This is a genomic window from uncultured Stenotrophomonas sp. (assembly GCF_913778665.1).
Lineage (GTDB): Bacteria > Pseudomonadota > Gammaproteobacteria > Xanthomonadales > Xanthomonadaceae > Stenotrophomonas.
Genome location: NZ_CAJYVQ010000012.1, coordinates 56,299 through 284,882, shown reverse-complemented (window position 1 = coordinate 284,882; position 228,584 = coordinate 56,299). Strand labels below are relative to the sequence as shown.

Here is a 228,584-nt window from a genome sequence, read left to right as displayed (position 1 = left end):
GCGTGGTGAAGCTGCCGGCCGCCACGGCCGGCTGCGTACGTGGCTTGCCGGCCACGCGCACGGTGAACGGCTTGCCGCCTTCCACGATGGCGTAGCGGGTGGCACGCGCCGCCGGGCCCACGTTCTGGTCGGCACCGTTGGCGACACCGGCCTTGACTGCGTTCGCGCCCGGGTTGAGCACGCGCACGAACGCGGAGCCGGCCGGCGGCCGTGCGGCATACAGCTGGGCCAGGCGCCCTTCCGGTGCGGCCTGCTGGGCGAAGGAGGCGCACGGCGCCAGCACCAGCGCCGCGGCAATCAGGGATTTCATCGACAGGTTCATGCAGGTTTCTCCGTCATGCGAAGCGTGCGTGCCAAGGTCTGGTAACGCTGCTCCAGTTGCTTGCGATCGACCTTGTTGCTGATCGTCTGCGGTAGGGCATCCACAGCGAACAGCTCCGAAGGAATCATGTAGGGCGGCATGTAGCATTCCATCTGTTCCTTCCAATCGGCCAGTGCCTCGGGCACGCGTTGCAGTTCGCCGCTGGCCGGCTGCGTCGTTTCGATGAAGCCGATCATGCGCACCAAGCTGCCATCGGGCCGGCGCAGCACCACCGCCGCGCCGGCCACCACGCCGGGCAGCCGGGCCAGGCCGACATCCACTTCGGCCAGTTCGATGCGATAGCCGTTGAGCTTGATCTGGTCATCGCGACGGCCGCGGAAATAGAACCGCCCCTGCGCGTCCTGGTCGCCGAGGTCGCCACTGCGATAGGCGCGCTTGCCGTTGTGTTCGAACAGGACACCGGCATCCAGGTCCGGGCGTTCCAGGTAGCCGCGCATGACGTGGTCGCCGGCCATGCAGATCTCGCCATCCACCAGGAACACCTCGGCATAGGGCTTGCCCACGCCGATCGGGAACGGGTTGGGCGCGGCCGCGCGCAGGGTCGGGTCGATCTCCACCCAGGTGGTGGAACAGGTGGCCTCGGTGGGGCCGTAGGAATTGATGATGCGCACCTGCGGGAAGCGTGCCCACAGCTCCTCGGCCACGCGTGGGGTCAGCGATTCGGCGCCGAACACGAACACGCGCAGGTCCGGCAGATGCGCTGCATCGAAGCGCGGGTTGAGGATCTGCTGGCGCACGAACGACGGCGTGGAGGCCCACACCGCCACCTTTGAATCACGCAGGTGGTCGATGAACTGCTCGCTGCTGGCGATCACCTCGCGCGGGCACAGCACGCAGCAGCCGCCCAGGCCCAGCGCGCCGCACAGGTCGAACAGCGAGAAGTCGAAGCTGAAGAGCATCTGGTTCATGAACGCCGGCGCCGGCCCCAGCGCCAGGCAGTCGCGGATCCAGCCGGTGAACAGCGCGACACTGTCGCGGCCGATCTGCACACCCTTCGGGTCGCCGGTGCTGCCGGAGGTGAACATGATGTAGGCCAGGTCCGGTACCGCCAGCGGGCGCGGTGCTTCGGCACCCGGCAGGAAGGCATCGGCGGCCGCGTCGTAGACCGCGCGCGCATGCACCAGGGTGGTGATGCGCTGCAGGCGCGCCTGCGGGTTGATGTTGTCCACCGGCACGTAGGTCACGCCCATGCTGAGGCAGCCGAGCATGGCAACGACGAAGGCCGCTTCCTTGTGCCCGGAAATCACCAGCGCATCGCCCGCAGCCAGGCCCGCCGCGCGCGCACGCTCGATCCAGTCCTGGGTGCTGCGGTACAGGCGCGCCCAATCCATCACGCCATCGGCAGCGTGCAGGGCCGGGGCCTGCGCGGCGACCTCCAGGTCGGCGAAGCGGCAGTGGTCGAAATCGAAGTACATCGCGCTATCTCCGGCGCCGTTGAAGAGAGGTAGAGCCGAGCCGATGCTCGGCTGGATGTTCAGCGAAACCAAGCCGAGCGTGGCCCGGCGCTGCGGGGGGCGGCCAGACCCGGGCGATCAGCGCGCGCCGTGCTCGGCCACGTAGTCGGCCAGTACCTGCACCGAATCCACCAGCGTATCGATCTCGTCAACCGGCAGGGTCACGCCGAGGCGGTCCTTGACCTCGACCATCAGCTGCACCTTCGACATCGAATCGAACAGCGACTCGATGTATTCGTCCGGCTGCACGCGCGTGCCAATCACCGCCTCGACGATATCAATCAGCTGGTTCTGGATCGTCTGCTTGTCCATGTTGCTATCCACCTTGTCAGAACTGGAAGTAAAGGAAACGGGTTTCTTTGTGCAGGTTGAGCAGGCACAAAGCCAGCAGCACCAGCATCAGCAGCAGCCAGGCCAGGTTCGGCTGCCAGCGCATCCACGCGCGCGGTGCGGGGTTGGGCTTGGCCAGCGAGGGCGAGTACACGCCCATGATCTGGTGCGCATTCGGCGCCAGCCAGACGATGGCCAGTGACACCAGGATGTAGAGCAGCTGCAGGTGGTGGCCGAGCAGCAGGCGCATGCCATCGGCCAGGCCCAGGCCGCCTACATGGCCCAGGTTCTCCATGCTCTCCCAGCCACGCACGCCGAACATGCCTTGGATCAGCTGCCAGGCATCATGCACACCATCGGCGCGGAAGAACGCCTGCGCCACCAGCACCGCACCGAAGGTCAGCAGCAGGTAACCCGCGTGCTGGAACGGGTTGAGCGTGCGCATCGCCGCCGGCTTGCGGCCACCCACGAACACGCGCCAGGCGTGGTTGATGGCCAGGTAGGCGGCATGCAGCAGGCCGAAGATCAGGAACTGCACGCCGGCGCCGTGCCAGATACCGGCCAGGCCCATCGCCCACACCGTGGGCAGCACGATCATCGACAGGAAGCCCCCGGCGGTGGACACCGCGGCCGGGCCGGTCGGGCGCCCATGACGGGTGCGCCAGCGGGTCACCGCCATCGCCACTGGGTAGTACAGGTAGGCGGTGATGTAGCGGGTGAGCGTCATGTGCCAGCGCGCCCAGAAGTCGATGATGCTGGTGGCCTTGTACGGCGAGTTGAAGTTCAGCGGGAAGCGGATGCCGAACATCCGGGCCAGGCCCAGTGCCATGTCCGAATAGCCGGAGAAGTCAAAGTACAGCTGCAGCGCATAGGTCAGTGCTGTGGCCCACGCGCCCCAGAACTGCACGTCACCGGTGGAGGCGAAACCGGCGTCGGCATACGGCGCCAGGGTGTCGGCCAGCAGCACTTTCTTGGCCAGACCGATCACGAACAGCATGCCGCCGATCGAGAGATTCTCAGCCTGGAAGCGGTAGGTCTCGCGCTTGCTGAACTGCGGCATCATCTCTTTGTGATGCAGGATCGGGCCGGCGATCAGGTGCGGGAAGAAGGTTACGAACAGCACGTAGCTGAGCGGGCTGCGGTCGTTGACCACGCCGGCGCGGCAGTCCAGCAGGTAGCCGATCTGGGTGAAGGTGAAGAAGGAAATGCCCAGCGGCAGGATCAGCGTGTCCATCGGGCCGACGTTGAAGCCCATGTCGTGGACGAAGTTCACCATCGCCGCGAAGTACTTGTAGTGCACCAGCAGCAGGATGTCGGCGGCTACACCGAAGGCGGTGGCCAGCAGCTGCAACTTCGGCCGCTTGGCCAGCGACAGGATGACCAGGCTGACCAGGTAATTGAAGGCGATCGAGCCGGCCAGCAGGATGACGAACTGCGGATTCCACCAGCCGTAGAACACGATCGAGGCCACGCACAGCCACAGCGCGGCCAGCCGTGGCTGCAGCGCGCCCAGCAGGTAGTGCACGCCCAGCGCGATCGGCAGGAAAACCAGAAGGAACAGGAAGGAGTTGAAGAGCATGGTCGGTCGGCGCTCAGTCGATGCCGGCCAGTGCCTTCTGCTCGCCTTCGGTCAGCGGCAGGGACAGGGCCATTTCAGAGAATTCCCAGATCACCAGCTTCAGGGTCGGCGGCCACGTCGCCTGCTGCGGCCATGCCGCCAGCAGTGCGCCGGAGAACTGGCCGCCGTCCATGCTCTGGTTCCATACCTCGCGCCCCAGGCCATGGCCCAGGCGTTCGGCAAACAGGCTGCGCCGGCCGTTGGAGCTGCCCAGCAGCAGCACCTCCACCGGCGGCGTGTCATCAAGCAGTCCGCCGCTGCGGACCGGGGCGATCACCTGCTCCGGTTCCTGGTCCAGCGAAGGCCGCCATGCCGGCCCGGCATGCTCCAGCCCGGCCAGCACGATCAGATCGCCCATGCGCGGCTTCGGCGCGCCCAGCGGGCCGACCTCGAACGCTTGGCCGCCCTGCCCGCCCAGCAGCGGCAGCGCCGCCGCAGTGACTGCATCGGCAGCGCGCTGTGCGCCGATCCGGTTCATGTGCACGTCGGTGCGGAAGAACACGGGCGCGTCCTGCGCGGACAGCACCGGCAGCAGGTCCACGCTGGGCACCTTTGCCTCCGCCAGTGCCTGTTGCCACTGCCCGTAGCGTGCGCGCATCGGCTCGGAATAGCGCAGGCCACAGGTGTGCGCCTGTTCGATACGCGATTTGTCCGGCACCACCACCACCAGCAACTGCACGCCCTTGGCCCGCATCTGCTGCGACCAGTGCTGCATCAAGCGCACGCGATCAGTGAACACCTTGGCGCTGGCGCCGGGTTGCGGGCGCAGGCCGTCGCGGTAGAACAGCCAGTCCGGGCAGCCCAGTGCCACCTGGTCGCCGGTATCGCCCAGCAGGCGGTAACGCAGCGCGGCGCCGACCAGATCACCTTCGTTCTGGATCGGCAGGCGCAGCGCCTGGTTGATCGCCTGCCCGGCCTCGCCGTCGGCCCACTTGGAGGGCAGCAGCTTTTCGGCCGGCAGCTTGGCGTTGGCCAGCATCCACCCCCCGGCGCAGACACCGATCAACAGCAGCGCCGACACCACCACGGCGGTCAGCCGATGAGCGCGCGGCGGGGCAGCGGGCGGCAGGGGCGCGGGCGCCCCGGGACGGGCATTCATCGGTTTACTGCCCCAGTGCCTTGTGCAGGCGAGCCTTCCACTGCTCGGCCGTCATGATCGAGGCGTTGTCCCACTGGCCGCGTGCATCCGGGCCCTGCGGGTAGGACGGCTCGAACATCTGCCAGACCAGCACCTGTGGCTTGTTCTGCTTGAAATCGGCCGATTCCAGGTATTCCAGCAGCATCACCCAGTGACCCACGTTGCCCGGCTTCCAGTTCACCGACACCGGCCGGTCGACCAGGTTGGACAGCTTCTGCGGGAAACCGAAGTACGGCTGCACCATGCTGTGGCCGGTCACATGCACCGGTGCCGGCGCATCATCCAGCAGCGACTGCTGTTCGGCCTGGCGGCGCACGGTGAAGGTGTCGCGGCCGATCGCCTTGCGCTGCTCGTCGGTGAGGAACAGTTCGGCCAGGTCGCCGAAGCGCCGCTCCTTGATCTCGCTGCCCAGCGCCAGGCCGGTACCGGCCTGGCCGGCCAGGGTCGGCACCTGCTCCTTGATCTTGGCGGCGACGGCCACGGCAACCGCGTCGGCGGCCGGCTGGGTCCAGTGCTGGTCGCTGCGGTAGAACACATCCTGGCCGCCCTGCTTGACCTGGCGCATGGCCTGCAGCGCATCCACGGCCGGCACCTGGGCCTTGGCCAAACCCTCGAGCTCCAGCGCATAACGGCCACGAACCGGATCGCCCAGGCGCTTGCCCTCCGGCAGCTTGTCTTCATAGAACAGCGCCTTGTCCGGCAGCACCAGCACCTGCAGCTTCACGCCAGCGGCGGCCAGCGCACGCTGTGCTTCGGCGATCAGCGCGGTGTTGCGCGCGACGGCGGCGGTGTCGACCTCGGTCAGGCTGCCCCAGGCCGGGAACAGCCAACCGTCCTTGCCGGTCAGCACGATGGACGAATCCTGGTGGGTGGCGGCCACCGGCGCAGCCGGTGCCTGCGCCTGCAACGGGCCTGCGGCGGCAAGCGCACACAGCGCGGCCAGCAGCAACATGCGCGTTCGGCGCGCGGTGGATGAACGGGAAACGGGCTTCATCGGCAGCTCCTTCTTGCGGCGTCAGTAGTACAGGGTGGCGGTGGCGAACAGACCCTTGGCCCGCTGGGTATCACCGCCGCCGATGGCGAAGCGGTAGGACACCGACAGGTCGAGGTAGGAGCGCGCCGCGTTGTAGTGGTCCTCGCGGAACCAGTAGCGCGCGCCGACGCCGGGGCCGGCGCCGAGCGACCAGCTGCGCTGGGTATCGGACAGCGCGAACGACTGCGGCCCGATGCCGGGGTAGTCGATGCCGCGCACCCGCGAGCGCTGGTCCTGCCAATCGGCGCCCAGCACCAGATACGGGGTCAGCACCCAGCGGGTCTGGTCGGCACCGAAACGGTAGTTGCGGCCGGCGCGCAGTTCGGCCGCGGCAAACGCCTGCTGGCGACGCAGGCGGCCGTTGGATTCACTCACCCGCTGGCTGGGGTTGCCGCTGGCATCGAGCGCATCGATGGTGAAGTGCGCACGGTTGTCGTCCCAGCTCAGGCCGGCCTGGGCGTAGCCACTGACCGTCCACCACTGGCTGACGTCGGTGCGCACGCCGGTGCCCTTGTAGAAACCGTAGGTGGCATAGGTCATCCAGCCCCCGGCACTGTCGTTCAAGCGATAGCGCGCCAGCAGGTTGGCCTGCAGCGGGCGTTCGGATTCGAGCTGGATCTGGCAGCGTACCGCCGCCGAGTCGGCATAGATGCCACCGCGGCGGGTCGCGCTGCCGAGGAACTGGCGGCGTTCCAGGCCGACGCTGAGGCCGGTCTGGCCGAACGCATAGCGCACGCCGAACGAGCCGATGGTGGACGGCCAGCCGGCAATCGAGCGCGACCGGCTGAGGCGTTCGGCGCGTTCGCGGTTGTCCGGCGTTTCCACCCCGGTGCAGGGGTCGGTGAACAGCAGCGATTCAAAGGTGCCGCCGGCGTCGTACAGCGTGTTGGCAATGCGAGCGTAGGCTTCCAGCGTGCCGTGCTGGTTGTTGGTCGCCTGCGGCCGCCAGAACGCTTCCAGCGTGCTGAACACCGAGGCGCCCGGCGTGCTGATCGACGCACCGCCCAGGTTGGTCGCCGCCTGCCGCGAACCACGATAGCCGGCCGCTGCGGTCACGCCCCAGGTGCGCGAGTAACTGGCGATGGCGCTGCGCGTGTTGTAGCGCTGCGCCTTGTCCAGCGGCAGCTGGCCGGCATCGGCGGCATCGATCGCCCCGCGCAGCAGGGTCACCGCCTGGCGATGGTCCCCGGTGGCGGCACTGGCGTAGGCCTGATCCATCACCACGGTCTTGGGCGCCTTGCCGGTGGCCTCGGCGGCGCGGAAGTCGGCCAGCGCCAGCGCAGGCTCGCGCGCCGCCTGGTTGAGGTAACCACGCTGCATCAGCAGCCCGGCATCATCAGGATGCGCGCTCAGCGCGGTGTCCAGGCGCTGCCGCGCTTCAGCCTGCTGGCTGCGGTTGCCGGCGGCGAGCGTAGTGGTCAGCAGGCCCTGCAGCGGCACGCTGTCCGGGTCGTCCTGCACGGCCCGGCGTGCTTCGACGATGGCCTGCTGGTAGTCCTGCCGGCCGTAGGCGGCGTAGGCGCGCTGCGAGGCACCACCATCGCCCTGCAGGTCGGCCGGCATCAGTTCGCACTGGGTGCCATACGGCGTGTCGCGGCACTGCTGGAACGGCGCCGGATACGACTGCAGGGTCAGGGTCTGGCCGGCGCGCGCCGCGCGGATGGCCTTGGCGCGCTCGGCCACGGCCTGGCGGATGCCCTGCTGGGTCTTCTCGTCCTCGTCGGCCAGCGTATCGGCCTGCAACGGCGCCAGCAGCGCGGAGGCGCGCTCGCGATCGCCAGCCGCCACTGCGGCATCCACTGCCAGCAGGCGCACGTTGCGCTGCTGCTGGCCGTCCAGCCAATCCTGCTTCAGCGCGGCATCGAAATCGGCGTTGGCCTTCGCGGTCTCGCCCTGGCGCTGGCGCAGGTAGGCGCGCATGACCAGCGCGACGGTGTCGTCCTGGTCGTTGTCCAGGGCATCGTTGGCGGTCTGCTCGGCAGCCGCCAGCTGCCCGTCGAGCAGCTGTGCGGTCATCAGCAGCAGGCGGTGCGACGCCACGCCCGGCGCGCGCGCCACGGCCTCACGGGCAAAACCAGCGGCGGCGCCGAAGTCCTGCGCGATCAGTGCCTGGTAGCCATCCTGCGCGGGCTTCACCGCACGCTGGCGGCCCAGCGCCACGCGCTTGGCGCGCAGGTCGGCCACGTTCGGGGCGCCCAGCTGCAGCGCGGTGGCCGCGGCCGCATCGGCCTGTTCCAGTTGCTGCTGCGCTTCCAGCGATGCCACCCACAGCATCGCCCACGCGCCCTGCTGCGGCTGCTGGCGGAAGGCCTGCTCGGCCTTGCTGGCTGCCACTGCCATCTGGTCGTTGTTGTAGGCGGTGTAGGCCTCGGTGGCGATCGCGAAGGCCTGCTGGTAGGCACGTTCAGCCGGGGTCTGGCGCGCGGTCGGCGCGGCTCGGGTGCCGGTCGCGCTGCTGGCGCTGGGCGCTGCACTGGCCAGCCCCGCCAGGGCCGGGTCCTTCAGTCCAGCATTCAAGGCATTGCGCGCCTGTTGCCGGGCCTCGTCGCCGCGTCCCAGCTTCTGCAGCGCGTAGATCTGCAGCAGGCGCAGGCGCACCACGTCCGGGCGCAGCCGCGAGGCCTCGCTGGCCTGGCGGTAGGCGGCGCTGTAGTCACCGCGCTCGTACGATGCAAAGGCCTGCTCGGCCAGCCGATACGCAGGGCCGGACAGCGGCAGCGGTGCGTCCGACTGCGCGTAGGCTGGCGTAGTGGCAGCCAGGGCGACGGCAATGACGGTGGACAGCAGCGTGGTCTTCATGCCGTTACGACTCCGGGAGGCGGTGACTGCAGCAACGCGGCACGGCGGCGCTGCTCTTCCATGGCCTGGGCAACGGCCTCTTCGGTGGCGATGCCCTTGGTCACCAGGTAATCGCCGATGCGGCCATCGCGTTGCGGCTTGTACTCGTCCAGCGCGATCTCGAACCGCGCGTGGTCGATCAGCTGCATCTCCACCAGCAGGTCGCCCAGCAGCGGCACGGTATCGATACGCCACTGCTCGGCACCGCCGATCATGCGCAACCCCGCGTTGATCTCGCTTTCGCGGGCCACGCTCTGTTCGACATGCGCGTTGCCGGTTTCCTGCTTGAGCAGGGCCAGCGCGGCCTCGGACAGCGGATTGGCCACGGCCAGGCGCAGCGTGTCGTCCCGCAGCGGCGGCAACGGCAGCATGCGCCACTGCACGCAGGCATCGACGCTGACCGGGAATTCGCCGCGGGTCAGGTAATCGACATCGATCACCGCGCGCTGCAGGTCGCCCTGGAAGGCAATCGCTTCGGCCAGGGTTTCGTCATCCAGCCAGCCCTGCGACAACAGGATGCGGCCGAGCGGCTGCTTGCGCCCGCCCTGCTGTTGCTGCAAGGCCTCTTCCAGCCGCTCCGGCTCGACCGCCTGCCAGGTGGTCAGCAGTTCGCCGAGGCGCTTGCGCGTCTGCACCAGCGCCGACGCATCGGGGAAGTCATGCATGGTCTTGTCCCAGACCATGCGCTTGCCGAACAGCAGGTAGGCCAGGAACATCTTCCACGCACGCGCCGTGGCCATGAAGTTGACCATGTTGCCGACCACCATGCGCGGGATCGACATCAACGCGTGTTCCCAGCCATACAGCCGGTTGACGAAGTAGAAACGCTGCACCACACGGGTCGCCAGCGCTGCGGTGGTCAGCAGCGCGATGTTCATCTGCCAGGTCCCGGCCTGGAACACGCTGGGATACTGCAGGGTCCACACACCGGTCACCTTCAGCAGCCAGAACAGCAGCAGCTGCAGGAAGATGACGTAGGCGATGATGCTGACGAACGAAGTGATGATGCCCTTGCGGTCGCGGGCCAGCAGGTACTTGGTGGCCAGCGATCCGCGCCACCCCAGCGTTTCCCAGCTCTGCAGGCCGATGCCCAGCACCCAGCGTGCTTTCTGCCGGTACGACGCGCGGAAGTTGTCGGGGAAGTATTCGCGCACGCACAGCGCCATCTGCTGGGTGCGCTCGCGTACCGGCCCCCAGCCGAACCACGACGGCCGGCGCACCAGGAAGTGCACCGGGAAGCGGGCGAAGATCGAGTGCATGCCCATTGCGGCCAGGCGCGCTCCGACGTCGTAATCCTCGGTCAGGCTGTCGGTGTTGAACGGCTGGTTGTCGGTCTGCTCGCTCAGCGCCAGCAGTGCGCGCCGCGAGAAGCAGGTGCCGACGCCGGCCGAGGGCACCATGCCGGAGACGCTTTCGCGCACTACCAGATCCTTGGCGTGCCATTCGGCGAACTCGTCCATGTACACGCCGGCCACCAGCTCGTACCACTCGCGGTCCAGCGAGGTCACCGGCAGCTGGATCATGTCCTTGCGCGGCAGCAGATAGTTGAAGAACCGCAGTTCCATCGGGTGCAGCACGTCTTCGCTGTCATGCAGGATGACGCCGGCGAACTCGATGTCGTGGCGCTTCTCGTAGTCGAAGATCGACAGGATCAGCCAGTTCAGGCAGTCGGCCTTGCTGGTCGGGCCGTCATGCGGCACTTCCACCCGGCGCAGGCGCTTGTAGCGGCGGCGCATGCGCTCGACTTCATCAATGGTCGCCTGGTCATTGGGATAGGTGCCGACGAACACCACGTACTCGCGGTAATCGAGCACATTGATCATGTTCTCGACCATCTGCGCGATGACGTCGTATTCCATCCACGCCGGCACCATGATCGCCAGCGGCTGTTCCGGCCGCTGCAGCAGGTCCTGCTGGGTCAGCGGCTTGTACTCGCGGCGCTTCTTGACCGTCAGCGTGCGCCAGGTTTCGCGGGTCCAATACCAGACGTCGATGAACAGGTCATCGAGGCTGGAGATCAGGATCAGCACGGCGACTGCCGCCGCCACTGTTTCCAGGGCGGCGTAGTAGTTGGCCAGCTGGATGTTCCAGAACAGACCGTCCACGACGGATCAGTGCCCGGTGCTGGCGGACTTGCGGCGGCGGCGGACCTGGGTGATGCGGGCGGCCAGCAGCGCGAACACCACCACGCCGACGGCGATCAGCAGCCATACCATGTGCTTTTCCCAGCCCGACTGCGGATTGCCTTCTTCGGCGATGCGCGAGCCGTACGGGTCCTGGCTGTCGAAGTCGCGCACCACGTCGCTGCCATCGATCACCGCCAGGTCACCGCGCAGCAGGCGGAACGGGGTGTCCAGCGTCGGCCCCTGTGTGCCGAGGTCGCTGTACAGCACGCCAGTCTGGCCGCCGGCCGAGGCCACCTGTACTGCGGCGGCATGTTCAACCCCGGTCAGGTCCAGCAGTGCCTGCGGCTTACCGGCGATCACCAGGTGGCCATCCTTCAGGCCGGCCAGAGTGAAGCCCGAGGGCGCCACGCCGAAGGCCAGGTAGGGCTTGGCCGGGCTGATCGCCGCACCGGCATCGACCACCTTCAGTTCGGCGGCTTCCGGCGAGGTACCGACAGCACTGGCAATGGCGATCACCTTGGCCAGCGACGCCGGCGCATCCTGCAGCCAGGTGCCCGGCACGAACACTTCGTTGGAACGCGACAGCAGGCTGGCGGCACCGATGAAGTCGGTACCGAGGGTGCGCTTGGCCAGCTTGATGTGGCTGCTGGGCAGGATCGATACCGGGAATGCCGTGGCCGGGTCATGGCAGTACGGCCGCGCGGGCTGGCGCAGGAAGCTGACGCGGACTTCGTTGCGCGCCGACAGTGCGTAGGCCGGCACCTTGGCCACCAGGCGCTGCGGCTTGCCATTGGCCGACAGCACCTTGGCACCCAGCAGGTAATCGTTGAAGAAGATCGTGGCCACCGCGCCCTGCCCGCCCGCGTTCGGCGCAGCGGAGACGTCGATCACCACTTCCTCGGGCAGGCGGCCATCGGCCGACAGCGCGCCCAGCTCGAAGCTGGCAGTGCGGTCGCCGCGGCTGACGATGTCCTGGGTGCCGGCGATATTGCCCAGGCGGCTGAGCAGCACCAGGTCACCCTGCATCGGCGGGGCACCGGCCTGATCGACCTTCAGCGAACGACCCAGTGCATACGCGCGCCATTGTTCGGACAGCAACCCGGCGACCTTGCCACCGGCGGCCGGATCAACCACCAGGGTCGGACGGCCGGCCACTGCGGCCACGCTCACCGACGCGGCGGCCACCGGCTTTTCCAGCGCGCCCATGTCGGCCGCACGCCACGCGCTGAACGCGCTGGCGGCATCGGCGCCGCTGGCACCCACCTGCGTGGCCAGGGCATCGAGCGCGGCGCGCACGCCGTTGCGCAGGGCTTCACTGCCGATCATCACATCCGCCGCCAGCGGACCGCTGTCACGCAGCGACAGCAGTGCGCCGATTTCGGCCAAGTCCTTGATCGCGTGCGTGCGCTCGCCAGCGGCCAGCGCAGCGTAGGCCGGCACACCCATCAGGCTGGCCGGAATGCTGATGCCGGTCAGGTCGACGCTGTCGCCGACCTTGGGCAAGGCGACCACATCCACCTGCTTGCCGCCGGTCTGCAGCGCGGCACCGATACGCCAGGCTGCATCATACGACGCGGCCTGCAACGACTTGCCATCGACCAGCAGGCGCACGCGCGGCGGTAATGCCCCCCAGGCCTTGGCCACCGTATCCACCGCACGACCATCGAAGCGGTAGCTGAAGCGCGAATCGGGAGACAGCCGCAGCACGTTGGCCGGTGCGCTCTGGTCGGCGCAGCGGTAATCGGAAACGATCGACCACCAGCCCACGCCGACGCGGACGAAGCCGTTGTCGCGGGGCTCGCCATCGATCGCCAGCAGCTGGCTGGCATCGCCCTGCGCATCGGTGATCGAGCGCGCGGCGATCGGGTCACCATCGACCGACCACAGCCCGGAGGTGCGGCCGGTGTGGCCACGCACGTAGCGGCCATCCAGCTGCAGCTGAGCGTCGCGGGTCGGCACGCCCACCGGCACAGGCAGGTAGATCTCGCGCTGGCTCTCCTGGCCACTGAGCACCAGCGGCTGGCGGAAGCCCAGCTGGCGCAGCGTCATCTGCCGGGTCACGGTGCTGTCGCCGGTCCATTCGGCGAACTGCCCGGCCGCGGTGTCGGCCGCGCTGGCGATGGCCGCGCTGCTGGCCAGGGCCAGTGCGGTGGACACCAAGAGGAAGGTACGTCGGCCTGTCTGGGTCATGGCGTCACTTCGTGCAGAGGAGAGGGAGCGAGGCCGGCGCTGCGATGGCCGGGCTTGAATTCGGGCAACGGCTGGCCGCGCAGCGCGGCGACGATGCGCGCACTGGCGCGTCCGTCGCCGTACGGGCTGGCATCGGGATCAAAACGGGTGGCGTGCGCCGGCTGTGCCAGTGCGGCGTTGACCGACTCGACGATGCGCGCCGGCATGGTGCCGACCAGCTTCACGACGCCAGCTTCAACCGCTTCCGGACGCTCGGTCACATCGCGCATCACCAGCACCGGCTTGGCCAGTGCCGGCGCTTCTTCCTGCACGCCGCCCGAATCGGTGAGGATCACGTCGGCGCGCTGCATCAGGCGCACGAAGCTGAGGTAATCCTGCGGCGGCACCAGGTGCACGTTGTGCAGGTGGCCGAGCTCGGCGTTGACCGGGCCCTGCACGTTCGGGTTGAGATGCACCGGGTACAGCACCTGAAGGTCTTCGCGCCGGGCCAGTTCGGCCAGCGCGCGGCAGATATCCAGGAAACCCTGGCCGAAACTCTCGCGCCGGTGGCCAGTGACCAGCAGCAAGCGACGCTTCGGGTCGAGCATCTGGAACGGCGCATCGGCCCGGGCACGCAGCGCGGGATCGCGATCGAGCTGCTGCACGGTCTGCTGCAGGGCATCGATGACGGTGTTGCCGGTGACCACGATGTTGCCACCCAGGTGCTCGCGGGCCAGGTTGCTGCGCGAGCTCGGCGTGGGTGCGAACAGGTGGTCGGCCACCACATCGATCACCCGCCGGTTCATTTCCTCCGGCCACGGGCGGTGGATGTCGCCGGTGCGCAGGCCCGCTTCGACATGCCCGATCGGAATGCGATGGTGGAAGGCGGCCACCGCCGCGGTCATCGCCGTGGTGGTATCGCCATGCACCAGCACGCGATCCGGACGCACCTGCGTGTAGAGCGCGTCGAGCCGCTCGAACAGCTTGGCGCACAGGCCGTTGAGGGTCTGGTTGGGGACCATGACATCGAGGTCGTGGTCGGCGGTGATCGCGAACAGCGACATCACCTGGTCCAGCATCGCCCGATGCTGGCCAGTGGTGCACACGATCGATTCGATATCCGGCGCCTCACCCAACGCCTTGACCAGCGGCCCCATCTTGATCGCTTCAGGACGGGTACCGAAAACGGAAAGAACCTTCACCGCAGAACTCCCTCAAGGCCTGCTAAACATCCTGTCGCCCGATCGTAAGCGATTCTGTGAAGTTCGGCCACATAAATGTGATGGGCATCACAAACTCGCGCAGTAAGCACTCCATCACCGTTGTGACGCACAGCGTCACTTTGTGACAGAAGTCTTCTCTTCCGGCGGCAATTCGAAGACCTGACGCAGGTAGGCCAGGTAGCCGGGGTCGTCGCACATGCTCTTGCCCGGCGAATCGCTCAGCTTGGCCACCGGCTGGCCGTTGCAACGGACCATCTTGATGACGATGTTCAGCGGCGTCGGGCCCAGGTCGTTGGTCAGGTGCGTGCCGACCCCGAAGGCGACCTGGCAGCGGCCACGGAAATAGTCGTACAGGCGCATCACCTTGGCGATGTCGAGCCCATCACTGAACACCAGCACCTTGCTGCGTGCATCGACACGGCGCTGCTGGAAGTGCGCCAGCATGCGGTCCCCCCAGTCGAACGGATCGCCGGAGTCATGGCGGACGCCGTCGAACAGCTTGCAGAAATACATGTCGAAGTCGCGCAGGAACGCGTCGAGGCCGACCACGTCGGAGAGCGCGATGCCCAGATCGCCGCGATACTCGCGTGCCCACGACTCCAGTGCCGCCACCTGCGAATCGCGCAGGCGCGGGCCCAGGGCCTGGAACGCCTGCAGGTACTCGTGCGCCATCGTGCCGTGCGGGGTCATGCCGTACAGGCGGGCGAAGTGCACGTTGCTGGTGCCGACCAGCTGCGGGCCGAGTGCATCGCGCAGCAACGGCAGCAGGCGCGCATGCCAGTCACGCGAGTAGCGGCGGCGGCTTCCGTAATCGGCAATGCGGCACTGTTCGAACCCAGGGGTATCGCGCAGCAGCGCCGCCTTGGCCTGCAGGCGGCGCTCGCCTTCAGCGAAATCGGCGGTGGTGGTGTTGCGGAACCAGACTTCGTTGATGATCGCCAGCAGCGGCACTTCAAACAGGATGGTGTGCAGCCACGGGCCGGTGATGTCCAGTTCGATCTCGCCGGGCACAGTCTTCGAAGCACGCAGCTGGATGTACTTGCGGTCGAGATGGAACAGGCCGAGGAAATCGGCGAAGTCCGGCTTCACGAAGCGCAGGCCACGCATGTAGTCCAGCTCGGCGTCACTGAAGCGCAGGCTGCACAGGTGGCCGATCTCTTCGTCGATCTGGTCGATGTAGCGGGCCAGCTCGATGCCGGGCGTGCGGCACTTGAACCGGTACTGCACCTGGGCGCCGGGATACTGGTGCAGCACCGCCTGCATCATGGTGAACTTGTACAGGTCGGTGTCGAGCAGGGACTGGATGATAGGCATGGGGCAGATTATGCGCCTGGCGGCGTGAACCGCGGCGCCCGCTCCCGCATCAGGTGTGCATGCAGCCGACCATCGGCTCGGCGCATCCGTAGAGCCGTGCCATGCGTGGATGCACCCCCAATGCAGCCGAGCATGCGCTCAGCGCAACAGGGAACGCCGCAACAACCGCGGCACCAGCACAAGTGCGTGCGCCCAGATCGCGCCCCACACCGCCACGCGCACCGGCAGCGACCGCTGCCTCGCCTCGAACTTCTGGAAGTAGCGCCACAGCCCCTTGTGCTTGTGCCATTCAACGAAGAACGGCCGCGAACGGCTGGAAACACCGCGCACATGCAGCACCTGCAGGTCGTTTGCGATCGCCACCTTCGCGCCGGCCTCGCGCGCGCGCCGGCACAGATCGAGGTCTTCGGCATGCAGGCGATAACCGGCATCCCAGCCGCCAATGCGATCAAACAGCGCACGCGGCATCATCAACAGTGCCCCCGACAGCGCCGGCACCTGCTGCAGCACCTGCTTCGGATCGCGCGGCACCGCCAGCTTCGACCCCTTGCCAGGCGAACGCAGCATCAACAGGAAATCCGGGTCGCGGCGGCGCACCGCTTCGTCGGCATGACCCTGCTCGTCCAGCTGCTCGACGCCGAGCAGGCAATCGCCGACTGCCTCGGCACGGACTCGAAGTTCGGCCAGCGTTTCCGGCTCGACCATCAGGTCCGGATTGATGAAGGCCAGCCACGGGCTGATCGAGTCGGCCACGCCCTGGTTGTTGGCAGCGGCAAAGCCGGGATTGTCCGGATTGCCGACGAAACGCACGCGCGGGTCGTGGCTGGCGTGCCGCTGCACGATATCCAGGGTGCCATCGAGCGAACCGTTGTCGATCACCCTGATCTCTTCCACGTCCTGCGCCTGGCGCAGGCGTGAAAGGCAGGCGTCGATGGTGCTGCCACTCTGGTAGGTGACGACGATGGCGGCAATGGCAGCATTCAAACGGAGGACTCCGGCACGGACGGGACGAACAGGTCACCCTGCTCGCGCGGCATTATCGCCTGCCGCATGCGCTGTTGCAGATCGGCACGCAGCCCGTGCAACGGGTCGTGCATCAGGAAGTCCGCCAACCGCGGCACCCAGCCCGGCCAGCGCGCGGCCAGTGCTTCGAGATCGCCATCGCGGCTGATCGCCTCCCCTGCACGGCTGACGAAGGCGGTCTCGCACAGCACATTGCGCCAGCCCAGCCCGGCCATGCGCAGGCTGAGGTCGACCAGTGCCGCGTTCCATCCCGCGTAGCTGTCCACATCAAGGCCTCCGGCGCGACGGCGCGCGTTGCCGCGCACCAGCACCGCATGGGTAACCGCCGAGGGCAGTTCCGGGTGCAGCGCCGGCAGGGTCGCGCAGGTATGGGCCAGCAGCGCCGGATCGTCGGGCGCGGGATTGATCTCGCCCAGGCGCGGCCAGGCGGCGGTTTCGCCGGCATTGCACCAAGGCGTGGCAGTGGCGATCGCAGCGTCGCGGGCAAAGGCATCCTGCAGTTGCTGCAACCAGCCGGGTGCCGGCACGCTGTCCGGTGCCAGCACGGCCACGTCCATGCCATCGCAGGCGCGAAGCATTTCATCCAGATGGGCCACCTCACCCAACGGCCGCGCGCGCCGGGTGTATTCGGCCTGCAATGGCGTATGCGCCAGCCAGTGTTCAACGACGGCCTGCGCACGCGGGCCGGTCTGTGCATCGTCGGCCAACCAGACCGCCGTGCCCGGTGCGGTACCGGCATCCAGCGCGGCCAGGCAGCGGTCAAGCGCAGCATCGTCCACGCACAGCGGCAACAACACGATCGCCCCCATCCCGCCTCCGTGGTTGTTGGTGGCCACAGCGTAGCACCGGGCGGGTGTCGGCCGGGTTGCACCCGGCGCCTGCTTCAGGCCAAGGCAACAGCAACCGCCGAAGCAAAAGCTGGGTTCCTCGGGTTGGCGGGGTGGGTCCGGTTGCAGGGGACGCCGTGAACCCTCCCATGGGGGCTTGGCCGCGGCATCCATGCCGCGGACACCCCCGCAACCGCCCCCCGCCTTCGACAGATTCCTGCGATCTGCCGGAAGGGTTCCTGGGGGTCAGATCCGTTTTCCTTCGGAGAACGGATCTGACCCCATTTCCTGATTTCGAAATCTGACAGACAGTCATCCACGCATGGCGTGGATCTACCGTGTCGACCAAGGTCGACACCTACCAACAGCCGCGGGAATCTGTCGAGGGCGGGGCACTGTGGGTTTGCGGGGTGTGAGCCGCATGGATGCGGCGACCAAGCCCCCATGGATGGGGTTACGGCGTCCCCGCAAACCCACAGTGCCCCGCCATCCCTCAGAAGACCCGCTGTTGCTGTTGCTGTTGCTCCGGCTCTGGCCTCTGCGGGTGCCGGGTGCCGCCCGGCCGAACCCCCTTACTTCTTCGCGCGCGGCTGGTTCAGCGGCTCCATCGCGCGGAAACGCTGGCTGTACTCGTCGGTCAGGTTGCGTGCCTCCAGCCCGTTACGGACGATGCTCGGGGTCAGCAGCACGATCACTTCCGAACGGCGGCTGGTGCGGCTCTTCTGCCCGAACAGCGCACCGACCACCGGAATCCGGCTCAGGCCGGGAATGCCGCTGCTGCCATCGGTGGCCGAGTCGGTGATCAGGCCGGCCAGCATGATGGTGTCGCCACTCTGCACCGCCGCTTCGGTCGACAGCTTCTTGGTCGAGATCCGCGGGTTGCAGTTGCGCTCGGTCGGGTTGCAGTTGTCCGGCACCTCCGAGGCGCTGCTCACTTCCTGCACGATGTCCAGGAACACCGTGCCGTCGCGGGTCACGCGCGGGCGCACCTTGAGGATCACGCCGGTGTCGATGTACTGCACCGAGCTGTAGGTGCCGGTGCCGATGCCGGTGTTCACCGTGGTGGTGTTGATCGGCACCTTGTCACCGACGTTGAGCGTGGCTTCGGCGTTGTTGCGCACGAACACCGACGGCGTCTGCAGCAGCCGCACGTCGGTGACCTTGTCCAGCGCGCTCACCACCGCTGCGCCGTTGTGGCCGGTGAACGCCCAGCCGACGCCGTCGGCGCCGGTGACCGCACCGGCGAGGCTGCTCCAGGAGCCGCCGGCGGCGGCCGGCAGGGTCACGCCGGCCAGTGCACCGGTCAGGGCGCGCCCGGCCACAGCGTTGTCGAAGAACCAGTTCACGCCGTACTTGAGGTCGCCGGTCAGCGAGACTTCGGCCACCTGCGCTTCGATGTGCACCTGCAGCGGCATCACGTCCAGCTTCTCGATCACTTCGCGGATCGAACGCCAGGCCTGCGGGCTCGACCGTACCAGCAGGGTGTTGGTTTCTTCCACCGCCGACACGCCGACGCGGTCGCCCTCCACCTCCAGGCTGACGCTGACATTGCCAGACTGGCGCTGCGGCAGGTTCATGCTGCCACTGCCACCGCTGCTGCCACCGGAACTGCTGCCCGGCGTCGACCCGAAGCTGCTGCTGTTGCTGTCCATGCCGCGGTCGCCGTCGCTGCCCAGCTGCGAGGGAATCGCGCCGGGGGCGAGACCGGCCGGGCTGGAGCCACCGCGGTTGCCGCTGCTGGCGAAGGCTTCACTGAGGCGCTCGGCCAGATCGCGGGCCTTGATGTAGCGCAGTTCATAGGAGAACAGGCGCGCGCTGCCACCGGCGGTGTCGATGCGGTCCAGCCACTGCTGGATCTGGTCGAGATAGCGCACCTGCGGGGTGATTACCAGCACTGCGTTGGCATTTTCCAGCGGCAGGAAACGGAACATGCCGGCGCTGGGGGTCTTGCTCTCTTCACCGAACACCTTTTCCAGGTCAGCGGCGACCTGTTCGGCCTTGCCCGACTGGATCGGGAACACGCCCACCGACATGCCGGACAACCAGTCGACGTCGAAGATCTCGACCGTGCGCATGTAGTTTTCCAGCTCGGCGCGGGTGCCACCGAGGGTGATCACGTTGCGGCCGCTGTCGACGTTGACGATGGCATTGGGCCGCGCATACGGCTCCAGCACCTTCTTCATTTCCGTGGCGGAGATGAACTGCAGCGGGATCACCCGCACTTCGAAACCGCGTGCGCTGGCGGCCGGTGCGGTACTCGGCGCAACGGTGCCGGCCAGGGCCTGGTCGGCGGCGACGATGTTGTAGCGTCCGCCGCTGTAGACCATGCGTGCGTTGTTCCAGCCCAGCACCATTTCCAGCAGGTTCAGCGCCTGCGCCGGTGACACCGGCTTCGGCGTGGCCAGGGTGACCGTGCCCTGCACGCCCGGGGCGATCACATAGTTCTGGCCCAGCATGTCGCCAAGGATGGCCTTGACCACCGCGTGTACGGACTCGCCCTCGAAGTTGAAGGTGGCCTCGCCGGTGCTGGCGCCATGCAACGCCGGCGCCGGTGCGCGTGCCGCTTCGCGGTTGATCATGGTGCCGGTGCCGCGACGGATCACCGCCTGCGGCGCACCTTGGGCGTCACGCGCAGCATCGGCCGCCACTTCCGCCGCTTGTCCGGCTGGCGGCGTGGTCGACACGTTGCCGTTGCGCTGCACATGCGGCGCGGAAACAGTACTGCAGCCGACCAGCAGCGCGAGGGCAAAGGACCAGGGAAGAAAACGCAGGCTCATGCATTCACTCTATCGGTTGGTGCCATCGCCCGGGGGCGGCGACGGTTGTTGCTGCTGTTGCAGCTGGCGGCGACGGGCCTGGATGCGTTCGCGGATGGCCTGCATCTGCGCTTCGCTGGGGCCGTTGCTGTTGGCAGGCGGTGGGGTGGCAGCAGCCGCGGCCGACGCTGCGGATGCAGGCATATCGGCCGCGCGCGCGGCCACAGCGGGCGGTGGCTGCGGTGGTGGCGGCGGCAGGCTTCCCGGCGCCGGCGGCGCGCCATTGGCGCCACGCAGCACGGTAGGCGGTTCACCGCCCTGGCCGTTGAACACCGCCAGTTCCAGCACCTGGCTGCCGCCCGGGCCGATCACCGTGGCCTGGCGTGGCTCCAGCGCGACCAGCTGCCAGCCATCCACCGCGTCGCCATTGAGGCGCAGGCGCAGGGAGCGGTTCTGTTCAGTAGTAAAGGTGGCCATGCTGAAATCACGGGTGAGCAGCACGCCGGTCAGGCGCAGCGCTGCGCTGGCTGCAGGTTCACTGCCACCCAGCAGGTAGGGACGCGGCAAGCGGTCTTCGGCGAACAGCGGGCGCGCACCGATCGCGCTGTAGCTGTCGGCGCTGGCCATGCGCTCGGCGCCCAGCGGTGGCAATGCGGGCAGCGATGGCGCGGCATCGGAATCGCCATCGGCGCCGGGCAGCTGGCTGCCGAGGCCGAAGCCGGTGGCGAGCCAGACCGCCGCCGCCCAGCCGGCCAGCGCCAGCAGGAAACCGGTGCGCAGGCTGATCGGCTCACGCTTCATCGGCCACCTCCTGCGCGTCCACCGGCGCCGCCTCTGCGGGTGCCGGCGGTACCGCCGGCGATGATGGCGCCACCGGCGCCGCGTCCAGTGCCGGTGCTGCGGGGGCACCTTCGATGGGCGCTGCCTCGGCTGCCGCACCCGGCAACAGGTAGCCCGCCAGCTCGAAGGACACGTCCAGGCCCAGCCCGGACTCGTTCGGCGACTGCTGGAACCGCTGTGCGATCAGGTTGAGATTTTCGACGAACAGGCGAGGGCTGCCGGTTTCCAGGCTATGCAGCACCGTGGCCAGTTCGGCCACGCCACAGCGCAGGCGCACCTGCATGGCCACGCGCACGAACTCGGCATCGCGCCGGTTGTCGGTGAGCGGCGTGCGGTTGCTGATGGTGCAGCTGCGGTTGCCCGGGCTGGCCATCGCCACTGCATCCTGCAGCTTCGCGCCCAGTGCAGCGGCGGCCGCCTCGGCGGTGGCTTCGCGCAGGAAGCCCGGCCGCTGCTGCAGGGCTTCGCGGGTCTCGCGCAGGCGCTGCTCGATCTGCGGCTTCTGCTGCAACTGCGCCTGCACGCGCGATTCGCGCTCGCGCAGTGCCGCCACATCGGCATCGATCTCACGCAGCGGCTGAGTGAACCACGGGTGCACCAGAAGGAGATAGGCCACGCCCAGCACTGCCAGCAGCAGTGCCAGCGCCAGCCAGCGGTCACGGCGCGCGCTTGGCATCGGCATCGGCCGCCTCCCGGGTCGGGGCCGCTGCCTGCAACGGCTGCAGCTCGGCGGACAGGGTGAAACGATCACGGCCACTGGCAGCGCCATCGGCCTGCAGCACGCCGGTCAGGTTGACCTTGCGCCACTGCGGTGCGTCCTGCAGCAGCTGCACCAGCTGCGATGCCTCGCGGCTGAGCCCGATCAGCTGCAGGCTGTTGTTCTCGATCGCCAGCTTTTCCAGGTAGGTGCCTTCCGGCAGGCGCCGGGTCAGTTCGTTCCAGATCTCGACCGTGCCTGCACGCTGGTTGCGCTGCTTTTCCAGGAAGGCGGCGCCGTCGATCAGCGCCTGCAGCTGCGCACGCTCGCTGGCCACGCCGCGCGCATTGCGTGCACTGCGCTCGACCTCGGCACGCAGTTCATCGGCGGCGGCGCGGCGGTTGTCGAGCAGCTGCAACCCGGCCAGCACCAGCATCACCAGCGCGGCGGCGGCCAGCAGCAGGTTCCAGCGCCGCATCGGATCGCTCCGCAGCTGGCGCTGCGCCGGTGGCAGCAGGTTCACCCGCAGGGTGGTGCCGTGCGCATCGATGGCATCGACGCCGGCCAATGCATCGGCCCATTCGCCCACGCTGCTGCGCCAGGCATCCAGCTGGCGTAGCGGCCACGCCACCAGTTCGACCTGCAGCTGGCCTTCATCGGCAGCACCCAGCTCGCGTACGTCATAGCTGACCTGGCTGGATTCAAACGGCGTCTGCCGGTCGATCTCGAAACCGACCACCGCCCGCAGACGGTCGGCGGCAGCAGCGGGCAGGCGCAGCGGACGACGCAGCACGTCGCCGGCGTGCAAGAGCCACACCCGCGGCAGGCTGCGCAGGCGCGCTTCCAGCACACGATCCAGTTCGGCCGGTGACAGCGGCCACGGCAGCTGCGCCACTGGTTCGCGGCGCTCGCCGGCCTCGCGCCAGACCTGCAGCTGCTCGCCATCGCGCTGCAGCAGCAGGCGCGCCTGCGCCCAACCCAGCGCCCACTGCCAGCGGGGCGGCACCCAGGCCAGCAGCGATTGCCGCCACCAGCGCAGGAAACGACCGGCGCCGGGTCCGATCCGGCCCTGCACCTGTCGCAGATTGTCCTGCCAAGCCGTCATCTTGCTGTCATTCCCTGCTCCCAGCGAAGCACTGTGTAGGACCGCCCGGGAACCCCGCCCGAGCCATTGCGTACCACTGCCTGCAGCACCGAACGGCGTCCACTGCCATCGGTGACACGGGACTCGATACTATAGGTGCCACTGCTGCTGGCAAGCGTTGGCGCGCCGCCAGCGGCATCGGCGTCACGCTCCTGCTGCGCGCGCTGGGCCAGTACGGTGTCTGCGTCCAGCCCCAGCGCGGTCAGCACGGGCGGGCTGGCGAACTGCGGATCGGGCCGCGCCTGGCGGCTGTACAGGGTCAGATGGGGCAGCATGGCCCGGTACAGCGGCCCACGCATTCCGAGCACCCGCTGCAGTTCTCCCAGCGTCTCGAAACGCTTGTTGCGCGGGCCGTACGGCAGCCCTGCCGCCGCGTAGTCGGGCGCTTCGGCGCCACCACCGGCTTGCACCAGGCTGTCTTCGTCACGCCAGTCGACGATGGCGCCCGCCAGCTGCCGGGCCTCGCCGTCCTCTTCGCCCAGCGCCTTGAGGAACGCGGTGAGCAGGGTCACATCGGCCAGGTTCAGGTTGATCTTGCCGTTCTCGTCCAGCACCTTGATCTCGATGGCGGCATCGTCGAACTGCCAGCGATAGGTGCGGCCATCGGCCCGCCACGGCGGTCGCTGCGGGTCGGCCGACAGCCGTGTCAGCGCGTACTCCAACCCGGCCCGCGCACGCTCCTGGCCGCGTGCATCATCGTCAAGCACACGCTGCTGCAGGTGCTCGACCCGCGCGCTCAATGCGAAGGCACCGACCAGCGCGGTCATCAGCGCGATCAGCCACAACACCAGCACCAGTGCGGCGCCCTGCGGGCGGTTCATCGCGCACCTCCACTGCCACCGGCGCGTGGCGCCACCACCAGCGCCGGCCAAGGTGCGCCCTTGGCCGGCACGACCTGGATCTCCACCAGCATCGGCAGGCGCCGGGTGTCATCCCAGCGCGGCATCCAATCGGTCACCTGGCCGGTGCTTGCGTCGATGCCGCGATAGCGCAGCTGCACCGACTTCAGGTTCTCCACCAGCACCTCCGGCGGGCGTGGCGGGTTCTCGGCGATGCGCTCGCCTTCCTGCAGCAGGACCAGATCCAGCAACAGGCGTTGCTGGCCGCTGCGGCCGTCCACCTGCAACGCGTGCAGGTAGGCACCGCCACGGCCGAGGTAACCGGGCAGATCGGCGGCGAACAGCATGCGTTGCTCTTCGCCCTGGAAGAAGATCGGTTCGCGGGTGGGATCAGGCACTTCCAGCGGCGTGCGCAGCGCACCGGCCAGTTGTCGCCGCAGCAGGGCCTCGACCGCACGCATGCGTTCGCTCTCGGCGGCAATCTGCTCGCCACGCTGGCTCACCGCCATCGCCGAGCGCACGCTCGCGAAGGCCAGCGCCAGGCCACCGGCCAGCAGCACGGTGGCCAGCATCACCTCGACCAGGGTGAAGCCTGTGGCGCGGCGCTTCATCGCGCGCTCTCCAGGTCTGGCGGCAACAGGCGCAGGCTGCGCCAGCGCAGTTGTTCGCGCTCGCTGTCGCCCCAGCGGACCTGCAGCTGCAGTTCGGCCAGCCACGGCGCGCCCGGCGATTGCGCCTGCGTCGCTGCGGCGTTGCCGGCGCGCGGCTCCACCCACGGCTGCACCTGCAGTTCCCAGTGGTAGCGGCCCTGCTCCCAGTCGCCCTGCTGGCGGCCGACCTGCAAGGGGGACGCGACACCGGCTTCGGCCAGCAACGACTGTGCATGCAGCACCGCACGCGTACGCACCTCGGCCTCGCGCACCTGTTTCGCGCTACCGGACAGGCTGCCCAGCAGCAGTGTCAGCGCCAGGCCCAGCAGGGCGAAGGCGATGATTACTTCCAGCAGCGTGAAGCCACGCGCGCGCCGCTTCATGGGCCCCGCCAGGGGCCGGAACGGACCTCTCCGGTCAGCCAGCCGACATCGATGCGCCATTCGGCGCCGTCGCGCTGCAGGCGGATGCGGCCCCCGCTGGAACCACCATCGGGATGGAACTCGATCACGCCCTGCCCGGGCGCGGTGGCCAGCTGCGCGGCGCCTTCGAACTGCACCTGCAGCTGCGCGGGGACATCGCCCTGGCGCTGGCTCGCACCTTGCCAGTGGCGTCGCGCCGGCTCGATCACGAAGCGCTGCGGCTCGCCGCGGGCGATGGCCTGCGCGCGCACCATGCGCAGCTGGTTGGCAATGTCCTTGCCGGCGCTGCGCAGCTGCATGCCGGCAAAGCCGCGCGACAGGCCAGCGGCGGTGATCAGGCCGATCGCGGCAATCAGCGCGATCACCAACAGCATTTCCAGCAGCGACAGACCTGCCGCACGCCTGCCGAGCAGGCGCGGGCGTGGCAGCCGGCGCGGCAGGAAATGCGTCATGCAGGCTTAGGGCTGGTAGCGGATGTCGGCGTCGACGCTGCTGCCACCGGCCTTGCCATCCTTGCCGAGGCTGACCAGCTCATATGGCTGGCCCTCGCCCGGTGCGCGGTATTCCAGCGCGTGGCCCCACGGGTCGTTCAGGTCGGCCGGCTTGGCATAAGGCCCCAGCCAACCGCCGACACCGGCCGGTGCGGTCACCAGATCATTGAGCGAACCCGGCAGCTTGCCGGTGTCGATCTGGTAGTTGTCGATCTTGGAGGCGACGGTTTGCACCTGCGCCTTGGCAATGTTGGCCTTGCCGCGATCGGCACCGCCCAGCACGCGGCTGGCGACCAGGGTCAGCACCGCCCCGATCAGCACGATGACGATGATGATCTCCAGCAGGCTCATGCCCGACTGGTTGCGCGCGGCAGTGAAGGAAAGGCGGATCGGTCGACGGGAAGCAATCATGGACGGTCCTTTCTGTTGCGGGGTGTCGGGGTTGCGTAGGGATCCATCGTCAACCGATGGCATTGGTCAGGTCGTACAGCGGCACCAGCACGGCGACAATCACCGCACCGACCACCGAGGCCAGCACCAGGGTGATCGCCGGCACCATCGCCGCCAGAAGACGGTCGATGCGCCGGGCGCTGTCCTGTTCGAACGTGTCGGCGGCCTTCAGCAGCATGCTATCGAGTGCACCGGATTCCTCGCCGACCTGGATCATCTGCAGCGCCAGGCGCGGGAAGCGCTTGCCACGCGAAAGTGCCAGCGAGAGGCCGGCACCGTTCTTCACTTCGTCGGCCGCCGCTTCGACATCGGCGGCCAGCGCACGGTTGCCGAGCACGTTGCGGGCGATGCCCAGCGCGCCGAGCAGCGGCACGCCGTTGCGCAGCAGGGTGCCCAGGGTGCGTGCCAGACGGGCGGTTTCCAGTTCACCGAGCAGGCGGCCGATGCTGCGACGCTGCAACAGCCACCCATCCAGCGCCAGGCGGAATGCCGGCTGCCGTGCCTTGCGCTCGAAGAACAGGGCCAGCAACGCCGGCACCACCAGCAACAGCACCCACCAGTCGCGCACGAACAGGCCCAGCTGCAGCACCGCGTTGGTGAACCACGGCAACGCCACGTCCAGGCTTTCATACATCTGCGCAAACTGCGGCACCACGTAGCCGAGCAGGAACAGCAGCGCCCCTCCGACCACCACCAGAAGGATCGCCGGATACACCAGCGCGTTGATCACCTTGCCCTGCAGCGCGCGACTGCGTTCGAGGTAGTCGGCCAGGCGCTGCAGCGTTTCATGCAGGCTGCCACCAGCCTCGCCGGCACGCACCATGTTCACGTACAGGCGCGAGAACAGGCCATGCTGGCGCTCCAGCGCGGTCGACAGCGGTGCACCGCCGCGCACCACGTCGCGGATGTCGGTGATCGCGCGCCGCGAGCGTTCGTCTTCCGGCAGGCCGAGCAGGATCGACAGCGCGCGGTCCAGCGGCTGGCCGGCACCGAGCAGGGTTGCCAGCTGCTGGGTGAACTGCAGCAATGCCGCACCCTGCAGCGGACGCTGGCGCAGCAGGGTGCGCCAGCTGCTGCCACCGATCGCGCCGCCATCGGCCAGCTGCGTCTCCATCGGCAGATGGCCCTGGTCCTGCAGGCGAGCGACCAGCTCGGCCTCACTGGCCGCTTCCATCTGCCCGTCGAAGATCTCGCCGTGCGGGTTGAGCGCTTTGTAGCGGTAGTTCGGCATGTCAGCCCCGGCGTCCTGCGCGCATCAGCTTTCCTCGGTCACGCGCAGCACTTCCTCGAGGGTGGTCTGGCCGCTGAGCGCCTTGGCCAGGCCATCTTCGTACATGGTCCGCATGCCGGCTTCGCGCGCGATGCGTTCGATCTCGCCCATGCCATCGCGGCGCATCACCGCGCGGCGCAGCGCATCGTTCATCACCAGGAATTCCATGATGGTGGTACGGCCCAGGTAGCCGGTCGGCGCCAGTGCCGACGGCTTCGGGCGGAACAGGTGGATGGGCCCCTGCGGCTGCAGGCGGCGCAGTTCGAAGCGCTCGATTTCTTCCGGCGAGGCTTCGTAACGCTCGGCGTGGGTCGGCTCCAGCCGGCGCACCAGGCGCTGGGCCAGGATGCCGTTGATGGTGGAGGTGAGCAGATAGTCCTCCACCCCCATGTCGAGCAGGCGGGTGATGCCGCCGGCAGCGTTGTTGGTGTGCAGGGTGGACAGCACCAGGTGGCCGGTCAGTGCCGACTGGATCGCGATGCGCGCGGTCTCCAGGTCGCGCATTTCACCGATCATGATGATGTCCGGGTCCTGGCGCACGATGCTGCGCAGCGCGTTGGCGAAGTCCAGGCCGATCTGTGGCTTGGCCTGGATCTGGTTGATGCCTTCAATCTGGTACTCGACCGGATCTTCGACCGTGATGATCTTGACGTCGGCGGTGTTGAGCTGGCTCAGCGCGGTGTACAGCGTGGTGGTCTTGCCCGAACCGGTCGGGCCGGTGACCAGCAGGATGCCGTGCGGCTGTTCCAGCACCTTGCGGAACTGCGGCAGGAAGGCGTCGGTGAAGCCGAGCCGGTGGAAATCGAACACCACCGTTTCGCGGTCGAGCAGGCGCATCACCACGCTCTCGCCGTGCGCGGTCGGTACCGTGCTCACGCGCAGGTCCAGCTCCTTGCCCTGCACGCGCAGCATGATGCGGCCGTCCTGCGGCAGGCGGCGTTCGGCGATGTTGAGCCGGGCCATGATCTTGATGCGGCTGATCACTGCGGCGGTCAGGTTGGTCGGCGGGCTTTCGCCTTCCACCAGAACGCCGTCGACGCGGTAGCGCACTTTCAGCCGGCTCTCGAACGGTTCGACATGGATATCCGAAGCGCGCAGCTCCACCGCACGCTGGATCACCAGATTGACCAGCCGGATCACCGGTGCCTCGGAGGCGAGATCGCGCAGGTGTTCGATGTCGTCGACCGTACCACCCTCGCCGTCGGCGGTCTCGACGATTGCACCCATCGCGCTGCGGCCCTGGCCGAACCAGCGCTCGACCAGGTCATCAATCTCCGCGCGCATGCCCAGCACCGGCGTTACCGGCACGCCCAGCGCCAGCTGCACCGCCTGTTGCGGATAGAGGTCGTGGGCATCGGCCAGCCATAGCCGCACGCCCTGTTCATCCAGTGCCAGCGGGCACACATGGAACTGCTTGAGGAAACGCAGCGACAGCGGCAGGCCTTCGGCCAGGCCCTGCGGCGGTGCCTCCGGCAACTGCTTGCCTTCCAGCAACGGCAGGCCCAATACGTCGGCACTGGTCTGCGCCTGATCGCGTTCGGACACCAGGCCCAGCCGCACCAGCAGGCCCAGCAGGCTGCCGCCGGCCTCGGCATGCAGCGGCCGCGCCCGCGCCAAGTCCCCTTCCTTGAGGCGGCCACGCGCCAGCAGCGCATCCAGGATGCGCCCTTCGACGTCGTCGGCAGCGGTTGCAGCAAGCGCGTTCACGTAGCTCTCCTGTCGATCGGCCCGACTTTAGCAGTTAAGCCGTGATTTCCGCCGCCCGGACGCCACCTTTCGCGAAAAAACGAAGCCCGTCACATGGGTGACGGGCTTCGATCATTCAACTACGACACCGCACGCTTACTGCGTGGCGAGAATGCTCACCCCGCTGTAGGCGGACTCACCCACCACCTTGATGTAGTAGGTGCCTGCGGTTGCGGCGGTCACGCGCACCGTTTCCGAGGTGCCCGGGCGGGTCGAACGCGCATCGCTGTCGGTGGCGCTCGGCTCCCGGCCCTTGGCCAGATAGACCGACACGTTGCCGGTGCCGCCGTAGGTGATCACGCTGAGCTGCTTGCCAGCGGTGGCTTCGAAGCTGTACAGCGCGCTGCTGCCGGCCGCACCGCTCAGGCCACCGATGGCCACCTTGTTGGTCAGCGGCTTGGCCACCGGCCCGCAGTTCTCGGTGCACGGCTCTTCCAGCGCCTTGTCCAGCGCGGCCTTGGCATCGACGATGCCAGTGCCGATCGGGGTGGCCGACGGGATGCTGACCGGGAACGGGCGCGCCGTATCCTTCAGCAGCGTGCGCATGTCGGCCGGCGTCAGCGGATCACGGTTGGCGGCGATCAGCGCGCTCTGCACCAGCGCGGCGACGGCCGCCACGTGCGGGGCCGCCATCGAGGTGCCGGCCAGGCCACCGATGGTGTAACCGGTGGTGGAACCTGCAGCCGGCGGCGAGGTCTTGTTGCTGGACAGCGCCTGCCACACATAGCCATTCGGATTGCCATCGGTGACACCGCCGCCCGGGCCGGACAGATCGATGCGGGTACCGAAGTTGGAGTAATAGGCGATCGCGCCGGTGATGCCGGTGGCACCGACCGAGACCACGCCATCGCAGTTGGCCGGACGGGCGTTGGCCACATTCATCGCATCGTTGCCGGCCGCCACCACCACCACCGTGCCGCGGTTGATGGCACCGGTGATGGCCGCCTGGTAGGCCGGATCACAGCTGCCGGAACCGCCCAGGCTCATGTTGATGATCTCGGCCGGGTTCTGGTTGGCCGGGATGCCGGCCACGGTGCCACCCGAGGCCCAGGTGATCGCATCGGTGATGTCCGACAGGGTGCCGCCGCAGTAGCCGAGCACGCGCACCGGCAGCACCTTGGCCTTGTAGGCCAGGCCCGACGCCAGCAGACCATTGTTGGTGGCTTCGGCGATGGTGCCGCTCACGTGGGTACCGTGCCAGCTGCTGTCGCGCACCGGCGAACCCTGGTAGCAGGCGTTGGCGGTCGGCATCCAGTCGCCGTAATCGAGCGCACCCGGCACACGGCCATCGGCCGGACGACGCGATCGGCTGGCCTGGCTGATGAAGTCGTAGCCTTCCAGCAGGGTGCCGGCGGCGAAATCGGGATGCTCGGGCAGGATGCCGGTATCGATCACCGCCACCACGATGCCCTCACCCTGCGAGACGTCCCACGCGGCCGGCGCGTTGACGCCGCCCACCGGGTTGTGGAAGTGCCAGTTGTGGCTCTGGTAGTTCGGATCGTTGGGCACGAAGGTCGGCGACGCATCGGCCTTCGGTGCAGCTTCCAGGCGTGCGGTGGAGGCGGCGTCGATGGGATACATGATCGCGTCCGGCACCGCGTACTCGACGGTCGGATCGGCCTTCAGTTCAGCCAGCACCTTGTCCAGTTCGGCGCTGGCGATGCTTCCTTGCAGCCGGATCAGGTCGGCACCGATGCCCAGCTTGCGCGCCACCTGCGGGCGTAGCGCTGCACTGCGCGCCGCTGCGTTGGTGCCACCCAGGGCGGCACGCGAGACGGCTGCGTTGACCACGGCCAGCTTGGCGTTGGTATCGGCCGCAGCGGCGCTGCCGGCGCGGTACTTCACGATGATGCCTTCGACCTGCTGCGTCTTCGGGCCGGACAACGGCGCACTTACCTTCAGGTCGGCGGCCTGTGCCAGGCCAACACCGGTCAGCGACAGCACTGCGGCTGCCAGAACATTGATGCGAAGGTTCTGCTTCTTGATCACGTCGAATTCCTCTTCTGGGTCATGGATCGAACCAACACTGCGGCCATCATTCCTTGACGACTCCCGGCCGGCCCAGCCGGGATTGCCGTGACCTCCCCCCAGGCCCTCATTGCAGGTGCTGCGCCGGCGTGGGTGGCCGCCGGCGCCATGGAGCGGCCTACCAGCCGAAGCCGGCACCGACGCCGACCGAGCTGTCGTCGCTGCTGAAGGCACCGCCGAAGGTGACCGTGGCGCGATCGCTGATCGCACGCTGGTAACCCAGCGACAGTGCCGATTCACCGCCCTGGAAACCGATGCCCACGCCAACCCGGTTCTGGGTGCGGATACCGGCGGCACTGGTGGCCATGTTGAGCATTGCCGCGCTCATTGCGCCCTGGCGGTCGATGCGGCGATCCATGTGGCGCAGGCGTCCGTCGATCTCGCCCTTGAACACATCGAAGCTGTCAGCGACGGCCTGCACGCGGCTGTCGGTGTAGCTGTTGGCGGTCGCCATGCCACGGTCGAGCTGGCCCTTGTTGACCGCATCGGTGGCGGTGGTACCGGCGGCCACGTTGGTGACCTGGCGTTCGTTGCCCTCACTGCCCACCGAGACCGTGTTGGCACGGTCGGCAACCGAGCCCTGGCCCAGCGCCACCGCGTTTGCGGCGGTGGCATTGGCTCCCTGGCCGATGGCGGTGGACGAGGCGCCGCTGGCAACCGCGCCATCGCCCATGGCGACCGCATTGAGGCCGGTGGCCGGGGTGCCGACCGGAGTGCCGCCGCCCACCGCCGCTGCCGTCGGTGTGCCCTGCACGCGGGCAGCGCTTGCCGGAGCAGCGTCTGCCGTCATCGGCGCATCCGCCGTGCTGGCCAGCGCGCTTTCATCCAGTGAGGCGCCCATCGAACGCAGGCTCGCCGTTGCCGAACGCGTGCCCGTGGCGGTGCGGCGATCGATCTCGCTGACCTTGCGGTCCAGCGCACCCAGCGCATCGCCGACGTTGCTGTAGGTCGCCCCTTGGATCACGTAGTTCGGCGCCACGAACACGCCCTGCATGCCGACACTGGCGCCGCCACCGAGGAAGCTGGCGGCATCGCTGAGCGACTGGAACAACTGGCCGCCATTGATCGCCTGGCGGCTGCCGGCAGCGATGCTGCCGGCACCGACGTTGTCGATGGTGGTGCCCTGGAAACCGGACAGGGTCAGGCGGTCACGGCTGGCGTCGTCGTAGCCGACCGCGCTGGCCGCAGTGGTTTCCACCGTGGCGATGCGCGAATCGAAATCACCGACGCGGGTCTCGACCGCGCCCACGCGCTGGTTGGTGACGTTGAGCTGCGAACCGGTGACGGCATCGGTGCTGCCGGCGCCAATGCGGCCGTCGGCCACGTTGACGATGCGCCGCGTGGCCGGACCATCGGTGCCGTTGCCGCCACCGACCGAGACCACATTGGCATCGAGGGCACGCGAGCCCGCACCCAACGCCACCGAGTTCGCGCCGCTCGCACCGGCGCTGCTGCCCAGCGCCAGCGCCCCATTGCCGATGGCCGCCGCGTTGGCCCCCAATGCGTTGCTGCGCGCACCACTGGCACTGGCACCGGAACCGAGCGCGGCCGCATCGCTCCCGCTGGCACTGGCGGTGCCGCCGCCGCTGGCCTTGACGTAGCGGGCGGTGCCATCGGCGGTTGCGGCGACGGCATCGAGCTGCCCGCGGTTGACCGCATCGGTGCGCTCGGTACCGGCGGCGACGCGGGTGATCTGGCGATCACTGGTGCTGCTGCCGACCGACACCGTGTTGGTACGATCAGCCACCGACCCCGAGCCCAATGCCACGCTGCCTGCGGCGCTTGCGGTGGCACTGACACCCACCGCCGTGGCATTGGCGGCGGTGGCACTGCTGCCATAGCCGACCGCAGTGCCGAGGCGACCGCTGGCATCGGCGTAGCTGCCGAGGGCCGAAGCACCATCTGCCGAAGCATTGGCGCGGAAACCACTGGCCTGCGACTGCGTGCCAGTGGCAGTAGCCTGTGCGCCACTGGCGGTGCTGTAGGCGCCCTTGGCCTGGGCACCGGCACCGGTGGCGATGGCACCGGTTTCGCTGGCGCTGGCACTGCTGCCCACGGCCACGCTGTCGACACCGGTCGCCTGCGCGGCGTTGCCCAGCGCAGCGGCATTGCTGCCGGTGGCCAGCGCATCAAAGCCGACCGCGGTGGCATTGGCGGCCATCGCATTGGCACCGCTGCCCAGCGCGGTCGCGCCGTTGCCGATCGCATTGGCGGCATTGCCGGCCGCGAGGGCGTTGTCACCGTCCACGAGGGCGCCGGCCTCACCGTCGGCATTTCCGTTGGCCTGGAACTGGCGGCTGGTCTTGTCGGCAACACTGGCCACTGCATCGAGCTGGCCCTTGTTCACTGCATCGGTGGCTTCGGTGCCCGCCGCGACGTGGGTAACCTGGCGCTCGCTGCCGGCCTTGCCGACAGCCACCGTGTTGTCGCGGTCGGCGGTGGAACCGGCACCGAGTGCCACGCTGTTGCTGCCGTTGGCGGTGGCATTGGCACCCAGCGCCGTGGCATCGCTGCCGGCGGCCCACGAATTCCAGCCGATCGCGGTGGCGTAGTCCTCGGTAGCCCACGCACCGGCACCGAATGCGGCCGCGCCGGTACCACTGGCGCGCGACGGGATCAGGCCGAAGAAGGTGCTGCCGCCGATCGCCACGCTTTCCGCGCCGCTGGCTTCACTCGACTGGCCCACCGCAACGGCGCCGCTACCCGCCGCCGCTGCACCGACGCCCACGGCGGTGGTGTTGGCGCCGCTGGCGGCCGAACCGTAGCCGAGTGCAGTGCCCAAGCGACCGGTTGCTTCGGCATAGCCGCCGACGGCGGTGGTGCCATCGGCGGACGCCGTGCTGCGGAAGCCACTGGCCAGCGACTGTGCACCACTGGCGTTGGATTCGGTGCCGTTGGCGGTGCTGTAGACACCGCTGGCCTGTGCACGCGCGCCCACCGCGCTTGTCCCCACTTCGCTGGCACTGGCGCCGCTGCCCAGGGCCAGGCTGTCCTCGCCGGTGGCCTGCGCCGTGCTGCCCAGTGCGGCCGCGTTGCTGCCGGTCGCCAGGGCATCGATGCCGACCGCGGTGGCGTTGGCGGCCAGTGCGTTGGCACCACTGCCCAGTGCCGTGGCACCGTTGCCGATCGCGTTGGCGGCATCACCGGCGGCGAGCGCGTTGTCGCCCTCCACCAAGGCGCCGCTTTCACCGTCGGCATTGCCGCTGGCCTGGAACTGCCTGCTGGTCTTTTCCGCGGCGGCGGCTACGGCATCGAGCTGGTTCTTGTTGACCGCATCGTTGCCCTGCGTGCCATCGGCGACGTTGGTGATCTGGCGGGTATTGCCGCCGCCACCCACCGACACGGTGTTGTCGCGGTCGGCGATCGAATCCGCACCCAGCGCCACGCTGTTGTCTCCGCGCGATTCGGCCGCATTGCCCAGCGCGGTGCTGTTGATGCCCGGCGACCAGGCGCCGCCGCCCACTGCGGTGGAGTAGTTGCCCGAGGCTTCGGTGGCCAGCGTGCCGAACAGCGAACCACCGACCGCCACGCTGTTGATACCGGTGGCGAGGCTGCCCTGGCCGGTGGCGGTGCTGTACGCGCCCGAGGCTTCCGAATCGCCGCCCAGCGCCACGCTGTTGGAGCCGGACGCATTGGCGAAGTTGCCGAACGCGGTAGCGTTGAAGGCCGAGGCCTGTGCATAGCCACCGATGGCGGTGCTGTAACCGCCGGTGGCTTCTGCGCCGATGCCGAACGCCGCCGATGCGGTGCCGCTGGCGACGCTCTCGCTGCCGACGGCGGTGGCAGCGCTGCCGCTGGCATTGCTGAAGTAGCCCACGGCCACCGCTTCTTCGCCGGAGGCTTCGGACAACACGCCGGTAGCGGTGCTGCCGGCGCCACTGGCGATAGCGGCCGCGCCGAAGGCTGCGCTCTGTTCGCCGCTGGCTTCGCTCTCGGCGCCCTGCGCGGTCGCATACTCACCGGTGGCCTGTGCATTGGCACCGACGGCGCTGGCATTGGCGGCGGTCGCCAGTGCATTGAAGCCGATCGCCTGCGCGTTGCTGGCCAGCGCATTGGCACCGCTGCCGAGCGCGGTGGCGCCGTTGCCGATGGCGTTGGCGGCATCACCAGCGGCCAGCGCGTTGTCACCTTCCACCAGCGCACCGGCCACATCGTCACCGTTGCCGCTGGCCTGGAAGAAGCGACTGGTGGTGGTGGCAGTGCTGGCCACCGCATCCAGCTGCGCCTTGTTCACCGCATCGGTGGCCTGGGTACCGGCGGCGACATTGGTGACCTGCCGCTCGCTGCCGGTGCTGCCCACCGACACCGTGCGCGCCCGGCTGGCCACCGAACCTGCGCCGAGTGCGACCGCGTTGCTGCCACTGGCATTGCTGCCCGCGCCAAGTGCAATTGCGCTTTCGGCGCCGGCCACGGTGTTGGTACCGATGGCGATGCTGTTGAGGTTGTTGCCGAGCGCCTGGAAGCCGAGCGCTACGCTGTTGTCGCCATAACCGAAGGCACCACGGCCGACGGCGGTGGCGCTGGTGCCGTTGGCCCAGCTGTTATAGCCGATCGAGGTGGCGCCGGTGCCGCTGGCCCACGCCGCGTTGCCGAACGCCGAGGCATTGGTGGCGGTCGCCCACGCACCGGAACCGAAGGCACTGGCACCACTGGCGGTAGCCCAGCTATAGCCACCCACCGCAGTGCTGTCATCGCTGCTGGCGAACGCGCTGTCCCCCACCGCCACCGCGTAGGCGCCGGTCGCACGCGACTTGCTGCCCGCGGCGAAGCTGTTGTCACCGCTGGCCCTGGCCGCATTGCCGAACGCGCTGCTGGCAGCACCGGTGGCCTGCGCGCCACTGCCGACCGCCGTGGCATCGGCAACTGCGGTGGTGCCGACCTGCTGCGCCTTGCCGTCGGCGCCGATGATTGGCTGGTTGAATTCGTCGTAGGCCTGGCCGAGGCCACCGATGGCGACGCCGCCGTTGCCGGTGGCCGCACTGTTGCGGCCCACCGCCACGCTGTCATCGCCGATCGCCGACGCGGCCGCGCCGTGTGCGACGGCGCCCGCACCGATCGCATTGCTCGACGAACCGGCGGCGATGGCGCCCTCGCCCTCGGCCAGCGCGCCGGCATCGCTGTCGGCTTCCGGCTGGGCCTGGAAGAAGCGCGCAGTGCTGTCGGCGGTGTTCGCCACCGCATCCAGCTGCGCCTTGTTCACCGCATCGGTGGCTTCGCTGCCTGCAGCGACGCTGGTGATCTGCCGCTCATTGCCGGCACTGCCAACCGCAACGCTGTTGGCACGCACCGCTTCGGAGTTCGCACCGAGCGCCACGCTGTTGGCGCCGCGCGCGGTGGCGTAGTAGCCCACGGCAGTGCTCTGTGCACCACTGGCCCAGGTCTGCGCGCCGAGCGCACTGGCGTTCTCGCCGGGCGCGTAGGCGAAGTAGCCTACCGCCGTGGCTTCGGCACCGGACGCTTCGCTGAGGCTGCCGTTGGCGACCGCGCGGTCACCACTGGCAATGGCGCCGGCACCGACCGCCGTAGCGGCTTCGCCGCTGGCCTGTGTCTGCACGAAGAAGCCCAGGCCGGGAATCAGGTCGGCCGGGCCACCGATGGCGACGCTGCTGGTGCCGGTGGCGGTGCTCTGCGTGCCCAGTGCCGTCGAGTAGTCACCGATGGCATTGGATACCGCACCGAAGGCCGACGCCTGCGCGCCGGAGGCATAGGCGCCCACGCCGTAGGACGACGCGGCGAAGCCGCCGGCTTCGGCACTGGCACCGACCGCAGTGCCACCGACACCGGCACTGGTGGCGCCGGTCTCCACCGGCACGCCGCCACTGGTGATGAGCGGGTTGCCGTTGGCATCCACGGCGGCGCCACCGACGGCCACGCTGCCCGGACCATTGGCCTGTGCGTTGTTGCCGAATGCCGCGCTGTTCTGGCCGGAGGCCAGCGCGTTGTTGCCGACGGCGGTGGCGTTCTGCGCCACGGCGGTGGCGCCGGCGCCGACGGCAGTGGTGCCGTGGCCGATCGCATTGGCGGCCTCGCCTGCGGCCAGCGCATCGTCACCCTCGGCCAGGGCACCGGCATCGCTGTTGCTGCTGGCGGTGGCCTGGAAACGCTTGGCCGTCGCATCGGCCACCGCGGCAACATCTTTCAGCTGGCCGACGTTCACCGCATCGGTATCTTCGGTGCCGGCGGCGACGCTGGTGATCTGCCGGGTCAGGCCGTACTCGGCGGCACCGACAGACACGGTATCGACACGATCAGCCAGCGAACCGGCGCCGAGCGCCACACTGCCGGTGGCGACTGCGGCGGAATTCGAGCCCAACGCCGTGCTGTATTCACCAACCGCCGTGCTGAACGCACCGACGGCAATCGAGGCTTCGTTGGCGGCGGTGGCACCGCGACCCACTGCGGTGCTGCCCGGCCCCATCGCCACGGCGCCGCCACCGACCGCCGTCGCACCGTCGGCGGTGGCTTCGGACAACGCGCCCAGCGCGGTGGCTGCGCCGTTCTCGCTGGCAGCGGTGGCACTGGCGCCCACTGCGGTGTCACCCAGGCCGAAGGCTGCCGCGCTCTGCCCCACCACCACGCTGGCATCGCCGAGCGCCAGGGCACCCTGGCCGAACGCGCTGGCCCCGATGCCGGCTGCGATGGCCTGGGTGCCGACGGCGGTGGTGGCATTGGCCAGCGACTGCGCACCGGCGCCGGCGGCCAACGCACCCTCGCCCTCGATCTTCGCCGCGTCGCTGTCATCGCCTGCGCCGTCGGCCTTGAAATAGCGGCTGCCGTCTGCGGCAACGTTGGCCAGCGCGACCTGGGTGGCACGCGCCTGCGCGTCCAGCTGCGCCTTGTTCACTGCGTCGGTCGCCTGCGTACCTGCGGCGACGTTGGTGACCTGCCGTTCCTTGCCGGCATCACCGACGGACACAGTGTTGGCGCGCGTGGCCTTGGAACCGGCGCCCAGCGCCACGCTGTTGGCCGCAGTGGCGCTGCTGTTGCTGCCGATCGCCACCGCATTGCTGCCCTTGGCACTGGCGGAGCCTTCCACCAGGCACTTTTCCAGAAGCTTGCCGCTGAATGCCACGCAGGTGGCGCTGCCACCGATCTGTACCGATTGTGCCGCGGCGCTACCGCTCATGCCCCATCCGATGACCAGTCCCAACGCCACGGCCAGTGCTGCGGGCGTGGCCGGTGTCGCAGTGCGGCGCTGGTCGACGACCCCGCCACCGCCGCAGCCGGAGGAGGCCAGTTCCGAGGCCACCACCAACTGACCCAATGCTTTGTTCCAGACCTTGCGATAAATCCGATTCATCGGTACGGCTCCTGATTGGACTGGTTTTGGGCAAAGCAACGCCACCGCTGGGCTTTCCGGCCCAACGTCCCCTGGGGGCGTTTATTCGCGTGATTTACTGCGGGGTATTACCGAACGGTGCGCAGCGACAGACAACCGAGCGCGTGCGCCAACCGGCTACTGCGAAATGAATGCTTCTGAAACGGGCTTCAAGTGTTAACGGCAACTTTGAAGATCGTCAAGACTTTGACACGGCAAATCCTATTGCCGTGAAGCAGTTCACTATTTCACCTGTTTATAAAGTGATTTCGTTAGATCTGCGTGACGAACTATCGACGCTGTGTAAATGCATGTAACTGATGACTGCAGCAGGAGTTTCTGCCCATGCAAAGAAAAACCCGACAGTCGCCTGCCGGGTTTTCCGTACCTTGTCGCATCGTCGCCTGCGCGCTGGTTGCGCCGTCAGCCGCACCACACCCGCGCGTTGCGGAACATGCGCATCCATGGCGAATCACCCTGCCATTCGGCCGGTGCCCAGCTCATGTTGAGCGCGCGCGGCGTGCGTTCCGGGTGCGGCATCATGATGGTGACGCGACCGTCGGTGCTGGTCAGGCCGGTGATGCCGTCCGGCGAACCGTTCGGGTTCAGCGGGTACTGGCTGGCGACGTTGCCGTGGCCATCGATGTAACGCAGCGAGACACGGGCTGCAGCCTGGTCGACCGCGTTGTCGAACACGGCCTGGCCTTCGCCATGCGCCACCGCCACCTGCAGGCGTGAACCTGCCATGCCGCGCAGCAGGATCGACGGCGATTCCACCACCTCCAGCAGCGCGGTGCGGGCTTCGAACTGCTCGCTGGCGTTGCGGCGGAACTGCGGCCAGTGCTCGGCACCGGGGATGATGCCCTTCAGCTGGCTCATCATCTGGCAGCCGTTGCACACGCCCAGCGCAAAGCTGTCCTCGCGTGCGAAGAACGCGGCGAAGGCATCCCGCAGCGCACTGCGCTCCAGGATCGAGGTGGCCCAGCCGCGGCCGGCACCGAGCACGTCGCCGTAGCTGAAGCCGCCGCAGGCAACCAGGCCGGTGAACTCCTGCAGCGCCACGCGGCCCTCGATGAGGTCGCTCATGTGCACGTCGAACGCGCGGAAGCCGGCACGTTCGAAGATGTTGGCCATCTCGATCTGGCCGTTGACGCCCTGCTCGCGCAGCACGGCCACGCGCGGGCGCGCACCGGTGCTGATGAACGGCGCGGCGACATCTTCATTGAGGTCGAAGCTGAGCTTTGGCTTCAGGCCCGGCGCATTGAAGGCGCGCGCGACCTCACGTTCGGCATCGGCGCTGGCCGGGTTGTCGCGGCGCTTCTGCATGGCGTGGGTGACCGACCACCAGGCATCGAACAAGGCTTCCCAGCGCCATTCGGCCAGGTTCTCGCCACCCAGCGACACGCGCACCGTCGGCGCGGTGGTCGGCTTGGCGATGCGCTGCGCGCATTCGGTGAGCGCATGGCGCTCGACCAGATCGGCGAAAGCCGCACGGTCTTCGCGTGCGATCTGCACCACCGCACCCAGCTCCTCATTGAACAGGCTGCGGAACGGGTCATCGCCCCAGGCATCGAGGGTGATGTCCAGGCCCATGCGCGAGGTGAAGGCCATCTCGCACAGCGCGGCGAAGGCACCGCCGTCGCTGCGGTCGTGGTAGGCCAGCAGCAAGCCGGACTGGCGCGCATCGCGGATCAGTTCGAAGAAGGCACGCAGGCGCTGCGGGTCGTCCAGGTCCGGCGCGGCACCGGCGAACGCGGGCAGGTCACCGTGGTCGGCATGCACCTGGGCCAGGATCGAACCACCGAGGCGCTGCTTGCCGGCACCGAGGCCGATCAGCCACACCTCGCTTTCAACGTCGCGGTCGAGCAGCGGGGTCAGCTGCTGGCGCGCATCGGCAACCGGTGCGAAGGCGGTGATCACCAGCGACACCGGCGACACGCTCTTGTGTGCCTCGCCCTGGTCATGCCACTGCGCCTGCATCGACAGCGAGTCCTTGCCCACCGGGATGCTGATATCCAGCTGCGGGCACAGCTCCATGCCCACCGCCTTCACCGCGTCGTACAGCAGCGCGTCTTCGCCCGGATGGCCGGCAGCGGCCATCCAGTTCGCCGACAATTTGATCTCATCCAACGCATCAACCGGCGCCGCGCACAGGTTGGTCAGTGCTTCGCCCACGGCCATGCGCGCCGACGCCGCGGCGTCGAGCAGGGCCAGCGGGGTGCGTTCGCCGATCGACATCGCTTCACCGGCCACGCCATCGAAATCGGCCAGGGTGATCGCCACGTCGGAGACCGGCACCTGCCACGGACCGACCATCTGCTCGCGTGCGGTCAGGCCGCCGACGCTGCGGTCACCGATGGTGACCAGGAAGTTCTTGGACGCCACGGTCGGGTGCGCCAGCACGCGCAGGCCGGCTTCCTGCAGATCCAGGCCGCCGGTCTTCAGCGCCGGCCAGCGCGGGGCCGGCGGATGCGCGGTGTCGCGGTGCATCTTTGGCGGCTTGCCGAACAGCACGTCCATCGGCAGGTCGATCGGCGCATCAGCCGGGGTGTGGCCGGGCACGGCACCGTAAGCCACCACCAGGTGTTCCTCGGCGGTGGCCACGCCGACCGCGGCGAACGGGCAGCGCTCGCGCGCGCACAGTGCGGCGAACTCGGCCAGGCGCTCCTGGGCCACGCCCAGCACGTAGCGTTCCTGCGATTCGTTGCACCACAGCTGCATCGGCGACAGCGACGGATCATCGGTGGGCACCTTGGCCAGGTCGATGACACCGCCCACGCTCGAATCGTGCAGCAGCTCGGGAATGGCGTTGGACAGGCCACCGGCGCCGACGTCATGGAAGAACTTGATCGGGTTGTCGGCGCCCATCGCCACACAGCGATCAATGACTTCCTGGCAGCGGCGTTCCATTTCCGGGTTGTCGCGCTGCACGCTGGCGAAATCCAGATCCTCGGCACTTTCACCGGAGGCCACCGAACTGGCGGCACCGCCGCCGAGGCCGATCAGCATCGCCGGGCCGCCCAGCACGATCACCGCATCACCAGCCTGCAGCGGGATCTTGTCGACCTGGATGCGGTCGATGGCGCCGAGGCCACCGGCCAGCATGATCGGCTTGTCGTAGGCGCGGACCAGGTCGGCACCTTCGGGCAGCTCGAAGCTGCGGAAGTAGCCGAGCAGGTTCGGGCGGCCGAACTCGTTGTTGAACGCAGCGCCGCCGAGCGGGCCATCGGTCATGATTTCCAGCGCCGGCGCCATGCGCGGGTTCAGCGCGCGCGGTGCTTCCCACGGCTGCGGCAACTCGGGAATGCGCAGGTGCGAGACCGAGAAACCGGTCAGGCCGGCCTTGGGCTTGCCGCCGCGGCCGGTCGCGCCTTCGTCGCGGATCTCGCCGCCGGCACCGGTCGAGGCGCCCGGGAACGGCGCGATCGCGGTCGGGTGGTTATGCGTTTCAACCTTGATCTGGAACGCACTCGGCACCTGCGGCTCGCGGCGGTACTCGCCGCTGGCCGGGTCCGGGCGGTAGCGTGAGGCCGGATGGCCTTCGATCACCGCGGCATTGTCGCTGTACGCGCTGAGCGTGTGCTGCGGAGTCTGCTGGTGGGTGTTCTTGATCATCCGGAACAGCGACCGGTCCTGTTCCTGGCCGTCGATGGTCCAGCTGGCGTTGAAGATCTTGTGCCGGCAGTGCTCGGAATTGGCCTGCGCGAACATCATCAGTTCCACGTCCGACGGCGAGCGGCCCAGCGCGGTGAAGCGTTCGCGCAGGTAGTCGATCTCGTCCTGCGCCATGGCCAGGCCGAGGCGCTGGTTGGCGGCCTCCAGCTCGTCCACCGGCACGCGTTCCAGTTCGCCACGGGCCGGCGCCGAGAACAGGGCCTGGCCCTGCTCCACGGACTCCAGCACCGACTGCGTCATCGGGTCGTGCAGCGCCTTGACCAGCGCCTGCTGGGCGGCGGCATCGGCCGGCCAGCCCTGCACGTCGATGCGCAGGCCACGCTCGACCCGGCTCACCGGCTGGCCAGCACCGCGGACCAGTTCGGTGGCCTTGCTCGACCACGGCGAGAGCGTGCCCAGGCGCGGCACCACGATGCGGCTGACCGCGCCGTCGGCCACGGCCTCTGCCTGCGGCACCGCCTCGAGGATGCGGCACAGGGTGGCCAGGTCAGGGGCGGCGGCACCTTCGGTCTGTACGAAGTAGACGTGCCAGGCACCGCTGATGCGCAGGGAGGGCGCGATGGACTGCAGGCGGGATTCAAGACGTTCGCGGCGGAACGGCGACAGGGCGGGCGCGCCCTCGAGGACCATCATGTCCGGGGAACCGTAGTTGGGAAACGGGCCCGACATTGTACCGGAAGCGGGAGTAGGCTTCGGCCGGGCGGCGCCCGGCACCCGCAGAGGCCAGAGCCAGAGCCAGAGCCGAAGCAACGGCAACGGCAACGGCAACGGCCAAAGCCAAAGCAACCGCTGGATTGCTGTGGGCTGGGTGGGGCGGTGTGGGCCAGCAGGACACGCCGTAAACCCATCCATGGGGGCTCGATGGCGCCATCCATGGCGCCAACGGTCCTGCTGGCCCCCACCACCCCACCCTCGACAGATCTCCGCGATCTGCAGTAGATCCACGCCATGCGTGGATGCTCCTTGGTTACCGGCCGCTGGCCGGCGACCAGAAAACGGCCTGGAATCAAACGCCTGAGAGCGAAGCGATCGGCGTTTGATTTTGATTTTTTGTTCGTCTTTCGTGGCGGCGCCCGCATGAACCTGTCGGGGGCCGGGTGGGTGGGGTCAGGCGGGGTGTCCGCGGCATGGATGCCGCGGCCAAGCCCCCAGGGATGGGTTCACGGCGTCCCCGCATGACCCCACCCGCCCGGCCCAACCCCGGAACCTGCTCTAGATGCCAACCACGAAGGGGCTCCGCCGATGGCTGCCGACCGCGCGCCAGCGCCGCGCTCGCCCAGATCGCCGAACCATGCGCTCGCTCACGGATTGACCACGCAATTGATGACAACGTTGTCCCTACCTGGTGCCGGACTCTCTCCCCGGCCTCCCAGGTACCCCGTCCGCCCCCTCCGTCGCCTTCCCGGGCGACGCCCGGACCTGCGTCACGCGCGGCGCCATCGGGGCCCGCGCGCCCTTTGATCGGAGACTTACCCATGTACGACCCGATTGTGCGCAGTGCCGAACGTGCGACCCGAAGCTGTCGTCCCCGCCGCCTGGCCTGGCTGCTTGCCCTGGCCGCAGGCACCGCCGCCCTGCCCGGCCTGGCGCAGGCCGCCAGCTGTGCCGGCGTGCCCCAGTGGGACCAGGCCAAGATCTACCGGGCCGGCGATACCCTGCAGAAAGGAGGCGTCCTCTATCGGGCGAACCAGGACATCTGGAACGCGCCGCCCGACCATCCGGCCGGTGCGCCCTACTACACCAACCTTGGCGCCTGTGATGGCAGCGGTACCAACCAGCCGCCGGTGGTCAGCCTGACCTCGCCGGCCAACGGTGCCACCTTCAGCGCCGGCAGCACGGTCAACGTGACCGCCAACGCCAGCGACCCGGACGGCAGCGTCGCCAAGGTCGAGTTCTTCCGCGACGGCAGCTCGCTGGGCATCGCCACCAGCGCCCCGTATGCCGCCAGTTGGGCCAACGCCAGCGCCGGCAGCCACACCCTGCGCGCGGTGGCCACCGACAACAACAACGCCACCAGCAGCACGCCGACCATCACCATCACCGTCAACGCCGCCGGTGGCGATACCACCGCGCCGAGCGTGCCCGGTGGGCTGGCGGTGGGCACGCGTACCGCCAACAGCATCGCGCTCAGCTGGAGCCCGTCCACCGACAACACCGGTGGCAGCGGCATGGCCGGCTATGACGTGTACCGCAACGGCAGCCTGGTTGGCTCGCCGTCCAGCGCCAGCTACGTCGATGGCGGCCTGACCGCGTCGACCACCTATCGCTACCGCGTGCGCGCCCGCGACAACGCCGGCAACGCTTCGGCACAGGGCACCGAAGTCAGTGCCACCACGCTGGCCGGTGGCGGCGGCACCACCGGCAAGCGGGTCATCGGCTACTTCACCCAGTGGGGCATCTACGGCCGCAACTACCGGGTCAAGAACATCGACAGCAGTGGTTCGGCCGCGCGCCTGACCCACATCAACTACGCCTTCGGCAACGTGCGCAACAACCGCTGCGAAGTGGGCATCACCCAGCCGTCGGATCCGAACAGCGGTGCCGGTGGCGATGCCTTCGCCGATTACACCAAGGCGTTCAGCGCCTCTGAGAGCGTGAGCGGCAGCGCCGACACCTGGGACCAGCCGCTGCGCGGCAACTGGAACCAGCTCAAGCAGCTCAAGGCCAAGTATCCGGGCATGAAGGTGCTGATCTCGCTCGGTGGCTGGACCTGGTCGCGTGGCTTCTCCAGCGCGGCGCGTCCGGAAAACCGCCAGGCCTTCGTCGCCTCGTGCATCGACGCCTACATCAAGGGCAACCTGCCGGTGACCGACGGTGCCGGTGGCGCCGGTGCCGCGCTTGGCGTGTTCGACGGCATCGACATTGACTGGGAATACCCGGTGGCGTGCGGCATCGAATGCGGCAAGCCGGAAGACAATGCCAACTTCACCGCGCTGATGGCCGAGTTCCGCCGCCAGCTCGATGCGGTGCGACCGGGGTTGTTGCTGACGGTGGCGGTGGGTGCCGGCATCGACAAGATCCGCGTCACCGATCCGGCCGCGTACCACCCGTACCTGGACTACATCAACGTGATGACCTACGACTTCCACGGCGCGTGGGATGCGAAGACCAATCACCAGTCGGCACTGTTCGATTCGCCGAATGATCCGTCCACCGGCGACCAGAAGCTGTACAACAGCAACGACGCCATCGAGGCCTTCATCAGCCGTGGCGTGCCCGCGGCCAAGCTCAACCTGGGCATCGGCTACTACGGGCGTGGCTGGACCGGCGTGGCCAACGCCAACAACGGCCTGTACCAAACCGCGACCGGCGCTGCGCCGGGCACATACGAGGCCGGCATCGAAGACTGGAAGGTGCTGAAGAACCTGGCATGGCCGGGCTACACCGACAACACCGCCGGTGCTACCTGGATCTACAACGGCAGCACGCTGTGGAGCTTCGATACCCCGGCCAACATCACCCGCAAGATGGGCTATGTGAAGACCCAGGGCCTGGGCGGCGCGTTCGTCTGGGAGTTCAGTGGTGACGATGCACAGGGCACGCTGACCAAGGCGGTCAGTGATGGCCTGAAGTAAGAAAAAAGCCGGGGGTGCTGCGCGCCCCCGGCTTCCTACCTGTAGAGCCGAGCCCATGCTCGGCTGCGGAAACATCAGCCGAGCATGGGCTCGGCTCTACAGAAACAAGGTCGGCGGCGATCAGCGCTTGGCCGACAGCTTTTCCAGCGCCGCGCGCAGCTGTGCCGGCGGCAGGTAGCCGCCCAGCTGGGTGCCATCCGGCGCGAAGATCGCCGGCGTACCGTTCACGCCCAGCTGCTGGCCCAGCGCGTACTGCATCGCCACCGGGTTGGTGCAGTTCTTGGCCGGCACGCTGCCACCGCGCTTGGCATTGGTCAGCGCCTGGCGACGGTCGGCCGCACACCAGACCGAAATCATGTCGGTGTAATCCTTGCTGCCCAGGCCCATGCGCGGGAACGCCAGATACTCGACAGAGATGCCGTTGCGGTTCAGTTCGGCGATGTCCTGGTGCAGCTTGCGGCAGTAGCCGCATTCGATATCGGTGAACACGCTGATGGTGTACTTGGCGTTCGGCGCGGCGAACACGATGCGGTCGCCGTGGTTGGCCTTGGCCAGCAGATCACGGCGGTAGCCGAGCAGGCCTTCGCTGTTGGCCGGGCCCTTGGCGCGGGTGTCGTACGGCTGCGACTGGAACAGGTAGCGGCCGTCATCGGACACGTACAGCAGCTGGCCGGACACCACCACCTCGCGGAAGCCGGGGAACGGCGCGGCGCCGATGTAGTCGATCTGGAAGCCGGGATTCAGCGCGGTCAGCGCGGCACGCACGGCCTGGTCGGCCGCGCCGTTGGCCGCCGGGCTGGCCTTGGCCGGCGCGGCGGCGGGTGCCTTGGCGGCCGGCTGGGCGCAGGCAGTCAGGCTGAGCGCACCGAACACGGCGGCGATGGCAAATCGGAGCATGGAGCGTTCCGCGGCAGAAGAAGACCCCGGATTCTGACACAGCCACCGCGACCCGGCCGCGACGCCGGGCACGGCGCAAGGCACGGCGCAAGGCAAGGTTCAGGCCCTCGCTCAGCCGCGCGGATGATGCCGGGCGTGCAGCTTCTGCAGGTGTTCGCGCGCCACCAGGGTGTAGATCTGGGTGGTCGACAGCGAACTGTGGCCGAGCAGCATCTGCAGCGCGCGCAGATCGGCGCCGCGGTTGAGCAGATGGGTGGCGAAGCTGTGGCGCAGGCCGTGCGGGCTGATCCGCGCCGGGTCGATGCCAGCAATCTGTGCGTGGCGCTTGACCAGGTGCCAGAACGCCTGCCGGCTCAGCGCGTGCAGTGCCGGCTCGACGAACAGCGGGGTCTGCCCGTCCGCCAGCGCCTGCACCCGGCCCTTGCCGACCAGCTGCGGCCGCGACTGCTGCAGGTAGCGCTCCAGCCAGTGCTGCGATTCCTCGCCCAGCGGCACCAACCGTTCCTTGCTGCCCTTGCCGGTGACCCTCAGCACGCCCTGGCGCAGGTTGACGGCGGTGGCCGGCAACAGCACCAGCTCGCTTACGCGCAGGCCGGCGGCGTACATCAGCTCCAGCATGGCGCGATCGCGCAGGCCCAGCGGACTGTCGATGTCCGGCGCGGCCAGCAACGCGTCGATCTGGCTTTCGGCCAGCGCCTTGGGCAACAACCGTGGCAGCTTCGGCGGATCGAGCAGCGCGCTGGGGTCTTCGCTGCGCTCGCCACGACGCACGCCGTCGGCGAAGAACGCGCGCAGGGCCGACAGCAAGCGCGCGTTGCTGCGTGGCGACCAGCCATGACGGGTTCGCCAGGCCAGGTAGTCGAACAGGCCGGGGCGCTCGATGCCGGCCAGCCCGCCCTCGCGTCCATCCATCCAACGCGCCAGGCCTTCCAGGTCGCGCCGGTAGCTGTCGAGGGTGGCGCGGGCCAGGCCGTTCTCGGCCCAGATCGCGTCGAGGAAACGCTGGATGCGCACGCTGTCATCGGCGCGCAGTTCCGGCAGTTGCTGCACCAACTGGCGGCGTTCGGCGGGGGTGGAAACAGGGGCCATGCGCAGAGGATACGAGGGCCACTGCGGATGCGGCCAGCATTGCGTATGCTCGGCGCATGTCCCGCCCTGCCACCGACACGGCCTCTGCGGCCGCCAGCGAATCATCCCGTCCGCGCGCGTTGCTGCTGTGGCGCCTGTTGGCGATGGTCTACGACGCACTGCCGGTACTGGCGCTGTGGATGCTGGCCGGCACCCTGTTTACCCTGGCCTACACCTTCAGCGGCCACGCGCAGCGCGAGAACATCGCACCATTCAGCGCATGGCAGTGGCTGTTGTGGGCGGTGTGCTGGGTGATCACCGGAGGCTATGCCACGGCCAGCTGGCGCCGCGGTGGACAGACGCTGGGCATGCGGCCGTGGCGCTTGAAGCTGGAATCGAGTGATGGCACGCCCCTGAGTCGCACGCAGCTGTGGCTGCGCTTCGCAGTGGGCACGCTGTCGCTGTTGCTGGGCGGGCTGGGATTCTGGTGGGCATGGGGCGACCGACAGCGCCTGACCTGGCACGACCGCGCCAGCGGTACGCGGCTGGTGCGGATGCCGAAGCGCTGATGCACCACCTGTAGAGCCGAGCGGATGCTCGGCTGACAAGCGGTGAGCGAAACGCAGCCGCGCATGGGCTCGGCTCTACAACAATCAGGATCAGCCCGATTTGCGCCGGAACAGCAGTCCGGATACCGCCAGCATCACGATCGGCGGCAATGCATAGGCAATGCGGTAATCAAACTTCAACGCGCCGGCCATGCGCCCGAAGAACAGCTGCAGCAGCCAGAAGCCGAGCGCGAACAGGATGCCGAGGAACAGGCGCTTGCCCATGCCACCGCTGCGCAGCGAACCGAACGCGAACGGCACCGCGGCCAGGCACAGCGCCAGCACGTTCACCGGATAGAACCAGCGGCTCCAGTACACGTCCTCGAAATCGCGCGCATCCAGCCCGTTGCGCTCGCGGTACTCGATGCTGGTACGCAGTTCGGCAACACTCAGGTTGCGCGGCTTGGCGATGCCGGTCGCCAGCGCCGCCGGATCCAGCTTCGAATTCCACGGCTCACGCGCCACTTCCTGGCGCGTGGCCGAGCGTTCGCCGAAGGTGTCGCGGCGGACCCCGGTCAATACCCAGCCATCCTTGTCGTGCTCGACGGTGGCGGCGTGGGTCAGCGAGGCGATCCGGCCATCCTCGGCTACCCGGTACAGGCGAACGTCTCGCAGGATCAGCCGCGTGCCCTTGTCGCCGACCAGCTGCTCCTCGCCGCTCTGCGCATTGAGGAAGGTATCGCCCTCACGGGCCCACAGCCCGGAATAGCGGGTGCTGGCGATGTCCCGCCCCCACTTGGCGCTGGACTTCAAGGAATCGGCGCGGTCCTGGCCCCACGGCCCCAGGGTCTCGGCACTGAGCACCATCACCGCGGTCAGCAGCGACAGCGCGATCGCCACCGACACGCTCAGGCGCTTGCGCGACAGGCCCAGCGCGCGCAGGGCGGTCAGCTCGGAGGTCGCGGCCAGCTGGCCAAGGCCCATCAGGGCACCGATCACCGCCGCGGTCGGGAACATCGTGTAGGCACGGCGCGGCACGGTGTACAGCACCCAGGCGGCGGCGTGGCCGAGGGTGTAGCCGTTCTTGCCGATGTCCTTGAACTCGCCGGAGAACGCCATCACCACGTCCAGGCCGACCAGCACCGCCCAGGTCAGCACTACCGTGGTGAACACCGACCGGCCCAGGTACAGGTCGAAACGCATCGGGCGCAGCCTCATGCGCGGGCTCCCTTCGGACGGCCCAGGCGGCCATCACGCACATACATCCAGATCGCCAGCGCCAGCAGCGGCAGGGTCAGCCACCACAGGCCCAGCGCGGGCAGAATCCTGCCGTTGGCGATCCAGCCGCTGCCGATGAACATCAGGTTGGTACCGACCATGTAGGCCATCAGCGCCAGCATCATGCGGCCGTAGCGCTGCTGGCGGGGCGAGCTGCGGCCCAGCGGCACGGTCATCAGGGCGAAGGCCAGCGCGATCAGCGGCGGCGCCAGGCGACGGTGCAGCTGCGCCTGCGCTTCCCGGCGCTCATCGCCGAACAGCTTCAGGGTCGGCATCAGTTCCGGGTCATCCTCGGTTCGGGTCTGGGCGCCATCGGGCAGCGCCACATCGTTGCGGGCGAAGGTCGCCAGGCGGTAATCCAGCGCGCCGGCCACCGGCCCTTCCACCTGGTGGCCGTCATCCAGCTCGAGGAAACGCTGGCGCGTGCCCTCGAAGAACATGCGGCCGCCGTTGGCCGACACCACTTCCAGGCGATCATCCTTCTGTCGCTGCAGGAACACCTTGCCCAGCTGGGTGCCGTCGGGCGAGATCGAGGACAGGTAGACCACGCCGCCGTTGGGCAACGTGGTGAAGCGGCCCGGCTCCAGGCCGGCCATCAGCACACTTCGGTTGGCCTCGATGATCATCTGCTCGGCCACCCGGCCCGCCCAGGGGCCCAGCCACAGCGAACAGGCGCCGACCAGCAGCACCACCGGCACCACCAGCATCATCAGCGGCCGCAGCAGGCGTTTGGGCCCCACGCCAATGGCGGTGATGACCGCCATTTCCGAGTCGCGGTACAGCCGGGCGATGGCCAGCAGCAGGCCCAGCATCAGCGCCAGCGGCAGGATCAGGGGCAGGTAGGCGATGAACTGCAGGCCCAGCTGCGAGAACAGCAGCTTGGCCGGCAGGCGCCCGTCGGCGATGTTGCCGAGGATGTCCACCAGCACGCCGCCCACGCTGACCACCAGCAGGACGATCAGGGTAGCCAGGAAACTCTGGACGAAATCGCCCAGCAGGTATCGGTCGAGCTTCAGCATGGGGCGGTGGTTTAAACTCTGGGGTTCGTTCGCGGTGCCGCCCAGTCTACTGTCTGGGCGTAAACGGCCTGCGATTGTACGGACTCGCCAATGGAATCTGCTCAATGGCCCTCGAATTCACCCTGAACCACGTTGCTCCGGCCGCCGCCACCGTTGATTGCCTGGTGGTCGGTGCCTACGCCGACCACACCCTGACCCCCGCCGCACAGGCCCTGGACGCCGCCAGCGGCGGCCGCCTGGCCGCCCTGGCCCAGCGCGGCGACCTGTCCGGCAAGACCGGTGCCACCACCCTGCTGCACGACCTGCCGGGCGTGACCGCCCCGCGCGTGCTGGTGGTCGGACTGGGCGACGCCGCCCGCTTCGGCGTGCCGCAGTACCTGAAGGCCGTTGGCGACGCTGTGCGCGCGCTGAAAGCCGGCGCCACCCGCAGCGCGCTGTTCACCCTGTCCGACGTGGCGATCAAGGACCGCGACGCGGCCTGGGCGATCCGCCAGGCGGTGATCGCCGCCGATCACGCCGCCTACCGCTACACCGCCACTCTGGGCAAGAAGAAGGCCGACGATGCCGGCCTGACGCAGCTGGCCATCGCCGGTGACGACGCGCAGGCGCTGGCACAGGGCCAGGCCATTGCCGCCGGCGTCGAATTCGCCCGCGAGCTGGGCAACCTGCCGCCGAACTACTGCACCCCGGCCTACCTGGCCGAGGTGGGCGTGAAGTTCGCCGGCGAGCACGACGGTGCCGAAGCAGAGATTCTCGACGAGCACCAGATGGAAGCGCTGGGCATGGGCTCGCTGCTGGCCGTGGCCCGCGGCTCGGCCAACCGCCCGCGCCTGGTAGTGCTGAAATGGAGCAATGGCGGCGACGCCAAGCCCTACGTGCTGGTCGGCAAGGGCATCACCTTCGATACCGGTGGCGTCAACCTGAAGACCCAAGGCGGCATCGAGGAGATGAAGTACGACATGTGTGGTGGCGCCAACGTCATCGGCACCTTCGTCGCTGCGGTCAAGGCCAAGCTGCCGCTGAACCTGGTCGTGGTGGTGCCGGCGGTGGAAAACGCCATCGATGGCAATGCCTACCGTCCGTCCGACGTGATCACCTCGATGTCGGGCAAGACCATCGAAGTCGGCAACACCGACGCCGAAGGTCGCCTGATCCTGTGCGACGCGCTGACCTACGCGCAGCGCTTCGAGCCGGCCGCGCTGATCGACGTCGCCACCCTGACCGGCGCCTGCATGGTCGCCCTCGGCCACCAGACCGCCGGCCTGATGAGCAAGCACGACGACCTGGCCAACGAACTGCTGGCCGCCGGCGAGCACGTGTTCGACCGCGCCTGGCGCCTGCCGCTGTGGGACGAGTACCAGCCGATGCTGGATTCGAGCTTCGCCGACGTCTACAACATCGGCGGCCGCTGGGCCGGCGCGATCACCGCCGGCTGCTTCCTGTCGCGCTTTGCCGAAGGCCAGCGCTGGGCCCACCTGGACATCGCCGGCGTGGCCAGCGATGAAGGCAAGCGTGGCATGGCCACCGGCCGCCCGGTCGGCCTGCTGAGCCAGTGGCTGCTGGACCAGGTCGCCCGCGCCTGATGCCGTACCCGACCCTGGCCGGCAACCGCCGGCCGGGGCCTCGCCGCCCGCCAGCCGTGTCCCGGCCGGGAGCGGTTCTTGCCTCATCTGGATGCTGCCATGCCCCGCGCCGACTTCTACCTGATCGCCAAGCCCCGCTTTCTGTCCGAGCCCCTGCGCCTGGTCTGCGAGCTGGCGCGCAAGGCCAACGACGCCGGGCTGTTCACCCTGGTGCTGGCCCGCGACCAGGCCCAGGCCGAGGAGCTGGACGAACTTCTCTGGTCGTTCGACGACGATGCCTACATTCCGCACCAGATCGTCGGCGAGGATGTCGACGAGGAAGAAGCGCTGGTGCTGATTGCCCCGCCGGGCGGTGACGCGCCGGTACGGCCGCTGGTGATCAACCTGCGCGACGAACCCTGGCTCGGCCAGTGCGAACGCGTGCTGGAAGTGGTGCCGGCCGACCCGGAAGCGCGCGAACCCCTGCGCGAGCGCTGGCGCCAGTACAAGACCGCCGGTTACGACCTGAACAAGCACGACATGTAAGTCCCGCGAGGTCCCCTTGATGCGCCTGTTGATCGCCCTGATCCTTCCTTGGCTGTCCTTTTTCACCATCGGCCGGCCGCTGGCCGGCATCGTCTGCCTGATCCTGCAGATCACCCTGATCGGCTGGCTGCCCGCCGCCATCTGGGCGGCCTATGCGGTCAGCCAGTACCACACCGACCAGAAGATCCGGCGCGCCCTCGGGTCGCGCTGATCTCCCTTCCCGCCTTGATTACCGGTTCCCCTGCATGACCCAACTCGCCCCCAGCTACGATCCGAAGTCCTTCGAGACCGACCTCTACGAGGCCTGGGAGAAGGCCGGCCACTTCAAGCCGTCCGGCACGGGCGAGCCGTACACCATCCTGCTGCCGCCGCCGAACGTGACCGGCACCCTGCACATGGGCCACGCCTTCCAGCAGACCCTGATGGATGCGCTGGTGCGCTACCACCGCATGCGCGGCTACGACACGCTGTGGCAGGTCGGTACCGACCACGCCGGCATCGCCACCGAAATGGTGGTCAGCCGCAACCTGACGCTGGAAGGCAAGGGCGAGACCCGTGATTCGCTGGGCCGCGAGGGCTTCATCGGCAAGGTCTGGGAGTGGAAGCAGCAGTCCGGCGACACGATCGAGCGCCAGATGCGCCGCCTCGGCACCTCCGCCGACTGGTCGCGCAGCACCTTCACCATGGACCCGCAGCCGTCGGCTGCGGTCAACGAAGCCTTCGTGCGCTGGTACGAACAGGGCCTGATCTACCGCGGCCAGCGCCTGGTCAACTGGGACCCGGTGCTCAAGACTGCCATCTCCGACCTGGAAGTGGAGAGCGCCGAGGAAGACGGCTTCCTGTGGTCGATCGCCTACACCCTGGATGAAGGCCTGAGCTACGAACACGTCGAGCGCGATGCCGACGGCGTGGAAACCCTGCGCGAGACCCGCGATTACCTGGTGGTCGCCACCACCCGCCCGGAAACCCTGCTGGGCGATACCGCGGTAATGGTGCACCCGGAAGACGAGCGCTATGCGCACCTGATCGGCAAGAGCGTGGTGCTGCCGCTGACCGGCCGCCGCGTGCCGGTGATCGCCGATGACTACGTGGACCGCGCGTTCGGCACCGGCGTGGTCAAGGTCACCCCGGCGCACGATTTCAACGACTATGAAGTGGGCGTGCGCCACAGCCTGCCGATGATCAACCTGTTCACCCCGGTGGCGGCGCTGAATGAAAATGCACCGGAGCGTTTCCAGGGCCTGGACCGCTACGCCGCGCGCAAGGCCGTGCTGGCCGAACTGGAAGACCTCGGCATCCTGGTCGAGACCAAGGCGCACAAGCTGCAGGTGCCGCGCGGCGACCGTACCGGCCAGGTGATCGAGCCGTACCTGACCGACCAGTGGTTCGTGAAGATGGACGACCTGGCCAAGCGTGGCCTGGAACGGGTCGAGGACGGAAGCATTTCCTTCGTGCCGCCGAACTGGATCAACACCTACCGCCACTGGATGAACAACATCCAGGACTGGTGCATCAGCCGCCAGCTGTGGTGGGGCCACCGCATCCCGGCGTGGTTCGACGAAGCCACCGGCAGCTGCTACGTCGGTCGCAGCGAAGAGGAAGTGCGGGCAAAGAACAACCTCGGCAGCGACGTGGTGCTGAACCAGGAAAGCGACGTGCTGGAGACCTGGTTCTCCTCGCAGCTGTGGCCGTTCTCCACCCTGGGCTGGCCGAACGAGCAGGCCATGGCCGAGCGTGGCTTCGACCGCTACCTGCCGTCGTCGGTGCTGATCACCGGCTTCGACATCATCTTCTTCTGGGTGGCGCGCATGATCATGGCCACCGACAACCTGGTCGGGAAGATCCCGTTCAAGGACGTCTACTTCACCGGCCTGATCCGCGACGGCCAGGGCCAGAAGATGTCCAAGAGCAAGGGCAACGTGCTCGACCCGCTGGACATCATCGACGGCATCACCATCGACGACCTGGTCGCCAAGCGCACCGGCGGCCTGATGCAGCCGAAGATGGTGGAGAAGATCGAGAAGGCCACCCGCAAGGAATTCCCGGACGGCATCGCCGCCCATGGTGCCGACGCGTTGCGCTTCACCATCGCGGCGCTGGCCACCCACGGCCGCGACATCAAGTTCGACATGAACCGCGCGGAAGGCTACAAGAACTTCTGCAACAAGCTGTGGAACGCCAGCCGCTTCGCGCTGATGAACACCGAAGGCGCGGCGTTCACCGGCGTGCCCAGGCCGCGCACCGATGCCGAGCGCTGGATCCTCGCGCGACTGGCCGCCACCACCGCCGAAGCGCAGGGTCATTTCGCCGCCTATCGCTTCGACCTGCTGGCGCAGTGCCTGTACGAGTTCGCCTGGAACGCGTTCTGCGACTGGTTCCTGGAACTGAGCAAGCCGGCGCTGAACGGTGCCGACGCCGCCGACGCCGAGAGCACCCGCCACACCCTGCTGTACGTGCTGGAAGCGCTGCTGCGCCTGCTGCACCCGCTGACCCCGTTCATCACCGAACAGCTGTGGCAGCAGCTGGCCCCGCGCCTGGGCCTGGCCGAAACGACGCTGTCGCTGCGTCCGTACCCGACCGCCGGCGAGTTCGAAGGCGATTTCGCCCAGGCCGAGGCCGACGTGGAATGGCTGAAGGCAGTGATCAGCGCGGTGCGCCGCGTGCGCAGCGAACTGAACGTCGCTCCGTCCAAGCTGGTGCCGCTGCGTCTGCAGGCCGGGCTGGCGCAGGACCGCGTGCGCATCGAGCGCTTCAGTGCCTCGCTGTCGTTCCTGCTGAAGCTGGGCAGCATCCAGTGGCTGGCCGAAGGCGAAAGCGCACCGCCGGCCGCCGCCGCGATCGTCGGCGAACTGAAGCTGCTGGTGCCGCTGGAAGGACTGGTCGATCTCGATGCCGAGCGCGTGCGCCTGGACAAGGAAATCGCCCGCGTCGACGCCGAAAAGGAAAAGAGCGAGAGCAAGCTGGCCAAATTCACCGACAAAGTGCCGCCGGCAGTGGTCGAGCAGGAACGCGTGCGCCTGGCCGACTGGAATACCCAGCTGGCGGGTCTGCGCGAACAGCGCGCGAAGCTGTAACACCGCGCGGGTGAGTGCGGACCTCGGTCCGCACCAATGCAATGTGCCAACCCAGGTTGGCATCTAGCGATGCGGAATCGGAAGCGCCGGGCAAGGCCCGGCGTTTGCATTTCCCCGGCATGGCATCATCGTCCGATGCCTCTTTCCATCTTCCTGCTCGTCCTCGCGGCGGCCGCACTGCATGCCAGCTGGAATGCAATCGTCAAGCGCGGGCCGGACAAGCTGCTCGGCACCGTACTGGTCACCGGCAGCGCCGCGCTGCTGTCTGCTGCCGCCCTGCCCTTCCTGCCCTTTCCGGCCGCGCCCAGCTGGCCCTGGCTGGGCGTGTCGGTGCTGCTGCAGGTGACGTACTACGGGCTGGTCGCACGCTGCTACCAACAGGTCGACATGAGCCTGGCCTATCCGCTGATGCGGGGCAGCGCGCCGATCCTGGTCGCACTGGCCGGCACCCTGCTGGGCGAGTCGCTACCGCCGGCAGCGTGGCTGGGCGTAGTGCTGGTCAGCACCGGCATCCTGTGCATGGCGCTGGGTGCACATGGCGGCCAGCTCAGCCTGCCGCTGCTGACCGCAGCGATGATCGCCACCTACACCCTGGTCGATGCGCAGGGTGCGCGGCAGTCCGGCAGTGCGCTCAGTTACACGCTGTGGTTGTTCCTGCTGTCGGGCATTCCACTGCCGCTGTGGGCGCTGCACACGCGGCGTGGTGCGGTGCTGGCCTACGCACGCCAGCACTGGCCGCTGGGCCTTGCCGGTGGCGTCGGCACCACCGCCTCCTATGCGATGGCCTTGTGGGCGATGACCCAGGCGCCGGTGGCCATGGTCTCGGCGCTGCGCGAATCCTCGATCCTGTTCGCGCTGCTGATCTCGGCATTCCTGCTGCGCGAGCGGATACCGCGTGCACGCTGGCTGGCAGCCGCGCTCATCGTCGGCGGTGTATTGGCCTTGCGGCTGGCGTAACGGCAACGCCGGGCCACGCCCGACGAGCGCGGCAGTCCCGGCCGCTGTCCGGCAACCCTTCTCCCTTACAACGGCGGCATCGCCTGCAGGTCGTCGTCGACCAGCTCGATCGCCATCACCAGCGCATCCTCGCGGCCGTGTGCCGCCGGGTAGTAACGCGGGCGGCGGCCAATCTCGTTGAAGCCCTCGCTGTGATACAGCGCCAGCGCCGGCGTATTGGACGGCCGTACTTCCAGGAACACACGCTGCGCGCCACGGTCGCGGGCAAGCTGCACCAGCGCACGCAGCAGCTGGCGACCGAGCCCTCGCGACTGCGTCGACGGGTCGATGCAGACGTTCAGCACATGCGCCTCATCGGCGGCGATGCTGAGCACGCCGTAGCCAATCAGCTGGCCATCGCGCTCCATCGCCAGGCCCGGATAGCCGGCGCGCAGGCAATCAACGAAGATGCCGCGGGTCCACGGGAACGGGTAGCCGCGCAGCTCGATCTCCATCACCGCGTTGAGGTCGGCCTCGCGCAATGCGCGCAGGCTGACCGCACCCGGCTGGCGTACTGCACTCATGCGGCGCCCCGCTTGCGCAGCGCGCGCAGCTGCGGCCACAGTGCGCGCTTGGCGGCCGGGTCGCGGCGCAGCTGGTCCAGCGGCCAGCTGTCCATCAGTGCCTGGGTGGAAGGATCATTGGGATTGCAGCCGGAGGCACGCAGCAGTGCGATCTGCAGGCGGTCCGGCAAGCGCACCACCGGCTGCCGTGCGCTGCCGCTGGGCTGCGCACCGGCCGGTGCCGGTGCGGTATCCGGCGCGCTGACCGGGGTTTCGCGGCGCGGCGCTGGCGGGTGTTGCTGGCGTGGCGCCGGCGCGGCCCCGGCGCTGCGTTCGCGCGCTGGCGCGGCGCTCGCCCGCTCCGGCTCTACCGGTGCTGCCGCCGCGGCCTCAGCCACGCTCAGCTGCAGCGCAGCGTCCAACTCGGCGGCCAGCTGGCCGTCGTGGTAGACGGTATAGCCCATGGCCTGCAGCCAGGCCTGCTGGGCCGGAGACCACAGCACGGGCAGGTCCTGGCTCACGCGGCCTCGGGCTTCTTGCGCCGGCGCTGCACGGCCCACATCACCGGGCCCGACAGGGCGTAAAGGATGCCCGCCGCGAACAGCACGCGCGGCAGGTCGATGACCGCGATGGCGATCGCCACCGGCACCAGCGCCAGTACCAGGAACGGCACGCGGTCGGAACGGCCGCCCTTGGCGGCACCGCCCTTGAAGCTCCAGAAGCGGATGCGACTGACCATCAGCAGCGCCGCCACGATCGTCACCGCCAGCGCCACATAGCGCAGCTGGTTGCCGTCCCAGCCGAGGTTGCCATCAGCGAAGGCCCAGACGAAGGACATCATCAGGCCGGCCGCAGCCGGGCTGGCCAGGCCGACGAACCAGCACTTGTCGACCACCGCCACCTGGGTGTTGAAGCGGGCCAGGCGCAGCGCCGCGCAGGCTGCATACAGGAAGGCGACCGCCCAGCCGACGCGGCCCAGCAGCGGATCGTCGAACTTCAGCCACGACAGCGACCAGTGGTACATCACCAGCGCCGGTGCCATGCCAAAGCTGACCAGGTCAGCCAGCGAGTCGTACTGCACGCCGAATTCGCTGCTGGTGCCGGTCAGGCGCGCCACGCGCCCGTCCAGGCCATCCATCACCGCCGCCACGAACACGGCGATGCTGGCGTTGACGAAATCGCCGTTGGCCGCGGCGATGATCGCGTAGAAGCCGGCGAACAGGCCGGCCGTGGTGAACAGGTTGGGCAGCAGGTAAATCGTGCGCGAACGCGGCGGCGGTGTGATCGGGTCCATGGAATCCAGTTTAATCGACTTGCCAGTGCTCGGTGCCAATGCTGCAATCGGCGTTCTACGCCCATTCCGTGGAGTTTGCCATGCGTGCCCTGTCCTGCCTTGGATGCCTGCTGTTATTGGCCAGTGCCAACGCCATGGCCGGCCCGGTCTACAAGTGGAAGGACGCCAATGGCGTGACCCAGTACTCGGAGACCCCGCCGGCAGGCAAGAAATTCGAGACCCGCGAGCAGGCCCGCAGCCCAGAGGCTGCGGCCAGCACCGAGACCCCGGCCGCGCCGGTGCCGGAGCAGTGCAGCACCGCCCGCGCCAACCTGGCCCTGCTGGAGGGGTCCGGCCAGGTAATGCAGGACACCAATGGCGACGGCAAGCCCGATACCGCATTGACCCCGGAGCAGCGCGGCGCGCAGAAGGGGCTGGCCGAGGCGGCCATCAAGGCCTACTGCCCACCGGCGGGTTAAGGGGGGTCGGCAGGGCTGCGCCCTGCACCTGCAGAGGCTGCAAGCAACGGCAACGTCAAAAGCCGGCATTCCGTGGTTTGGCGGGATGGGGCCGGTTGCAGGGGCGTGAGCCGCAGGGATGCGGCGACCGCGCCTACATGGACGTATTCACGGCGTCCCCCGCAACCGGACCCATTCCGCCAAACCACGGGAAACCCGCTGCTGCCGTTGCTGTTGTCGTTGTTCCAGGCGGGTGCAGGGCGCAGCCCTGCCAGTACCCCCACCCCGGCCGGGCTGGCAGAATAGAGGTCTCTGCCGTTATCCGAAGCCGACGATGCGCCTCTCCCAGTTCCACCTGCACACCACCAAGGAAACCCCCAGCGACGCCGAGCTGACCAGCCATCGGCTGATGCTGCGTGCGGGAATGATCCGCAAGCTGGCATCGGGCCTGTACACCTGGTCGCCGCTGGGCCTGCGGGTGCTGCGCAAGGTCGAGCGCATCGTGCGCGAGGAAATGGACCGGGCCGGTGCCGTGGAATTCCAGATCCCGACCATCCAGCCGAAGGAACTGTGGGAGCAGACCGGGCGCTGGCAGAAGTTCGGCCCGCAGCTGCTGAAGATCAAGGACCGCAAGGACCAGGTGTTCTGCTACAGCCCGACCGCTGAAGAAGCCGCCTGCGATTTCGCGCGCAGCGAGCTGTCCAGCTACAAGCAGTTGCCGGTCAACTTCTACCAGGTGCAGACCAAGTTCCGCGACGAGATCCGCCCGCGTTTCGGCGTGATGCGTTCGCGCGAGTTCCTGATGAAGGACGCCTACTCGTTCCACCTGCACGATGAGTGCCTGGTGCGCGAATACGAAAACATGAAGTCTGCCTACAGCCGCATCTTCACCCGCCTGGGCCTGGATTTCCGCATGGTGCAGGCTGATTCCGGTGCGATCGGCGGCGATGCGTCGCAGGAATTCCACGTGATCGCCGATTCCGGCGAAGACGCGCTGGTGTTCTCTACCGGCTCGGATTACGCGGCCAACATGGAAGCGGCGATCAGCGCCGATCCGGCGCCGCGTGCGGCCGCCGCTGAAGCAATGCGCAAGGTCGACACGCCCACCCAGAAGACCTGCGAGGACGTCGCCGCGCTGCTCGGCATCGACCTGCAGCGCACCGTGAAGTCGGTGGCGCTGGTGGCCGGCGAAGGCGACGCGCAGCAGTTCGTGCTGGTGCTGGTGCGCGGCGACCATGAGGTCAACGAGATCAAGCTGGCCAAGGTGGCCGGCCTCGACCAACAGCGTTTCGCCAGCGAAGCGGAGATCGCTGAGTACCTGGGCAGCGTGCCGGGCTTCCTCGGCCCGGTCGCGCCGGCCAAGGCCATCCGCGTGGTCGCCGATCGCGAAGTGGCGGCGATGTCCGATTTCGTGGTCGGCGCCAACGAGGCCGGTTTCCATCTGGCCGGCGTCAACTGGGGCCGCGACCTGCCGGAACCGGACGTGGCCGACATCCGCAACGTGCGGGCTGGTGACCGCGCACTCGATGGCGGTGAACTGAAGATCGCCCGTGGCATCGAAGTCGGCCATGTATTCCAGCTCGGCCGCAAATACGCCGAAGCACTCGACGCCACCGTGCTGGACGAGAACGGCAAAGCGGCGGTGATGGCGATGGGCTGCTATGGCATCGGCATCTCGCGCGTGGTGGCTGCCGCGATCGAACAGAACCATGACGATGCCGGCATCATCTGGCCGGACGCGATGGCGCCATGGCAGGTGGTGGTGTGCGTGATCAACCCGAAGGGGGACGCCGCCGTCGCCGACGCCGCGGCCCACCTGTTGCAGGAACTGCGCGACGCCGGCCTCGATGCCGCTCTGGACGACCGTGGCCTGCGCCCGGGCGCGATGTTCGCCGACATGGAACTGATCGGCATTCCGCACCGCGTGGTGGTCAGCGAACGCGGCCTGGCTGCGGGTACCTACGAGTACCGTTCGCGCCGCGCCAGCGACGCGGAAAACCTGGACAAGTCGACCCTGCTGCAGCGCCTGCAGGGCTGATCACCGACAGCAAGACCGGGGCATGCCCCGGTCTTTTTTTGCGCGCTGCGCCGTTGCCCGATATTGCAGCGGACATAATCCAGTCAAAATGAGCGCGACACGGCCGGTACACCGACAAGCCCTGTCTCCGCTGCATTTGTGCTTGGAATAATTCATCTCTATTCTGTCCCGCGACGCCATGGACTGGCTCGTCCCGTCCACACATTAGTTTCCGGAGTAACCGTAAATGAGCATTGACCTGACCGGCCTGTCGGCACGCGAACTCGGCGCCCTGATCCGCACCGCCAAGAAGCAGCAGACGATCGTCGCCAAGCGCCGGCCAATCACCAAGGTCCGGGCCCAGCTGAGCAAGCTGGCCAAAACCGAGGGCTACACCATCGAGGAACTGTTCGGCGACGCCCCCGCGCCGCGCGCGCGCAAGGTGGCCAAGGTGGCCAAGGCCCCGTCCAAGACCGCGGGCCGCAAGCTGGGCAAGGTTGCGCCGAAGTACCGCAACCCGGCCAACCCGAAGGAAACCTGGACCGGCCGTGGCAAGCAGCCGCGCTGGATGGCCGAGCTGACCGCCAAGGGCAACAAGAAGCCGGAAGATTTCCTGATCAAGAAGGCCTGAGGCCGGATCAGGCTGGAATGAAAAACGCCGGCGAAAGCCGGCGTTTTTCATTCTCCGGCGTGCGGACCAACGGTCCACACCCACCGACATCATCACAGGGTTTTGCGGGCCGGCATCAGCAGGTTGCCGAACAGCAGGCCGGCCACCAGCGCCATCACCACGTTGAGCACGGTCAGGAACACGCTCTGGCCGGCGCCGACGTCCTGCTGCTGGACCAGGGTCAGCACGCCACGCAGGCTGGTGCTGCCCGGTACCATCATGATGATGCCGGGCAGGCGGATGATCGCGCCCGGGCGGCCGACCAGGCGGCCGAACAGGTTGCCGCCGGCGGTCAGCAGCATCGCCGACAGGAAGATGCCGGCTGGCGCGCCCCAGGCATGCCCGCCGAACTTGGAGATCGCATAACCGGCCACCGAGGCGGCGATCACCCACGGGTAGTCGCGGCGATTGGCCTTGAACAGCATCGCGAAGGCGAACGCCGCGGTCAGCAGCGAGCCCCACTCCACCCACGGCCCCTGCGGCCGCGTGGCGCGGATCACCGGATCCAGGCCGAGCACATCGGCCAGGGTCACCGCGATCATCGCGCCGACACTGAGCTTCATGATGGTGGTCAGCGCACCGGCAAAGCGCGCGGTGCCCGATACCCAATGCTGGCTGGCCAGTTCGTTGACCGCATTGGTCAGCGACATGCCGGGCAGCAGCACCACCAGCGAGGCGATGATCACCGTGTTGAGGTTGAGCGCGCCGACGAAGGACGCGACCAGGGTGGCGACCATGCCGGCCAGCAGTGCGGCCAGCGCCTCGGCCGCTTCGCGGGTGGCCGGGCGGCGGTCGGTGACCATGCCGAGCAGGCCGATCATCAGGCCGATGACACCGGCGGTGGCGATGTCCAGCCACGGCAGCTTCCACATGCCGGCCACGCCGGCCGCACCGAGGGTGAACGAAAGGATGGTGCGCAGCTTGCCGCGCCGCCCCGGATCCTTGTCCAGCTGGCGCAGCGCGGTGTGGCCCTGGGCGATGCTCATCCGCCCGTGCGAGACTTCCTCGGCGATATGGTCGGCCACGCTGAGCTTGTGCAGGTCGTTCTCGCCGGGCGCCAGGCGGATCACGCGGGTGATGTCGCTGGAGCCGATGGCCTGCGCCGGGTCACTGAAGCTGAGGATGATACCGGTGGGATTCGACCACGGTTCACAATCCAGATCGAGCTGGCGGGCCAGGGCCACCACTGCGGTTTCCAGCCGCTGGGCCGTTGTGCCGTAGCTGTGCAGGCGGCCGGCGATCTCGGAAACAAACGCCACGCGCTGTGCGTAGGTGGCCTGGGGCGTGGGGATCGTGTGAGCGTCTGCGGACATGCGCCGTAGTATTACCTACGCCGGGCCGCACTGGATAAATTCATCCGAGTTCGACGCGATGCCCAGGATAGAACGGTTATGCTGCGAACCGAATGGCCCAAGTGACCCCGAACCACGCCCCCCAGCTCGAACAGGATGCCCATGACCCGGGCTTGATCCGCCTGTCCGGCACCTGGACCCTGAAGACCGCGCTGGCCGCGGCCGAAGTCCTGCGCGGCGTTCCCGACACACTGACCGGCATCGATGCCACCGGCATCGAGCAGATGGATTCGGCCGGCGTGCTGCAGGTGTTGCGCGTCGCCCACCGCGCCGATCTTGGCGAAGATGCGCTGCAGTTCCGTGCCGACCACCAGGCGCTGGTGTGCACCATCGAGGAAGTGGCCGATGACCGGCCCAAACCCAAGCGTGACTTCGGCGTGCTGGCCGCGCTGGAACGGCTGGGCATCAGCATGCACGGCACCGGCCACAACATCGTGGCGCTGGCCAGCTTCCTGGGCGAGGCAATGGTCAAGTCCGCGCGCCTGGTCAAGCAGCCGCGCCGCTTCCGCCTGACCGCCACCGTGCACCAGATGGAACAGGTCGGGCTGGATGCGGTGCCGCTGGTCGCGCTGCTGTCCTACCTGGTCGGTGCGGTGATCGCCTTCCTCGGCTCGACCATCCTGCGCGACTTCGGCGCGGAGATCTACGTGGTCGAACTGGTCAACATCGCCTTCCTGCGCGAGTTCGCCGTGCTGCTGACCGCGATCGTGCTGGCCGGCCGCACCGCCAGTGCCTTCACCGCGCAGATCGGCGCGATGAAGGCGCGTGAGGAAATCGATGCGATGCGCACGCTGGGCCTGGACCCGATCGACCTGCTGGTGCTGCCACGCCTGTTCGCATTGCTGGTCACGCTGCCGCTGCTGACCTTCATCGCGATGATCGCCGGCCTCGCCGGCGGCATCACCGTCGGTGCCTTCGATCTGGATATTCCGCCGCAGATGTACATCGCGCGCATGCACGAAACGATGGAAGTGCGGCACCTGCTGGTCGGCCTGTCCAAGGCACCGATCTTCGCCGTGGTGATCGGCCTGATCGGCTGCCTGGAAGGCCTGAAGGTGACCGGCACCGCACAGTCGGTCGGTGAGCGCACCACCTCCAGCGTGGTGCAGACGATCTCGCTGGTGATCATCATCGACGCCTTCGCGGCGTTGTGGTTCATGCACATGGACTGGTGACATGAGCACGCATCCAACCCCCGAAGAGATCCCCATGCAGGACGACCAGGGCCACGACCTGGCCATCCGCGTGCGCGGCCTGGTCAACCGCTTCGGCAGCCAGACCGTGCATGAAGACCTGGACCTGGACGTGCGCCGCGGCGAGATCCTCGGCGTGGTCGGTGGTTCCGGTACTGGCAAGTCGGTGCTGATGCGCTCGATCCTCGGCCTGCGCACGCCCGATGCGGGCCAGATCGAAGTGCTGGGCCGCGATGCGCGTGCCGACGATGCCGAGAGCCGCCTGCACATCGAGCGCAACACCGGCGTGCTGTTCCAGGACGGCGCCCTGTTCTCCTCGCTGACCGTGGGCGAGAACGTGCAGGTGCCGTTGCAGGAACATCACCGCGAACTGCCCGAGCGCTGGCACTACGAGTTGGCACTGCTGAAGGTGAAGCTGGCCGGCCTGCCCGCCGATGCGATCAACAAGCTGCCGTCGCAGCTGTCCGGCGGCATGCGCAAGCGTGCCGGCCTGGCCCGCGCACTGGCGCTGGACCCGCCGCTGCTGTTCCTGGACGAGCCCACCGCCGGCCTCGACCCGATCGGTGCGGCCGCGTTCGACCGCCTGATCAAGACCCTGCAGGAAGCGCTGGGGCTGACCGTGTTCCTGATCACCCACGACCTGGACACGCTGTATGCGATCTGCGACCGGGTGGCGGTGATCGCCGACCGCAAGGTGGTGGCCAACGCGCCGCTGCCGGACATCGAGAAACTGGATCATCCGTGGATCCAGGAATACTTCCACGGACCCCGTGCGCGCGCCGCGCGTGGCGAACAGATCGAGAGTGCCTGAGCCATGGAAACCAAAGCCAACTACGTGCTGATCGGCGCGTTCACCCTGATCACCGGCCTGGCCCTGCTGGCCTTCGGCCTGTGGGCGGCCAAGTACTCCTCCGACCGCACCTGGCAGGAATACCGCGTGGTGTTCCGCGAGGCGGTGACCGGCCTGTCGGTGGGCAGCCCGGTGCAGTACAACGGCATCGCGGTCGGTTCGATCACCGAACTGAACCTGGTGCCGGACGACCCCCGCCAAGTGGTCGCGCGCATCCGCCTGAACTCGACCACGCCGGTCAAGACCGATACCCGCGCCAAGCTGGCGATCACCAGCCTGACCGGCCCGTCGATCATCCAGCTCAGCGGCGGCACGCCGCAGTCGCCGGCGCTGACCACGGTCAACAAGGACCCGGCACCGATCATCCCGACCACGCCTTCGGCGCTGCAGAACATCACCGACGTCGCCAACCGCATCGTCGAGCGCATGGACCAGATCCTCAGCGACCGCAACGTCGCCTCGATCAACGCCACGCTGGCCAACCTGGAGACGATCAGCGGCGGCCTGGCCGACCGTGACCAGGGCACCCAGGCGCTGCTGCTCAGCGCACGCGATGCCGCGCGCAGCCTGGACACCACGCTGAAGACCACCAATGGCACCATCGAGCGCCTGGACAAGAACCTGGTGCAGCAGCTGCCTGGCATCATCGACAAGCTCGACGCCACCCTGGCCAAGCTCGATTCGGCAGCCGGCAATGCCGATTCGATCCTTGGTGAGAACCGCGCGGCGATCAACAGCTTCGCCAACGATGGCCTTGGCCAGCTCGGCCCGACGCTGACCGAACTGCGCGGGCTGGTCCGCGACCTGCGCCGGGTCAGCGACCGCCTCGAGAACAACCCCGCGCGCTACCTGCTGGGCCGCGATGCACCGAAGGAGTTCGAACCCAAATGAGCCCGATGCCCCTTCCACGCCTGCTGCTGGCCACTTTGCTGGCCACCCTGCTGGGCGGCTGCTCCATCCTTGGCAGCAGCGAGAAAACCGCAGTGACGCTGTACTCACCCGCCGTGCAGGTGAAGGCTGATCCGGCGTGGCCGCAGGTCGACTGGCAGCTGGTGCTGGCCAAGCCCAGCGCTGCACGCATGGTCGACAGCCCGCGCATCAACGTGCGGCCGACCCCTTCGCAGCTGGAGATCTACAAGGGCGCCAGCTGGGCACAGCCGGCCACCGACATGATCGAGGACACGCTGATCCGCGGCTTCGAGGATTCAGGCCGCATCCGCGGCGCGGCCCGCAGCACCGCCGGCATCCGTGCCGACTACAAGCTGTCGACCGACGTGCGCCGCTTCGAATCGGACTACCAGGGCCAGGCCACGCCGACGGTGGTGATCGAGCTCAACGCCAAGCTGATCCACGTCGCCGACCAGCGCGTGGTGGCCGACCGCACGTTCCGTCAGGCACAGCCGGTCGGCAGCACCGACGTGCCGGCAGTGACCGCCGCGTTCGAGCGTGGCCTGCAACAGCTGGCACAGGACGTGGTCGGCTGGACCCTGGTCAGCGGGCAGAACGACACCACTGCAATCAAGCGCTGATCCGTCGCTGGGGTCGGATCCCTTTCCCGTCGGGAAAGGGCTCTCCCCCTGTCCGCATCAACGCGGCGTGATCCAGCGGAACGTCAGGTTGATCCGCTCGCCCTGTACCCGCGCCATCTTCGGCAGCGCGTGCTGGTAATGACGCTGGGTCTGCCCGGCCATCACCAACAGATCGCCATGGCCGAGCAGGTACTCCGCCTTGCGGGCCGGATCATCGCGCCGGCGCAGCAGGAAACGCCGCGCCGCGCCCAGGCTCAGCGAGGCGATCACCGGCGCCGTGCCCAGTTCGGGCTCGTCGTCGCTGTGCCAGCCCATGTAATCGCCGCCGCCGCGATAGCGGTTCAGCAGCACGCTGTTGAAGCGGCCGATGCCAGCGTCTTGCAGGCGCTCGCGCACGCCCTGCAGTGACCGCGGCCACGGGTGCGGCACGAATTCCGCCCCCGAGTAGCGATAGCGCGCCTGTGGATCGCCGATCCAGAAGCTCAACCGTGGCGAATCCACCCAGTGGCCGAACATGCGGATGCGGTGCACCTCCCACGGCACGCCGGCCTGCAGATCGCGCTGCAAGGCATCGGCTTCGGCGGGAGGCAGCCAGGCCGGGAGGTGGCGGACGTCGGCATCGGGCAGGTTGTAGGGGAACAGCATGGGCGCCCCAGGCAAAGGGGGCGACCGAAGGCCGCCCCGGAACGTCAGCGGCGCGCGAACGCGACGCCGGTCTTTTCCTTCAGCTCGCCATCGCTGACACCCGGCGCGGCTTCCACCAGCTGCAGGCCCGCCTCGGTGACGTCGAACACGGCCAGGTCGGTGATGATGCGGTCAACCACACCGACGCCGGTCAACGGCAGCGTGCAGGCGGGCAGGATCTTGTGCTCACCGTTCTTGGCGGTGTGCTCCATCAGCACCACCACGCGCTGCACGCCGGCCACCAGATCCATCGCGCCGCCCATGCCCTTGACCATCTTGCCGGGAACCATCCAGTTGGCCAGGTCGCCCTTGTCGGTCACCTGCATGGCGCCGAGGATGGCCAGGTTGACGTGACCACCGCGGATCATCGCGAAGCTGTCATGGCTGCCGAAATAGCTGGCACCGGCGCGTGCGGTCACGGTCTGCTTGCCGGCATTGATCAGGTCCGCGTCGACTTCGGCTTCGGTCGGGAACGGGCCGATGCCAAGCAAGCCATTTTCCGACTGCAGCCACACGTCCACGCCCTCGGGGATGTGGTTGGCGACCAGGGTCGGCAGGCCGATCCCCAGGTTCACGTAGGCGCCGTCAGTCAGTTCCTGGGCAGCGCGTGCCGCCATCTCGTCACGGGTCCATGCCATGTCAGTTGCCCTCCGCACGGACGGTGCGCTGTTCGATGCGTTTTTCAGGATGCGCGTTGTGCACGATGCGGTGCACGTAGATCCCCGGCAGGTGCACCTGGTCCGGATCGATGGCGCCGACCGGCACCACCTCCTCCACTTCCACGATGCAGACCTTGCCGGCCATCGCACAGGCAGGGTTGAAGTTGCGCGCGGTCTTGCGGAACACCAGGTTGCCGGCTTCGTCGGCCTTCCAAGCCTTGACCAGCGCCACGTCGGCACGCAGCGCGGTTTCCATCACGTAGTGCTTGCCGTCGAACTCGCGGGTTTCCTTGCCATCGGCCACCACCGTGCCGTAGCCGGTGGCGGTGAAGAAAGCCGGGATGCCGGCGCCGCCGGCGCGCAGGCGCTCGGCCAGGGTGCCCTGCGGATTGAACTCCAGCTCCAGTTCGCCGGCCAGGAACTGCCGCTCGAACTCCTTGTTCTCGCCCACGTAGGACGAAATCATCTTCTTGATCTGCCGCGTCTCCAGCAGCTGGCCGAGGCCGAAGCCATCGACACCGGCGTTGTTGGAGATCACGGTCAGGCCCTTGGCCCCGCTGTCACGCAGGGCGGCGATCAGCGCCTCGGGAATGCCGCATAGGCCGAAGCCGCCCACGGCCAGGGTCTGGCCATCGGCGACCACGCCTTCCAGCGCCTGCGCCGCACTGGCGAAGCGCTTGCTGCGCTTGCCGGTGGAAGTCACGTGTTCCATTTCTACAGCCCTACACGGGAAGAATGAGCGCATTCTAGCGCCTCACCCGTGCGAGGCTGGGATGCGCCGCAGCATGGCACTGCGACACGCCCGGGCTCAGCCGCTGCGCGCACTCCCGGCGGCCATGCGCTGCTCCAGTGCAACCAGCACCGCAAACACCAGCAGCAGTGAAACCGGCATGCGCACGCGCTCGACGCTGGTCCGCAGATGCCAGTCCAGGTCGTGCGGGGTTGCCATGTACACCAGCAACAGCAGCGCCGCGTAGGCCAGCGCAGCCAGTACCGCGGCCGATGCCGCCGGCGCACGCAGCATCGGGCGCCACAGCACGGCCAGCGCGAGCAACGGCAGCCATACCCAGGTATCGAGCAGCAGCCGCTTGACGATCAGCATCGCCTCGTCAGCGCGACCGAGACGTGCCAGCAACTGCGCCGCCATGTCACTTCCTGCCAGGTCATTGCCCACACCGGCGTGGGCAACGGTCAGCTTCCATGCCAGCAGGGGCAGCAGCGCCAGCACCGTAGCGACGAGGATGTGCCAGTGCAGGCCGCGCTCACGAAGCAGTCCCTCGATCAGCACGGTCGCCGCCAGCAGGGCCGCCAGCACGCCGCCTTCGTTCTTCAGGATCGACAGCACGGCCAGCAGCAGCGTGAATGCGACCAGCTCGCTTGTGCTTTGTTGGTTGCCGCGTGTACGCCAACGCATTGCCGTCGCCACGGCGGCCACGGCATACACCGCGACCAGCGCATCCATGTAGCCGTTGCCGAGCATTTCCCGGCCCAGCCGCAGCAGCAGCAAGGCGAACAACGCCGCGCTCCAGCGTCCGCGGAAGCTCGGGGCGATCAGCAGCAATGCCGGCAGCAGCAACAGCGGTGCGGCGGCCTTGGGCAGCAGTTCGTTCCAGTGCCCGGCCAGGCCCGCGGCGGCCGCCATCATCAGGGGGCCCAGCGCGGGGTAATCGTTATGGCTCCACGGCGCGTAATCGTCCAGCTGGGCGTACAGCGAGCCCTCCAGATACATGCGCTTGGCATGGAACAGCCAGATCGAGCGCGGGTCCCAACCATCACTGGGGCTTCCCAATGCGATCAGCACCAGCGCGATCACCACCAGCAGCAACGGCGCAGTACGCAGGTCACGTACCGCCGGCAGTGCGAGCAGCACGCCGAGCAGGACCCCGGCAAACGCGATCCACGCCGGCCAGCCCATCAGCCCCATCGCTGCCAGGCCGTAGCACAGCAGCACCGAGACCAGCATCACCAGCGCCGCGCGGCGCCCTGATTCAACCGCAATTGGCAAGGACGACATCTCCACGCCTCCCCTGGACCTGGCACTGCCCCAGCAGCGGGTCACCGGCCTTCAGCAGGCGGAGCGGCGTGTCGCTGTCGCTGAAGCGAACCGGGTACAACGCTTCCCACATGCGCTGCTGGAGCAGGGGGTCGTCCTTCAGCCCCTGGCCAAGCGACAGCGGTGAGGGATCGACCGCCTGCGCGCGCACCAGCTCGCGCGCGTCGACCACCTCGCGCGGTACGGCCGCACTGAATCCGGCGTCTTCGGTGAACGCCTGGCGCAGCAGCGGCGTCTGATAGTTCGATCGCTTGGCGACCGATACCAGTGAGGCGGCCAGCAGCAATGCCAGGATCCCGGCAATCGCCAGGTCGCGGAATGAAAGGCCTGTCAGGCGGTGTGGGTGAGTCATGCCGTCCTTGATGCGTTCAAAGCGCCAACGAAAAGAAGGGATGCGTCCGTACGATCCGGGCTACTGGCAGCGGTAGTCGCTGGGCATCCGACTGTCGCGGAAGGGATCGGTCAGCGCATCGGTGTAGCGGCCCATCAGCAGGCGATGGGTGGGCAGCAGGTTCTGCCGGTAGAAACGCCCGAACGACGCCAGTCGTTCACCACGCGGCGTCAACCGCACGCAGCCGTCATGGATCTGCACCGTGCCGGACTGCAGCTGCTCGGTCAGCCGCACTTCCACCAGGTGATGCTCGCGCACGTACTCTTCGGTGAACACCTGGCGGAACGCATCTTCGCGGATACCGCCGCCGCGCTGCTGCAGCTTCTCCAGGATGTAGAACGACAGCGAACGATCGATGACTGTCGGCACCGAAATCGCGAACACATAACCGCCCAGCAACCAGATTGCGGCGAGCTGGATCAGCTCCAGGCGGCTGAAATCGCGGAACCATTTCAGCGCGTACAGCCCGGCAAACACCACCACCAGCGCGATCACCGCATCCAGGAGGCTGGCATACAGCACCACGTTCACGCGGAAATGCCGCATGTGGACGTAGTAGACCAGCAGCAGCACCACGATGAATGCGAGGGTTGCCAGTGCGGCACGCAGGTATTTGTTCACTTGAACACCAGGAACTTGTTGGCGACGAAGCTGACGGCCATCTGCATCGCAGTCGCCAGTACGAATCCGATACGGTAATCCAGGCCCCATCGATCGGCCCAGAGGTACATGACCAGCGCATGCAGCAGCGCGATGGAGCCATAGATCAGCAGGAACAACGAGCCCTGCCGCGCGAGGCTGCCCTCCCTGCTGCGGAATACGAAGTAGCGGCTGCCGAGGAACGACACGGTGATGCCGAACACCGCCGCCAGTGCATTGGCCGCCGCAGCCAGCGGAATGTGCAGTACCTCGATATTGAAGCGCAGCACGCCGTAGTGCACGGCAGTGGCCACCAGGCCATTGATCACATAGCGCAGCGCCTGCCCGCCCAGCGCATTGCTAACCATCGCGGCGGGCGGCATGCAGGACATCATCGACAAACTCGCGGTAGCTGCCGACGCCCAGCACGCCGCCACTACGCATCATCCCCGACAGCATCAGGATGATCAGGGTCAGTGCCGCAGTCTGCAGGAACACCAGCACCAGTATGCCGAATGCCAGCGAGAACCAGCCCTGCGAGGCGAACCCCAGCATCTTCAACAGCGTGGCGATGATGCCGCCGGCGATCGACAGTGCCGCCACCACCGTGCAGGCAATGCCCACGCGCACCAGCACGTCCTCGGCGAACACCATCAGTGCGCGGAAACCGTGCAGGGCCAGGCCGACGAAATTCATCTTGCTGCGCCCCGCATAGCGCGGGCCACGATCCAGTGCGCAGGTCTGTACGCGCAGCTTGGACCCCAGCACGCAGGCTGCAACGTGGATCCACAGTTCCTGCATCGATGCCAACCGGCGCACCGCCGGCAGCTTTACCGCCATGAAATTGCCGAAGCTGATCTGGCGGCCGCTGAGCAGCGAGAACAGCAGCTTGTAGACGATGTAGAACGCCTTGAACTTCAGCGACTCGACCCGGCTGCGGCGGCTGGCCACAACCACATCGGCGTCAGGCGACTGCAGGCCCGCGACCAGCTCGGTGATGGTTTCGGGCATGTCCTCGCCATCGGAATCCATGACCACTACTATCTCGCTGCCAGTGAAGTGCTCGGCGACGTAGCTCAAGCCAATGGCGATCGCCCGCTGATGACCGACGTTGCGGCGCAAGCGGATCACCACGCCCTCAAGGCCGGACGCTTCAATGGCGCTGATCGGCAGCGGCTGCCGCACCGAGCCATCGTCGACGGCCACCACGTAGGTCTCCGGCCCCTGCGTGCGGGCAAGCTCGACGAAGAGTTTCGAGGACGCCTCCAGGTCTTCGTAGACCGGCATCACCACGATCTTGCGCATCGTCGCCCCCTCAGGCCTGCAACCGGTGACGGAAGTAGGCGATGGTTTCCTTCAGGCCATCCTCCAGGCCGACCTTCGGCTCCCAGCCCAGATCCGCCTTGGCCAGGCTGATGTCCGGCTGGCGCTGGCGCGGATCATCCGACGGCAGTGGGCGGTACTCGATCTTCGAGGTACCGCCGACCAAGCGCAGCACGGTCTCGGCCAGCTCCAGCATGGTGTACTCGGAGGGATTGCCGATGTTGATCGGGCCGGTGAGATCAGCCGGCGAATCCATCAGGCGCAGCATGCCTTCGATCAGGTCATCGACGTAGCAGAAGCTGCGGGTCTGGCTGCCGTCGCCGTAGATGGTGATCGGCTCGCCCTTCAGGGCCTGCACGATGAAGTTGCTGACCACCCGGCCGTCGTTGGGATGCATGCGCGGGCCATACGTATTGAAGATGCGCATGACCTTGATCTCCAGCTGGTGCTGGCGCCAGTAGTCGAAGAACAGCGTTTCGGCGCAGCGCTTGCCCTCGTCATAGCAGCTGCGGATGCCGATCGGGTTGACCCGGCCCCAGTAGCCTTCCACCTGCGGATGGATCTCCGGATCGCCATACACCTCGCTGGTGCTGGCCTGCAGGATGCGCGCGCGCAGGCGCTTGGCCAGGCCAAGCATGTTGATCGCACCATGCACGCTGGTCTTGGTGGTCTGCACCGGGTCCTGCTGGTAGTGGATCGGTGAGGCCGGGCAGGCCAGGTTGAAGATCCGGTCCACCTCCACGTACAGCGGGAACGTCACGTCATGGCGCATGAGCTCGAACCGCGGGTGGCCCAGCAGCCCGTCCACGTTCGCCTTGCTGCCGGTGTAGAAGTTGTCCACGCAGAGGACATCGTGCCCCCCGGCGATGAGGCGATCACACAGGTGTGAGCCCAGGAAGCCGGCGCCGCCGGTGACCAGCACGCGCTTCTGATCGTGAGTGAATTTCAAGGCAGTTCCCGATCCTTCTGGCGCGGCGGGCTGACCGGCAACGGACCCATCGCGCCACTTCCTCAGTGATTGAGGCGCAATTGTATGCGAACTGGCGGGGCGGCAACTTCGCGCCGCACGCTCACCCGCGGCGCGTCGGACACGTACGCGCAAGCACCGCGAGGGTCGTGTCGAGCCCCTCCTGCCAGGTGGGCAGGACGATGCCGAAGTCCCGCTGCAGCTTGCAGGTCTCCAGCACCGACCACGCCGGGCGCTTGGCCGCGGTCGGATACCCGGAACTGGGAATCGCCTCGACCACCGGTGCCTTCGCCAGCACGCCCGCAGCGAGCGCCCTGGCGAAGATCGCCTCGGCGAAGCCATGCCAGCTGGTCTGGCCACGGGCAGTCAGGTGCCAGGTACCGCACAGCTGGCCCGGATGCCGCAGCGCCTGCACGGTCACATCGGCGATCAATGCCGCTGGGGTCGGCGTGCCGACCTGGTCGGCAACCACGCGCAGCTGATCGCGCTCGGCGCCGACACGCAGCATCGTGCGCAGGAAGTTCGCGCCGTGCGCCGCATACACCCATGCGGTACGGAAAATCAGGTGGCGACCACCGGCCGCCCGCACCGCGACCTCACCATCACGCTTGCTGGTGCCATACACGCCCAGCGGCGCGGTGGGGTCATCCTCGCGATACGGTGTGGTGCCCTTGCCATCGAATACATAGTCGGTGGAGTAATGCACGAAGGGCACACCATGCGCCGCGCACCAGCGCGCGATCACGCCCGGCGCCTGCGCATTGGCCGCGAAGGCCGTATCGACTTCCTGCTCGGCGCGGTCCACAGCGGTATAGGCCGCCGCATTGACCACGACCGTCGGCTGCACCCGATCCAGCAGGGCGGTCAGGCTGTCGGGCTGGCTGAAATCGGCGGTCTCGCAGGCACGTCCATCGGGCAGCACGCCACTGCGGGTGGTCGCCAGCACAGTGCCCAGCGGCGCCAGCGCACGCAGCAGTTCCTGCCCGAGCTGGCCATTGCCACCGAACAGCAGAATGATCACGGCATGTAGACCGGCAGGCGGTCTTCGTCGATGTCCTTCAGGAAGGGCGCGTTCTCGTCCTTGGCAGACAGGGTCGGTGCACTGACCGGCCAGTCCACGGCGATGTCAGCGTCGTTCCAGCGCACCGCGGCGTCGGCTTCCTTCACGTAGACATCGGTGCACAGGTAATGGAACAGCGCGGTCTCGGAGAGCACCGCGAAGCCATGTGCGAAGCCCTCCGGAATCCAGAACTGCCTGCGGTTCTCCGCGCTCAGCACCAACGCTTCCCACTGGCCGAACGTGGGCGAACCGCGGCGGATGTCCACGGCCACGTCGTAGACCTCACCCTCCAGTACGGTCACCAGCTTGCCCTGCGAACGCGGCCATTGGTAGTGCAGCCCGCGCAGCACCCCCTTGGAGGAGGAAGAGATGTTGCTCTGCACGAATGCAGCCGGCAGGCCATGCTCGGCAAATCGGCCCGCATTCCAGGATTCAAAGAAGTACCCGCGCGCGTCGCCAAACACCGCCGGCTCGATGATCTTGCAGCCTTGCAGCCGTGTCTCGACTACCTTCACGGCACGAGGCCCCGCTGCAGCAGCTTCTGCAGGTATTGCCCGTAGGCGTTCTTGGCCAATGGCGCGGCCAGCGCTTCAAGCTGCGCGGCGCTGATCCAGCCCTTGCCGAAGGCGATCTCCTCCGGGCAGCAGACCTGCAGGCCCTGGCGGGTCTGGATGGTCTCGATGAAATTCGACGCTTCCAGAAGCGATTGGTGTGTACCGGTGTCCAGCCACGCATAGCCTCGTCCCAGCGCCTCCAGATGCAGGCTGTGCTCGTCAAGGTAGCGCTTGTTGAGATCGGTGATCTCCAACTCGCCCCGCGCCGACGGCGTCAGCTCGGCAGCGTAATCGCTGGCATTGCCGTCGTAGAAGTACAGGCCCGTCACTGCATAGTTCGAACGCGGATTCGCCGGCTTTTCGACCAGGTCGATGACCTTGCCGCTACTGTCGAACTCGGCCACGCCATAGCGTTCCGGATCATTGACCCAATAGCCGAACACGGTCGCTCCCTGATCGCGCTCATCGGCGCGACGGAGCATGTCGCTCAAACCATGGCCATGGAAGATGTTGTCGCCCAGCACCAGGCAGCTCGGCTTGCCGGCGACGAAATCGCGACCGATCAGGTAAGCCTGGGCCAGGCCATCGGGGCTGGGCTGCACCGCGTACTGGATGTCCATGCCCCACTGCGAACCATCGCCCAGCAGCTGCTGGAACAGGGACTGCTCGTGCGGGGTGTTGATGATGAGCACTTCACGGATGCCCGCCAGCATCAGCACGCTGAGCGGGTAGTAGATCATCGGCTTGTCGTACACCGGCAGCAGCTGCTTGCTGACGCCCTTGGTGATCGGATACAGCCGGGTGCCGGATCCACCGGCGAGGATGATGCCCTTGCGCTGGGTCATGGTGTCTCCTGGGTTCAGGCCGCGGTGCCGATGCGCTGCAGACGGTAGCTGCCGTCGAGCACGCCGTTGACCCATGCCTGGTTGTCCAGGTACCAGTCAACGGTGAAGGTGATGCCCTGCTCGAAGGTGTAGGCCGGTTCCCAGCCCAGGTCGTTCTTCAGCTTGGAGGCGTCGATCGCGTAACGGCGGTCATGGCCGGGGCGGTCGGTGACGTAGGTGATCTGGCTGCTGCGCGGCTGGCCGTCCGCACGCGGGCGGCGCTGGTCCAGCAGCGCACAGATCGCCTGCACCACTTCGATGTTCTGCTTTTCCGAATTGCCACCCACGTTGTAGGTCTCGCCAACCTTGCCCTTGGCCAGCACGGTGCGGATCGCTTCACAGTGGTCGGACACGAACAGCCAGTCGCGCACCTGTTTGCCATCGCCGTACACCGGCAGCGGCTCACCGGCCAGCGCCTTGGCGATCACCAGCGGGATCAGCTTCTCGGGGAAGTGGTACGGGCCGTAATTGTTGGAACAGTTGGTGGTCAGCACCGGCAGCCCGTAGGTGTGGTGGAACGCGCGCACCAGGTGGTCCGAGGCGGCCTTCGACGCCGAATACGGCGAATTCGGCGCATACGGCGTGGTTTCGCTGAACTTGCCGGTCTCGCCCAGGGTGCCGTACACCTCGTCGGTGGACACGTGCAGGAAGCGGAACGCCGCGCCCTGCTCGGCCGGCAGTGCCTTCCAATAGTCGCGCACGGCTTCCAGCAGGCCCAGAGTGCCCACCACGTTGGTCTGGATGAAGGCGCCCGGGCCGTCGATGGAGCGGTCGACGTGGCTCTCGGCCGCAAAGTTCAGCACCGCCTCCGGCTGGTGCTCGGCCAGCAGGCGCGCCACCAGGGCGCCATCGCCGATGTCGCCCTGCACGAACACGTGGTTCGGGTTGCCCTCCAGGCTGGACAGGGTCTTCAGATTGCCAGCGTAGGTCAGCACATCGAGGTTGATGACCTTGACGCCGCGCGCGACGGCCTCGAGAACGAAGTTACCGCCAATGAATCCGGCGCCGCCGGTGACAAGCCATGTAGGCACTACCTGTTCTCCTGATCGATGTGACGAAGCTGGGCGGTATGGAAACCGTCCGATTCAGCTCTACAGAATACATCGGGGGGCCGCTGGCAACTGCCTTCGGCGCATGAACGAGAGGCAAGAAGGACTCACGCTGTTCCGCAACGCAGCAAAAACCATACGCATTCGCATGGTCCCCTCAAGCCAGCTAGAATCGGGATCCCACCCCCGAACCGGTTGCTGTTGCAGGACCGGGCGTTCTCCGCAACTGTGAGCCGGCCCGTGGCCGGCACTACAAGGATCGAGCAGCAGATGAAAATCCTCGTCGCGTACAAGCGCGTGGTGGACTACAACGTCCGCATTCAGGTCAAGCCGGACGGTTCCGGCGTGGTCACCGACGGCGTCAAGCTGTCGCCCAACCCCTTCGATGAAATCGCCCTGGAAGAAGCCCTGCGCCTGCGCGACAAGGGGATCGCCAGCGAAGTGGTGGTCGCCACCATCGCCCCGGCCGACGCCCAGGCGCACCTGCGCAACGGCCTGGCGATGGGTGCCAACCGTGCCATTCACGTCGTCACTGACCAGGCCATCCAGCCGCTGACCGCGTCGCGCACCCTGCTCAAGCTGATCGAGAAGGAACAGCCGGACCTGGTGATCCTCGGCAAGCAGGCAATCGATGACGATGCCAACCAGACCGGCCAGATGCTGGCCACGCTATGGGGCCGCCCGCAGGCGACCTTCGCCAGCAAGCTCGAGATCGCCGACGGCAAGGCTACGGTGACCCGTGAAGTCGACGCCGGCCTGGAAACCCTGGAAGTGGACCTGCCGGCGGTGGTCACCACCGACCTGCGCCTGAACGAGCCGCGCTTCATCAAGCTGCCGGACATCATGAAGGCCAAGGCCAAGCCGCTGGAGACCCTGCAGTTGGCCGACCTCGGCGTTGAAGCCGCCGATACCTTCAAGACCACCCAGTACGCCGCGCCGTCCAAGCGCAGCAAGGGTGTGATGGTCAAGGACGCGGCCGAACTGGTTGCCGCACTCAAGCAGAAGGGGTTGCTGTAATGAGCAAGATTCTCGTCATCGCCGAGCACCACGACGGCAAGCTCAACGCCGCCACCGCCAAGACTGTCAGCGCCGCCGCCGCCATCAGCGGTGCCAGCATCGACGTGGTGGTGCTGGCCGCCGATCCGGCCGCCGTCGCTGCAGAAGCGGCGAAGATCGCCGGCGTGGCCAAGGTCCTGACCGTGGCCAACGCCGCCAACGCGCAGGCCATCGCCCAGGTGCTGGCGCCGCAGATCGCGCAGCTGGCCAAGGGCTACAGCCACGTGTTCGGCCCGTCGACCACTTTCGGCAAGGACCTGATGCCGTGCGTGGCCGCCCTGCTCGGCGTCAACCAGGTCTCCGACCTGATGACCGTTGAAGGCAGCCACACCTTCAAGCGCCCGATCTACGCCGGCAACGCGATCATCACCGTGGAAGTCCCGGCCGACCAGATCGTGGTCGCCACCGTGCGCGCCGCGTCGTGGCCGGAAGCGGCCCAGGGCGGCAATGCCGCCATTGAAGCGGCCAGCGCCGATGCCGCCCTGCCGACCCACACCCGCTTCATCGGCCTGGCCGCCGGTGCCAGCGACCGCCCGGACCTGCAGAGCGCCAAGCGCGTGGTCTCAGGTGGGCGCGGCGTTGGTTCGGAAGAGAACTTCAGGGTGATCTTCCAGCTGGCCGACAAGCTTGGTGCCGCCGTCGGTGCCTCGCGCGCCGCCGTCGATGCCGGCTACGTGCCCAGCGACCTGCAGGTCGGCCAGACCGGCAAGATCATCGCGCCGGAACTGTACGTGGCCGTCGGCATCAGCGGCGCGATCCAGCACCTGACCGGCATCAAGGACGCCGGTACCATCGTGGCGATCAACAAGGACGGCGATGCGCCGATCTTCGAGATTGCCGATATCGGTCTGGTCGGGGACCTGTTTGCGATCCTGCCGGAGCTGGAAGCAGCGCTGGGCTGAGATGTGTGGAGGGATGCCACGTAATCAACAGGTTACGTGGCATTCATGGGCCTGTTCTGGTTTGGGGATCGATCACTCGTCCTTGCAGCTGCTGTCGCTATAATCCGGGGTCAACCTTTGTAAGGACTGCATTGATGACGCTTCCGTGTTTCAAGGCCTATGACATCCGTGGTCGCGTTCCGGATGAACTGGATGAACGCCTTGCCCGCCGTATCGGCGCTGGCACTGCCGCGTTGCTGGGCCCGGGACCGGTGGTGGTTGGACACGACATCCGCCTGAGCAGCCCTGCGCTGCTGCAGGCCGCCATCGAAGGCCTGACAGCCAGCGGCCGTGATGTCATCGACATCGGCATGTGCGGCACCGAAGAGGTCTATTTCCAGACGTTCCACCGCCAGGCCGCCGGCGGCATCATGGTCACTGCCAGCCACAACCCGATGGACTACAACGGGATGAAGCTGGTGCGCGACGGTGCCAAACCGATCAGCGGCGACACCGGCCTGTTCGATATCCGCGATTTCGCCGCCTCCGATGCCCCGCTGGGCAACGGCACCGGAACCGTGACCCAGGATGCCGACAAGTCGGCCTATATCCAGCACCTGCTCGGCTATGTCGACCGCGCCAGCCTGAAGCCGCTGAAGATCGTCACCAACCCGGGCAATGGCGGCGCAGGACTGGTCATCGACCAGCTGGCTCCGCATCTGCCGTTCGAGTTCATCCGCATCCAGCATGAAGCCGACGGCAGTTTCCCGAACGGCATCCCCAATCCGCTGCTGCCGGAAAACCGCGCGGCCACGCGTGATGCCGTGCGCGCCCATGGCGCCGACTTCGGCATTGCCTGGGATGGCGACTTCGACCGTTGCTTCTTCTTCGATGCCGAAGGCAACTTCATCGAGGGCTACTATCTGGTCGGCCTGCTGGCCACCGCCCTGGTGAGCCGCCAGCCGGGCGGCAAGATCATCCACGACCCGCGCCTGACCTGGAACACCGTGGAAATGGTCGAGCAGGCCGGCGGCGTGCCGATCATGAGCAAGACCGGCCATGCGTTCATCAAGGAGCGCATGCGCGCCGAAGACGCCATCTACGGTGGTGAAATGAGCGCGCATCACTACTTCCGCGAATTCGCCTACTGCGATTCGGGGATGATCCCGTGGTTGCTGATCGCACAGCTGGTATCCAACAGCGGCAAGTCGCTGGGCGAGCTGGTGGCCGACCGCATGAAGGCTTATCCGTGCAGTGGCGAGATCAACTTCCGTGTGGACGATGCCAAGGCCACGGTCGCGCGCGTGCTCGCACATTTCGAACCTCAGCAACCCATCCTGGATCGCACCGACGGCGTCAGCGCCGACTTTGCCGAATGGCGCTTCAACCTGCGCAGCTCCAATACCGAACCCTTGCTGCGGCTGAACATCGAGACCCGCGGCAATGAAGCACTGCTGCAGGAACGAATCCGCGAGCTGACCGCCCTGATTGGCGGCACGCCAGCCAATCACTGAGAAGGACATACTTCGCATGACCCCAATTGTCCCCGTCATTCTGTCCGGCGGCTCGGGCACGCGGCTGTGGCCGCTGTCGCGCGAGGCCTATCCGAAGCAGTTCCTGCCGCTGGTCGGCGACGACACGATGCTGCAGGCCACCTGGAAGCGGGTTGCTTCCATCGCCGGCGCAGCACCGATCGTGGTCGCCAACCAGGAGCACCGCTTCATGGCTGCCGAGCAGCTGCGCGAGTGCAAGGTACTGCCGCAGGCGCTGATCCTTGAACCGGTGGGCCGCAATACCGCTCCGGCCATCGCCATCGCCGCGCTGCAGGCCCTGGCCAGCGGCAATGATGCCTTGCTGCTGGTACTGCCGTCCGACCACGTGGTCCGCAATGAAGCGGCCTTCCACGCGGCGGTCAAGCAGGCCGCCATCGCTGCCGAGGCCGGCAAGCTGGTCACCTTCGGCATTGTTCCGACCGCGCCGGAAACCGGCTACGGCTATATCAAGGCCGCTGCCGGCGAAGGCGTGCGCGCCGTCGACCGTTTCGTCGAAAAGCCCGATCTGGCCACTGCCGAACAGTACGTCGCTTCCGGCGAGTACTTCTGGAACAGCGGCATGTTCCTGTTCAAGGCCTCGCGTTACCTGAAGGAACTGGAAGCGCTGCAGCCGGCGATCCTGGCCGCGTGCCGCCAGGCGCTCGACAAGGCTGCCCGCGACAACGACTTCATCCGCCTGGATGCCGAGGCTTTTGCCGCCAGCCCGAACGATTCCATCGACTATGCCGTGATGGAGAAGACCGCTGACGCCGCTGTGGTGCCGCTCGACGCCGAGTGGAACGACGTCGGTTCGTGGTCGGCGCTGTGGGAGGTGTCCGACAAGGACGCCGACGGCAACGCGTGCCACGGCGATGTGATCGCCCTGGACTGCAAGGACAGCTACGCTTACGGCAATCGCCTGATCGCGATGGTCGGCCTGCAGGATGTGGTGGTCGTTGAAACCGATGACGCCGTGTTCGTGGGCCACAAGGACCGCGTGCAGGACGTCAAGGAAATCGTCGGCCAGATCAAGCGCGATGGCCGCAGCGAAGCCGCCGCCCACCGCAAGGTCTACCGTCCCTGGGGCGCTTACGACTCGATCGACAATGGCGCGCGGTTCCAGGTCAAGCGCATCACCGTCAAGCCGGGCGCAACGCTGAGCCTGCAGATGCATCACCACCGTGCCGAGCACTGGATCGTGGTCAGCGGCACTGCCGAAGTCACCCGTGGCGATGAGGTGATCCTGCTGTCGGAGAACCAGAGCACCTACATCCCTCTGGGCGTGACCCATCGCCTGAAGAATCCGGGCAAGCTGCCGCTGGAACTGATCGAAGTGCAGTCCGGCAGCTATCTGGGCGAGGACGATATTGTGCGCTTCGAAGACCAGTATGGCCGCGCACCACAGTAATAGGGCCGAGTTGGATGAACGCGCCATCGCCCTGATCGGCGCGGGCGGCCATGCGCGCGAAACACTGCTGCTACTCCAACAGTGCGGGGTGGCATCAGAGCGGATAGCCGGCTTCTTCGTGGATGGCGAGTACTGGACAGGTGAACTGATAGAGGGCTATCCCCAGCACAGACTGAACACCTTTGACCCAAGCATCCACGCTGCTGTGGTGGCGGTTGGCGACAGCCAAACCAGGCGCCGCCTTGCTTTGGCGCTGCCTGCGGGAACCTGCTTTCCCAGCTTCGCGCACCCCACGGCAATCATTCCGGACTATCTTGAGCTTTCAGAGGGTGTGATCGTTCATGCCGGCTGTATTGTCACCACCAATGTCAAGCTGGAGCGCCATGTCCAGCTCAATCGGTCAACCAATGTGGGACATGACTCGGTGCTGCGCGAGTTCGTAACCACGGCTCCAGGGGCGGTCATCAGCGGCAATTGCGAGATTGGAGCTGCCAGCTACCTCGGCGCGATGTGCTGCATCCGCGAGAAACAGAGCGTCGGCGTAGAGGCGGTAATCGGCATGGGCGCAATGGTAGTCAGCGACGTCCCAGCGCATGCCGTATTTGTCGGCAATCCGGCTCGTCCGTTGGCGCGAAAATCCAAATGACTTTACCTCGCATCGCACAACTGTATGCCAACGAGAAGCTTCGCTTCCTGGTTGTCGGGGGGTGGAATACTGCGGTGGGCTACTTGGTGTTCCTGGTGTTCCATCTCACCATCGAATCACGCTGGGGCGTGGCAACTGTGCTTATCGCGAGTTACTGCGTGGCACTGCCACATTCCTTCCTGACCCAACGCCTCGCAGTTTTCCGTTCGAAGCGGCCGTGGCTACCGGAGTTTGGCAGATTCGTGCTTTCCAACAGCTCGATCTTCATAGCCAATCTCCTGCTCCTCCCACTGGCTATTGCTCTGACCGGCGCCAACAGCGCCTTGCTGCAAGCCGTATTCCTCTTCATATCGACCGTAGCCAGTTACCTGGCTCACAGGCACTTCACTTTCTCCCGGTGATTCATGGACAAGATTCCGCTCCTCGTCCCGCTCATGCCAACCCTCGAACAAGCAAAGGCCTACTTCGCTGAGATCGATGGCAATCGGCACTACACGAACTTTGGCCCACTGAGTCGTATGCTTGAGCAGCGGCTGGCCAATGATCTCGGCGTACAGCAGGAAAACGTCACCACTGTGTCCAACTGTACGGTGGGCCTTGAGCTGGCTCTACAGGCGCGTGGGCTGCCGTCGGGGGCAAGAGTGCTGCTGCCCTCTTTGACCTTTGTTGCAACAGCAACCGCTGTCAGCCGAGTGGGGATGACTCCTGTCATTGCCGACATCGACGCAGAGGGGTGGTCGTTGACGCCGGAGATCGCGCGACAAGCAACGCAACGCGAGCATATCGACGCCATCATGCCGGTTGCCACATTCGGAAACCCCCAGGACCCAGCCCTTTGGGACGCATTCGAACGTGAGACGGGGATTCCGGTCATCGTCGATGCCGCAGGCGCCTATGGCAATCAATCAGCCGGCTCGTTGATCGATGTTGTGTTCAGCTTTCACGCCACGAAGTCTCTGGGCGCAGCCGAGGGCGGTGCTGTGGTTTCACCGGACCCCCAACGCATCCAGCGCATACGTGCGCTATCCAATTTCGGACTGGACGTGCGAAGCGGTTCGCTTGTCGAGCTGGGAACGAATGGCAAGATGAGCGAGTATCACTGTGCATTGGGACTCGCCTCGTTCGACATGTGGGAGCAGGTCAAAAACGATCGGCGCGAGCTGTATGCACGGTACATGGCACGGCTGCGGACTGCCTGCCCATCCCTGCAATTCCAGACCAAGCCCGAAAGCGGTGTGTACCCCTTGATGGCTGTGCTCCTTCCGGAGGGCAAGGATGCAATCTCCATCGGTAACCGACTTTCGAACGCCGGAATCGACACGCGTCGCTGGTACACGCCGGCGCTTCACCAGCAGCCGGCGCTCCGCGATTGCGCCATTGTTGGAGAGCCCATGAACGCCAATCGACTTGCAGGTCGAATCATCGGGCTTCCCTTCTTCCTCGGCATCAGTGACGCACAGATTGACCACGTGTGCCAGTCGCTGGCAGCCGAACTGGAGTCCTGAGCATGGCACTCATCAGTTACGTTGTGCCCGTCTACAACAACTCAGGATCGCTTCGGCCAACCTGGGAATCCATTCGAGAACTTTTCCAGACGGAACTAGCAGATCACACCTACGAAATCGTATTCGTCAACGATGGATCCCAAGACAACTCCTGGGCTGAAATCATGGAACTGGCCTCAGAAGACAATGCCGTGCGCCCGTTCCGGTTTACGCGGAATTTCGGACAGGTTCCCGCGATCATTGGTGGTTACCAGAAATCTGCTGGTGACGCGGTCATCAACATCTCGGCTGACCTCCAAGATCCCATAGAGTTGACGGTACAGATGGTCCGAAACTGGGAGGCGGGCTTCGACGTCGTCATAGGTCATCGCAATGATCGCAATGACTCGATTGCGTCCAACTTCTTCTCCAAAGTCGCATACGCCATTTTGCGTAGTTCCAACCGTAATATCCCTGAAGGCGGCTTCGATTTCGTCCTGATGAGCCGCCGTGCAACCAACACGTTCCTGCAGTACGAAGGCCGGAATCGCTACTTCCAGGGTGACATCCTTTGGGCGGGCTATCGAACTGCCCTGCTGCCGTATGCCAGGCGCAAACGCACCATCGGCAAGTCCCAGTACAATTTCGGCCGCAAGCTCAAGTTGTTTCTCGACTACGTCATCGATGGCTCCTACCTTCCCATCCGCTTGATGTCACTGTCCGGCGTACTCGTGTCTGCCCTTGGCCTGCTGTACGCGGTAATTGTGCTCGGTGCCTGGGCATTGCATACCACGCCCTTCCCCGGCTGGGCGCCACTCATGATCGCAGGCCTGGTGATTGGCGGCATGATCATGCTCATGCTGGGCGTTATCGGCGAATACCTGTGGCGCATCCTGGACGAAGTAAAGCACAAGCCGATGTACATCTTTGAGGATCGACCGGATGCGTGAGTTGATCCGGGACCCGGGGAAGGATTCATACCGATGGCGCATACTGCTCGCGCTGCTTCTTGCGGCGCTGGCCACGGCAGTCTATTGGTATGGCACCGGAATGCAGCGGGGCTCCCTGTCCACGCCCATGTCTTACGAGGGCGACGCCCTGCAGTACGGATACATCATTGACAGCTTCGCGCGCCCTGGAGGGCTTGCTCGAATCGACAATGCTGGCGCCCCATTCGGGACCCAGAACGTCGACTTTCCGAATGGTGATTTCGGCAACATGCTGCTGGCCGCCCTGCTGTTCTCTGGTGGGTACGGCCTTGGTTTCAATCTGTTCCTACTTTTAAGCGTAGCGACAACGGCAGTGGCCGGGTTCGCTATTTCGCTCCGGTGCCGCATTTCTCCTGGCCCTGCTTTGCTTGTGGGCCTTGCGTTTGCGTTGCTTCCGTTCCATTTCCAGAGAATTGGCCATCTCTTCTACACCAATTATGCAACCGCAGCCGTTGCCCTCTGGCTGGCGCTGAAGCTTGCGGATCCGCTACTGGACAGAACACGCTCTAGAGTCCGGCGGTGGCTGGGAGCGCTTGGACTGCTCGCGGCATGCATCTGGTGCGGTACGACCGGGGTGTACTACGCGTTTTTCACTTGCATCGTGCTTGCTGTTGCCACGATCGTTCAGATCGGACGCTCTCGCTCCATTCTGCCAGCCTATCGCGGCGCCCTCTTTGTTTCAGGGATCGTATTGTGCGTCGCGCTGCAGCTTCTGCCGACGCAGGTCCACAACCGCGTGGAAGGTCCGAATCCCTCCGTCGGAAAGCGCTCGCTGGTCGAGAGCGAAATCTACGGTTTGAAACTCTCTCAACTGCTCCTCCCTGTGCACGGCCACAGATTTGGACCCGCCGCTAGAGAGCGAGCCAAATATGACGAGCAAGCACTCACGGTCAACGAGAATGGCACCGCAACGCTTGGCGCCCTGGGTAGTGCTGGCTTCATGATGGGGCTCCTGATGCTCTTCATCCCATCTGTCCGCCGCATGTTCCCTGCCGCGCAACAGCTGTGTGCGGTGCTGCTTGTCGCGCTCTTCATCTTTGCGACAACCGGTGGACTTGGGAGCCTGTTCGCGCTGTTGGTTTCCCCTCAGATTCGTGCGCTGAACCGCATATCTCCATTCATTGCGTTGTTCAGTCTCATCGTGGCTGCAGGAACACTCCAGCTAGCGTGGACATGGATGGCCTCCCGTGGCAAGCATTGGCATAAGAGCGGTGCAGTGATGGTTGCCGTGCTCTCTTTCTGCATCATCTACGATCAGGTCAGCCCAGCCTACCGACAGACCAGGAATTCGCGGAGCGAGGTTGCCGCGCGATATCAAAGCGATCGCGATTTCGCCAGAGCTATCGCAGCCAAGCTCCCGCAGGGAGCGCTCGTCATGCAGTTGCCTTTTATCACCTATCCCGAGAATCCCGAGTCACTCGGCAGCTACACACAATTTCGGAACAGCCTGCATGCACCTGGCCTGCGATGGACTCACGGAGCCATGAGGGCACGGCCTGAATCCAATTGGTTGAGCGAAGTGGCAGCTCTGCCAGCGGGCCAGTTCATGGAAGTCGTGCAGGCATTGGGCTTTTCCGCACTGGTCATAGACAAACGTGCGGAATCCGAGGAAATCCGTGAGAAGGCGGTGGCCTTCGCCGGTCTTCCGGGCGCACACCAGTTCAGTGATCGTGACAATACTCAAACCGCCATCTTTACGGGTGCCACAGGCGCAACTGCTCGGGCCTTGGTCCGCGACGGAGGCTGGCATGCAGTGGAGGGCGATGGAGATCGTAGATGGGTATGGTCGGCAGACAAGCCAACGCTGGCGCTCTCTCCCTCGCCTCCAGGCGCAGCCAGTTGCAAGCTGTCAATGTCGCTTTCTGCGATTCGCCCAATGAAAGTCAGCATCTCCGATCCCTCGGGGAGGCTGCTCGCAGAAGCATCTCTTCGCCCAGATCAGGTGTCGGTCGTTGAACTTACGGTTCCGGCCAACACACAACGGATACTGCTGGAGAATGAGATTCCTGCCGCACCGCCGGGTAACGGGGATCCGCGCCCCCTTGCACTGCGCTGGGATTACACTGGCAGCCAATCCTTGTTGTGCGCCTTCGACGGACGCAAAGAGAACTGAACCTCGCTACCGGGCTGCTACCACGTCGGTAGCGGCCCGGGCCTTGGCAAAGCGGCTGGGCAGCAGCGGCTGTGGAATCAGGCCGCTGCGTCGTTAACGGGGAGCCGGCAGCCAGAGGGCGTGGTGCAACCGCCAAGGCTGCCGGAGCCCACCGCTCCGGCGCGCCCAATTCTGGCAAAACTGCTCGGCGCTTCTGATTTATTGATCGCCATGCTCCGGGATGTGGAGCCAGGCAGGTCAGACATTCACTCCAAGCATCCAGCGCAAGGTCTGCTCCATTGGAACAGGTTCCCAGCTACCGATCAGGCCACGCAATCTGCGGTTGTCCCCGACCAGGACCTTTACTTCATTGGCGCGAACGAACGCCGGATTGACCCGGATCTCAAGGGCATGCCCGGTAATCTGCTGGCACATCTGCACGATTTCCATCAGGGTATGGCCCTGCCCCGTGCACACATTCACGGTTCTCCCGATGGCGGCAGATGTCTGCAACAGCTGGCGATACGCTGCAACCACTGACCGGACATCGCCAAAATCACGCGCCACTTCCAGGTTGCCCAGTTCCATGACCTCGGCGCGCCGCGCGAAGTGCGAGACAATTTTAGGTATCAGGAACTGTTCTGCCTGGCCAACCCCAGTGTAGTTGAACGGGCGAACGACGGTGATCGGCAGTCGATCGCGCCAAAGCCCTGCCACATGCTCCATCGCAAGCTTGCTGACCGCATAGTCGTTGGCAGGAGAAGGGATCGTGTCTTCGTCCAGCACCCCGGCCGATGCATTGCCGTAGACGTTCGCGCTGCTGGCGAGCAGGATCTGGGCTGGCGGGTAATCGCTCTGCTCCAGCGCAGCCAGCAGATTTCGGGTTCCAAGCAGATTGACGCTGTAGAAATCCTCCACGTTGCCGTGGCCCACGAACGCCAGCGCTGCCAGGTGTACTACCCGGTCAGCGCGCGCGGCAGCTACCGCCGCCCCCATCGCCTCGGAGTTCCGAAGGTCCGCGACAATCGTCTCGTGCGCACCTTCTACTTTGTCCTGACTCCCCAATGCCACAACGTGGCATCCTTGGGCACGCAGTTCAGCCACCATGTAGCGCCCTGTGAAGCCGGACGCTCCGGTGACAAGAACCCGCTTTCCGCTCAGGTCAGAACGAGAAACCACGCTCATTCCTCTTCAGGTCGGCCTCGACCATCATCTGGCACAGCTGTTCCAGCGTGGTCTGCGGCTTCCAGCCCAGGATGCGCCCAGCCTTTTCCGGATTGCCGATCAGCAGATCGACTTCCGCCGGGCGGTGGAATTTCGGATTGATGCGCATGACGGTCTTGCCACTCGCGGTATCGATGGCGACTTCGTCGATATCCTTGCCCTTGAACTCGACATCAATGCCGGCGCCCTTGAACGCCATGCTGACGAAATCGCGCACGGTTTCGGTGCGGTTGGTGGCCAGCACGAAGGTGTCCGGCTGGTCGGCCTGCAGCATGCGCCACATGCCTTCCACATATTCCTTGGCAAAGCCCCAGTCGCGCTTGGCGTCCAGGTTGCCCAGTTCCAGCACGTCCAGCTGGCCGAGCTTGATCTTGGCCACCGAGTCGGTGATCTTGCGGGTCACGAACTCGCGGCCGCGCAGCGGGCTTTCGTGGTTGAAGAGGATGCCGCTGGAACCGAAGATGTCGTAGCTCTCGCGGTAGTTCACCGTGATCCAGTGCGCGTAGAGCTTGGCCACACCGTACGGGCTGCGCGGGTAGAACGGGGTATCCTCCACCTGCGGCACGGCCTGCACCTTGCCGAACATCTCCGAGGTCGACGCCTGGTAGAAGCGGATCTTCGGGTTGACCAGGCGGATCGCTTCCAGCAGGTTCAGCGCACCCACACCGGTGATCTGCGCGGTGGTGGTCGGTTGGTCGAAGCTGACGCCCACGAAGCTCTGCGCGGCCAGATTGTAGATTTCATCCGGCTGGATCTTCTGCACCATCGCCAGCGAGGTGCCCAGATCGGTCAGGTCGTACTCAACCAGATGCAGGTTCGGATGATTCGTAACACCCAGTTCGTCCAAGCGCCAGAAATTGACGGAACTGGTACGGCGATAGGTGCCGTACACCTCGTACCCTTTCTCAAGCAGCAGTTCGGTCAGGTAAGCACCGTCCTGGCCGGTGATGCCGGTGATAATCGCCTTCTTATTGCTCATTCCGATCTCTCTTCAAAAGTCAGGTTTGGCGGATTCCGCCAGATCGCGGAGGCAACTGTCGCCTGCGTGCCCCCGCTCGCCCATGCAACGGTGGATCATAGCTCAGGAGCTGGTGAGGGGCCGGTCCACGGCGAGGCGATCCTGCAGCAACACGCGCTGCAACTGTGCAGCGCTCTGCGTCCAGGTCAGCCAGGGCATGCGGTCTGACCGGGTCTCGGCCCCCTGTGCCCGAAGTGGCAGCCATTCGCGGACGGCTTGCGCGATGGGGGCGTCGCCGTGCCCCGCGAAGAAGTGTGCATGCCCCCCCGCCACCTCCCTGAATACGGGAATATCGCGGGCGATGATCGACAGGCCACGCTGAGCGGCCTCGATCAGCGGCAACCCAAACCCCTCACCTTCCGAGGCAGCCATCAGGCAGCTGGAACTGGCGTAGATCGTGTCCAGGTACTCGTCACTGGCACTCTCGAACCAGAACAACTGGCGACCGAGTCGCGGATGGCCCGCCAAGCGGCTGCACAACGCGTCAACCAACCAGCCCTTGCGTCCGACGATGACCAGATTCACGTCATGCCCTTCCGCCCATAGCGACTCGAAGGCCGACAGCACCATCGCATGACCTTTTCGGGGTTCGATCGTTCCTACCATCAGGAAACTGGGTACGGCGGCGATCCGCGCGATCACTTGCCCGGCATCATCCGGAAGCCCCTTCGATGGCACGCTGCCATCCAGATCGGCGCCGAGGTGGAACCAGTCAATCGAGGCCAAGCTCTGAACCTGCTGCTCGTCCATCCAGGCACGGACATCATCGGCCACGGCCCTGGAAATGCAGATGAGCTGGTCGGCACAACCGAGGATTTCACGCAGCCAGGCTTCGTGGTGCTGACCCCCACCGCCCGGCCACCACTGCGGATGCCTGACCGGCAGGATGTCGTAGACCACGAAGCTGATCTTCACGCCGCTGCGGCGCAGGTAGCGGAACCACTCGCTGCCCAGCTTAACGGCAGATCCGGTCAGATCGAGGCCCAGGAATACATCGCCCGCGTGGCACACCACCGGCAGATCGGCCTGCTGCGGCAGACCCAGCAACGTCGCTGCATACGTGTTGGCGCAGACGTACTGGCCGGTACTACGATCCAGCCGTACCAACTGCAGCCGATAGCCTGCGGGCGCCAATTTTGCCCATTCGGCCACCACCGCGCGCGTGACGCGCTGGATGCCTGTGCGTAGATCCTTGTCCGCCAGTTCGGTGACGTCCACCAGCAACTGCGGTGCAGCCGCGCAGCTGCGATCAAGCGCATCCGCGGCGCTCAGTAGATCGGTGCTCTGGGCATCGGGGAGCGCGCCCAGGCGGGTTGTCGCGATGCTGACCGCTGCCTCGGGCGAGGTGCGCTCCAGCTCCAGTCCAACCACGTGCTCGCACGCATCGACGAAGACCGAGGCCACCTTGTCCCACGAGAACGCCTGCGCCCGCTCCAGTGAATAGTCACGCAGGCGCTGGTTCTCTTCCGGATTGGAGAGGAAGTGAGTCATGCGCGCACGGAGCGAATCGACATCCATGGGATCAAACAACGCGGTGGGTTCCGTTGCGATCTCACGGATGCTTGAAGCGTCCGATGCAATGACCGCCGCACCACAGGCCATTGCCTCCAGCACTGGAAGCCCGAAGCCCTCGTGCCAGGATGGGAACGCGAAGAGGCTGCATTCGTTGTACAGCGCGACCAGCTGCTCATCGGACACATAGCCGGTGAAGACCAGATCCCGTTCCGCCAGGCCCAGTGACGCCGCAAGGCGCTTCAGCTCATCCACGTGCGGCGCGGGCATGTGCCCGGCGAACACCAGCTGCATGCCGGCGCGTAGTTTCGCATCCAGCCCTGCGTAGGCTTCCACCAATCGCGGCAGATTCTTGCGACGATCCGCGCCACCGGTGTACAGGACGAAGCCAGCGGCCACCCCGAATGCAACGCGGGTCAGAATGCGCCGGGAGTCCAGTGTATCCATCGGACGGAACACCGGGTCGCAGGCAGCAGACATGTTGAAAATGCGCTCTGCCGGGAAGCCAGCGACTTCGTGTGCTTCCTGCGCCGAGCTTTCGGAAATGGCCACCAGCGCATCGGCCCGCGCCAGCTGCTCCAGCTTCCCGTGATAGAACTCGCGATAGCGCGGGTCCGGATCCAGGTACAGCTTCGGATTCATAAACGGAATCATGTCGTACAACGTGACAAGGGTCGGCACGCGGCAGTGCTGGTTGATGGTTCCCACCGCATTGTCGGCAAAGCCCTCAAAAAGGCTGGAGACATGCACGATATCCGGCTGCAGCGTGGCAATCGCCGCCTCACGCACGATTTCAGCCTGCTCCCGGCGAAGCGTATTCTCGCTTTCACGCTGGGCAACGGGCAACGGAACGTGCAGCACGTGGATGCTGTCCCTCGGCAGCAGGCCGGCGAAGGCCTCGCGGATGTGATCGATGCCTTCGGGGAAGGCGCCATTGACCAGAAGGTGGACGTCGTGGCCCCGCGCATTGCGTGCCACCGACAAGGCCAATGACAACGAGTACCGGCCGATGCCACGCAGGCGGCTTTCGCCTTGGGCGCCCTGCAGGTCCAGAAGAATCCGCATCATCTGTTCTCCGTGCGATTGCCAGCTGCGATATCCGTGTAGAACGCCCGTCCGCGCACGGACAGCTGCTCCAGGGCCTGCACTTCGGTGAGGCCCTCGAACGAACCAACCCCGCCAACCAGGCCTGCATGCTGCAGGGTCCCCGGCACCTGGGCAATGATCCGGTTGTTGACCGCCACCGATATCAGCTTGGCATGCAGTCGCGGCACCCGCTTCAGCAGCGAGTTCAGCGGACGCGCGACTGCCGGGCGCTGGGCAACACGACGCATGGCCGCGAGCACCACCCGACGCGCAAACATCGTCGGCTGCGTGAACAGATACTTCAGCCCGCGCAATGGTCGCGTGATCCGCCAGGACGTGCTGGTCAGAAGCGCGTGCACGACCTCGTTCAGGCGTGCGACTTCAGCGTCGCGACGTCCGATCTCAACGGCGAACACCTGATTCTGTGCCACTGCCCGCTGGAACTCTTCGCGATGCTCTCCTGCAGCTTCGACAATCAAGCTCTTCTCGCGATGGAAAGTGGCTTCCGACGCACGCTTCGCCTTCAGCTCTCCTTCCAGCACTTCGATCTTCCGGGCCGCTTCGGCCAACTGCACATGCTGCCGGGCCTCGACTTCTGCAGCGGCCGCCCGCTGTTGCGCTGCTGCTTCGGCAGCGGCCGCCCGCTGCTGCTCTGCTGCTTCGGCAGCGGCTGCCCGCTGCTGCTCTGCTGCTTCGGCGGCAGATGCTCTCTGCTGTGCCATGGCTTCGGCAGCAACTGCATTGGCGGCCGCACAGAACGCCGATTGTGGTGCCAGGACGAAATCGTCGAACACATTCGGGCCACACGTCAGCGCAGTGGCCAGCTCAGGATGCGCGTCGCTCACATAGAAGCGGTTCAGTCCATCGAAGTACGCAAAGGAATAGCCCTTGGCCAGCACCATCGGATCCCACAGGTGGTGGTTCAGTTCCGGACTCTGCGGCCGCGTAGCCTCGACCACCAGCACCCAGGGCCGATGCGGTCCGTTCCAGCCTTCGATGACCTCCCGCTCGGCGCCTTCGACATCAATCTTGAGCCAGTGGATCTCGCCGGGCCCGGACATCTCGAACACGCTGTCCAGCGTCACCGCGGGCACGCGCACTTCGCTGACCTTGAAGCCGGCATCGCGATGTTCCTGGGCGATGCCCTCATCCAGCGTGCTCAGACCGGTGTCAGCGACGTCAAAGAAACGGAGCTCACCCGGGCTGTTGGTAACAGCCACCTGCAGCACCTGTTCGTCGGGACGCCGCGTTCGCAGCAGATCCGAATAATGCTGGGTCGGTTCGACATGGATGCCGCGCCAACCACGCTCGTAGAAAACAAGGCTCACAGAGTCAACGTCCGGGCTCTGTGCGCCGACATCGATGTAGCGGCCGCCTTCGATGTGGCCCAGTACGCGCCACAGGATGACATCTTCAAAATTCTGGGCGTAGGAAATGAGCTTGGACATGGTTACTCGGGGGAACTCAGATGACAGTGCCGCGTTCTACAGCAAACTCAGCATCCAGCCAGTTGCTGCCAATGAACATGGGGTGGTCCGCATTCATGACTTCGAAGACCAACAGATTGTCGACCCACTCGAAGTTGTCGATCATGTGCGTATCGCTGCTGACCAGGGCTGGCGAAACCGAGTACGAACCCGGGCCCATCCGGCAGGTGAAGTCCAGCGTGTAGCGCAGCCGTTCTCCTGCCGACACGTGGCTCTGGACCTGCTCGGTGTGCCAGGTGTTGCTGCCCCAGACCACATGCCCCTGCTTGTCACGGATCATGAAGCCGAGCACCAGACTGGGCAGCGGAGCCCGCACTTCCGCTTCTAGTACCAGCCTGAGCTGCTGCCCCACCATCGCCAAGGCAACCTCGCTGCCCGTGGCTGCGTCGATCAGCTTGAGGCTGCTGACCACGGCCTGGCCACTGCCACTGCGGGTGGTGACCCAACCCGACTCATCACGTCGTTGCTCAACGCTGAGCTTCTCGTTCTCCTTGCGGGCGATCAACGCGTTGTAGAAGTCGATCACTTCGTCCGGTGCACCGTCCTTCAGCACCTGCCCCTTGTCGAGCAGGATCACCCGGTCACACAGTGCCTTGACGTCGCTGGGGCTGTGGGAGACCAGCATGATCGAGGTGCCTTCCTCGCGGAACCGCCGCATGCGGTCGAAGCTTTTGTGCTGGAAGTAACTGTCACCCACCGCGAGGGCTTCGTCGACGATCAGCAGGTCGGGGGTGAATGCCGTTGCGACCGCGAATGCGACGCGTACCTGCATGCCGCTGGAATACGTGCGCACTGGCTCGTCGAAGTATTCGCCGATCTCCGCGAATGCCTCGATCCCCGGCATGGCTTCGGCGATCTGCTCCTGGCTGTATCCCATCAGGCCTGCGGAGTGGAAGGCATTCTGCCGGCCCGTCAGGTCCTGGTTGAACCCCATTCCCAGCTCAAGGATGGCGGCGACCCGGCCAGTCCGCGTGACCCGTCCTTCGGTCGGCTGCGCGGTACCGGTGATCAGCTTGAGCAATGTGCTCTTGCCGGCACCGTTCTGCCCGATCACACCCACCGCTTCGCCGGGCGCGATTGAGAACGACACGTCCCGGAGCACCCAGTGCTCTTCGCGCGGGCGGGTTGGCAGGCCGAACCAGCTCGCTGCGCGCAGCCATTCGCTGCCCCACACCCGGTAGGCCTTGCCTACGCCTTCAACACGCAACTCACCACTCATAGTGCATCCACCATCTCGGGACTGGCACGACGGAAAACGATCAACGATGCCAGCGCCAGCACGCATGCGGCGCCAATCAGCCAAGCTAGGTCAGCCCACACCGGCGGTTGGTCGTAGAGCAGGACGTTCTGGTAGCTGCTCACCAGCGGATACAACGGATTCAGCTTGAACAGGCCCTGCACGTGCTCAGGCAGGATGCGGATGTTGTAGACAATCGGCGTCAGCCAGAACAACGCCTGCAGCACGACGGGGACCACCTGACCGATGTCGCGCATGAACACGTTCAACACCCCCAGCAGCAGCCCGATCGACATTGCGAAGAAGAGCGTGATCAGCATCAGGACCGGCAGCCAGAGCGCCTGCGCTCCCGGGTAGTGGCCGAGCACTGCGAACACCACGAAGATCGCGATGAGCAGCAGAAGGTTGTTGACCAGCATCGTGCCCCCGGCGATGAAAGGCAGGCAGATGCGCGGGAACGCCATCTTCTTCATCAGGTTGCCGCTGTCCACAAACAGCGACACGCATTTGCCGACCGTCTCGGAGAACATGCTCCAGCACAGCGTGCCCGCCATCAGGTACAGCGCATAGGCGTACTTGTTGTCGATGCCGGGCAGCTTCGCCGACAGTACCTCCGACAGGATGGTGGCAAAGATCACGACCTGCATCAGCGGATGGATGATCATCCACAATGCGCCGAGCTTGCTGCGGATGAAGCGGACCCGCAATTCATTCTTGATCGACGAAAGAATGAAATAGCGGTAGGCCCAGATGGACCGGATCATGTCACTCATTACCTGCCTCGTGCTTCATTGTCTGCATGGTGTCCTGCGCGGTACGTGCGTTGGCCTGAAGCGTGCGAACGCGTTCAATGATGCCGCTGGCAGCGGCCTGGGTGGATAGGATTGCTTCGACGCGGGTGCGTCCTGCCTGCCCCAGCGCGGCGGCATAGCCCGGGTCATCGGCCAGCCGGCGCATCCAGGCTGCAGCCATCGGCACCTGCGCGTCGGCCCAGCGCTGCCCCTTGCCCGCCGGGTATTCCCCTTCACGCACGGGAACAAGCGTGAAATCGACCAGTCCGGCCGAATCGGCATCCATGAATTCCATGTTGCCCGACCACCCGGTGGCGATCACCGGCTTGCCCATGGCCATGCATTCGGCCAGGCCCAGGCCGAAGCCCTCGGCGCGGTGCAGCGACACGTAAGCGTCGCAGCAACGCTGCAGTGCATTGAGGTGCTCGCGTGCGATGACTTCGTCACGGATGATGATGCGCTCGTCGCCATCGGCGATGGCCAGCAGATGCTTGAGCAGATGCGGGAAACGATGGCCATTGCTGCTCTTGACCAGCAGGCGGACATCGCGGCGCTGTGCCGGGAACGCCTCGCGGAAGGCACGGATCACCGCTTCGGGATTCTTGCGCTCCATCCGCGAACTGAAATCGAAGGACGTCAGGAAGACGAAGGCATCCTCCGGCAGGCCGAAGTCCACACGCTGCAGCCCACTGTCGTTGAGGACACCCAGCGGCATCGGAATCCGCGTCACCGGCTTGCGGGTGGCATGAGCCACGGCATTCTCGACGAAACCTGTGGCCACCATCACTTCATCCACCAGTTCCAGGGCCGGCAACCAGCTGTCGGGCAGGCGTTCCAGCTCCCAGAACCAGCAGGCGATGAGGTAGCGCCCCTCCCCGCGTGCCAGCGGGATACTCGCCAGAGCCTGCGCCAGGTAATCCGGGTTGACGAAGATGATGCTGACTGCATGCGGCATCGTATCGTCGAGGTAGGCATCAAGCGCATGTTCGCCACGCGCGTTCGGCAGGCCAAGATCGATGTCGCGAAGCGCGACCGGCACACCCTGTTCGATCAATGCACGCGCATAGCTGCGCGCCGCTTCAGCCAATCCGAACTGACCATGGATATAGCCGAGGATGTTGACCCCCGGCAGGTCCGTTCCACGTCCTGCTGCGCCAGCGACGACGTCGCCGGCAGGCTGCAGCTGTCTCTCCCAGGCCGCAGTGCGCACGAAGCGCGTCCGCGCCTGCAGTCGCCGCGAAAACAATCGCAGCGCACCTTCGCGCAGGCCGGTCGGCAACAGATGGTAGGCACAACGCAGCCACGCCTGGCTGCGCAGCCACGCAAACATGCGTACCGATGAAGCAACCGGAGAGGAGTCTGGGGACGTCATGGAGGACAGGGGGGCGGTCAGCCGCCCAGCGCCCGTTCCAGGTCCACCTGCAGATCCCCCAGCTCTTCCACACCCACGCTCAGCCGCACCAGCGCATCGCTGATGCCCAGCTGTTCGCGGCGCGCGACCGGGATTGACGCATGGGTCATCACCGCCGGGTGGTTGACCAGGCTTTCCACGCCGCCCAGCGACTCGGCCAGGGTGAACAGCTCGGTCTTCTCGCAGAAGCGCTTGGCCGCCTCGAAACCGCCCTTGAGCACGATCGAGACAATGCCGCCGTAACCGGCCATCTGCTTGCCGGCAAGTTCGTGCTGCGGGTGCGACGACAGGCCCGGGTAGATCACTTTCTCCACTGCCGGGTGCTTGTCCAGCCACTGCGCCAGGGCCAGCGCGTTGGCGCAATGCGCCTTCATGCGCAGCGGCAGGGTCTTCAGGCCACGCAGGGCCAGGAAGCTGTCGAACGGGCCCTGCACGCCACCCACCGAGTTCTGCAGGAAGGCCATCTGCTCGGCCAGTTCGGCGTTGTCGCCGACCACCACCATGCCGCCGACCATGTCCGAGTGACCGTTGAGGTACTTGGTGGCCGAATGCAGCACCAGGTCGGCCCCCAGCTCCAGCGGACGCTGCAGCATCGGCGAAGCGAAGGTGTTGTCGACCACCACGATCAGGCCATGGCGCTTGGCGATGGCGGCCACCGCGGCGATGTCGACGATCTTCAGCATCGGGTTGGTCGGGGTCTCGATCCACACCATCTTCGTCTTCGGCGTGATCGCCGCTTCGAAGGCCGCCAGGTCAGTCAGGTCGACGAAGCTGAAGTCCAGCCCGGCGGTGCGGCGGCGCACGCGCTCGAACAGGCGGAAGCTGCCGCCGTAGATGTCATCCATCGCCACCACGTGGCTGCCGGCATCCAGCAGTTCGATCACGGTAGAGCTGGCCGCCATGCCCGAGGCGAAGGCGAAGCCGCGGGTGCCACCCTCCAGCGACGCGACGCAACGCTCGTAGGCGAAGCGGGTCGGGTTGTGCGTACGCGAGTACTCGAAGCCCTGGTGCTCGCCCGGGCTGGACTGCGCATAGGTCGAGGTGGCGTAGATCGGCGGCATCACCGCCCCGGTGCTGGGGTCGGGCGACTGGCCACCGTGGATGGCCAGGGTAGCCAGGGCCAGGGCGCGATCCTGGGAAGTAGCGTTGGACATGTTCTTTCCTGAAGGGCGCCGAAGCTCGGCGCCGTCGAAGGTGCGGAAGTCTACCAGCGCGGCCTTAACGAGCTTTGACGCGGATAAACCTGGATTCAGCAGCGAACGTCTGCGATCAGCGGCTTACTGCACGCGACGGCGCAGATAGTTCAGCAGGTCGATACGGGTGATCAGGCCCAGGAACGCATCGCCGTCCATCACGATCGCCACCTGGCCGCGGTCGAACACCGGCAGCAAGGCCTCGATCGGCGACTTCACGTCCAGCCGGTCCAGCTTGCTGACCATTGCGGTGGCGACGGTGTCGCGGAAGCGCGCCTCATCGCCATAAACGTGCAGCAGCACGTCGCTTTCGTCGACGATGCCGACCAGCTGGTCGCCGTCCATCACCGGCAGCTGCGAGACGTCGTACAGCTTCATGCGCTGGTAGGCGGTGGTCAGCAGGTCGTTCGGTCCGATCACGACAGTGTCGCGCTGGCCGTACGGGCGCAGGATCAGGTCGCGCAGATCGCCGTGCTGCGGGCGCTGCAGGAAGCCGTTGTCCAGCATCCAGTAGTCGTTGTACATCTTCGACAGGTACTTGTTGCCGGTGTCGCAGACCAGCACCAGCACCTTCTTCGGCGTGGTCTGTTCCTTGCAGTACTTCAACGCCGCAGCCAGCAGGGTACCGGTGGACGAACCGCCGAGGATGCCTTCCTTGCCCAGCAGCTCGCGCGCGGTGTGGAAGCTCTCGGCGTCGCTGATGGCGTAGGCCTTCTTCACCCGGCTGAAGTCGGAAATCGACGGCAGGAAGTCCTCGCCGATGCCCTCCACCAGCCAGCTGCCCGACTTGTCGTTGAGCACGCCGTCATTGATGTATTCGGCCAGGATCGAGCCAACCGGGTCGGCCAGCACCAGCTCGGTCTTCGGCGACAGCGTGGCGAAGGCGCGCGACAGGCCGGTCATGGTGCCGGAGCTGCCGCAGCCGAACACGATGGCATCCAGATCGCCGCCCATCTGCTCCAGGATCTCCGGGCCGGTACCGAACTCATGCGCGGCCGGGTTGTCCGGGTTGCCGAACTGGTTGATGAAGTACGCGCCCGGGGTCTGCTCGGCGATGGTCTTGGCCAGATCCTGGTAGTAGTCCGGGTGGCCCTTGGCCACGTCCGAACGGGTCAGGCGTACTTCGGCACCCATCGCCTTCAGGTTGAAGATCTTTTCGCGACTCATCTTGTCGGGAACGACGAGGATGAGCTTGTAACCCTTCTGCTGCGCGACCAGCGCCAGGCCCAGGCCGGTGTTGCCCGCGGTGCCCTCGACCAGGGTCGCGCCCGGCTTCAGATCGCCGCGCTTCTCGGCCGCCTCGATCATCGACAGGCCGATGCGATCCTTGATCGATCCGCCCGGGTTGGCGCTTTCGAGCTTCAGGTAGAGCTCGCAGACGCCGCTGTCCAGGCGCTGGGCCTTGACGATCGGGGTCTGGCCGATGAGTTCGAGGACGGAAGAATGAATGGGCATTCGGAGGACTTTCGATTCGCGCCGCACAGGGCCGGACCGATGATTATCCGTCGGATGGCGATGAATGTCAGGTCGGCGCGGAACGGGGCCGGAAGCCCGCAAAAAGGGATGCGGACGGCCCCGGATCGACGAGGAGACCGGTACCGCCCGCATCGGTGAGTTGTGCCTGCAGGCCAAGGCACCACCGCCTGTGGTGCCTTGGCGCGGCCGCCTCATCGGCGGTGCCGCGATGCCTGGGCGCAAGCGCCCGGCGGGGCCATCGATGGCCAGGTCACGCCATTCCGGGCGTGACGGCGTGCGTCACAGCGTGGGGGACGTCGTTGCGAGGGGTGTTTCGTACATTCGCAGAAGTCGTTGCTTGGCCAGCAGCTTCTCACGCTTCATGCGACCCAGGGTGACATCATCGATCGGGAGTACACCCAACTCCGCGTCCATGCACTTCTTGTTCAACTTGCGGTGCTGGTCATGGAGTGCCCTGAACTCCGGATCACGCGCGCGACGGGCGTCGATCTCGCTCTGGGGCTGATCTTCAAACATGATGGACCTCCTTCGACAGATACACGAACGCCCCGGCCGCAAGGCACGGGGCGTTGTTCATGGAGGAGCGCCGGTCGATGGCCACCTGGACGCCGGCAACGACCTGCGGCACTGGCCTGCGCACGTCGATTCGCTGCGGTTCGCGCCCTGTTTGCATCGGCCCGGCCCTCCCATCGTCCGGTCCGCGGCATTGCGTCCCGGACGATTGACCCTACGCCTGCTCAAGGCGGGGTACAAGACCCCTGCGGCAAAAAGACCGAACCCCGCCGGGGCGGGGTTCAGGCTGAATGCTCATCGCAACGAAAAACAAACAATATCAATCAATTACGGGGCGATGATGACCTCGGCCGAGCGCGCCTTGGTGGAGGCCGCTTTCTTGCCGCTGACCTGGATCCGGTTGCTGGCGACACCGGCCGCGACCAGAGCATCACGCAGCGCCTCGGCACGCTTCTGGCCGACGCCATTGGCGGCATCATAGGCCTCGATACGCAGGCGGCCCTTCTTGCCGATGTTCAGGTACTCGGCCAGCGCCTTGGCCTGGTTGCGGGCGCCACCGGACAGGCTGGAGGCACCGGCAGCGAAGGCATCACCGCTGAAGGTGAAGACCTCGCCACGGCTATCGAACTTCGAGCCCGGCAGCTTCTGCCCGGAGACCAGCTCGGCCTCCTCGCGGGCCAGCTTGGCGGCGTTCTGCTGGGCGGCACTGAGCCGCTGCTGCTGCTTGCCGGCCACGCTGGTCAGGGCGTTCTCCGCATCCTGGCGGGCCAGGGTCTCGGCCTCGGCGGCCTGGCGCAGGCGCTCAGCCTCCTCGGCCTGCATCTGCGCCTGCATGCGCAGCTGTTCGGCCTCCTGGCGGGCGCGGGCGGCATCGCGGCGGCTGGCCTCGATCAGCAGATCGCCACGGGTCCGCTCCAGGCGGTCGACCTCGCGCGCGGCCAGTGCGGTGCGCACGGCGGTTTCGGCGATCTCGACCCGGCGCTCGGCCAGGTAGGTGGCCAGTTCCTGGTCGCGGCGCTTGGCCTTGTCCAGGGTGGCGATGGCCTGCTGTGCCTGCATGCGCTCGAAAGCGCCCAGCTCGGCGGTGTCCGGGTTGGCCTGGATGGCCATCAGGCGCTGGCTCAGCTGCGCCACCATCGGGTTCTCGGCGGCCACGGCCAGGGCCGGCAGCGCCAGCAGCGCGGCCAGGGTTGCGGCGGTCATCGGCTTCACCGGCGGTCCTCCCCGGTCGACAGCTGGCGTTGCAGCTGGTTGACCTCGTTGCGGCGCAACTGCAGCTGTGCGGTGACGGTGGCTTCCTCGCTGCGGACGCGGGCCAGGTCGGCATCGGCAGCGGCGCGCAGGGCCATCGCCGGGGCGTTCTTGCGCTCGCGGCGGTCGCTGGCGGCGCGCTGGGCCTGTTCAAGCCCTTGCCGCGCCAGCCCGATCAGGTCGGGGGCGTACTGGTCGGCATCGGCCTGGGTGGCCTTGTCCACCGCCTGCCGGGCCTGCGCCAGTTCCAGTGCGGCGTCCTGCGCCCAGGCGGGGGCAGACAGTGCGAATGCAAACGCCATCACATACAGGCCATGGCGCATTCGTGCGAAGCTAAGTCGTTTCATTGGGGAGGCCGTACCGGTTGTCGGTTCACGGCCATTGTCGTCAAGCCGACACCGTGCTGGCAACGGGCGTCGGCCGTTTCGTTGGGGAAAATTCGCAATGGATATCGGCTACTTCCTGAAGCTGATGACCGAAAAGAACGCTTCGGACATGTTTCTGACCACCGGAGCACCGGTCTACATCAAGATCGAGGGGAAGCTTTATCCGCTGGGCAACACCGGCCTGCCGCCGGGCATGGTGAAGAAGATCGCCTACTCGCTGATGGACGAAGGCCAGGTGCCGCAGTTCGAGCGCGAGCTGGAGCTCAACATGGCCATCGCCCTGCCCGAAGCCGGGCGCTTCCGCGTCAACGTGTTCAAGCAGCGGGGCGAGGTCGGCATGGTCATCCGTGCCATCCGCAGCCGCATTCCGAGCATCGAAGAGCTGAACCTGCCGCAGGTGCTGAAGGACGTCATCATGACCCCGCGCGGGCTGGTGCTGGTGGTGGGGTCCACCGGTTCCGGCAAGTCGACCTCGCTGGCGTCGATGATCGACCACCGCAACAGCACCACCACCGGACACATCCTCACCATCGAGGACCCGATCGAGTACCTGCACAAGCACAAGATGTCGATCGTCAACCAGCGCGAGGTCGGGCTGGACACCCACGCCTTCCACAACGCGCTGAAGAATGCGATGCGTGAAGCGCCGGACGTGATCCTGATCGGCGAGATCCTGGACGCGGAGACGATGGAGGCAGCGATCGCCTTCGCCGAGACCGGCCACCTGTGCCTGGCCACCCTGCACTCCAACAACGCCGACCAGACCATCGAGCGCATCCTCAATTTCTTCCCGGAAAGCGCCCACAAGAACGTGCTGATGAACCTGGCGCTGAACCTGCGTGCGGTGATCAGCCAGCGCCTGGTGAAGAACAAGGAAGGCCGTCGCCTGCCGGCCACCGAGGTGCTGATCAACACGCCGATGATCCGCGACCTGCTGCGTCGCGGCCAGGTGCACGAGATCAAGGCGGCGATGGAAGCCTCGCTGGAGGAAGGCATGGAAAGCTTCGACCAGTGCCTGTTCCGGCTGGCCAAGGCCGGCACCATCGAGCAGGAGGAAGCGCTACGCGCGGCCGACTCGCGCGACGGCCTGGCCCTGAAGTTCCGGCTGTCCGAAGGCAGCAGCGGCGAACACGACCCCTACGCCGATTTCTCCGCCGGCGCCCCCAGCATCACCCACGGGTTCTGACCGCGCGCGCCGGGCCATGCCCGGCGGAAGCCTGAAGGATTCAGCAGCGGTCTCATCCAATGAGACCGCTCATCCGTAGGTTTCCGCAATGGAAACCATCCGCAAGCTGGCCATTCTGGCCGATGCCGCCAAGTACGACGCCTCCTGTGCCTCCAGCGGCTCGGGCAAGCGCGATTCGCGTGCCAGCGGTGGCATCGGCAGTACCGAAGGCATGGGTATCTGTCACAGCTACACGCCGGACGGCCGCTGCGTATCACTGCTGAAGATCCTGCTGACCAACTTCTGCGTCTACGACTGCGCCTATTGCGTGAACCGCGTGTCGAGCAATGTGGCCCGCGCGCGTTTCAGCGTGGACGAAGTGGTTGCGCTGACCCTGGATTTCTACAAGCGCAACTACATTGAAGGCCTGTTCCTCTCCAGCGGCATCATCCGCAATGCGGACTACACGATGGAGCAGATGGTGGAGGTGGCCCGGCGACTGCGCGAGGAACACCGCTTTGCCGGCTACATCCATCTCAAGACCATTCCCGAAGCCTCACCGGAACTGCTCGCCGCCGCCGGCCGCCACGCCGACCGTCTGTCGATCAACGTGGAACTGCCCACCGAGGCCGGGCTGAGCACACTGGCGCCGGAAAAGACCGTTCATTCTATACGCGGCGCGATGGGCGAGCTGCGCTGGCGTATCGAGGAAGCGCAGGAGGCACGCAAGGCCGCGACCGCGCTGGCCCCCGCCGTCATCCGCAGCGCGCGGCCGAAGCCGCCCCGTTTCGCGCCGGCAGGCCAGAGCACGCAGATGATCGTGGGTGCCGATGGCGCCAGTGACCAGCAGATCCTGACCAGCGCCGACAGCCTGTACGGCAACTACCGCATGCGCCGGGTCTACTACTCCGCGTTCAGCCCGATTCCCGATGCCAGCCGGCAGCTGCCGCTGCAACCCCCGCCCCTGCAGCGCGAGCACCGGCTGTACCAGGCTGACTGGCTGTTGCGCTTCTATGGCTACGGCGTGGACGAAATCACCGACACCACGCAGGGCGGAATGCTCGATCTGGATATCGATCCGAAGATGGCCTGGGCGATCCGCCATCCCGAGCGCTTCCCGGTGGATCTGAACCGTGCGCCGAAGGAACTGCTGCTGCGCGTGCCTGGGCTGGGCGTGCGCAATGTGAAGCGGGTGCTGATGGCGCGCCGGCATGGGCGCCTGCGGGTGGCCGACGTGGCCCGCCTGAAGGCGCCGATGAGCAAGCTGCTGCCGTTCGTGCTGCTGGCCGACCACCACCCGCGCAAGGCGCTGGATGATCCGGCGGCGTTGCGTGCACAGCTGGCCCCGCCGCCACGACAGGGTTCGCTGTTCGATGCACCGCCCGCCGCCTGACGTGCAGCGCTGGTCACTGCGGGTGGACCCGCCGTGGTCGCTGGAGGCGTGGCGCGATGCCGCGCGCGATGCGCTGCTGCGCCGCGTGGCACCCGCGCAACTGGACTGGCTGGAGGGCAGCGATGCGTCGTTGCTGGATGCGCCATCGGTGCAGAGTGCTGCCCTGCCCGCCAACGCCAGCGCGCCCAGCGTGCCGCGCGACTTCATGGAACTGGCGGCGACCTGCTTGTGCCACCGCGAGCCGCAGCGGCTGGCTCTCCTGTACCGGCTGCTGTGGCGCATCGCCCATGGCGAACGCGCGGTGCTGACCAATCCCGCCGATGCCGATGTGCTGCGGGCGATGGCACTGGCGCAGGCGGTGCGCCGCGACACGCACAAGATGAAGGCATTCGTGCGCTTCCGCGAGGTCCCCGGCCAGCCTGACGCCTTCATCGCGTGGTTCGAGCCCCAGCACCACATCGTCGATCGGGTGGCGCCGTTCTTCGCGCGTCGCTTCACCGGCATGCGCTGGGCCATCCTGACCCCGTCGCGCAGCGTTGCATGGGATGGACAGGCGCTGGCCTTCGGCCCCGGCGCACGGCGCGAGGACGCCCCGGCCGAGGATGCGCGGGAGGCGCTGTGGCAGACCTATTACGCCAGCATCTTCAATCCGGCCCGGCTCAATACCCGGATGATGATGCAGGAGATGCCTGCCAAGTACTGGCGCCACCTGCCCGAGGCACAGCTGCTGCCGCGCTTGGTGCGCGATGCGGGCGATCGCGTGCAGGAAATGCATGATCGGCCCGCGCAGGCACCCCAGCGCAGGATTCCCACGCGTGGCGACGCTGCGGCAGCGACCACCGATACCGGCAGCCTGCAGACACTTCGACAGCAGGCCAGCGCCTGCCGCCAGTGCCCGCTGTGGGAGACCGCCACGCAGACGGTATTCGGCCAGGGGCCGGCCGATGCGCGGGTGATGGTGATCGGCGAACAGCCTGGTGATACCGAGGATCTGCGCGGCCAGCCGTTCGCCGGCCCGGCTGGCCAGCTGCTGGACCGCGCACTGGCCGAGCTGGGAATCGATCGCGCCACGCTGTACCTGACCAATGCGGTGAAGCACTTCCACCATGAGCGCCGCGGCAAGATCCGGCTGCACAAGCGTCCGGAAAGCCGCCACATCCAGGCCTGCCGGCCGTGGCTGATGGGCGAGATCGCACGGGTGCGGCCGCAGGTCATCGTCTGCCTGGGTGCAACCGCGGCAGCCTCGGTATTTGGCCGTGAGTTCAATCTGTCGCGCGACCGGGGACGCTGGCACACACTGGAGGACGGCACCCGTGGCTACGCTACCGTGCACCCGGCGTGGGTGCTGCGGCAAGGCGATGATGCACGCCGCGAGGCCGGCTACCAGCTGTTCCGGGAGGACCTTCGGCAGATGCTGGGAGGGGATGGGGAACCCGCCGGGCATGGGCCGGCGCTACCACGCGCTGGGGACCGGTAGCGCCGGGCCGCGCCCGGTGGGCGAAGCGGCCTGTCAGACGGCGTCGGGCTGGTTTTCCGGGCGCGCGCGATCGAAGGCGTCCAGCGCCTGGCAGGCCGCTTCGATGCGGCGCAGGGTCGGGTACGGCGCCAGGTCCAGGCCGAAGCGGTGGGCGTTGTACAACTGCGGCAGCAGGCAGAGGTCGGCCAGGCCGGGACGGTCGCCGTGGCAGAAAGCGCCGGTATCGCAGCTGCCGGCAAGCATCGCTTCCATCGCCGCAAAGCCTTCGGCAATCCAGTGCAGGGTCCATTCCGTGCGGGCGTCGGCCGGCAGTTGCAGCTCGCGCTCCAGGTACTGCATCACCCGCAGGTTGTTGATCGGATGGATATCGCAGGCCACCAGCTGCGCCAGCGCCCGTACCCGTGCGCGGCCCGCAGCGTCGGCCGGCAACAGCGGCACCTGTGGGAAGCGCTCTTCCAGGTACTCGACGATCGCCAATGACTGGGTCAGGGTGCGCCCGTCGTGCAGCAGGGTCGGCACCAGCTGCTGCGGATTGAGCGCGCGGTAAGCCCCCAGATGCTGCTCACCGCCCTCGCGCACCAGGTGCACCGGCCGCGCTTGCCAGGCCAGGCCCTTCAGTTCCAGGCCGATGCGCACGCGGTAGGCGGCGCTGGATCGCCAGTAGGTGTACAGCACGATGCCGTCGTCGACCGGGATCTCCATCGCCGCCTCCATGCTCAGGGCTTGGCCGCCTGTTCGATGCGCTGCTCGATCGCACCGAAGATGCTGTTGCCGGCGGCATCGAGCATCTCGATGCGGACCACGTCACCGAAGGACATGAACGGCGTGCTCGGCTTCCCGTCGCGCAGGGTTTCCACCACCCGCTGTTCGGCGAAGCACGAGGCGCCCTTGCGCGTGTCCTCGTTGGCGATGGTGCCGGAGCCGACAATGGTGCCGGCACCCAGCGGACGGGTCTTGGCTGCATGCGAAACCAGCTGGGCGAAATTGAACTGCATGTCCACGCCGGCTTCCGGCGCGCCGAACCACTGGCCGTTGATGTGGGTCAGCAGCGGCAGGTGCACCTTGCTGTCCTGCCAGGCGTCACCCAGCTCGTCGGGGGTGACGAACACCGGCGACAGTGCCGAACGCGGCTTGGACTGCAGGAAGCCGAAGCCCTTGGCCAGCTCGCCCGGGATCAGGTTGCGCAGCGAGACGTCGTTGACCAGGCCGACCAGCTGAATATGGCCTGCGGCCTGTTCCGGGGTGGCGGCCATCGGCACGTCATCGGTGATCACCACGATCTCCGCTTCCAGGTCGATGCCGTAGTCCTCACTGACCACCTTGACCGCATCGCGCGGGCCATAGAAGCCGGCGCTGGTGGCCTGGTACATCAGCGGGTCGGTGTAGAAGCTCTCCGGCACCTCGGCACCACGGGCGCGGCGCACGCGCTCGACGTGCGGCAGGTAGGCGCTGCCATCAACGAATTCATAGGCGCGCGGCATCGGCGCAGCCAGTGCCTGCACATCCAGGTCGAACACGCCGTCGGCATCGCCGGCGTTGAGGGATTCGAAGAGGGCGTTCAAGCGCGGCGCGATGTGGCTCCAGTCCTCCAGGGCCTGCTGCAGGGTGGCGGCAATGCCGGTGGCGCGCACGCCGTGGCGCAGGTCACGCGAGACGACGATCAGGGTGCCGTCGCGGCCGCCTTCCTTCAAAGAACCAAGCTTCATGGGTGGGTGTCCGGAGTCATGGGCAAACAAGTTTCAAGTGTAATCAAATATGCGGCCGCGCCAAGCTGCAGCGCGGCATCGGTCCACCCTACCGTAGTAGGGGTTCGGCAGGGCTGCGCCCTGCACCTGCTTCAAGCCAAGGCAACGTCAAGGGCAACAGCCGGCTCTGGGTTGTCTGCGGGTTTGGCGGTGCGGTGTGGGCGGGCAGGACACGCCGTAAACCCATCCCAGGGGGCTCGATGGCGCCATCCATGGCGCCAACGGTCCTGCCCGCCCACACCGCCCCACCTTGACGGTTTCCCGGTGACGGTCGGTAGATCCACGCCACACGTGGATGAAATCTGTCAGATATCGAGTGAAATTCCGCGGTCAGATCCGTTTTCCGATGGAAAACGGATCTGACCCCATCAGCATTCCCAACAGCTCGCAGGAAACTGTCGAAGGCGGGGTGGGTCCGGTTGAGGGGGCGTGAGCGCCATGGATGGCGCGACCGAGGCTACATGGACGTATTCACGCCGTCCCCCTCAACCGGACCCACCCCGCCAACCCACGGATAGCCCGCTTTTGACGTTGACGTTGACGTTAGCGGGTGCAGGGCTGCAAGCCCTGCAGATACCCCCCCTACCTGAACAGGCCTTTTTGCGTGAAGTCTCAAACATCGTTTAGACTTGCATGGTCTGCAGCGGCCGTCCGTTTCCCTCCGGGATCGCCGGCGACCAGGGTCCGCCCTCTTCGCCCGCCCCCACTCCGACGCCGTTCGTCACGCATTCCAGCCTGCGCTCCGCGCCGGCTGCACCCAATTCTCGCAGCGCGGTTCACGGGAACGCTCCGAGTCAGCCGATCAGTTTGATCTGCCCCCGTCTGTCCGTTCGGACAGGCGTTTCTTGTACTTGGAGCAAACTCAATGTCTTTTGAATCGCTGGGCCTGGCGCCCTTCCTGCTGCGTGCGCTTGCCGAGCAGGGCTACGAAAACCCGACCCCGATCCAGCAGCAGGCGATCCCGCTGGCGCTGGCGGGTCGGGATCTGCTGGCCGGCGCACAGACCGGTACCGGCAAGACCGCCGCGTTCGGCCTGCCCCTGCTGCAGCACCTGGGCACCGCCTCGCAGGAAGTGCGCAGCGGCCCGCGCAAGCCGCGCGCGCTGATCCTGGCCCCGACCCGCGAACTGGCCACCCAGGTGCATGACAGCCTGCGTGGCTACAGCAAATACCTGCGCATCCCCAGCGCCTGCATCTACGGCGGCGTCGGCATGGGCAACCAGCTGGACATCCTGCGCCGTGGCGTGGACCTGCTGGTGGCCTGCCCGGGCCGCCTGATCGACCACCTGGAGCGTCGCAGCATCGACCTGTCCGGCATTGAACTGCTGGTGCTGGACGAAGCCGACCGCATGCTCGACATGGGCTTCCTGCCGTCGATCAAGCGCATCCTGGCCAAGCTGCCGAAGCAGAACCGCCAGACCCTGCTGTTCTCGGCCACCTTCGAGGACAACATCCGCCAGCTGGCGCTGGAGTTCATGCGCAACCCGGAACAGATCCAGGTAACGCCGAAGAACACCGTGGCCGAAACCATCACCCACCGCGTGCACCCGGTCGATGGCGGCCGCAAGCGCGACCTGCTGCTGCACCTGCTGGCGCAGGACAGCCGCGAGCAGACCCTGGTGTTTGCCCGCACCAAGCATGGCAGCGACAAGCTCGCGTCGTTCCTGGAAAAGTCGGGCATCAAGACCGCGGCGATCCATGGCAACAAGAGCCAGGGCCAGCGCCTGCGTGCGCTGGGTGACTTCAAGGCCGGCCGTGTGACCGTGCTGGTGGCTACCGACATCGCCGCGCGCGGTATCGACATCAACGAGCTGCCGAAGGTGATCAACTTCGACCTGCCGATGGTGGCCGAAGACTACGTGCACCGCATCGGCCGTACCGGCCGCAACGGCGCCACCGGCCAGGCGATTTCGCTGGTCGCCCAGGATGAAGTGAAGCTGCTGCGCGCGATCGTGCGCCTGCTCGGCCGCGACATGGACATCCGTGATGTGCCGGGCTTCGAGCTGCAGGTGCCGATCCGCTGGGGCAACAGTGCACCGGGCAAGGCCGAGCACGATACCGGCGAGCGCGCACCGCGCAAGAACCATGCACGCCGTGCGCACGGCGATGCGCCGCGCCATGCGCATGCGGGCCCGAAGAAGGCCGGTGGCGGCCGTCGCGACGGCGGTGGCAATGGCCAGCAGCGTGCCGGTGCGGGCGCGGGTCAGGGCCAGCGTCGTGGTGGTGGCGGCAATGGTGGCGGCGGCCGTGGCCGCGGCCAGGGCGGCAACGGCGGCGGTCGCGCCGGCTGATCCCAGCTGATAGTTGTTGCGCTTCCCGCTGCGCGGGGGGCTATCGAGGGACAGCGCTGAGGCGCCGTCCTTTTTTGTTGCCGGCTACCGGATGACAAAGCACGCGGTGGCAGTACCGAGGGCGGATGGGCATGGGGGGCAGCGCAGAACACGCTGTAAATACGTCCATGTAAGCTCGATGGCGCCATCCATGGCGCCAACGGTTCTGCGCTGCCCCCATGCCCATCCGCTTCAAGCATTGCCTGCGCCTTCTTCTCCCGCCGGGTAGCCGGGAGAAGAAAGATCAAATTCAAAATCAGATTCAAAGGCAAAAGCCGAAGCCGCAATTCCTGGCTTTGCTTTGGCTTTTGCTCTTGTATTTGCCCTTGCTCCCGCCTTGGGGTCTGATGCGTCCGCGCCCGCAGGAAACTGTCATGGGAAGCAGGGGGCCTCAGCCAGGACCGTTGGCGCCAAGGATGGCGCCATCGAGCCCCCATGGATGGGTTTACGGCGTGTCCTGGCTGAGGCCCCCTGCCTCCCAAGCACAACAGAAACTCGGCGCCAAACGCCTCAACCCCGCGCCTTACTCGGATTCACCAGATTCCCGAAGAAGATCGCGTTGATCAGCAGGCGATCCGTGCCGTGCCAGTACTTGCGGTGCGCCGGGTCATCGGCGAACAGCACCACATTGCCCTGCCCCTGCGCCGACACCAGCAGCCACGCACTGCCTGCCACCCGCGCGCGGTTACGCTCGGACAGATAGCCATTCACCCGCGGCGGCGTATCGATGCGCACGACCGTCGAGAACGGGTTCGCGCTCGGCTGCAGCGTTACCGTGTTCTCCTTGTTGATCGCCAGCTGCCGGCGTGGCACGCCGAAGGCCAGCGGATGGCTGGTATCGACGTCGGCACTGAGGATGTTGCCGCTCACCCGCTCAATGGCGGCGATGTCACGCTGGTCGCCGAACGCGCGGCGGCCTGCGTCGGCCGCCTCTTCCTCCTTGCCCAGCGTCTCGCCGTCGGCCAGCTTCTGCTCGATCGCCCACTTCGAGGCGCTGCCATAGGTCACCAGTGAGCCTCCGGCCTGCACCCAGCGCTTCAGGGCAGCCACTGCCGTGGCATCAACACCTTTGTAGCTGCCGCCGGACAGCACGATGGTGGTGTAACGGTCCAGTGACACTTTGCCCAGCTGCTGCGGGTCGAGCTTGCTGGCGGGCAGCCGCAGCTGCTGGTCGAGCAGAAACCAGGCCGAGCCGATCTCGGTGGCGGCCACGCCCTCGCCCATTACCAGTGCTACGGCCGGCGTGCGCAGCGCCTTGACGCCATCGCTGCCGAGGTCGATGCCCTCGCGGCTGCGGCCACTGGACAGCGCATGCACCTGCACGCCGGCGTCGCGCGCGGCGGCGGTTACCGCCTCGAGCAGGGCCGCGCCCTGCAGCGGCTGGCCGGCCACCGGGATGACCAGGCTGCCCGCAGCAAAGTCGACCTGGCCCTGCGCGGTGGCGCTGCTGAACGGCTGGAACGCAGCGCGCGCGCTCAGCCCCTTGGCCTGCAGCGCGGCCAGGGCGCGGCCGGCGTTGTAGTCGCGCCAGTCGATGGCGTAGGCGAAGCCGGCCTGGCCACCCAGCACTGCGCCCTGCTCCGCGGGCAGCGCGGCCACGCGCGCACCGCCGTCGATTCGGCTGCGGCTGCCCGCGAAGGCCACACCATACGCCGGTGCGATCGCGTAACTGGTGCTGCCGTAGAACACATCGCCCTTGATCGGCGGCGTCTCCGCGAAGATCGAATGCACCAGGCGGAACTGCGCCTGCTGCACCGGCACCACGTAGGCACTGCCCGCTGCGAAGTGCTGCCCGTCCACGGTCACCGCACGGTCCAGCGCGCGCACCTCAATGCGATGCAGCAGGAGGAGTTCCAACAGGCGACGGGTCAGTGCCGGATCATGCGCATCACCGAACACGAAGCTCTTCACCGGCTGCTGTGCGGCCTGCTTCAGTGCACTCTGGAAGAACTGCTTCTGCAGGTCGAACAACCCAGAGCGCTCGGCCACCGCGCCACGCACGGTGCCCAGCCCGGTGGCGACCTGGTTGCGGATGGTGAACGGGAACGTCAGCAGGCCATTCACCGATTCCTGCACCCGACCACGCGAGCTGGCCTGTTCGACGGTGACGCCGACCGCGCCGTGGAAGTCCGGATAGGTCGAGCCATACACCGGCGAGAAGTTGTCGAAGTTCTCACCGGTGTAGTACAGCGAACCCAGCGAATCCAGTGCCTGTGCGTGGTACTTGGCCAGGGTCTTGTTGAATTCATACGACGCCGCCGGAATCAGCGGACTGTGCATGCTCTTCGGCGAAGGCTCGAAGTAGTACGTGCTGTCCTTGCCCATTTCATGGAAATCGATCTGCACGTTCGGATACCACTGGTGGAACACCTCCACCTTCGGCCGCGAATCCTGCTGGGTCAGCGCCAGCCAGTCGCGGTTGAGGTCGGTGAAGTAGTGGTTGGTGCGGCCCTGCGGGAACGGCTCGACGTGTTCCTTGTCGGCCGGATCCGCCGACGCCGGATCGGATGCCCAGGCGTTGTGCCAGTTGGCCGCGCGATCACGGCCATCTGGATTCTGCGCCGGATCGAACAGCACCACCGCCTGCTGCAGCCATTGCTGGGTTTCGGCGCTGCGGTTGGCCACCAGGTAGTAGGCGGTCAGCATCGCCGCTTCGGCGCTGGAGGTCTCGTTGCCATGCACGCTGTAACCCAGCCACACCACCACCGGGCTGTCGCCGGCCGCGCTGCGTGGCTGCGCCGGATCGGCCAGGGTCGCGTGCTGCTGGCGGATCTGTTCGAGCCGCGCGTGGTTGCCCGCCGCGGTGACCGTGGCGATCAGCAGCGGTCGGCCCTCGTAACTGCGACCGATCTCGCGCACGGTGATTCTGTCGGAGTGCTTTGCCAGTTCCTGGAAGTACGCCACGAGCTGGTCGTGCCGGGTGTAACGACTGCCGATCGGATAGCCGAGGAACTGTTCCGGCGTGGCAATGGAGGTATCGAATGCGGCCGCGTCGGTGGCCTGCGGGAAGAAGTACGCACTTTGTGCCTGCGCCGGCTGCAGCGAGGACAGTGCGGTGGCGGCGGCGATCAGCAACGGTAGAACAGCACGGCGATGCAAGGACACGGTGACTCCCCAGGAACTCAACAGCAGACAGTCGCGCGGCCGGCACCTTCAGGCGGCCGGCCGCGGTGGATGGATCAGAAGCGGTAATCGAATCCGAGCGTGAAGTAGCGGCCGCGCAGGTCGTACTGGCTGAAGTCGTACGGTGCGCGGATGCCCGGGAATGAAGCGTCGTAGGGCGGCGTCTTGTCGGCCAGGTTCTGCACCTTGGCGTACACGGTCAGCTTGTCCACACCCGTGTAGGCCAGGTAGAGGTCGTACTGGCTGTAGCTACTGACGCGCTGCTGCACGGCCTTGGCCGCGGTGCTGGCTTCCTGACGGTATCCGCTGGTGTAGTACCAGGTGACGGCTGCATTGAAGTCGCCGTACTTCCAGTCCAGCGTGGTGGTGGCCTTGTCCTTGGGCAGGGTCGCGCCGAGGTTGCTGCCGGCGTAGTCCACCAGCGGTCCGCCGACCACGGTCGGGCGACGGTAGTCACGCACGTGGGTGTAGGCCGAGGACACGGTGAAGTCGCCCACGGCAGCGGTCGGGATGCGCTGGCGCAGTTCAACGTCGATGCCCGAGGTCTTCAGCTCGCTCAGGTTCTGGTAGCGGTTGTAGACCGCCTGCAGCTTGCCGCGCTCATCGCGCTGCACGGCACCGGCCACGTTGTCGTTGACCAAGGTCTGGGTGTTGTTGGTGCCGACCAGGTTGTCGAGCTGGATGCGGTAGTAGTCCACGCTCAGGTTGGTGTTGGCCCACGGCGACAGCACCACGCCGAAGTTCACGCTTTTGGTGCGTTCGGGCTTCAGTTCGTTGTTGCCGACGGTGAAGAAGGTCGGGTTTTGGCGCGAGCCCGGCACGTCCGGATCTCGCGGGTCGGCCACGCTGCCGTAGGCGATGCTGGTGCTGTTGGAGTTCTCCGACAGCGACGGTGCGCGGAAGCCCTTCGAGGCCGACGCACGCACCAGCAGGAAGTCCAGCGGCTGCCAGCGCAGGCCGATCTTCGGCGAGAAGGCATCGCCGAAATCGTCGTAGTGGTCGGCGCGCGCGGCAGCGGACAGCTCCAGCGTCGAGGCCAGCGGCACGTTCACTTCGGCGTAGGCCGCACTGACCTGGCGCTTGCCGTGCACTTCGGCAATGGCCGGGCGCACCTGCAGGCCTGCATCGATCTGCCACGGGTTGTTGGAATCGAGCTTCTCGCGGCGCCACTCGGCACCGGCAGCGAAGCCGATTTCGCCAGCCCAGGTGTGGCCCAGGCTGCCGGAGATCTTCGCGTCGATGCCCTGCAGCTTGGATTCGGCCGGGCGCAGGGTCGCGATATTGATCGCGTCACGCACCGACTGCGGCGTCGCTGCCGGGTTCAGCAGGTTGTAGCTGCCCGAGGCCAGTGCATCAGCCAGCGCCCAGCGGTTGGCGAAGCCGCCGGACACGCTCTCGCGCTCGCTGCTGCGCGCGCCGAACGCCGCCACTTCCCAGTCCCACGAAGAAGTGCTGCCGCGCAGGCCGAACACACCGCGATAGGCGGTGGAGCGGTTGGTCTTGATGGTGCCGCCAAGGTCGAAGAAGGTGTATTCAATCGGGATCGCGCGGCCATACGGGTTGTACGGATTATTGGCCGGCAGCAGCGACGACACCGGCTCGGCCAGGCCGCTGTTCGCGTTCAGCGCGAAGCGGCCGCTTTCCAGGGTGAAGAACGGGCTGCTGCCGAACCATGCGGCGCTCTTGATCTGGCTGTACAGCACTTCGCCGAAGGCCTCGACGTTGTCGTTCAGCCGGAAGGTACCGTTGGCGTAGGCCTGGTAGCGCGTGGTCGACGGAATCAGCGTGGTGAACGGCGCCTGGTTGAAACCGCAGGTGTCACCGGCCAGGCCGTCGATCGGCGCGCTGGCAACGCGGGTGGTCCCGGTCGGGCAGTTGCCGTTGGCATCGAGCATCGGCACCGACACACCATTGACCAGATAGCGCGCGCCCTTGGCCGACCAGCCGTTCCAGCGGCCGCCCGGCTGGTCGGTGTAGTTGCCGCTCCTGGTCAGGTTGCGCTCGTCCTGGTCCAGGCGTTCGCGGTTGTAGCCCTGCAGGCTGAAGAGGATGTTGTAGCCGTCGGTGTCGAGGTTGCCGAGGCCACCGACGAACTTCAGGTTCTGTTCGTGCAGACCGCCCTGGTCGGCGCCGCCGAAGCTGCCGCCGATCTCGGCGCCTTCGAAGTTCTGCCGGGTGATGATGTTGACCACGCCGGCCACCGCGTCGGAACCATATACCGCCGAGGCGCCATCCTTCAGTACTTCGATGCGTTCCACCGCGACCAGCGGCAGCGCGTTGAGGTCGACGAAGGTGTCGGACAAGCCACCGGCCGGGAAGCCGTAGTTGGCCAGACGACGGCCATTGAGCAGCACCAGCGTGTTCTTAGGCGAGAGGCCGCGCAGGCCGATGCTGGCCGAGCCGGAGGCCCAGCCATTGTTGGTGGTTTCGTTGTTGGCGTTGCCGGTGTTGGCCGAAATCGAACGCAGTACGTCGGCCACGGTAGCCTTGCCGGTCTGCTCCAGCTGCTGGCGGCCGATCACCTGCACCGGATTGGAGGCCTCGGTGTCGGCGCGCTTGATGTTGGAGCCGGTGACACGCACGGTGGCCAGTGTGCTGGCTTCGCCACTGGCGTCGGCGGAGGTTTCGGCGGCAGCGGACAAAGGCGCGGCCAGAGCGACGGCCAGGGCCGCCACGAGCAGGGTGTGCTGGGGCATGACGATGTGAGGGAGGTAGTGGAAGGACGACGTAAGTTCCGCAGTAGTCCATGCCTGGCCGGTGCGCGACCAATAACATCTCTTCATACGGATATAAGAGAAACTAACATCTCTTCATCCGGATGGAAAGAATCTCTTCACCAGCATCCAACAGTTTCGCGGTCGGAGGCGACAGGCGCGGCGTACAATTGCGCCATGGAAATCTTCAAAGTCTTCATGCTCGAGGCGGCGCATCGCCTCCCCAATGTGCCGCCGGGGCACAAGTGCGCACGCCTGCACGGCCACTCGTTCCGGGTGGAACTGAAGGTCGAGGGCGAGCCTGGCGCACAGACCGGCTGGATCATGGATTTCGGCGACGTGAAAGCGGCCTTCCAGCCGATCTATGACCGCCTGGACCACCACTACCTCAACGACATTCCCGGCTTGGAGAATCCGACCAGCGAGAACCTGGCGGTGTGGATCTGGAACGAGCTCAAGCCCAGTCTGCCGGCACTGAGCGAGATCACCGTGCACGAAACCTGCACCTCGGGCTGTCGCTACCGCGGCCCGGCTGCCTGATCAACCCATTGATCTGAAAGGCTTTTCAAGGGCGCCGTGGGGCGCCCTTGTTATTTTTGTTGCATTGCGGCATCAAGGGCGTATGCTGCAATGCATCAAGTCACTCCCTGATGCCCATGGCCGCCGCCTTCAGCGATCGCTTCAGTGATGCTACCCGCCAGCTCGCCGCCGCGGCAACGCGCGCGAACCGGTTGGCGTTGGAGAACGCGGAAAGCATGTTCGGTGTGCAGCTGAAGGCGCTGGAGCGCAACCTGACCGCAACTGGCGGCTGGCTGGGCGAGCTGGCCCGCGGTGAGGACGCGGCCGGCGTGCTCTCCAGCGGTGCGCAGCTGTGGCAGGACAACCTGCAGCGGCTGGGCCAGGCCCAGCAGGACGTGGTCGGCCTCGGCCTGCAGGCCGGCAAGGCCTGGTCCGAACTGGTGCAGGGGTACAACCAATCAAAGGCGGACGCGAACAGTCACTGACGCGACGCAACGCTCATTGCATGGGTCCCTCCCCCCATGCAATCCGGACCCGGCAGATCCCTCCCTCTGCCGGGTCTTTTTTTGCCTGGTGTCTGGATTGCAGAGCACTTCTTCGTCTCACTTCTCTGCGAACGGATGGGCCCCGCCGGCACAGGCAGGGGCCCAGGCAAATGTCCCCCGGCGCCGGCCGTTGGCCGTCACCTCCTCCTTTACTTTGCCCAGACCCCTGCCCACCCCGGCGAGGCTCGGCTTGCGGCACGTAAACCGCAGTGCTCGCAGCAGGCTTTCAGGGAGGCGCCGATAGATTCCGAACGCAGGGCGGAGGTCCTTGCGTACGAAGTAAAGGGGGAGGTGACGGCCAAAGGCCGGCGCCGGAGGACATTCGTAGGCGAGGGCCTCCGTCCTGCGCCATGCAGAATGAATCCGCCACAGGCGCGTCTTCGTCCTGATTCGCAGTGATCTGATGGCCCCGGAGAGGCTCGGCTTGCGGTAGGTAAACCGCAGTGCTCTGGGCAGCCTTTCAGGGAGGCGCCGGAGGACATTCGTACGCAAGGGCCTCCGCCCTGCGCCGCGCAGGACAACCCGCGAAGGAACCTCAGCGCCCCCGCCCACCGTGCCAGTGCTGGTGCCATGCCTGGAACATCAGGACGTTCCACAGGTGCGTGTGCCACTTGCGCTCACCGCGCAGGAACGCCTCCCAGATGCCGCGCACGCGCGCCGCATCGAAACAGCCCTGGTTGCGCAGCAGCTGCGGATCGAGCAATGCCTCGGCCCAATCGCGCAGCGGACCGGCCAGCCAGCGCGCCATCGGCGGCCCGAAGCCGCGCTTGGGGCGATACACCAGCGGCTCGGGCAGATAGCGCGCCAGCAGGTGCTTCAGGATGAGCTTGTGCTCGCCATCGTGGTACTTCAGGTGCTGCGGCAGGCGCCACGCCAACCGCACCACCTCCATGTCCAGCAGCGGTGCGCGCGTCTCCACCCCCGCCGCCATGCCCGCCCGATCGACCTTGGCGAGGATGCCCTCGGCCAGGTCCATGCGGAAATCCAACAGCTGGATGCGCGCCTCGGCCGGCAGCGCCGTGTCCTGCTGCTGGAAGATCGTCATCGGCTCGCGTGCCCCCAGCACCACCTGCGCCGGCTGCCGCCAGCGGGTAACCCGCTGCAGGTAGTGCCCCTCCACATCATTGGCGGCCACCTCGGCCACCAGCGCACGCCAACCACCGAGGCGACCGCGCTCGGCGTTCATGCGGTTGCCGCTGCGTCGCGCCAGGTCCCGTACCCAGTCCGGGAGGCCCCCGCACAACCGCGCATTGCGCAGCGCACGGCCATAGCTGGGATGGCCGAAGAACAGCTCGTCGCCACCATCACCGGTCAAGGCCACCGGCTTACGCGCACCCAACAGCTCGCTGGCCAGCAGCGTCGGCACCTGCGAGGCATCGGCGAACGGCTCGCACCAGACCTGCGGCAGGCGCTGCAGCAGGTCCAGGCCTTGGCGCGCATCCATGCGGTGCAGGTGATGCTGCACGCCCAGATGGCGCGCCACCTGCGAAGCCCACTCGCTCTCGTCATGCCCCGGATCGTCGAAACCGACCGTCCAGGCCTCCACCGGCAGCGTTGACTGTGCCTGCATCATCGCCGTCACCAGCGAGGAATCGGTGCCCCCGGACAGGAACGCTCCGCAGGCCAGCGGCGAGTGCATGCGCGCGGCGATTGCCTTCTGCAACACTGCTTCCAGTTCGTCGGTGGCCTGCTCCAGGCTCCGCGCCGGTTGCAGCGGCTCCTGCAGCGCGGCGTGCATCGCATCGCGCGCGCACCAGTAGCGCGAACCGCCCTGCGTCGCCTGGCTGGAGCTGCCGGCGGCGTGGTCGTTGAGGTCGATGCGCAGCATCGCCCCCGCAACCAGCTTGTGGATGCCTCGGTAGATGGTGTGCGGCGCCGGCACGTAATCGTGGCGCAGCAGCAGGCTCAGCGCGTCCTGGTCGATGCTGGGCGAGAAGCCGGCAAACGCCTGTAGTGCCTTCAGTTCCGACGCGAACAGGAACTGGCCCTGATACCAGCCGTAGTACAGCGGTCGTTCGCCGACCGGGTCGCGCGCCAGCCACAGCGCACGCGACTCCCGATCCCAGACACTGAAACCGAACGCGCCCTCGATCCGCGACAGCGTCCGCTGCACGCCCCATTCGACGATCGCCTGCAGCAGCAGCCGTGCGTCGCTGCAGTTGCGCGGCAGATCGCGCAGCTGCACCTGCAGGTCGGCACGATTGTATAGCCGGCCATCCAGGCACAGCACGTAGCGGCCACAGTCCGAACTCAGCGGCTGCAACGGCATGTCGGTTGGCGCCCGGCAATGGCCCAGCGCCAAGCCGGCCTCGGCGTCGGTCCAGTAGCCGATGCGGCCCCGGCCGCGCTGCTGCAAAGCGCGCAGCATCGGCGCCAGCTGCTGCAGCAGGTGCTCGTCGTCGGCGGGCGGCAGCCAGGCCCCGACCACGCCGCTCATCGGACGCCTCCGCAGCGGCAGCGGCGGGACGGATTCGGCAGGCGGAGTTTGGCGAGCGACATGGGAACGGCACGCGGAGCGGAGGAGACTCCATGCTCGGCCGGCCCCTGCCCCGCGTCAGTCGCGTTGCTGTCAGCGATCGTCACCAGCCGTGTCACAAAGGTAACGTTTTGTAACGGCGAGCGGCTATGCTTGGCGCCAAGTTGTTGCCGGGGCTGAGACCCGGCCGGTGCGCCAGCAACCCCGGCTGAATGGCGCCCGCCCCCGGGACCCGGGCGGACCGACGGCTGGGATAGCATCGCCGCGCTCGTGCCGTGGCGGTACGTTTGCGCCCACGGAGGCCCTGAAAATGCTGGATATCGTACTGGTCGAAGACGATGCCCGCCTCGGTACGATGGTCAGCGACTATCTGCAGCGGCACGGCTACCAGGTGGTCCATGAGCGAAGCGGTGAGCGCGCGGTGGCCCGGATCCTGGCCGAAAAGCCGGCCCTGGTCCTGCTTGATGTCGGCCTGCCCGACCAGGATGGTTTCGAAGTGTGTCGGCAGATACGTCCCCACTATGACGGCATCATCTGCGTGCTGACCGCCCGCACCGACAACATCGACCAGGTGCTGGGCCTGGAGCTGGGTGCCGACGACTACATCGGCAAGCCGATCGAACCGCGGGTCCTGCTGGCCCGCCTGCGCGCCCACCTGCGCCGCCACCGCCGGATCGAGCCACGCGACGGCAGCCTGCGCTTCGGCGAGCTGAGCATCGACCCGTCCACCCGCAATGTGCATCTGCAGGGTGCGCTTCTGGAACTGACCACCGCCGAGTTCGACCTGCTGTTCCTGCTGGCCAGCAACGCCGGCCAGATCCTCGACCGTGACGCACTGCTGCGCGGCCTGCGCGGCATCGCCTTCGACGGCCTGGACCGTTCGGTGGATGCGCGCATCTCGCGCCTGCGCCGCAAGCTGGGCGACAACCCGGAACAACCGGAACGGATCAAGACCGTGCGCGGCCGCGGCTACCTGTTCAGCCGGTCAGCATGGGGATGACGCGCACGCCCTCGGCGATGCGCGGCCACGCCTTCCACTTCCTGCGCTACGGCATCGGCTTCCTGGTCGCCCACCTGCTGCTGATCGTGCTCGGCCTGTGGGCCTGGGACGCTCTGCTGGAAGACCGTACCGAAGCCGGCCTGCAGGCCGAAATGCGCGGCACCCATGCGCTGCTGCAGCACCGCTTCGCCGAGACCCCGCGCGAGCAGTGGCCGGCGCTGGCGCGCGAACTCGACGCCGACTTTGCCTACGCGCTGCGCATGGTGCCGCTGGCCGAGGCAGCGAAGGAACTGCCGGCCAGCCAGCGACCGCCGTTCAACAATGGCCGCGTGCAGATCGACCTGGAGCACATGCGCAGCCTGCAGCGGATCGGCGACAGCGACTACGCGTTGATGCTGGGCCCGCTGGATGAAGCGCTGCCTGATGAGGGTTGGCAGGACAGTGACGTGTCCGGGGTGGCAATCCTGCTGCTGATCCTGATGGTGGCCGTCGCATTGCCGATGTACGTGATGGTCTACCGCTTGTGGCGTGACGTCTCGCAGCTGGCGCAGGCGGCACGGCAGATGCGCGACGGCCAGCTGGATACGCGTGCGCCGCGCGCCGGCACCGCACTGGTGCGGCCGCTGGCCAATGCCTTCAACCATATGGCCGAACAGCTGCAGCAGCTGCTGGAAAGCCAGCGCGTACTGGCGCAGGCGGTGGCGCATGAAGTGCGTACGCCGCTGGCGCGGATGCGGTTTGGCCTGGCCGATCTGGAAGACACCGCGCTGGACGAGATCCAGCGCGATGCGCTGGGGGGGCTGCGCACCGATGTTGATCGGCTGCAGCACCTCACCGACGCCGGCGTCGAGTACGCTGCGCTCGGCCGTTGCCACCAGCTGACCCGCCAGCGCCTGCAGCTGGCAGCACTGGTGCGCGGGGTGATCGCCCAGTTCGCGCCCTTGCCGATGCCGGTGCAGCAGGCGCTGTCGCCGGCCGGCCTGGTCAACGTCAACCGGCACATGCTGGAACTGGCCCTGCGCAACCTGCTCGGCAACGCGCTGCGCTACGCACGCCGCCAGATCCGCATCGCCAGCACGGTCAACGAGGGCTGGCTGTGCCTGCAGGTGGAGGATGACGGCCCCGGCATCGCGCCGGAGCTGCGCGGCCAGGTGCTGCAGCCCTACGTGCGGCTGGACCCCGGCAGCCCCGGCTTCGGGCTGGGCCTGGCGCTGGTGCAGGTGGTGGCCGACAAGCACGGTGGCTGCGTGGAGGTGACCGATTCCGAGCTGGGCGGAGCCTGCATCCGCCTGCACCTGCCGCTGGACAGCGGCGGCGTGGAGTGCGAACCGGCCAGCTAGGACGCCGGCTCCGCGCGCGGCAACGCGAACACGAACAACGCGCCACGCGCACTGTCACGCAGTTCGATGCGGCGGCCGTGCAGCTGCACGATGCGCTGCACGATCAACAGGCCGAGGCCGCCGTTCTCACCGCGTCGCGCACCCAGTGCGGCCGGCGCCTGGAACAGCTGGCTGCGCAGCGCCGGAGCGACGCCGGGGCCATCATCGGCCACGCTCACCTCGATGCTGTCGGGCGTCGCGCGCAGCCTCACCTCGATCCGGCCACCGTCCGGGGCGTGGCGCAGTGCGTTGTCGAGCAGGTTGGTCAGCACACGCTCGACCAGGCCGAGGTCGGCACGCACCAGCGGCAGGCCCGGGGGGAAGTCCGCATGCAGGCGCTGGCTGCGGGCCTGCGCCGCCAGTTCGAACTTCTGCAGCACGTCCTGCAGCAGTTCGGGCAGTGCGAACACTTCCCACTCCAACCGCACTTCACCATGTTCCAGCCGCGCCAGCTCGAACAATGCGCGCGCCAGCCGGCCGACCTTGGCGCTCTGCGCCAGCGCGATGCCGAGGTAGCGCCGGCGTTCGTCCCGCGACAGGGTGGCGTCCTTCAACGCCAGCGTTTCCAGGTAGCCATGCAGCGACGACAGAGGTGTGCGCAGGTCGTGCGAGATGTTGGCCACCAGCTCGCGCCGCTGCAGGTCCTGCTGGCGCAGCTGCTGCCACTGCTCGCCCAGCCGCTGCGCCATCTGCGCGTGCGCGTGTTCGAGGATCACCAGCTCGTCGCGCTCGCCGTAACGCAACGGCTCCGGTGGTGGCAACGGGGTCGGCGCATCGATGTCGAATGCCTGGATGCGCCGGGTCAGCCGCCGCAGCGGGCGGGTCACCCAGTAGAACGCCACCAGCCCGGCCAGCAGGCCCAGGCTGCCGACCAGCATCACCGACCACAGCGTGGTGTTCCACTGACTGCTGGCGGCAAGGTCGTCAGACAGCATCTGCCGGTGTTCGCCGACCAGCACCACGTACACGTAGCCGGCCTGGCGGCCCTGCACGATCAGCGGCGCGGCACTGAACACCTTGCGGCCACCGGCACTGCGCGGGTCATCGCCAAGAATCGGCAACGGCGCACCGGCCAGCAGCCGGCGCAGTGGCGCCACGTCAACCCGGGTGCGCACCAGATGGCCGCTGGGCGCATCGTGGCCGAGGATACGGCCCTGGTCATCCAGCAGATAAACCTCGACGCTGGGGTTGACCGCCATCAGCTGGCCGAACAGCGCGCGTACCGCGGCATCACGCATGCCGCTGGTGTCCATCAGCTCGCTGCGCTGGGCGATGTGCTCGGCCAGGCCCAGCGACAGCCGCTGCACCACTTCCTGCTCGTGGCGGGTATTGGCACGCATCTGCAGCGCCAGCAACGCCATGCAGCAGGCCAGCATCAGCGCAGCGATCACCGCCGCCAGCTTCTGCCACAGGTTCGGCCGGATCATGGCGCTGCCCCGGCCGGATCGACCAGCTTGTAGCCGCGCCCCCATACTGTCAGCAGCCGCCGCGGGTTGGCCGGATCCGGCTCGATCTTGCTGCGCAGGCGGTTGATGTGGGTATTGACCGTGTGCTCGTAGCCATCGTGCTGGTAACCCCAGACCTGGTTGAGCAGCTCCATGCGCGCGAACACCTGGTCCGGGTGGCGGGCAAAGAACAGCAGCAGGTCGAACTCCCGCGGGGTCAGTTCCAGCGCGTTGCCTTCCACCGATGCGGTGCGCGCCACCGGGTCCAGCTGCAGCCCGCCCAGTTCGATCGCACCGGCATCGATGCGCGCGCTCTGCGCCATCGCCTCGGCCCGGCGCAGCAGCGCACGCACGCGGGCCACCAGTTCCGGCATCGAGAAGGGTTTGGCCAGGTAGTCATCCGCGCCCAGCTCCAGGCCAACGATGCGCTGGGTCTCGCTGCCACGCGCACTGATGATGATGATCGGCACGTAGCGCGCCATCGCGCGGGCGCGCTGGCACACCTGCAGGCCATCCACGCCGGGCAGCATCACATCCAGCACCAGCGCATCCCAGGGGCCCTCCTGCTCCAGCAGGCGCAGGCCGGCATCGCCACTGGCGGCATGGGCGACGTCATAGCCTTCATCGCCCAGATGCATGCGCAGCAGGTCGGCGATGTGGGCATCGTCTTCAACGATCAGCACGCGTTTGGTGGACATCGGCAGCTCGGGGCCAGGAGGGAGGCTGCCCGCATTGTGGCGCGGGATGGCCGCCGATACCTCACGAAAAATTGAATCCTGCGTGAGGATTCGTTGACCTGGGCGGGCGCAGCATGGCCCCGTCGCCCCTTCTCGGAGTCCGCCATGCGCCTCACCCGTCGCCACCTGCTGGGCCTGGGCGGTGTTGCCACCGCCGCCGGCCTGTTCGGCCTCGGCGCATGCAGCCGCGCCGCCCCGGCCGCCGCCGAGACCCGTCCAGCACGGCAGTTCGAAGTCATGCACAGCGACGCGCAGTGGCGCCAGCTGCTGACCCCGGCGCAATACGCGGTGCTGCGCCAGCAGGCCACCGAACGGCCCTACAGCAGCCCGCTCAACAAGGAACACCGGCAGGGCACCTTCGCCTGCGCCGGCTGCGCGTTGCCACTGTTCTCCTCGTCCACCAAGTTCGAGAGCGGCACCGGCTGGCCCAGCTTCTGGGCGCCGTTGCACAACGCCATCGGCGAAGACCGCGACGTCACCTTCGGCATGCTGCGGGTAGAGGTGCACTGCCGCCGCTGCGGTGGCCATCTCGGCCATGTGTTCGACGATGGCCCGCGCCCGACCGGGCTGCGCTACTGCATGAACGGTGCGGCACTGGTGTTCGTCCCGGGTGCCGGTGATGGCACCGCCGACGGCTGGCGGGTGCCGGTCGGTTCGTCCCCCACTTCTGGAGCCTGACCATGCTGCTGTTGCTGCTTGCCTACCTGGGGGGCGCGCTGACCCTGCTCAGCCCGTGCATCCTGCCGGTACTGCCGTTCGTGTTCGCACGCGCCGACCGCCCCTTCCTGCGCAGCACGCTGCCGCTGCTGCTGGGCATGGCACTTACCTTCACCGTGGTCGCCAGCCTGGCCGCGGTGGGCAGCCAATGGGTGGCACAGGCCAACCAGATCGGACGCTGGATCGCCCTGCTGCTGATGGCGCTGTTCGCGCTGGCATTGCTGTGGCCGCGGCTGGCCGACCATCTGCTGGCGCCGTTCCAGCGCGTGGGTGCGCGGCTGAGCGCGCGCGCTGATGCCGCTGATGCCGCAGGCAATGGCGGCGCGTGGACCTCGCTGCTGATCGGCATCGCCACCGGCCTGCTGTGGGCGCCCTGCGCCGGGCCGATCCTCGGCCTGGTGCTGACCGGCGCCGCCCTGCACGGGGCCAGCGTCGGCACCAGCATGCTGCTGATGGCCTATGCACTGGGTGCGATCACCGCGCTGGCGCTGGCGGTCTGGGTGGGGGGCCGCGTGTTCCGCGCGCTGCAGGCGCGGCTCGGGCTGGGCGACGTGCTGCGCAAGGTATTGGGCGTAGCCGCGTTGCTGGCGGTAGTGGCGATCGGCCTGGGCTGGGACACCGGCCTGTTGACCCGCTTGTCCACGCTCAGTACCGCGCGCATCGAACAGGGCCTGCTCGACGCAGTGCCTGGCGCGCAGCCGGCGGCGCCGCCGATGATGATGATGGCGGGCGCCAACAACGGTGCCGATGCACCGCTGCCGGTGGAAGGCACCCTGCCGGCACTGGACGGCGCCACCGGCTGGCTCAACAGCCCCCCGCTGACCGCACAGCAGCTGCGCGGCAAGGTGGTGCTGGTCGACTTCTGGACGTACTCCTGCATCAACTGCCTGCGCGCGATGCCGTTCGTGCACGAATGGGAGCGGCGCTACCGCGATCACGGCCTGGTGGTGATCGGCGTGCACACGCCGGAGTTCGCCTTCGAGCGTGACCCGCGCAACGTGATGAAGGCGGTGCAGCAGCTGAAGGTCGCGTATCCGGTGGCGCTGGACAACCAGTACACGATCTGGCGCGCGTTCAACAACCGCTACTGGCCGGCGCAGTACTTCGTCGATGCACACGGCAACATCCGCGGCCACCAGTTCGGCGAGGGCAACTACGCGCGCTCGGAACAGGTGATCCGTCGCCTGCTGATCGAGGCCGGCCAGACGAATCTGCCGCCGCCCGCCGATCCTGCAGCTGCTGACCTCAAGGGCGTGGCCGAGCAGGCAGACATGGGCAACCTGCGTTCGCCGGAAACCTATCTGGGCCATGCCCGCGCCGAGAAGTTCGCCTCGCCCGGCGGTCAGCGCAGCGACACCGCCTTCGATTACGTGCTGCCGGCCCGCCTGACGCTGAACCAATGGGGCCTGTCCGGGCGCTGGACCGTCACCGATGAAGCCGCGCAGCTGCAGCAGGCCGGCGGCCGCATTGCCTTCCAGTTCCATGCGCGCGACCTGCACCTGGTGCTGGCGCCGAGTCAGGAGGGAAAGCCGGTGCGCTTCCGCATCCTGCTGGACGGCAAGCCGCTGCCCTCCGCCGATGCCGGCAGTGATGTCAGCGCCGATGGCAGTGGCGTGGTCGATGAGCACCGCCTGTACCAGCTGGTACGCCAGCGCGGCACGGTCGGCCCGCATCGCTTCGAGATCGAATTCCTCGACGCGGGCGTGCAGGCCTATGCCTTCACCTTCGGTTGAACCGGGAGGACATGATGAGACTCTCCTTTGAACAGGGCGTTGCTGCCGGTGTTGCCGGCCTGGTCGCGACGGCATTGATCGCCGCCGTGCTGCTGGTCGACCACGGCGCGATCGCGGCGCCGGTCGAGGCCAGCGCGCAGGCCAAGGCACTGCCGGCGCCCAGCGGCGATGCCGCCTTCCGTGATGACGGCACCCATGCCAGCGTGGTGTTTGCCGGTGGCTGCTTCTGGGGCGTGCAGGGTGTGTTCCAGCACGTCAAGGGCGTGAGCAATGCCGTCGCCGGTTACATCGGTGGCAGCGCCGCCAACGCGCACTACGAGCGGGTAAGCAGCGGCCAGACCGGCCACGCCGAAGCGGTGAAGATCGACTACGACCCACGCCAGGTCAGTTACGGGCAATTGATGCAGGTGTTCTTCTCGGTGGCGCACGACCCGACCCAGCTCAACCGCCAGGGGCCGGATCAGGGCAGCCAGTACCGCTCGGCGATCTTCAGCGACGATGCCCGCCAGCAGGCGGCCAGCCGCGCCTACATTGCCCAGCTCGGCCAGGCCGGCAGCTACCGTGCACCGATCGTCACCCAGCTGGTCAGCGGCCAGCGCTTCTACCCGGCCGAGGGGTATCACCAGAACTACATGACCAACTACCCGCAGGCCGCCTACATCCGCTACTACGACGCACCGAAGCTGGCGGCGCTGGCCAAGCAGTTCCCGGCGCTGTACCGGCGCGATGCGGTGCTGGTGCCGATGCGCTGACAGTGCTTATGTAGAGCCGAGCCCACGCTCGGCTGCCGTTGGCAGGGAAAGCAGCCGAACGCGGGCTCGGCTCTACACACAAAAAAAGACGCACGGCCATCCGGCCGTGCGCTGGGACAGTATCGTCCGCACACCGATCAGGCGCGTCCGACAACGACATGCTAGCCTCGCCATCATCATGGGTACAGCTCCAGATGGCGGGATATTCGATGGATACAGATGGCCAGAACGCGATGATCCCTCCCCGCTACCAGCGGCTGTCCGATGAACTGGCCGAGGCCATCCACGGCGGCCGGTTGCCAGTCGGCAGCCGCCTGCCGTCGCTGCGGCAGATGGCGCTGCAGCGACGGCTCAGCTTGAACACGGTGATCGCCGCCTATCGCCAGCTGGAAGACGCCGGCCTGGTGATTCCACGGCCCAAGGCCGGCTTCGAGGTGGCGCCGCGACTATCGGCGCCGGAACGTTCGCTCCGCGATGTTCCCTCAGCGCCCACCGCGCCGCTGCAGCAGGTGTTGATGGCCCGCGTACTGGAAGCGCAGCGTCGCCCCGGTGTGATCGATCTGGCCTTTGCCGGACCGCGTGGCCGCCAGTTCTACCCCGGTGCACAGCTGGCCAAGCACACCGCGCAGGTACTGCGTCACGGCCAGCAGACGGTGGAGACCTATGCGCGGCCGAACGGCTCGCCCCGGCTGCTGGCGCAGATCGTACGCCGCGGCCCGCGCATGGGCCTGCATACGCACGCCGAACGCCTGCTGCTGACCCACGGCGCGATGGAAGCGCTGCAACTGGCGCTGCGCGCCGTCACCCAGCCCGGCGACGCGGTCGGCATCGAGGCACCGTCCTACTTCAACCTGTACCCGTTGCTGGCCACCCTCGGCCTGCAGGCGATCGAACTGCCCACCCACCCGCAGCACGGCCTGGACGTCGACGCGCTGGAGGCCTTGCTGGACCACACGCCGTTGGCGGCGCTGGTGGTGATGCCGACCGTGCACAACCCACTGGGCTGCACCATGCCGATGGAGGCCAAGCAGCGCCTGGCCGAGCTGGTCAACACGCGCCAGCTGCCGTTGATCGAGGACGCGGTGTACGCAGAACTGCAGTTCTGCGAGCCGCCGGCGCCCTTGCTGAAGGCGTTTGATCGCAACGGCTGGGTGATGGTGGTCGGTGGCTTCTCCAAGACGCTGGCGCCGGATTACCGCATCGGCTGGCTGGATGGCGGCCGCTTCGCCGAGCGCATCGCACTGCTGAAGTTCCAGTCCACCGGAGGCGAGCCGCAGCTGCTGGGTGACGCGGTGGCGGCCTATCTGGAAGCGGGCAGCTACGAGCACCACCTGCATCGCATGCGTCGCCTGTACCGCGAACAGGTGGGGCGGCTGCGCCAGCTGGTAGCCGAACACTTCCCGGTCGGCACCCGCGCCACTGAACCGCAGGGCGGCTTCCTGCTGTGGCTGGAACTGCCGGGCATCGATACGCGCGAACTGTTCGAGCATGCATTGAGCGAGGACATCGTGTTCATGCCCGGCCAGGTGTATTCGCGCGGCGCACGCTACCGGCATTGCCTGCGGCTGTCGTGCTGCCAGACCCTGGATGCGCGCTTCGTTGGCGCGGTGGAGCGGTTGGGCGCGCTCGCACGGGAGCTGGCGGCGCGCCAGCTTCTATAGAGCCGAGCCAACGCTTGGCTGCCCTGCCCTGACGGTCCCCGCTGAGCCGAGCATGGGCCCGGTTCTGCAGACGCCAGGTCAATCGCTCAGGTGCGTGCTCAGGATCGGGCCATCCGCACCCGGCAGGTACGGCAAACGCCCCCAGCACGGCATCAGCAGACGCTGCCGCAGCGTGGCGAAGTTTTCATCCTGGCGCTGCATGGCCGGGTCGATGTGGTTGCCGATCCAGCCCAGGCATTCCACGCCGCTGGCCTGCAGCGACTGCGCGGTCAACCGCGCGTGGTTGACGCAGCCCAGCCGCATGCCCACTACCAGCAGCACAGGCAGCTGCAACGCACGTACCAGATCGAGCTGATCCAGCGAGGCCGAGACCGGCGCCAGCCAGCCGCCCACACCCTCCACGACCACGATGTCAGCCTGCGCACGCAGGCGCTCGAACGCGGCGACGATCGGCGCCAGCTCCACCTGCACGCCGTCCTCGGCCGCCGCCAGCTCCGGCGCCAGCGGCTGCCGCAGCGCATACGGGTTCAGGTCCGCGTAGTCCGGCACCGGCCAGCTGGCCGCCTGCAGCGCCAGCGCGTCCTCGTTGCGCAGGCCCTGCCCCAGGTCTTCACTGCCGCTGGCCACCGGCTTCATGCCGACCGCGCGCAGGCCGCGCCGGCGCAGCGCATGCAGCAGCGCCGTGCTGGCCGCGGTCTTGCCGATCTCGGTATCGGTGCCGGTCACGAACAGGGCGGGCGGCAGCGGGGTGGGCAACGGCATCGAAGGGCTCCAGCAGGGCAACAGTGTGTGCATTATCGCCGGCCGGGCGCGCTTGCTAGACTGCGTGCATGTTCGCCAATGCCTCGCTTACCGGCAGCAAGCCGGAACAATACGCCCAGCTGCTGGAACAGGCCCGAGGCCTGGTCTACGGCGAGTCCGACCGCATCGCCAACGCGGCCAACCTCTCTGCGCTGGTCTACCACGCCCTGCCCGACCTGAACTGGGTTGGCTTCTACCTGTACGACGGCAAGGAGCTGGTGGTCGGCCCCTTCCAGGGCCTGCCGGCCTGCGTGCGTATTCCGCTGGACAAGGGCGTGTGCGGTGCCGCTGCCAGCCAGCGCGTGACCCAGCGCGTGGAGGACGTCGACGCCTTCCCCGGCCATATCGCCTGCGATTCGGCTTCGCGCTCGGAACTGGTGGTGCCACTGCTGCGCGGCGATGAACTGATCGGCGTGTTCGACATCGACAGCCCGAAGGTCGGTCGCTTCGATGCTGACGACCAGGCCGCGCTGGAAGCCATCGCCCGCGTGTTCGTCGAGGCGCTGGGATGAGCGCACCGAAGCTGCGCAACATCGGCCCGAAAAGTGCAGCGTGGCTGCGCCAGGTCGGCCTGCGCAGCCGCGAGGACCTGGTCGCGATCGGTGCGGTCGGTGCCTTCGTCAAGGTCAAGCGCGCCGGCTTCAAGCCCAGCCTGAACCTGCTGTACTCGCTGGAAGGGGCACTGCTCGACTGCCACTGGCAGGAGCTGAGCGAGCCGCAGCGCGAAGTGCTGGTGCAGGACTACGAAGCACGCATCGCCGCGCACCCGCTGAAGGCCGCCGGCCCGGCCTCGGGCCCGGTGCATGAGCAGCGCTTCGATGCCGACGATGACGCTGAGGACAGCGCGACCGACGGCACCGACGAGGATTGAGGCCTCCACGTTTGTGGGGATGCCGGCCAGCGGCCGGCACTACCGATGGGTTACGGCTGCTGCAGCTCCAGCAGCTCCCCCACCAGCCCGGCCTCACCGCGCTCCAGCCAGACCCGCAGGCGCGTGCCGTGGTCGATGCGCAGCGCCCAGCACAGCGACATCGGCAGGCCGCAGACCTGCGACAGCACCATGCGCAGCGGGCCACCGTGGCTGACCACCAGCGTCGGCACCGGGTCATCGTCGTCAAGCAGTCGATCCAGTGCGCGCGCGATGCGCCGCTCGAAATGCCCCCAGCTCTCGCCGTTGGGCGGCGGGAATGCATGCGGATCGGCGTGGAAGGCCGCCAGTGCATCCTCCGGCAGGTCGAACAGCGACTGCCCATCCCAATCGCCGAAATCCAGCTCTTCCCATTCCTCATCCGCTTCCACATCCAGCCCGCGCGGCGTGGCCAGCGCCATGGCGGTGTGCAGTGCGCGCAATCGCGGCGAACTGATCACCCGTTCCCAGGGCTGCGCGGCATAGGCCTCAATCAGTTCCTGCGGCAGGCCGGCCAGCTGCGGTGGGTCGCTGCGGCCATCAAGGTATTCATCACGGCCATTGCCGGCATGGCGGACCAGGTCGAGGATCATGCGTGCGTCCCGGACGGGCGACACAGGTACAGCGGAAAACGGGCGGACATCGGCAACGGCACCACGGGATCGAACAACCATTCTAAAGGCACGGTCGAGGCAGGCGAGCAGTCGTGGCGCAACGGGACTGCCTGCGATGCCGTAGACTGCGCGCACTTCCAGGTGACCTGCGGCCGTGGCCGGCAGGTTGAAACGGGAAGCCGGTGACGCGTGATTCCACGCCAGGCCGGCGCTGCCCCCGCAACGGTAAGCACGTCAGTTCCAGGCAATACCGCCACTGTGCCGCGCGCATGGGAAGGCGCCTGGACGGTGGCCTCGCGCCACCCGGCGGCAAGCCCGGAGACCGGCCCGGAAGCCTCAGGTCGCGATGCGGTGGGCATGGCGCTGGCTGCCCGTGGCCTGTGCTGCGGCATCGGCGCTGCCTGCTTTCGCGACTCCTCCCCTTCGCTGCGCGGGCGTGCGTGGCACCTGGAGTCCCCCGATGAAGCTGCAGTCCCGAATGCTGTCCCTGGCCGTGCTGGCCGCCCTGCCCGCGCTGGCGCAGGCCAACGAAGACACCACCGCGCTCGACCAGATCCTGGTCACCGCCACCCGCACCCCGATCGCCCTGCAGGACAGCATCGCGCCGGCGCAGGTGATCGACCGTGCGCAGATCGAAGCCAGCCAAGCCACCTCGCTGCAGGAGCTGCTGCGCGGCCGCGCCGGCATCAACCTGACCAATGCCGGCGGCCTCGGCAAGCAGAGCTCACTGTTCCTGCGCGGCACCAATTCGGGCCACACGGTGGTGCTGGTCGACGGCGTGCGCATCAACAGCGCCGACCTCGGCCTGGCCATGTACCAGGACCTGCCGCTGGCACAGATCGAGCGCGTGGAAATCGTGCGCGGTCCGCAGTCGAGCCTGTACGGTGCCGACGCCATCGGTGGCGTGATCCAGATCTTCACCCGCCGCAACCAGGGCGATTTCGCCCCGCACTTCCAGCTCGGTGGCGGCAGCAATGGCCTGCGCGAAGCCAGCGGTGGCATCGGTGGCGGCACCGAGCGCGGCTGGTTCGGCGCCGACATCGCCTACCAGCATTCCGATGGCATCGATGCCTGCCGTGGCTCGGCCACGCTGTTTACCGGCTGCTTCGCCGATGAGCCTGACCGCGACGGTTACCGCAACCTGTCCAAGAGCCTGCGTGGTGGCTACACCTTCAACGACCAGTGGAATGTGGAAGGCAGCGCCCTGCGCGCCGACGGCAAGAATCACTACGACGGTTACTACAACTATTCGGAAACCCGCCAGCAGGTGCTGGCCGGCAAGGTGCGCTACACGCCTTCGGAGCGCGTGGCCGTCACCGCCAACGTCGGCCGCAGCGACAACGAGTCGGACAACTTCGGCGACTTCGGTGCCCGCGGCAGCGCGCAGACGCACCGCAACAGCGCCTCGCTGCAGGGTGATTTCGGCGTGGCCGAGGGCCAGCTGCTGAGCGTCGGCGTGGACTGGAGCGAAGACAACCTGGACGGCAGCAGCGCCGGCTACGTGGTCGACAGTCGCCGCAACACCGGCGTGTTCGTGCAGTACCAGGGCCGCTTCGGCCGCCACCAGCTGCAGGCCAGCGCGCGCAACGACGACAACCAGCAGTTCGGCAACCACGCCACCGGCAGCGTCGGCTGGGCGATGGAGCTGGATCACGGCCTGCGCATCAACGCCAGCTACGGCACCGCGTTCAAGGCGCCGACCTTCAGCGATCTGTACGACCCGTGGAGCGGCGTGCCGACGTTGAAGCCGGAGAAGTCCAAGAGTGCCAACCTGGGCGTTTCGCAGCAGGGCCAGGGCTGGCACTGGGGCCTGGATGTATACGAGACCCGCATCGATGACCTGATCACCTACGATGCGGCAACCTTCAGGATGCAGCAGGTGGAGAAGGCGCGCATCCGTGGTGCTGAACTGACCGGTGGCGCGCTGCTGTCCGGCTTCGACATCAATGCGCAGCTGAGCTACACCGACCCGCGCAACCGTACCCACGGCAGCACCCAGTTCGACAACTGGCTGCCTCGCCGTGCACAGCAGACCGCGCGGATGGACATCGACCGTCGCTTTGGTGATTTCCGCGCCGGGCTGACCGTGCAGGGTGCGGGCAAGCGCTACGACGATGCCGCCAACGCGGTGAAGGTCGGCGGCTACGGCACGCTGGATCTGCGCGCCGAGTACGCGCTGACGCCGGCGTGGTCGCTGCTGGCGCGTGCCGCCAACGTGTTCGACCGCCGCTACGAGACCGTGGCGTGGTTCAACCAGCCCGGCCGCGAGTACCAGCTGAGCGTGCGTTACCAGCCGAAATGAGGAAACGCGCCGGGCAATCCCGGCGCTCTTTCCATCGACGCATGGCGTCGATCTACCGCTACACCGGAATGCCGGCGGCCAACCCCGGCAGTTCGCGCAGGTCGTCGATCACCGCCACCGCATGCGCGGTGGCCAGGTCCAGGCCGCGCGGATAGCCGTAGCGCACCAGCGCGATCGGCATGCCGGCATCTTCGGCGGCGCGGTAGTCGGTCAACGAATCACCGACCATCAGGCAGGCGTCCACCGGCAGCCCGAAGTGAGCGGCGATGTGCCGCAGTGGTTCGCCGCTGGGCTTGCGCTGCGGCAGCGAATCACCGCCCAGCACCAGCGCGAACGCATCACCGATGCCCAGGTGCTGCAGCAGCGGCGACACCAGGGCTTCGGGCTTGTTGGTGCAGATGGCCAGCGGCACAGCGCGTGCGCGCAGCTGCGCCAGCGCTTCGGCCACGCCATCGAACAGGCGCGGGCTGCGCAGCAGGCACTCACGGTAGTGCACCATGAACACCGGCATCACCTCGGCCAGATCGACCTCGCGACCGGCAGCGTGCACGGCCTGCTCGACCAGCCGCCGCACACCGTCGCCGATCCAGCCCAGCACGGTGGCCTCCGGCACGCGTGCCATGCCGATGTCTTCCAGTGTGCGGTTCAGTGCTTCGGCAATATCGGCAGCGCTGTCGACCAGCGTGCCATCAAGATCGAACACGACCAGCGGATAGGGATACGACAAGGGACGGCACCTCTACGACGTGGGACCGTCCATTGTACGCCGCCCATCTTTTTCGCCGGATCCGCCTCAGCCGATCCGGCGCGCGCGGGTGGCCAGGAAGGTCGGCAGAAAGCGGTCGATCAGGAAGCGCGGCTGCGGTTGCCAGTCTTCCATGAAGCGATCGATGACGAAGCCGGCATCGAGCTGGCCGCTGATCAGTTCGGTCAGGCTGTGGCCGAAGGTCAACGCATCGCCACGGGCCAGCTTGGCCTCACGTTCGGCCGGCGACAGGTCTTCCAGGTCGGAATACGGAATGGCGTACTGCGGCCGGATCAGACCCTGCGCATCCAGCTGCGGATCGCGGGCGCCGACGAACAGCACCGGGTTGTAGAAGCTGGCCATCAGCATGCCGTCGCGGGTGAGCACGCGATGGCACTCGCTCCACACCGGGCGCACGTCGGGCACATACAGGTTCGAGATCGGCTGGAACACCACATCGAAACTGTCGTTGGCGAAGGCGTGCAGATCGCGCATGTCGCCCTGCACGGTACGCAGCTGCAGGCCATCACGCGCCGCCACCTGCCGGTCCTGTTCGAGCTGCCCATCGGACAGATCGAACACGGTGACGTCGGCCCCGGCCGCGGCCAGCACCGGCGCCTGCTGGCCGCCACCAGAGGCCAGGCACAGGATGCGGCGGCCGCGCACATCGCCGAGCCAGTCCAGCGGCAACGGGCGCGGGGTCAGATGCACCTGCCAGCGGCCCTCGCGTGCGGCGGCAATCGTTGCGCCATCCACCGGGCGCGACCACTCGCGCACTTCGCTGGCCTGGCGGTCCCAGGCAGCACGGTTGTGATCGATCAGGGCCTGTCCATGGTTCATGCGTGCTCCTTGCCCGGTGGGCGCCAGTCCAGATCCTGGAAGGCCGGGCTGGCGAAACACTCGCCCAGAAAATCCAAGAATCGCCGCATGATAGCGGGCTGCTGGCGCCGCGATGCGTACACGGCATGAATGCCGAGTTCGTCCAGGCTGAACTCGGGCAGCAGCTCGATCAGTTCACCACTGCGCAGCAGCGGCGCCACCTGGTAGGTCGGCAGCATGGCGATGCCGGCGCCGGCGCGCACCGCTTCCAGCAGCAGCGAGGCTTCGTTGGCGCTGATGTTGCCGCCCACCGCCACCGACAGCGAACGGCCATCGCGGTGCAGCTGCCACAGGCTCTTGCCGACGTAGTGATGGGTCAGGCAGTTGTGCGCGGCCAGGTGTTCCGGTGCGGTCGGCGTGCCCCGTGTCTGCAGGTACGACGGGGTCGCGCACAGCACCGAACTGCAGGTCGCCAGCCGCCGTGCGATCAGGCTGGGATCGATCTGGCGGGCAATGCGCACCGCCAGGTCCACGCGCTCTTCCACCAGGTTCACCGTGCGGTCGACCAGCAGCAGTTCGATGCGCGCCGCCGGATGGCGTGCGACGAAGCCGGCCACCGCGCGCGCCAGATGGCTCTGCCCGAACGACACGCTGGCGGTGACCCGCAGCGTGCCGTGCGGCTCGGGATCGTCGCTGGCCAGTTCGCCCTGCAGCTCCTCGCCGATCGCCAGCATCTGCCGGAAGCGCACCAGCGCCGCCTCACCGGGGCCGGTCAGGCTGATCCGGCGCGTGGTCCGGTGCAGCAGGCGCGCGCCCAGCCAGCCCTCAACCTCGGCCAGGTAGCGGGTGACCATCGCCCGCGACATGTCCAGCACCTCGGCGGCGGCGGTGAGGCTGCCGCGCTCGGCCACCTCGACGAACACGGTCATGGCGGTCAATCGGTCCATCTGCTCGATTCCTGCAACAAACAAGCGCGTTATACGCTGTTTCTCGAGCGACTGCAGCGGCCTAGAGTGGCCCCATTCCCACCCCACACCGCCCTACGGAGTCCGGCCATGAAGATCGCCCTCGTTGGTTCCACCGGCAATATCGGCCGCCAGATCGCCCGCCACGCGCTGGCCCACGGCCATGAACTCACTGTCATCGCGCGCAGCGCACAGAATCTGCCGGCCGAGCTGGCCGGCGCGCATCCGGTGATCGCTTCGCTGGATGACCAGGACGCACTGGTCGCCGCCATCGCCGGCCACGACGTGCTGGCCAGCGCCTACGGCCCGCGTCCGGGCGATGACATCGGCCGCGTCGGCGAGGTCGCCGCGCAGCTGGCCGCGGCCGCACGCAAGGCCGGCGTGCCGCGCCTGGTGGTGGTCGGCGGCGCCGGCAGCCTGGAAGTCGCGCCGGGCGTGCAGCTGGTCGATACCCCGAACTTCCCGGAGGCCTACAAGCCGTACGCGCTGGCCCACCGCGAAGCCTTCAAGCGCCTGCAGGCGGTGGATGACCTGGACTGGACCTTCTTCTCGCCGGCCGCCGAAATCGGCCCGGGCGAAGAACGTGGCCAGTACCGCGTGCAGCCCAAGGCCTTCCTCGCCGACGCCAGCGGCCACAGCCGCATCAGCTACGCCGACTACGGCGCCGCCTTCGTCGCCGAACTGGAAGCGCACCAGTACCCGAAGCAGATCATCACGGCAGCGTACTGATCGACGCCCGTGCCCTGTAGCCGAAGGCAACGGCAGGAGCCGTTGCCAACGTCGCTTGCGACGGCCCGTAGGGGGCCGGGCAAGGACGCCCGGCATAGCCCACGCTCGGCTCCCCATCCGACACAAGGAATTGCCCATGCGCACCGCTGCCCTGCTGCTTCCCTTCGCACTGGCCGCCAGTTTCACCAGTGCCCCGCTGCTGGCCGCGCCGGCCTCCCCGGCGCACGCCACTGCGCCCCAATCCCAGCTGCGGCTGCAGACCTTCCATCCCGGGCCGCAGGCGATGTTCTCGGTGTCCTCGGTGCTGATCGAAGGCCGCCACGACGCGATCCTGGTCGATGCGCAGTTCGGCGCCAGCGACGCGCGCAGGCTGGTGGACCTGATCCGCGCCAGTGGCAAGCAGCTGACCACGATCTACATCAGCCACGGCGATCCGGACTACTACTTCGGCCTGGCCACGCTGCAGGATGCGTTCCCGAAGGCACGCATCGTCGCCACCGCCCAGACCGTTGCCCACATCCAGCAGACCCAGGCCGGCAAGCTGGCCTACTGGGGCCCGAAGATGGGGAGCGACGCGCCCAAGCGCCTCGTGATGCCGCAGGTGCTGGAGGGCGGAGCGCTGCAGCTGGAAGGCGAGCGCCTGCCGCTGATCGGCCTGGATGGCCCGACCCCGGACCGCAGCGTGCTGTGGGTGCCGTCGCTGCGCGCGATCGTCGGCGGCATTCCGGTGGTGGCCGGCGAGCATGTGTGGATGGCCGATACGCAGACGCCGAAATCGCACGCCGACTGGCTGCAGACCCTGCAGCGGTTGCAGGCGCTGAAGCCGAAGGTGGTGGTGCCGGGGCATTACGCGCCGGGTGCGGCGCTGGATGCCAGCGCGTTGCGCTTCACTGCCGACTACATCCGTGCGTTCGATGCCGAGGCGGCGAAGGCGCAGGACAGCGCGGCGCTGGTGCGGGCCATGCGCGCGCGCTACCCGACGCTGGCCGGCGTGGAATCGCTGGAACTGAGCGCGAAGGTGGCCAAGGGCGAGATGCGGTGGCCGTAAGGTTGGGGGAGTTTTTTTTGCAGGGCTGCGCCCTGCACCTGCTCAACGTCAACGTCAAGAGCGGGCTTGCTGAGGGTTGGCGGGATGGGTCCGCTTGCTGCGCAGCGGGCTCTGGCCCCATTGTCTGACGACTAGATGCCTGTGGGATGGGTTGGGTCGTGCCCGAACAACTCGCCCTGCACCACCGGTTCCTTTTCGCGGAAGCCACCGAGACCGACGCCGACCAAGCGGTAGCGGGTCTCGGCCGGCAGGTCGACGCGGGCGCGCAGGGCCAGCGCGATGTCGCGCAGTTCCTCCATCGATTCCGGCGGACGGTCCGGGGTGAAGCTGCGGGTGAGGATGCGGAACTGGGCGGTCTTCAGCTTCAGCACCACGGTGTGACCGACGCGCTCGGTCTTGCGGGTGGCATTCCAGGTCTTCGCGGCCAGCTCCACGATCGCCTCGGTCAGGTCCTCCAGCAGCAGGTCCTCGGCGAACGTGTCCTCCGACGAGATCGACTGCACCTGCTGGTCCGGCTCCACCGGACGCTCGTCGATGCCGCGCGCGCGGTTGTACAGGCTGCGGCCGAAGCTGCCGAACGCCTCCTCCAGATCGGCCAGCGCCCACTGCCGCAGGTCGCCGCAGGTGACGATGCCCTGTGCGGCCAGCTTGCCCTCCATCACCTTGCCAACGCCCGGCACCCGGTTCACCGGCAATGGCAGCAGGAACGCATCCACCCGCTGTGGCGGAATCACGAACTGACCATCGGGCTTGCGCCAGTCCGAGGCGATCTTGGCCAGGAACTTGTTCGGCGCAATCCCGGCTGAAGCAGTCAGGTTCGTTTCCTCGCGGATCTGCGCGCGGATGGTGCGCGCGATGTCGGTGGCCAGTGCGATGCCGCTCTTCGGCTCGGTCACATCCAGGTAGGCCTCGTCCAGCGACAGCGGCTCGACCAGGTCGGTATGCCGCAGGAAGATCTCGCGGACCTGGCGTGACACCGCCTTGTAACGCGTGAAGTCCGGCGGCACGAAGATCGCATCCGGGCACAGCCGTTCGGCGCGCAGGGCCGGCATCGCCGAACGCACACCGAACACCCGCGCTTCGTAGGAGGCGGCACAGACCACCGAACGCGCGCCACGCCATGCCACAACCACCGGCTTGCCGCGCAGTGACGGATCATCGCGCTGCTCCACCGACGCGTAGAACGCGTCCATGTCGACGTGGATGATCTTGCGCAGTCGGGTCATGTCAGGCGGAAAAGGCAGGGGCGTGCCGGGCTGGCCACACGCCGAAGTATGGTCGTTGCACATCAACAGGATGCGCGTATTCCATTGAAAACACTACGGTTGCGTACGGTTGAAATGTTTGATCGGCGCAGTTTCCACGGGCATCCTCGGTCGCTTGTTTCCCCGTTCTTCGCTTCCAGGATTGTGCTTGATGACCCGTCTCCACGCGTTCAACCGCGAACAGCTGCTGGCCAGCGCACGCGGTGAGCTGTTCGGCAGCGCTGCCGGCCGTTTGCCCAACGACCCGATGCTGATGTTCGATCGCATCACCGAAATCCGCGAGGACGGCGGACCGCATGGAAAAGGCATGGTACGCGCCGAACTGGATATCCGCCCGGACCTGTGGTTCTTCGGCTGCCACTTCATCGGCGACCCGGTGATGCCCGGCTGCCTGGGCCTGGATGCCATGTGGCAGCTGACCGGCTTCTTCCTGACCTGGCTGGGCGCCCCCGGCAAGGGTCGCGCACTGGGCTGTGGCGAGGTGAAGTTCACCGGCCAGGTGCTGCCGGAGGCCAAGCTCGTGCGCTACGAGATCGACATCAGCCGCGTGATCAACCGCAAGCTGGTAATGGCCCAGTCGGACGCCCGCATGTACGTCGATGACCGCGAAATCTACAGCGCGCGCGATCTGCGCGTCGGCCTGTTCACCGAAACCGGGAGCTTCTGATGCGTCGCGTCGTCATCACCGGCATGGGCATCACGTCCTGCCTCGGCAATGATCTGGATACCGTTTCGGCCGCGCTGCGCGAAGGCCGCTCGGGCATCACCACGCTGGCCGACCACGCCGAAGCGGGCCTGCGCAGCCAGGTCGGCGGCCGCGTCGATCTCGATCTGGACGCACTGATCGACCGCAAGCAGAAGCGCTTCATGAGCGATGCGGCGGCTTTCGCCTATCTGGCCATGCGCGATGCCATCGCCGATGCCGGTCTCAGCGCCGAGCAGGTCAGCAACCTGCGTACCGGCCTGATCGCCGGTTCCGGTGGCGGCTCCAGCGAATGGCAGATTGGCGCGGTCGATCTGCTGCGCGAACGCGGTGTGCGCAAGGTCGGACCGTACATGGTGCCGCGCACGATGTGCTCGACGGTCTCGGCCTGCCTGGCCACCGCCTACCAGATCAAGGGCGTCAGCTACTCGCTGTCGGCCGCCTGCGCGACCTCGGCGCACTGCATCGGCGCGGCCGCGGACATGATCCGCCATGGCGCGCAGGACATCATGTTCGCCGGTGGCGGCGAAGACCTGCACTGGTCGATGAGCGTGATGTTCGATGCAATGGGCGCGCTGTCGACCAGCTTCAACGAGACCCCCGCCAGCGCATCGCGCCCGTACGACAAGGACCGCGACGGCTTCGTCATCGCCGGCGGCGGCGGCATGCTGGTGCTGGAGGATTACGACCACGCGGTCGCCCGCGGTGCGCACATCCATGCCGAGCTGATCGGCTACGGCGTGACGTCCGATGGTGCCGACATGGTGGCGCCGTCCGGCGAAGGCGCGGTGCGCTGCATGAAAATGGCACTGCAGGGCGTCGATCGTCCGCTGGACTACCTCAACACCCACGGCACCTCGACCCCGCTGGGCGATGTCACCGAGCTCAACGCGATCCGCGAAGTGTTCGGCGATGGGGTGCCGCCGCTGTCGTCGACCAAGGCGCTGTCCGGCCATTCGCTGGGTGCAGCCAGCGTGCATGAGGCGATCTACTGCCTGCTGATGATGCGCGATGGCTTCGTTGCCGGCTCGGCCAACATCGCCGAACTGGACCCGAAGGTGGAGAGCTTCCCGATCCTGCGCGAAAGCCGTGAGCAGAAGCTGGATACGGTGATGTCCAACAGCTTCGGCTTCGGTGGCACCAACGCCGCGCTGGTGTTCGGGCGGGTGTGATGGGGACAGGTGCCGACCAGCGGTCGGCACCTGCCGGAGCGGTTGCCATGGATGTAGCGCCAGGCCCATGCCCGGCTCAGTGCCAACCAGGGTTGGCTGCTACCTCGGCAGCAGCGGCAGCAGCAGCGCATGCGCGTCCACCAGCGAGCCGACGATGCGATGGCCCAGTGCGCGCAGCGCTTCATCCGGATGCACCAGGTCTGGCACCTGGATGACGGTCATGCCGGCCGCCAATGCGGCGCGCGTACCGGCCGGTGAATCCTCCAGCGCCAGACAGCGTTCGGGCGCCTGCCCCAGCCGCTGTGCGGCCAGCAGGTAGATGTCCGGTGCCGGTTTCGGCCGCGCCACATCGCCACTGGTGATCACCGCATCGAAGTACGGCAGCAGTCCGGCCGCCGCCAGCTTGCGGTTGGCCCGCGGCTGCCGCGTGGTGGTCGCCACCGCGCGCGGAATCGCGTGCGCCTTCAGCAGTTCCAGCAGCTCCAGGATGCCCGGCCGCAGCGGCAGGCCGGTCTGCGTGCGCGCTTCGTACAGCTCATGGCAGCGTGCCGCCACCGCCTCGATCACGCTGTCCCCGATGCCCTGCGCGCGCAGCAGCGCGTGCGTATCCCGATCACCGAGGCCGACCATGCGCAGGAACACCGCCTCGTCCAGGCCGAGGCCGAATTCTTCGGCGGCCTCACTCCAGCAGGCCAGCGAGACCCGCTCGCTGTCGATCATCAGGCCGTCCATGTCGAAGATGACGGCGTCGGGCAGGAACGGCAGCGCGGTGATGGAGGTCATGGAGCGAACAACGTATCCAGGTCGGTGGATGTGAGCTGCCGCCATTGCCCCTCGTCCAGTCCCTGCAGGTCCAGCCCGCCAACGCGGCTGCGGTGCAGGGCCTGCACGTGGTTGCCGGTGGCGGCGAACATGCGGCGTACCTGATGGTAGCGGCCTTCGTGCAGCACCAGGCGCGCGCGACGCGCATCCAGCACTTCAAGTTCAGCCGGCAGCAGGGGCGTCTTCTCCGACTCCAGCATCAGCGTGCCGCTGGCGAACAGTGCCACTTCGTCGCCGCGCAGGTCCTCGCTCAGCTCCACCTCGTAGACCTTGGGCAACTTCGACTTCGGCGAGATGATCCGGTGCAGCAGGCCACCATCATCGGTCAGCAGCAGCAGGCCACTGGTCTCGCGGTCCAGGCGCCCGACCGTGGACAGCACCGGATCGCGGTCGCGGAAACGCGGCGGCAGCAGGTCGTAGATCAGGCGGCCGGTGTCCTTGGTCGAGCAGGTGTAGCCGGCCGGCTTGTGCAGCGCGATCGACAGTCCCACCGGCGGATCCAGCGGCTCGCCATCAACGCGGATGGCCTCGTGCGGCACTTGGTCATCGGCGTACAGCACCTCGCCGTCGGCGTCCGTGACGCGTCCTTCGCGGAACATCCACTGCACCTGCTTGCGGCTGCCATAGCCCAGGTTCGCGATGTGCTTGACCAGCTTCATCGGCCTTTCCCCTTCACGGCTTCGACCAGCTTGAAGCCGTCGCGCTCGGCGACCACGCGCACCGCACCGAAGCTCTCGTTGAGCGTGTATTCGTAGGGCAGGTGGCGGTTGGCCACCACGTACAGGCGCCCCCCCGGACGCAGCGCCTGCGCGGCCACGGCGATGAAGCGCTGGCCGATGTCAGGGCGGTCGGCGCGCGACGGCGTGTGGAACGGCGGATTGCTGATGATCACGTCGTAGCCCGGCTCGATGCCGGCGGTGACGTCCTGCCACAGGAAGCGCAGCGGCAGCGGGCGCGGCGGCGGCGCCAGGTTCAGCTCGGCCAGCGCGAGCGCGCGCTGCTCGGCCTCGTACAGGTCGAGCGCGGTGATCTTCGGGCAGCGCTCCAGCAGCTCGCGCGACAGGTAGCCGTAGCCGGCACCGAGATCGGCGGCGCGCCCGGCCAGATCGGGCGGCAGGTGTTCGGCCAGCAGTGCCGACGCCGGATCGATGCGGTCCCAGGCGAACACGCCCGGACGGCTGAGGAAGCGGCCACCGACGATCGGGCGCACCGCATCCAGTGCCGACCAGCGCTTGGCCAGCTCGGCATCGTGCTGGCCCTGCAGCGGTGCGGTCCAGTACACGCGGCAGTGGTTCTTGGTCAGGCTCCCGCCAAGGCCGGTCAGCTGCTTGAGGTCGCCCTCGCCCGAGCGCGCACCTTCGTTGTTGGACTGGCAGGCGACGATGCGGCCGCCATCGGCGACCAGCGCCAGCGCGCGGGCGAAAAGCGCACGCGCCTCTTCACGCTGGCGCGGCGGCAGCACCAGCACCAGCGGGTAGCGGCCCTTGCCGGCGGCATCGTCCAGCTGGCCACGGACGGTCCAGCCGGCGGCCTGCTGCAACGGCTGCGCGAACGGGGCAAAACTCTGCTCGCAATGCACTTCGCGAGTGCCAGCGGCCTCGCGCAACGGCCAACCGTCGCGGGCACGCAGGAAGGCCACCGGACCCTCCGGCCAGCGCAGGGCGCCTTGGGAGAATGGCAGGAACAGGGTCTGCAGGGGGGCGTCGTCGCTGGAGGCCATCGGCGCGGGTACTTCAAGCGTGAGGGCCGTCCATTGTACCGGCTTGGCCGCGCTGGCCCCGGCTGGCCGCTTTGCGAAACCCGAACGGGGCCTTGATCCGCCAGCAACATTGGAACGTTCAGGGTAGAGGCTCCCCCCGGAAACCCAGGAGAACCTGCATGCGAGCCTTGTTCGTCGGTGGCGTGGTCGACAACAGTGAAATGGACCTGGAAGGCAGCCATCCGCCCGTGCATTACCCCGAGGACACCGGCGGCGGCCACTCGCGCTACCGGCTGCACCAGATCGGCCATGGCGCCGACGGCAGCGTGGCCTATGCGGTATACGGAGCGCCCGATCTGGCCGATGCCGAGGTTGCCCGGGTAGCGGAAGAACGTGCCTATGCGCGCCGGTTCGAGGCCACGCCGACGCTGTTCGAGCATTGATGCGGCGGCGGCCACGCGTGGCGTGGGCTAGATGCGCTCATCCAGGCGTGGCGCGGATCTACTGCGTACCGTGGATGTGGCGCGAGGTATGGCGCATTCCATCAGTAGATCCACGCCATGCGTGGATGATGTCGTCAGACCTTCGGCGGCAGCCTGTCGACGCTGGCGATTTCGTCCAGCCAGACGTGATGCTGCTGCACCGGTGCGTCGTAGTCGTCCAGCCTCAGCTGGCCGTTGCTGCCTTCATCGCCGGCCTCGTTGCGGTACTGCTGTACGGTCGGCTTCACTGCCACCGTGCCCAGCAGGCGACGGCCGTCGTGCAGGGTGAGCTGCACCTGCGTTTCGCCTTCCAGCTGCGGCAGCAGGGCTTCCAGGCGCGCGATCTGCGCCGGGTCGGTATGGATACGGGGAGCTGTGCGGGACATCGGTGACCTCCTGCATGCAGGGTCACCGATCGGCCGTGAAGTTTCAGTGCAGCGCGTTGTCGGCGCGGGGTGCCTGCACCTTGCGCACGGCGGCGACCAGCTGTGCCACCGAATACGGCTTGGCCACATGCTCCTGGAAACCCGATGCCAGCGCGCGGCGACGGTCGTCGGCACGCGCCAGCGCAGTCACTGCGACCGCCGGCAGGGTCGCCGCGTCCACGCCCATGTCCTCGCGCAGCGTGCGCACCAGGCCATAGCCATCCATACCCGGCATGCCGATGTCGGTCAGCATCACGTGGTACTGCAGGTGCCCATTGTCGGCCAGCAGTGCCAATGCTTCGCCGGCCGAGCTGGCTGCCGACACGCTGGCCCCCTGCTCTTCCAGCATGCGTCGCAGGTACTCCAGCACTTCCGGCTGGTCTTCCACCGCCAGCACATGCGTGCCGCGCAGCGGATACGGCTCGACAAGCGCCGGCTCCAGGATCGGGCCGCTGAACACCTCGCGCAGCGGGCGGCGCTCGGCGTCGGGATAGTGCTGCGGCAGGCGCACGGTGAAGGTGGCACCGTGGCCATGACCATCACTGGCGGCAGACACGGTACCGCCATGCAGTTCGACCAGCTGCTGCACGATCGCCAGGCCCAGGCCCAGGCCGCCATGACGGCGCGTGGTGGTGCCGTCGGCCTGGCGGAAACGGCTGAACAGATGGTTGAGGAATTCCGGCGCAATGCCGTCGCCGGTATCGCTTACGGTGATTTCCCAGTGATTGCCATCGGCCCGCAGCTGCAGATCGATGCGGCCTTCGGCCGGGGTGAACTTGATCGCGTTCGACAACAGGTTCCAGAACACCTGCTGGAGGCGGGTGGCATCACCCAGCACCAGGCTGGGCTGCTCGGGCAAATGAAGGTGCACGTCCAGCGCCTTGCCTTCGGCCACCAGCTCCTGTGCACCGACCGACTCGCTGAGCAGCAGCTGCAGGTCCACCACTTCCACTTCCAGCTGCACCTTGCCCAGCAGCATGCTGCTGAGGTCGAGCATGTCCGAGATCAGCCGCTTCTGCGCACCGGCGCTGTTGGCGATCACGTTCAGGCCCTTGAACAGCGGGCTGGTGCTGTCTACGCGCTGCAGCAGCAGTTCGCTCCAACCCAGGATGGTGGTCAACGGCGTGCGCAGTTCATGCGACAGCGTGGCCAGGAATTCGTCCTTCAGGCGGGCCATGTTCTCGGCCGCGCTGCGTGCGGCGCGCTCGGACTGCAGCAGCTCCTCGCGCGCCAGTTCGATCTCGCGGCGTTCGGTGACGTCCGGGCTGCTGCCGGCCAGGCCGATGAAGCGGCCCATCCGCGAGAAACGCGGGCGGGCGTTCATCTCCAGCCAGCGCCACTGGCCATCGGCACGGCGGGCACGCACCAACGCATGCATCGAACGCTGCGCCTTGAGCGCTTCCTGCAGCTCGTACTCGAACACCGACGCGTCGTCCGGATGTACCAGCCCACGCCAGACATCTTCCGGCACGCGCGTCTCATCGCCACCGAAGAACTCGCTGAAGGCGCTGTTGACGAAACGGGCGTGGCCGCGCTCGTCGAGCACCCACACCGGCATCGGCAGGCCGTCGGCCAGCGCACTGAAACGGGCTTCGCTCTCGCCCAGCTCCACTTCCATCTGCTTGCGGGCGGTGATGTCGAAGAACAGGATGCCGACCTTGTCCTCGCCCGGCCGGCCCACGCGCACCGCATCGACCGCGAACGAGCGGCCCAGCGCACGCGCTTCCATCTCGAACTGCGCCGGGCGGCCGCTGCGCGCGACCTCACCGTAGATGCGGAACCAGTCTTCCTCGTGCTGCGGCTCGAGCACGCTCATGCGCTTGCCGCGCGCATCCTTCATGCCGGTATGGCGTTCGAAGGCATCGTTGACTTCGAGGAAGCGGTAGTCCACCGCACGGTCGCCCTCGAACAGCACCTGGATCACGCAGAAACCGGCGTTGATGCGCTCAAGCACGCCGTGATGCAGGTCGGGTTCGGACGCCTGCACCATCATCGGTGGGCGCTCCACTAGGGGCGGCAGTGTGGACAAGGGCGTGTGGACAGGCCAAGTTGGAGACACAGCATCTTCCAGAGAGCGTATTCACAGCGTCAAGCGCCGTCAGTCACGGTTGACGACAATGAATTGGCGGCAACCACTCTTGCGCATGACGTAATCGGCCATTGCGATGGTCTCTGAGCGGGATCACACTCGATCTGTGATCAACATCGTCCCCTCACGTGGGACGCAGGAGACCGTCATGAAACGCTCACTTGCTACTGCGCTGTTGCTTGCAGGCGTCCTGGTGGCGGCCGGTGCCATCGCCGCGCCGCGCACCGTGACCGATCCCGAAGCGCCCCGGGCGCTGCAGGCCGATGGCCCGGTCAGCGTGAAATGGGACGATCCGGCCAAATTCACCGAAATCCGGCAGAGCAGCAACCGCTTCGAGGCCGAACGCGGCGACTGGGTACAACAGCTGGCGCGCTACCTTCAGACCACCGCAGCCAAACCGCTGCTGCCGGGGCAGACGCTGGACGTGACCCTGGTCGACATCAAGCGTGCCGGCGACTACGAGCCCTGGCACGGCCCGCGCGGACGTGACATCAGGGTCATGCGCGACATCTACCCGCCGCGGATCACCCTGCAGTACACGTTGAAGGACGCCAGCGGCCGCATCATCAGTGAAGGCGACGCCCGCCTCAGCGACACCGGCTACCTGCAGGGCGGCGGGCTGCTGAGCGACAGCGATCCGCTGCGCTACGAGAAGCGCCTGCTCAATGACTGGGTGAAGCGGCAGCTGACCAGCCAGGCCACCGCCGCACGGTAAGGCCAGGCAACACGATCCCGCGGCGGGCGCCGTCCGGGTCGGCATGCCTTCATGGTGCCGCCCATGGCTCGGCGCTTCCTGCGGCTTCCGGTAGTGCCGGCCGCTGACCGGCATCGCCACGCGTTCCCGGAGCCGAGCGCAGGCTCGGCTCTACACGTACACCTTGGCCACGCGCTTGACCGCACACGGCAGCTGATAGGCGCTTACGCCACAACGCGGTGCCAGTTCCGCCAACGTCGGCGCACTGCCCCACAGTTCCACCACGCTGCCCACCGCGGCCTGCGGATGCGCCGTCAGGTCCACGGTCAGCATGTCCATCGACACGCGGCCGATCAGCGCGCCGGGCTGGCCGTCGATCAGCACCGGAGTCCCGTTCGGGGCGAACTGCGGATAGCCATCGGCATAACCCAGCGCAACCACGCCGACGCGGGTGCGTGCCTTGGAAACGAAACGCGCGCCGTAACCGACCGGCTCGCCGGCCTCGATCCAGCGCTCGGCGATGACCTTCGACTGCATGGTCATCACCGGGCGCAGCCGCGCGGTGATCTCCGAGGCCTCAGGCAGCGGGTTGGCGCCGTACAGCATCAGGCCCGGGCGCACCCAGTCGCTGCGCACATCCGGCCAGCCCAGCAGCGCAGGTGAATTGCACACGCTGGTCTCGCCCTCCAGGCCATCGATGGCACGGGCGAAGGTCGCGGCCTGCTCGTGGGTACGTTCACTGTCCAGTTCGTCGGCGCGCGCCAGATGGGTCATCAGCACGATGCGCTCGACCTGCGGCAGCGCCGACAGTCGCGCATGCGCGGCGCGGAAGCGGTCCACGTCCAGGCCGAGGCGATGCATGCCGCTGTCCAGCTTCAGCCACACCGTCAGCGGGCGCGGGCTGTCGAAGCCGGCCAACGCTTCCAGCTGCCACGGCGAGCCGACCGCGAACCAGAAATCATGCTCTGCCACCAGCGCCATGTCGCTGGGCTCGAAAATGCCTTCCAGCAGCAGGATCGGCGCACGGATGCCAGCCTGGCGCAGCTCCAGCGCTTCCTCGATGGTGGCCACGCCGAAGCCATCGGCCTCGCCTTCCAGCGCCTGTGCACAACGCACCGCGCCATGGCCATACGCATCGGCCTTGATGATCGCCAGGGCCTTGCCACCGCCCAGTTCACGGGCGAGGCGGTAGTTGCTGCGCAGGGCGCCCAGATCGATCAGCGCGCGGGCAGGACGCATGTGCGGTTCTCATGTTGCGGGGCGTGACCGTACTGGCCGTAGCGGAAAATATCCAGGCCTTCGGTGCTGATCTGCGGCTGGCGCGCGCTCATCAGGTCGGCCAGGTAGCGGCCCGAGCCGCAGGCCATGGTCCAGCCCAGGGTGCCGTGGCCGGTGTTGAGGTACAGGTTGCGGAACGGCGTGGCGCCGATCACCGGCGTGCCGTCCGGGGTGGCCGGGCGCAGGCCGGTCCAGAACTGCGCGCGCGACAGGTCGCCGCCCTTCGGGTAAAGGTCGCTGACCACCAGCTCCAGGGTCTGGCGGCGGCGCTGCGACAGCGACAGGTCGAAGCCGGCCACTTCGGCCATGCCACCGACGCGGATGCGGTCGTCGAAGCGGGTCACCGCCACCTTGTAGCTCTCGTCGAGGATGGTCGAGGTCGGCGCCATCGCCGGGTCGGTGATCGGCAGGGTCAGCGAGTAGCCCTTCAGCGGGTACACCGGCAGGCGCATGCCCAGCGGTGCCACCAGTGCCGGCGAGTAGCTGCCGAGCGCGACCACGAAGCGGTCGGCGGTTTCCAGCTTGCCGCCGATGCGCACGCCGGTGACGCGGTCGCCCTCGAACTCCAGGCCGGTGATGTCCTGGTCGAAACGGAACTCGACGCCGGCATCGACGCACATCTGCGCCAGGCGGCGGGTGAACAGCTGGCAGTCGCCGGTCTGGTCACGCGGCAGGCGCAGCGCGCCGACCAGGCCGTCGACGTGGGCCAGGGCCGGTTCGGCCTGGATGATGCCGGCGCGGTCGAGCACCTCGTACGGCACGCCGTACTGGGCCAGGATCTCGATGTCCTGCGCCGAGGCGTCCAGCTGCTGCTGGGTGCGGAACAGCTGGGTGGTGCCCAGGTCGCGGCCTTCGAATGCGATGCCGACCTGCGCGCGCAGCTCGTTCAGGCAGTCGCGGCTGTACTCGGACATGCGCACCATGCGCGCCTTGTTGATCGCATAGCGCTCGTGGGTGCAGTTGCGCAGCATCTGCCACAGCCAGCGGTACTGGGCCAGGTCCATGCCCGGCTTGATCGCCAGCGGTGCATGCTTCTCGAACAGCCAGCCGATCGCCTTCTTCGGCACACCCGGAGCCGCCCACGGCGAGGTATAGCCGAACGACAACTGGCCGGCATTGGCGAAGCTGGTCTCCAGCGCCGGGCCGGGTTGGCGGTCGATGACCGTGACTTCAAACCCGGCCTGTCGCAGGTACCAGGCACTGGTGGTGCCGATCACGCCGCTGCCAAGAACTAGGACTCGCATGGGATTTCTCCAACCCGATCATTCCCTGCACTGAAGCGTGCCGGGACCACAATTGGGGAAGTATAGACAGCCAATGCCAGTTGATTTGCCTGTTTTAAAATCAACCGTCAGGATGTTCTCCTGCAATTCATTCCCCAAGGTTGACGGCCATGGCCACCCGCACCCGCGAACTGGACAAGATCGACCGCAAGATCCTGCGCATCCTGCAGGCCGAAGGCCGCATCTCCTTCACCGAACTGGGTGAGCGGGTCGGCCTGTCGACCACCCCGTGCACCGAGCGCGTGCGACGGCTGGAACGCGAAGGGGTGATCACCGGCTATCACGCGCATCTGGACCCGGCCGCGCTGAAGGCCAGCCTGCTGGTATTCGTGGAGATCAGCCTGGCCTACAAGTCCGGCGACATCTTCGAGGAGTTCCGCCGCGCCGCCCTGAAGCTGCCCAACGTGCTGGAGTGCCACCTGGTGTCGGGCGACTTCGATTACCTGCTGAAAGCACGGATCAGCGAGATGGCGTCCTACCGCAAGCTGCTCGGCAGCACCCTGCTGACGCTGCCGCATGTGCGTGAGTCGAAGAGCTATATCGTGATGGAAGAGGTGAAGGAGACGCTGAGCCTGCCGATTCCGGACTGAGCCGGTTGGGGGGTGGGGTCAGAGCCCGCTGCGCGGGATCCGACCCCGGCCAGGGTGCTGCACGGGGTCAGATCCCGTAGCGAGAGCTCTGACCCCAGATCCGTCAGCGCTGCTGCGGGTGCTTCTGCGAACGCTGTTCCTGCTGCTTGCCGCTCTTGTGCGGCTGCTGCTGATCCATCTGCTGCTGTTGCTGTTGCTGTTGCTGCTGCGGGTTGCGGCCCTGCGGTTCCTTGCCGGGATGACGGTTCTGCTGGTTTTTCATGATCGCGATCCAATGGACAAAGGAGAAGCGGCGGCGGAATGCCGGCGCACAGCCAAAGTGGTCCCGGATCGGTTAATCGCAGGCGAAAAAGCAGTGAGCGCCGGGATGCTGTTTTCCACAGTTCAGCTACACCGCCCGGCGCTACCGGACCTGCTGCCCGTCGCCCTGCGGCACGCTGTCGTAGTAACGGCCGGTGCGCGAATCGAACACACGGTTGGGACCGGCCGGGCGCACCCCGGGAAGGATGCGCCCGTTGCGGTCGTAGACCTTGTCGGCCGGCTTCGGCACCGCCATCGGCGCAACCTGGGCCGGGCCGGTGGACTTGATCGGCTGCGCCGGCTGCGGCGAGGGCAGCACCTGCGGCTGCGGGCGGGCGGCCTGTGGCGGCGGTGGCACCGGTGCGGGCGCCACGGTGGTGCTGCTGCGGGTGGCGGTCGGGTCGGCAGTCGGCACCTGGGCCAGCGCCAGCGCGGGCAGCAGGGCGCTCAACAGCAAGGGAAGGGCTGGTTTCATGGCACGCTCCAGCGTGGATCGGCTTCACCATGCGCCTGCCCCCGTGTGCCGGCCATGAACGGCCATCGCCAACGGCCATCACACTTGCAAGGTGCCGCCGCCACCCCCACGTCTGCTCGCATCCCCAGGCCATCGACCCCACGGAGCGCCGCCATGACTGCCTTCGACCTGACGCCCCCCACTGCCACCCAGACCGAGGCGCTGGTCGCCGGCCTCAGCAGCGAAGAGCGCCGCGTGCTGCTGCAGCACGGCACCGAGGCACCATTCTGTGGCGTGTTCCTCGACAACAAGCGTGAGGGCGTCTACTGCTGCCGGCTGTGCGCGTTGCCGCTGTTCCGCTCCAGCACCAAATTCGATTCCGGCACCGGCTGGCCCAGCTTCTTTGCCCCGTTCGACCCGGCGCATGTGCGCGAGATCCGCGATACCAGCCACGGCATGGTCCGCACCGAGATCATCTGCGCGCGCTGCGGCAGCCATCTGGGCCACGTGTTCCCGGACGGCCCGCCGCCTACCTACGAGCGCCACTGCCTGAACTCGGTCTCACTTTCGTTCACCGGCAACGGCGAACCGTGGCCTGACCCGTTGCAGCGTGGCGGCGCCGAAAGCGGCGTGGCGGGCTGAAATGCCCCGCTGACCGATTTCACAGAATTCCCTCTTCAGAAAACCAGGTGATGGGCCGACAAGGAGATATCCCCGCTCCTTGCGTCGCGCCATGCTCATCATCGTTGGATTCCTGGTCGTCATCATCAGCGTGCTGGGCGGCTACCTCGGCGCACATGGCCGGTTGGGAGCGCTGTGGCAGCCCTACGAACTGGTCATCATCGGCGGTGCCGCGCTGGGTGCGTTCCTGGTCGGCACCCCGGCCAAGACGGTCAAGCAGACCCTGCAGGCGATGGTGGGCGTGTTCAAGGGCCCGCGCTACAAGCAGCAGGACTACATCGATGTGCTCAGCCTGCTTTACGAACTGCTCAACAAGGCGCGGCGCGAAGGCTTCATGGCGCTGGAAGACCATGTCGAGCGCCCGGCCGAGAGCGCGCTGTTTGGCAACTACCCCAAGGTGCAGGCCGATCACCACCTGATCGACTTCATCACCGACTGCCTGCGCCTGATGATCGGCAGCAACATCGAGCCGCACGAGCTGGAGCCGCTGCTGGAACTGGAGCTGGAAAAGCACCACGCCGAAGCCATGGCGCCGTCGCAGGTGCTGACCAAGGTCGCCGACGGATTGCCCGGTTTCGGCATCGTGGCGGCGGTGCTGGGCATCGTCATCACCATGGGCTCGATCGGCGGCGACATCGTCGAGGTCGGTGGCCACGTCGCCGGTGCGCTGGTCGGCACCTTCCTCGGCATCCTGCTGGGCTACGGCTTCGTCGGCCCGATGGCGGCGGCGATGGAAGCCCGCGCCGAACAGGACAGCCGCATCTACGAGTCGGTGAAGACCGCCCTGCTGGCCTGCCTGCGCGGCTACAACCCGAAGATCGCGCTGGAGTTCGCCCGCAAGACGCTGCCGTCGAACGTGCGCCCGGCCTTCTCCGATTTCGAGCAGCACCTGAAGACGGTCAAGTAAGCCATGGCCGAGACCAAGCCCACCGTCATCGTCCGCCGGGTCAAGAAGGCCGGCCACGCCGCCCACCACGGCGGCTCGTGGAAGGTCGCCTATGCCGACTTCGTGACCGCGATGATGGCGTTCTTCCTGGTGCTGTGGCTGATGGCCACCACCAACAAGAACGACCGCGCCGCCATTTCCGAGTACTTCCGCAATCCCAGCCCGTTGAGCGGGCAGAGCGCCACGCCGGCACCCGGGATGGCCGGCCCGGGCGGCGCCAGTACCTCGATGATCAAGCTGGGCGGTGCCACCGACATCTCGCGCGGCAACAGCAACGACCCCTTCCAGAACCAGAAGGAAGCGGTGCCGCAGCCGGTGGACCAGCAGCAGCGCGACAAGCAGCAGCTGGAGCAGCTGATGAAGGAGCTGCAGGAAGCGATCAGCAAGAGCCAGGCGCTGGAGCCGTTCAAGGACCAGCTGCTGCTGGACCTGACCCCGGAAGGCCTGCGCATCCAGATCGTGGACAAGCAGAACCGGCCGATGTTCGACCTCGGCAGCGCCACGCTGAAGCCGTACACCCAGCAGATCCTGCACGAACTGGCCAATTACCTGAACCATGTGCCGAACCGGATCAGCCTGACCGGCCACACCGACATCACCGCGTATTCGGCCGCACACGGCTACGGCAACTGGGAGCTGAGCGCTGACCGTGCCAACGCCGCGCGGCGCGCGCTGATCGACGGCGGCCTGGACGACGGCAAGATCACCCGCGTGGTGGGCCTGTCCTCGTCGGTGCTGTTCGACAAGGCCGACCCGCAGAACCCGATCAACCGCCGCATCAGCATCGTGGTGATGACCCAGGCCGCCGAAGCGGCTGCCCTGGCCGGCGCCGGCCCGCAGGTGGGGCTGTCGGCGCCCACCGCCGATCCGGACGTACAGGCCGCGCAGGGTGAGGCAAAGTAGACCGTGGGTGCGGACCAAGGTCCGCACCCACCAGGGGCATCACCCGGCGCACCCGCTACAATGGCCGTCTTTCCGTTTCCAGGTGACCCGACCTCATGTCCCAGAACTCCAAGGCCAAGCGCGACAAGCGCAAGAAGCAGCAGGGCAAGCGCCCGTTCCTCCGTCTGAACGCCCAGCAGCAGGTGCAGAACCATGCCGTGCTGACCAGCGAAGACGGCCAGGTGGTCGCGGCCATCGGCCTGCAGGGCCGTGAGTGGCTGCTGGCCATCGGCGGCCAGACCATGGGCAACGCCGAGAACCCCGTGCCGATGCTGGCCATGCTCAAGCACCTGGCCAACGTGCAGGAGAAGGAAGGCCGCAAGGTCAACCTGGAATACTCCGAGCTTCTGCAGAAGCTGCTGGACACCCTGGCCGAAGAGTCCGGCCAGACCGCTGACGAGTACCTGGACAAGCTGGTCGCCGAGTTCGAAGGCGTCGAAGCCGCCGACGGCGAGGACGACGCAGCCGCCGAGGGCGACGTGGCCGACGCCGCTGCTGCCGACGCCGAGGCCGCCCCGGCCGCCGACAGCGACAGCAAGCCGCAGGCCTGAACCGGCCGCGGCGGTGACGGTCTACGTCGATGACGCGGTGCATGCCTGGCGCGGACAGCGCTGGGCGCACCTGATGGCCGACACCCTGGCCGAGCTGCACGCGATGGCGGCGCAGCTCGGCATTCCGCCCCGGGCCTTCCAGAACAAGGCCAGCGGCGCCCATTACGACGTCACTGCCGAGCTGCGTGCACAGGCGATCGCGCTCGGTGCGCGGGCGATTTCCCGGCACGCCGACCGCGACCTGGTCAAAGCGGTGATCGCCAACGCCAGGGCGCAATACCGGCCGTAGGCCCGCGCACAAAGCGTGCGGACCAAGGTCCGCACCCACCTGCCCGGCTCAGAACGGGTCGCTGCCCAGCCGGATTTCCACGTTCAGCAGCGAGCACAGCGCCAGCATCGCGTCATCGTCGCGGGTCAGCGCCATCACGCCGCTGAAGCCGTCGCTGCCGGCATCCACGCTCCACAGCGTGTAGTTGTGCTCGCGCAGGCGGTCGAAGGCGGTGGACATCAGCTGCACGCCGTCCAGGTCTTCGGCGAAGTCCTCGTCGTCCAGGTCGCCGCCCCAGTCCAGCTGCAGGTTGAAGCGCGCCGACAGCTCGTTCACCGCCGACTGCAGCGATTCCAGGTCATCGCGCTCCACCTCGAAACCGGACTGCCAGGCAATGGCGGTGAACAGCGCCGGCAGCCAGTCGCTGTCCGCTTCCAGCGGCTGCCCCTCCTCGGCCAGGTGCTCGCGCCAGCGGTTGAACTGCTGCAGGGCCAGCTCCTCGTCGCCCGGGTTGATCAGCACCAGCAGGTTCCAGACCCGCGCCTCGAAATCGTCCTCGTCGAAATCGTGGGCGTCTTCCTCGAAGTCGAAATAGTCGCTGTTGTCGGGCATCGCGGGCACTCCTTGGGGCAGGCCGGCATTCTACGGTTTATCCTGTGCCGCTGAAGTCGGCCGTGGTGGCCGTCACTGTGAATGAAGCGATGAGCGAGACCCCTCCTGACCACCTGGCGATCAATCCGGCCAGCCCCTTCCATGATGCGCAGGCTCTGGAGCGCGGCGTCGGCGTGCGTTTCAACGACGTCGAGCGCGACAACGTCGAGGAATACTCGGTCAGCGAAGGCTGGATCCGCGTGCAGGCCGGCAAGGCCCGTGACCGCCGCGGCAACCCGATGACCATCAAGGTCAAGGGCAAGGTCGAGGCGTACTTCCTGGACCAGAAGCCGGAATAACCGGCTTCTGTAGCGTCGAGCCGTGCTCGACTGCTTTCCGTTCCGGGTTCATGAGGCCTGGGGCAAGAGCAGTCGAGCATGGCTCGACTCAATATCCGGCATCACTCGCGCTTGCGAGACTCCAGCAGGTCCAGGTTGCGGATCAGGCGCCGCGAGATCTCATCGGAGATCACCCCACGCCGGGTCAGCCGGAACAGTTCCTCGCGCTCGGCATTGAGGCCGGCGCTGCGCAGCTGGCGGTAGCCCATTTCCATGCGCCGCACCTTCTCCGGGTCCACGTCGGGCCCATCGTTGTCGCGCTCCAGGTGGCGCTGGTAGAGCAGGCTCACCCGCGACGCGGCGTCGTTGTACAGCTGCACGTTTTCGGTGTTCTGGTTCATCACCAGCTGCTGGCGCATGCGCTCGACCCCGGCCAGCGCGGCCTTCGACGACAGCCGGCGCGCCAGGTCCTCTTCCTTGCGTTCGCCCGAATCGGCCGGCAGCTGCAGGCCCTTCAGCAGCTGTGGCAGCGCGATGCTGGCGCCCAGCAGCGAGAACAGGATCACCGAGGCGGCCAGGAAGATCACCAGGTCACGCGCCGGGAACGCACTGCCATCGGGCAGGAACAGCGGCAGGGTCAAAACACCGGCCAGGGTGATCGCGCCGCGCACGCCGGCCACCGAGGTCGCCACCACGATGCGCCAGTTTGGTGCCTCGCCGCGCTCCAGGCCACGGCGCCGCGCGCGCAGCAGGTTCCAGCGCAGCGACAGCCACACCCACAGCAGGCGCAGCGTGATCAACGCCAGGTTGATCACCACCACGTACACCAGCAGCCACCACGCACTCTGGTGGCCGCTCTCGTTCATGGTGGTGGTGGCGCGTTCGACGATGCCCGGCAGCTGTTCGCCCAGCAGCACGAACATGATGCCGTTGAAGCTGAACTGCAGCATGTTCCAGACCCCGGCGCGCTGCACGCGCATGCTGCCGGAAACGCGGCCGGTCAGTTCCACGTAGCTCATCGCGATGCCGGCGGCGACCGCGGCGAGAATGCCCGAGGCATGGATTTCTTCGGCCAGCAGGTAGGCCGCGAATGGAATGAGCAGGTTGACGAGCATCGCCGCGCCGGGCTCCTCGCCGAAGCGGCGCCACAGCCAGCGCTGGAAGGTGGAGACACCGAGGGTGACCGCCACGCCCACCGCCAGACCGGCCACCGCCACCCACACGAAGGTCAGCGACGCCGTGGCCAACGAGAACGTGCCAGTCATCACTGCGGCCACCGCGAAGCGGAAGCAGACCAGGCCGGACGCATCGTTGAGCAGCGACTCGCCTTCCAGGATGTGCATCAGGCGCTTGGGGATCGGCGCCTTGGAGGCGATCGCACCGACCGCCACCGGATCGGTCGGTGACACGATCGCCGCCAGTGCGAAGCACACCGCCAGCGGCATCACCGGAATCAGCCAATGGATCAGGAAGCCGGCGCCGATCACGGTGAACACCACCAGGCCGAAGGCGAGTTCGAGGATCGCACCCTTGTCGCGGAACAGGCCCTGCTTGGGAATGCGCCAGCCATCGAGGAACAGCAGCGGCGGCAGGAACAGCAGGAAGAACACTTCCGGTTCCAGCGCGTGGCCGCGGTTGAACACCCCGGCGATCACCGCGCCCAGGCCGATCTGAACCAGCGGCAGCGGCAACGAGAACGGCAGGACACGAACCAGGTAGCCGCTGGCGACAACGGCCACCAGCATCGCCAGGACGACTTCAATGGTATGCATGCTTCTTCCAGGAAGCGGCGCGTGGGGAGGCTCGGGGGCCAGCGCCGGAAACCCGGAAAAAACTACCACATGCGGCTGCAACCGCGACGACGGGAAGGGCCCGGCGTCAGCCCCGGCTCATGCCGCCCCATCGAAGCGGTACAGGTCCATGGCCAGGAAACCGGCGTCGATGCCGGCATCGATGCGACGTGCACCGAAGCCGCCCTCGTCCGCCGCGCCCATCGCGAAGAACAGCGGCAGCAGGTGCTCGTCGGTCGGGTGCGCGCGCTCGGCAAACGGCGCCTGGCGGCGATAGTCCAGCAGCGCCTGGCGGTCGTCGGCGGCCAGCCGCTGCTCCACCCACTCGATGAAGGGGCGCACGTATGGCGCTTCCTTGCCGTCCTGGTAGTCGCCCCAGTCATGCAGGTTGTGGGTGATGCTGCCCGAGCCGACCAGCAGCACGCCCTGCTCGCGCAGCGGCGCCAGCGCCCGCCCCATTGCGAACTGGTGCGCGGGGCCGAGCAGCGGCTGGATCGACACCGGCACCACCGGGATATCGGCCTGCGGGCGCAACAGGCGCAACGGCACCCACGCGCCATGGTCGAGGCCACGCTGCGGGTCGATGGCCACCGGCAGCCCGGCGGCAGCGATGCGGCCGGCAACCTCTTCGGCCAGCGCAGGATCGCCCGGCGCCGGGTACTGGAGCTCAAACAGCGCGCGCGGGAAGCCACCGAAGTCGTGGATGGTCGGCGGCCGCGGATGCGCGCCGACCAGCGGCTGTCGGCCCAGCCAGTGCGCCGAGGCCATCACGATGGCGCGCGGGATCGGCAGATCCTGCGCCAGCTCGGCCAGCCGCACGCCAACCTGGCCCGGATGCAGGGCGGTCATCGGCGAGCCATGCGAGATGTACAACGAAGGCAAACGGGACATGGAATTCTCCAGTTGCAGGATCAGGCGGCGATCAGCGCGAACGCAGGGTCCACTTGCCGTCGCCGATCAGGAACAGCACCACCAGTGCCAACGCCCAGAACGCCGGGTATTCCCAGCCGCCGCCCGCGTTGGCGAAGCCGAAGCCGTTGGCCCCGTGCACGGTGACGATGGTGCCCAGCAGCAGCGGCACGCCGGCCAGGCCGACCCAGCGCGCGTAGATGCCCAGCAGCAGCGCGGCGGTGATGACCAGCTCAACCGCGATGGTGAGATAACCGAGCACACCGGGCAGGCCCAGCGATTCGAAGAAGGCCGCGGTACCTGCCGGCGTGAACACCAGCAGCTTGATCAATGCGTGGACCAGGAACAGCACGCCGAGGGCCAGGCGCAGCAGGGTGGCGCCGTAGGGCGCCAGCGGCGGAACAGGAGCGGTGCGGGTGTGCATGGGAGGCGCCTCTGAGAGAACAAGCGCAGCTTATTGCGCCTTCACCGGGCGATAAATACGATGGTTTGACCGTATTTATTTCAGAAGGCGCAATAATGGACACCCTCGATGCGATGCGGGTCTTCGTGGCGGTGGTCGAGCGCAATGGTTTCAGTGCCGCTGCCCAGGCCCTGGGCATGTCCACCGCCGGGGTCACCCGCCAGGTCGCCGCACTGGAGAAGCGACTGTCCACCCGCCTGCTCCACCGCACCACGCGCCGGGTCAGCCCGACCAGTGCCGGCGCCGCCTACTACGCCCGGTGCGTGCGCCTGCTGGCCGAGTTCGACGCGCTGGAAGCCAGCATCGGCGCGCAGGCGCTGGAACCCTCCGGCACGCTGCGCATCAACGCACCGGTCAGCTGGGGCATCGCCCGGCTCGGGCCATTGCTGGCCAGCTACCGCCAGCGCTTCCCGCAGGTCGAGCTGGACCTGGCCCTGTCCGACCGGTTGGTGGACATGGTCGAGGAAGGCTACGACCTGGCCATCCGCATCACCCGCCAGCCGAGCCCGGCGCTCATCGCGCGCCGCCTGGGCGAATCGCGGGTGAGCCTGTGTGCCGCCCCCTCCTACCTGGCCGCGCGTGGCACGCCGCAGACGCCGCACGAACTCGAGGCACACGCTTGCCTGAGCTACAGCTACTGGGCTGCCGGTGACCACTGGCCGCTGCAGGGGCCCGGTGGCGAAGTGAAGGTGGCAGTGAGCAGCCTGCTGCACGCCAACAATGGCGACGTGCTGCGCGAAGCGGCGATTGCCGGGATGGGCGTGATCCTGCAGCCCGACTTCCTGCTGGAAGACGCGCTGGCCGATGGCCGCCTGGTGCGCGTGCTGCCGGAATGGGAGGCCGCGCCGATCGGCATCTTCGCCGTCTACACCAGCCGCAGCCACCTGGCACCGAAGGTGCGCAGTTTCATTGACCACCTGGTGGAAGCCGGGGTGTAGCCGGGTCTGGCGTTTGCCGGCCAGTGGCCGGCACTACCGTCATGTTTCGGTCTGGTAGCCGGCCGCTGGCGGGCATGACCGCTCAAGCAGGCACTTCATCCAACGCGTTGATGATGTGCTCCAGCGGTGCGGGCCGTCCCAGCAGGTAGCCCTGCACCTGGTCGCAGCCATGTGCCGCCAGCCAGTCCAGCTGCCCCGGCGTCTCCACGCCCTCGGCGATGATGGTCAGCCCCATGCTGTGCCCCAGCGACAGCAATGCGCGGCAGATCGAGGCATTGCGCGGATTGGTTTCCACATCCGCCACGAAGCTCCGGTCGATCTTCAGGATGTCCAGCGGCAGGTGCTGCAGGTAAGACATGCTCGAATAGCCGGTGCCGAAATCATCCAGTGACACGCTGATGCCCTGCTCGTGCAGGCGCTGCATGGTCTGCATTGCCTGCGCCGGTTTGCGCATCAGGCTGCTCTCGGTCAGTTCCACATGCAGCGCGCCCCGCGCCAGGCCGAACTCCTGCTGGGCGCGGGTGAACTCGGCCACCAGGTCGCTGTTGAAGAACTGCACGGCCGAGACGTTGACCGCGATCGGCAACTCGCCCCAGCCCGCCTCGACCAGTCGCCGCTGCGCCTTGGCCGCCGCACGGATCACCCAGCGACCCAGCGCAAGGATCAGCCCGGTCTCCTCGCACAGCTGGATGAACTCGTTGGGAGGAATGAAGCTGCCATCGGCCTGTGGCCAGCGCAGCAGCGCTTCCAATGCCGCCGGGCTGCCATCGCTGGCGTGCCGGATCGGCTGGAAGTACAGCTGGAACTCGTTGTCGATGGCGGCATGGATGCGTCCGGCCAGACGCAGCCGATCCGCCAGCCGGGTGGTCACCGCCGCGTCGAACCAGACCACCACGTTGCCCTCGGCGCGCGCCGCATGCGCGGCCTGCGCGGCCATGCCGATGACCTGTTCGGCGCTGTGACCATCGCCGGCCACGTGCACCGCCACGCCGACGCGCGGCTCGAACTGGTGCAGTGAATCCTTGCCGCGCATCGGCGCCGACACGATCTGCAGCAGGTCGTCCAGCACGCGCTGGGTATCGTGCCCGGCGGCGATGGCGAACACGAAATCCTCTGCGGGCTGGAACGCCAGCGTGCCGTAACGCGCGCCCAACCCACCGAGCCGGGTCGCCATCGATTGCAGCACGGCATCGCCGATCTCGCGGCCCAGCGTATCGGCCACCAGCTGCAGGCCCCGCAGTTGCACGAAGGCGATGGTGTAGGCCTCGTCCCGCTCGTCCAGCTGCTCGGTCAGCGCACGCACGTTGAGCAGGCCGGTGGCCGGGTTGTGCCGCGCCTGGTAGGCCAGGTCACGCTCGTAGGCCAGCCGTTCGCTGACATCCTCGGCCAGCACCAGGCACGCCGGCTGGCCATCGAAATCGAGCTTGGACAGGTGCGCGCGCACTTCGAACACGCTGCCGTCCTTGCGCCGGTGCAGGCGCACCGCTGCATCCTGCAGCTCACCGACGCGGGCCTTGGCGATCGCTCCCTTGACCTCGTCCCAGCCTTCGCGCGGGCGGATGTCGAGAATGCTCATCGCCAGGAATTCCTCGCGGCTGTAGCCGTACTGGCGCACCGCGGCGTCGTTGACCTCGATGAAGCGCAGCGTATCGGGGTCGAACACCCAGAACGGCGCCGGATTGCGGTCAAACAGCAGCCGGAAGCGGCGCTCCACCTCACTCATCTGTTCGCGCGCCTGGTAACGCTCGCTCAGGTCGGTCAGCGCGCCGATCATGCGCCGCTCGCTGTCGGCTACCTCCACCCGCTGTCCGCGCGCACCGACCCAGCGCACCTCGCCACCGGGCAGCACCAGGCGGAACACCTGGTCGAGCACCGCGCCGCCGGCGAATGCCTGGTCGAACGCCTGCTGCAGGCGCACGGTGTCGTCGCGGTGCACGCGGGCGAAGAAATCCGCTACCGGCAACGCATCGGTCTGCACGCCGAAGATCTCGCGCGCCAGCGGTGACCAGCGCAGCAGCGCCGCGTCTTCATCCACGTACCAGGTACACACGCGGCCGACCTGATGCGCCAGCCGCAACTCGGCGTGGCCCGCCTTCAGTTCCTCGGCCATCGACTGCTGGCGACGCGTGGTGCGGCGCACCGCATACAGCAGCACCAGCAGCACCGCGATGTAGGCCAGCACGATGGCGATCGAGGCCTGCAGGTAGGGCCACCACGGCGCCAGTACATCTTCGTCGGCCAATCCGATCTGCACCGCCAGCGGGCTGCGGTCGAGCGTGCTGATGGTGGTGATGCGCGGCACGCCATCGACTACGCCGGGCAGGCTGCCCAGTTCGACCACGGCCTGCGTTCCGAGCAGGTCACGCCGCGGAAGGTTGTAGCGACGCCCCACCGTGCCATGCGGATCCGGCACGCGCGCCAGCATGTAGCCCTCGGCATCGCTGATCGAGACCAGCCCGCTGGGGCCCACATCCAGGCCGCCGGCAATGCGCTGCAGTTCGGCGCAGCGCAGCCGCGCCAAGAGCCAGCGGTCGTCGGCCATCGGTAGCGCCAGCGGCACCACCCAGTCACCATCACTGGCCCGCAGCGGTGGCCCGATGTACAGCGCACTGCCCTGCCCGCGGCGCTGCGGGTCGGTCCACAACGGCAGCTGCAAGTCGCCCTTGCCGGCGGTCAGCGCGCGCCCATAGCTGTCCAGCACCACGATGCTGTGCAGTTCGGCATGGCGGCGCAGCACGCCGCTGATCGAGGCATCCAGCAGCGCAGGTGCCTGCGCCGGAACACCACGGAACAGTTCGGCGGCATCGGCGGCAATGCCCGACATCGCCCGCTCCAGGTTGCGCAGCTCCATCGCCAGCAGCCGCTCGCTGCCCACCGCCAGGGCGCGGCTCTGCCGTTGCGCGGCCTCCAGCCGGCGCTGGTGGTCGTTGACCAGCATGGTGGCCAACCCGGCCACCAGCAACACGCCCAGCAGCACGCCGCCCCAGGTGATGGCGCGCAACGGCCGGGCCAACGCCCGCTTCAGCGCGGGCATCGGTCGATCTTCCTTGTGCAGTCGGCTGGCTTCATGCGCGAACGAATCCTCCACATCCCCGACCTCAACGGCCGGCGGACGCCATTCTTGACGCCTGACCCGACCCCGCATGGCCACCTCCCCGAGTCCGCGCAGGGCTCCAGAGGCCAGCATGCACCACCCCGGTGGCGGCGTGAAGATCGATTCCGCGCGTTCAGCCAGATCCTGCACAGGACAGGCCGCACCCCGGGACGGCCAGCCGGGCCGGGGCGGATTAGACTTGGGGTTTTCCGCTGCAAGAGAAGTCCATGTCCAAGCTGCGCCGTCCCACTCTGGCACTGGCCATCGTTGCCAGCCTGTCCCTGGCCGCCTGCGATCGCCCGGCCGATCCTGCCGCCGGCACCGCCGCACCGGCCGAGGCCGCTCCTGCTGCAGCCAAGCCGATGCTGGGCAGCTTCGGCTTCGACGCCAGCGGCATGGACCGCAGCATCGCCGCCGGCGATGACTTCTTCGGCTTCGCCAACGGTACCTGGGTGAAGAATACCGAGATCCCGGCCGACCGTTCGCGCTTCGGCAGCTTCAACGTCATCGCCGAAAAGACCCTGGCCGACACCCGCGCCATCCTCGAAGGCGCCGCCGGTAACAACCAGGCCAGCGGTGACGACAAGCTGATCGGCGACTACTACGCCGCCTACATGGACGAAGCCGGCATCGAACAGCGCGGCACCGCCCCGGTGCAGCCGCAGCTGAAGGCGATCGATGCGATCACCGACAAGGCCGGCCTGGCGCGTGCCCTGGGCGGCGAAATGCGCGCCGACGTCGACCTGTTGAACGCTACCAACTTCTACACCGACCGCCTGTTCGGCCTGTGGGTGTCGGTGGACATGCTGCAGCCGGACCGCACCGCTCCCTACCTTGTGCAGGGCGGCCTGGGCATGCCCGACCGCGACTTCTACCTGGGTGACGGCCGCATGGCCGAGCTGCGCAAGCAGTACCAGGCGTACGTCGCGCAGATGCTGCAGCTGGCCGGCGTCGCCGACCCGGCCGGCAAGGCGCAGCGCATCCTCGCGCTGGAGACCAAGATCGCGCAGGCGCACGCGACCCAGGAAGAAACCAACGACGTGACCAAGGGCGCCAACCCCTGGACCCAGGCCGACTTCAACGCCAAGGCACCGGGCATGGACTGGAACGCTTTCCTTGATGCAGCCGCGCTGGGCGACCAGCAGGACTTCATCGTGTGGCAGCCCAAGGCCGTCGCCGGCCTGTCCAAGCTGGTTGCCACCGAGCCGCTGGAGGTGTGGAAGGACTACCTGGCGTTCCACGCGCTGGACCGTGCCGCCGCCTACCTGCCGAAGAAGTTCGCCGATGCCCGCTTCGCCTTCCATGGCACCGCACTGAGCGGCACGCCGCAGCAGAGCGACCGCTGGAAGCGCGCGGTGGACGATGCCAACCATGCGATCGGCGAGGCCATCGGCAAGCGCTACGTCGAGAAGCACTTCGACGCCAAGACCAAGGAGCGTGCGGACGAGATGGCGAAGAACATCATCGCCGCCTTCGCAAAGCGCATCGATGCACTGTCGTGGATGTCGCCGCAGACCAAGGCGCATGCCAAGGCCAAGGTCGCCGGCCTGACCGTCGGCATGGGCTACCCGGAGAAGTGGCGCGACTACACCGGCCTGGAGATCCGCCGCGATGACGCGCTGGGCAATGCACAGCGCGCCGAGCTGTTCGAATACCAGCGCAACATCGCCAAGCTGGGCAAGCCGGTCGACCACAGCGAGTGGGCGATGCTGCCGCAGACCATCAATGCAATGAACGTGCCGCTGGAGAACCGCTTGGTGTTCCCGGCCGCGATCCTGCAGCCGCCGTTCTTCGACGGTGCCGCCGATGACGCGGTGAACTACGGTGCGATCGGCGCGGTGATCGGCCATGAGATCAGCCACGGCTTCGACAACGCCGGTGCGCTGTTCGATGAAACCGGCAAGCTGCACAACTGGTGGACCGCCGAGGACCTGAAGCAGTTCAACGCCGCTGGCGATGCGCTGGCCGCGCAGTTCAGCAGCTACGAGCCGTTCCCGGGCGTGCATGTGAACGGCAAGCTGACCCTGGGCGAGAACATCGCCGACGTGGCCGGCCTCGGCACCGCCTACGACGCCTACCAGCTGTCGCTGCAGGGCAAGCCGGGCCAGACCCTGGAAGGCTTCACCCCGGACCAGCGCTTCTTCCTCGGCTTCGCCCAGGCCTGGCGCAGCAAGAGCCGCGAGCAGGCGCTGCGCAATTCGCTGCTGACCGATGTGCACGCACCGGGCCAGTTCCGCGCGCTGACCGTGCGCAACATCGACGCGTGGTACCCGGCGTTCGACGTGAAGGAAGGCCAGAAGCTGTACCTGGCCCCGGACAAGCGGGTCAAGGTGTGGTGATGCAAGGGAAACGGGCGCCGCAAGGCGCCCGTTTCATTTGCGGGTGGGTGCCAACCCTGGTTGGCGCAATGCCTCGCTCTGGTGGGTGCCGACCTTGGTCGGCACGGAGTAGGAATCCACCCATCGGGTGGACCTACTCGCGCAGGGTCGCCGCCATCAGCAGAGCGCTCGCAGCCAACACCGCGGCGGCCCACAGATTGGCATGCAGGCCGATACCGTCCAGCAGCCTTCCACCGACCCACGCCCCCAGCGCGATGCCGATGTTGAACACGCCCGCGTACAGCGCGGTGGCGACCTCCAGCGCGTGCGGCACCGCCCTCATCATCCCGCTCATCAGGCCGACTGACACGCCGCCGTAGGCCAGCCCCCACAGCAACAACAGTGGCGTCAGCAGCAAGCCGCACGCGATCGCCAGCAGCACGCCGCGCGGATGGCGGGCAGCCAGCGGCCCAGCCATGAAATTGCCGGCGATGCCTGCCATGCCATAGGCGAACAGCAACGCGCCGATCGACGCGGCATCCACGCCCGAGCGCAGGATCAGCAGCGGCGCACATAGGTGAAGGCAACGAAGTGGCCCGCCACCAGCAGCAGGGTCAGGCACAGGCCGCGCTGCAGGCCACGGTGGCCAAGCAGCTGCACGAACAGCGCCGGACGTACCGACGCCGCCACCGGCAACGCGGGAAGCGCTGCAAGATGCAACAGCAGGATCGCCGCACTGAACAGCGCCATCGCCGCGAACGCGAAGCGCCAGCCCAGCGCGTCGCCGATCAATGCACCCAGCGGTACCCCCAGCAGGGCGAGCAGTGCGCACAGGATGCGGCGACGATCGATGCCACCGGCAACGATCACCACCGGCGGTGCGAACAGCGCCGCCAGCAGGGCCGGTAGCGCGATCATTGGCCCGGCAGTGCCGGTGGACGCCCCCAGGTCATCAGCGATCGGGGTCAGCAGGCCGACCGGCAGCATTTCGGTGGTGACCACCGCGAAGGTCGCAAGGCCAACCGCCGACACCGCCGTCCACGGGTGACGGGGCACAGGTGCGGACTGTGCAGGCGAAGCAGCGCTCATCGCGTGGCCTCCGCAACACCGCCAGGTACGCGCGCGCGGTGCAGCGCGTGCTGCGCGAGCGCGGCGAGCAGCAGCACGCAGGTGCCGGCGAGCAACGCGACCCGAAAGCCCGGGCGCACGCCAGCGCCATCGACCACCTGGCCCGCCACTGCCGCGCCCAGCGCGACACCGATGTTCAGACCGGCCAGCAGCCAGGTCATGCCCTCGGTCAGCCGTGCGGCCGGCACGCACTGCTCTACCAGCGACATCGCCACGATCATCGTTGGCGCGAAGAACACCCCGGCCAGCAGCACCGCCATCGCGAGCGATGGCAGGTTGCCGACCCACAGCAGCGGCAGCGCGGTCAGCGCCGTGGCCGCTGCACCCAGCAGCAACAGACGGCGCAGCGGCACCTGCAGGTTCAATGCACCGAACAGCAGGCCAGCGCCGCAGCTGCCCACGGCGTAGGCCGACAACACCAGGCTGGCGGCCAGCGGCTGCCCGCGCTGCTCGGCAAAGGCCACGCTGGTGATGTCGACGGTGCCGACGATCACCCCCATCGCCAGCATCAGCAGCGCCAGCAGGCGGATCTCCGGTTGCCGCAGCAGCGAACGTCGCGGTGTTGCAGTATCGAGGGCCTGCAGCGGCGGCTCGGTGCCCCGTTGCAGCACCAGCGCGGCAACGCCGGCCAGCAGCAGCACGGCCGCAACCAGCACGCCGGCCTGCGGCCACACCGCCACCGACAGCCCCACCGACAACGGCGGCCCGGCGATGAAAGTGACCTCATCAAGCACGGTCTCCAACGAATACGCCGTCTGTAGCTGCGGGCGACCGCGATGGATCGCGGTCCAGCGGGCGCGCACCATCGCCGACACGCTGGGCATGCTGCCGGCCATCACCGCGGCGGCGAACAGCGTCCAGGCCGGCGCGGCCAGCACGGTGCAGGCCAGCAGCACCAGCAGGCCGATCGCGCTGGCTGCGGCCGCCCACGGCAGCACCCTCGCCTGGCCGTGGCGATCGACCCAGCGCGACACCTGTGGCGACAGCAGCGCATAGGTCAGCACGAAGGTACCCGACACGGCGCCGGCCAGCGCATAGCTGCCGCGCAGCTGCGACAGCAGAGTGATGATGCCGATGCCGGTCATCGGCAGCGGCAGGCGGGCCAGCAACCCGGCCAAGGCAAGCCCGGTGGTGCCGGGGGCGGCGAAGAGGTCGCGGTAGGGGGTAGCCATCGGGGTCTCCAGGGCCATGACTTGCCTGACGCAGGCGGCGCCAGGACAATACATACAGAGCGTATGTATAAGAGGCTACATTCATACGTCACGTATGTAAATAATCATGCACTACGTATGTAAGGAGCTCCGGATGGTTCGTCGTACCCGCGCCGAGATGGAAGAAACCCGCGCCAGACTGCTGGCGACGGCCCGCCGAGTGTTCTGCGAGCGCGGCTACGCCGCCACCTCGATGGACGACCTGACTGCGCAGGCCGGGCTGACCCGCGGCGCGCTGTACCATCACTTCGGCGACAAGCAGGGCCTGCTGGCAGCGGTGGTTGCCCAGCTCGATGCCGAGACCGACCCGCGCCTGCAGGCAATCAGCGAAGGTGCGGACGATGCGTGGGACGGGTTCGTGCAGCGCTGCCGTGCCTACCTGCAGATGGCACTGGAACCGGAAATCCAACGCATCGTGCTGCGCGATGCACGCGCGGTGCTCGGTGGCGCTTCACCGGAATCGCAGCAGCACTGCGTGCGGTCGATGCAGCGCCTGATCGAGCAGTTGATTGCGCAGCAGGTGGTGGCGCCGGTGCAGGCACAAGCGCTGGCGTCGCTGGTCTACGGCAGCCTGGCCGAAGCTGCGTTCTGGATCGCCGAGGGTGAGGATGGAGACGCCCGCCTGCCGCAGGCGACGGCGGCGCTGGACCTGCTGTTGCGTGGGTTGAAGGTAGACGTGTAAAGCCTCAGCCACGCAGGGCGTGGATCTACTTCGGAATCCACTCTGGTGGATGCCAATCTTGGTTGGCGCTTCCGCGGCACCGCGCGAAAGACGTGCTAACCAAAGTCGGCACCTACCCAGGCACGTCGGGCCACTCGCGCAGGGTCTCCACCGCCACACCCACGCGCGCGCAGGCGCGACTGGCCAGGCCATCGGGCAGCGCGCGGCGGAACAGCGGTGCCATGCCCTGCATCAGTTTCGCCGACGCTGCGGCCTGCGCACGCTGGCGGCCCGTGCGGTCCAGCATGGCGTCGGCCCAGTCCGGCAGCAGCGCCGCGCCGGCGCCGAGGAACACCTCGCGCGAAAGCCCCGGCACCGGTACTGGCAGGCGCACGCCGGACAAAACCTCCAGCACTTCGCGCGAACGATCGTCCACCCGCAGCTCCGGCTGCCGTGCGCAGAAGTACGCCGCCACTTCCGCTTCGCTGCGCGGCACATCCACCGCACCCAGTGCTTCGGCCACCCGGCGATACTCGTCGTAGTAGCGATCGGCGATGGGCTCCGGCACCGCGCGCCCGTAGCGGCGGAAGCCCTGCAGGAAACCAAACGCTTCGGTCACGTGCACCCAGGTCAGCAACCGCGGATCATCGGCGGCGTAGGGCTCGCCCTGCGCGGTCTGGCCGCGGATCTGCGCATGGATGCGGCGCACCTTGCTCACCAGTGCCTCCACCTCGCCGCGGGGCGCGTAGCTGGTGCCGGCGACGAAGGCGGTGGTGCGGCGCAGCCGGCCCACCAGGTCCTGGCGGAAATTGGAGTGGTCGTAGACCCCCGCCAGCGCGCGCGGGTGCAGGGTCTGCAGCATCAGCGCGCATAACCCGCCGGCCAGCATCGAGGGGAATTCGGCATGCAGCCGCCAGGTCACGCTGTCCGGGCCGAACCAGCCCGGGTCGCCCAGCGGATGGTCGTAATCGATGCCGCTCTGGCCACGCGGGAAGGCCTCCAGCACCCAACGCCGGATTGGCGCGGTGACGGGGCGGGACAGTCGCTGCAGCAGAGCGGGCATCACAGGTCCAGGAAAGGCGGGAACACGGCCACGCGTTGCGCGGTCGGCCCTGATTCTGGGCGATCACGACGCTGGCGGCGAGCCTCCGCACTCAGCGACGGTTTCATGTGCGGCCGCAGCACGTTTCACCCTGCGACATCCTGTCGCAGGCTGCGGACACTATGCTGCATTGCATCAATCTTCACCCATTCAGACGAACCCCTTGCGCTGCTTGGCATTGCGCCCATTGCACGGCTCGCTGGAAGTGCTAGAACTGAGCCCGCCACACCGTCCAATGCTGATCGACGCACGTTCCACAAGGAGCCAGCCATGATTGCTTTGTTCAAGGGTTTGGGAATTCTGCTTCGCGACAACGAGCTCTACAGCAGCCCGTTCGACAAACAGGTCGCGCACTGGCGCAATCTCAGCGAGCAGCAGATCCGCGATGAAGTGGCGGTGATGGCACAGGCCAAGTGCCAATGGCTGATCGCCTCCATCGTCGGCTGGCAGGCGGCATCGCTGCTGATCCTGGGCCTGATCGCCAACTACCTGTGGCGCGACGACTTCCATATCACCTTCACCCGCGTGGTGATCGTGTTCGGTTCTTGGGTATCGATCCTGTTCGTGATCTGGTTCATGGCCAACATGTTCGACCGTACGGCCGGTTTCGAGCGCTGGATGAAGGCGTTCAACAGCCGCGCCCGCATCAGTTCCAGGGCCGACAGCGTCGAGCACGTGGCCGAAGCGCTGGACCTGGCCGAGCACTACCCGGAAGTGCTGGACTACAAGCAGGCGGTCACCGCCAAGCGCGAACTGCGCCATGAGGACATCCGCATCATGACCGAGATCGGGCGCATGAAGCAGCACTCCGAGCTGGTCGGCCGCTTGAACCATGTCGGTGAGAACGAGCATCACCACGACCTGACCTTGCAGCCTGCCTACTGACCCTTCGGGAAAGCGGGGGGACCCACAATGCCACCGTGCGCGATCACGGTGGCATTGTTCTTTCAGCAGCGCGCAACGGTCACATGCCGCGGAACAGGCTCATGAACGGTTGGCTGACCACCAGCGTTTCCGCACGCTGGCGCAGGCGCAGTACACCGCGCCCGGTATCGTCGCGGCTGACCGCTGCCACCGCCTTCATGTTGACGATGGTGGATCGGTGGATCTGGCGGAAGTGCTGCGGATCAAGCACGTCCAGCAACTCACGCAACGGCGTGCGCAGCAGGCTCTCACCTGCGGCCGTAACCACCGTGGTGTACTTGTTGTCGGCGCGGAAGTAGGCCACGTCCTCCAGCATGATCAGCTGCGTCTCGCGGCCATTGCTGGCGGTGATCCAGGCCAGCGGCGGGCGTTCGGCGGCCCCCGGCGATGGCCCCAGCCGCTGCAGCAGGCGCTCCAGCACGGCATCGTCCTGGCGCGTCGATGGCAACCGCGACAGGATGCGCTCGCGGGTCGCCAACAGGCGCTCGTCACTGACCGGCTTGAGCAGGTAGTCCATCGCGCCCTGCTCGAACGCATCGATGGCGTACTGATCGTAGGCGGTCACGAACACCACCTGGGTGCGCGGGCTCAGCTCGGACAGCGCACGTGCCACTTCGATGCCGCTGATGCCGGGCATGCGGATATCGAGGAAGGCGATATCCGGTTGCTTCTCGGCCAGCTGCTCCAGCGCACTGGCGCCATCCTCGCACTCAGCCACCAGCTTCAGTTCCGGCCACAACCGGCGCAGCTGCTCCACCAGTGACTGCCGCAGCAGTTCTTCGTCTTCGGCGATCAGGGCTTCAAGCGGCATGGCTGCGCTCCTTGTGCAACTGCGGCAGGGTCATGGTCGCGGCCACGCCACTGGGGAAATTGGCGACGATCGCCACGCCGGCCTGCTCGCCGCAGGTCAGGCGCAGGCGCTCGCGCAGGTTCTTCAGGCCGATGCCGGTGCCGCTGGTACCCTGGCCGAAGCCGAGGCCGTCGTCGGCCACGGTCACCGTCACGTGGTCATCGAAGCTGCGCGCCAGGATCCAGATCGTGCCGCCGCCCGGCTTCGGTTCCAGGCCATGTTTGATCGCATTCTCCACCAGCGTCTGCAGCGCCATGGCCGGCAGGTGCACGCCATGCAGTTCGTTCGGCACCTGCACCTCCACCGCCAGGCGTGCGCCCATGCGGATGCGCAGAATCTCCAGATACGCACGCGTGCGTTCCAGCTCCACGCCCAGCGTCGACACCGATTCGTCCACCTGCGGCAGCGAACTGCGCAGGTACTGGATCAGATGGCCGAGCATCTGTTCGGCGCGCGCCGGATCGGTGCGGGTCAGCACCTGCGCGTTGGCCAGCGTGTTGTAGAGGAAGTGCGGCTCCACCTGCGCATGCAGCAGGTTCAGGCGCGCAACCGACAGTTCCTTTTCCACCTGGGTCTGTTCGGCAGCAGCCTGCTCGTCGCGGCGCTGGTCGGCCACGCGGCGGCTGATCGCGCGGGTGACCGCTTCGGCGTTCTCGTAGTTGCTGCCCTCATCCAGCGCCAGCAGGTCGGCCCACCAACCGGCATCGGGTTCAAACAACAGGGTGACGGTGCTGGTGCCCTGCCCCGGGGTGACCGTGGCCAGTACGCTGTTGCGCTTGATCGCCAACCGCGCCGGCAGGTTCCAGCGCGACGGCTGGCGGCCGTTCCACGGATCGACGCGGCGCACGTAGGCGCGCACCTGCAGGCTGCCGGCCGAACTTTCCACGTCTTCGACACGCGGTAGTTCGGCAATTGCCGCGTCCACCACCGCGTAGGCCTGGCCGGCATCCATCGGCAGTTCCACCTGGCGCCGCTGGCGCCCGGACAGCGTGGTCGCATCCAGCCGGCCGGCGACCAGCCAGACCCGGCGCATGTGGGTAATCGCGCTGCCCAGCGCGGAGATCATCAGGAACATCGCCAGCAGGCCGAACACCCAGCCGGGGCCGTCGTTCATGCCGCTGAAGATGCCGCTCCAGACCATGCCGGCGACGACCAGCGCGGCGGCCCAGGCCAGCAGGTGGCGGATCAGGAGAGAGAGGCTGGCGAACACGGCGGCGCCTTGGAGGAAGGGGGGTGAGCCGAGCATAGGGCGGCCCGCCAGGCAAACAAGCAGGTTGCGACGAAGGGCCGGAAAGCGGGGACGGAAGCCGTTACGGAAACGCTGGGCACGGCCCGGCGCTTCCGGGGCAGCAATGCCGGCCAGCGGCCGGCACTACCCAACGCCGTTACTTGCGCTGGTCGGCGCTGGCGTCACGCACGGCGCGGAACGATTCGTCCTTGCTCCAGTTCGGCCAGCTGCGCGAGTTGGCCAGCTGGTTGCCCAGCGTGTACAGCACCTCCAGGTCGCGGGCAGCACCGGCGAACACCCAGTCCGGCTGCCATTCGTCGCCCTGCTGGTGGTAACGCTTGGCGGTGTAGTCCTCCGAGGCCTTCTTGCCCGCGGCCACGCCACCGTCCACCCAGTCCTGGCCGGCCGACCAGGACAGCGCCGGCACGCCGCGCTTGGCGAACGGGAAGTGATCGGAGCGGAAGAACAGGCCCGCTTCCGGCTTCGGGTCCGGGGTGTAGCGGATGTCCCAACCCTTGGCGACGTCCTTCAGCCGGTCCAGCAGCTCGAAGCGCGCGGCACCATAGATGCCGAAATCACGCGACGGGCCGAACGGCGCCATGCCATCCATGTTGATCACCGCCACGGTCTTTTCAAGCGGGTACAGCGGATGGGTCGCGTAGTATTCCGAACCCAGCAGGCCCTTCTCTTCGGCCGTGACCGCCAGGAACAGCAGCGAGCGCTCCGGACGCTTGGCCTTGGCGAAACCACGTGCCAGCTCGATCAACGAGGCGGTGCCGCTGGCGTTGTCCAGCGCACCGTTGAAGATGCGGTCGCCGCGTGCATCCGGCTCACCCACGCCGATGTGGTCCCAGTGCGCGCTGTAGATGATCGTCTCGTCCGGATGGTGGGTGCCTTCCAGCCGCGCGGCGACGTTGTGCGAGGTGATCACTTCGGTCTTCACCGCGTACTTCGCATCCAGGCTGGCGCCGCTCAGCACCACCGGCGTGAAATCGCGCCGCTGGGCCTTCTTCTTCAGCGCCTCGAAATCCTGCCCGGCCGAACGGAACAGCTCCACCGCCAGATCGCGCTGGATCCAGCCTTCCAGAAGCGGATGGCTTTCGGCCGGGTTGTCGCGCACCACGTCGAACATGGTGTTGGTATTGGAGCCGGCCACGGTGGCCCAGCCATACGATGCCGGCGCGGTCTCGTGCACGATCAGCACGCCCAGCGCCCCCTGGCGCGCGCCTTCTTCGTACTTGTAGGTCCAACGGCCGTAGTAGGTCATGCCCTTGCCGTCGAAGTCGCCCTGGCCGGTCTCGAAGTCCGGATCGTTGATCAGCACCACGGCGATCTTCCCCTTCAGGTCCACGCCCTTGAAGTCGTCCCAGTTGCGCTCCGGCGCTTTCACGCCGTAACCGAGGAACACCAGCGGTGCCTTGCTGATATCGACGTTGCTGGCGCCGTTCATGGCGGCACGCACGGCAATCTGCTTGCCCTGGTCAAGCGCAATGGTCCTGCCGCCCTGGTGCAGCGCCAGCTGCGGTGTGCCGACGATGTCGCCCTTGCGCAGCGGCACGGCCTGGGTCCACAGGCGCTTGCCATCCTTGAGGTCGCCGCCCGGCTGCAGGCCAGCCTCGGCGAACTGCTTGCTGAGATAGGCGATGGTCTTCTCTTCACCGGCGGTGGCCGGCGAGCGGCCTTCGTAGGCGTCGGAGGCCAGTTCCTTGACGTCGGCAGAGATCCGCGCGCCATCGAATTTCGGGGTGGCCGCCATCAGTGCGCTCGACACCGACAGGGCCAGCATGCCCAGTGCTACTCGCTTCATTGCTCTCTCCAGCAGGGAAATCCTTCCGGAGTGTAAAGGGATTCGGAAAGACGGGGTCAGCCCGGTCCTTGCGCGCGCGACAGCAGGTGCGCGCGTTCGCGGGCGTTGCCGGTCAGCGCGGCGGCGCTCGCGAAGGCTTCGCGGGCATCCTCGGCCCGGCCCAGCTGTTGCAACAGCTCGCCGCGTACCACCTGCAACGGCGCGTAGTCCTGCAACCGTGGCTCGTCCAGCAGCGGCTGCAGCTGCGCCCACGCCGCGAACGCACCATCGCTGCGCAGCACCGCCACCACCCGGTTCAACGCCACCACCGGGGAAGGCTGCACCTGCAACAGCTGCGTATACAGCGAGGCAATGCGTGGCCAGTCAGTCTCCTGCGGGCGCCGCGCGGCGGCATGGCAGGCGGCGATGCACGCCTGCAGCACATAAGGGTCCTGATCGCCACCAGCGGCCAATGCGCGCGCCAGCAGCTGCTGCCCGCGCTCGATCTGCAGCCAATCCCAGCGCGCGCGTTCCTGCTGGTCCAGCAGCACCGCAGCGCCCTGTGCATCGACGCGTGCCGCCGCGCGCGAGGCCTGCAGTTCCATCAACGCCAGCAGGCCCAGCACCGGTGGCGCCGGCAGGCGATGAGCCAGAATGCGCCCCAGCCGCAGCGCTTCCTCGCACAGGGCCGGGCGCATCCAGTCATCGCCGGCACTGGCGGCATAGCCCTCGTTGAACACCAGGTAGATCGCCTCCAGCACCGAGGCCAAGCGCTCGGGCATCGCCTCCGCGCGGGGCACTTCGTAGGGCACCTGCTTCTGCGCCAGGGTGCGCTTGGCTCGCACGATGCGCTGGGCGATGGTCGGCTCGGGCTGCAGGAAGCCACGCGCGATCTCGGTGGTGGTCAGCCCACCCAGCAGGCGCAGGGTGAGCGCCACCCGCGCGTCGGCGGGCAGTACCGGATGGCAGGCCACGAACATCAGCCGCAGCAGGTCGTCACCCAGGTCGTCTTCCAGCGCCTGGCTGTCGTCCGGCGCCGGCAGCGGTGCCGGATGCAGTTCCTCGCCCCATTGCGCATGCTGCTGCGCCACGCGCTGATGCTGGCGCAGCACATCGATGGCCCGGTTGCGCGCGGTGGTCATCAGCCAGGCTCCGGGATTGTCCGGGATACCCTGCGCCGGCCAGCGCTCCAGCGCCGCCAGCCAGGTGTCCTGGGCCAGCTCCTCGGCACGGCCGACATCGCCACCGAGCAGCCGCGCCAGGCGCGCGATCAACACCGGCGACTCCATCCGCCAGAGGGTTTCCAGACGCTGTGTCAGTGCGGGATCGTGCATGTGTGGATCACAGCATGCACGCCCGGCCCGCACAAGCGACGCGGTACTCAGCCTGGTTCGCCATCCATGTGCGCGATTTCCCACAGGTGCCCATCCAGGTCCTGGAAGCCGCGCTGGTACATGAAGCCATAGTCGCGCGCCGGCTGCGGTTCGCTGCCGCCCGCGGCCAGTGCCTTGTCCACCAGCACGTCCACCGCCTTGCGGCTGTCCGCCGACAGGCAGGTGATCACCTCGGTGTGGCTGCGTGCATCGGCGATCGGCTGGGTGGTGAATTGTTGAAAGAACGGCTGGGTCAGCAGCATCACGAAGATGCTTTCGCTGATGACCATGCAGGCCGCATCGTCGTTGGTGAAGGTCGGGTTGAAGCTGTAGCCCAACGCGGCGAAGAAGGTCTTGGACTTCGGCAGGTCCTGCACGGGCAGGTTGACGAAGATCATCTGCGGTTGCGGCGCACTCATCGATGAAACTCCTTGTGGATGAACGTGGGACGGCTCAGGGCTGCTTCATGCAGTTGACCATCCACGGCTTGCCGTAGCGGTCGATCAACATGCCCCAGCGATGCGCCCAGAACGTTTCGGCGATCGGCATCTGTACCTGGCCGCCGTCGGCCAGCGCCGCGAACACGCGCTCGGCCTCTTCGATGCTGTCGACATCGACATTGATGGTGGTCGAACCACCGTCGCTGCCGCCGGGGCCATCGGCGGCCATCAGGATGGCGTTGCCGATCTCCAGCTGGCTGTGCGCAACGTGGTCCAGCGTTTGCGCCGGCATTTCATTGCAGCCGGGCATGCCATCGGACGGCGGCATGTCGCGGTACTTCATTTCCGAGGTGACCTGGCCGCCGAGTGCCTTGGCATAGAACGCCATCGCGTCGTGGGCCTGGCCGCTGAAGCCGAGGAACGGAATCAATCTCATGGCAGTACTCCGGTGTGTAGGTCAGGGGTTGCGCCGGGTCATGCCCGGCGGATGCGGACCAGATTCGGATCAACCTTCCAGCTGTGCACGCAGACGCTGTTCCTGCTGCTGTAAGTCGGGGGTGAAGGCTTCGCCGAAGTCTTCCGCGGAAATCAATGGGCGCACCTCCAGGGTGCCGCCACTGCGGAACGGGGCACGGCTGGCCCACTCGACGGCGTCCTCCAGCGACCGCACGTTCCACAGCCAGAAGCCGGCGATCTGTTTGTCGGCGGGGCCGAATGGACCAGACTCGACGCGGGGCGCACCGCTGCCGAAATGAATGCGACGACCACGCTGGGTGGCGTGCAGGCCTTCACCGGCGAGCATGATGCCGGCGGCGACCAGCTGCTCGTTGAAGGCGCCCATTTCGGACAATTCCTGTTCGTTCGGCATGCGGCCGGCTTCGGAGTCGGCGTTGGCCTTCACGATCACCATCACTTTCATTTCGGTCTCCCGTGGGGACGCGGGGGGCGTGCCCTTCACTGGGTACAACGAACCAGGGTCATCGGAATCGACACGTTTCCGGAATTTTTTTTCTCCGTGGAAAGCGTGCCTTCGGCGGGCGGCGAACGGCGGGCCCCTCCGTGGTGGGGTGGGTTGGTCGCTGAAAGCTCGGGTTCCTGTGGGTGGGCCGGGCGAGTGCGGCTGGCGGGGCGGGGGTGTCTGCGGCATGAATGCCGCGGCCAATCCCCCATGGACGGGTTTACGGCGTCCCCCGACCCGCCTAGCCACCCGGCCAAGCCCGAGAATCACGCTGTACCGCCACCACGGAGGGGCTCCGCCGTTCGCCGATCCCCGCCGAAGGCACGCTTCCCGCGCTGCAACATGCCCGTGCGCAGACCTGCGCCATCATGGGCACCCGCCCCCGCCAGGACCGTGCCATGCAGCAGTACCTGCTTCTGATCTACATCGAACCTGCCCTGCTGCAGGCACTGCCGACCGAAGAATTCAACGCCTTGATGCGCGACTGCCTCGCGCACGCCGACAAGCTGCAGGCCGAGGGCACGCTGCTGGTTGCGCAGAAACTGCAGCCGGTCGACACCGCGCAGACCCTGCGCGTGCGCGATGGGCACAGTCGCGTGCTGGATGGCCCGTTCGCCGAAACCCGCGAACTGCTGGCCGGCTTCAACCTGATCGTGGCCCGCGACCGCGACGAAGCCATGCGCATCGCGCGCGACTTCCCGTGGGCACGCTTCGGCAGCATCGAGGTGCGGCCGCTGGAAGACATGGACGCCGAGCGCGAACGCTGCGGCGCCCCCGCCGCCGCTATGGCAGCAGCCGAACCCTGATCTCGCGCGGGCCGATGCCTTCGTTGCCGCTGTAGTCACGCACGCTGGCACGCACGATGTACTCGCCTGGCGGCAATGCCGCGGGTTGCCAGCGGCCGGTTTCCATCAGGCCATCGCGCACGGTGTTGGTAGCCAGGTAACGGAACCGCGTCACCGCACTGCCATGCACGGTGATGCCGCTGTCCGGCGCATAGGCCACCCGCACAGCCTCCTGCTGCGGCGGCATGCGGTTGAACACAATGTTCCAGCGCGGCTGCTCGTAACCCTGCAGCGGCTGGCCGACGCCATCGAGGATCTGGTAACCCACCTGGTACATGCCCAGGCGTCGACGCGGCAGGTTGTTGTCGACCTGGTCCCAGGCTTCCACCACGATCTGCACGCCGCGGCCCTGGCGCGCCACCATCACCACGCCATCGGCGCCGGCGGCCATCGGCTGGTCGTTGTCGTCCAGCAGCGCCACGTCGGTAATGCGCGGTGCGAAGTGATCGGCGTAGTTGTGGAAGCCAAGCGCCACCGCATTGGTCTCGAAGCCGCCGGTACCCACCGCCAGATGCACATGGGCCTGGTTGTTGATGCTGCCCAGCCGGTCGCCGACATGGATGCGGGTGCCGCGCCGCACGCGCATCCGCTCCAGCTTGCCCTGCTCGTCGTACAGCGCCTGCCAGCGCGCATCGAAGGGTTCATCGCGCGGCGTGCGGCCGACCCGCATGTGGATGTACTTGAGGCGGTCCACTGCCAGCCCTTCGGCCTGGCCACCCAGGCTCCACGCCGCCACCGGGCTGCTCACCTTGCCCTCGGCGATGGCCAGTACGGTCTGGCCGACATCGCCGCGCACGTCAAACCCACCGTGCAGGTGATGGCGGCTCTCGCCCTTGAAGTTGCCACGCACCTCGCCGAGCGTACCAACCACTTCATGCCAGCCCTGCTGCGGCGCCAACGGCCAGCGCCCGCCGGTATCCGGCAGCGCGGCATCGGCGGCCGGGCCGACCAACGCCGGTGCCGGCAGATCGCCCACCGGCAGCGGGCGCAGGCGATGCAGGCGATAGGCTGCGGCATCGGCCACCAGCACGCTGCCATCTGCATCCATCGCCAGTCCGCTGGGGCGGGCAAGGCGCGGCAGGCGGCCATTGCCAACCAGCGTGATCTGATGGCCCTGCGGCGTCACCTGCACGATGCGCCCATCCAGGTCGCCCACGTACAGCACGCCGTCGTGCGTCGTGGCGAGCGACAGCGGCCCATTGATCACGCTGGCGGCCGCCAGCACGGTGCTGACCGTGCCATCGGCACCGACACGGCGTACCGCGTTGTTGAACAGATCGGCCACCAGCAGTGCGCCCTGCGCATCCAACGCCAGTGCCACCGGCGTATCGAAGCGCGCTGCGGCACCTGCGCCATCGGCCAGCCCCGGGCGCTCGCCGCCGGCCAGGGTGCGCACCCTGCCATCGGTGCCGATCACCCGGATGCGATCGTTGTAGGTATCCGCCACATAGACCTGGCCCTGTGCGTCCACCGCGATGCCCATCGGTGCATCGAACCGCGCCTGGGCGGCCGGGCCATCCAGATAACCCTGCTCGCCGCCGGCCAGCGTGCTGACCTGGCCATCGATACCGATTCGACGGATCGCGTGGTTTCCGGTGTCGGCCACATACAGGTTGCCCTGCGCGTCGGCGGCGATGCCCGAGGGTGTATTGAAGCTCGCCTGCAGCGCCGGGCCATCGACGCGGCCCTCGCCCTGCCCGGCCACGGTTTCAACACGGCCATCAGGCAGGAGGCGGCGGATGCGGTTGTTGTCGCCGGCATCGGTGAAGTAGACGCTGCCATCAGCAGCACGCAGCAAACCAGAGGGATCGGCGAAGCGGGCCTGCACGGAGGCGCCATCGCGATCACCGGGATGGCCATCGCCGGCCAGCGCCTCGATCTGCGCGGTCCAGGCCAACGGCGTCGGGGCCGGGCCTGCGGGTTCAGCCGGCGTATGCAGCGGAGTTCCCCACCACGTTGCCGCCAATGCCACCGCTGTTGCCAACGCCACACCCGCCGCCATCCATTGCCACCGTGCCATCGTGCTGCGCCGCCCTGCCCGCTGCCTGAAGAGGCACCGACAATAGACGCTGCGCGCGCGATGCGCCACGGCCGATCGTGTGCTGAGGGAGCAGAGTTGCATTCATCGCGCTTGTCCTCGCCAGCCGCAGCGGGTTCAATGTTGTTCCCACGGATGGAGATCCTCCATGCCCCGCTTCGCTCCCCTCACCGTTCTGCTGCTGGCGGCACTGACCAGCGCGCCCGTGTCAGCATCGATCACGGTGGCGCAGCAGAAGCCGTCCATCACCAACGACGCGGTGCACATGGCCTACGCCGCGCGCTGGGATGAAGCCATCCAGCAGTCGCGCAGCGGCAACACGCTGGGCGCACTGATCGTCATGGAACGGTTGATGGAAGATCCGTTGCTGGACGACTTCGACGCTGAACGCCAGGGCCGTGCCGCGCAGGTGGCCGGCTGGACCGCGATGGTGCAGAAGAAGCCCGCGTTGGCGCGCCGCTACCTGAAGCGCGCGCAGGAAGTGCTGCCCGACGATACGCAGATCCTGCTGACGCGGGTGTCGCTGGAGCTGTCCGAGAACCAGCCCGCAGCGGCCACGACCTATCTGGTGCAGGCGTTGAAGCATGCCGAAGCGCCGCTGCCGATCGATCACCCGCCCATCAACTACCTGCAGTACCGCCTGCGCGACCAGCCGCAGCAGCGCATGGCACTGTTGCAGGCCTTGTTCGACAACGGCTGGAAGAGCGGCGGCCTGGAGCCGACCGGCATGTGGCTGGCACTGGCCACGCTGCAGGCCGACAACGGCCGTGGTGATGCGATCCCGGCCACGCTGGCCCGCATCGACAGCCCGGCCGAGATCCTCCAGCTGCGCAGCGACAAGCGCTTCGACCGCTACGTCGATCGCGCCGATCCACGCTTCGATCCGGTGCAGGTCGCGCAGAAGTACCTGGACACCCTGCGCGTGTCGGGCCTGCTGGACCGCAAGCTGGACGCGCGCATGGCGCAGTTCAGCGTCACCCTGCTGATGCTGGACCGCAATGAGGAAGTGCTGGCGCTGACCGACGGCATGGCGCGCGCGGCGGCCGAAGGCGAATCACCGTCGGCGGAGGAAGCAGAATGGGTGGCGTGGCTGCTCAACAGCCGCTTCAGCGCATTGCGCCGGCTGGGCCGCACCGACGATGCGCTGGCGGCGGCGCAACAGGCCGCCCGCATCGGCGCGCTCGGCCCGGACGGTAGCGAGCACCAGTTGAATGTCGGCTTCGTGTTCACCTCGCTGGGACGCATGCAGGACGCAGCGCAGGCGGTGACTGACCTGCCCGGCTTGGGAGGCTATGGCAAAGCGGCCCAAGCACTGGTGCAGTTCGCCGCCGCCCGCGAACGTGGCGATGCCAAGGCCATGGAGGGTGCACGCGCGGTGATCCTTGCCCAGCGCAACGACGCGCGCCTGTTCCATCGCGAGATGCTGCTGGACGAAGGCAACCTGGATGGCGCAGCCGCAGTGCTGATCGATCAGCTGCGCTCACCCATCGACCGTGGCGAGACGCTGGCCAGCCTGCAGGACATGCGCACCTATCCCTCACTGCCGGGCGACGTGAAGATCGATGCGGCCTGGCGTGCGCTCAAGCAGCGCGCTGACGTACAGGCCGAGATTGCACGCGTCGGCCGCATCGAACGCTACGAACTGGTCAGCCCCTCCACCTCACGCTGAGCGAATTTCATGTGGAGCCGGGCATGGGCTCGGCTCTGCACTACCCGCCTGCCTGCCTAGCGCGCCGGCACTTCGGTACGGATGCCCATCGCCTCGCGGTAACGCGCGTACAACGCCATCACCTTGTCCACGTAGGCCAGCGTCTCGGCATACGGCGGCACGCCCTTGTAACGGGTCACCGCACCGATGCCGGCGTTGTAGGCCGCCGCGGCCAGTGGCCGATCGCCGTTGTAGCGGCGCAGCAGCGCGCGCATGTAGCGTGCACCGCCGTTGATCGACTGCTGCGGTGAGAACGGATCGCTTACCCCGTATTCCTGCGCGGTATCGGGCATCAACTGCATTACGCCCTGCGCGCCCTTGCTCGACACTGCCAACGCATCAAAGTTGCTCTCGGCGTGGGCGATCGCGCGCAGCCAGGCATCATCCACGCCGGTGGCCTTGGCAGCCGCCTTGAACTGCTTGGCATGCGGGGCCAACTGCGGCTTGCCGACCTTGCCCAGCCCTTCGTGGGCGGGCTCACCCGGTGGCGTGGCCACGGTGAACTTCAGAAACACCCGCGAACCCGGCAGGTTGCGTGTGGAATAGACCAGCACGCCATCCTGTTCGCGCTCGTACAGCACGCCGCTGAACACGCCCATGTTGCCCCACAGGTTCGGGGTCTGGATGGCGTTGTCGTCGATGTCCTTCGGGGTGCAGCGTGAGCCCGGTTCCGGCGCCGTGGCCAGGCTGACGGTGTTGCCCTGGACGCAGCGGTAGACGGTGCGCGCGCCGGCCAGCCCCGGCCAGAGGCTGGACATCAGCAACAGCGCGATGGTGGCAGGGCGGGTACACATGGCGGCCGGATGATCCGGCCGCGGCCGCCAACACCAAGTGAATGGGGATGGATCGGGTCCTGGGACCCGCACCGGAACCTACCCCACCCTGCGCCGCACCCAGTACCCCACACCCAGCAGAACGAACCATGCTGGGCTGGCGATCAGCGCCTGGCGGGTATCGCCCTGCAGGCTCAGCAGCACCAGCACGCCCGCGAAGAACACCAGGCAGGCCCAGCACATCGCAACGCCACCGGGCATCTTGAAGATCGACGCGGCGTGGCGCTCCGGGTAGCGGCGGCGATAGACCATGTAGGCCACCAGGATCAGCGACCAGACGAAGATGAAGAGCACGGTCGCCAGCGTGGTCACCAGGGTGAAGGCGGTCACCAGGTTCGGGATCAGGTAGATCAGCAACGTGCCGCCCAGCAGGCAGAGGCAGGAGAACAGCAGGCCGCGCGCCGGCACCGCCGCGCGCGACAACCGCGACAGCCCGCGCGGGGCGTGGCCCTCTTCGGCCAGGCCGTACAGCATGCGGCTGGTGGAGAAGATGCCGCTGTTGGCCGACGACGTCGCCGAGGTCAGCACCACGAAGTTGATCAGGCTGGCCGCGGCCGGAATGCCGGCCAGCACGAACAGCTGCACGAAGGGGCTCTTGTCCGGCACCACCTGGCGCCACGGGGTGACCGCCATGATCGCGATCAGCGCCAGCACGTAGAAGATGATGATGCGCACCGGGATCGAATTGATCGCCTTCGGCAGGTTGCGCTCGGGGTCGGCGGTTTCGGCGGCGGTGGTGCCGACCAGCTCGATACCGACGAAGGCAAACACCGCGATCTGGAAGCCGGCGAAGAAACCGACCAGGCCCATCGGGAACATGCCACCGTCATTCCACAGATTCGACAGTGCCGCGGTGTGGCCGCTGGGCGAGGTGAAGCCCCACGCCACCAGCCCGGCACCGGTGATGATCAGCGCGCAGATCGCCACGATCTTGATCAGCGCGAACCAGAACTCCATCTCGCCGAACAGCTTCACCGTCACCAGGTTCAACGACAGCAGCAGCATCACGCACGCCAATGCCGGCTTCCAGGCTTCAAGCCCGGGGAACCAGAACTGCGCGTAGGCGGCGATCGCGATCACATCGGCGATGGCGGTGACGATCCAGCAGAACCAGTACGTCCATCCGCAGAAGAATCCGGCCCAGGGGCCGAGCAGGTCGGTGGAGAAATCGATGAAGGATTTGTACTGCAGGTTCGACAGCAGCAGTTCGCCCATCGCGCGCATCACGAAGAAGAGCATCGCGCCGATGATCAGGTAGACGAAGATGATCGACGGGCCGGCCAGGCTGATGGTCTTGCCCGAGCCCATGAACAGGCCGGTGCCGATGGCACCGCCGATGGCGATCAGTTGCAGGTGGCGGTTGGACAGGCTGCGGCGCAGGTGCTCGGGGGGCGTTGCGGACTCGGTCATGGGCGCGGGAAGGGGCGGGCGAAGCGTTCGACGGTAGTCCCCTGTGGGCCGGAGCGCCAGCGCCGGATGGTCCCATTGCGTCAATACAGGCCGCTTTCATCACAATGTGACGAAATACCGGTCCGAGCCCATTCCGCCCGGCCCGGCGCCATGCTCAGATAGCCGCACCTGCCCACGGATCGGACCGACCATGCGCCCTGCCCCGCCCGCCTCGCTGGAGCCCCGCCCATGAGCCGCCTGCGCATCATCATCGGTGGCACCGCGCTGGCCCTGCTGGCGGCCGCAGTGCCGATCGCAGTGATGGCATACGCCACCTGGGACCGCGCCGTCAGCGTCGAACAGCAGCGGCTGCGCGACATCGCCGGCCGCACCCTGCGCCGCTCCGACCAGTCCTACCAGGAGGCGCTGGCAGCGCTGAAGTCAGCCGAGGCCGGCGCCCACGTGCCCTGCAGCGCAGAGCACATCCAGCGCATGCAGACCCTGGTGATGACCACGCCCTCGCTCGACCAGATGGGGTATTTCGAGGGTGGCAAGCTGCGCTGCACGTCGTGGGGCGATTTCCAGTCCGATGCCGACCAGCCCAAAGCCGACCACGTCACCAGTGATGGCGCCGGAATCGCGGTGGACGTGCGCCCGGTCGCCAGCGGACGCCGGCAGATGCTGGCCATCCTGTATGGCTCCTACGACGCGCTGGTCGATCCACGTCGCTTCGTCGACGTCATCGTCGACCCGCACGTGCGCCTGGCGCTGGCCAGCCCTGATGGCCGCCTGCTGGCCAAGCAGAGCGGCGTCGACCCAACGCTGCTGCAGACGCTGCTTCGCGCGCCCGGCGAAGGCCTGGACCAGAACACCCTGTATGCCACCGCGCGCAACGAGGAATGGCTGGCGATCGCCACCACGCCGCGCACTGCACTGGCGTCGACCTTCCGCCAGCAGGCCTGGCTGTTCGTCCCGTTCGGCCTGCTGCTGGCCGCCGTCGGCGCGGGCCTGGTGATCTGGCTGTCGCGGCGCCGGCTGTCGCTGCGCGGCGAACTGGCCACGGCGATCCGCCGCCGCGAGCTGTACCTGCACTACCAGCCGATCATCGAACTGGACACCGGCATCTGCGTCGGTGCCGAAGCGCTGGTGCGCTGGCAGCGCCCGGACGGCACCCAGGTCCGCCCGGACCTGTTCATTCCCCTGGCCGAAGAGACCGGCATGATCGCCGCCGTCACCGACCTGGTGATCGAGAACGTGGTGCGCGACATGCGTGACCTGCTGGTGGCCGACCGCAGCGCGCACATTGCGATCAACCTCGCAGCGGAGGACATCAGCAGCGGCCGCGCACTGAAGATGATCTCCAAGCACATGGCCGGCAGCGGCATCCTGCCGCAGCAGATCTGGATGGAAGCCACCGAGCGCGGCTTCCTCGATCTGGATCGCGCACGCACCATGCTGGCGCAGGCCCGTCGTGCCGGCCACAGCGTGGCCATCGATGATTTCGGCGTCGGCTTCTCCAGCCTCCAGTACCTCGAGCAGCTGCCGCTGGATGCGTTGAAGATCGACAAGTCATTCATCGATGCGATCGGCACCGAGAGCGCCACCAGCCCGGTCACCCCGCACATCATCGACATGGCTAAGGAACTGGGATTGTGGGTGGTGGCCGAAGGCGTGGAAACCGAAGCGCAGCTGGCCTATCTGCACAGCCGCCACGTCGAATTCGGGCAGGGCTGGCTGTTCTCGCGGCCGTTGCCGCGTGATGAGTTCGTGGCCTTCCACCGCAAGCGCCAGCAGCGCTATGGCGCTGCGCGGGAAGACATGCAGAACCCGCGCAGCGTACCGATCGAACGCGAAACCGTGTAGGTCCACGCCACGGGTGGCTGGCATGGACCCGGCAATGCCGGCCGCCGGCCGGCAACGCGTCACTCCACATCGCCGCCTACGCCCAGGCCCTCGGCCGGGCCAGCAACCACGCCGCTGTCACCGCCAGCAGCAGCAACGGCAACCAGCCCAGCCCGCTGGGCCCGACCGCCTGCAACAGCACGCCACCCGCTGCCCCACCCGCGGCGATGGCCAGGTTCCAGCCGGTTACCAGCATCGACTGCGCCAGGTCCGCAGCGGCCCCGGCACGGCGCGCCAGCGCGGTCTGGAACAGGGTCGGCACCGCGCCGAACGCCACGCCCCACAGCACCGTCGCCAGCAGCAGCGGCGTCGCCTGGCCCGGCCACAGCAGCAGGGCCAGCACCGGCAGGATGAAGCCGATCACCGCCGCCCACACCAACGTGCGCAGATGACGATCCACGCCCCAGCCTGCGATGCCGATACCCATGATGGCGGCGACGCCGAAGGCCAGCAGCAGGCGATCCAGCCACGCGCCGGCACCCGCTTCCACCGCCAGCGGCTCGATATAGGTGTACAGCACGTTGTGCGCCAGCACGTACAACGCCATCACCGCCAAGGCACTGCGCACACCGGGCATGCGCCACACCGTGCCCAGCGACAGACGCTGGCCGCTGCCTGCCGCCGGCAGCGCCGGCAGTGCCCAGCGCGCGTAGGCCAGCAAGCCGAGACCCAGCACGCTCATCAGCGCGAACGCCCAGCGCCAACCGATCTGCTGGCCCAGCAGCGTGCCCGCCGGAACGCCCAGCGACAGCGCCAACGGCGAACCCACCATCGCCACCGCAATCGCACGACCCTGCAACGCCGGCACCACCATGCGCGCGGCATAGCCGGCCACCAGCGACCACAGCAGGCCACCGCAGACACCGCCCAGGAACCGTGCTGCCAGGATCAACGGATAGCTGCTGCTCAGCGCGGTCAGCGTGTTGACCACCACGAAGCCGGCAATCGCCGCCAACAGCAGCGGGCGCCGTGGCAGGCGCTGCGTCAGCGCGGTCATCGGCAACGCGGCCATCACCGAACCCAGCGCATATACGCTGACCAGCTGCCCGACCGCCGCATCGCTCACGCCCAGGCTGTCGCCCATCGGCCGCAGCACGCCGGCCGGCAAGGTCTCGGTCAGCAGGGTGATGAAACCGCCGCCCGCCAGCGCCAGCAGACCCGCCCACGGCAGGCGCGTGGCCTCGCCCGCCGGGCTGCCCGCATCGATCACATGACCGCTCATCGCACGGTCTCCAGATCGGCGTACACCGCATCGCGCAGCTCATCGACGAAGGCACCGTCCATGCCCTCGTACAAGGTGTTGGTCAGCGCCACCACGCTCAGCCCGCGCGCCGGATCGACGAACCAGCTGTGCCCGTACGCACCGCCCCAGCGCCATGTGCCCACCTGCTGCGGCGTACCACTGGCCGCCGCATCCCGCAGCACTGCAAAGCCCAGCCCGAAGCCCCAGCCGGCCGGCTCCGGCGGCCCCTGCTCACCCAGCTGCGGCGTGCCCATCTGGGCGACCAGCGCTGGCGGAAGCAGCTGCGAGGCCTGCACATCGCGCAGCGCCTCCAGCACCGTCATCACCTCATCGGCGGAGCCGACCAGGCCCGCGCCGGCCGAGGGGAAGCGGCTGGCATCGGTGGCGCGTGCGAGGCTGTACGCGATGCCCACGGTGCCCTCGAAGGGCGCCACCACTTCGCCCTCTTGCAGCCGGTGCGGCTGCGGTGTGCCGGTCACATACGGGGTGGCCAGGCGCGCGCCGTCGGTGGTTACGAACGCGGTATCGCGTAGGCCCAGCGGTGCGGCCAACAGGCGCGCGAACAGCGCCTGCAGCGCTTCGCCGGTTGCAGCTTCGGCCACCGCACCGGCCACATCCACGCCCAGCGAGTACAGCCACTGGCTGCCCGGTTCAAACAGCAACGGGGCCTGCGCGATGCGGCGCACGTTCTCGGCAAGGGTCAGCGGGTTGGCGTCCATGCCATCACTGACGCCGGCCTGCGCGTAAGGGCCGTCCGCATCGGCCTCCAGGAAACGATAGCCCAGGCCACTGCTGTGGCTGAGCAGCTGGCGCAGGCTGATCGGCGGCGTGCGGCCATCGGCCAGCGCCGGGCGGAACTGCGGCAGCCAGCGCTGTACCGGCGCATCCAGGTCCAGCACCCCCTCAGCCACCAGGCGCAGGATCACCGTGGTCAGCAGCGGCTTGCTGACCGAGGCCAACCGGAACAGGTGGTCGCGGCGCATTGGGATTGACGACTCACGATCGGCCAGGCCGGTCGCACTGGCATGGCGCAGCACGCCGTGCTGGCGCACCAGCACCACTGCACCGACCAGGCGTTGCGGATGCACCTGTTGCTGCAGCCGCTGCACCGACGGCAGCACCGGTACGGGTTCGAGGGAGAGGGCGGCATTCATCGCGGTGTTCCGTGGGGAGAGAGGCGCCACGTTAGGCAGCACACCGCCGCGCAAAAAGCGGGGTCGCGCTCCGCGCATCGTGGACCGCATGGTCCGCAATCGGCATCATGGCCGGAACCGCAAGGCCGCAACCGCCCGCGCCCCCGACCCGCACCACAGCGTTGCGCTGGCGGTGCCACCGGCGCCGCCCCCTCCGCCTACCCTGCCGCTTTCATCGCCCGCACGCCCATGTCAGTCCTGGACAACCTCGCCAACCTGCAGACCTTCGTGCACGCCGCCGACACCCGCAGCTTCGTCGAGACCGGCCGCCTGCAGGGCATATCCGCCTCGGCTGCTGGAAAGTGCGTGGCGCGGCTGGAGCACGCACTGGGCGTGCGCCTGTTCCATCGCAGCACCCGCAGCATCACCCTCACCGCCGAAGGCCAGTTGTTCCTGGCACGCTGCCGGCGCATCCTCGACGAACGCGATGCCGCCCGTACCGAGTTGGCACAGCCACATGCCACGCCACGCGGCACGCTGCGCATCAGCCTGCCGCTGGTCGGCGACCTCACCCTGCCGCTGATGGCCGAATTCCTGGCCGCGTATCCGGACATCCGCCTGGATCTGGATTTCAGTGACCGCCTGGTCGATGTCATCGAGGAAGGGTTCGATGCCGTGCTGCGCGTCGGTGAACCCAGCGACTCGCGGATGAACGCACGGCGCCTGGGCGTTTTCCCGCGCCGCATCGTCGCCTCACCGGCCTACCTGCAACGCCGCGGGATTCCGCGCACACCGGCGGACCTGCTGCAGCACACGCTGCTGCATTACCGCTTCCCCAGCAGCGGCAAGCTGGAACCGTGGCCGATCCATTGGCCCGGCGATGAAACGCCGCAGGAGTTGCCGGTGCACATGGTCGCCAACACCATCGAGGCTCGCGTGGCGCTGGCACTGCGCGACATCGGCCTCGCGTTCGTACCGGTGCATTCGGTACGCGATGCGCTGGCCGATGGCAGGCTGGTGACCGTGCTGGACGAGCACGCGCATTCCTGCGGCACCTTCCACCTGCTGTGGCCCTCCGGCCGCCATGTGCTGCCGAAGCTGCGGGTCTTCATCGACTTCGTCGGTGCCCGCCTGGGAACCGTTCCGTAGATCCGCGCCGTGCGTGGATGCGTCCTGTAGAGTCGAGCCAAGCTCGACCCGCCGGAACCCAGGCGAAAACCAGCCGTGCATGGCTCGGTTCTCCAGCTGCACACGGCCGTTCAGCCACCCCCGTTATACTGTGCTCTCATTCCTCCCGGAGGCTCGCGACCCATGCGCCATTGATGCCGCCGTCTTCCCACCAGACGGCCTGACTCTTCCCGCCCCTGCGCGCAGGGGAGAACCCGGCATCCATGGAGGTCGCATGACCCCGCATTCCCTCACGCTCGATCGCGTGTCGTATCGATTGGCCGACGGCCGTCCGCTGTTTTCCGATCTGTCCTTTTCCTTCGAACCGCTCGCCACCGGGCTGGTCGGTGCCAACGGTGCCGGCAAGAGCGTGCTCGCACGCCTGCTGGCAGGCCGCTTGTCACCGGACAGCGGCCAGGTGCGCGGCAGCGGCCGCGTGTTCCTGCTGCCCACCCCGGGCTACCCACCGCCCGGCACCGTCGCTGAACTGGCCGGCGTCGGTGATGTGCTGGACGCGCTGAAGCGCATCGAAGCCGGCAGCGTCGACGAGGCCGACTTCGCCTGTGTCGGCGAGCAATGGGACGTGCGTGAACGCCTGCAACGACATTGGCAGGCGCTGCACCTGCCCGACGATCTGGGTCCCGCGCAGCCCGCTGCACGCCTCAGTGGCGGCCAGGCCATGCAGGTGGCACTGTCCGGCGCCTGGGCCAGTGGCGCCGATTGGCTGATCCTGGACGAACCCAGCAACCACCTCGATGCGCGCCATCGCCAGCAGCTGTACGAGCAACTGCGGCAATGGCGCGGCGGCCTGCTGGTCATCAGCCATGATCGCGAACTGCTCGGCCACATGCAGCAGATCGTCGAACTCGATGCGCGCGGGCTGCGTCGCTATGGCGGCCCTTGGCAGCACTACGCCGCCGCACGCGAAGCCGAACGCGAGGCGGCCGCTGCCCAGCTCGACCATGCGCGTGCGCAGCACAGGCAGCAGCAACGCAACGCGCGCGAACAGCACGAGCGCCAGCAGCAGCGGGAGGCACGCGGCAACCGCGATGCAAAGCAGGCCAACCAGGCGCCAATCCTGCTCGGCCGGCAGAAGCAGCGTGCCGAGGCCAGCCACGGGCGTGCGCAGCAGGTGCAGGCCGAACGCCTGCACGCCAGCGCCGAGCAGGTGCGCGTCGCCGCCTCGGCAGTGCAGCAGGTGCCGGAACTGGCGCTGCTCGCCGGTGACGGCGAACGCGGCAGCGCACGCCTGCTGCAGGCGCAGGACCTGGTACTCCCGCATGGCTGCGACGCGCCGCTGCAATTGGAGATCCTACGCGGGCAACGCATCGCCGTGATGGGTGACAACGGCAGCGGTAAATCCACGCTGTTGCGCGTGCTGGCCGGTCAACTGCCGGTACGCGAAGGCAGCGTGCAGCGCCACGCGCCGTTGGCACTGCTGGACCAGCAGTTGCTGGGGCTGGCCGGTGAGCGAAGCATCCTTGATTCCGTGCAGGCGGCGAACCCGACGGCCGATCCCGGCGAACTGCGCACGCGGCTGGCGCTGCTCGGCTTGGATGCGCAGCGCATCCAGCGCGCCGCCCACAGCCTCAGCGATGGCGAACGGGTGAAGGGCGCACTGGCCAGCGTGCTGTATGCCGATCCCGCACCGCAGCTCTTGCTGCTGGACGAGCCCGGCAACGCGCTCGACCTGGGTGCATTGCAGGCGCTGGAGGATCTGTTGGCAGCGTGGCCCGGCGCGCTGATGATGGTCAGCCACGACCCGCACCTGTTGCGGGCGTTGCGGCCCACGCAGGTGCTTCAAGTCAGCGCCAACGGCTGGCAATGGCGGGACGCATTGTAGAGTCGAGCCATGCTCGACTCCGCCATGCGTCCATCCACGCATGGCGTAGTTCTACCGGAACAGCAGCCGGGCATGGGCCCGGCTCTACAACGGTGTCCCGCTCAGCGCTTCCACAGCGGGAATGCCTGCGGCAACTGCTGCCACAACAATGGTCCTGCGCGCAGCTCGTGGTCGTTGAGCAGGCACGCGTCCAGCTCGGCGCGTACGGCGCGCTCATCCATGTGCACGCCGATCACCACCAGTTCCTGCCGGCGGTCGCCCCACAGCGGGTGCCACAGGCGCTGCATCGCCGAGTGCGCGGCGGCATCAGGGAACTCCTCCGGTCCCGGCAGCGGCGCGCTCCAGCAATCGGCCTGCTGCCGTGCCCAGCCGAGGTCGCTGTACGGCAGCGGCGTCGGCGGCAGCAGCGGCGTGGTGTCCTCAATACCCGCACGCACCCGGTCGCGCGCGGCGTACCAGAAGCCCGCCGCTTGAGTACGCGTCGCCGCGCCGACGCTGTTCAGCTCACCCACCCAGTCCATGCGGTTAGCCAGCCAGAACCAGCCCTTGCTGCGTATCACGCCCGGCATGCCCGACTGCAACACACGGGCGAAACGCGCGGGATGGAACGGCCGCCGCGAGCGGTAGACGAAACTGCCGATTCCGTACTCCTCGGTTTCCGGCGTGTGCTCGCCGCGTAGTTCCTTCACCCAGCCCGGCGCACGTTGCGCACGCTCCATGTCGAAGCGACCGGTATCCAGCAGCTCGGCCAGCGGCACGTCACCGAAACGGGACAGCAGCAGCTTCGCATCACGGTTCAACCCACGCAGCACCGCAAGCGTGTCCTGCAGCACCTCGTCATCCGCCTGGTCGACCTTGCTGACCACGATCACGTCGGCAAACTCCACCTGCTCGCACAGCAGGTCGACCACGCCGCGATCATCGTCTGGACCGGCCTGCTGACCGCGCTCGGCCAAGCGCAGGGTCGAGCCGAAATCAGCCAGGAACGCGCTGCCATCCACCACGGTCACCATCGTGTCCAGCCGCGCGATGTCGCTCAGGCTGAAGCCGTGCTCGTCGCGCACAGCGAACGTTGCGGCCACCGGCATCGGCTCACCGATCCCGGTCGACTCGATCAGCAGGTAGTCGTATCGGCCGGCGTCGGCCAGCCGCCGCACCTCCTGCAGCAGGTCGTCGCGCAGCGTGCAGCAGATGCAGCCGTTGCTGAACTCCACCAGCGTCTCTTCGGTGCGGCGCAGCTCGGCACCGCCTTCGCGCACCAGCTGCGCGTCGATGTTGACCTCGCTCATGTCGTTGACGATGACCGCCACGCGCAGGCCCTCGCGGTTGCGCAGGATCTGGTTGAGCAGGGTGGTCTTGCCGGCGCCAAGGAAGCCGGACAGCACGGTGACCGGAAGGCGACGGTCGGCGCGGGAAACAGTGTTCATGTCGGAGCGGGTTGGCTGCGGAACGGAAATGTTACTGTATAACAATTGTCGCGCAAGGAGCCTCCCCCGATGAAGTCGCCTTCTGCCGCCCTGCTCGATGCCGGCGCGGTCGCCCTGTCCAGCCTGTGCCTGCTGCACTGCCTGGCACTGCCCCTGCTCGCCGCCGCGCTGCCGCTGTTCGGCGCCTGGGCCGAAGCGGAATGGGTGCACCTGCTGTTCGTGGCCATCGCGTTGCCGTTGACCGGCTATGCGCTGTGGCGCGCCGAGCGTCGTCGGCCGCTGCCGGTGCTGGCCTGGGCCACCGCAGGCATCGGCCTCGGGCTGCTGCTGGCCGGCGCGCTGGCGCTGCCCTCGCATGACTGGGAAACCCCGATGACCGTCACCGGCAGCCTGCTGCTGGCCGCAACCCATCTCTGGAACGCGCGGCACCGGCACCGGTAATGCCGGCCGCTGGCCGGCAACCTCATGAACTCCGGCCACCGGCTGACGATGCCGGCCAGCGGCCGACACTACCGGGTTATTTGCCGTAGCGGCGCAGCAGCTCCACCAGCACTTCGGCCTCGGCGGCCCGCTGCTGCGGGTCTTCGGCGCCCACCACATGTTCCTGCAGGTGCTCGTGCAGCAGCTCCATCAGCAGGCTGTGGGCCGCACCGCGCACCGCGGCCACCTGCACCAGCACGTCCGCGCAGTCACCGGCCTCACCCTCCGGCTTGTCCAGCGCCTGCTCCAACGCCGCCACCTGGCCGCCGATACGGCGTACCCGGGTCAGCAGCTGCTTTCGATTCTTGTGTACATGGGCCATGCCCCCATCGTATACCCTATGGGGGTATACAATCCACCCCACGGTTTCCCCCATGCACCTGGACGCCCTCGCCGCCGCCCGCCGCCACGAACACCGCTTCGACGACGGCAATCCGCTGGCCGAACGCAATACCCGCCGCGCCCTGTGGCTCACCGTCAGCATGATGCTGGTGGAGATCGTCGGCGGCTGGTGGTTCAACTCCATGGCCGTGCTCGCCGACGGCTGGCACATGAGCTCGCACGCGTTGGCGCTGGGCCTGTCGGTGTTCGCTTACCGCTGTGCGCGCCGCTACGCGCACGACCCGCGCTTCGCCTTCGGCACCTGGAAGATCGAGATCCTGGCCGGCTACACCAGTGCCATCGCGCTGCTTGGCGTCGCCGCACTGATGGCGGTGCAATCGCTGGAGCGGCTGTGGGTGCCCGCGCCGATCCACTACGACGAAGCCATCGCCATCGCCGTTGTCGGCCTGGCCGTGAACCTGCTATGCGCCTGGTGGCTGCATGACAGCCCGGGCCACGCGCATCACCACCACGGGCACGGCCACGATCATGGCGAACACCACGGGCATGATCACGCGCACCACCACCACGACCATGCGCACGGTCACGACCTCAACCTGCGCTCAGCTTACGTGCACGTGCTGGCCGACGCCGCCACCTCGGTGCTGGCCATCGTCGCCCTGCTGGGCGGCAAGCTGCTGGGCCTGACCTGGTTGGACCCGGTGATGGGCCTGGTGGGCGCGGTGCTGGTCACGGTGTGGGCGATCGGCCTGCTGCGCGACAGCGGCCGCATCCTGCTCGACGCGCAGATGGACGCACCGGTGGTGGCCGAAGTGCGCGAAGTGATCGAGCAGGGTCCGTGGCCGGCGCGCCTCGCCGATCTGCATGTATGGCAGGTCGGGCGTGGCAAGTACGCCGTAACCGCCAGCGTGGTCACCAGTGACGCCAACCTTGATGCCGATACCGTGCGCCAGGCGCTGGCCATCCACGAAGAGCTGGTGCACGTCACCGTGGAGATCCACCGCAGCACGTGAGCCCGCGGTAGTGCCGGCCGCTGGCCGGCACCCCCATGAACGCCGCACCCACCCGACAGTTGCCGGCCCGCGGCCGGCACTACCCCCTAGAGCTTCAGCATCATCCGCAGCAGGTACATCAACAACGGCAGCGCGCTCAGCACTGCACCGCCGATGCCGATCCACGGCCAGCGTTCCCCGCGCACGCGCGAGGCCACGGCCAATCCACACCCCACCAGCGCTGCGCCCAGCACGCCCACGCCCAGCCCTGCGGCCATTCCATTGCCGCCGGCAGCGAGCGACGCCTGCGCCGCCAACGTGCCCGCGCCCCAGCCCACGGCGATTCCCAGCCAACTGGCCACACCACACCACGGTGCCTTGCCCTGCGCCATCCGAAAACCCCTCTTCGCTTGCCGAATTTCTGTACGGGACGTGCCCGCCTGCTGCCTACACTAGCCGCACCCGCCCCTGTAGGGACATCCCATGCGCATGCTCCGCCTGCTGCTGCCCGGTGCCCTCCTGCTGCTCGCCGCCTGTAGCGGTGACGCCGGACTTCCCTTCTCCGCCGACCCGTTGCAGGGCTGCTTCGCCACCAGCGCGCGCAAGCCCGCCGATTTCCGCATCGACAAGGAAGGCGGCCAGTACTTCGTCTTCTTCAACCGCGATGGCCAGTGGCAGCGCGAGCCCAATGCGCTGCACAAGGCCAGCACCAGCGAAATCAGCCGCTACTTCCGCGATGACGCCGCACAGATCGACAGCGCGCTGATCCGCATGGCCGGCGGCTTCGGCATCTTCCACTTCAACAAGGGCGCCACGCTGAAAGGCAAGGCCAGCGACAGCGACTACATGGCCCTGATGCTGATCGGCGCCGGGCCGGTGTATGCGGTGAGGTGCCCGTAAATTGCAACGATTCTGATAGCCGTGCTCCGCCGGGCGGACACACACTGCCCCCTTTGGGCGGTGGACGATGATGCTGCTGTTCCTTCTGGTTGCGGCAAGCGCCGCAAAAACCCAGGGCGCGTACGACGAGGTACGCGAGATGCCCGATGGTCAGATCCTGGTGATGCGCACCCTGGATTGGGACCACGGCAACGGCAGCAGCGAGCGTGTCACCGTGCACTGGCTGCTGCTGGAAGACGGCAGCATGCGCTACGACTTCGATCGTCAGCCGCCGCAGACCCAGGATGCCCACCGTCGCTCATGCGCGCTGCAGGGCATGCAACCCTCGCGTGGTGTCGCCATCATTTCAGGAGAAGGCAGCACGCACGGCTTCACCTGTACCCGTGTCGAGGCCCCTGCAGGGGTAGATCCACGCCATGCGTGGATACAAGCCCGGTGAAGCCGAGCGCGGCCCGGCCCTGCAACAGCTGCGGTACCATGCCCTCCCCCGAACCGCCCCGGTACCCGCCGTGCCCCATTACACCGGCCCCCTGCTGACCCGTGACAGCGCCGACACCCTGCGCCGTGCCCATGACAAGGGCGCCGCCGACTGGCAGGGCTCGCTCGATCTGGGGCGCAGCCAGGACACGGTCACGCTGGATGCAGAGGGCTTCGGCTTCCGCGACCAGCACTACCCGTGGCCGGGCAAGCTGAAGGACCGCACGCTGTACTACTGGGATGGCGAGGCGTTCGCGCCGATCTCGCGCTACAGCGGCTCGTTGATCAAGCTGGTTCCCACCGAATGGGGCGCACCGACCTTCGAGATCGACGGCATCAAGATGCTGCCGACCTCCAAGCTGTCGCCGTTCGAGGACGCGCGCCGCAAGGTCGAACTGGTCGCCCCGGCCGGCAAGATCATCCTCGATACCTGTGGCGGCCTCGGCTACTTCGCCGCCTGCGCGCTGGAGGCCGGCGTCGGGCAGATCCGCTCATTCGAGAAGAACGCCGACGTGATGTGGCTGCGCACGCTCAACCCGTGGTCGCCGGATCCGGACTCGGCCGCGGCCGGGGGCCGCCTGCAGTTCAGCCACGGCGACGTCTCGCAGCAGATCGAGCAGGTGGCCAGCAACAGCGTCGACGCGATCCTGCACGACCCGCCGCGTTTCGGCATCGCCGGTGAACTCTATTCGCAGGTGTTCTACGACCACCTCGCCCGCGTCATCCGCAAGGGTGGCCGTCTGTTCCACTACACCGGCGCGCCGAACAAGCTGACCAGCGGCCGCGATGTGCCGCGTGAAGTGGCCAAGCGGCTGGAAAAGGCCGGTTTCAAGGCAGAACTGGCACTGGATGGCGTGCTGGCGGTGAAGCGCTGAGCCTCATTCCGAATCCACCTTCGCCAACTGCATCACCCACTTCGGCACCACCGGCTCGCCTGCGTAGAAGTCCTTCGGCTTGTTCTCCGCCATTGCCCAACGATGCAGCCAGCTGGGGCCATAGCGGCCGTTGTAGCCTTCGGCGCCCCGCGCATAGGCAGGGTCACGCATGGCTTCGTCCAGCGAGATGAAGCGATAGCCACGGCGTTTGGTCGCTGCCACCAGTTCGGCGAACGTGGCCGCGTTGAGCTCGTTGGCGTGCATCAGCCACACCTGCGGCAGCGCATAGCCCAGCAGCGCCTGCGACTGCTTCTCGTAGTAATCCAGCTTGTTCAGCATGTACGGCACGTAGCCCTTGCGCAGCTGCGCCAGCGTGGCCTCGCGCACAGCGGAATCAGGCTGCTCGTTCATCACGTTGGCATAGGCGAACGCCCATACCCATTCACCGTTGTCGACCGTCACCGGCGCCACGCGGTAGCCGTGCTGCTTGAAGAACGCGTCCATCTGCACGCGCTCCTCCGGCGTGCGTCCGGCGCGCAGGTACGGATGGCGCATCCACAGCGGCGCCTGCCCACGCTCGGCCAGCAACGGCCGCAGCACCGTCTCGCCGCGCAGGAAATCCTGCTGGAACGCCGCCACGCCCTTGGCATTCAAATCCATGTGCGAGTACGTATGGTTGCCGAGCACATGGCCGGCATCCAGCCAGTCGCGCAGCATCTGGACGCGCGCGGGCTGCACCTGCTCCAACACCTCCAGCTTGTTCTCGTTGACGAAGCCCACCACCGGCACATCCGCCTGGCGCAGCTGCGCCATCAACGCGGCATGCCGCGCCTGCAGGTCTTCCGGCACGATCTCGTCCACCCGCGCCCACGGCAGGTCGTCGATGGTCACCGCAATGCGGCGGTCCAGCTCGGCCGCCTGCACCGTCAGCGACAACAGCAGCAACGGCAGGGCTCGCAACAACGCACGCATCGGCACTTCCTTGTCAGGACACTACGTGGACTGTAGCGCGATCAGGCAGGCGTCCGCATGACCGTCCCCGCAGCACGCGACAGCACGACGCTGGCCACCATCGCGGCCACCAGCAGCGACACCGCCACCATCGCCAGATCATCCGGGTTGCGCTGCAGAGGCGCGTACTCTCGGGTGAGCACATGGAACACCACGTGCTGGGCCTGCGCCAGCGGCATCCGGCCCTGCTCGGTGAGGTCCACCAGGCAGGCCGCCGGGGACAGCCGTGCCACGCTGCTCCACGCATCCTCGTACAGATGCAGCGTCCACCCTGCCAACACCAGCACGCCTGCATGCAGCGCCACCAAGCCCCCGCACACCACGCGCAGGCGGCCCTGCCACTGCGTGGCGCGCAGCGCCCAGGCGCCCATTGCGCCCAGTAGTGCCAGCAGCGTGCCGGCCAGCGGAATCCAGCGCAGGGGTTGCCAGTCATCGATGGCGCCCGCGCGCGCCATCAGCTGCTCAGCCACCCGCAGGCGCGCCACCGGATCGGGGCCGCCGCAGCCCTCCGCCACCGGCTCCAGCAGCAGATCCACGCGCACGTGGAAGTAGCCGGCCTCCAGGCCAAGGAAGAGCAGCGCCACCAGCTGTAACAGGAACACCATCACCCCCGGTCCGAACAAGCGGCCGAGGCGGGAAACGGCAGAGCGCATTGGTTCATCCATGACAATAACGCGCCATGCTATCCAAGCACGCTGCAGATGTCGGCTGGCAGATACGACAACACCTGCTGCCTATCGGTAGCATGTCGCCAAGAACAGGAACACGCGAAGGAGTGCGCAGGATGGTGACGCTGTACCTGGCAGTGCGGACACTGCTGCCATTGCTGGTATTCGGACTGGTGGCCTGGCTGCTGTCAGGCCTGATCAACGCGCGTGCAGCGCGCCTGCCGCGGGTGCCGCTGAATCTGCCCGCGCACAGCAGCAGTCCACGCAAGAAGGACCGCCGCCTGTACGCGCGCGCACTACGCCGCCGCCCCGGCCTGCGCACCGCCACCGTTCCCGCTACCGCGCCCCGCTGGTGGTACTTCGCCGGCACGCTGGTCGCTCTGGCTGCGCTGGCAGTTGCAGTGTTGGCGATGCCCGACGGTGCACGCTTCCAGGTGATGGTTGAGAGCCTGCGCGGCTACCCGGTCACGATGGCGCAAGTGCGCGTTCCGGCAGCAGCACAGCCCGTGGTGCTGCAACAATGGCAGCCCGCGTTGGAGCTGCTGGCACGCCCGGTCGTGATGCGCTATCCGATTGGCCGCTTCGGCGGCGACTACGAAGCGCGCGCACGACTTCCCGTACAGGTGCGCCACCTTGACGATCGGTTGCAGGTGGCCATTCCCTCCGCGGTAGATGCAGAGGCATTGCAGGCCGAGCTGGCGCAGCTGGCCGGCCTGCCGGACCACGCGGTGTCGGTGCAGCAGGCGGACGTAGCCCCCTGGAGGGACACCGGCTGGGCGCCACTGATAGACAGGTAGCCCCGAGCCCACGCCCGGCCCCCGATATCAATCACCGCGCGGCAGCTTGGCAGCCCACATGTTATCGACAAGATTCGGATACGGGCGACCATTCTCTTCCGCCCGCTGCCGCGCCGCGTCCTTCTGCGCCGGCGACAACGGTTGGGACTTCTGGCCCTTGGGGTTGGGCTTCTTCCAGGGTGGCGTAGTGGTTTTGCGCATGGCGACAGCTTACTTCTTCAGGAAGTTCAGCAGCGCCAGATTGAAGTGGTCGGCATGGCTGGTGTTGCAGCCGTGCGGCGCGCCTTCCAGGATCACCACCTCACTGCCCGCAATGGCCTTATGCGTGCGCTCGCCCGAGCCGTCAAACGGCACGATCGCGTCGCTGTCACCGTGCAGGATCAAGGTGGGCACGGTGATCTTCTTCAGGTCATCGCGGAAGTCGGTGGTGGCGAAGGCCTCCATGCAGCCCAGCGCGGCCGTCTGGTCGGACTGGTGGCACAGCGCGATCGCCGCCTGGCGCTGATCTTCGGTCACCATCAGCTTGCCGTCGGCACTGAAAAAGTCGCGGGTGAACCCATCGAAGAACGCCTCGCGATCCTTCTCCAAACCACTGCGCATCTCGTCGGCCTTGTCCTGGGTGAGCGGGCCGTCCGGGTTGTCGTCACTCTTCAGCAGGTACGGCGGCACCGCGGCAGCGAACACCACGCTGTGCAGGCGCTCCTCACCGTGGTTGGCCACGTAGCGCGCCACTTCGCCACCGCCCATCGAGAAGCCGACCAGCGTCACCTCGCGCAGGTCGCGCTCTTCGATCAACGCCGCCAGGTCCGCCGCCAACGTGTCGTAGTCATAGCCGTCGGCCGGTTTTTCGGAACGCCCGAAGCCGCGACGGTCGTAGCTGATCACCCGGTGCTGGGCATCGCGCAGGATCGACACTTGGGGCTTCCAGGCTTCGGCCGACAACGGCCAGCCATGGATCAGGATGACCGGGCGGCCATCGCCGCCGGTGTCTTCAACGTGAAGGCGGATGCGGGAAGCGGACATGGGGGCTCCAGTGGAAGGGTAGAGTTGCAGGCTAGAGCCCCATCCCTATGCCGCCCGTGAGGGAATCGCGGCGCGCTGTGACATGGCGTGCACAGGGGGGCGCCCGGCCGTGCCGCCAAAACCATGTTTCATCGCGCCCGGCGGCGGTTTCGTCGCAGCATGGCAGCGGGGCGCAGCGGGCCGTGCCAACCTGCGTGGACCACTTCCGGGAGATTCGCCATGCTGCTGCTCACCCTGCCCCTGCTGGCCGCCGGCCTCGCCGCCGCCCCGACCGCGCCAGACACCCTGCGCGAACAGATCCGTCAGGCGGATACGCAGCTGTTCGCCGCCGCATTCGACGCCTGCGATGCCGACAAGGCCGCATCGATGACCACCGAAGACATGGAGTTCTTCCATGACAAGGCCGGCAAGTCCGCCAGCAACCGCGACGACTTCCGCCGTAGCGTGGTGGCACTATGCGAAGGCAACCGCGCCAACCACACGCATCTGCGCCGCGAACTGGTGGAGAGCTCGTTGCAGGTGTTTCCGCTGCACGACGAGCGGGCGCTGGAGATCGGCGATCACCGCTTTCACGAGCGCGATGCGAAGGGCGTGGAGCGCTGGACCGGGCAGGCGCGCTTCGTCCAGGTCTGGCGGCGGGTGGATGGGCAGTGGCAGGTGGAACGGGTGATCAGCTATGACCATCGGGCGGCGGATTGAGGGGCGCCGCATCCTGTAGAGCCGAGCCCACGCTCGGCTGCTTGCTCAACTGCGCGTCATTCGGCACTTGCCTGTCGTGCGTGCTCTCCAGAGCTGCGCCGAACACGACCTGACATGGAGCGATTCTCGATAGGGCGGCAGCCAGCAGTTCGTCGTACCTGCACGTGCGCCCAGCACGGCAGCCTGATAGTTGCAGACGCGCCATTGCAGATTCATACGACTAGTCTCCCGATCAAATCCACCTCAAGATCGCATCACGCGGGCCGCTACTCTTGCATAGGAATGCTCGTCCAATGGCGAGAGAGTCTGTATCCACGCAAGGAGTGCAAATGTCAGGATCCTCCACTAGCAAGTCTGGCCCCATCGGTGACAATGTCGACTTCGTTGCCCTGGTGAAGTCCTCGCTGAAGTTCGTCAGCGATCACAAATGGCTCTTTGCCGCCGCAGGTGTCATCGGCGTAGTCGTTCACTTCTGGAGAATTGGCTACCTGCCGCAGGTCACGGTAGCCGATGTAGGCCTGGTCGCGGCTGCAACGGCCTTCTTCTCATTCGTTGCAGTGGTTTTCTTCCTATTCGTGGTCATGGGACCCGCGCTTTGTTTCGTGGCATGGTCCACGGCGGAATTTATTCCCAGGGCTCCCTCCAACCGCCTAAGAGCACGGCGCCGCAGATCTGCCCGCTCTCCATGCGCCTGCTGCCATCGGCCATTCGCGAAGTCACATGCCCCGAATCTGGTCGCGAAAGCCATGCAACCGACATTGCTGATCGCGTACGGAGGATTCCTGGTCGCTGCGGCAATGTGGTGGGCACTTTGGAGTGTTGAGCTTCCGGAGAACTGGTCCGCCATTGCAACGGGCATTGCATTGTTGATCTCGGGTACTGGGCTTTGCTTCGGGATTGCAAGAAGCGCCCCCGCAACCTTCCACGCCCGAAAAGAACGCCGCCGCAACCGCTGGGCGAAGTACTTCTGGCTGTGCGTTTCGCTGTACGGGTTCGTGATCCCGGTCATCCTCCTTGTTGGATGGGTACTCTTGAAGGGTGTCGAGAGCAGTCAAAGCTCAGCGAATCTTTTCTTGCTGCTGGCGCTTCCGGCACTCCACGTTTTCACGTATGCGCTACAGAGTAGCGGGCTTATGGTGCGCACTACGGCGCTGGTTGTCATGGGCCTCTATATCGTCTTCTTCACTGGCGCCGCGTTCGCCATCAGCGACTTGGCGGCTGCAAAGTTCCGGCTCGGCATGCTGAAGGGACAGGATGTCCTGGTGACGCCTCTGGGCTGCGACCTTGCGCGTCTTTCAGGCGTTGCAACGAAGTGTGGGGCTGTGACGGGTGAATCAGGGAATCTTCTGTGCCTGAAGAATGTCCAGATCCTCACTCGGCTGGGAAGCCACGTGCTGATCACCGATCTGGAGTGGAGGCCTCAAACGCCCTCCCCGTCCGTGGCGATTCCCGCTACAGAGATCCGAGGATGGTTCAGCACGCCTCGCGACAAGAAGGGTGCCGACGTCAAGCGGGAGCCACCTACGATACAGTGCGCACTCTCCGATGAAGCATTACCCGATCAGGGCATCAAGCCCAAGTAGAAAGCCCGTCGCGCAAAGGCGAGCACCGGATCATCGGTGCTCGCTGCCTGGCAGATCGCGCCGGCCGTCAGCGGGGCACTTGCAACTGAATCCGCGCCACGCTCTCGTTTGCGTCCTTGGCATCCTTCTCGCCGTTCTTGATGCTCACGAACAACACGTTGTTCTTCGCATCCAGCGCCAGGCTGTTCGGATGGGTCGGCACGGTGTAGGTGGCCACCTTCTTGTAGCTGTCACTGTTGTACGCGGTCACTGTACCGGCTTCGCGGTTGGTCACGTACAGGCGCTTGCGCGGTGCGTCCAGCAGGATGCCCAGCGGGCCGGCGTCGGTGGGGATGCTGGCCAGTTCCTTGCCGGTGCTGCGGTCCAGCACCAGCACGCGCTGGCCCGGGTGCTTGCTGACCAGGCCGCTGCTCTTGGCCTGGTAGCCGCGCAGGAATTCCGAGCCCTGGTCGGTCACGAACAGGCGCTTGCCGGCCGGGTCCAGCGCGATGTTCATCGGCTGCTCGGCGGCAATCTTGTGCTGGGCCACTACCTTGTTCGAATCGGTGCCCACCACCACCAGGTCGGCCAGCAGGTTGCTGGTGTAGACGCGCTTGTTGGCCGCATCCAGCGCCAGACCCGGCGCCTTGGCGTTGCCCAGGCCGTCGATGGTGTTGATCACCTTCTGCGTGGTGGTATCGATCACGAACAGCACGCTGCTCACATCCGGCTGGCTGCTGTGGCCGGTCACGTACAGGCGGTTGGCGGCGCTGTCGACCACCAGCTCGCGCAGGTCGTGGGTGTAGGCGGCCTTGCCGTCCTTGCCGGTCTTCTTTTCCATCAGCTGGATGGTGCCGATGGCCTTGTTCTGCGCGGTGTCGACCACGGTCACCGACAGGTCCACGGTGTTGCCCACGTACAGGCGGTTGTGGGCGTCATCCAGTACCACGCCGAAGGCCTTGCGCTCCAGCGGGATGCGGGTTTCCACGGCCAGCGTGGCCGGGTTCAGACGCAGCACCTGGGCCGGGCCGGCGTCATCGCCGAAGCCGCCGGACGAGGCGACGAACACGGCGTTCTGTTTCGGGCTGTAGGCCAGCTCGTACAGGCCCTTGGCCACGGCCTGGCGCTGCACGGCGGTGGTGGCGCTGGCAGCGGGTGCGTTATCGGCGAAGGCGGCGGGCGCGCCGAGGCTGAGCGAGACGGCAAGGGCCAGGGCGGCCGAGCGGAGAGCGGAATGACGGAACATGCGAGCATCCTTGAAAGGGCACGGGAGGGTGTCCTGGCTCGCTGGGCCGTACGAAGACGGCCGTTCCGGCGTGCGCGCACGGAAAGGCTGGCTGGGTTAGCGGGGGGAATGGTAGCAGGTGGGGGGCATGGCGTGCGCTTGTGCGCGTATGGTGGACGCGCGGATTCGGCATTCAGATCACCGCGCGGGAACGGACGTTATGATGCGCACCGGAATGGAAACCACGCATGCCTCTTTTGAACGCTGCCCTGGCAGTGAATCTCGCTTTGATGTTGCTGGGCGCTATACCTGCGTCGGCCATGGTCGCAGATCCGTGCGTTTCCACCGAGGTGTTTGTAGAGACCGGAGACAACCCCGCCTTCGAACTGCGGCAGGCACCTGCTGTTGTGCATTCAACGGCCCCGGTCACGCCACCTGATACCTTGCTGCAGGCGCCGATGGTGGTGTTGTTGGTTGCTCAACTGGATGAGCTGGGCCACGTTTCCAACGTGATGGTGGTGCGGTCGAGTGGGCTGCGGGAGTTTGATCGTGCGGCCTTTACCGCTGTGGACGAATGGCGCTTCGAACCGGTCTTGGTTGAGGGCGTCGCGCGGCATGCGCGGGTTCGGGTACGTCTGACCTTCTCACCCTCGGCCGAGTCGCCTGCTATCTGAACCGCTGGTCCAGCCTGTCGTAAGTGGCCCTACACGATTGCCCTGGTTGGGGGCGCTCCCGCGGTTGGGGCCAATAGCGCCAGGCCCTTCAAGACCCTTGCGGCGCAATCGCTTGCGGGCTTAACACCGTGTGCGACAATGCCGAAAGCGTCAGGACTGACGATCGTCGGTTCTGCAGTTTCTTGGCATTTGGCAGCTGCGCGGGTATCTCTTGGCGTGCCACCGGAAAAGGGTGGCGCGGGACTCGAAAACCCGTGTTTATGCCAGCTGTATACGCTTGTCAGTCGGCGTCACCTTCGGGTGACGCCGACTGGCAATCCGTTCGCGTTCCATGGCGGGCGGTGCGTGGGGGCCTTCGGGCCCGCCGGTCTGGCATTTACCGGTTTTCGAGCCCGCACCGTCCGCCACCTTTATCGGTGGCGCTGCTATCTGTCCTGTACGGAGCATTGCCATGAACACATCGGATTTCCGTTCCCTGCACGCGCAGTACGATCCTGACAACACCGACGGCGACGCCGAGCGCGAACCGTCCACCGATCCCAACTCCTTCGTCGCCACCTTGCATCGCATCGGAACCGGTGCGGCAGCGGATGGTCAGCCTTGGCCGGAACGACATCAATTGCCTGGGCGTTGTCTTCAGCTGGCGGATGCGGACTGCGCGGTGGCCGGGCTGCGCGTGGTGGCGGAGCTGATGCTGGCTGCGGAGCGGACGCGGCAGAACGGTGCGCCCGAGGAATATCTGGGGGATCGGATTATGGAAGGGCTGAAGATGGCCTGTGTGGCGTTGACTGCGCAGGTGGCTGAGCGGTTGCAGGTGCGGGAGTAGGACCAGAGGTCTGAACCTCTAGTACTTAGCTGCGGGCTGTCATCGCGACCCCATTCTCCACTCGGCCCTGATCTACAGGACTTCCAGATGAAGTCTCTGACGTACGCACTACTGTTTTTGGCAGCGCTGATTGGTTCCGCGCTCGTCTACCTGGATCTGCCCAAAGGCGGGCTTGAGATAGGAACCTTCCCCAGAGTTTCAGATGCCGAGTTTGCAGTAATGCGGGAGGAAGCCCAACGTCTAGTGACCGAAGATGTAGCGCTCGGAGCCGGACGGTTCGCAGCCAAGTACTTCGTACTCACCTGCCGAGGTGAGCCCGTTCTGCTGGTGGACAACTCGTCATCACAGCTACTCATCATCGGCCTCATTAGCCGGACCCCTGAGAAGCCCTGCGCTCAGCCTCTGCTCCAGCGTTGGAGTAGCCGGCTACTCCCAGGCGATTAGAGCACCGCTACTCGAATCCACGCTCCAGATCTACCGTAAGGCCTGAGTAGTCGGCGGTTTGCGCTGACAAGCTACGCTCTTCCAGCCAAGGCCGTTAGCGGCTCATGATGTCGTTTACGGCATACTTCCCCCAGGGCGCCTCGTGCTGCCAGGGACAGGGGAAGACTGTGAGCAGGTGGACTGAAGACGAATTGGCTGCTGCCGTTGAGGCGTATCGCCAAATGGAGGCGCGTCTCGCCAATGGATCAGGCCTTGAGAAGGCCAGGGTCTATCGGGAACTCGCGGATCGCCACGGACGTACAGTCAAGGCGTGGGAGTACCGCATGCAGAACATCTCCCATGTTCTGGATCAGGCAGGCAAGCCGTGGCTACCCGGGCTTCTTCCAGCTTCGAACGTAGGTGCGAATGTTGAGCCGAAACTTGCCAAGCTCCTTGGGCTTTCTGGCGAGGCGCTCACATCGGTCTCCGGTGCCACAAGGGAACTGTTGGAGCAGGAGACTAAAGCCGCGGAAGCATCTGGCAGTTTCTCCCCAACAGACGAGGTTGACCAAAGGCAGCGTGTGCTCGCGGCTATTGTTCGGCGCCGCGGACAGCCTGCGTTCCGTAAGGCACTACTGGAGGCGTACGGCGGTTGCTGTGCTATGACGGGGTGCAATGTGGTCGATGCGCTTGAGGCGGCCCATATCCAGCCCTACTCAGGCCTAAAGAGCAACAATGTCAGGAACGGTCTTTTGCTCCGTGCCGATGTGCACACTCTGTTCGATTTATATCTGATAGCCATCAACCCCGGTTCTCTGCGGATCGCCGTGGCGCCTGCTCTCCAGCAATCAACCTACTTCGAGTTGGATGGCCGTGAGTTGGGCATTCCCATGTCGTCTGAGCTGTCAGCCTGCCAGGAATCAATCAGTTGGCATCGATCGCAGTGCCAGTGGTAGGAAGCAGTGCGGGACCAATGGAACGTTCACTTGCTATCTACCGAGAGCTGAAATAAGCGAGAGTGTGCTTTATCTCAGAAGACCCGAGGCAGGACGATGCCCGACATTCTTAGCCCTGAAGCACGAAGCGAACGAATGTCCAGGATTCGCAGCTCAGATACCAAACCTGAGCTGTTGCTACGCAAAGCTATGCATGCTCGAGGTTTTCGGTATGTGCTGGGAGGAAGCGGGCTTCCTGGACGACCAGATATCGTGCTACCGAAGTACAGAACCGTCATCTTCGTGCATGGCTGCTTTTGGCATCTGCACAGTTGCTTGAACGGAAGGAGACCGGGAACTAACCCGCGCTACTGGTCGCCCAAGCTGGAAGCGAATGTCCGACGCGACCGTAGGTCAGCGCGCCGCTTAAGGGCCGCAGGCTGGAAGGTGATTACTGTTTGGGAGTGCAAGATCAAGCGGGAAGCGGACCGAGCCCAAGAGATCGATCGCATAGTCAGATTGTTGCGGCCCAACTGACACATCAGGATCACGAGAATAGGGCAGCGGCTAACTATGGGCCGGACACGGCATAACCTTACGTAAATTGCCCGCGTTGTGATAGAAGGGCTCAATGAATGGCCTTTTTCCACAAGTTCCGCAGCTGGATGACCCCGCTCTAGAGCAGGTTGCCGCTGCGCTCTCACGCGACCCTGCTCTGCTGAGCAAGGTGGGGCAAGCGCTCCGCACGGCGTTCGACGAAGTGATTGACGCGCCCCGTACGGGGCGATTTTGCATTGATCAGCTAGAGAAAACAGAAAAGACCTACATCGGCACAAAGGTCGAGATCCTGCTCCGCAAAGCCTTGGCCCTGGAGCGAGGAGTCTTATTGGACAATCTAATTGCCGGCCACGAGGTTGATACCAAATTCACAGTCAAGAACGATTGGATGATCCCGCAGGAGGCGGTTGGGCAGCTTTGCATGCTTGTCCGCGCGGACGATGTGAAGGGGCTTTGCTGGCTCGGCCTATTGAGAATGACCCCGGCAGTACTGACCAATAGCCAGAACAGAGACGGGAAGAAGTCCATCTCCGCTGCCGGTAAGGCGCAGATTCGATGGCTTGTGGAAGGTCCGATGCCCAGGAACTTCATGCTGGATCTCCCTGAAGTGGTGCGCTCGGCAATCTTGGCCCAGCCTAGTGGGCGGCAGCGAGTGCGCGCGCTCTTCACCATGGCCACGGGCCTTCTCATCCCGCGGGATGTCATCGAACAGTTGGCACAGCAAAGGGATGCGGTGAAGCGGGCTCGCGAGATGAAGGAAACGCTGGGTAGGGAGGGCTACCAGGTCCTTTGTGCCACCTATCTCGCTGACCGCGAGATCATGATCGCCCACGGCTTCACCCCTGCAGCCAAAGATGAATGGTTGAGCCTCAGGATCTCTGATAGCCCTTAAGGCTCTGCTATAGAGGCTCACAGCCAGCAGCTTCCAGGACTCGGTTGACTGCGTTACGCAATGGGCCAGCCCGGGCCTTGACATCTCGCGGATCTCGGAAGCGATTTGGCGAAATTGACCTGCAGGGATCGCGTCCCAAGCGCCCTGAACTCCAAACACTTGCACTAGCGATCAGGCTTGGTACGCTGGCAGTTGCCAGAGAAGGGGAATCCAGGCATCTGGACACGCCACGCACTGTCATGCGGCTTAGGGGCACGCCTGCCCTAGTCTCAGCATCTGATACGGCGCCAGCGTGTACTTGCTGACCCCACCGCCCCCACCCAACACCTGGTGCTCTAAGGAGCTCGCGCTGTAGCCAGCGCGACCCCCTCCTACCGGGCTCCTTTCTGATCTGAGATCTACATGAGTCAATTCACCTCCCTTGAGATGTGCGCCGGTGCTGGCGGACAAGGCCTTGGCCTAGAGATGGCCGGCTTCGACCACTCTGCGCTCGTGGAATGGGAGCCGGCTGCATGCCAGACGCTCCGCTTGAACCGCCCGAGCTGGAACGTGATTGAGGGTGACCTTCGCGAATTCGACGCATCCCCATACAAGGGTGTGGATCTCGTTGCCGGCGGCGTGCCTTGCCCTCCTTTCTCTAAGGCAGGAAAGCAGCTTGGTGCTGACGATGAGCGCGACCTATTCCCCGAGGCAATTCGAATTGTTGATCAGGTAAGACCTCAAGCAATCATGCTCGAAAATGTCCGAGGACTGCTCGATCCTAAGTTCGATGATTATCGGAAGGGCGTCGAGGAAGAACTCAAGAAGCTGGGCTACTGGGGCGATTGGCGACTTCTTCATGCATCCGACTATGGCGTCTCGCAGCTTCGGCCTCGCGTCATATTTGTCGGCATGAGAAAGGAGCTTGCTTCCGCATTCTCATGGCCAGAAGCATTGAAAGAGCCCCCAAAGACGGTAGGTCAGCTCCTGCACGACTTGATGGGCGCGCGAGGCTGGGATCAAGTTGACGCATGGCGGGAGGGAGCGAATGCGATTGCCCCCACTTTGGTCGGTGGTTCTAAAAAGCACGGAGGTCCAGACCTTGGACCAACTCGCGCCAAGAAGGCCTGGGCTGCGCTTGGAGTTGATGGAATGGGCCTATGGGACCAGGCACCTGAAACTGATTTCGTTGGCATGCCGCGACTCACGCCTCGGATGACCGCTCGTATCCAGGGTTTTCCGGATGCATGGGAGTTTGCAGGGAGAAAGACCGCAGCTTACCGGCAGATTGGCAACGCATTTCCCCCGCCCGTGGCCGCGGCAGTAGCTTCTCGCATTTTTGGCGCACTTTCCCAGCAGCGAATTTTCAAAGTAGCATGAGTGGAGAAGCCCTATTTCTCTTAGAGCGCAAGAAGTTTCACGCCTCGCTTCTAGAAGGCACGCTCACTATTGACAAAAATGGCATTCATTCCAACGCCGATAAGGATAGTCGTGTAAGCAGAGAAATTGCCAGACATATAGCCACTCAACTTCGCGTCCAGGTAATGAGCGAGCGAGCAGCCGCGCAAACCTCCGGCGCTAATTTTGAGGGCGCTTGTGCAAGCTTTGTTCTCAACACTTTTGGCCAGCTTGATCATATCAGGCCGGGCGATTGGCTCGTTCAACAGGTTGGCGGCAGAAACAGGCGATTGATTGCGAGCTTTGACCAATATTCGCACCTGATCGCTCTTGATCGGGCAGCAAAGGGCAATCGCGAGTTGGCGGCGGCACTGGGTAACGACTACACGATTACCCCTGACATCATAGTCTCGCGCAGATTGATCGATGACCACGCTATAAATTCTAGCAACTTCATCGTTGACTCCTCTACTGCTCAGCGAGCCTCCTTGAGAGGCGCTAATGGAGGCCTGCCGATACTGCATGCAAGCATTTCCTGCAAATGGACGCTGCGCAGTGACAGAGCTCAGAATGCACGCTCCGAAGCACTCAATCTCATAAGGAACCGTAAGGGAAGACTGCCGCATGCGGTGGTGGTAACTGCAGAACCGAGTCCCAGCCGAATCGCCTCGATCGCACTCGGCACAGGAGATATAGACTGCACCTACCATTTTGCCTTAAATGAGCTAATACTTGCAGTCGAGGAGTTGGATTTTCCCGATGCAAAAGAAATGCTTGACATCTTGATCGAAGGAAAGCGCCTACGAGATATTTCAGACTTGCCATTGGATCTGGCCGTGTGAATTGATGGACTGCAAGAGTGTGTAATGACCCACCGGTTTCTGCTCAGGTCTGGCGGTTAATGTAGCGGCATAGGCCGCATCTGGAGCGATCATCTTCGGGGCCTGATGAGGGCGCTATTGGTTGTAGAAGGCGATCCGGTCAGCAATCACCCGTGTGGCGTGTACCTGGCTCTCGAAACGATGCCGGTGTATGCATTGCTTCTTCAGCATCCGGATGACTCGCTCCAACATCTCGTTCTACTGCGGGCAGTGCGGGGTATGAACTCCTACTTCAGGCCATAGCGTCGCACCAGTCGCGTATAGTCGCGACTGGTCAACATCAGGCCGTTGTCCGAGCGCAGCAAAAGGCGGTAGCACGTGCCGTAGCGTGCGATGAGAGCTTGTTCCAGCGCGATCGATGCGCTCCTGGCCTTGCCGGTTTGCGACAGATGCCAGCCAAGCCGTTGTCGCGTCCCGCAGTCGAGTACAAGCGCCAGGCTCAGCCAACCGTCCTTGCCGCCTCAGACTCGGCACAGGGTCGGTGGCCCAACGCTGATCCAGCCCTTCGGCGCGAGAAACCGCCACTTCCATCCGCGGGCGCTGGCCAAGCAGGCTATTGCGCACATGCCAGCCCTTAAGTTGGAAAACCCGCTGGACGGTGTTCTTGTTCATGCCCAGCAGCGCGGCCACAGTACGGTAGCCGAATGATGGCTCGGCCTCGATCACCTCCCTGATCGACTCAGCCAACTCGGCCTTGAACTTCGCGGCGCCCTTGGTCGGTTTGTAGTACGTCGTTCGACGTGACACATCAAACCACTGACACAGCTTGGTCATCAATGCGGCGACACCCCCAACTTTAAGGTCCTGCTAGACCGAGAGCATCAGCTCTCGTTATTTCCCAGCAGGGATGCCAGCTTTTTTGCACTCGGATCTCCAGTATCCGCCTCGCCGCAACCCTCCTGCAAATCCTTCAGCTGCCGCTCGCACTGCTCGCGTTCATCCTCCGCCTTGGCTCGCAGGGCATTCTCCATGCCGCGCTTGCCATCCCCGACCCCGCCTTCGATCTCAGCCGGGGTCAGATCGAACTTTCGACTCGCCTCCGCCGCCGCCCAGGCCTTGCCTTGCCTTGCCTTGCCTTGCCTTGCCTTGCCTTGGATGATCTCAAGAACCAGGGCCACTTGCGCCGGGTATTCCAACGCTTGATCTCTTCTTCCATCATTTCGCTTATCGGTGTGCCCTTGGGAAAAAGTAACACCTGAGCAGGATTTCAGTGGGTCATTAGACCAGTGCAGAAGGTCTGCATCGGTTGCGCAGCTCTATTTTTGGCAAATTCTAAAAGGATTCGAATTACCTCCGCACGGGAGCCCCAGATACTGTGCCTCAGCATCCGAAATACTTCTCATTCTGGCGCCTCTCGAGAAGGGATCGATTACATGTAACTGTCTAGAGAAACTCTGCCAAAAAGTCAATTATCGACTCACACCGTCGCAACGCAGACTTTGCCGACACAACGCTACACAGTTAACTGTCGATACCAACTTTCGAAGTCCAATGCATTTGCCGCTCTAGCGTCGAAGTAGTTACAGTTAACCGCCAGACCCAATGGGCGCCCCGGAGATTCCTGCCATGCCAAATAAGTATGCACAACAGCCTTCTTGATACCAGTTGGCCCAAACCTCTTCTCTGTAGCGTCCAAACCGTCGACCACATTGGTCGCTTTTCCCAAAACAGGATCAGACGGCACAATCAGTGACAGCAGAAAATCCTCCAGGGCGCCATTATCCCTATTGTTCGGCATAAGCCAAACAGCTACCAACCGATTGTCATCCCCCCGCGCCACAAACCCACCATCTGGCGGCATCTCCGGGAAAGGACCAAACCCCTCAGGCTCAAGCTTTTCGCAAATATCCGACCAACGCTGTTCAATTACATTGTCCGAGTCGGCAATTATCCCTATTACCCGATGGGATGAAGATTTCAATCTAACGGGTATTGAAGCTATAAGGTTGTCCCAGCCCTTTGAGTCGACAAATTTAATCTCCCCCTCCACGAACGCGCCGCGCTTAGATAGGACATGAATGATCGCATGAAGATCATCATTACCTTCTACAAGTACAATTCGCTCATCGACCATATCATCGGACCTCGATTCCTTGCTTCGCCGCAATTGCAAGCTCGCTCTCGTTGAATGTAATCATCCTTACACCCTTTTTCGAATCTTGGATGCGGAACAAATAGGCATCCTCATTCTGATCGGTAGAGGCCGCCCTTTCAAATGACTTAATACAATCCCAACTGTGAGTTGCAGCAAAAACCTGCACATTTAATCGCGCCGCAGCCTCGAATATCAACTTCCATACCGATTGCTGCACCGAGAAATGGAGTCCATTCTCAATTTCATCAATAATGAGAATTCCGTTCTTCGCGCTAACAAGAGCAAGCGCAACCCCCATTAGCCTTGCAACACCATCACCCAATACACGAAGCGGCATCGGACGCGGGAACCGATTACTGCGAATCATGAAATGACGATCACGTCCGCCACCCTGAACTAACGAGATCCGCTCGACGCCAGGCAAAATCAAGCGGAGCGCCGATAGTACATCTTCCTCCAAGTCCGTCAGACTGATGCTGTCCCACATTCGCCCCATTCGTTCTTCACTTAATCCCGCCGAAGTCACAAATACCGATCTATCAAATTCGAAATCGTCGGCAGATTTTATCGAAGATCCCGCATAACTTTCAGAAATCTCGAACGGGTAGGTTCGAAGCCGAGAACCGAAGTTGACGTGAAGAGCAAATGCACGAAGGAAATCATCATCCGAGAATGTAATCAGGTCTCTCTGGAGGCCAATAGACTCCACAGAAACACCCGGATCCATATGCGTTAAATTGACAAAAAGCTCTGGGAGAGAATCATCTGCCGAAGACAGGACAAAGTGCGGATCACCTTCCTCATCAATCGATTGATAGAAGAGATTTCTAAAACTCTGATAAAACTCTTGTAGTTGATCATAGTCTCGAACCCTCAACCTGACTGGCTCTTTTCGGGCTGCCATTACGGCGAAAAAACCACCCAAATTGGCATTTCCAGCGTAAAGTTGAACTGCTTCAAGTATGCTAGTTTTTCCGCAACTGTTTTTACCGACGATTAGATTTACGCGACCCAGATGGGGAATTTCCAAGTCGCGAATTCCACGATAACCGCGTATTCTGAATGAAGTCAGCAGGGGGCGCGCCATCTTTCTATCCCGTAAATGATAATAAACCGCAGGCCACTTGATTTGATGTCCGCCCGGCAATCATAGTCTAAAAAAGAACAGGGCGGCCTATAGCCGCCCCGTTGACTTGATGAGTCGGGATAACGTCAAACCCCAACAGGGTTAGCCTTCTCCGGATCAATCTTGTACTGCTTGATCGCTCGGGCCACATCCTTCGCGGTCATCTTCCCTTCCTTCGCCAGCGCCGCAATCGCGGCATGCGCGATGTAGTACCGGTCAACCTCAAAGAACCTACGCAGGTTCGCACGCGTATCCGAACGGCCGAAACCATCGGTACCCAGCACGGTGTACGACATCGGCACGAACGCGCGGATCTGGTCCGCATACGCACGCACGTAGTCGGTGGCGGCAATCGCCGGGCCCTGGCGGCCTTCCAGCAGCTCGGTCACGTAGGCCTTGCGCTGCTCACCTTCCGGATGCAGGCGGTTGGCACGTTCCACGTCGAAACCATCGCGACGCAGTTCGTTGAAGCTCGGGCAGCTCCAGATATCGGCGGTCACGCCGAAGTCCTTGTCCAGCAGCTCGGCGGCGGCGATAGCTTCGCGCAGGATGGTGCCCGACCCCAGCAGCTGCACGCGCAGCTCGCCCTTCTTCGGCTTGCCGGCGTCGGTCAGCAGGTACATGCCCTTGACGATGCCTTCGGCCGCGCCTTCCGGCATTTCCGGGTGGATGTAGTTCTCGTTCATCAGGGTGACGTAGTAATACTCGTCCACCTGGTCTTCCATCATGCGCTTGGTGCCGTGCTGCAGGATCACCGTCACTTCGAAGCCGAAGGTCGGGTCGTAGCTGCGCACGTTCGGAATGCCACCGGCCACCAGATGGCTGAAGCCATCTTCGTGCTGCAGGCCTTCACCGTTCAGCGTGGTGCGGCCAGCGGTGCCACCCAGCAGGAAGCCGCGGGTACGCATGTCGGCGGCCTGCCAGGCAATGTCGCCCACGCGCTGGAAGCCGAACATGCTGTAGTAGATGTAGAACGGCAGCATCGGCACGTTGCTGACCGAGTAGCTGGTACCGGCGGCCATCCAGGAGCTGATCGCACCCGGCTCGCTGATGCCCTGCTGCAGCACCTGGCCGCTCTGGTCTTCGCGGTAGAACATCAGCTGGTCGGCGTCGACCGGCTTGTACTTCTGGCCGAACGGCGCGTAGATGCCGATCTGGCGGAACAGGCCTTCCATGCCGAAGGTACGGGCTTCGTCGGCCACGATCGGCACGATGTGCGGGCCCAGTTCCTTGTCACGCAGGGTGATGTTCAGGCTCTGTACGAACGCCATGGTGGTGGAGTAGCTGCGCTCGCCGCTGCTCTTCAGCAGGCGCTCGTAGGCCTCCAGCTTCGGTGCCACGAAGGTCTTGTCGGCCTTGCGGCGGCGCTGCGGCAGGTAACCGCCCAGCGCGGCACGGCGTTCCTGCAGGTACTGCACTTCCGGCGAATCCGGGCCCGGGTGGTAGAACGGCACCTGGCCGTCGGCCAGCTGCGCGTCGGTCACCGGAATGTTGAAGCGGTCGCGGAAGTGACGCACCGCGTCGTCGTCCAGCTTCTTGGTCTGGTGGGTCGGGTTCAGTGCTTCACCGGCGCTGCCCATGCCGTAACCCTTCACGGTCTTGGCCAGGATGACGGTCGGCATGCCCTTGGTGTTCACGGCCTGGTGGTAGGCGGCGTACACCTTGTGCGGGTCGTGGCCACCACGGTTCAGGCGCCAGATGTCGTCGTCGCTCAGGCCGGCAACCATCGCAGCGGTTTCCGGGTACTTGCCGAAGAAATGCTCGCGGGTGTACGCGCCGCCGAAGGCCTTGCAGTTCTGGTATTCGCCGTCGACGGTTTCCATCATCAGCTTCTTCAGGACGCCGTCGCTGTCCTTGGCCAGCAGGGCATCCCAGTAACCGCCCCACAGCAGCTTGATCACGTTCCAGCCGCCGCCACGGAACACGCCTTCCAGTTCCTGGATGATCTTGCCGTTGCCGCGCACCGGGCCGTCCAGGCGCTGCAGGTTGCAGTTCACCACGAAGATCAGGTTGTCCAGGCCTTCACGGCCGGCCAGGGCGATGGCACCCAGGGTTTCCGGCTCGTCGCTCTCGCCGTCGCCGATGAAGCACCACACCTTGCGGTCGGACTTCTCGATCAGGCCACGGTTTTCCAGGTAGCGCATGAACTGCGCCTGGTAGATGGCGGCCAGCGGGCCCAGGCCCATCGACACGGTCGGGGTCTGCCAGTAATCGGGCATCAGCCACGGGTGCGGGTACGAGGACAGGCCACCGCCGTCCACTTCCATGCGGAACTTGTCCAGCTGCTCTTCGCTGATGCGGCCTTCCAGGAAGGAACGCGCGTAGATGCCCGGGGCGCTGTGGCCCTGGATGAACAGCAGGTCGCCCGGGTGGTTCTCGCTGGGGGCGCGCCAGAAGTGGTTGAAGCCCACGTCGTACAGGGTGGCGCCGGAGGCGAACGAGGCGATGTGGCCGCCCAGGTCACCCGGCTTGCGGTTGGCGCGCACCACGGTGGCCATCGCGTTCCAGCGGATGATCGAACGGATGCGCCATTCCAGCTCGGCATTGCCCGGGCTCTTGGCCTCGAGCTGCGGCTCGATGGTGTTGACGTACTCGGTGGTGGGAGAGAACGGCAGGTAGGCGCCCGAACGACGGGTCAGTTCCACCATGCCTTCCAGCAGCTGATGCGCGCGCTCGGAGCCCTCGACATCAATAACGGCCTTCAACGACTCGATCCACTCCTGGGTTTCCACAGGATTCGGGTCGTTGTTCAGCACCTCGTTCAACCAGTTCATTAGCGCTCCCATAACCGCACGCACGCGCGCGACTGTTGTATAGATATCTAGACCGCAAAGTGTAGCGCACCAAGGGCTTTCGTCACTTGGCTACGCTGGCGTATGGAGGCAACCGGCCAGTGTACGCAAGGGGCGTGCAAGCGCCCTTGACGCCCCTGCGGCGGGCCTTGGCGGCTGCGCGGGCTGTCGCTTGCGGGCCGCTGCGCCCATGTGCAGGACGCAGTGTTACCGCTGCCGATGACGGTTGCAGGGCAACGCCGATCGGGCTGTCGGCACGTTCCGGGGGCGGGGACTGAACCGGCGACAACATGTCGCATCTGCCTCTGGATCGAGGCCGGTTCTTGGCCCAGCGTGGGGCGCGAGTGATGGGCCCGCGGGCCCTGCTCCCTTCCACAGCATCGCCGGGGCGCCCTGCAAGGGGCGCCCCTTTTGCCGTCCGCGCGACGGGCCGTGGCCCAAATCACCCCTGCTTGTGGCCGGATCGGGTGTTGTCGCTTTCGACATATCGATATATCGTTTGCACACTCGTTTACCGATATATCGAAATGAGCCGTGCCTCTTCTCCCCGAGCCCGTTCCACCGATCCGGCGGTGCCGCGCCGCAATGGCCAGCCGCGGGTGCTCAGCCGCGGTGACCTGCGCCTGCTGGTGCTGGCCCTGATCGGCGAGCAGCCGCGCCATGGCTACGAACTGATGCAGCTGATCAGTAATCAGTTCATGCAGGCCTACACGCCCAGCGCCGGCACCATGTACCCGCTGCTGGCCAGCTTCGAGCAGGCCGGCTGGATCGAGGCTGAGGAAGTGGATGGCAAGCGGATCTTCCGCATCACCGCCGCCGGCGAGTTCGAGCTGAAGGTGCAGCGCACCCAGGTGCGCCTGGCGCAGCGACGTGCCTTCGACCGCGCCCGCGAGATCACCAAGGCCTCGCTGCCGCCGCCGCTGGCCACCGCCCTGCGCGAGTTCAAGCGGGCGCTGGTGCACCACCACGGCCGCTGGGCCGAGGGTGAGGCGGACGAAGTGGCAGCGCTGCTGACGCGGGCCTCGGCCCTGCTCAACGGCACTGCTGGTAGCGAGAGTCCCCCGTTTTCAACGACCCAGCCAGACTGATTCCAGCCAGGTCCTCCCCTACGCCGCGCAGCACTGCGCGACACCTTTGCAGGTATTCCCATGACCGAACACAACAACACGCGCCTGCGCTTGGATGTGCGCTTCCGTGAACTGACCGTGCTGCGTACCGAAGAAGTGACCCCGCACATGCGCCGCGTGGTGCTGGGCGGCGACGATCTGGCCGGCTTCGATTCGCCCGGCGCCGACGACCACATCAAGCTGTTCTTCCCCAACAGCAGCGGCGAGATGGTGCTGCCGGCCATGACCACCGAGGGCCCGCGCTACCCGGAGGGCAAGGAGCATTCGCCGGCCCGCGACTACACCCCGCGCTGGTGGGACCACGAGACCGGCGAGCTGGCCATCGACTTCGTGCTGCACGACCAGGGCATTGCCGGGCCGTGGGCCGAGCGCGCGCAGCCGGGCGACCCGTTGGTGATCGGCGGCCCGCGCGGCTCGTTCGTGGTGGCCGACAGCTACGACGCCTATGTGCTGATCGGCGATGAAACCGCGCTGCCGGCCATTGCCCGCTGGCTGGACGTGCTGCCGGACGGCGCCGAGGTGCAGGCCTACATCGAAGTGAGCGATGAAGCCGAACGCCAGGACCTGCCGCAGTACGAGAACGTGCGCATCCACTGGCTGGAGCGCAATGGCTTCCCGGCCGCCAGCAGCACGCTGCTGGAGGACATGCTGACCGACTTCGAGGCCCCGGACGGCGACGCCTTTTACTGGATCGCCACCGAATCGCGCCGGGCTCGGATGATGCGCAAGTTCATCGAAGGCCACCTGGGTGTGCCGCGCGACTGGATCCGTTCGACCGGCTACTGGAAGGCCCACCCGGACGAAACCGACGGCGATTGATCAAATGAAGGTGGGTGCGGACCGGCGTTCCGCACGCCCTTGACCATGCGGAGCCGAGCATGGGCTCGGCTCTAGAGGAGCGCGGGGCGCCGCCTGCCGCGTCCACCCGAACCGATACGCGGCCCGGATCTCCAGTGCCACCAGCAACGCGATGGCCAGCAACGGCAACAGCAGCCCGAAGTACACACCCGGCATCATGCCGTTGATCTGCGCCTTCACCAGCCGCAGCACGCCACGGGTGTGCAGCAGCTCGTCCACATGCATGGCCAGCGCCTCGCGCACCACCTTGGGCTCCAGACCGACCGTGCCGGCCTTGTCCACGAGCGTGTCTTCCACCATGCCGCGCAGCAGGCCTTCGCGCACCTTGCCGATCACCCAGCCGACGCCGCGCGCCAGCGGTCCATCGCCGAGGCGGTCTACGCCCGGCAACGGATGCTCGCTGAGGTAGATCGTGGCCAGCGAATCGGCGATGTCGCCCACCGTGCCTTGGCTGTGGAGCGCCTCACGCATGCGCTCATCTTCCAGCGAAGCAGTGAAGCCCTCGCCCCAGCCCGCCACCAGTGTCTGCAGGTGCGGCTGGAAATGATCGAGCTGCTTGAACAGCGCGCGGTGCGCACCGGCGGTGAAGCCCAGCTGCAGGCCGAAGAAGGCGGTGGCCAGCGGCAGCAGCACCACATAGCTGGCCAGCAGCCAGTGATGCCAGCGCTTGCGCCTCTGCAACCAACCCCGGCGATGCAGCCAGTGCCAGCCGAGGACGCCCAACACCAGCCCAAACAGCGTGCCAAGCACACTGCCGCCCACCAGATCGAGCACGCTCAGGCCCGTCCAGAATTCTTTCAACCAGTACTGCGCGTCCTGCATGGGTCCTTCTTCCGTGAATGAAACAGCGGCCCATTGTAGAGCCGGGTCCCTGCTCGGCTGCTTCGCCTTCGGTGGGTGCGGACCGTGGGTCCGCACAAGCCGCCCGGCAATGCGACAATCGCGCTCCTTTCCTGCAGCAACGAGGCCCACATGGCCAAACTCACCCTGGCCAGCGTGGACGCGCTGCGTACCCGCTTTGCCGATGACGCCGCCTGCGATGCGGCGCTGGCCGCCTTCGCCGACACCGTTGCTCTGCGCACGCCGCTGCGTGAGCTGGTGGAGGCGCAGCACCGCTACCTGCAGGCCGAATTTGAAGTGGCCCAGGTAGCCGATGTGCTGCGTCGTGACCAGAAGTACGCACCGGTGGGCCGCCCGTCGGTGCATATCGTGCAACTGCGCAAGCAGCAGGCTGCCACCAAGCAGGCGGCACTGATCGCCCGCCAGGTGGTGGCGCAGGCGGCGCAGACTTTCGCGCGCACGAGCGGGCTGGCGGTGAAGGCCAAGCAGAGCCCGAGCGAGGCGTGTGCGGCGTGGCTGGGCGCGTTGCGCTAAGGGTGCCGCCCGCGATGTGACGGAACCGACCGGCGGTAGCGTCGGCTGTTAGTCGACTCTACGAAGGCAGGTTTCCCGCACGGTGCAGGTTCTCGTGCGGCATCGGCGCGGATCGCATTCCCCAAAAAAAAGAAGGCCCGCTTTCCAGCGGGCCTTCTGCCTTCTCACGACGAGTGAGCGGGGTGCATCAGGCCGCCGGCTTTTCGCCGGTGGCTTCGGTGGTGATGCGGATCTTCACTTCATCGCTGACGTTCGGGGCATAGGCGCCGACGCCGAAATCGCTGCGCTTCAGCGTGGTGGTGGCATCGAAGCCGGCGGCCGGAACCTTGGCCATCGGGTGCTCGCCGCCGCCGTTCACGGTGACGTCCAGGGTGACCGGCTTGGTGATGCCCTTGATGGTCAGGTCGCCGGTGACGGTCAGCTTGTTGGTGCCGGCCGCTTCCACCTTGGTGCTCTTGAAGGTGGCATCGGCGAACTTGGCGGCGTCGAAGAAGTCGGCGCTCTTCAGGTGCTCGTCGAACTTGGCGGTGAAGCTGTTCAGGCCGCTCAGCGGCAGCTTCACTTCCACGGTGGACTTGGTCACGTCTTCGGCGTTGTACACCAGGGTGCCTTCAACGTTGCCGAAGTGCGCGCTGGGGTTGGAGAAGCCGAAGTGGCTCCACTGGGCCAGCACGTCGGTGTGGCTCGGGTCCAGCTTGTAGGTGCCCGAGGCGATCTTGATCGCTTCGGCGGCCGGGGCGGCAGCGGCGGCATCGGCAGCCGGGGTGGCGGCCTGCTCGGTGGTGGCCGGGGCAGCGGCATCGGCGGCCGGGGCAGCGGTGTCGGCCGGCTTGGAGCAGGCGGCGATGGCCAGGGTCAGGGCCAGCGGCAGCAGCAGTTTACGGGTGGCGCTCATCTCAGGAACTCTCCGGATCGTAGGGTGGGTACACAGTGCAGCAAGAGCCCGCCGCGGGACGGCGGGCCCGAAACCGATACAACGACTTACGCGATGCGCGCCGCTTCGTCGAACGACAGGCGCGGCAGACGCGGGAACAGGCCCGCCGGGTCACCGTAACCCAGGTTGACCAGGAAATTCGACTTGATGGCGGTGCCGGCGAAGAACGCCTCGTCCACCTTGGCATTGTCGAAGCCCGACATCGGGCCGGCGTCCAGGCCCAGCGCGCGCGCGGCCAGGATGAGGTAGGCGCCCTGCAGGCTGCCGTTGCGGAAGGCGCCTTCGTGGCGGCCTTCACGCGGGCCGTCGAACCAGGCCTTGGCATCGGTGTGCGGGAACAGGTACGGCAGCTTCTCGTGGAAATCCTGATCGAAGCCGACGATGACGGTGACCGGCGCAGCCAGAGTCTTGTCATGGTTGCCTTCGGACAGAGCCGGGGCCAGCTTGGCCTTGGCTTCGGCCGACTTCACGAAGACGAAGCGTGCCGGGCTGCCGTTGGCGGCGGTCGGGCCCCACTTCACCAGGTCGTACAGTTCCTGCAGCAGGCTGTCGGACACCGGCTTGTCGAGGAAGGCATTCTGGGTACGGGCGGTACGGAACAGCTGGTCCAGGGCGGCAGCGTCGAGCGCGTGGGACATCGGTGGATCTCCAGGGCGGCTAGGGGAAGTCAGTGCCCGCGGGCGGCGCGGGGCGAATCGACGAGCCGCAGTGTAGAGTGTCGCGACTGTTGCAACACCCAGCAGGGCTGAAACGAATTAATGCCGATGGTGAAACGATCGAGTGCGCCCTGGACGGTCACGGACGGCCGCGCGGGCAATGTCCGCCAGGCGGTCGCGCTGGCCTCGGCGCTGCGCCAAGGCACCCATCGACCGCTGGTCCTGCAGCCGCGTGCACCGTGGCGCTGGCTGTCGCCGCGACGCCTGCCCGGTGACGTGAACGGCTATGGGGAGGCATTCGCGACGCTGGCCGCCGAGGCACCGGCGCTGGCGATCGGCTGTGGCCGCCAGGCCGCCGGCGCCCTGCGCGTACTGCGCGCGCGCGGCAGCCAGGTGGTGCAGATCCTCGACCCGCGCATCGGCGCGCGCCATTGGGATGTGGTGGTGGTGCCCGAGCACGACGCCCTGCGCGGCAGCAACGTGCTGACCCTGATCGGCAGCCTCAACCCGGTGGACGATGACTGGCTGGCCTGGGGCCGCGCCGCGTTCGCCGGCTTCAGCACCCTGCCCGGCCCGCGCACCGCGCTGCTGGTGGGCGGCCCGACGCCCCTGGCGCCGTGGAACGAGACCGCGATGGTCGGTGTGTTCCGTGCGCTGGCCGAGCAGATCCGCAGCGAAGGCGGCAGCCTGCTGGCGACCACCTCGCGACGCACGCCGCCGGCGCTGGCCGAGATCCTGCGTGCGACCTTCGCCGACCTGCCGCACGTGATCTGGGGCGATGGCGGCGACGGCGTGAATCCGTATGGCGGCCTGCTCGGTTGGGCCAACCGCGTGGTGGTCTCGCCCGATTCGGTGAACCTGCTGTCTGAAGCCTGCGCCACGCGCATGCCGGTGATGGTGGCGCTGGCCGATACGGTGCAAGGGCGGCTGGCCCGCTTCCAGCAGCAGCTGCGCGAACGCGGGCGTTTGCAGCCGAAGTGGCTCGATTGGCAGTACGACCGCATCGAACCATTGCGCGAGACCACGCGGATTGCCGCCGAGGTCAAGCAGCGCCTGGGCCTGTGCAATGAAACGGGACGGCCGAAGGGGCGGTAGCGCCCGCCCGCTGCGCTGACCGGCGTATGATCAGCGCGCGGCCCTGACCGCCGTTGAAGGTACCGACATGGATCGTTTCTATCGCCTGCCCCGCGCCGCGCTGCTGTTCGCCAGCCTGCTGGCGACCACACCCGCCTGGGCCAACAGCACCGAGTGCCGCGAGCGCTACCCCAGCGTGGCGTCACAGGCGGCGATGCTGGACGTTGCCTGGACCACCGCCGAACGCCTGGACGCGCTGCCCGATGTGGACGTGGTGGTGGCCGCGCGCGGTGGCCAGGACCTGAGCCGCTACGGATTGCGCCACAGCCACCTGGCCTTCCTGCTGCGCGACGACGACGGCCGCTGGCGCGCGATGCACCTGCTCAACCGCTGCAAGACCGACAGCTCGCAGCTGTACCACGAGGGCCTGGGCAATTTCGTCGGCGAGAGCGGTGGCCACACCGATCTGCGCATCGGCGTGCCCTCGGCACCACTGCGTGCGGCACTGAAGGCGATGCTGGCCGCACCGTCGATCCAGCCCAAGGCGCTGCACGAAACGAAGTACAACGTGGTCGCCTATCCGTTCGCGACCGACTACCAGAACTCCAACCAGTGGGTGCTGGAAGTGCTGGCCGCAGCGATGGCGCAGGCCGACGGCGCGCCGGCCATCGTCAAGCGCGAACAGGCCCAGCAGTGGCTGCGCCAGCAGAAGTACCAGCCCAGCGTGCTGCATATCGGCCTGGGCAAGCGCGTGGGTGCGCGTCTGTTTGTGGCCAACGCCACCACCACCGACCACCCCGCGGGCGAACGCATCTCCGGCAACTACTCGGTGGTGACGGTCGAATCGGTGTTCGACTTCCTGCACCAGCGCAGCCAGCTGCAGCAGGAACTGGTGATCCCCCATGTGCCGGTGGCCGATGCCGCCGCCGCCGCGCCCTGAATTCCCTCTTTTCCCTCGCTCCCTGGAGGTCTGCATGTTCCGTTGCCTGCGTGTTCCCGCGTCTGCCCTGTTGTTGTCCGCACTGCTGGTGCCCACCGTCCATGCCGGCGCCGCGCCGCAGTTGAACAGCAGCCAGGCCAGCGTGATCATCACTTCGTTCGTGGTGCTGTCGTTGCCGCTGGCGGCGTCGATGGGCCTGTCCGAGCTGTCCAAGGCGCCGTTCGAGGCCAGCGAGCGCCACGGCAAGGCCACCCGCACCAAAGCGGTGCCGCTGCCGCCGATGGAGGTTAAGAAGGTGGAGACCACGCCACAGGGCGAGCGCAAGGTGCAGCTGCAGGTGCCCGACAAGGCCGACCAGACCGCCACCCTGCACTGGCCGGTCACACCGAAGGACCAGGACCCGACGGCGGCCTTTGTGGTCGGCCAGCAGGTGCGTTTCGAGCCGACCCCGGCCGGTGCCGGCTGGAACGTGAAGGGTGCCCAGGGCCAGACGCTGGCCTACGTGCCCACCGCCTACGCCGCCGGCGATGTGATGAGCGAAGCGCTCTAAAGCTGAACGACCGGTTTTGGCTTTGCCGCGGGCCGGGCGGATAATGGCCGATTCCCCTTGTCCCCCCTGGCTCGCCATGTCCGTGCGTCCTGCCCCCGTGTTTGCCCCGCTGACCCCGCGCGCCCTGGTGCTGGCGGTGCTGGCGATGGGCGCGGTGGTGCTGCTGTCGAACGTGCTGGTGCAGTACCCGATCAACGACTGGCTGACCTGGGGTGCCTTCAGCTATCCGGTGGCGTTCCTGGTCAGCAACCTGATCAACCGCCGTTTCGGCCCGGGCCCGGCGCGCCGCGTGGCCTGGATCGGTTTCCTGGTGGCGGTGGTGCTGTCGGTGTGGGTGGCCACGCCACGCATTGCGATTGCCTCGTGCTCGGCGTTCATCGTGGCGCAGCTGCTGGACATCACTGTGTTCGACCGCCTGCGCCGTGGCAGCTGGTGGCGCGCCCCGATGGTGGCCACCACCTGCAGCGCGACGGTGGACACCACGATCTTCTGGTCGATCGCATTCGCCGGTTCGGCGCTGCCGTGGGTGAGCTGGGCCGCCGGCGACCTGGCGGTGAAGCTGGCCATTGGCGTCTGCCTGCTGGCCCCGTTCCGCGCGCTGCTGTGGAAGATGGCGCCGCTGCGCGCCGCCGGCTGACTGCTATTGCCCTGGCAGGTGCCAACCTTGGTTGGCGTTCATTGCCACCGCTCAGGCGAACGGCAACTCTGCCGCACTGCACACCGCCGTGATGGCCGCGCAGGCCTCTTCAATCGCGGGCGTGGTCGGTGCCAGCCGCGGGCGCCGGTCCAGCGTGCACGCGAGGCCAACATCCAGCAACGTGGCATGTGCTCCATGCAGCGCCTGCGCCGTGTCTTCCGGCAGGAAACCGGCAGCGGCCAGTGCTCCGATCAACGCAGGGGTATCGCGCGGCTGCAGCAACGCCGGTACCTGCGCGCTGCGCGCCAGCACACCGGTCTGCAGCAGGAACTCCAGGTCCACCACGCCACCGGCGCCCTGCTTCAGGTCCAGCCGCGCGGCATCGCTGCGGTCCAGTTCGGCGCGCATGCGCGCGCGCATTTTCAGCACGTCGGCGTACAGGGTGGCGAGGTCACGTTCGCGACCCAACGTGCGCGCGCGTACCTGCTCGAAATCTTCCAGCAGGCTCGCATCACCGGCGACGCCACGCGCGCGCACCAGTGCCTGGTGTTCCCAGGTCCATGCGCGTTCGCGCTGGTATTCGGTATAGCTGGCCAGCGAAGACACCAGCGCCCCCTTGCCGCCATCCGGGCGCAGACGCACATCGATGTCATACAGGCGCCCGGCTGCGGTGACCGCGCCGAGCAGGGCCATGACCTTCTGCGCAAGACGTGCGTACCAGCGCCCGGGCTCCAATGGGCGCGCGCCATCACTGGCATCCACCCCGGCCGGATTGTCGTGCAGGAACACCAGGTCCAGATCGGAACCGAAGCCCAACTCCAGGCCGCCCAGGCTGCCGTAGCCGATGATCGCGAAGCGCCCGCCGGGAATCTCGCCGTGCGCGGCGCGCATGTCCGCTTCGGCCATCGCCAGCACCGTGATGACGACGGCCTGTGCCAGCTCGGCCAGTTGTCGCGTGCTGTCGACAGCGCCCTGGCGACCGTCCAGCGTGGCCATCGCCATCCGGAAGCTGAGCGCCAGCCGGGTCTCGTTGAGCCAGCGCAATTGGGATTCGGGATCTTCCACCGGCAACACCTGCCGGCATTCGGCCAGCATGCCGGCGAAGTCAGGCATCGGCCCGGACACGCGCACGTCCAGCAGTTCGTCCAGCAGCAGCGGATACGCCGCCAGGCGCTCTGCCAGCAATGCGCTGCGCGCCAGCACGTCGACCAACCGCGCCAGCGCACTCGGCTGCTCATCCAGCAGTGCGAGATAGCTGGTCCGGCGCAGCACCGCCTGCAACAGGCCGAGCACGCGCTTGAGCGCGGCATCGGGTTGTGGCGAACGCGTGGCCGCATGCAGCAGCGCCGGCAGCACGCGATCCAGGCGCGCACGCGCGGCATCGGACAATGACTTCACGCCGGTGCTCTGGGCGAAATCGCGCAGTGACTGATCGGCGCCGTTAGCATCGAGGAAACCGGCATCGGCCAACAGCGGCGCATTGCTGCCGTCGGGCAGGCTGCGCCAGTAGCTGGCCAACGCATCGGGCGCAGCCTGGCCCTTGCGCGGGGCCAGCAGTGCGGCGAATTCGGTGCTGACCCGCTGCTGCTGCACGGCCAGCGCCGCGCGCAGTACGTCCCAGTCCGGGTAACCGAGGCCGACGGCGATGCGCTCGCGGTCCAGTGCGTCGCCGGGCAGCACGTGGGTCTGTGCATCGCGCAGCATCTGCAGGCGGTTTTCCAGCCGGCGCAGGAACAGGTACGCCTCGCGCAGCGCACTGCCATCTTCCGGCGCGATCTGTCCGGCGGCCACCAGTGCATCCAGCGCCACCAGCAGGCGGCGTTCGCGCAATGCCGGTTCGCGACCGCCGCGGATCAGCTGCAGCGCCTGGCACAGGAACTCGATTTCGCGGATGCCACCGGCGCCGCGCTTGATGTCCTCGTGCAGTTCGCGGCGCGCGACCTCGGCGGTGATCGCCGCTTTCATCTCACGCAGGCCATCGAGCGCGGTGAAATCCAGATAGCGCCGGTACACGAACGGGCGCAGGGTCTGCAGCCATGCTTCGCCGGCCTCGATGTCGCCGGCCACCGCACGCGCCTTCAACCAGGCATAGCGTTCCCAGTCGCGGCCCTCGCGCTGGAAATACTGGTCCATCGCCGCGAATGACAACGCAACGCGGCCGGCGCTGCCGAACGGGCGCAGGCGCAGGTCGACGCGGTGGCTGAAGCCATCGACGGTGGTTTCGTCCAGCAGCTTGGCCAGGCGCTGGCCGAGGCGGGCGAAATACTCTTCGGCGGCCAGCGCGCGCGGGCCATCGGACTCACCGCCGTGCGGGTAGGCGTAGACCAGGTCGATATCGGAACTGAAGTTCAGTTCGCCGCCGCCCAGTTTGCCGAGACCAAAAACCACCAGCTGCTGGGGGGTGCCCTCTGCGTCGCGGACCACGCCGTGGCGCTGTGCGAACTCCTGCTGCAGGGCGTCCAGTGCCAGCCGAAGGCAGTCTTCGGCCAAGGTGGTGGCGCCAGCCAGGGTCTGCGCCACGTCGTCCAGACCGCCCAGATCGCGCCAGATCAGTCGTGTGGACATCGCGGTACGCCAGCGCCGCAGCTGCGCGGGCCAGTCGCTGGGCTGCAGCGGGTCGAGCACCGGCGCGGGAATCGGCGGGCAACCAGAGGCCGCCAGCTGCGCCAGCAGGGCCGGCTGGCGCACCAGGGTGTCGAGGGCGAAGTCGCTGGCCACGGCCAGCCGGGTCAGCAGCGGCTGCAGCTCGGCCGGGATGGGCTCAGGCAGCGCCTGGGCCAATCGCGACAGCGCGCGGTCGGCGACAGGCTTCAGGGAGGCGGGCAGTTCAGCGGGGGCGAGGGTCATGGGCTGATTGTATCGACCCGACCGATAATGCGGCCCCGCCCATTCATACGGGGCGGCAGGCAATAAAAAAGCCCGCTTGCAGCGAACTGCCAGCGGGCTCTGCTCCCTCCCCCACGTCGGGATGCAGGGCCATCGTGCGGGCTGCGAAAGCACTTTGCACGCTGCACTGCAAAACAAAACCGGCGGGTATGGGTGAGCGCTGGTGTGAAAAGCCATTCCACGAAGGTAGAACCCCCCGTACCGCGGGGGATGGCCGATAATCGGGTTTCCCCCCGAGAAACACTGTCGTCATGTCTGTTGATCGCATCGCCAACGCGCGTCTCCGCGACCGCGTGGTCTCTGCCGAGGCCGCAGCCGCGCTGATCCAGCCCGGTGAAACCGTGGCCATGAGCGGCTTCACCGGCTCCGGTTACCCCAAGGCCGTTCCGGTGGAACTGGCCCGCCGCATCGAAGCGGTGCACGCCCAGGGCAACCCCTTCCAGATCAAACTGATGACCGGCGCCTCCACCGCGCCGGAACTCGATGGCGCGCTGGCCAAGGCCGATGGCATCGCCATGCGCATGCCGTTCCAGAGCGACCCGGATGCGCGCAACCGCATCAACGAAGGCAAGCTGGATTACATCGACATCCACCTCAGCCACGTCGCCCAGCACGTGTGGTTCGGCTTCTACGGCGAGATCGATACCGCCGTGATCGAAGTGTCGGCCATCCGCGAGGACGGCTCGCTGGTGCCCTCCACCTCGGTGGGCAACAACAAGACCTGGCTGGACCTGGCCAAGAAGGTGATCGTCGAGGTCAACGAGTGGCAGCCGGCCGGCGTTGACGGCATGCATGACATCTACTATGGCACCGCGCTGCCGCCGCACCGCAAGCCGATTCCGCTGGTGAACGCCAACGACCGCATCGGCGACACCGCGCTGCGCTGCGATCCGGACAAAATCGTGGCGGTGGTGCGCACCAACGGCCCGGATCGCAACAGCCCGTTCAGCCCGATCGATGCGACCAGCGAACAGATCGCCTCGCACCTGATCGAGTTCCTCAAGCACGAAGTGAAGAAGGGCCGCCTGCCGCCGAACCTGCTGCCGCTGCAGTCGGGCGTGGGCAACATTCCCAACGCGGTGCTGGCCGGCCTGGCCAAGAGCGGTTTCCGCGACCTGGCCGCGTTCACCGAAGTGATCCAGGACGGCATGCTCGACCTGCTGCGCGACGGCGTGCTGAGCTATGCCTCGTGCACCGGCTTCGCGCTGAGCCCGCAGGCGAACGAGACGTTCAAGGAGAACATCGACTTCTATCGCGAGCGCATCATCATGCGCACGCAGGAGATCTCCAACCATCCGGAACTGGTGCGCCGCCTGGGCTGCATCGGCATGAACGGCATGATCGAGGTGGACATCTACGGCAACGTCAATTCGACGCACGTGATGGGCACGCGCATCATGAACGGCATCGGCGGTTCCGGTGACTTTGCCCGCAACGGTTTCCTGTCGGCGTTCCTGAGCCCGTCCACGGCCAAGAACGGCACCATCTCGGCGATCGTGCCGATGGCCAGCCATGTCGACCACACCGAGCACGACGTGTCGGTGATCGTCACCGAACAGGGCCTGGCCGATCTGCGCGGGCTGACCCCGCGCAAGCGCGCGCAGGTGCTGATCGATAACTGCGCGCACCCGGATTTCCGCGCGCAACTGCAGGATTACTTCGACCGCGCCAGCCGCGAGAGTTACGGCAAGCACACCCCGCACCTGCTGCCGGAAGCGCTGTCCTGGCACCAGCGTTGGCTGGATACCGGCACGATGAAGGGCTGAGACCCGGCCCCGGGGAGCCGAGCCCACGCTCGGCTCCACACGGCCCGCATCACGCGATACGCAGCGCCGCCAGCGATTCGGCCTGCAGCCGCTCGTAGATCTCGAACTCGTCATTCACCGCCACGCCCAACGCCTGCTCGAAGGCCTCGCGGTTCGCATGCGCGGCATAGGCGCGCTGCTCTTCGCCCCCCAGGTTCGACTGGAAGATGCCCGCGGCGCTGACCGGCAGGAAATCTTCGTAGACGATCGGGTCGGCCGTGGCCAAGCCGGTGGCCACCAGCACTTCGGCCGGCAGATCAGCCACGCGCTCGGGCGCGGCACGGCCGGCCTCGGTCAGCTGGTAGCGGTAGTAGCCCAGGCCTTCCTGGCGCAGGGTGTCGTGGTCATCCGGGAAGCTGGCAAACACCGCCTGCAGGCGCTGGCCGTAGTCGCCACCGGTGCTGCCGGCTCCGCCGGCGTCGCGCGCCTGCGCCAGCAGCTGGTCGTACAGCGCGCGGCCCTTCGGGGTCAGGGCAAGGCCGCGCTGTTCGATCTCGCCGAAGCGCGCGGTATGGGTGCCGGCATCGCCGCCCTCGCTGTCCGGGAAGTGCACCGCCTCTTCCAGCGCCTTGAAGCTGGTCTGCCGCAGCAGGATCGGGCAGGCGCGCCGCGGCGGGCCCTCGATCACCGCCTTGGCCGCCATGCCGTGTTCGATCATTGCCGCCTGCGCGGCGTCGATATCCAGCGTGCGCGGGGTGAGATGGTTGATGTGCGGGCCACGGAAGCTGACCACGTCGGCCACCAGCCGGTGCGCGTCGTGCAGCGCTTGGTAGGTCGGCAGATCGACGGTGGCATCACCATGCCAGCGGAAGGTTTCCAGCGCTTCATCGACGAAGCGATCGGCATCGGCCTGC

202 protein-coding genes, 1 pseudogene and 1 riboswitch (2 of these 204 only partly in view) are annotated in these 228,584 nt (G+C 66.8%); of the genes and pseudogenes, 83 read left to right on the top strand and 120 right to left on the bottom strand.

Translation table 11 applies throughout. From position 1 onward, the window contains the following. The 27 genes from QZ853_RS18930 to purL all read right to left on the bottom strand — a co-directional run. A protein-coding gene (locus QZ853_RS18930) for an alginate O-acetyltransferase AlgF (RefSeq protein ID WP_295577738.1) crosses the window boundary here: on the bottom strand, positions 1-322 show its beginning. Its footprint begins 365 nt before the window's first position; 322 of the gene's 687 nt are visible here — the first part of the coding sequence; the start codon lies at positions 320-322; its stop codon lies off the left edge, out of view. Beyond that, the gene (locus QZ853_RS18925; RefSeq protein WP_295577735.1) at positions 319-1,797 is read right to left on the bottom strand and encodes an AMP-binding protein; all 1,479 of its coding nucleotides are present in this window, start codon (positions 1,795-1,797) and stop codon (positions 319-321) included. The genes QZ853_RS18930 and QZ853_RS18925 overlap by 4 nt, the downstream gene beginning before the upstream one ends. A gap of 117 nt (positions 1,798-1,914) precedes the next feature. Continuing rightward, entirely contained in the window at positions 1,915-2,148 is a 234-nt protein-coding gene (locus QZ853_RS18920) for a phosphopantetheine-binding protein (protein ID WP_295577732.1), read from the bottom strand. Positions 2,149-2,164: 16 nt separating this feature from the next. Further along, a complete protein-coding gene (locus QZ853_RS18915; RefSeq protein ID WP_295577728.1) occupies positions 2,165-3,745 on the bottom strand; it encodes an MBOAT family O-acyltransferase in 1,581 nt (526 codons plus the stop codon). Between the two features lie 13 nt (positions 3,746-3,758). Beyond that, complete coding sequence (locus QZ853_RS18910; protein ID WP_295577725.1) at positions 3,759-4,883, bottom strand: cell division protein FtsQ; 1,125 nt, start codon at positions 4,881-4,883, stop codon at positions 3,759-3,761. A 4-nt stretch (positions 4,884-4,887) separates the two neighbouring features. After that, positions 4,888-5,916, bottom strand: coding sequence for a twin-arginine translocation pathway signal (locus tag QZ853_RS18905; RefSeq protein WP_295577721.1), 1,029 nt, complete (start codon positions 5,914-5,916; stop codon positions 4,888-4,890). A gap of 21 nt (positions 5,917-5,937) precedes the next feature. Next, the gene (locus QZ853_RS18900) at positions 5,938-8,754 is read right to left on the bottom strand and encodes a hypothetical protein (protein ID WP_295577714.1); all 2,817 of its coding nucleotides are present in this window, start codon (positions 8,752-8,754) and stop codon (positions 5,938-5,940) included. After that, positions 8,751-10,898, bottom strand: coding sequence for a glycosyl transferase family protein (locus tag QZ853_RS18895; RefSeq protein ID WP_043033835.1), 2,148 nt, complete (start codon positions 10,896-10,898; stop codon positions 8,751-8,753). Before QZ853_RS18895 ends, QZ853_RS18900 begins: the two co-directional genes overlap by 4 nt. A gap of 6 nt (positions 10,899-10,904) precedes the next feature. After that, entirely contained in the window at positions 10,905-13,109 is a 2,205-nt protein-coding gene (locus tag QZ853_RS18890; protein ID WP_295577688.1) for a hypothetical protein, read from the bottom strand. Beyond that, entirely contained in the window at positions 13,106-14,290 is a 1,185-nt protein-coding gene (wecB, locus tag QZ853_RS18885) for a UDP-N-acetylglucosamine 2-epimerase (non-hydrolyzing) (RefSeq protein ID WP_295577674.1), read from the bottom strand. The genes QZ853_RS18890 and wecB overlap by 4 nt, the downstream gene beginning before the upstream one ends. A 135-nt stretch (positions 14,291-14,425) precedes the next feature. After that, complete coding sequence (pncB, locus tag QZ853_RS18880; RefSeq protein WP_295577659.1) at positions 14,426-15,625, bottom strand: nicotinate phosphoribosyltransferase; 1,200 nt, start codon at positions 15,623-15,625, stop codon at positions 14,426-14,428. 138 nt (positions 15,626-15,763) lie between these two features. Then, a complete protein-coding gene (locus QZ853_RS18875) occupies positions 15,764-16,609 on the bottom strand; it encodes a glycosyltransferase family 2 protein (protein ID WP_295577647.1) in 846 nt (281 codons plus the stop codon). Beyond that, positions 16,606-17,457 carry a glycosyltransferase gene (locus QZ853_RS18870; RefSeq protein WP_295577645.1) on the bottom strand — a complete coding sequence of 284 codons (852 nt, stop codon included), beginning with the start codon at positions 17,455-17,457 and terminating at the stop codon, positions 16,606-16,608. The genes QZ853_RS18875 and QZ853_RS18870 overlap by 4 nt, the downstream gene beginning before the upstream one ends. Positions 17,458-18,047: 590 nt before the next feature. Beyond that, positions 18,048-20,252, bottom strand: a complete 2,205-nt coding sequence (gspD, locus tag QZ853_RS18865) for a type II secretion system secretin GspD (RefSeq protein ID WP_295577642.1) — start codon at positions 20,250-20,252, stop codon at positions 18,048-18,050. A gap of 9 nt (positions 20,253-20,261) precedes the next feature. Further along, a complete protein-coding gene (locus QZ853_RS18860; protein ID WP_295577639.1) occupies positions 20,262-21,032 on the bottom strand; it encodes a general secretion pathway protein GspN in 771 nt (256 codons plus the stop codon). Then, positions 21,022-21,747: a type II secretion system protein GspM gene (gene gspM, locus QZ853_RS18855; RefSeq protein WP_295578994.1), complete on the bottom strand. Its 726-nt coding sequence runs from the start codon at positions 21,745-21,747 to the stop codon at positions 21,022-21,024. The genes QZ853_RS18860 and gspM overlap by 11 nt, the downstream gene beginning before the upstream one ends. Then, positions 21,728-22,873 carry a PilN domain-containing protein gene (locus QZ853_RS18850; RefSeq protein WP_295577635.1) on the bottom strand — a complete coding sequence of 382 codons (1,146 nt, stop codon included), beginning with the start codon at positions 22,871-22,873 and terminating at the stop codon, positions 21,728-21,730. Before QZ853_RS18850 ends, gspM begins: the two co-directional genes overlap by 20 nt. After that, complete coding sequence (locus QZ853_RS18845) at positions 22,870-23,733, bottom strand: general secretion pathway protein GspK (RefSeq protein ID WP_295577632.1); 864 nt, start codon at positions 23,731-23,733, stop codon at positions 22,870-22,872. Before QZ853_RS18845 ends, QZ853_RS18850 begins: the two co-directional genes overlap by 4 nt. Further along, the gene (locus QZ853_RS18840; RefSeq protein ID WP_295577629.1) at positions 23,730-24,362 is read right to left on the bottom strand and encodes a type II secretion system protein J; all 633 of its coding nucleotides are present in this window, start codon (positions 24,360-24,362) and stop codon (positions 23,730-23,732) included. Before QZ853_RS18840 ends, QZ853_RS18845 begins: the two co-directional genes overlap by 4 nt. Continuing rightward, positions 24,359-24,784 carry a prepilin-type N-terminal cleavage/methylation domain-containing protein gene (locus QZ853_RS18835; protein ID WP_295577626.1) on the bottom strand — a complete coding sequence of 142 codons (426 nt, stop codon included), beginning with the start codon at positions 24,782-24,784 and terminating at the stop codon, positions 24,359-24,361. The genes QZ853_RS18840 and QZ853_RS18835 overlap by 4 nt, the downstream gene beginning before the upstream one ends. Continuing rightward, positions 24,781-25,275 carry a GspH/FimT family pseudopilin gene (locus tag QZ853_RS18830; protein WP_295577624.1) on the bottom strand — a complete coding sequence of 165 codons (495 nt, stop codon included), beginning with the start codon at positions 25,273-25,275 and terminating at the stop codon, positions 24,781-24,783. The genes QZ853_RS18835 and QZ853_RS18830 overlap by 4 nt, the downstream gene beginning before the upstream one ends. A 6-nt stretch (positions 25,276-25,281) precedes the next feature. Beyond that, positions 25,282-25,725 (bottom strand): type II secretion system major pseudopilin GspG, encoded by a 444-nt coding sequence (gspG, locus tag QZ853_RS18825; protein WP_004154150.1) that lies wholly within the window; start codon positions 25,723-25,725, stop codon positions 25,282-25,284. Between the two features lie 49 nt (positions 25,726-25,774). Beyond that, on the bottom strand, positions 25,775-26,995 hold the full coding sequence (locus tag QZ853_RS18820) for a type II secretion system F family protein (protein WP_295577621.1): 1,221 nt from the start codon (positions 26,993-26,995) through the stop codon (positions 25,775-25,777). A gap of 24 nt (positions 26,996-27,019) precedes the next feature. Further along, on the bottom strand, positions 27,020-28,741 hold the full coding sequence (gspE, locus tag QZ853_RS18815) for a type II secretion system ATPase GspE (protein WP_295577612.1): 1,722 nt from the start codon (positions 28,739-28,741) through the stop codon (positions 27,020-27,022). Between the two features lie 135 nt (positions 28,742-28,876). Then, complete coding sequence (locus tag QZ853_RS18810; RefSeq protein WP_295577601.1) at positions 28,877-30,769, bottom strand: S8 family serine peptidase; 1,893 nt, start codon at positions 30,767-30,769, stop codon at positions 28,877-28,879. 157 nt (positions 30,770-30,926) lie between these two features. Continuing rightward, the gene (locus QZ853_RS18805; protein ID WP_295577589.1) at positions 30,927-38,108 is read right to left on the bottom strand and encodes an ESPR-type extended signal peptide-containing protein; all 7,182 of its coding nucleotides are present in this window, start codon (positions 38,106-38,108) and stop codon (positions 30,927-30,929) included. Positions 38,109-38,549: 441 nt separating this feature from the next. After that, positions 38,550-42,434: a phosphoribosylformylglycinamidine synthase gene (purL, locus tag QZ853_RS18800; RefSeq protein WP_295577577.1), complete on the bottom strand. Its 3,885-nt coding sequence runs from the start codon at positions 42,432-42,434 to the stop codon at positions 38,550-38,552. Positions 42,435-43,276: 842 nt separating this feature from the next. Here purL and QZ853_RS18795 point away from each other — a divergent pair. Then, positions 43,277-45,376: a glycosyl hydrolase family 18 protein gene (locus QZ853_RS18795; protein WP_295577564.1), complete on the top strand. Its 2,100-nt coding sequence runs from the start codon at positions 43,277-43,279 to the stop codon at positions 45,374-45,376. A 120-nt stretch (positions 45,377-45,496) separates the two neighbouring features. Here QZ853_RS18795 and QZ853_RS18790 read toward each other — a convergent pair whose 3' ends face one another. Further along, on the bottom strand, positions 45,497-46,273 hold the full coding sequence (locus tag QZ853_RS18790) for a DsbC family protein (RefSeq protein WP_295577554.1): 777 nt from the start codon (positions 46,271-46,273) through the stop codon (positions 45,497-45,499). 111 nt (positions 46,274-46,384) lie between these two features. Continuing rightward, complete coding sequence (xerD, locus tag QZ853_RS18785) at positions 46,385-47,362, bottom strand: site-specific tyrosine recombinase XerD (RefSeq protein WP_295577543.1); 978 nt, start codon at positions 47,360-47,362, stop codon at positions 46,385-46,387. A gap of 56 nt (positions 47,363-47,418) precedes the next feature. Between xerD and QZ853_RS18780 the strand changes: the two genes are divergently transcribed. Next, positions 47,419-47,910, top strand: coding sequence for an RDD family protein (locus QZ853_RS18780; RefSeq protein WP_295577532.1), 492 nt, complete (start codon positions 47,419-47,421; stop codon positions 47,908-47,910). Between the two features lie 90 nt (positions 47,911-48,000). On the opposite strand, the gene lptG is transcribed toward QZ853_RS18780, so the two are convergent. After that, the gene (gene lptG / locus QZ853_RS18775) at positions 48,001-49,107 is read right to left on the bottom strand and encodes an LPS export ABC transporter permease LptG (RefSeq protein WP_295577518.1); all 1,107 of its coding nucleotides are present in this window, start codon (positions 49,105-49,107) and stop codon (positions 48,001-48,003) included. Beyond that, positions 49,104-50,186 carry an LPS export ABC transporter permease LptF gene (gene lptF / locus QZ853_RS18770; protein ID WP_295577505.1) on the bottom strand — a complete coding sequence of 361 codons (1,083 nt, stop codon included), beginning with the start codon at positions 50,184-50,186 and terminating at the stop codon, positions 49,104-49,106. Before lptF ends, lptG begins: the two co-directional genes overlap by 4 nt. A gap of 104 nt (positions 50,187-50,290) precedes the next feature. Here lptF and QZ853_RS18765 point away from each other — a divergent pair, with 104 nt between their 5' ends. The 5 genes from QZ853_RS18765 to QZ853_RS18745 all read left to right on the top strand — a co-directional run bounded on the left by QZ853_RS18765 (position 50,291) and on the right by QZ853_RS18745 (position 56,325). Then, the gene (locus QZ853_RS18765) at positions 50,291-51,769 is read left to right on the top strand and encodes a leucyl aminopeptidase (protein ID WP_295577493.1); all 1,479 of its coding nucleotides are present in this window, start codon (positions 50,291-50,293) and stop codon (positions 51,767-51,769) included. 99 nt (positions 51,770-51,868) lie between these two features. Next, positions 51,869-52,294 carry a DNA polymerase III subunit chi gene (locus QZ853_RS18760; RefSeq protein ID WP_295577481.1) on the top strand — a complete coding sequence of 142 codons (426 nt, stop codon included), beginning with the start codon at positions 51,869-51,871 and terminating at the stop codon, positions 52,292-52,294. A gap of 19 nt (positions 52,295-52,313) precedes the next feature. Further along, a complete protein-coding gene (locus tag QZ853_RS18755; RefSeq protein WP_014035920.1) occupies positions 52,314-52,505 on the top strand; it encodes a YqaE/Pmp3 family membrane protein in 192 nt (63 codons plus the stop codon). Positions 52,506-52,539: 34 nt separating this feature from the next. Beyond that, complete coding sequence (locus tag QZ853_RS18750; protein WP_295577478.1) at positions 52,540-55,368, top strand: valine--tRNA ligase; 2,829 nt, start codon at positions 52,540-52,542, stop codon at positions 55,366-55,368. Between the two features lie 135 nt (positions 55,369-55,503). After that, entirely contained in the window at positions 55,504-56,325 is an 822-nt protein-coding gene (locus tag QZ853_RS18745; RefSeq protein WP_295577475.1) for an EamA family transporter, read from the top strand. Positions 56,326-56,390: 65 nt separating this feature from the next. Here the strand turns inward: QZ853_RS18745 and rimI are convergent, their stop codons facing one another. The 3 genes from rimI to pssA are packed head-to-tail and all read right to left on the bottom strand — an operon-like array spanning position 56,391 to position 58,161. After that, positions 56,391-56,888, bottom strand: coding sequence for a ribosomal protein S18-alanine N-acetyltransferase (gene rimI / locus QZ853_RS18740; protein ID WP_295577472.1), 498 nt, complete (start codon positions 56,886-56,888; stop codon positions 56,391-56,393). Next, the gene (locus QZ853_RS18735; protein WP_295577469.1) at positions 56,885-57,388 is read right to left on the bottom strand and encodes a hypothetical protein; all 504 of its coding nucleotides are present in this window, start codon (positions 57,386-57,388) and stop codon (positions 56,885-56,887) included. Before QZ853_RS18735 ends, rimI begins: the two co-directional genes overlap by 4 nt. After that, positions 57,385-58,161 (bottom strand): CDP-diacylglycerol--serine O-phosphatidyltransferase, encoded by a 777-nt coding sequence (pssA, locus tag QZ853_RS18730; RefSeq protein WP_295577466.1) that lies wholly within the window; start codon positions 58,159-58,161, stop codon positions 57,385-57,387. The genes QZ853_RS18735 and pssA overlap by 4 nt, the downstream gene beginning before the upstream one ends. A gap of 80 nt (positions 58,162-58,241) precedes the next feature. On the opposite strand from pssA, the gene QZ853_RS18725 reads away from it, so the two are divergent. From QZ853_RS18725 to QZ853_RS18715, 3 genes are all read left to right on the top strand, one after another. Further along, positions 58,242-58,619 carry a DUF4124 domain-containing protein gene (locus tag QZ853_RS18725; RefSeq protein ID WP_295577463.1) on the top strand — a complete coding sequence of 126 codons (378 nt, stop codon included), beginning with the start codon at positions 58,242-58,244 and terminating at the stop codon, positions 58,617-58,619. 313 nt (positions 58,620-58,932) lie between these two features. Further along, entirely contained in the window at positions 58,933-60,636 is a 1,704-nt protein-coding gene (locus QZ853_RS18720) for a proline--tRNA ligase (RefSeq protein WP_295577460.1), read from the top strand. 226 nt (positions 60,637-60,862) lie between these two features. Continuing rightward, the gene (locus QZ853_RS18715) at positions 60,863-61,246 is read left to right on the top strand and encodes an H-NS histone family protein (protein WP_088024088.1); all 384 of its coding nucleotides are present in this window, start codon (positions 60,863-60,865) and stop codon (positions 61,244-61,246) included. A 92-nt stretch (positions 61,247-61,338) separates the two neighbouring features. Here the strand turns inward: QZ853_RS18715 and QZ853_RS18710 are convergent, their stop codons facing one another. Next, positions 61,339-62,598: a threonine/serine exporter family protein gene (locus tag QZ853_RS18710; RefSeq protein ID WP_295577456.1), complete on the bottom strand. Its 1,260-nt coding sequence runs from the start codon at positions 62,596-62,598 to the stop codon at positions 61,339-61,341. 92 nt (positions 62,599-62,690) lie between these two features. Here QZ853_RS18710 and QZ853_RS18705 point away from each other — a divergent pair, with 92 nt between their 5' ends. From QZ853_RS18705 to QZ853_RS18690, 4 genes are read left to right on the top strand one after another with little or no spacing between them, the layout of a single operon-like run. Next, positions 62,691-63,812 (top strand): ABC transporter permease, encoded by a 1,122-nt coding sequence (locus tag QZ853_RS18705; protein WP_295577452.1) that lies wholly within the window; start codon positions 62,691-62,693, stop codon positions 63,810-63,812. Position 63,813: 1 nt separating this feature from the next. Further along, entirely contained in the window at positions 63,814-64,641 is an 828-nt protein-coding gene (locus tag QZ853_RS18700; RefSeq protein ID WP_295577449.1) for an ABC transporter ATP-binding protein, read from the top strand. Positions 64,642-64,644: 3 nt separating this feature from the next. Beyond that, positions 64,645-65,571 carry an MlaD family protein gene (locus QZ853_RS18695; RefSeq protein WP_295577446.1) on the top strand — a complete coding sequence of 309 codons (927 nt, stop codon included), beginning with the start codon at positions 64,645-64,647 and terminating at the stop codon, positions 65,569-65,571. Then, a complete protein-coding gene (locus QZ853_RS18690; protein WP_295577442.1) occupies positions 65,568-66,209 on the top strand; it encodes an ABC-type transport auxiliary lipoprotein family protein in 642 nt (213 codons plus the stop codon). Before QZ853_RS18695 ends, QZ853_RS18690 begins: the two co-directional genes overlap by 4 nt. A 57-nt stretch (positions 66,210-66,266) precedes the next feature. Here the strand turns inward: QZ853_RS18690 and QZ853_RS18685 are convergent, their stop codons facing one another. From QZ853_RS18685 to rfbB, 13 genes are all read right to left on the bottom strand, one after another. Then, on the bottom strand, positions 66,267-66,854 hold the full coding sequence (locus QZ853_RS18685) for an alpha-ketoglutarate-dependent dioxygenase AlkB (RefSeq protein ID WP_295577439.1): 588 nt from the start codon (positions 66,852-66,854) through the stop codon (positions 66,267-66,269). Between the two features lie 44 nt (positions 66,855-66,898). Then, positions 66,899-67,531: a CoA transferase subunit B gene (locus QZ853_RS18680; RefSeq protein ID WP_295577431.1), complete on the bottom strand. Its 633-nt coding sequence runs from the start codon at positions 67,529-67,531 to the stop codon at positions 66,899-66,901. Position 67,532: 1 nt separating this feature from the next. Next, positions 67,533-68,264, bottom strand: a complete 732-nt coding sequence (locus tag QZ853_RS18675; RefSeq protein ID WP_295577420.1) for a CoA transferase subunit A — start codon at positions 68,262-68,264, stop codon at positions 67,533-67,535. Positions 68,265-68,360: 96 nt separating this feature from the next. After that, the gene (locus QZ853_RS18670; protein WP_295577409.1) at positions 68,361-69,566 is read right to left on the bottom strand and encodes a hypothetical protein; all 1,206 of its coding nucleotides are present in this window, start codon (positions 69,564-69,566) and stop codon (positions 68,361-68,363) included. Further along, positions 69,541-69,957, bottom strand: a complete 417-nt coding sequence (locus QZ853_RS18665) for a hypothetical protein (RefSeq protein ID WP_295577397.1) — start codon at positions 69,955-69,957, stop codon at positions 69,541-69,543. The genes QZ853_RS18670 and QZ853_RS18665 overlap by 26 nt, the downstream gene beginning before the upstream one ends. A gap of 60 nt (positions 69,958-70,017) precedes the next feature. Continuing rightward, complete coding sequence (locus QZ853_RS18660) at positions 70,018-70,617, bottom strand: hypothetical protein (protein ID WP_295577384.1); 600 nt, start codon at positions 70,615-70,617, stop codon at positions 70,018-70,020. Then, positions 70,614-71,018: a GtrA family protein gene (locus tag QZ853_RS18655; RefSeq protein ID WP_295577381.1), complete on the bottom strand. Its 405-nt coding sequence runs from the start codon at positions 71,016-71,018 to the stop codon at positions 70,614-70,616. Before QZ853_RS18655 ends, QZ853_RS18660 begins: the two co-directional genes overlap by 4 nt. Further along, positions 70,996-71,940: a glycosyltransferase gene (locus QZ853_RS18650; protein ID WP_295577378.1), complete on the bottom strand. Its 945-nt coding sequence runs from the start codon at positions 71,938-71,940 to the stop codon at positions 70,996-70,998. Before QZ853_RS18650 ends, QZ853_RS18655 begins: the two co-directional genes overlap by 23 nt. A 10-nt stretch (positions 71,941-71,950) precedes the next feature. Then, positions 71,951-72,907 (bottom strand): UDP-glucuronic acid decarboxylase family protein, encoded by a 957-nt coding sequence (locus tag QZ853_RS18645; protein ID WP_164137437.1) that lies wholly within the window; start codon positions 72,905-72,907, stop codon positions 71,951-71,953. Between the two features lie 121 nt (positions 72,908-73,028). Continuing rightward, entirely contained in the window at positions 73,029-73,946 is a 918-nt protein-coding gene (rfbD, locus tag QZ853_RS18640; RefSeq protein WP_295577374.1) for a dTDP-4-dehydrorhamnose reductase, read from the bottom strand. Next, on the bottom strand, positions 73,943-74,500 hold the full coding sequence (gene rfbC, locus QZ853_RS18635) for a dTDP-4-dehydrorhamnose 3,5-epimerase (protein ID WP_295577371.1): 558 nt from the start codon (positions 74,498-74,500) through the stop codon (positions 73,943-73,945). Before rfbC ends, rfbD begins: the two co-directional genes overlap by 4 nt. Continuing rightward, positions 74,497-75,384, bottom strand: coding sequence for a glucose-1-phosphate thymidylyltransferase RfbA (gene rfbA, locus QZ853_RS18630; RefSeq protein WP_295577368.1), 888 nt, complete (start codon positions 75,382-75,384; stop codon positions 74,497-74,499). Before rfbA ends, rfbC begins: the two co-directional genes overlap by 4 nt. Before the next feature lie 14 nt (positions 75,385-75,398). Beyond that, positions 75,399-76,454: a dTDP-glucose 4,6-dehydratase gene (gene rfbB / locus QZ853_RS18625; RefSeq protein WP_295577365.1), complete on the bottom strand. Its 1,056-nt coding sequence runs from the start codon at positions 76,452-76,454 to the stop codon at positions 75,399-75,401. 288 nt (positions 76,455-76,742) lie between these two features. Between rfbB and QZ853_RS18620 the strand changes: the two genes are divergently transcribed. The 9 genes from QZ853_RS18620 to QZ853_RS18580 all read left to right on the top strand — a co-directional run bounded on the left by QZ853_RS18620 (position 76,743) and on the right by QZ853_RS18580 (position 86,581). Continuing rightward, complete coding sequence (locus QZ853_RS18620) at positions 76,743-77,489, top strand: electron transfer flavoprotein subunit beta/FixA family protein (RefSeq protein WP_012509979.1); 747 nt, start codon at positions 76,743-76,745, stop codon at positions 77,487-77,489. Continuing rightward, on the top strand, positions 77,489-78,430 hold the full coding sequence (locus tag QZ853_RS18615) for an electron transfer flavoprotein subunit alpha/FixB family protein (protein ID WP_295577362.1): 942 nt from the start codon (positions 77,489-77,491) through the stop codon (positions 78,428-78,430). Before QZ853_RS18620 ends, QZ853_RS18615 begins: the two co-directional genes overlap by 1 nt. A gap of 134 nt (positions 78,431-78,564) precedes the next feature. Next, on the top strand, positions 78,565-79,923 hold the full coding sequence (locus tag QZ853_RS18610; RefSeq protein ID WP_295577359.1) for a phosphomannomutase: 1,359 nt from the start codon (positions 78,565-78,567) through the stop codon (positions 79,921-79,923). A 16-nt stretch (positions 79,924-79,939) separates the two neighbouring features. Further along, positions 79,940-81,349, top strand: a complete 1,410-nt coding sequence (locus QZ853_RS18605) for a mannose-1-phosphate guanylyltransferase/mannose-6-phosphate isomerase (protein WP_295577351.1) — start codon at positions 79,940-79,942, stop codon at positions 81,347-81,349. Further along, on the top strand, positions 81,330-81,995 hold the full coding sequence (locus QZ853_RS18600) for an acetyltransferase (RefSeq protein WP_295577335.1): 666 nt from the start codon (positions 81,330-81,332) through the stop codon (positions 81,993-81,995). The genes QZ853_RS18605 and QZ853_RS18600 overlap by 20 nt, the downstream gene beginning before the upstream one ends. Then, entirely contained in the window at positions 81,992-82,396 is a 405-nt protein-coding gene (locus tag QZ853_RS18595; protein WP_094000496.1) for a GtrA family protein, read from the top strand. The genes QZ853_RS18600 and QZ853_RS18595 overlap by 4 nt, the downstream gene beginning before the upstream one ends. A gap of 3 nt (positions 82,397-82,399) precedes the next feature. Beyond that, positions 82,400-83,500: a DegT/DnrJ/EryC1/StrS family aminotransferase gene (locus QZ853_RS18590; protein ID WP_295577313.1), complete on the top strand. Its 1,101-nt coding sequence runs from the start codon at positions 82,400-82,402 to the stop codon at positions 83,498-83,500. 2 nt (positions 83,501-83,502) lie between these two features. After that, entirely contained in the window at positions 83,503-84,429 is a 927-nt protein-coding gene (locus QZ853_RS18585) for a glycosyltransferase family 2 protein (RefSeq protein ID WP_295577301.1), read from the top strand. After that, positions 84,422-86,581 (top strand): hypothetical protein, encoded by a 2,160-nt coding sequence (locus tag QZ853_RS18580; RefSeq protein WP_295577289.1) that lies wholly within the window; start codon positions 84,422-84,424, stop codon positions 86,579-86,581. Before QZ853_RS18585 ends, QZ853_RS18580 begins: the two co-directional genes overlap by 8 nt. Before the next feature lie 237 nt (positions 86,582-86,818). Here QZ853_RS18580 and QZ853_RS18575 read toward each other — a convergent pair whose 3' ends face one another. The 12 genes from QZ853_RS18575 to QZ853_RS18520 form a co-directional block, all read right to left on the bottom strand. Further along, entirely contained in the window at positions 86,819-87,745 is a 927-nt protein-coding gene (locus tag QZ853_RS18575) for a GDP-mannose 4,6-dehydratase (protein WP_295577277.1), read from the bottom strand. Further along, positions 87,723-88,763, bottom strand: coding sequence for a GDP-mannose 4,6-dehydratase (gene gmd, locus QZ853_RS18570; protein ID WP_227860115.1), 1,041 nt, complete (start codon positions 88,761-88,763; stop codon positions 87,723-87,725). Before gmd ends, QZ853_RS18575 begins: the two co-directional genes overlap by 23 nt. Before the next feature lie 102 nt (positions 88,764-88,865). After that, a complete protein-coding gene (locus QZ853_RS18565) occupies positions 88,866-91,382 on the bottom strand; it encodes a glycosyltransferase family 1 protein (protein WP_295577248.1) in 2,517 nt (838 codons plus the stop codon). Next, positions 91,379-92,848 (bottom strand): FkbM family methyltransferase, encoded by a 1,470-nt coding sequence (locus QZ853_RS18560; protein WP_295577236.1) that lies wholly within the window; start codon positions 92,846-92,848, stop codon positions 91,379-91,381. Before QZ853_RS18560 ends, QZ853_RS18565 begins: the two co-directional genes overlap by 4 nt. Positions 92,849-92,864: 16 nt before the next feature. After that, positions 92,865-94,106 carry an ABC transporter ATP-binding protein gene (locus tag QZ853_RS18555; RefSeq protein ID WP_295577222.1) on the bottom strand — a complete coding sequence of 414 codons (1,242 nt, stop codon included), beginning with the start codon at positions 94,104-94,106 and terminating at the stop codon, positions 92,865-92,867. After that, on the bottom strand, positions 94,103-94,897 hold the full coding sequence (locus tag QZ853_RS18550) for an ABC transporter permease (RefSeq protein WP_199120715.1): 795 nt from the start codon (positions 94,895-94,897) through the stop codon (positions 94,103-94,105). Before QZ853_RS18550 ends, QZ853_RS18555 begins: the two co-directional genes overlap by 4 nt. Further along, positions 94,890-96,245 (bottom strand): glycosyltransferase family 4 protein, encoded by a 1,356-nt coding sequence (locus tag QZ853_RS18545; RefSeq protein WP_295577183.1) that lies wholly within the window; start codon positions 96,243-96,245, stop codon positions 94,890-94,892. Before QZ853_RS18545 ends, QZ853_RS18550 begins: the two co-directional genes overlap by 8 nt. A gap of 59 nt (positions 96,246-96,304) precedes the next feature. Next, positions 96,305-97,480 (bottom strand): cystathionine gamma-synthase, encoded by a 1,176-nt coding sequence (locus QZ853_RS18540; protein WP_295577171.1) that lies wholly within the window; start codon positions 97,478-97,480, stop codon positions 96,305-96,307. A 123-nt stretch (positions 97,481-97,603) separates the two neighbouring features. After that, complete coding sequence (locus tag QZ853_RS18535) at positions 97,604-98,974, bottom strand: pyridoxal-phosphate dependent enzyme (protein ID WP_295577160.1); 1,371 nt, start codon at positions 98,972-98,974, stop codon at positions 97,604-97,606. 300 nt (positions 98,975-99,274) lie between these two features. Continuing rightward, positions 99,275-99,511, bottom strand: coding sequence for a YdcH family protein (locus tag QZ853_RS18530; protein ID WP_295554770.1), 237 nt, complete (start codon positions 99,509-99,511; stop codon positions 99,275-99,277). Positions 99,512-99,835: 324 nt separating this feature from the next. Continuing rightward, positions 99,836-100,720: a hypothetical protein gene (locus tag QZ853_RS18525; RefSeq protein WP_295577149.1), complete on the bottom strand. Its 885-nt coding sequence runs from the start codon at positions 100,718-100,720 to the stop codon at positions 99,836-99,838. Beyond that, entirely contained in the window at positions 100,717-101,082 is a 366-nt protein-coding gene (locus QZ853_RS18520) for a DUF4398 domain-containing protein (RefSeq protein ID WP_138953263.1), read from the bottom strand. Before QZ853_RS18520 ends, QZ853_RS18525 begins: the two co-directional genes overlap by 4 nt. Before the next feature lie 121 nt (positions 101,083-101,203). Between QZ853_RS18520 and QZ853_RS18515 the strand changes: the two genes are divergently transcribed. The 3 genes from QZ853_RS18515 to QZ853_RS18505 all read left to right on the top strand — a co-directional run bounded on the left by QZ853_RS18515 (position 101,204) and on the right by QZ853_RS18505 (position 105,180). After that, a complete protein-coding gene (locus QZ853_RS18515) occupies positions 101,204-102,331 on the top strand; it encodes a PilT/PilU family type 4a pilus ATPase (RefSeq protein WP_295577138.1) in 1,128 nt (375 codons plus the stop codon). Between the two features lie 88 nt (positions 102,332-102,419). Further along, positions 102,420-103,703 carry a putative DNA modification/repair radical SAM protein gene (locus QZ853_RS18510; protein WP_295577128.1) on the top strand — a complete coding sequence of 428 codons (1,284 nt, stop codon included), beginning with the start codon at positions 102,420-102,422 and terminating at the stop codon, positions 103,701-103,703. After that, on the top strand, positions 103,684-105,180 hold the full coding sequence (locus tag QZ853_RS18505) for a UdgX family uracil-DNA binding protein (protein ID WP_295577115.1): 1,497 nt from the start codon (positions 103,684-103,686) through the stop codon (positions 105,178-105,180). The genes QZ853_RS18510 and QZ853_RS18505 overlap by 20 nt, the downstream gene beginning before the upstream one ends. A gap of 33 nt (positions 105,181-105,213) precedes the next feature. Here QZ853_RS18505 and maiA read toward each other — a convergent pair whose 3' ends face one another. Together maiA and QZ853_RS18495 are read right to left on the bottom strand one after the other, a co-directional pair. After that, positions 105,214-105,882 (bottom strand): maleylacetoacetate isomerase, encoded by a 669-nt coding sequence (gene maiA / locus QZ853_RS18500; RefSeq protein WP_295577103.1) that lies wholly within the window; start codon positions 105,880-105,882, stop codon positions 105,214-105,216. Positions 105,883-105,896: 14 nt separating this feature from the next. Next, entirely contained in the window at positions 105,897-106,886 is a 990-nt protein-coding gene (locus tag QZ853_RS18495; protein WP_295577090.1) for a fumarylacetoacetate hydrolase family protein, read from the bottom strand. 904 nt (positions 106,887-107,790) lie between these two features. Between QZ853_RS18495 and QZ853_RS18490 the strand changes: the two genes are divergently transcribed. Then, positions 107,791-109,215: a DEAD/DEAH box helicase gene (locus QZ853_RS18490; protein WP_295577066.1), complete on the top strand. Its 1,425-nt coding sequence runs from the start codon at positions 107,791-107,793 to the stop codon at positions 109,213-109,215. 549 nt (positions 109,216-109,764) lie between these two features. Here QZ853_RS18490 and QZ853_RS18485 read toward each other — a convergent pair. Both QZ853_RS18485 and QZ853_RS18480 read right to left on the bottom strand, forming a co-directional pair. Next, entirely contained in the window at positions 109,765-112,359 is a 2,595-nt protein-coding gene (locus QZ853_RS18485; RefSeq protein ID WP_295577031.1) for a M14 family zinc carboxypeptidase, read from the bottom strand. A gap of 74 nt (positions 112,360-112,433) precedes the next feature. Next, positions 112,434-115,073: a TonB-dependent receptor gene (locus QZ853_RS18480; RefSeq protein WP_295577020.1), complete on the bottom strand. Its 2,640-nt coding sequence runs from the start codon at positions 115,071-115,073 to the stop codon at positions 112,434-112,436. Between the two features lie 195 nt (positions 115,074-115,268). Here QZ853_RS18480 and queD point away from each other — a divergent pair, with 195 nt between their 5' ends. Both queD and QZ853_RS18470 read left to right on the top strand, forming a co-directional pair. Next, positions 115,269-115,631: a 6-carboxytetrahydropterin synthase QueD gene (gene queD, locus QZ853_RS18475; protein WP_049444904.1), complete on the top strand. Its 363-nt coding sequence runs from the start codon at positions 115,269-115,271 to the stop codon at positions 115,629-115,631. A gap of 116 nt (positions 115,632-115,747) precedes the next feature. Then, positions 115,748-116,095 carry a phasin family protein gene (locus QZ853_RS18470; protein WP_295577013.1) on the top strand — a complete coding sequence of 116 codons (348 nt, stop codon included), beginning with the start codon at positions 115,748-115,750 and terminating at the stop codon, positions 116,093-116,095. A gap of 595 nt (positions 116,096-116,690) precedes the next feature. On the opposite strand, the gene asnB is transcribed toward QZ853_RS18470, so the two are convergent. Further along, positions 116,691-118,592 carry an asparagine synthase (glutamine-hydrolyzing) gene (gene asnB / locus QZ853_RS18465; protein WP_295577010.1) on the bottom strand — a complete coding sequence of 634 codons (1,902 nt, stop codon included), beginning with the start codon at positions 118,590-118,592 and terminating at the stop codon, positions 116,691-116,693. A gap of 349 nt (positions 118,593-118,941) precedes the next feature. Between asnB and QZ853_RS18460 the strand changes: the two genes are divergently transcribed. Both QZ853_RS18460 and QZ853_RS18455 read left to right on the top strand, forming a co-directional pair. Then, the gene (locus QZ853_RS18460; RefSeq protein WP_295577007.1) at positions 118,942-119,631 is read left to right on the top strand and encodes a winged helix-turn-helix domain-containing protein; all 690 of its coding nucleotides are present in this window, start codon (positions 118,942-118,944) and stop codon (positions 119,629-119,631) included. Further along, positions 119,628-120,971 (top strand): ATP-binding protein, encoded by a 1,344-nt coding sequence (locus QZ853_RS18455; RefSeq protein WP_295577004.1) that lies wholly within the window; start codon positions 119,628-119,630, stop codon positions 120,969-120,971. The genes QZ853_RS18460 and QZ853_RS18455 overlap by 4 nt, the downstream gene beginning before the upstream one ends. Here QZ853_RS18455 and QZ853_RS18450 read toward each other — a convergent pair. After that, positions 120,968-122,437, bottom strand: coding sequence for a HAMP domain-containing sensor histidine kinase (locus QZ853_RS18450; RefSeq protein ID WP_295576997.1), 1,470 nt, complete (start codon positions 122,435-122,437; stop codon positions 120,968-120,970). The genes QZ853_RS18455 and QZ853_RS18450 overlap by 4 nt on opposite strands. After that, complete coding sequence (locus QZ853_RS18445) at positions 122,434-123,153, bottom strand: response regulator transcription factor (protein ID WP_295576986.1); 720 nt, start codon at positions 123,151-123,153, stop codon at positions 122,434-122,436. Before QZ853_RS18445 ends, QZ853_RS18450 begins: the two co-directional genes overlap by 4 nt. A 144-nt stretch (positions 123,154-123,297) precedes the next feature. Between QZ853_RS18445 and msrB (QZ853_RS18440) the strand changes: the two genes are divergently transcribed. From msrB (QZ853_RS18440) to QZ853_RS18425, 4 genes are all read left to right on the top strand, one after another. After that, complete coding sequence (msrB, locus tag QZ853_RS18440) at positions 123,298-123,870, top strand: peptide-methionine (R)-S-oxide reductase MsrB (protein ID WP_295576976.1); 573 nt, start codon at positions 123,298-123,300, stop codon at positions 123,868-123,870. Between the two features lie 2 nt (positions 123,871-123,872). Beyond that, positions 123,873-125,642 (top strand): cytochrome c biogenesis protein DipZ, encoded by a 1,770-nt coding sequence (locus QZ853_RS18435; protein ID WP_295576964.1) that lies wholly within the window; start codon positions 123,873-123,875, stop codon positions 125,640-125,642. Positions 125,643-125,656: 14 nt separating this feature from the next. Next, the gene (msrA, locus tag QZ853_RS18430) at positions 125,657-126,394 is read left to right on the top strand and encodes a peptide-methionine (S)-S-oxide reductase MsrA (RefSeq protein WP_295576955.1); all 738 of its coding nucleotides are present in this window, start codon (positions 125,657-125,659) and stop codon (positions 126,392-126,394) included. 209 nt (positions 126,395-126,603) lie between these two features. After that, the gene (locus QZ853_RS18425; protein WP_295576952.1) at positions 126,604-128,055 is read left to right on the top strand and encodes a PLP-dependent aminotransferase family protein; all 1,452 of its coding nucleotides are present in this window, start codon (positions 126,604-126,606) and stop codon (positions 128,053-128,055) included. 78 nt (positions 128,056-128,133) lie between these two features. On the opposite strand, the gene bioD is transcribed toward QZ853_RS18425, so the two are convergent. Beyond that, complete coding sequence (gene bioD, locus QZ853_RS18420) at positions 128,134-128,817, bottom strand: dethiobiotin synthase (RefSeq protein WP_295576949.1); 684 nt, start codon at positions 128,815-128,817, stop codon at positions 128,134-128,136. A 68-nt stretch (positions 128,818-128,885) separates the two neighbouring features. On the opposite strand from bioD, the gene QZ853_RS18415 reads away from it, so the two are divergent. Continuing rightward, positions 128,886-129,368, top strand: a complete 483-nt coding sequence (locus QZ853_RS18415; RefSeq protein WP_295576946.1) for a GAF domain-containing protein — start codon at positions 128,886-128,888, stop codon at positions 129,366-129,368. Then, positions 129,365-129,727 (top strand): TfoX/Sxy family protein, encoded by a 363-nt coding sequence (locus QZ853_RS18410; RefSeq protein WP_295576944.1) that lies wholly within the window; start codon positions 129,365-129,367, stop codon positions 129,725-129,727. The genes QZ853_RS18415 and QZ853_RS18410 overlap by 4 nt, the downstream gene beginning before the upstream one ends. A 50-nt stretch (positions 129,728-129,777) precedes the next feature. Here QZ853_RS18410 and QZ853_RS18405 read toward each other — a convergent pair whose 3' ends face one another. Further along, on the bottom strand, positions 129,778-130,356 hold the full coding sequence (locus QZ853_RS18405) for a histidine phosphatase family protein (RefSeq protein ID WP_295576941.1): 579 nt from the start codon (positions 130,354-130,356) through the stop codon (positions 129,778-129,780). 143 nt (positions 130,357-130,499) lie between these two features. After that, a riboswitch (cobalamin riboswitch) is annotated at positions 130,500-130,723 on the top strand. Between the two features lie 114 nt (positions 130,724-130,837). Here QZ853_RS18405 and btuB point away from each other — a divergent pair. Continuing rightward, a complete protein-coding gene (btuB, locus tag QZ853_RS18400; protein ID WP_295576938.1) occupies positions 130,838-132,679 on the top strand; it encodes a TonB-dependent vitamin B12 receptor in 1,842 nt (613 codons plus the stop codon). Positions 132,680-132,737: 58 nt separating this feature from the next. Here btuB and gph read toward each other — a convergent pair whose 3' ends face one another. The 3 genes from gph to QZ853_RS18385 form a co-directional block, all read right to left on the bottom strand. Continuing rightward, on the bottom strand, positions 132,738-133,406 hold the full coding sequence (gph, locus tag QZ853_RS18395; protein WP_295576935.1) for a phosphoglycolate phosphatase: 669 nt from the start codon (positions 133,404-133,406) through the stop codon (positions 132,738-132,740). Between the two features lie 66 nt (positions 133,407-133,472). Beyond that, positions 133,473-134,264: a class I SAM-dependent methyltransferase gene (locus tag QZ853_RS18390; protein ID WP_295576933.1), complete on the bottom strand. Its 792-nt coding sequence runs from the start codon at positions 134,262-134,264 to the stop codon at positions 133,473-133,475. After that, on the bottom strand, positions 134,261-135,190 hold the full coding sequence (locus QZ853_RS18385) for a LysR family transcriptional regulator (RefSeq protein ID WP_295576930.1): 930 nt from the start codon (positions 135,188-135,190) through the stop codon (positions 134,261-134,263). The genes QZ853_RS18390 and QZ853_RS18385 overlap by 4 nt, the downstream gene beginning before the upstream one ends. Positions 135,191-135,298: 108 nt before the next feature. On the opposite strand from QZ853_RS18385, the gene QZ853_RS18380 reads away from it, so the two are divergent. Continuing rightward, positions 135,299-135,937: an NAD(P)H-binding protein gene (locus tag QZ853_RS18380; RefSeq protein ID WP_295576927.1), complete on the top strand. Its 639-nt coding sequence runs from the start codon at positions 135,299-135,301 to the stop codon at positions 135,935-135,937. A 136-nt stretch (positions 135,938-136,073) separates the two neighbouring features. Continuing rightward, the gene (locus tag QZ853_RS18375) at positions 136,074-136,985 is read left to right on the top strand and encodes an MBL fold metallo-hydrolase (RefSeq protein WP_295576924.1); all 912 of its coding nucleotides are present in this window, start codon (positions 136,074-136,076) and stop codon (positions 136,983-136,985) included. A 131-nt stretch (positions 136,986-137,116) separates the two neighbouring features. Here QZ853_RS18375 and dinB read toward each other — a convergent pair whose 3' ends face one another. Then, complete coding sequence (dinB, locus tag QZ853_RS18370) at positions 137,117-138,211, bottom strand: DNA polymerase IV (protein WP_295576921.1); 1,095 nt, start codon at positions 138,209-138,211, stop codon at positions 137,117-137,119. A gap of 190 nt (positions 138,212-138,401) precedes the next feature. Here dinB and fabA point away from each other — a divergent pair, with 190 nt between their 5' ends. Both fabA and fabB read left to right on the top strand, forming a co-directional pair. After that, complete coding sequence (gene fabA, locus QZ853_RS18365; RefSeq protein WP_295576893.1) at positions 138,402-138,917, top strand: 3-hydroxyacyl-[acyl-carrier-protein] dehydratase FabA; 516 nt, start codon at positions 138,402-138,404, stop codon at positions 138,915-138,917. Beyond that, a complete protein-coding gene (gene fabB / locus QZ853_RS18360; RefSeq protein WP_295576879.1) occupies positions 138,917-140,125 on the top strand; it encodes a beta-ketoacyl-ACP synthase I in 1,209 nt (402 codons plus the stop codon). The genes fabA and fabB overlap by 1 nt, the downstream gene beginning before the upstream one ends. Before the next feature lie 99 nt (positions 140,126-140,224). On the opposite strand, the gene QZ853_RS18355 is transcribed toward fabB, so the two are convergent. From QZ853_RS18355 to QZ853_RS18345, 3 genes are read right to left on the bottom strand one after another with little or no spacing between them, the layout of a single operon-like run. After that, positions 140,225-140,908 (bottom strand): HAD family phosphatase, encoded by a 684-nt coding sequence (locus tag QZ853_RS18355; protein WP_295576871.1) that lies wholly within the window; start codon positions 140,906-140,908, stop codon positions 140,225-140,227. Beyond that, entirely contained in the window at positions 140,905-141,606 is a 702-nt protein-coding gene (locus QZ853_RS18350) for a pseudouridine synthase (RefSeq protein ID WP_008265578.1), read from the bottom strand. Before QZ853_RS18350 ends, QZ853_RS18355 begins: the two co-directional genes overlap by 4 nt. Beyond that, complete coding sequence (locus QZ853_RS18345) at positions 141,603-142,667, bottom strand: class I SAM-dependent methyltransferase (protein ID WP_295576868.1); 1,065 nt, start codon at positions 142,665-142,667, stop codon at positions 141,603-141,605. Before QZ853_RS18345 ends, QZ853_RS18350 begins: the two co-directional genes overlap by 4 nt. 158 nt (positions 142,668-142,825) lie before the next feature. Between QZ853_RS18345 and QZ853_RS18340 the strand changes: the two genes are divergently transcribed. Beyond that, on the top strand, positions 142,826-143,089 hold the full coding sequence (locus tag QZ853_RS18340; protein WP_295576866.1) for a hypothetical protein: 264 nt from the start codon (positions 142,826-142,828) through the stop codon (positions 143,087-143,089). Between the two features lie 134 nt (positions 143,090-143,223). Here QZ853_RS18340 and QZ853_RS18335 read toward each other — a convergent pair whose 3' ends face one another. Both QZ853_RS18335 and QZ853_RS18330 read right to left on the bottom strand, forming a co-directional pair. Beyond that, positions 143,224-143,514: a DUF3247 family protein gene (locus QZ853_RS18335; protein WP_295576864.1), complete on the bottom strand. Its 291-nt coding sequence runs from the start codon at positions 143,512-143,514 to the stop codon at positions 143,224-143,226. A 43-nt stretch (positions 143,515-143,557) separates the two neighbouring features. Beyond that, complete coding sequence (locus tag QZ853_RS18330; RefSeq protein ID WP_295576862.1) at positions 143,558-145,546, bottom strand: ATP-binding protein; 1,989 nt, start codon at positions 145,544-145,546, stop codon at positions 143,558-143,560. 244 nt (positions 145,547-145,790) lie between these two features. Between QZ853_RS18330 and QZ853_RS18325 the strand changes: the two genes are divergently transcribed. Further along, positions 145,791-146,357 carry a DUF3016 domain-containing protein gene (locus QZ853_RS18325; RefSeq protein ID WP_295576861.1) on the top strand — a complete coding sequence of 189 codons (567 nt, stop codon included), beginning with the start codon at positions 145,791-145,793 and terminating at the stop codon, positions 146,355-146,357. A 150-nt stretch (positions 146,358-146,507) separates the two neighbouring features. Here the strand turns inward: QZ853_RS18325 and alr are convergent, their stop codons facing one another. Together alr and QZ853_RS18315 are read right to left on the bottom strand one after the other, a co-directional pair. Continuing rightward, the gene (alr, locus tag QZ853_RS18320) at positions 146,508-147,575 is read right to left on the bottom strand and encodes an alanine racemase (RefSeq protein ID WP_295576859.1); all 1,068 of its coding nucleotides are present in this window, start codon (positions 147,573-147,575) and stop codon (positions 146,508-146,510) included. Beyond that, the gene (locus QZ853_RS18315; RefSeq protein ID WP_295576857.1) at positions 147,554-148,858 is read right to left on the bottom strand and encodes a D-amino acid dehydrogenase; all 1,305 of its coding nucleotides are present in this window, start codon (positions 148,856-148,858) and stop codon (positions 147,554-147,556) included. Before QZ853_RS18315 ends, alr begins: the two co-directional genes overlap by 22 nt. A gap of 149 nt (positions 148,859-149,007) precedes the next feature. Between QZ853_RS18315 and QZ853_RS18310 the strand changes: the two genes are divergently transcribed. Continuing rightward, positions 149,008-149,487: a winged helix-turn-helix transcriptional regulator gene (locus tag QZ853_RS18310; RefSeq protein WP_295576854.1), complete on the top strand. Its 480-nt coding sequence runs from the start codon at positions 149,008-149,010 to the stop codon at positions 149,485-149,487. Between the two features lie 103 nt (positions 149,488-149,590). Here QZ853_RS18310 and QZ853_RS18305 read toward each other — a convergent pair whose 3' ends face one another. After that, the gene (locus tag QZ853_RS18305; protein ID WP_295576852.1) at positions 149,591-149,749 is read right to left on the bottom strand and encodes a lana protein; all 159 of its coding nucleotides are present in this window, start codon (positions 149,747-149,749) and stop codon (positions 149,591-149,593) included. Positions 149,750-149,890: 141 nt separating this feature from the next. Continuing rightward, complete coding sequence (locus QZ853_RS18300) at positions 149,891-150,262, bottom strand: classical arabinogalactan protein 4 (protein ID WP_295576850.1); 372 nt, start codon at positions 150,260-150,262, stop codon at positions 149,891-149,893. Positions 150,263-150,415: 153 nt separating this feature from the next. Between QZ853_RS18300 and msrB (QZ853_RS18295) the strand changes: the two genes are divergently transcribed. The 5 genes from msrB (QZ853_RS18295) to QZ853_RS18275 all read left to right on the top strand — a co-directional run bounded on the left by msrB (QZ853_RS18295) (position 150,416) and on the right by QZ853_RS18275 (position 153,650). Then, positions 150,416-150,883: a peptide-methionine (R)-S-oxide reductase MsrB gene (gene msrB / locus QZ853_RS18295; protein ID WP_295576848.1), complete on the top strand. Its 468-nt coding sequence runs from the start codon at positions 150,416-150,418 to the stop codon at positions 150,881-150,883. Positions 150,884-150,974: 91 nt separating this feature from the next. Continuing rightward, a complete protein-coding gene (gene motA / locus QZ853_RS18290; protein WP_008264562.1) occupies positions 150,975-151,829 on the top strand; it encodes a flagellar motor stator protein MotA in 855 nt (284 codons plus the stop codon). A gap of 3 nt (positions 151,830-151,832) precedes the next feature. Beyond that, a complete protein-coding gene (gene motB, locus QZ853_RS18285) occupies positions 151,833-152,771 on the top strand; it encodes a flagellar motor protein MotB (protein ID WP_286070818.1) in 939 nt (312 codons plus the stop codon). 95 nt (positions 152,772-152,866) lie between these two features. Further along, entirely contained in the window at positions 152,867-153,361 is a 495-nt protein-coding gene (locus QZ853_RS18280) for a hypothetical protein (RefSeq protein ID WP_295576830.1), read from the top strand. Positions 153,362-153,374: 13 nt separating this feature from the next. After that, positions 153,375-153,650 (top strand): DUF4031 domain-containing protein, encoded by a 276-nt coding sequence (locus QZ853_RS18275; protein ID WP_295576823.1) that lies wholly within the window; start codon positions 153,375-153,377, stop codon positions 153,648-153,650. Between the two features lie 48 nt (positions 153,651-153,698). On the opposite strand, the gene QZ853_RS18270 is transcribed toward QZ853_RS18275, so the two are convergent. Then, entirely contained in the window at positions 153,699-154,241 is a 543-nt protein-coding gene (locus QZ853_RS18270) for a hypothetical protein (RefSeq protein ID WP_295576815.1), read from the bottom strand. Positions 154,242-154,330: 89 nt separating this feature from the next. On the opposite strand from QZ853_RS18270, the gene QZ853_RS18265 reads away from it, so the two are divergent. Beyond that, positions 154,331-154,579: a DUF3297 family protein gene (locus QZ853_RS18265; RefSeq protein WP_197583234.1), complete on the top strand. Its 249-nt coding sequence runs from the start codon at positions 154,331-154,333 to the stop codon at positions 154,577-154,579. A 101-nt stretch (positions 154,580-154,680) separates the two neighbouring features. On the opposite strand, the gene QZ853_RS18260 is transcribed toward QZ853_RS18265, so the two are convergent. The 3 genes from QZ853_RS18260 to QZ853_RS18250 form a co-directional block, all read right to left on the bottom strand. Next, complete coding sequence (locus QZ853_RS18260; protein WP_295576813.1) at positions 154,681-156,330, bottom strand: Na+/H+ antiporter; 1,650 nt, start codon at positions 156,328-156,330, stop codon at positions 154,681-154,683. 117 nt (positions 156,331-156,447) lie between these two features. Then, positions 156,448-157,239, bottom strand: a complete 792-nt coding sequence (locus tag QZ853_RS18255; RefSeq protein WP_295576811.1) for a class III extradiol ring-cleavage dioxygenase — start codon at positions 157,237-157,239, stop codon at positions 156,448-156,450. A 31-nt stretch (positions 157,240-157,270) separates the two neighbouring features. After that, a complete protein-coding gene (locus QZ853_RS18250) occupies positions 157,271-157,681 on the bottom strand; it encodes a DoxX family protein (RefSeq protein WP_295576809.1) in 411 nt (136 codons plus the stop codon). 95 nt (positions 157,682-157,776) lie between these two features. Between QZ853_RS18250 and QZ853_RS18245 the strand changes: the two genes are divergently transcribed. After that, positions 157,777-158,658, top strand: coding sequence for a LysR family transcriptional regulator (locus QZ853_RS18245; protein WP_295576807.1), 882 nt, complete (start codon positions 157,777-157,779; stop codon positions 158,656-158,658). An 82-nt stretch (positions 158,659-158,740) separates the two neighbouring features. Here QZ853_RS18245 and QZ853_RS18240 read toward each other — a convergent pair whose 3' ends face one another. Continuing rightward, entirely contained in the window at positions 158,741-161,803 is a 3,063-nt protein-coding gene (locus QZ853_RS18240; protein WP_295576805.1) for an EAL domain-containing protein, read from the bottom strand. A 176-nt stretch (positions 161,804-161,979) separates the two neighbouring features. On the opposite strand from QZ853_RS18240, the gene QZ853_RS18235 reads away from it, so the two are divergent. After that, on the top strand, positions 161,980-164,091 hold the full coding sequence (locus QZ853_RS18235) for a M13 family metallopeptidase (RefSeq protein ID WP_295576803.1): 2,112 nt from the start codon (positions 161,980-161,982) through the stop codon (positions 164,089-164,091). A gap of 133 nt (positions 164,092-164,224) precedes the next feature. Here the strand turns inward: QZ853_RS18235 and QZ853_RS18230 are convergent. Together QZ853_RS18230 and QZ853_RS18225 are read right to left on the bottom strand one after the other, a co-directional pair. Beyond that, positions 164,225-165,159: pseudogene (locus QZ853_RS18230) on the bottom strand (MFS transporter). Further along, entirely contained in the window at positions 165,156-166,370 is a 1,215-nt protein-coding gene (locus QZ853_RS18225; protein WP_295576788.1) for an MFS transporter, read from the bottom strand. The pseudogene QZ853_RS18230 and the gene QZ853_RS18225 overlap by 4 nt, the downstream one beginning before the upstream one ends. Before the next feature lie 133 nt (positions 166,371-166,503). Between QZ853_RS18225 and QZ853_RS18220 the strand changes: the two genes are divergently transcribed. Next, positions 166,504-167,091: a TetR/AcrR family transcriptional regulator gene (locus QZ853_RS18220; RefSeq protein WP_295576784.1), complete on the top strand. Its 588-nt coding sequence runs from the start codon at positions 166,504-166,506 to the stop codon at positions 167,089-167,091. Positions 167,092-167,203: 112 nt separating this feature from the next. On the opposite strand, the gene QZ853_RS18215 is transcribed toward QZ853_RS18220, so the two are convergent. Beyond that, positions 167,204-168,133 (bottom strand): oxygenase MpaB family protein, encoded by a 930-nt coding sequence (locus QZ853_RS18215; RefSeq protein WP_295576776.1) that lies wholly within the window; start codon positions 168,131-168,133, stop codon positions 167,204-167,206. Between the two features lie 309 nt (positions 168,134-168,442). Here QZ853_RS18215 and QZ853_RS18210 point away from each other — a divergent pair, with 309 nt between their 5' ends. Further along, entirely contained in the window at positions 168,443-169,057 is a 615-nt protein-coding gene (locus QZ853_RS18210; protein ID WP_295576767.1) for a hypothetical protein, read from the top strand. 79 nt (positions 169,058-169,136) lie between these two features. On the opposite strand, the gene QZ853_RS18205 is transcribed toward QZ853_RS18210, so the two are convergent. From QZ853_RS18205 to QZ853_RS18175, 7 genes are all read right to left on the bottom strand, one after another. Further along, positions 169,137-169,907 (bottom strand): LytTR family DNA-binding domain-containing protein, encoded by a 771-nt coding sequence (locus tag QZ853_RS18205; protein WP_295576762.1) that lies wholly within the window; start codon positions 169,905-169,907, stop codon positions 169,137-169,139. Continuing rightward, positions 169,897-171,156, bottom strand: coding sequence for a histidine kinase (locus QZ853_RS18200; protein WP_295576755.1), 1,260 nt, complete (start codon positions 171,154-171,156; stop codon positions 169,897-169,899). Before QZ853_RS18200 ends, QZ853_RS18205 begins: the two co-directional genes overlap by 11 nt. A 175-nt stretch (positions 171,157-171,331) precedes the next feature. Next, positions 171,332-172,981: a M28 family metallopeptidase gene (locus QZ853_RS18195; protein WP_295576749.1), complete on the bottom strand. Its 1,650-nt coding sequence runs from the start codon at positions 172,979-172,981 to the stop codon at positions 171,332-171,334. Between the two features lie 56 nt (positions 172,982-173,037). Beyond that, entirely contained in the window at positions 173,038-174,294 is a 1,257-nt protein-coding gene (locus tag QZ853_RS18190) for a sigma-70 family RNA polymerase sigma factor (RefSeq protein WP_295576743.1), read from the bottom strand. 47 nt (positions 174,295-174,341) lie between these two features. Further along, positions 174,342-174,752, bottom strand: coding sequence for a VOC family protein (locus tag QZ853_RS18185; protein WP_295576739.1), 411 nt, complete (start codon positions 174,750-174,752; stop codon positions 174,342-174,344). Positions 174,753-174,786: 34 nt separating this feature from the next. Then, positions 174,787-175,209: a VOC family protein gene (locus QZ853_RS18180; RefSeq protein WP_295576736.1), complete on the bottom strand. Its 423-nt coding sequence runs from the start codon at positions 175,207-175,209 to the stop codon at positions 174,787-174,789. Between the two features lie 69 nt (positions 175,210-175,278). After that, positions 175,279-175,692: a YciI family protein gene (locus QZ853_RS18175; RefSeq protein WP_295576730.1), complete on the bottom strand. Its 414-nt coding sequence runs from the start codon at positions 175,690-175,692 to the stop codon at positions 175,279-175,281. A gap of 437 nt (positions 175,693-176,129) precedes the next feature. Here QZ853_RS18175 and QZ853_RS18170 point away from each other — a divergent pair, with 437 nt between their 5' ends. Then, positions 176,130-176,537 carry a YciI family protein gene (locus QZ853_RS18170; protein WP_295578967.1) on the top strand — a complete coding sequence of 136 codons (408 nt, stop codon included), beginning with the start codon at positions 176,130-176,132 and terminating at the stop codon, positions 176,535-176,537. Here the strand turns inward: QZ853_RS18170 and QZ853_RS18165 are convergent. Beyond that, positions 176,515-178,596, bottom strand: coding sequence for a gluconolaconase (locus tag QZ853_RS18165; RefSeq protein WP_295576725.1), 2,082 nt, complete (start codon positions 178,594-178,596; stop codon positions 176,515-176,517). The two genes, QZ853_RS18170 and QZ853_RS18165, sit on opposite strands and share 23 nt — an antisense overlap. Before the next feature lie 166 nt (positions 178,597-178,762). On the opposite strand from QZ853_RS18165, the gene QZ853_RS18160 reads away from it, so the two are divergent. After that, on the top strand, positions 178,763-180,283 hold the full coding sequence (locus QZ853_RS18160) for a hypothetical protein (RefSeq protein WP_295576718.1): 1,521 nt from the start codon (positions 178,763-178,765) through the stop codon (positions 180,281-180,283). Between the two features lie 56 nt (positions 180,284-180,339). On the opposite strand, the gene QZ853_RS18155 is transcribed toward QZ853_RS18160, so the two are convergent. After that, the gene (locus QZ853_RS18155) at positions 180,340-181,116 is read right to left on the bottom strand and encodes a lytic transglycosylase domain-containing protein (protein WP_295576716.1); all 777 of its coding nucleotides are present in this window, start codon (positions 181,114-181,116) and stop codon (positions 180,340-180,342) included. Between the two features lie 78 nt (positions 181,117-181,194). Next, positions 181,195-182,565 carry a D-serine/D-alanine/glycine transporter gene (gene cycA, locus QZ853_RS18150; protein ID WP_295576700.1) on the bottom strand — a complete coding sequence of 457 codons (1,371 nt, stop codon included), beginning with the start codon at positions 182,563-182,565 and terminating at the stop codon, positions 181,195-181,197. A 228-nt stretch (positions 182,566-182,793) separates the two neighbouring features. Between cycA and QZ853_RS18145 the strand changes: the two genes are divergently transcribed. Then, on the top strand, positions 182,794-184,407 hold the full coding sequence (locus tag QZ853_RS18145; RefSeq protein WP_295576695.1) for an EAL domain-containing protein: 1,614 nt from the start codon (positions 182,794-182,796) through the stop codon (positions 184,405-184,407). A 76-nt stretch (positions 184,408-184,483) separates the two neighbouring features. Here the strand turns inward: QZ853_RS18145 and QZ853_RS18140 are convergent, their stop codons facing one another. Beyond that, on the bottom strand, positions 184,484-185,668 hold the full coding sequence (locus tag QZ853_RS18140; RefSeq protein ID WP_295576688.1) for an MFS transporter: 1,185 nt from the start codon (positions 185,666-185,668) through the stop codon (positions 184,484-184,486). Beyond that, positions 185,665-186,843, bottom strand: a complete 1,179-nt coding sequence (locus tag QZ853_RS18135; RefSeq protein ID WP_295576681.1) for a serine hydrolase domain-containing protein — start codon at positions 186,841-186,843, stop codon at positions 185,665-185,667. Before QZ853_RS18135 ends, QZ853_RS18140 begins: the two co-directional genes overlap by 4 nt. 228 nt (positions 186,844-187,071) lie before the next feature. Here QZ853_RS18135 and QZ853_RS18130 point away from each other — a divergent pair, with 228 nt between their 5' ends. Beyond that, positions 187,072-187,971, top strand: coding sequence for a LysR family transcriptional regulator (locus QZ853_RS18130; protein WP_295576680.1), 900 nt, complete (start codon positions 187,072-187,074; stop codon positions 187,969-187,971). A gap of 253 nt (positions 187,972-188,224) precedes the next feature. After that, on the top strand, positions 188,225-189,832 hold the full coding sequence (locus QZ853_RS18125) for an ATP-binding cassette domain-containing protein (RefSeq protein WP_295576678.1): 1,608 nt from the start codon (positions 188,225-188,227) through the stop codon (positions 189,830-189,832). A gap of 101 nt (positions 189,833-189,933) precedes the next feature. On the opposite strand, the gene QZ853_RS18120 is transcribed toward QZ853_RS18125, so the two are convergent. Beyond that, a complete protein-coding gene (locus QZ853_RS18120; RefSeq protein WP_295576676.1) occupies positions 189,934-191,259 on the bottom strand; it encodes a GTP-binding protein in 1,326 nt (441 codons plus the stop codon). 69 nt (positions 191,260-191,328) lie between these two features. On the opposite strand from QZ853_RS18120, the gene QZ853_RS18115 reads away from it, so the two are divergent. After that, a complete protein-coding gene (locus QZ853_RS18115; RefSeq protein ID WP_295576674.1) occupies positions 191,329-191,700 on the top strand; it encodes a MerC domain-containing protein in 372 nt (123 codons plus the stop codon). Positions 191,701-191,776: 76 nt separating this feature from the next. On the opposite strand, the gene QZ853_RS18110 is transcribed toward QZ853_RS18115, so the two are convergent. Then, positions 191,777-192,061, bottom strand: a complete 285-nt coding sequence (locus QZ853_RS18110) for a metal/formaldehyde-sensitive transcriptional repressor (protein ID WP_106550496.1) — start codon at positions 192,059-192,061, stop codon at positions 191,777-191,779. A gap of 52 nt (positions 192,062-192,113) precedes the next feature. Here QZ853_RS18110 and dmeF point away from each other — a divergent pair, with 52 nt between their 5' ends. After that, positions 192,114-193,094 (top strand): CDF family Co(II)/Ni(II) efflux transporter DmeF, encoded by a 981-nt coding sequence (gene dmeF, locus QZ853_RS18105; RefSeq protein ID WP_295576672.1) that lies wholly within the window; start codon positions 192,114-192,116, stop codon positions 193,092-193,094. A gap of 86 nt (positions 193,095-193,180) precedes the next feature. Here the strand turns inward: dmeF and QZ853_RS18100 are convergent, their stop codons facing one another. Further along, the gene (locus QZ853_RS18100) at positions 193,181-193,465 is read right to left on the bottom strand and encodes a hypothetical protein (RefSeq protein WP_295576670.1); all 285 of its coding nucleotides are present in this window, start codon (positions 193,463-193,465) and stop codon (positions 193,181-193,183) included. A gap of 91 nt (positions 193,466-193,556) precedes the next feature. On the opposite strand from QZ853_RS18100, the gene QZ853_RS18095 reads away from it, so the two are divergent. The 3 genes from QZ853_RS18095 to QZ853_RS18085 all read left to right on the top strand — a co-directional run bounded on the left by QZ853_RS18095 (position 193,557) and on the right by QZ853_RS18085 (position 195,325). Continuing rightward, positions 193,557-193,973: a hypothetical protein gene (locus QZ853_RS18095; RefSeq protein WP_295576669.1), complete on the top strand. Its 417-nt coding sequence runs from the start codon at positions 193,557-193,559 to the stop codon at positions 193,971-193,973. A gap of 70 nt (positions 193,974-194,043) precedes the next feature. Next, positions 194,044-194,412 (top strand): hypothetical protein, encoded by a 369-nt coding sequence (locus QZ853_RS18090; RefSeq protein ID WP_295576666.1) that lies wholly within the window; start codon positions 194,044-194,046, stop codon positions 194,410-194,412. Positions 194,413-194,482: 70 nt separating this feature from the next. Beyond that, entirely contained in the window at positions 194,483-195,325 is an 843-nt protein-coding gene (locus QZ853_RS18085; RefSeq protein WP_295576664.1) for an MnmC family methyltransferase, read from the top strand. Between the two features lie 3 nt (positions 195,326-195,328). On the opposite strand, the gene QZ853_RS18080 is transcribed toward QZ853_RS18085, so the two are convergent. Together QZ853_RS18080 and QZ853_RS18075 are read right to left on the bottom strand one after the other, a co-directional pair. Continuing rightward, positions 195,329-196,297: a polysaccharide deacetylase family protein gene (locus QZ853_RS18080; RefSeq protein ID WP_295576662.1), complete on the bottom strand. Its 969-nt coding sequence runs from the start codon at positions 196,295-196,297 to the stop codon at positions 195,329-195,331. A gap of 41 nt (positions 196,298-196,338) precedes the next feature. Next, positions 196,339-196,989 (bottom strand): hypothetical protein, encoded by a 651-nt coding sequence (locus tag QZ853_RS18075; protein ID WP_295576660.1) that lies wholly within the window; start codon positions 196,987-196,989, stop codon positions 196,339-196,341. Between the two features lie 131 nt (positions 196,990-197,120). Here QZ853_RS18075 and QZ853_RS18070 point away from each other — a divergent pair, with 131 nt between their 5' ends. Then, positions 197,121-197,801 (top strand): hypothetical protein, encoded by a 681-nt coding sequence (locus QZ853_RS18070; protein ID WP_295576658.1) that lies wholly within the window; start codon positions 197,121-197,123, stop codon positions 197,799-197,801. Positions 197,802-197,828: 27 nt separating this feature from the next. On the opposite strand, the gene QZ853_RS18065 is transcribed toward QZ853_RS18070, so the two are convergent. Both QZ853_RS18065 and QZ853_RS18060 read right to left on the bottom strand, forming a co-directional pair. Beyond that, complete coding sequence (locus QZ853_RS18065; RefSeq protein WP_295576656.1) at positions 197,829-198,002, bottom strand: hypothetical protein; 174 nt, start codon at positions 198,000-198,002, stop codon at positions 197,829-197,831. Positions 198,003-198,011: 9 nt separating this feature from the next. Next, a complete protein-coding gene (locus QZ853_RS18060) occupies positions 198,012-198,824 on the bottom strand; it encodes an alpha/beta hydrolase (RefSeq protein WP_295576654.1) in 813 nt (270 codons plus the stop codon). A 219-nt stretch (positions 198,825-199,043) separates the two neighbouring features. Between QZ853_RS18060 and QZ853_RS18055 the strand changes: the two genes are divergently transcribed. Beyond that, entirely contained in the window at positions 199,044-199,523 is a 480-nt protein-coding gene (locus QZ853_RS18055) for a DUF4440 domain-containing protein (RefSeq protein WP_295576652.1), read from the top strand. A 329-nt stretch (positions 199,524-199,852) separates the two neighbouring features. After that, positions 199,853-201,106 carry a hypothetical protein gene (locus QZ853_RS18050; protein ID WP_295576646.1) on the top strand — a complete coding sequence of 418 codons (1,254 nt, stop codon included), beginning with the start codon at positions 199,853-199,855 and terminating at the stop codon, positions 201,104-201,106. A 67-nt stretch (positions 201,107-201,173) separates the two neighbouring features. Here QZ853_RS18050 and QZ853_RS18045 read toward each other — a convergent pair whose 3' ends face one another. Further along, positions 201,174-202,331 (bottom strand): YncE family protein, encoded by a 1,158-nt coding sequence (locus QZ853_RS18045; RefSeq protein ID WP_295576640.1) that lies wholly within the window; start codon positions 202,329-202,331, stop codon positions 201,174-201,176. A 227-nt stretch (positions 202,332-202,558) separates the two neighbouring features. Here QZ853_RS18045 and QZ853_RS18040 point away from each other — a divergent pair, with 227 nt between their 5' ends. From QZ853_RS18040 to QZ853_RS18010, 7 genes are all read left to right on the top strand, one after another. Further along, positions 202,559-202,984: an energy transducer TonB gene (locus QZ853_RS18040; RefSeq protein ID WP_295576634.1), complete on the top strand. Its 426-nt coding sequence runs from the start codon at positions 202,559-202,561 to the stop codon at positions 202,982-202,984. A 451-nt stretch (positions 202,985-203,435) separates the two neighbouring features. After that, positions 203,436-203,810, top strand: a complete 375-nt coding sequence (locus tag QZ853_RS18035) for a hypothetical protein (RefSeq protein WP_295576628.1) — start codon at positions 203,436-203,438, stop codon at positions 203,808-203,810. Between the two features lie 635 nt (positions 203,811-204,445). Further along, positions 204,446-205,189, top strand: coding sequence for an HNH endonuclease (locus QZ853_RS18030; RefSeq protein ID WP_295576622.1), 744 nt, complete (start codon positions 204,446-204,448; stop codon positions 205,187-205,189). Between the two features lie 96 nt (positions 205,190-205,285). After that, positions 205,286-205,705 carry a DNA mismatch endonuclease Vsr gene (vsr, locus tag QZ853_RS18025; RefSeq protein WP_295576620.1) on the top strand — a complete coding sequence of 140 codons (420 nt, stop codon included), beginning with the start codon at positions 205,286-205,288 and terminating at the stop codon, positions 205,703-205,705. A gap of 94 nt (positions 205,706-205,799) precedes the next feature. Continuing rightward, on the top strand, positions 205,800-206,618 hold the full coding sequence (locus QZ853_RS18020) for a NaeI family type II restriction endonuclease (protein ID WP_295576618.1): 819 nt from the start codon (positions 205,800-205,802) through the stop codon (positions 206,616-206,618). A 402-nt stretch (positions 206,619-207,020) separates the two neighbouring features. Continuing rightward, entirely contained in the window at positions 207,021-207,977 is a 957-nt protein-coding gene (locus tag QZ853_RS18015; protein WP_295576616.1) for a DNA cytosine methyltransferase, read from the top strand. Continuing rightward, complete coding sequence (locus QZ853_RS18010; RefSeq protein WP_295576614.1) at positions 207,974-208,837, top strand: NgoMIV family type II restriction endonuclease; 864 nt, start codon at positions 207,974-207,976, stop codon at positions 208,835-208,837. The genes QZ853_RS18015 and QZ853_RS18010 overlap by 4 nt, the downstream gene beginning before the upstream one ends. 237 nt (positions 208,838-209,074) lie before the next feature. Here QZ853_RS18010 and QZ853_RS18005 read toward each other — a convergent pair whose 3' ends face one another. From QZ853_RS18005 to aceE, 5 genes are all read right to left on the bottom strand, one after another. Then, positions 209,075-209,653 carry a hypothetical protein gene (locus tag QZ853_RS18005; protein WP_295576612.1) on the bottom strand — a complete coding sequence of 193 codons (579 nt, stop codon included), beginning with the start codon at positions 209,651-209,653 and terminating at the stop codon, positions 209,075-209,077. A 44-nt stretch (positions 209,654-209,697) separates the two neighbouring features. After that, on the bottom strand, positions 209,698-209,994 hold the full coding sequence (locus QZ853_RS18000) for a transposase (RefSeq protein WP_295576611.1): 297 nt from the start codon (positions 209,992-209,994) through the stop codon (positions 209,698-209,700). Positions 209,995-210,329: 335 nt separating this feature from the next. Beyond that, complete coding sequence (locus QZ853_RS17995) at positions 210,330-210,950, bottom strand: DUF3226 domain-containing protein (protein ID WP_295576610.1); 621 nt, start codon at positions 210,948-210,950, stop codon at positions 210,330-210,332. Position 210,951: 1 nt separating this feature from the next. Then, positions 210,952-212,058 carry an ATP-binding protein gene (locus QZ853_RS17990; protein WP_295576609.1) on the bottom strand — a complete coding sequence of 369 codons (1,107 nt, stop codon included), beginning with the start codon at positions 212,056-212,058 and terminating at the stop codon, positions 210,952-210,954. A gap of 125 nt (positions 212,059-212,183) precedes the next feature. Further along, positions 212,184-214,871 carry a pyruvate dehydrogenase (acetyl-transferring), homodimeric type gene (gene aceE / locus QZ853_RS17985; protein WP_295576608.1) on the bottom strand — a complete coding sequence of 896 codons (2,688 nt, stop codon included), beginning with the start codon at positions 214,869-214,871 and terminating at the stop codon, positions 212,184-212,186. Between the two features lie 545 nt (positions 214,872-215,416). On the opposite strand from aceE, the gene QZ853_RS17980 reads away from it, so the two are divergent. Further along, positions 215,417-215,977, top strand: coding sequence for a PadR family transcriptional regulator (locus QZ853_RS17980; RefSeq protein WP_295576607.1), 561 nt, complete (start codon positions 215,417-215,419; stop codon positions 215,975-215,977). A gap of 60 nt (positions 215,978-216,037) precedes the next feature. Then, on the top strand, positions 216,038-216,835 hold the full coding sequence (locus QZ853_RS17975; protein ID WP_295576606.1) for a siderophore-interacting protein: 798 nt from the start codon (positions 216,038-216,040) through the stop codon (positions 216,833-216,835). Here QZ853_RS17975 and QZ853_RS17970 read toward each other — a convergent pair whose 3' ends face one another. Next, entirely contained in the window at positions 216,836-217,696 is an 861-nt protein-coding gene (locus QZ853_RS17970; RefSeq protein WP_295576600.1) for a hypothetical protein, read from the bottom strand. A gap of 150 nt (positions 217,697-217,846) precedes the next feature. On the opposite strand from QZ853_RS17970, the gene QZ853_RS17965 reads away from it, so the two are divergent. Further along, positions 217,847-218,248 (top strand): hypothetical protein, encoded by a 402-nt coding sequence (locus QZ853_RS17965; protein WP_295576593.1) that lies wholly within the window; start codon positions 217,847-217,849, stop codon positions 218,246-218,248. A 187-nt stretch (positions 218,249-218,435) separates the two neighbouring features. On the opposite strand, the gene QZ853_RS17960 is transcribed toward QZ853_RS17965, so the two are convergent. After that, a complete protein-coding gene (locus tag QZ853_RS17960; protein ID WP_005415047.1) occupies positions 218,436-219,143 on the bottom strand; it encodes a YceI family protein in 708 nt (235 codons plus the stop codon). Positions 219,144-219,229: 86 nt separating this feature from the next. Further along, positions 219,230-219,820, bottom strand: a complete 591-nt coding sequence (locus QZ853_RS17955; protein ID WP_295576587.1) for a malonic semialdehyde reductase — start codon at positions 219,818-219,820, stop codon at positions 219,230-219,232. Positions 219,821-219,946: 126 nt separating this feature from the next. Between QZ853_RS17955 and QZ853_RS17950 the strand changes: the two genes are divergently transcribed. From QZ853_RS17950 to QZ853_RS17935, 4 genes are all read left to right on the top strand, one after another. Then, positions 219,947-220,933, top strand: a complete 987-nt coding sequence (locus QZ853_RS17950; protein ID WP_295576585.1) for a mitochondrial fission ELM1 family protein — start codon at positions 219,947-219,949, stop codon at positions 220,931-220,933. A 67-nt stretch (positions 220,934-221,000) separates the two neighbouring features. Then, positions 221,001-221,852, top strand: a complete 852-nt coding sequence (locus QZ853_RS17945) for a DUF2145 domain-containing protein (RefSeq protein ID WP_295576583.1) — start codon at positions 221,001-221,003, stop codon at positions 221,850-221,852. Between the two features lie 34 nt (positions 221,853-221,886). Continuing rightward, complete coding sequence (locus tag QZ853_RS17940) at positions 221,887-222,402, top strand: hypothetical protein (RefSeq protein ID WP_295576581.1); 516 nt, start codon at positions 221,887-221,889, stop codon at positions 222,400-222,402. A gap of 76 nt (positions 222,403-222,478) precedes the next feature. Continuing rightward, on the top strand, positions 222,479-223,039 hold the full coding sequence (locus QZ853_RS17935; protein ID WP_295576579.1) for a queuosine precursor transporter: 561 nt from the start codon (positions 222,479-222,481) through the stop codon (positions 223,037-223,039). 51 nt (positions 223,040-223,090) lie between these two features. Here the strand turns inward: QZ853_RS17935 and glnE are convergent, their stop codons facing one another. Next, positions 223,091-225,886, bottom strand: coding sequence for a bifunctional [glutamate--ammonia ligase]-adenylyl-L-tyrosine phosphorylase/[glutamate--ammonia-ligase] adenylyltransferase (gene glnE, locus QZ853_RS17930; RefSeq protein ID WP_295576577.1), 2,796 nt, complete (start codon positions 225,884-225,886; stop codon positions 223,091-223,093). Between the two features lie 290 nt (positions 225,887-226,176). Here glnE and QZ853_RS17925 point away from each other — a divergent pair, with 290 nt between their 5' ends. Then, positions 226,177-227,691, top strand: a complete 1,515-nt coding sequence (locus tag QZ853_RS17925) for an acetyl-CoA hydrolase/transferase family protein (protein ID WP_043035710.1) — start codon at positions 226,177-226,179, stop codon at positions 227,689-227,691. Positions 227,692-227,740: 49 nt separating this feature from the next. Here QZ853_RS17925 and QZ853_RS17920 read toward each other — a convergent pair whose 3' ends face one another. After that, positions 227,741-228,584, bottom strand: the 3' portion of a protein-coding gene (locus QZ853_RS17920; RefSeq protein WP_295576571.1) for a VOC family protein. The gene runs 521 nt beyond the window's last position; the window shows 844 of its 1,365 coding nt (coding positions 522-1,365); its start codon lies off the right edge, out of view — the gene reads right to left on this strand; it ends in the stop codon at positions 227,741-227,743.

Bases quoted from the DNA above. Each gene is read 5' to 3' on its own strand.
- QZ853_RS18925 (WP_295577735.1), bottom strand. From the start codon at position 1,797: ATGTACTTCGATTTCGACCACTGCCGCTTCGCCGACCTGGAGGTCGCC.
- QZ853_RS18920 (WP_295577732.1), bottom strand. From the start codon at position 2,148: ATGGACAAGCAGACGATCCAGAACCAGCTGATTGATATCGTCGAGGCG.
- QZ853_RS18915 (WP_295577728.1), bottom strand. From the start codon at position 3,745: ATGCTCTTCAACTCCTTCCTGTTCCTTCTGGTTTTCCTGCCGATCGCG.
- QZ853_RS18910 (WP_295577725.1), bottom strand. From the start codon at position 4,883: ATGAATGCCCGTCCCGGGGCGCCCGCGCCCCTGCCGCCCGCTGCCCCG.
- QZ853_RS18905 (WP_295577721.1), bottom strand. From the start codon at position 5,916: ATGAAGCCCGTTTCCCGTTCATCCACCGCGCGCCGAACGCGCATGTTG.
- QZ853_RS18900 (WP_295577714.1), bottom strand. From the start codon at position 8,754: ATGAAGACCACGCTGCTGTCCACCGTCATTGCCGTCGCCCTGGCTGCC.
- QZ853_RS18890 (WP_295577688.1), bottom strand. From the start codon at position 13,109: ATGACCCAGACAGGCCGACGTACCTTCCTCTTGGTGTCCACCGCACTG.
- pncB (WP_295577659.1), bottom strand. From the start codon at position 15,625: ATGCCTATCATCCAGTCCCTGCTCGACACCGACCTGTACAAGTTCACC.
- QZ853_RS18870 (WP_295577645.1), bottom strand. From the start codon at position 17,457: ATGGGGGCGATCGTGTTGTTGCCGCTGTGCGTGGACGATGCTGCGCTT.
- gspD (WP_295577642.1), bottom strand. From the start codon at position 20,252: ATGAGCCTGCGTTTTCTTCCCTGGTCCTTTGCCCTCGCGCTGCTGGTC.
- QZ853_RS18860 (WP_295577639.1), bottom strand. From the start codon at position 21,032: ATGAAGCGTGAGCCGATCAGCCTGCGCACCGGTTTCCTGCTGGCGCTG.
- gspM (WP_295578994.1), bottom strand. From the start codon at position 21,747: ATGCCAAGCGCGCGCCGTGACCGCTGGCTGGCGCTGGCACTGCTGCTG.
- QZ853_RS18850 (WP_295577635.1), bottom strand. From the start codon at position 22,873: ATGACGGCTTGGCAGGACAATCTGCGACAGGTGCAGGGCCGGATCGGA.
- QZ853_RS18845 (WP_295577632.1), bottom strand. From the start codon at position 23,733: ATGAACCGCCCGCAGGGCGCCGCACTGGTGCTGGTGTTGTGGCTGATC.
- QZ853_RS18840 (WP_295577629.1), bottom strand. From the start codon at position 24,362: ATGAAGCGCCGCGCCACAGGCTTCACCCTGGTCGAGGTGATGCTGGCC.
- QZ853_RS18835 (WP_295577626.1), bottom strand. From the start codon at position 24,784: ATGAAGCGGCGCGCGCGTGGCTTCACGCTGCTGGAAGTAATCATCGCC.
- QZ853_RS18830 (WP_295577624.1), bottom strand. From the start codon at position 25,275: ATGACGCATTTCCTGCCGCGCCGGCTGCCACGCCCGCGCCTGCTCGGC.
- gspG (WP_004154150.1), bottom strand. From the start codon at position 25,725: ATGATTGCTTCCCGTCGACCGATCCGCCTTTCCTTCACTGCCGCGCGC.
- QZ853_RS18820 (WP_295577621.1), bottom strand. From the start codon at position 26,995: ATGCCGAACTACCGCTACAAAGCGCTCAACCCGCACGGCGAGATCTTC.
- QZ853_RS18805 (WP_295577589.1), bottom strand. From the start codon at position 38,108: ATGAATCGGATTTATCGCAAGGTCTGGAACAAAGCATTGGGTCAGTTG.
- purL (WP_295577577.1), bottom strand. From the start codon at position 42,434: ATGATGGTCCTCGAGGGCGCGCCCGCCCTGTCGCCGTTCCGCCGCGAA.
- QZ853_RS18795 (WP_295577564.1), top strand. From the start codon at position 43,277: ATGTACGACCCGATTGTGCGCAGTGCCGAACGTGCGACCCGAAGCTGT.
- QZ853_RS18790 (WP_295577554.1), bottom strand. From the start codon at position 46,273: ATGCTCCGATTTGCCATCGCCGCCGTGTTCGGTGCGCTCAGCCTGACT.
- xerD (WP_295577543.1), bottom strand. From the start codon at position 47,362: ATGGCCCCTGTTTCCACCCCCGCCGAACGCCGCCAGTTGGTGCAGCAA.
- QZ853_RS18780 (WP_295577532.1), top strand. From the start codon at position 47,419: ATGTCCCGCCCTGCCACCGACACGGCCTCTGCGGCCGCCAGCGAATCA.
- lptG (WP_295577518.1), bottom strand. From the start codon at position 49,107: ATGAGGCTGCGCCCGATGCGTTTCGACCTGTACCTGGGCCGGTCGGTG.
- lptF (WP_295577505.1), bottom strand. From the start codon at position 50,186: ATGCTGAAGCTCGACCGATACCTGCTGGGCGATTTCGTCCAGAGTTTC.
- QZ853_RS18765 (WP_295577493.1), top strand. From the start codon at position 50,291: ATGGCCCTCGAATTCACCCTGAACCACGTTGCTCCGGCCGCCGCCACC.
- QZ853_RS18760 (WP_295577481.1), top strand. From the start codon at position 51,869: ATGCCCCGCGCCGACTTCTACCTGATCGCCAAGCCCCGCTTTCTGTCC.
- QZ853_RS18755 (WP_014035920.1), top strand. From the start codon at position 52,314: ATGCGCCTGTTGATCGCCCTGATCCTTCCTTGGCTGTCCTTTTTCACC.
- QZ853_RS18750 (WP_295577478.1), top strand. From the start codon at position 52,540: ATGACCCAACTCGCCCCCAGCTACGATCCGAAGTCCTTCGAGACCGAC.
- QZ853_RS18745 (WP_295577475.1), top strand. From the start codon at position 55,504: ATGCCTCTTTCCATCTTCCTGCTCGTCCTCGCGGCGGCCGCACTGCAT.
- rimI (WP_295577472.1), bottom strand. From the start codon at position 56,888: ATGAGTGCAGTACGCCAGCCGGGTGCGGTCAGCCTGCGCGCATTGCGC.
- pssA (WP_295577466.1), bottom strand. From the start codon at position 58,161: ATGGACCCGATCACACCGCCGCCGCGTTCGCGCACGATTTACCTGCTG.
- QZ853_RS18725 (WP_295577463.1), top strand. From the start codon at position 58,242: ATGCGTGCCCTGTCCTGCCTTGGATGCCTGCTGTTATTGGCCAGTGCC.
- QZ853_RS18720 (WP_295577460.1), top strand. From the start codon at position 58,933: ATGCGCCTCTCCCAGTTCCACCTGCACACCACCAAGGAAACCCCCAGC.
- QZ853_RS18715 (WP_088024088.1), top strand. From the start codon at position 60,863: ATGAGCATTGACCTGACCGGCCTGTCGGCACGCGAACTCGGCGCCCTG.
- QZ853_RS18710 (WP_295577456.1), bottom strand. From the start codon at position 62,598: ATGTCCGCAGACGCTCACACGATCCCCACGCCCCAGGCCACCTACGCA.
- QZ853_RS18705 (WP_295577452.1), top strand. From the start codon at position 62,691: ATGGCCCAAGTGACCCCGAACCACGCCCCCCAGCTCGAACAGGATGCC.
- QZ853_RS18700 (WP_295577449.1), top strand. From the start codon at position 63,814: ATGAGCACGCATCCAACCCCCGAAGAGATCCCCATGCAGGACGACCAG.
- QZ853_RS18695 (WP_295577446.1), top strand. From the start codon at position 64,645: ATGGAAACCAAAGCCAACTACGTGCTGATCGGCGCGTTCACCCTGATC.
- QZ853_RS18690 (WP_295577442.1), top strand. From the start codon at position 65,568: ATGAGCCCGATGCCCCTTCCACGCCTGCTGCTGGCCACTTTGCTGGCC.
- QZ853_RS18685 (WP_295577439.1), bottom strand. From the start codon at position 66,854: ATGCTGTTCCCCTACAACCTGCCCGATGCCGACGTCCGCCACCTCCCG.
- QZ853_RS18680 (WP_295577431.1), bottom strand. From the start codon at position 67,531: ATGGCATGGACCCGTGACGAGATGGCGGCACGCGCTGCCCAGGAACTG.
- QZ853_RS18675 (WP_295577420.1), bottom strand. From the start codon at position 68,264: ATGGAACACGTGACTTCCACCGGCAAGCGCAGCAAGCGCTTCGCCAGT.
- QZ853_RS18670 (WP_295577409.1), bottom strand. From the start codon at position 69,566: ATGTCGTCCTTGCCAATTGCGGTTGAATCAGGGCGCCGCGCGGCGCTG.
- QZ853_RS18665 (WP_295577397.1), bottom strand. From the start codon at position 69,957: ATGACTCACCCACACCGCCTGACAGGCCTTTCATTCCGCGACCTGGCG.
- QZ853_RS18655 (WP_295577381.1), bottom strand. From the start codon at position 71,018: ATGCCGCCCGCCGCGATGGTTAGCAATGCGCTGGGCGGGCAGGCGCTG.
- QZ853_RS18650 (WP_295577378.1), bottom strand. From the start codon at position 71,940: ATGCGCAAGATCGTGGTGATGCCGGTCTACGAAGACCTGGAGGCGTCC.
- rfbA (WP_295577368.1), bottom strand. From the start codon at position 75,384: ATGACCCAGCGCAAGGGCATCATCCTCGCCGGTGGATCCGGCACCCGG.
- QZ853_RS18620 (WP_012509979.1), top strand. From the start codon at position 76,743: ATGAAAATCCTCGTCGCGTACAAGCGCGTGGTGGACTACAACGTCCGC.
- QZ853_RS18615 (WP_295577362.1), top strand. From the start codon at position 77,489: ATGAGCAAGATTCTCGTCATCGCCGAGCACCACGACGGCAAGCTCAAC.
- QZ853_RS18610 (WP_295577359.1), top strand. From the start codon at position 78,565: ATGACGCTTCCGTGTTTCAAGGCCTATGACATCCGTGGTCGCGTTCCG.
- QZ853_RS18605 (WP_295577351.1), top strand. From the start codon at position 79,940: ATGACCCCAATTGTCCCCGTCATTCTGTCCGGCGGCTCGGGCACGCGG.
- QZ853_RS18600 (WP_295577335.1), top strand. From the start codon at position 81,330: ATGGCCGCGCACCACAGTAATAGGGCCGAGTTGGATGAACGCGCCATC.
- QZ853_RS18595 (WP_094000496.1), top strand. From the start codon at position 81,992: ATGACTTTACCTCGCATCGCACAACTGTATGCCAACGAGAAGCTTCGC.
- QZ853_RS18590 (WP_295577313.1), top strand. From the start codon at position 82,400: ATGGACAAGATTCCGCTCCTCGTCCCGCTCATGCCAACCCTCGAACAA.
- QZ853_RS18585 (WP_295577301.1), top strand. From the start codon at position 83,503: ATGGCACTCATCAGTTACGTTGTGCCCGTCTACAACAACTCAGGATCG.
- QZ853_RS18580 (WP_295577289.1), top strand. From the start codon at position 84,422: ATGCGTGAGTTGATCCGGGACCCGGGGAAGGATTCATACCGATGGCGC.
- QZ853_RS18575 (WP_295577277.1), bottom strand. From the start codon at position 87,745: ATGAGCGTGGTTTCTCGTTCTGACCTGAGCGGAAAGCGGGTTCTTGTC.
- gmd (WP_227860115.1), bottom strand. From the start codon at position 88,763: ATGAGCAATAAGAAGGCGATTATCACCGGCATCACCGGCCAGGACGGT.
- QZ853_RS18565 (WP_295577248.1), bottom strand. From the start codon at position 91,382: ATGATGCGGATTCTTCTGGACCTGCAGGGCGCCCAAGGCGAAAGCCGC.
- QZ853_RS18560 (WP_295577236.1), bottom strand. From the start codon at position 92,848: ATGTCCAAGCTCATTTCCTACGCCCAGAATTTTGAAGATGTCATCCTG.
- QZ853_RS18555 (WP_295577222.1), bottom strand. From the start codon at position 94,106: ATGAGTGGTGAGTTGCGTGTTGAAGGCGTAGGCAAGGCCTACCGGGTG.
- QZ853_RS18550 (WP_199120715.1), bottom strand. From the start codon at position 94,897: ATGAGTGACATGATCCGGTCCATCTGGGCCTACCGCTATTTCATTCTT.
- QZ853_RS18545 (WP_295577183.1), bottom strand. From the start codon at position 96,245: ATGTTTGCGTGGCTGCGCAGCCAGGCGTGGCTGCGTTGTGCCTACCAT.
- QZ853_RS18540 (WP_295577171.1), bottom strand. From the start codon at position 97,480: ATGTCCAACGCTACTTCCCAGGATCGCGCCCTGGCCCTGGCTACCCTG.
- QZ853_RS18535 (WP_295577160.1), bottom strand. From the start codon at position 98,974: ATGCCCATTCATTCTTCCGTCCTCGAACTCATCGGCCAGACCCCGATC.
- QZ853_RS18530 (WP_295554770.1), bottom strand. From the start codon at position 99,511: ATGTTTGAAGATCAGCCCCAGAGCGAGATCGACGCCCGTCGCGCGCGT.
- QZ853_RS18520 (WP_138953263.1), bottom strand. From the start codon at position 101,082: ATGCGCCATGGCCTGTATGTGATGGCGTTTGCATTCGCACTGTCTGCC.
- QZ853_RS18515 (WP_295577138.1), top strand. From the start codon at position 101,204: ATGGATATCGGCTACTTCCTGAAGCTGATGACCGAAAAGAACGCTTCG.
- QZ853_RS18510 (WP_295577128.1), top strand. From the start codon at position 102,420: ATGGAAACCATCCGCAAGCTGGCCATTCTGGCCGATGCCGCCAAGTAC.
- QZ853_RS18505 (WP_295577115.1), top strand. From the start codon at position 103,684: ATGCACCGCCCGCCGCCTGACGTGCAGCGCTGGTCACTGCGGGTGGAC.
- maiA (WP_295577103.1), bottom strand. From the start codon at position 105,882: ATGGAGATCCCGGTCGACGACGGCATCGTGCTGTACACCTACTGGCGA.
- QZ853_RS18495 (WP_295577090.1), bottom strand. From the start codon at position 106,886: ATGAAGCTTGGTTCTTTGAAGGAAGGCGGCCGCGACGGCACCCTGATC.
- QZ853_RS18490 (WP_295577066.1), top strand. From the start codon at position 107,791: ATGTCTTTTGAATCGCTGGGCCTGGCGCCCTTCCTGCTGCGTGCGCTT.
- QZ853_RS18480 (WP_295577020.1), bottom strand. From the start codon at position 115,073: ATGCCCCAGCACACCCTGCTCGTGGCGGCCCTGGCCGTCGCTCTGGCC.
- queD (WP_049444904.1), top strand. From the start codon at position 115,269: ATGGAAATCTTCAAAGTCTTCATGCTCGAGGCGGCGCATCGCCTCCCC.
- QZ853_RS18470 (WP_295577013.1), top strand. From the start codon at position 115,748: ATGGCCGCCGCCTTCAGCGATCGCTTCAGTGATGCTACCCGCCAGCTC.
- asnB (WP_295577010.1), bottom strand. From the start codon at position 118,592: ATGAGCGGCGTGGTCGGGGCCTGGCTGCCGCCCGCCGACGACGAGCAC.
- QZ853_RS18460 (WP_295577007.1), top strand. From the start codon at position 118,942: ATGCTGGATATCGTACTGGTCGAAGACGATGCCCGCCTCGGTACGATG.
- QZ853_RS18455 (WP_295577004.1), top strand. From the start codon at position 119,628: ATGACGCGCACGCCCTCGGCGATGCGCGGCCACGCCTTCCACTTCCTG.
- QZ853_RS18450 (WP_295576997.1), bottom strand. From the start codon at position 122,437: ATGATCCGGCCGAACCTGTGGCAGAAGCTGGCGGCGGTGATCGCTGCG.
- QZ853_RS18445 (WP_295576986.1), bottom strand. From the start codon at position 123,153: ATGTCCACCAAACGCGTGCTGATCGTTGAAGACGATGCCCACATCGCC.
- msrB (WP_295576976.1), top strand. From the start codon at position 123,298: ATGCGCCTCACCCGTCGCCACCTGCTGGGCCTGGGCGGTGTTGCCACC.
- QZ853_RS18435 (WP_295576964.1), top strand. From the start codon at position 123,873: ATGCTGCTGTTGCTGCTTGCCTACCTGGGGGGCGCGCTGACCCTGCTC.
- msrA (WP_295576955.1), top strand. From the start codon at position 125,657: ATGAGACTCTCCTTTGAACAGGGCGTTGCTGCCGGTGTTGCCGGCCTG.
- QZ853_RS18425 (WP_295576952.1), top strand. From the start codon at position 126,604: ATGGATACAGATGGCCAGAACGCGATGATCCCTCCCCGCTACCAGCGG.
- bioD (WP_295576949.1), bottom strand. From the start codon at position 128,817: ATGCCGTTGCCCACCCCGCTGCCGCCCGCCCTGTTCGTGACCGGCACC.
- QZ853_RS18415 (WP_295576946.1), top strand. From the start codon at position 128,886: ATGTTCGCCAATGCCTCGCTTACCGGCAGCAAGCCGGAACAATACGCC.
- QZ853_RS18410 (WP_295576944.1), top strand. From the start codon at position 129,365: ATGAGCGCACCGAAGCTGCGCAACATCGGCCCGAAAAGTGCAGCGTGG.
- QZ853_RS18405 (WP_295576941.1), bottom strand. From the start codon at position 130,356: ATGATCCTCGACCTGGTCCGCCATGCCGGCAATGGCCGTGATGAATAC.
- btuB (WP_295576938.1), top strand. From the start codon at position 130,838: ATGAAGCTGCAGTCCCGAATGCTGTCCCTGGCCGTGCTGGCCGCCCTG.
- QZ853_RS18390 (WP_295576933.1), bottom strand. From the start codon at position 134,264: ATGAACCATGGACAGGCCCTGATCGATCACAACCGTGCTGCCTGGGAC.
- QZ853_RS18385 (WP_295576930.1), bottom strand. From the start codon at position 135,190: ATGGACCGATTGACCGCCATGACCGTGTTCGTCGAGGTGGCCGAGCGC.
- QZ853_RS18380 (WP_295576927.1), top strand. From the start codon at position 135,299: ATGAAGATCGCCCTCGTTGGTTCCACCGGCAATATCGGCCGCCAGATC.
- QZ853_RS18375 (WP_295576924.1), top strand. From the start codon at position 136,074: ATGCGCACCGCTGCCCTGCTGCTTCCCTTCGCACTGGCCGCCAGTTTC.
- dinB (WP_295576921.1), bottom strand. From the start codon at position 138,211: ATGACCCGACTGCGCAAGATCATCCACGTCGACATGGACGCGTTCTAC.
- fabA (WP_295576893.1), top strand. From the start codon at position 138,402: ATGACCCGTCTCCACGCGTTCAACCGCGAACAGCTGCTGGCCAGCGCA.
- fabB (WP_295576879.1), top strand. From the start codon at position 138,917: ATGCGTCGCGTCGTCATCACCGGCATGGGCATCACGTCCTGCCTCGGC.
- QZ853_RS18355 (WP_295576871.1), bottom strand. From the start codon at position 140,908: ATGACCTCCATCACCGCGCTGCCGTTCCTGCCCGACGCCGTCATCTTC.
- QZ853_RS18350 (WP_008265578.1), bottom strand. From the start codon at position 141,606: ATGAAGCTGGTCAAGCACATCGCGAACCTGGGCTATGGCAGCCGCAAG.
- QZ853_RS18345 (WP_295576868.1), bottom strand. From the start codon at position 142,667: ATGGCCTCCAGCGACGACGCCCCCCTGCAGACCCTGTTCCTGCCATTC.
- QZ853_RS18340 (WP_295576866.1), top strand. From the start codon at position 142,826: ATGCGAGCCTTGTTCGTCGGTGGCGTGGTCGACAACAGTGAAATGGAC.
- QZ853_RS18335 (WP_295576864.1), bottom strand. From the start codon at position 143,514: ATGTCCCGCACAGCTCCCCGTATCCATACCGACCCGGCGCAGATCGCG.
- QZ853_RS18330 (WP_295576862.1), bottom strand. From the start codon at position 145,546: ATGATGGTGCAGGCGTCCGAACCCGACCTGCATCACGGCGTGCTTGAG.
- QZ853_RS18325 (WP_295576861.1), top strand. From the start codon at position 145,791: ATGAAACGCTCACTTGCTACTGCGCTGTTGCTTGCAGGCGTCCTGGTG.
- alr (WP_295576859.1), bottom strand. From the start codon at position 147,575: ATGCGTCCTGCCCGCGCGCTGATCGATCTGGGCGCCCTGCGCAGCAAC.
- QZ853_RS18315 (WP_295576857.1), bottom strand. From the start codon at position 148,858: ATGCGAGTCCTAGTTCTTGGCAGCGGCGTGATCGGCACCACCAGTGCC.
- QZ853_RS18310 (WP_295576854.1), top strand. From the start codon at position 149,008: ATGGCCACCCGCACCCGCGAACTGGACAAGATCGACCGCAAGATCCTG.
- QZ853_RS18305 (WP_295576852.1), bottom strand. From the start codon at position 149,749: ATGAAAAACCAGCAGAACCGTCATCCCGGCAAGGAACCGCAGGGCCGC.
- QZ853_RS18300 (WP_295576850.1), bottom strand. From the start codon at position 150,262: ATGAAACCAGCCCTTCCCTTGCTGTTGAGCGCCCTGCTGCCCGCGCTG.
- msrB (WP_295576848.1), top strand. From the start codon at position 150,416: ATGACTGCCTTCGACCTGACGCCCCCCACTGCCACCCAGACCGAGGCG.
- motA (WP_008264562.1), top strand. From the start codon at position 150,975: ATGCTCATCATCGTTGGATTCCTGGTCGTCATCATCAGCGTGCTGGGC.
- motB (WP_286070818.1), top strand. From the start codon at position 151,833: ATGGCCGAGACCAAGCCCACCGTCATCGTCCGCCGGGTCAAGAAGGCC.
- QZ853_RS18280 (WP_295576830.1), top strand. From the start codon at position 152,867: ATGTCCCAGAACTCCAAGGCCAAGCGCGACAAGCGCAAGAAGCAGCAG.
- QZ853_RS18270 (WP_295576815.1), bottom strand. From the start codon at position 154,241: ATGCCCGACAACAGCGACTATTTCGACTTCGAGGAAGACGCCCACGAT.
- QZ853_RS18265 (WP_197583234.1), top strand. From the start codon at position 154,331: ATGAGCGAGACCCCTCCTGACCACCTGGCGATCAATCCGGCCAGCCCC.
- QZ853_RS18260 (WP_295576813.1), bottom strand. From the start codon at position 156,330: ATGCATACCATTGAAGTCGTCCTGGCGATGCTGGTGGCCGTTGTCGCC.
- QZ853_RS18255 (WP_295576811.1), bottom strand. From the start codon at position 157,239: ATGTCCCGTTTGCCTTCGTTGTACATCTCGCATGGCTCGCCGATGACC.
- QZ853_RS18250 (WP_295576809.1), bottom strand. From the start codon at position 157,681: ATGCACACCCGCACCGCTCCTGTTCCGCCGCTGGCGCCCTACGGCGCC.
- QZ853_RS18245 (WP_295576807.1), top strand. From the start codon at position 157,777: ATGGACACCCTCGATGCGATGCGGGTCTTCGTGGCGGTGGTCGAGCGC.
- QZ853_RS18240 (WP_295576805.1), bottom strand. From the start codon at position 161,803: ATGCGGGGTCGGGTCAGGCGTCAAGAATGGCGTCCGCCGGCCGTTGAG.
- QZ853_RS18235 (WP_295576803.1), top strand. From the start codon at position 161,980: ATGTCCAAGCTGCGCCGTCCCACTCTGGCACTGGCCATCGTTGCCAGC.
- QZ853_RS18225 (WP_295576788.1), bottom strand. From the start codon at position 166,370: ATGGCTACCCCCTACCGCGACCTCTTCGCCGCCCCCGGCACCACCGGG.
- QZ853_RS18220 (WP_295576784.1), top strand. From the start codon at position 166,504: ATGGTTCGTCGTACCCGCGCCGAGATGGAAGAAACCCGCGCCAGACTG.
- QZ853_RS18215 (WP_295576776.1), bottom strand. From the start codon at position 168,133: ATGCCCGCTCTGCTGCAGCGACTGTCCCGCCCCGTCACCGCGCCAATC.
- QZ853_RS18210 (WP_295576767.1), top strand. From the start codon at position 168,443: ATGATTGCTTTGTTCAAGGGTTTGGGAATTCTGCTTCGCGACAACGAG.
- QZ853_RS18205 (WP_295576762.1), bottom strand. From the start codon at position 169,907: ATGCCGCTTGAAGCCCTGATCGCCGAAGACGAAGAACTGCTGCGGCAG.
- QZ853_RS18195 (WP_295576749.1), bottom strand. From the start codon at position 172,981: ATGAAGCGAGTAGCACTGGGCATGCTGGCCCTGTCGGTGTCGAGCGCA.
- QZ853_RS18190 (WP_295576743.1), bottom strand. From the start codon at position 174,294: ATGCACGATCCCGCACTGACACAGCGTCTGGAAACCCTCTGGCGGATG.
- QZ853_RS18185 (WP_295576739.1), bottom strand. From the start codon at position 174,752: ATGAGTGCGCCGCAACCGCAGATGATCTTCGTCAACCTGCCCGTGCAG.
- QZ853_RS18180 (WP_295576736.1), bottom strand. From the start codon at position 175,209: ATGAGATTGATTCCGTTCCTCGGCTTCAGCGGCCAGGCCCACGACGCG.
- QZ853_RS18175 (WP_295576730.1), bottom strand. From the start codon at position 175,692: ATGAAAGTGATGGTGATCGTGAAGGCCAACGCCGACTCCGAAGCCGGC.
- QZ853_RS18170 (WP_295578967.1), top strand. From the start codon at position 176,130: ATGCAGCAGTACCTGCTTCTGATCTACATCGAACCTGCCCTGCTGCAG.
- QZ853_RS18165 (WP_295576725.1), bottom strand. From the start codon at position 178,596: ATGGCACGGTGGCAATGGATGGCGGCGGGTGTGGCGTTGGCAACAGCG.
- QZ853_RS18160 (WP_295576718.1), top strand. From the start codon at position 178,763: ATGCCCCGCTTCGCTCCCCTCACCGTTCTGCTGCTGGCGGCACTGACC.
- QZ853_RS18155 (WP_295576716.1), bottom strand. From the start codon at position 181,116: ATGTGTACCCGCCCTGCCACCATCGCGCTGTTGCTGATGTCCAGCCTC.
- cycA (WP_295576700.1), bottom strand. From the start codon at position 182,565: ATGACCGAGTCCGCAACGCCCCCCGAGCACCTGCGCCGCAGCCTGTCC.
- QZ853_RS18145 (WP_295576695.1), top strand. From the start codon at position 182,794: ATGAGCCGCCTGCGCATCATCATCGGTGGCACCGCGCTGGCCCTGCTG.
- QZ853_RS18140 (WP_295576688.1), bottom strand. From the start codon at position 185,668: ATGAGCGGTCATGTGATCGATGCGGGCAGCCCGGCGGGCGAGGCCACG.
- QZ853_RS18135 (WP_295576681.1), bottom strand. From the start codon at position 186,843: ATGAATGCCGCCCTCTCCCTCGAACCCGTACCGGTGCTGCCGTCGGTG.
- QZ853_RS18130 (WP_295576680.1), top strand. From the start codon at position 187,072: ATGTCAGTCCTGGACAACCTCGCCAACCTGCAGACCTTCGTGCACGCC.
- QZ853_RS18125 (WP_295576678.1), top strand. From the start codon at position 188,225: ATGACCCCGCATTCCCTCACGCTCGATCGCGTGTCGTATCGATTGGCC.
- QZ853_RS18120 (WP_295576676.1), bottom strand. From the start codon at position 191,259: ATGAACACTGTTTCCCGCGCCGACCGTCGCCTTCCGGTCACCGTGCTG.
- QZ853_RS18115 (WP_295576674.1), top strand. From the start codon at position 191,329: ATGAAGTCGCCTTCTGCCGCCCTGCTCGATGCCGGCGCGGTCGCCCTG.
- QZ853_RS18110 (WP_106550496.1), bottom strand. From the start codon at position 192,061: ATGGCCCATGTACACAAGAATCGAAAGCAGCTGCTGACCCGGGTACGC.
- dmeF (WP_295576672.1), top strand. From the start codon at position 192,114: ATGCACCTGGACGCCCTCGCCGCCGCCCGCCGCCACGAACACCGCTTC.
- QZ853_RS18100 (WP_295576670.1), bottom strand. From the start codon at position 193,465: ATGGCGCAGGGCAAGGCACCGTGGTGTGGTGTGGCCAGTTGGCTGGGA.
- QZ853_RS18095 (WP_295576669.1), top strand. From the start codon at position 193,557: ATGCGCATGCTCCGCCTGCTGCTGCCCGGTGCCCTCCTGCTGCTCGCC.
- QZ853_RS18090 (WP_295576666.1), top strand. From the start codon at position 194,044: ATGCTGCTGTTCCTTCTGGTTGCGGCAAGCGCCGCAAAAACCCAGGGC.
- QZ853_RS18080 (WP_295576662.1), bottom strand. From the start codon at position 196,297: ATGCGTGCGTTGTTGCGAGCCCTGCCGTTGCTGCTGTTGTCGCTGACG.
- QZ853_RS18075 (WP_295576660.1), bottom strand. From the start codon at position 196,989: ATGCGCTCTGCCGTTTCCCGCCTCGGCCGCTTGTTCGGACCGGGGGTG.
- QZ853_RS18070 (WP_295576658.1), top strand. From the start codon at position 197,121: ATGGTGACGCTGTACCTGGCAGTGCGGACACTGCTGCCATTGCTGGTA.
- QZ853_RS18065 (WP_295576656.1), bottom strand. From the start codon at position 198,002: ATGCGCAAAACCACTACGCCACCCTGGAAGAAGCCCAACCCCAAGGGC.
- QZ853_RS18060 (WP_295576654.1), bottom strand. From the start codon at position 198,824: ATGTCCGCTTCCCGCATCCGCCTTCACGTTGAAGACACCGGCGGCGAT.
- QZ853_RS18055 (WP_295576652.1), top strand. From the start codon at position 199,044: ATGCTGCTGCTCACCCTGCCCCTGCTGGCCGCCGGCCTCGCCGCCGCC.
- QZ853_RS18050 (WP_295576646.1), top strand. From the start codon at position 199,853: ATGTCAGGATCCTCCACTAGCAAGTCTGGCCCCATCGGTGACAATGTC.
- QZ853_RS18045 (WP_295576640.1), bottom strand. From the start codon at position 202,331: ATGTTCCGTCATTCCGCTCTCCGCTCGGCCGCCCTGGCCCTTGCCGTC.
- QZ853_RS18040 (WP_295576634.1), top strand. From the start codon at position 202,559: ATGCCTCTTTTGAACGCTGCCCTGGCAGTGAATCTCGCTTTGATGTTG.
- QZ853_RS18035 (WP_295576628.1), top strand. From the start codon at position 203,436: ATGAACACATCGGATTTCCGTTCCCTGCACGCGCAGTACGATCCTGAC.
- vsr (WP_295576620.1), top strand. From the start codon at position 205,286: ATGCCCGACATTCTTAGCCCTGAAGCACGAAGCGAACGAATGTCCAGG.
- QZ853_RS18020 (WP_295576618.1), top strand. From the start codon at position 205,800: ATGAATGGCCTTTTTCCACAAGTTCCGCAGCTGGATGACCCCGCTCTA.
- QZ853_RS18015 (WP_295576616.1), top strand. From the start codon at position 207,021: ATGAGTCAATTCACCTCCCTTGAGATGTGCGCCGGTGCTGGCGGACAA.
- QZ853_RS18010 (WP_295576614.1), top strand. From the start codon at position 207,974: ATGAGTGGAGAAGCCCTATTTCTCTTAGAGCGCAAGAAGTTTCACGCC.
- QZ853_RS17995 (WP_295576610.1), bottom strand. From the start codon at position 210,950: ATGGTCGATGAGCGAATTGTACTTGTAGAAGGTAATGATGATCTTCAT.
- QZ853_RS17990 (WP_295576609.1), bottom strand. From the start codon at position 212,058: ATGGCGCGCCCCCTGCTGACTTCATTCAGAATACGCGGTTATCGTGGA.
- aceE (WP_295576608.1), bottom strand. From the start codon at position 214,871: ATGAACTGGTTGAACGAGGTGCTGAACAACGACCCGAATCCTGTGGAA.
- QZ853_RS17980 (WP_295576607.1), top strand. From the start codon at position 215,417: ATGAGCCGTGCCTCTTCTCCCCGAGCCCGTTCCACCGATCCGGCGGTG.
- QZ853_RS17975 (WP_295576606.1), top strand. From the start codon at position 216,038: ATGACCGAACACAACAACACGCGCCTGCGCTTGGATGTGCGCTTCCGT.
- QZ853_RS17970 (WP_295576600.1), bottom strand. From the start codon at position 217,696: ATGCAGGACGCGCAGTACTGGTTGAAAGAATTCTGGACGGGCCTGAGC.
- QZ853_RS17965 (WP_295576593.1), top strand. From the start codon at position 217,847: ATGGCCAAACTCACCCTGGCCAGCGTGGACGCGCTGCGTACCCGCTTT.
- QZ853_RS17960 (WP_005415047.1), bottom strand. From the start codon at position 219,143: ATGAGCGCCACCCGTAAACTGCTGCTGCCGCTGGCCCTGACCCTGGCC.
- QZ853_RS17955 (WP_295576587.1), bottom strand. From the start codon at position 219,820: ATGTCCCACGCGCTCGACGCTGCCGCCCTGGACCAGCTGTTCCGTACC.
- QZ853_RS17950 (WP_295576585.1), top strand. From the start codon at position 219,947: ATGGTGAAACGATCGAGTGCGCCCTGGACGGTCACGGACGGCCGCGCG.
- QZ853_RS17945 (WP_295576583.1), top strand. From the start codon at position 221,001: ATGGATCGTTTCTATCGCCTGCCCCGCGCCGCGCTGCTGTTCGCCAGC.
- QZ853_RS17940 (WP_295576581.1), top strand. From the start codon at position 221,887: ATGTTCCGTTGCCTGCGTGTTCCCGCGTCTGCCCTGTTGTTGTCCGCA.
- QZ853_RS17935 (WP_295576579.1), top strand. From the start codon at position 222,479: ATGTCCGTGCGTCCTGCCCCCGTGTTTGCCCCGCTGACCCCGCGCGCC.
- glnE (WP_295576577.1), bottom strand. From the start codon at position 225,886: ATGACCCTCGCCCCCGCTGAACTGCCCGCCTCCCTGAAGCCTGTCGCC.
- QZ853_RS17925 (WP_043035710.1), top strand. From the start codon at position 226,177: ATGTCTGTTGATCGCATCGCCAACGCGCGTCTCCGCGACCGCGTGGTC.